The sequence below is a fragment of the Streptomyces sp. NPDC054975 genome (assembly GCF_053609105.1).
This window is the reverse complement of record NZ_JBSGWV010000007.1, coordinates 1-187,924: the sequence shown is the minus strand read 5'-3', so window position 1 is coordinate 187,924 and position 187,924 is coordinate 1. Positions and strand designations below refer to the sequence as shown.

At 70.4% G+C, this 187,924-nt stretch carries 172 protein-coding genes and 6 pseudogenes; 87 read left to right on the top strand and 91 right to left on the bottom strand.

Features of this window, described 5'->3' with window-relative positions:
- Positions 1 to 180 precede the first annotated feature (180 nt).
- The 3 genes from ACWF79_RS11240 (at position 181) to ACWF79_RS11230 (ending at position 4,094) form a co-directional block, all read left to right on the top strand.
- Positions 181 to 789 (top strand): hypothetical protein, encoded by a 609-nt coding sequence (locus ACWF79_RS11240; protein WP_453727805.1) that lies wholly within the window; start codon positions 181 to 183, stop codon positions 787 to 789.
- 1,533 nt (positions 790 to 2,322) lie between these two features.
- Positions 2,323 to 2,649 (top strand): GYD domain-containing protein, encoded by a 327-nt coding sequence (locus ACWF79_RS11235; protein ID WP_453727815.1) that lies wholly within the window; start codon positions 2,323 to 2,325, stop codon positions 2,647 to 2,649.
- A 791-nt stretch (positions 2,650 to 3,440) separates the two neighbouring features.
- Positions 3,441 to 4,094 (top strand): hypothetical protein, encoded by a 654-nt coding sequence (locus ACWF79_RS11230; RefSeq protein WP_453727804.1) that lies wholly within the window; start codon positions 3,441 to 3,443, stop codon positions 4,092 to 4,094.
- Positions 4,095 to 4,136: 42 nt separating this feature from the next.
- Here the strand turns inward: ACWF79_RS11230 and ACWF79_RS11225 are convergent, their stop codons facing one another.
- Positions 4,137 to 4,457 carry a DNA polymerase thumb domain-containing protein gene (locus ACWF79_RS11225; RefSeq protein WP_453727803.1) on the bottom strand — a complete coding sequence of 107 codons (321 nt, stop codon included), beginning with the start codon at positions 4,455 to 4,457 and terminating at the stop codon, positions 4,137 to 4,139.
- On the opposite strand from ACWF79_RS11225, the pseudogene ACWF79_RS11220 reads away from it, so the two are divergent.
- Positions 4,416 to 4,860: pseudogene (locus ACWF79_RS11220) on the top strand (transposase); the annotation flags it as partial. The gene ACWF79_RS11225 and the pseudogene ACWF79_RS11220 sit on opposite strands and share 42 nt — an antisense overlap.
- An 83-nt stretch (positions 4,861 to 4,943) precedes the next feature.
- On the opposite strand, the gene ACWF79_RS11215 reads toward ACWF79_RS11220, so the two are convergent.
- The gene (locus ACWF79_RS11215; protein ID WP_453727802.1) at positions 4,944 to 5,288 is read right to left on the bottom strand and encodes a pentapeptide repeat-containing protein; all 345 of its coding nucleotides are present in this window, start codon (positions 5,286 to 5,288) and stop codon (positions 4,944 to 4,946) included.
- Between the two features lie 207 nt (positions 5,289 to 5,495).
- Positions 5,496 to 6,293, bottom strand: a complete 798-nt coding sequence (locus tag ACWF79_RS11210) for a hypothetical protein (RefSeq protein ID WP_453727801.1) — start codon at positions 6,291 to 6,293, stop codon at positions 5,496 to 5,498.
- Between the two features lie 910 nt (positions 6,294 to 7,203).
- Between ACWF79_RS11210 and ACWF79_RS11205 the strand changes: the two genes are divergently transcribed.
- The 6 genes and pseudogenes from ACWF79_RS11205 (at position 7,204) to ACWF79_RS11180 (ending at position 9,812) form a co-directional block, all read left to right on the top strand.
- Entirely contained in the window at positions 7,204 to 7,515 is a 312-nt protein-coding gene (locus ACWF79_RS11205; RefSeq protein ID WP_453727800.1) for a hypothetical protein, read from the top strand.
- Positions 7,512 to 7,901, top strand: a complete 390-nt coding sequence (locus tag ACWF79_RS11200) for a hypothetical protein (RefSeq protein WP_453727799.1) — start codon at positions 7,512 to 7,514, stop codon at positions 7,899 to 7,901. The genes ACWF79_RS11205 and ACWF79_RS11200 overlap by 4 nt, the downstream gene beginning before the upstream one ends.
- 63 nt (positions 7,902 to 7,964) lie before the next feature.
- Positions 7,965 to 8,171, top strand: a complete 207-nt coding sequence (locus ACWF79_RS11195; RefSeq protein WP_453727798.1) for a hypothetical protein — start codon at positions 7,965 to 7,967, stop codon at positions 8,169 to 8,171.
- Complete coding sequence (locus ACWF79_RS11190; RefSeq protein ID WP_453727797.1) at positions 8,168 to 8,878, top strand: class I SAM-dependent methyltransferase; 711 nt, start codon at positions 8,168 to 8,170, stop codon at positions 8,876 to 8,878. The genes ACWF79_RS11195 and ACWF79_RS11190 overlap by 4 nt, the downstream gene beginning before the upstream one ends.
- A gap of 181 nt (positions 8,879 to 9,059) precedes the next feature.
- Positions 9,060 to 9,182: pseudogene (locus ACWF79_RS11185) on the top strand (helix-turn-helix domain-containing protein); the annotation flags it as partial.
- Between the two features lie 132 nt (positions 9,183 to 9,314).
- On the top strand, positions 9,315 to 9,812 hold the full coding sequence (locus tag ACWF79_RS11180; protein ID WP_453727796.1) for an N-acetyltransferase family protein: 498 nt from the start codon (positions 9,315 to 9,317) through the stop codon (positions 9,810 to 9,812).
- Between the two features lie 534 nt (positions 9,813 to 10,346).
- Here ACWF79_RS11180 and ACWF79_RS11175 read toward each other — a convergent pair.
- Together ACWF79_RS11175 and ACWF79_RS11170 are read right to left on the bottom strand one after the other, a co-directional pair.
- The gene (locus ACWF79_RS11175; protein WP_453727795.1) at positions 10,347 to 10,574 is read right to left on the bottom strand and encodes a hypothetical protein; all 228 of its coding nucleotides are present in this window, start codon (positions 10,572 to 10,574) and stop codon (positions 10,347 to 10,349) included.
- Positions 10,575 to 11,204: 630 nt separating this feature from the next.
- Positions 11,205 to 12,269 carry an alpha/beta hydrolase family protein gene (locus tag ACWF79_RS11170; protein ID WP_453727794.1) on the bottom strand — a complete coding sequence of 355 codons (1,065 nt, stop codon included), beginning with the start codon at positions 12,267 to 12,269 and terminating at the stop codon, positions 11,205 to 11,207.
- A gap of 116 nt (positions 12,270 to 12,385) precedes the next feature.
- On the opposite strand from ACWF79_RS11170, the gene ACWF79_RS11165 reads away from it, so the two are divergent.
- The gene (locus ACWF79_RS11165; protein ID WP_453727793.1) at positions 12,386 to 13,021 is read left to right on the top strand and encodes a GNAT family N-acetyltransferase; all 636 of its coding nucleotides are present in this window, start codon (positions 12,386 to 12,388) and stop codon (positions 13,019 to 13,021) included.
- Between the two features lie 35 nt (positions 13,022 to 13,056).
- The gene (locus ACWF79_RS11160) at positions 13,057 to 13,902 is read left to right on the top strand and encodes a PaaX family transcriptional regulator C-terminal domain-containing protein (RefSeq protein WP_453727814.1); all 846 of its coding nucleotides are present in this window, start codon (positions 13,057 to 13,059) and stop codon (positions 13,900 to 13,902) included.
- Positions 13,903 to 14,010: 108 nt separating this feature from the next.
- On the opposite strand, the pseudogene ACWF79_RS11155 reads toward ACWF79_RS11160, so the two are convergent.
- The 3 genes and pseudogenes from ACWF79_RS11155 to ACWF79_RS11145 form a co-directional block, all read right to left on the bottom strand.
- Positions 14,011 to 14,447: pseudogene (locus ACWF79_RS11155) on the bottom strand (GNAT family N-acetyltransferase); the annotation flags it as partial.
- Positions 14,448 to 14,893: 446 nt separating this feature from the next.
- The gene (locus ACWF79_RS11150; protein ID WP_453727792.1) at positions 14,894 to 15,391 is read right to left on the bottom strand and encodes a gamma carbonic anhydrase family protein; all 498 of its coding nucleotides are present in this window, start codon (positions 15,389 to 15,391) and stop codon (positions 14,894 to 14,896) included.
- 157 nt (positions 15,392 to 15,548) lie between these two features.
- Positions 15,549 to 16,286, bottom strand: a complete 738-nt coding sequence (locus ACWF79_RS11145) for an SCO6745 family protein (protein WP_453727791.1) — start codon at positions 16,284 to 16,286, stop codon at positions 15,549 to 15,551.
- Between the two features lie 79 nt (positions 16,287 to 16,365).
- On the opposite strand from ACWF79_RS11145, the gene ACWF79_RS11140 reads away from it, so the two are divergent.
- Entirely contained in the window at positions 16,366 to 17,277 is a 912-nt protein-coding gene (locus ACWF79_RS11140; protein WP_453727790.1) for a LysR family transcriptional regulator, read from the top strand.
- Positions 17,278 to 18,093: 816 nt separating this feature from the next.
- Here ACWF79_RS11140 and ACWF79_RS11135 read toward each other — a convergent pair.
- Positions 18,094 to 19,212 carry a sulfite oxidase gene (locus tag ACWF79_RS11135; RefSeq protein ID WP_453727789.1) on the bottom strand — a complete coding sequence of 373 codons (1,119 nt, stop codon included), beginning with the start codon at positions 19,210 to 19,212 and terminating at the stop codon, positions 18,094 to 18,096.
- Positions 19,213 to 19,438: 226 nt separating this feature from the next.
- On the opposite strand from ACWF79_RS11135, the gene ACWF79_RS11130 reads away from it, so the two are divergent.
- Positions 19,439 to 19,942 carry a hypothetical protein gene (locus ACWF79_RS11130; protein ID WP_453727788.1) on the top strand — a complete coding sequence of 168 codons (504 nt, stop codon included), beginning with the start codon at positions 19,439 to 19,441 and terminating at the stop codon, positions 19,940 to 19,942.
- Between the two features lie 13 nt (positions 19,943 to 19,955).
- On the top strand, positions 19,956 to 20,315 hold the full coding sequence (locus ACWF79_RS11125) for a hypothetical protein (protein ID WP_453727787.1): 360 nt from the start codon (positions 19,956 to 19,958) through the stop codon (positions 20,313 to 20,315).
- A gap of 40 nt (positions 20,316 to 20,355) precedes the next feature.
- On the opposite strand, the gene ACWF79_RS11120 is transcribed toward ACWF79_RS11125, so the two are convergent.
- Positions 20,356 to 21,168 (bottom strand): hypothetical protein, encoded by an 813-nt coding sequence (locus tag ACWF79_RS11120; protein WP_453727786.1) that lies wholly within the window; start codon positions 21,166 to 21,168, stop codon positions 20,356 to 20,358.
- A 178-nt stretch (positions 21,169 to 21,346) separates the two neighbouring features.
- On the opposite strand from ACWF79_RS11120, the gene ACWF79_RS11115 reads away from it, so the two are divergent.
- Entirely contained in the window at positions 21,347 to 22,084 is a 738-nt protein-coding gene (locus ACWF79_RS11115; protein ID WP_453727785.1) for a dienelactone hydrolase family protein, read from the top strand.
- A 207-nt stretch (positions 22,085 to 22,291) separates the two neighbouring features.
- Here the strand turns inward: ACWF79_RS11115 and ACWF79_RS11110 are convergent, their stop codons facing one another.
- The 6 genes from ACWF79_RS11110 to ACWF79_RS11085 all read right to left on the bottom strand — a co-directional run bounded on the left by ACWF79_RS11110 (position 22,292) and on the right by ACWF79_RS11085 (position 29,120).
- Complete coding sequence (locus ACWF79_RS11110) at positions 22,292 to 22,519, bottom strand: hypothetical protein (protein ID WP_453727784.1); 228 nt, start codon at positions 22,517 to 22,519, stop codon at positions 22,292 to 22,294.
- A 192-nt stretch (positions 22,520 to 22,711) separates the two neighbouring features.
- Positions 22,712 to 23,170 carry an HIT domain-containing protein gene (locus ACWF79_RS11105; RefSeq protein ID WP_453727783.1) on the bottom strand — a complete coding sequence of 153 codons (459 nt, stop codon included), beginning with the start codon at positions 23,168 to 23,170 and terminating at the stop codon, positions 22,712 to 22,714.
- A gap of 236 nt (positions 23,171 to 23,406) precedes the next feature.
- On the bottom strand, positions 23,407 to 24,117 hold the full coding sequence (locus tag ACWF79_RS11100; protein ID WP_453727782.1) for an N-acyl homoserine lactonase family protein: 711 nt from the start codon (positions 24,115 to 24,117) through the stop codon (positions 23,407 to 23,409).
- 580 nt (positions 24,118 to 24,697) lie between these two features.
- Positions 24,698 to 26,788 carry a SpoIIE family protein phosphatase gene (locus tag ACWF79_RS11095; protein WP_453727813.1) on the bottom strand — a complete coding sequence of 697 codons (2,091 nt, stop codon included), beginning with the start codon at positions 26,786 to 26,788 and terminating at the stop codon, positions 24,698 to 24,700.
- An 899-nt stretch (positions 26,789 to 27,687) separates the two neighbouring features.
- A complete protein-coding gene (locus ACWF79_RS11090) occupies positions 27,688 to 28,197 on the bottom strand; it encodes a hypothetical protein (protein WP_453727781.1) in 510 nt (169 codons plus the stop codon).
- Between the two features lie 56 nt (positions 28,198 to 28,253).
- Complete coding sequence (locus ACWF79_RS11085; protein WP_453727780.1) at positions 28,254 to 29,120, bottom strand: hypothetical protein; 867 nt, start codon at positions 29,118 to 29,120, stop codon at positions 28,254 to 28,256.
- Positions 29,121 to 29,643: 523 nt separating this feature from the next.
- Here ACWF79_RS11085 and ACWF79_RS11080 point away from each other — a divergent pair.
- A complete protein-coding gene (locus ACWF79_RS11080) occupies positions 29,644 to 29,787 on the top strand; it encodes a hypothetical protein (RefSeq protein ID WP_453727779.1) in 144 nt (47 codons plus the stop codon).
- A gap of 40 nt (positions 29,788 to 29,827) precedes the next feature.
- Here the strand turns inward: ACWF79_RS11080 and ACWF79_RS11075 are convergent, their stop codons facing one another.
- Both ACWF79_RS11075 and ACWF79_RS11070 read right to left on the bottom strand, forming a co-directional pair.
- Positions 29,828 to 30,169: a hypothetical protein gene (locus ACWF79_RS11075; protein WP_453727778.1), complete on the bottom strand. Its 342-nt coding sequence runs from the start codon at positions 30,167 to 30,169 to the stop codon at positions 29,828 to 29,830.
- Positions 30,170 to 30,286: 117 nt separating this feature from the next.
- Positions 30,287 to 30,487, bottom strand: coding sequence for a hypothetical protein (locus tag ACWF79_RS11070; protein ID WP_453727777.1), 201 nt, complete (start codon positions 30,485 to 30,487; stop codon positions 30,287 to 30,289).
- A 675-nt stretch (positions 30,488 to 31,162) separates the two neighbouring features.
- Here ACWF79_RS11070 and ACWF79_RS11065 point away from each other — a divergent pair.
- Complete coding sequence (locus tag ACWF79_RS11065; RefSeq protein WP_453727776.1) at positions 31,163 to 31,813, top strand: DUF4360 domain-containing protein; 651 nt, start codon at positions 31,163 to 31,165, stop codon at positions 31,811 to 31,813.
- A gap of 415 nt (positions 31,814 to 32,228) precedes the next feature.
- Here the strand turns inward: ACWF79_RS11065 and ACWF79_RS11060 are convergent, their stop codons facing one another.
- Positions 32,229 to 33,479, bottom strand: coding sequence for a serine hydrolase domain-containing protein (locus ACWF79_RS11060; protein ID WP_453727812.1), 1,251 nt, complete (start codon positions 33,477 to 33,479; stop codon positions 32,229 to 32,231).
- A gap of 527 nt (positions 33,480 to 34,006) precedes the next feature.
- Between ACWF79_RS11060 and ACWF79_RS11055 the strand changes: the two genes are divergently transcribed.
- Positions 34,007 to 35,047, top strand: coding sequence for a vWA domain-containing protein (locus ACWF79_RS11055; RefSeq protein WP_453727775.1), 1,041 nt, complete (start codon positions 34,007 to 34,009; stop codon positions 35,045 to 35,047).
- A gap of 532 nt (positions 35,048 to 35,579) precedes the next feature.
- On the opposite strand, the gene ACWF79_RS11050 is transcribed toward ACWF79_RS11055, so the two are convergent.
- The 4 genes from ACWF79_RS11050 to ACWF79_RS11035 form a co-directional block, all read right to left on the bottom strand.
- Positions 35,580 to 39,488 carry a WD40/YVTN/BNR-like repeat-containing protein gene (locus ACWF79_RS11050; protein WP_453727774.1) on the bottom strand — a complete coding sequence of 1,303 codons (3,909 nt, stop codon included), beginning with the start codon at positions 39,486 to 39,488 and terminating at the stop codon, positions 35,580 to 35,582.
- A 1,504-nt stretch (positions 39,489 to 40,992) separates the two neighbouring features.
- Entirely contained in the window at positions 40,993 to 41,796 is an 804-nt protein-coding gene (locus ACWF79_RS11045) for an MBL fold metallo-hydrolase (protein WP_453727773.1), read from the bottom strand.
- Between the two features lie 256 nt (positions 41,797 to 42,052).
- Positions 42,053 to 42,886, bottom strand: coding sequence for a class II glutamine amidotransferase (locus ACWF79_RS11040; protein ID WP_453727772.1), 834 nt, complete (start codon positions 42,884 to 42,886; stop codon positions 42,053 to 42,055).
- Between the two features lie 382 nt (positions 42,887 to 43,268).
- On the bottom strand, positions 43,269 to 43,442 hold the full coding sequence (locus tag ACWF79_RS11035) for a CsbD family protein (protein WP_453727811.1): 174 nt from the start codon (positions 43,440 to 43,442) through the stop codon (positions 43,269 to 43,271).
- 641 nt (positions 43,443 to 44,083) lie between these two features.
- Here ACWF79_RS11035 and ACWF79_RS11030 point away from each other — a divergent pair.
- The 6 genes from ACWF79_RS11030 to ACWF79_RS11005 all read left to right on the top strand — a co-directional run bounded on the left by ACWF79_RS11030 (position 44,084) and on the right by ACWF79_RS11005 (position 51,719).
- Entirely contained in the window at positions 44,084 to 46,603 is a 2,520-nt protein-coding gene (locus ACWF79_RS11030) for a LuxR C-terminal-related transcriptional regulator (protein WP_453727771.1), read from the top strand.
- A gap of 135 nt (positions 46,604 to 46,738) precedes the next feature.
- Positions 46,739 to 48,370, top strand: coding sequence for an MFS transporter (locus ACWF79_RS11025; RefSeq protein ID WP_453727770.1), 1,632 nt, complete (start codon positions 46,739 to 46,741; stop codon positions 48,368 to 48,370).
- Positions 48,371 to 48,549: 179 nt separating this feature from the next.
- Entirely contained in the window at positions 48,550 to 48,750 is a 201-nt protein-coding gene (locus tag ACWF79_RS11020; RefSeq protein ID WP_453727769.1) for a hypothetical protein, read from the top strand.
- Between the two features lie 353 nt (positions 48,751 to 49,103).
- Positions 49,104 to 49,562: an SHOCT domain-containing protein gene (locus ACWF79_RS11015; RefSeq protein WP_453727768.1), complete on the top strand. Its 459-nt coding sequence runs from the start codon at positions 49,104 to 49,106 to the stop codon at positions 49,560 to 49,562.
- Between the two features lie 43 nt (positions 49,563 to 49,605).
- Positions 49,606 to 50,061 carry a DUF7144 family membrane protein gene (locus ACWF79_RS11010; RefSeq protein WP_453727767.1) on the top strand — a complete coding sequence of 152 codons (456 nt, stop codon included), beginning with the start codon at positions 49,606 to 49,608 and terminating at the stop codon, positions 50,059 to 50,061.
- Between the two features lie 416 nt (positions 50,062 to 50,477).
- Positions 50,478 to 51,719 carry a hypothetical protein gene (locus ACWF79_RS11005; protein ID WP_453727766.1) on the top strand — a complete coding sequence of 414 codons (1,242 nt, stop codon included), beginning with the start codon at positions 50,478 to 50,480 and terminating at the stop codon, positions 51,717 to 51,719.
- 312 nt (positions 51,720 to 52,031) lie between these two features.
- Here ACWF79_RS11005 and ACWF79_RS11000 read toward each other — a convergent pair whose 3' ends face one another.
- Positions 52,032 to 52,538: an SRPBCC family protein gene (locus ACWF79_RS11000; RefSeq protein ID WP_453727765.1), complete on the bottom strand. Its 507-nt coding sequence runs from the start codon at positions 52,536 to 52,538 to the stop codon at positions 52,032 to 52,034.
- A 61-nt stretch (positions 52,539 to 52,599) separates the two neighbouring features.
- On the opposite strand from ACWF79_RS11000, the gene ACWF79_RS10995 reads away from it, so the two are divergent.
- The 3 genes from ACWF79_RS10995 to ACWF79_RS10985 all read left to right on the top strand — a co-directional run bounded on the left by ACWF79_RS10995 (position 52,600) and on the right by ACWF79_RS10985 (position 54,153).
- The gene (locus tag ACWF79_RS10995; RefSeq protein WP_453727764.1) at positions 52,600 to 53,181 is read left to right on the top strand and encodes a TetR/AcrR family transcriptional regulator; all 582 of its coding nucleotides are present in this window, start codon (positions 52,600 to 52,602) and stop codon (positions 53,179 to 53,181) included.
- Positions 53,182 to 53,191: 10 nt separating this feature from the next.
- On the top strand, positions 53,192 to 53,374 hold the full coding sequence (locus tag ACWF79_RS10990; protein ID WP_453727763.1) for a hypothetical protein: 183 nt from the start codon (positions 53,192 to 53,194) through the stop codon (positions 53,372 to 53,374).
- A gap of 194 nt (positions 53,375 to 53,568) precedes the next feature.
- Positions 53,569 to 54,153, top strand: a complete 585-nt coding sequence (locus ACWF79_RS10985) for a GNAT family N-acetyltransferase (protein WP_453727762.1) — start codon at positions 53,569 to 53,571, stop codon at positions 54,151 to 54,153.
- 222 nt (positions 54,154 to 54,375) lie between these two features.
- Here the strand turns inward: ACWF79_RS10985 and ACWF79_RS10980 are convergent, their stop codons facing one another.
- The 9 genes from ACWF79_RS10980 to ACWF79_RS10940 all read right to left on the bottom strand — a co-directional run bounded on the left by ACWF79_RS10980 (position 54,376) and on the right by ACWF79_RS10940 (position 66,877).
- Positions 54,376 to 56,355 (bottom strand): exo-alpha-sialidase, encoded by a 1,980-nt coding sequence (locus tag ACWF79_RS10980; protein WP_453727761.1) that lies wholly within the window; start codon positions 56,353 to 56,355, stop codon positions 54,376 to 54,378.
- 266 nt (positions 56,356 to 56,621) lie between these two features.
- Positions 56,622 to 57,134, bottom strand: a complete 513-nt coding sequence (locus ACWF79_RS10975; RefSeq protein WP_453727760.1) for a hypothetical protein — start codon at positions 57,132 to 57,134, stop codon at positions 56,622 to 56,624.
- Positions 57,135 to 57,936: 802 nt separating this feature from the next.
- Positions 57,937 to 59,700 carry a protein kinase domain-containing protein gene (locus tag ACWF79_RS10970; protein ID WP_453727759.1) on the bottom strand — a complete coding sequence of 588 codons (1,764 nt, stop codon included), beginning with the start codon at positions 59,698 to 59,700 and terminating at the stop codon, positions 57,937 to 57,939.
- A 459-nt stretch (positions 59,701 to 60,159) separates the two neighbouring features.
- Positions 60,160 to 60,399: a hypothetical protein gene (locus ACWF79_RS10965; protein ID WP_453727758.1), complete on the bottom strand. Its 240-nt coding sequence runs from the start codon at positions 60,397 to 60,399 to the stop codon at positions 60,160 to 60,162.
- A 437-nt stretch (positions 60,400 to 60,836) separates the two neighbouring features.
- Entirely contained in the window at positions 60,837 to 61,316 is a 480-nt protein-coding gene (locus tag ACWF79_RS10960; RefSeq protein ID WP_453727757.1) for a hypothetical protein, read from the bottom strand.
- Positions 61,313 to 63,172, bottom strand: a complete 1,860-nt coding sequence (locus tag ACWF79_RS10955; RefSeq protein WP_453727810.1) for a glycoside hydrolase family 15 protein — start codon at positions 63,170 to 63,172, stop codon at positions 61,313 to 61,315. Before ACWF79_RS10955 ends, ACWF79_RS10960 begins: the two co-directional genes overlap by 4 nt.
- Before the next feature lie 492 nt (positions 63,173 to 63,664).
- On the bottom strand, positions 63,665 to 64,918 hold the full coding sequence (locus tag ACWF79_RS10950; protein WP_453727756.1) for an NAD(P)/FAD-dependent oxidoreductase: 1,254 nt from the start codon (positions 64,916 to 64,918) through the stop codon (positions 63,665 to 63,667).
- 209 nt (positions 64,919 to 65,127) lie between these two features.
- A complete protein-coding gene (gene tal / locus ACWF79_RS10945) occupies positions 65,128 to 66,243 on the bottom strand; it encodes a transaldolase (protein WP_453727755.1) in 1,116 nt (371 codons plus the stop codon).
- Positions 66,244 to 66,439: 196 nt separating this feature from the next.
- Positions 66,440 to 66,877 (bottom strand): hypothetical protein, encoded by a 438-nt coding sequence (locus ACWF79_RS10940; protein WP_453727754.1) that lies wholly within the window; start codon positions 66,875 to 66,877, stop codon positions 66,440 to 66,442.
- Positions 66,878 to 66,962: 85 nt separating this feature from the next.
- Here ACWF79_RS10940 and ACWF79_RS10935 point away from each other — a divergent pair, with 85 nt between their 5' ends.
- The 4 genes from ACWF79_RS10935 to ACWF79_RS10920 all read left to right on the top strand — a co-directional run bounded on the left by ACWF79_RS10935 (position 66,963) and on the right by ACWF79_RS10920 (position 70,655).
- Complete coding sequence (locus ACWF79_RS10935; RefSeq protein WP_453727753.1) at positions 66,963 to 67,667, top strand: helix-turn-helix transcriptional regulator; 705 nt, start codon at positions 66,963 to 66,965, stop codon at positions 67,665 to 67,667.
- 57 nt (positions 67,668 to 67,724) lie between these two features.
- Positions 67,725 to 68,411 (top strand): GTP cyclohydrolase I FolE, encoded by a 687-nt coding sequence (folE, locus tag ACWF79_RS10930; RefSeq protein WP_453727752.1) that lies wholly within the window; start codon positions 67,725 to 67,727, stop codon positions 68,409 to 68,411.
- Between the two features lie 602 nt (positions 68,412 to 69,013).
- Positions 69,014 to 69,487, top strand: a complete 474-nt coding sequence (locus ACWF79_RS10925; RefSeq protein WP_453727751.1) for a GNAT family N-acetyltransferase — start codon at positions 69,014 to 69,016, stop codon at positions 69,485 to 69,487.
- A 370-nt stretch (positions 69,488 to 69,857) separates the two neighbouring features.
- On the top strand, positions 69,858 to 70,655 hold the full coding sequence (locus ACWF79_RS10920) for an SMI1/KNR4 family protein (RefSeq protein ID WP_453727750.1): 798 nt from the start codon (positions 69,858 to 69,860) through the stop codon (positions 70,653 to 70,655).
- Positions 70,656 to 70,900: 245 nt separating this feature from the next.
- On the opposite strand, the gene ACWF79_RS10915 is transcribed toward ACWF79_RS10920, so the two are convergent.
- Both ACWF79_RS10915 and ACWF79_RS10910 read right to left on the bottom strand, forming a co-directional pair.
- Complete coding sequence (locus tag ACWF79_RS10915; RefSeq protein WP_453727749.1) at positions 70,901 to 71,485, bottom strand: DinB family protein; 585 nt, start codon at positions 71,483 to 71,485, stop codon at positions 70,901 to 70,903.
- Positions 71,486 to 71,557: 72 nt separating this feature from the next.
- Complete coding sequence (locus ACWF79_RS10910; RefSeq protein ID WP_453727748.1) at positions 71,558 to 72,292, bottom strand: translation initiation factor IF-2; 735 nt, start codon at positions 72,290 to 72,292, stop codon at positions 71,558 to 71,560.
- A gap of 575 nt (positions 72,293 to 72,867) precedes the next feature.
- Between ACWF79_RS10910 and ACWF79_RS10905 the strand changes: the two genes are divergently transcribed.
- Positions 72,868 to 73,179, top strand: coding sequence for a hypothetical protein (locus ACWF79_RS10905; protein ID WP_453727747.1), 312 nt, complete (start codon positions 72,868 to 72,870; stop codon positions 73,177 to 73,179).
- Positions 73,180 to 73,318: 139 nt separating this feature from the next.
- Here the strand turns inward: ACWF79_RS10905 and ACWF79_RS10900 are convergent, their stop codons facing one another.
- Positions 73,319 to 73,750 carry a hydrolase gene (locus ACWF79_RS10900; protein WP_453727746.1) on the bottom strand — a complete coding sequence of 144 codons (432 nt, stop codon included), beginning with the start codon at positions 73,748 to 73,750 and terminating at the stop codon, positions 73,319 to 73,321.
- Between the two features lie 640 nt (positions 73,751 to 74,390).
- On the opposite strand from ACWF79_RS10900, the gene ACWF79_RS10895 reads away from it, so the two are divergent.
- Positions 74,391 to 75,557 (top strand): extracellular solute-binding protein, encoded by a 1,167-nt coding sequence (locus tag ACWF79_RS10895; RefSeq protein WP_453727745.1) that lies wholly within the window; start codon positions 74,391 to 74,393, stop codon positions 75,555 to 75,557.
- Between the two features lie 135 nt (positions 75,558 to 75,692).
- On the opposite strand, the gene ACWF79_RS10890 is transcribed toward ACWF79_RS10895, so the two are convergent.
- From ACWF79_RS10890 to ACWF79_RS10880, 3 genes are all read right to left on the bottom strand, one after another.
- Complete coding sequence (locus tag ACWF79_RS10890) at positions 75,693 to 77,363, bottom strand: tetratricopeptide repeat protein (protein ID WP_453727744.1); 1,671 nt, start codon at positions 77,361 to 77,363, stop codon at positions 75,693 to 75,695.
- A 92-nt stretch (positions 77,364 to 77,455) separates the two neighbouring features.
- Positions 77,456 to 77,977 carry an HAD domain-containing protein gene (locus ACWF79_RS10885; protein WP_453727743.1) on the bottom strand — a complete coding sequence of 174 codons (522 nt, stop codon included), beginning with the start codon at positions 77,975 to 77,977 and terminating at the stop codon, positions 77,456 to 77,458.
- A 125-nt stretch (positions 77,978 to 78,102) separates the two neighbouring features.
- Positions 78,103 to 78,750 carry a type III effector protein gene (locus ACWF79_RS10880; protein ID WP_453727742.1) on the bottom strand — a complete coding sequence of 216 codons (648 nt, stop codon included), beginning with the start codon at positions 78,748 to 78,750 and terminating at the stop codon, positions 78,103 to 78,105.
- Between the two features lie 129 nt (positions 78,751 to 78,879).
- On the opposite strand from ACWF79_RS10880, the gene ACWF79_RS10875 reads away from it, so the two are divergent.
- The 3 genes from ACWF79_RS10875 (at position 78,880) to ACWF79_RS10865 (ending at position 80,336) form a co-directional block, all read left to right on the top strand.
- Entirely contained in the window at positions 78,880 to 79,311 is a 432-nt protein-coding gene (locus tag ACWF79_RS10875; protein ID WP_453727741.1) for an Hsp20/alpha crystallin family protein, read from the top strand.
- Between the two features lie 116 nt (positions 79,312 to 79,427).
- Positions 79,428 to 79,823, top strand: coding sequence for a DUF2267 domain-containing protein (locus ACWF79_RS10870; protein ID WP_453727740.1), 396 nt, complete (start codon positions 79,428 to 79,430; stop codon positions 79,821 to 79,823).
- Positions 79,824 to 79,940: 117 nt separating this feature from the next.
- Entirely contained in the window at positions 79,941 to 80,336 is a 396-nt protein-coding gene (locus ACWF79_RS10865) for a DUF2267 domain-containing protein (RefSeq protein ID WP_453727809.1), read from the top strand.
- A gap of 30 nt (positions 80,337 to 80,366) precedes the next feature.
- On the opposite strand, the gene ACWF79_RS10860 is transcribed toward ACWF79_RS10865, so the two are convergent.
- The 3 genes from ACWF79_RS10860 to ACWF79_RS10850 form a co-directional block, all read right to left on the bottom strand.
- Positions 80,367 to 80,675, bottom strand: a complete 309-nt coding sequence (locus ACWF79_RS10860) for a hypothetical protein (RefSeq protein ID WP_453727739.1) — start codon at positions 80,673 to 80,675, stop codon at positions 80,367 to 80,369.
- A 121-nt stretch (positions 80,676 to 80,796) separates the two neighbouring features.
- Entirely contained in the window at positions 80,797 to 82,770 is a 1,974-nt protein-coding gene (locus ACWF79_RS10855) for an acyl-CoA dehydrogenase family protein (protein WP_453727738.1), read from the bottom strand.
- 171 nt (positions 82,771 to 82,941) lie between these two features.
- On the bottom strand, positions 82,942 to 83,316 hold the full coding sequence (locus tag ACWF79_RS10850; RefSeq protein WP_453727737.1) for a PRC-barrel domain-containing protein: 375 nt from the start codon (positions 83,314 to 83,316) through the stop codon (positions 82,942 to 82,944).
- A gap of 331 nt (positions 83,317 to 83,647) precedes the next feature.
- Between ACWF79_RS10850 and ACWF79_RS10845 the strand changes: the two genes are divergently transcribed.
- Entirely contained in the window at positions 83,648 to 84,070 is a 423-nt protein-coding gene (locus ACWF79_RS10845) for an ATP-binding protein (RefSeq protein WP_453727736.1), read from the top strand.
- 21 nt (positions 84,071 to 84,091) lie between these two features.
- On the opposite strand, the gene ACWF79_RS10840 is transcribed toward ACWF79_RS10845, so the two are convergent.
- On the bottom strand, positions 84,092 to 85,156 hold the full coding sequence (locus ACWF79_RS10840) for a LacI family DNA-binding transcriptional regulator (RefSeq protein WP_453727735.1): 1,065 nt from the start codon (positions 85,154 to 85,156) through the stop codon (positions 84,092 to 84,094).
- A 215-nt stretch (positions 85,157 to 85,371) separates the two neighbouring features.
- On the opposite strand from ACWF79_RS10840, the gene ACWF79_RS10835 reads away from it, so the two are divergent.
- Both ACWF79_RS10835 and ACWF79_RS10830 read left to right on the top strand, forming a co-directional pair.
- A complete protein-coding gene (locus ACWF79_RS10835) occupies positions 85,372 to 87,816 on the top strand; it encodes a polysaccharide lyase 8 family protein (RefSeq protein WP_453727734.1) in 2,445 nt (814 codons plus the stop codon).
- 105 nt (positions 87,817 to 87,921) lie between these two features.
- Entirely contained in the window at positions 87,922 to 88,638 is a 717-nt protein-coding gene (locus ACWF79_RS10830; RefSeq protein ID WP_453727733.1) for a heparin lyase I family protein, read from the top strand.
- Between the two features lie 45 nt (positions 88,639 to 88,683).
- Here the strand turns inward: ACWF79_RS10830 and ACWF79_RS10825 are convergent, their stop codons facing one another.
- The 3 genes from ACWF79_RS10825 to ACWF79_RS10815 form a co-directional block, all read right to left on the bottom strand.
- Entirely contained in the window at positions 88,684 to 89,829 is a 1,146-nt protein-coding gene (locus ACWF79_RS10825; RefSeq protein WP_453727808.1) for a glutamate--cysteine ligase, read from the bottom strand.
- A gap of 120 nt (positions 89,830 to 89,949) precedes the next feature.
- On the bottom strand, positions 89,950 to 90,555 hold the full coding sequence (locus tag ACWF79_RS10820) for an HPP family protein (protein ID WP_453727732.1): 606 nt from the start codon (positions 90,553 to 90,555) through the stop codon (positions 89,950 to 89,952).
- Positions 90,556 to 90,705: 150 nt separating this feature from the next.
- Positions 90,706 to 91,545 carry a DUF817 domain-containing protein gene (locus ACWF79_RS10815; RefSeq protein ID WP_453727731.1) on the bottom strand — a complete coding sequence of 280 codons (840 nt, stop codon included), beginning with the start codon at positions 91,543 to 91,545 and terminating at the stop codon, positions 90,706 to 90,708.
- A gap of 689 nt (positions 91,546 to 92,234) precedes the next feature.
- Here ACWF79_RS10815 and ACWF79_RS10810 point away from each other — a divergent pair.
- The 3 genes from ACWF79_RS10810 to ppk2 all read left to right on the top strand — a co-directional run bounded on the left by ACWF79_RS10810 (position 92,235) and on the right by ppk2 (position 94,246).
- Positions 92,235 to 92,381 (top strand): hypothetical protein, encoded by a 147-nt coding sequence (locus ACWF79_RS10810; RefSeq protein ID WP_453727730.1) that lies wholly within the window; start codon positions 92,235 to 92,237, stop codon positions 92,379 to 92,381.
- A gap of 96 nt (positions 92,382 to 92,477) precedes the next feature.
- Positions 92,478 to 93,239: a bestrophin-like domain gene (locus ACWF79_RS10805; RefSeq protein ID WP_453727729.1), complete on the top strand. Its 762-nt coding sequence runs from the start codon at positions 92,478 to 92,480 to the stop codon at positions 93,237 to 93,239.
- Positions 93,240 to 93,271: 32 nt separating this feature from the next.
- Positions 93,272 to 94,246, top strand: a complete 975-nt coding sequence (ppk2, locus tag ACWF79_RS10800; RefSeq protein WP_453727728.1) for a polyphosphate kinase 2 — start codon at positions 93,272 to 93,274, stop codon at positions 94,244 to 94,246.
- 98 nt (positions 94,247 to 94,344) lie between these two features.
- Here the strand turns inward: ppk2 and ACWF79_RS10795 are convergent, their stop codons facing one another.
- On the bottom strand, positions 94,345 to 95,085 hold the full coding sequence (locus ACWF79_RS10795) for a class I SAM-dependent DNA methyltransferase (protein WP_453727727.1): 741 nt from the start codon (positions 95,083 to 95,085) through the stop codon (positions 94,345 to 94,347).
- Between the two features lie 285 nt (positions 95,086 to 95,370).
- On the opposite strand from ACWF79_RS10795, the gene bla reads away from it, so the two are divergent.
- Positions 95,371 to 96,288 carry a class A beta-lactamase gene (bla, locus tag ACWF79_RS10790; protein WP_453727726.1) on the top strand — a complete coding sequence of 306 codons (918 nt, stop codon included), beginning with the start codon at positions 95,371 to 95,373 and terminating at the stop codon, positions 96,286 to 96,288.
- Between the two features lie 39 nt (positions 96,289 to 96,327).
- Here the strand turns inward: bla and ACWF79_RS10785 are convergent, their stop codons facing one another.
- Both ACWF79_RS10785 and ACWF79_RS10780 read right to left on the bottom strand, forming a co-directional pair.
- Positions 96,328 to 97,968, bottom strand: a complete 1,641-nt coding sequence (locus tag ACWF79_RS10785) for an amidohydrolase (RefSeq protein WP_453727725.1) — start codon at positions 97,966 to 97,968, stop codon at positions 96,328 to 96,330.
- 96 nt (positions 97,969 to 98,064) lie between these two features.
- A complete protein-coding gene (locus ACWF79_RS10780; RefSeq protein WP_453727724.1) occupies positions 98,065 to 98,706 on the bottom strand; it encodes a TetR/AcrR family transcriptional regulator in 642 nt (213 codons plus the stop codon).
- 69 nt (positions 98,707 to 98,775) lie between these two features.
- On the opposite strand from ACWF79_RS10780, the gene ACWF79_RS10775 reads away from it, so the two are divergent.
- The 4 genes from ACWF79_RS10775 (at position 98,776) to ACWF79_RS10760 (ending at position 104,154) form a co-directional block, all read left to right on the top strand.
- Positions 98,776 to 100,218 (top strand): purine-cytosine permease family protein, encoded by a 1,443-nt coding sequence (locus tag ACWF79_RS10775; RefSeq protein WP_453727723.1) that lies wholly within the window; start codon positions 98,776 to 98,778, stop codon positions 100,216 to 100,218.
- A gap of 88 nt (positions 100,219 to 100,306) precedes the next feature.
- A complete protein-coding gene (locus ACWF79_RS10770; protein ID WP_453727722.1) occupies positions 100,307 to 101,902 on the top strand; it encodes an MFS transporter in 1,596 nt (531 codons plus the stop codon).
- A 147-nt stretch (positions 101,903 to 102,049) separates the two neighbouring features.
- Positions 102,050 to 102,598, top strand: coding sequence for a hypothetical protein (locus ACWF79_RS10765; protein ID WP_453727721.1), 549 nt, complete (start codon positions 102,050 to 102,052; stop codon positions 102,596 to 102,598).
- Between the two features lie 218 nt (positions 102,599 to 102,816).
- On the top strand, positions 102,817 to 104,154 hold the full coding sequence (locus ACWF79_RS10760) for a glycerophosphodiester phosphodiesterase (RefSeq protein ID WP_453727720.1): 1,338 nt from the start codon (positions 102,817 to 102,819) through the stop codon (positions 104,152 to 104,154).
- Positions 104,155 to 104,185: 31 nt separating this feature from the next.
- Here the strand turns inward: ACWF79_RS10760 and ACWF79_RS10755 are convergent, their stop codons facing one another.
- Positions 104,186 to 104,644 carry a MarR family transcriptional regulator gene (locus ACWF79_RS10755; RefSeq protein WP_453727719.1) on the bottom strand — a complete coding sequence of 153 codons (459 nt, stop codon included), beginning with the start codon at positions 104,642 to 104,644 and terminating at the stop codon, positions 104,186 to 104,188.
- On the bottom strand, positions 104,641 to 105,144 hold the full coding sequence (locus ACWF79_RS10750) for a MarR family winged helix-turn-helix transcriptional regulator (protein ID WP_453727718.1): 504 nt from the start codon (positions 105,142 to 105,144) through the stop codon (positions 104,641 to 104,643). The genes ACWF79_RS10755 and ACWF79_RS10750 overlap by 4 nt, the downstream gene beginning before the upstream one ends.
- Positions 105,145 to 105,346: 202 nt before the next feature.
- Between ACWF79_RS10750 and ACWF79_RS10745 the strand changes: the two genes are divergently transcribed.
- Genes ACWF79_RS10745 through argG form a run of 3 tightly spaced genes read left to right on the top strand, consistent with a single transcriptional unit; the run spans position 105,347 to position 108,731 of the window.
- Entirely contained in the window at positions 105,347 to 106,669 is a 1,323-nt protein-coding gene (locus ACWF79_RS10745; protein WP_453727717.1) for a diacylglycerol/lipid kinase family protein, read from the top strand.
- Positions 106,662 to 107,240: a phosphatase PAP2 family protein gene (locus ACWF79_RS10740; protein ID WP_453727716.1), complete on the top strand. Its 579-nt coding sequence runs from the start codon at positions 106,662 to 106,664 to the stop codon at positions 107,238 to 107,240. Before ACWF79_RS10745 ends, ACWF79_RS10740 begins: the two co-directional genes overlap by 8 nt.
- 45 nt (positions 107,241 to 107,285) lie before the next feature.
- A complete protein-coding gene (gene argG, locus ACWF79_RS10735) occupies positions 107,286 to 108,731 on the top strand; it encodes an argininosuccinate synthase (RefSeq protein ID WP_453727715.1) in 1,446 nt (481 codons plus the stop codon).
- Between the two features lie 63 nt (positions 108,732 to 108,794).
- Here argG and ACWF79_RS10730 read toward each other — a convergent pair whose 3' ends face one another.
- From ACWF79_RS10730 to ACWF79_RS10720, 3 genes are all read right to left on the bottom strand, one after another.
- Positions 108,795 to 109,214 (bottom strand): DUF6114 domain-containing protein, encoded by a 420-nt coding sequence (locus tag ACWF79_RS10730; RefSeq protein WP_453727714.1) that lies wholly within the window; start codon positions 109,212 to 109,214, stop codon positions 108,795 to 108,797.
- 2 nt (positions 109,215 to 109,216) lie between these two features.
- Entirely contained in the window at positions 109,217 to 109,864 is a 648-nt protein-coding gene (locus ACWF79_RS10725) for a DUF6230 family protein (protein WP_453727713.1), read from the bottom strand.
- A gap of 218 nt (positions 109,865 to 110,082) precedes the next feature.
- Positions 110,083 to 110,766 (bottom strand): TetR/AcrR family transcriptional regulator, encoded by a 684-nt coding sequence (locus ACWF79_RS10720; protein ID WP_453727712.1) that lies wholly within the window; start codon positions 110,764 to 110,766, stop codon positions 110,083 to 110,085.
- A gap of 346 nt (positions 110,767 to 111,112) precedes the next feature.
- On the opposite strand from ACWF79_RS10720, the gene ACWF79_RS10715 reads away from it, so the two are divergent.
- The gene (locus ACWF79_RS10715; RefSeq protein WP_453727711.1) at positions 111,113 to 111,766 is read left to right on the top strand and encodes a Tat pathway signal sequence domain protein; all 654 of its coding nucleotides are present in this window, start codon (positions 111,113 to 111,115) and stop codon (positions 111,764 to 111,766) included.
- Positions 111,767 to 111,825: 59 nt separating this feature from the next.
- On the opposite strand, the gene ACWF79_RS10710 is transcribed toward ACWF79_RS10715, so the two are convergent.
- From ACWF79_RS10710 to ACWF79_RS10685, 6 genes and pseudogenes are all read right to left on the bottom strand, one after another.
- Positions 111,826 to 112,578: an SAM-dependent methyltransferase gene (locus ACWF79_RS10710; RefSeq protein ID WP_453727807.1), complete on the bottom strand. Its 753-nt coding sequence runs from the start codon at positions 112,576 to 112,578 to the stop codon at positions 111,826 to 111,828.
- An 18-nt stretch (positions 112,579 to 112,596) separates the two neighbouring features.
- Positions 112,597 to 113,787 (bottom strand): annotated as a pseudogene (locus ACWF79_RS10705) (glycosyltransferase); the annotation flags it as partial.
- A 71-nt stretch (positions 113,788 to 113,858) separates the two neighbouring features.
- Positions 113,859 to 114,650 carry a VOC family protein gene (locus ACWF79_RS10700; RefSeq protein ID WP_453727710.1) on the bottom strand — a complete coding sequence of 264 codons (792 nt, stop codon included), beginning with the start codon at positions 114,648 to 114,650 and terminating at the stop codon, positions 113,859 to 113,861.
- Positions 114,651 to 114,708: 58 nt separating this feature from the next.
- Positions 114,709 to 115,299, bottom strand: coding sequence for a dihydrofolate reductase family protein (locus ACWF79_RS10695; protein ID WP_453727709.1), 591 nt, complete (start codon positions 115,297 to 115,299; stop codon positions 114,709 to 114,711).
- A gap of 156 nt (positions 115,300 to 115,455) precedes the next feature.
- The gene (locus ACWF79_RS10690; RefSeq protein ID WP_453727708.1) at positions 115,456 to 116,433 is read right to left on the bottom strand and encodes a GNAT family N-acetyltransferase; all 978 of its coding nucleotides are present in this window, start codon (positions 116,431 to 116,433) and stop codon (positions 115,456 to 115,458) included.
- 86 nt (positions 116,434 to 116,519) lie between these two features.
- Entirely contained in the window at positions 116,520 to 117,092 is a 573-nt protein-coding gene (locus ACWF79_RS10685; protein WP_453727707.1) for a carboxymuconolactone decarboxylase family protein, read from the bottom strand.
- 79 nt (positions 117,093 to 117,171) lie between these two features.
- Here ACWF79_RS10685 and ACWF79_RS10680 point away from each other — a divergent pair, with 79 nt between their 5' ends.
- Complete coding sequence (locus ACWF79_RS10680; RefSeq protein ID WP_453727706.1) at positions 117,172 to 120,138, top strand: AfsR/SARP family transcriptional regulator; 2,967 nt, start codon at positions 117,172 to 117,174, stop codon at positions 120,136 to 120,138.
- Between the two features lie 32 nt (positions 120,139 to 120,170).
- On the opposite strand, the gene ACWF79_RS10675 is transcribed toward ACWF79_RS10680, so the two are convergent.
- Positions 120,171 to 122,090, bottom strand: a complete 1,920-nt coding sequence (locus tag ACWF79_RS10675) for a ricin-type beta-trefoil lectin domain protein (protein WP_453727705.1) — start codon at positions 122,088 to 122,090, stop codon at positions 120,171 to 120,173.
- A 355-nt stretch (positions 122,091 to 122,445) separates the two neighbouring features.
- On the opposite strand from ACWF79_RS10675, the gene ACWF79_RS10670 reads away from it, so the two are divergent.
- Together ACWF79_RS10670 and ACWF79_RS10665 are read left to right on the top strand one after the other, a co-directional pair.
- Positions 122,446 to 123,429, top strand: a complete 984-nt coding sequence (locus tag ACWF79_RS10670; protein ID WP_453727704.1) for a LacI family DNA-binding transcriptional regulator — start codon at positions 122,446 to 122,448, stop codon at positions 123,427 to 123,429.
- Between the two features lie 139 nt (positions 123,430 to 123,568).
- Positions 123,569 to 126,646 carry a glycoside hydrolase family 3 N-terminal domain-containing protein gene (locus ACWF79_RS10665; RefSeq protein WP_453727703.1) on the top strand — a complete coding sequence of 1,026 codons (3,078 nt, stop codon included), beginning with the start codon at positions 123,569 to 123,571 and terminating at the stop codon, positions 126,644 to 126,646.
- Positions 126,647 to 126,659: 13 nt separating this feature from the next.
- On the opposite strand, the gene ACWF79_RS10660 is transcribed toward ACWF79_RS10665, so the two are convergent.
- Positions 126,660 to 127,595: an MBL fold metallo-hydrolase gene (locus ACWF79_RS10660; protein ID WP_453727702.1), complete on the bottom strand. Its 936-nt coding sequence runs from the start codon at positions 127,593 to 127,595 to the stop codon at positions 126,660 to 126,662.
- Positions 127,596 to 127,696: 101 nt separating this feature from the next.
- On the opposite strand from ACWF79_RS10660, the gene ACWF79_RS10655 reads away from it, so the two are divergent.
- Positions 127,697 to 128,617 (top strand): AraC family transcriptional regulator, encoded by a 921-nt coding sequence (locus ACWF79_RS10655; protein WP_453727701.1) that lies wholly within the window; start codon positions 127,697 to 127,699, stop codon positions 128,615 to 128,617.
- Between the two features lie 27 nt (positions 128,618 to 128,644).
- Here ACWF79_RS10655 and ACWF79_RS10650 read toward each other — a convergent pair whose 3' ends face one another.
- Positions 128,645 to 128,989, bottom strand: a complete 345-nt coding sequence (locus tag ACWF79_RS10650) for a MerR family transcriptional regulator (protein ID WP_453727700.1) — start codon at positions 128,987 to 128,989, stop codon at positions 128,645 to 128,647.
- 94 nt (positions 128,990 to 129,083) lie between these two features.
- Between ACWF79_RS10650 and ACWF79_RS10645 the strand changes: the two genes are divergently transcribed.
- Positions 129,084 to 129,713: a flavodoxin family protein gene (locus tag ACWF79_RS10645; protein WP_453727699.1), complete on the top strand. Its 630-nt coding sequence runs from the start codon at positions 129,084 to 129,086 to the stop codon at positions 129,711 to 129,713.
- Between the two features lie 13 nt (positions 129,714 to 129,726).
- Here ACWF79_RS10645 and ACWF79_RS10640 read toward each other — a convergent pair whose 3' ends face one another.
- From ACWF79_RS10640 to ACWF79_RS10625, 4 genes are all read right to left on the bottom strand, one after another.
- On the bottom strand, positions 129,727 to 130,608 hold the full coding sequence (locus tag ACWF79_RS10640; protein ID WP_453727698.1) for an endo alpha-1,4 polygalactosaminidase: 882 nt from the start codon (positions 130,606 to 130,608) through the stop codon (positions 129,727 to 129,729).
- Between the two features lie 127 nt (positions 130,609 to 130,735).
- A complete protein-coding gene (locus ACWF79_RS10635; RefSeq protein ID WP_453727697.1) occupies positions 130,736 to 130,975 on the bottom strand; it encodes a DUF5990 family protein in 240 nt (79 codons plus the stop codon).
- Positions 130,972 to 131,301 carry an ArsR/SmtB family transcription factor gene (locus ACWF79_RS10630; RefSeq protein WP_453727696.1) on the bottom strand — a complete coding sequence of 110 codons (330 nt, stop codon included), beginning with the start codon at positions 131,299 to 131,301 and terminating at the stop codon, positions 130,972 to 130,974. Before ACWF79_RS10630 ends, ACWF79_RS10635 begins: the two co-directional genes overlap by 4 nt.
- A gap of 70 nt (positions 131,302 to 131,371) precedes the next feature.
- Positions 131,372 to 131,968 carry a cysteine hydrolase family protein gene (locus ACWF79_RS10625; protein ID WP_453727695.1) on the bottom strand — a complete coding sequence of 199 codons (597 nt, stop codon included), beginning with the start codon at positions 131,966 to 131,968 and terminating at the stop codon, positions 131,372 to 131,374.
- Positions 131,969 to 132,108: 140 nt separating this feature from the next.
- Between ACWF79_RS10625 and ACWF79_RS10620 the strand changes: the two genes are divergently transcribed.
- Entirely contained in the window at positions 132,109 to 133,446 is a 1,338-nt protein-coding gene (locus ACWF79_RS10620; RefSeq protein ID WP_453727694.1) for a cytochrome P450, read from the top strand.
- 29 nt (positions 133,447 to 133,475) lie between these two features.
- Here ACWF79_RS10620 and ACWF79_RS10615 read toward each other — a convergent pair whose 3' ends face one another.
- Positions 133,476 to 134,168, bottom strand: coding sequence for a permease prefix domain 1-containing protein (locus tag ACWF79_RS10615; RefSeq protein ID WP_453727693.1), 693 nt, complete (start codon positions 134,166 to 134,168; stop codon positions 133,476 to 133,478).
- Positions 134,165 to 134,506 (bottom strand): PadR family transcriptional regulator, encoded by a 342-nt coding sequence (locus ACWF79_RS10610; RefSeq protein WP_453727692.1) that lies wholly within the window; start codon positions 134,504 to 134,506, stop codon positions 134,165 to 134,167. The genes ACWF79_RS10615 and ACWF79_RS10610 overlap by 4 nt, the downstream gene beginning before the upstream one ends.
- An 83-nt stretch (positions 134,507 to 134,589) precedes the next feature.
- On the opposite strand from ACWF79_RS10610, the gene ACWF79_RS10605 reads away from it, so the two are divergent.
- The 4 genes from ACWF79_RS10605 to ACWF79_RS10590 all read left to right on the top strand — a co-directional run bounded on the left by ACWF79_RS10605 (position 134,590) and on the right by ACWF79_RS10590 (position 136,807).
- Positions 134,590 to 135,024, top strand: coding sequence for a hypothetical protein (locus ACWF79_RS10605; RefSeq protein WP_453727691.1), 435 nt, complete (start codon positions 134,590 to 134,592; stop codon positions 135,022 to 135,024).
- Positions 135,025 to 135,029: 5 nt separating this feature from the next.
- Positions 135,030 to 135,290, top strand: coding sequence for a hypothetical protein (locus ACWF79_RS10600; protein WP_453727690.1), 261 nt, complete (start codon positions 135,030 to 135,032; stop codon positions 135,288 to 135,290).
- A gap of 56 nt (positions 135,291 to 135,346) precedes the next feature.
- Positions 135,347 to 135,856 carry a nucleotide triphosphate diphosphatase NUDT15 gene (locus ACWF79_RS10595; protein ID WP_453727689.1) on the top strand — a complete coding sequence of 170 codons (510 nt, stop codon included), beginning with the start codon at positions 135,347 to 135,349 and terminating at the stop codon, positions 135,854 to 135,856.
- 90 nt (positions 135,857 to 135,946) lie between these two features.
- A complete protein-coding gene (locus ACWF79_RS10590) occupies positions 135,947 to 136,807 on the top strand; it encodes an SGNH/GDSL hydrolase family protein (RefSeq protein WP_453727688.1) in 861 nt (286 codons plus the stop codon).
- On the opposite strand, the gene ACWF79_RS10585 is transcribed toward ACWF79_RS10590, so the two are convergent.
- Positions 136,755 to 137,159 (bottom strand): DUF5997 family protein, encoded by a 405-nt coding sequence (locus tag ACWF79_RS10585; RefSeq protein ID WP_453727687.1) that lies wholly within the window; start codon positions 137,157 to 137,159, stop codon positions 136,755 to 136,757. The genes ACWF79_RS10590 and ACWF79_RS10585 overlap by 53 nt on opposite strands.
- A gap of 58 nt (positions 137,160 to 137,217) precedes the next feature.
- Here ACWF79_RS10585 and ACWF79_RS10580 point away from each other — a divergent pair, with 58 nt between their 5' ends.
- Positions 137,218 to 137,982, top strand: coding sequence for a LysR substrate-binding domain-containing protein (locus tag ACWF79_RS10580; RefSeq protein ID WP_453727686.1), 765 nt, complete (start codon positions 137,218 to 137,220; stop codon positions 137,980 to 137,982).
- Between the two features lie 103 nt (positions 137,983 to 138,085).
- Here ACWF79_RS10580 and ACWF79_RS10575 read toward each other — a convergent pair whose 3' ends face one another.
- The 6 genes from ACWF79_RS10575 to ACWF79_RS10550 all read right to left on the bottom strand — a co-directional run bounded on the left by ACWF79_RS10575 (position 138,086) and on the right by ACWF79_RS10550 (position 145,669).
- Positions 138,086 to 139,270, bottom strand: a complete 1,185-nt coding sequence (locus tag ACWF79_RS10575; RefSeq protein ID WP_453727685.1) for a cytochrome P450 — start codon at positions 139,268 to 139,270, stop codon at positions 138,086 to 138,088.
- Positions 139,260 to 139,970, bottom strand: a complete 711-nt coding sequence (locus tag ACWF79_RS10570) for a tRNA-dependent cyclodipeptide synthase (RefSeq protein ID WP_453727684.1) — start codon at positions 139,968 to 139,970, stop codon at positions 139,260 to 139,262. Before ACWF79_RS10570 ends, ACWF79_RS10575 begins: the two co-directional genes overlap by 11 nt.
- A gap of 329 nt (positions 139,971 to 140,299) precedes the next feature.
- On the bottom strand, positions 140,300 to 141,100 hold the full coding sequence (locus ACWF79_RS10565) for a hypothetical protein (RefSeq protein ID WP_453727683.1): 801 nt from the start codon (positions 141,098 to 141,100) through the stop codon (positions 140,300 to 140,302).
- Between the two features lie 107 nt (positions 141,101 to 141,207).
- Positions 141,208 to 141,552 (bottom strand): hypothetical protein, encoded by a 345-nt coding sequence (locus tag ACWF79_RS10560; RefSeq protein ID WP_453727682.1) that lies wholly within the window; start codon positions 141,550 to 141,552, stop codon positions 141,208 to 141,210.
- A 58-nt stretch (positions 141,553 to 141,610) separates the two neighbouring features.
- Complete coding sequence (locus tag ACWF79_RS10555) at positions 141,611 to 143,116, bottom strand: carboxylesterase/lipase family protein (RefSeq protein WP_453727681.1); 1,506 nt, start codon at positions 143,114 to 143,116, stop codon at positions 141,611 to 141,613.
- Between the two features lie 81 nt (positions 143,117 to 143,197).
- On the bottom strand, positions 143,198 to 145,669 hold the full coding sequence (locus ACWF79_RS10550; protein ID WP_453727680.1) for a SpoIIE family protein phosphatase: 2,472 nt from the start codon (positions 145,667 to 145,669) through the stop codon (positions 143,198 to 143,200).
- 177 nt (positions 145,670 to 145,846) lie between these two features.
- Between ACWF79_RS10550 and ACWF79_RS10545 the strand changes: the two genes are divergently transcribed.
- Entirely contained in the window at positions 145,847 to 147,223 is a 1,377-nt protein-coding gene (locus ACWF79_RS10545; protein WP_453727679.1) for an NAD(P)/FAD-dependent oxidoreductase, read from the top strand.
- 73 nt (positions 147,224 to 147,296) lie between these two features.
- Here ACWF79_RS10545 and corA read toward each other — a convergent pair whose 3' ends face one another.
- A complete protein-coding gene (gene corA, locus ACWF79_RS10540; RefSeq protein WP_453727806.1) occupies positions 147,297 to 148,382 on the bottom strand; it encodes a magnesium/cobalt transporter CorA in 1,086 nt (361 codons plus the stop codon).
- Between the two features lie 180 nt (positions 148,383 to 148,562).
- Between corA and ACWF79_RS10535 the strand changes: the two genes are divergently transcribed.
- Positions 148,563 to 149,954, top strand: a complete 1,392-nt coding sequence (locus tag ACWF79_RS10535; protein ID WP_453727678.1) for a serine hydrolase domain-containing protein — start codon at positions 148,563 to 148,565, stop codon at positions 149,952 to 149,954.
- Positions 149,955 to 149,986: 32 nt separating this feature from the next.
- Here the strand turns inward: ACWF79_RS10535 and ACWF79_RS10530 are convergent, their stop codons facing one another.
- From ACWF79_RS10530 to ACWF79_RS10520, 3 genes are all read right to left on the bottom strand, one after another.
- Positions 149,987 to 150,583 carry a hypothetical protein gene (locus ACWF79_RS10530; RefSeq protein ID WP_453727677.1) on the bottom strand — a complete coding sequence of 199 codons (597 nt, stop codon included), beginning with the start codon at positions 150,581 to 150,583 and terminating at the stop codon, positions 149,987 to 149,989.
- A 125-nt stretch (positions 150,584 to 150,708) separates the two neighbouring features.
- Positions 150,709 to 151,671, bottom strand: a complete 963-nt coding sequence (locus tag ACWF79_RS10525) for a tellurite resistance/C4-dicarboxylate transporter family protein (RefSeq protein WP_453727676.1) — start codon at positions 151,669 to 151,671, stop codon at positions 150,709 to 150,711.
- Positions 151,672 to 151,776: 105 nt separating this feature from the next.
- Entirely contained in the window at positions 151,777 to 152,688 is a 912-nt protein-coding gene (locus tag ACWF79_RS10520) for a carbohydrate kinase family protein (RefSeq protein ID WP_453727675.1), read from the bottom strand.
- Between the two features lie 133 nt (positions 152,689 to 152,821).
- Here ACWF79_RS10520 and ACWF79_RS10515 point away from each other — a divergent pair, with 133 nt between their 5' ends.
- On the top strand, positions 152,822 to 153,748 hold the full coding sequence (locus tag ACWF79_RS10515; protein WP_453727674.1) for a universal stress protein: 927 nt from the start codon (positions 152,822 to 152,824) through the stop codon (positions 153,746 to 153,748).
- A 103-nt stretch (positions 153,749 to 153,851) separates the two neighbouring features.
- On the opposite strand, the gene xylB is transcribed toward ACWF79_RS10515, so the two are convergent.
- Positions 153,852 to 155,417, bottom strand: a complete 1,566-nt coding sequence (gene xylB / locus ACWF79_RS10510; protein WP_453727673.1) for a xylulokinase — start codon at positions 155,415 to 155,417, stop codon at positions 153,852 to 153,854.
- Positions 155,418 to 155,563: 146 nt separating this feature from the next.
- Here xylB and xylA point away from each other — a divergent pair, with 146 nt between their 5' ends.
- The 14 genes from xylA to ACWF79_RS10440 all read left to right on the top strand — a co-directional run bounded on the left by xylA (position 155,564) and on the right by ACWF79_RS10440 (position 171,651).
- Positions 155,564 to 156,748 (top strand): xylose isomerase, encoded by a 1,185-nt coding sequence (gene xylA / locus ACWF79_RS10505; RefSeq protein ID WP_453727672.1) that lies wholly within the window; start codon positions 155,564 to 155,566, stop codon positions 156,746 to 156,748.
- 206 nt (positions 156,749 to 156,954) lie between these two features.
- Entirely contained in the window at positions 156,955 to 157,602 is a 648-nt protein-coding gene (locus tag ACWF79_RS10500) for a GntR family transcriptional regulator (protein WP_453727671.1), read from the top strand.
- Complete coding sequence (locus tag ACWF79_RS10495; RefSeq protein ID WP_453727670.1) at positions 157,599 to 158,507, top strand: dihydrodipicolinate synthase family protein; 909 nt, start codon at positions 157,599 to 157,601, stop codon at positions 158,505 to 158,507. The genes ACWF79_RS10500 and ACWF79_RS10495 overlap by 4 nt, the downstream gene beginning before the upstream one ends.
- Positions 158,495 to 160,246 carry an L-arabinonate dehydratase gene (gene araD / locus ACWF79_RS10490; protein WP_453727669.1) on the top strand — a complete coding sequence of 584 codons (1,752 nt, stop codon included), beginning with the start codon at positions 158,495 to 158,497 and terminating at the stop codon, positions 160,244 to 160,246. The genes ACWF79_RS10495 and araD overlap by 13 nt, the downstream gene beginning before the upstream one ends.
- Before the next feature lie 91 nt (positions 160,247 to 160,337).
- On the top strand, positions 160,338 to 161,297 hold the full coding sequence (locus tag ACWF79_RS10485) for a carbohydrate ABC transporter permease (RefSeq protein WP_453727668.1): 960 nt from the start codon (positions 160,338 to 160,340) through the stop codon (positions 161,295 to 161,297).
- Complete coding sequence (locus tag ACWF79_RS10480; protein ID WP_453727667.1) at positions 161,294 to 162,136, top strand: carbohydrate ABC transporter permease; 843 nt, start codon at positions 161,294 to 161,296, stop codon at positions 162,134 to 162,136. Before ACWF79_RS10485 ends, ACWF79_RS10480 begins: the two co-directional genes overlap by 4 nt.
- A gap of 5 nt (positions 162,137 to 162,141) precedes the next feature.
- Positions 162,142 to 163,308, top strand: coding sequence for a Gfo/Idh/MocA family protein (locus ACWF79_RS10475; protein WP_453727666.1), 1,167 nt, complete (start codon positions 162,142 to 162,144; stop codon positions 163,306 to 163,308).
- Positions 163,305 to 164,144, top strand: coding sequence for a DUF6807 domain-containing protein (locus tag ACWF79_RS10470; protein ID WP_453727665.1), 840 nt, complete (start codon positions 163,305 to 163,307; stop codon positions 164,142 to 164,144). The genes ACWF79_RS10475 and ACWF79_RS10470 overlap by 4 nt, the downstream gene beginning before the upstream one ends.
- Positions 164,141 to 165,838: a family 43 glycosylhydrolase gene (locus ACWF79_RS10465; protein ID WP_453727664.1), complete on the top strand. Its 1,698-nt coding sequence runs from the start codon at positions 164,141 to 164,143 to the stop codon at positions 165,836 to 165,838. The genes ACWF79_RS10470 and ACWF79_RS10465 overlap by 4 nt, the downstream gene beginning before the upstream one ends.
- Positions 165,835 to 167,175 carry an ABC transporter substrate-binding protein gene (locus tag ACWF79_RS10460; RefSeq protein ID WP_453727663.1) on the top strand — a complete coding sequence of 447 codons (1,341 nt, stop codon included), beginning with the start codon at positions 165,835 to 165,837 and terminating at the stop codon, positions 167,173 to 167,175. The genes ACWF79_RS10465 and ACWF79_RS10460 overlap by 4 nt, the downstream gene beginning before the upstream one ends.
- 104 nt (positions 167,176 to 167,279) lie before the next feature.
- Positions 167,280 to 167,996: a rhamnogalacturonan acetylesterase gene (locus ACWF79_RS10455; protein WP_453727662.1), complete on the top strand. Its 717-nt coding sequence runs from the start codon at positions 167,280 to 167,282 to the stop codon at positions 167,994 to 167,996.
- A complete protein-coding gene (locus ACWF79_RS10450; protein ID WP_453727661.1) occupies positions 167,993 to 169,285 on the top strand; it encodes a pectate lyase family protein in 1,293 nt (430 codons plus the stop codon). Before ACWF79_RS10455 ends, ACWF79_RS10450 begins: the two co-directional genes overlap by 4 nt.
- A gap of 100 nt (positions 169,286 to 169,385) precedes the next feature.
- Entirely contained in the window at positions 169,386 to 170,495 is a 1,110-nt protein-coding gene (locus ACWF79_RS10445; protein ID WP_453727660.1) for a pectinesterase family protein, read from the top strand.
- A gap of 25 nt (positions 170,496 to 170,520) precedes the next feature.
- Entirely contained in the window at positions 170,521 to 171,651 is a 1,131-nt protein-coding gene (locus tag ACWF79_RS10440; RefSeq protein ID WP_453727659.1) for a right-handed parallel beta-helix repeat-containing protein, read from the top strand.
- Between the two features lie 78 nt (positions 171,652 to 171,729).
- On the opposite strand, the gene ACWF79_RS10435 is transcribed toward ACWF79_RS10440, so the two are convergent.
- Positions 171,730 to 174,630, bottom strand: a complete 2,901-nt coding sequence (locus tag ACWF79_RS10435) for a glycoside hydrolase family 48 protein (RefSeq protein ID WP_453727658.1) — start codon at positions 174,628 to 174,630, stop codon at positions 171,730 to 171,732.
- Positions 174,631 to 174,891: 261 nt separating this feature from the next.
- Between ACWF79_RS10435 and ACWF79_RS10430 the strand changes: the two genes are divergently transcribed.
- The 3 genes from ACWF79_RS10430 to ACWF79_RS10420 all read left to right on the top strand — a co-directional run bounded on the left by ACWF79_RS10430 (position 174,892) and on the right by ACWF79_RS10420 (position 178,529).
- Positions 174,892 to 176,430, top strand: a complete 1,539-nt coding sequence (locus ACWF79_RS10430; protein ID WP_453727657.1) for a cellulase family glycosylhydrolase — start codon at positions 174,892 to 174,894, stop codon at positions 176,428 to 176,430.
- Complete coding sequence (locus ACWF79_RS10425) at positions 176,427 to 178,154, top strand: glycoside hydrolase family 6 protein (protein ID WP_453727656.1); 1,728 nt, start codon at positions 176,427 to 176,429, stop codon at positions 178,152 to 178,154. The genes ACWF79_RS10430 and ACWF79_RS10425 overlap by 4 nt, the downstream gene beginning before the upstream one ends.
- Positions 178,155 to 178,316: 162 nt before the next feature.
- On the top strand, positions 178,317 to 178,529 hold the full coding sequence (locus ACWF79_RS10420; protein ID WP_453727655.1) for a DUF4287 domain-containing protein: 213 nt from the start codon (positions 178,317 to 178,319) through the stop codon (positions 178,527 to 178,529).
- A gap of 120 nt (positions 178,530 to 178,649) precedes the next feature.
- On the opposite strand, the gene ACWF79_RS10415 is transcribed toward ACWF79_RS10420, so the two are convergent.
- Positions 178,650 to 179,252: a TetR/AcrR family transcriptional regulator gene (locus ACWF79_RS10415; RefSeq protein WP_453727654.1), complete on the bottom strand. Its 603-nt coding sequence runs from the start codon at positions 179,250 to 179,252 to the stop codon at positions 178,650 to 178,652.
- A 147-nt stretch (positions 179,253 to 179,399) separates the two neighbouring features.
- On the opposite strand from ACWF79_RS10415, the pseudogene ACWF79_RS10410 reads away from it, so the two are divergent.
- A pseudogene (locus ACWF79_RS10410) lies at positions 179,400 to 180,098 on the top strand (FAD-dependent monooxygenase); the annotation flags it as partial.
- A gap of 13 nt (positions 180,099 to 180,111) precedes the next feature.
- On the opposite strand, the gene ACWF79_RS10405 reads toward ACWF79_RS10410, so the two are convergent.
- The 3 genes from ACWF79_RS10405 to ACWF79_RS10395 form a co-directional block, all read right to left on the bottom strand.
- A complete protein-coding gene (locus ACWF79_RS10405; RefSeq protein ID WP_453727653.1) occupies positions 180,112 to 180,378 on the bottom strand; it encodes a hypothetical protein in 267 nt (88 codons plus the stop codon).
- A 112-nt stretch (positions 180,379 to 180,490) separates the two neighbouring features.
- The gene (locus ACWF79_RS10400) at positions 180,491 to 181,000 is read right to left on the bottom strand and encodes a DinB family protein (RefSeq protein WP_453727652.1); all 510 of its coding nucleotides are present in this window, start codon (positions 180,998 to 181,000) and stop codon (positions 180,491 to 180,493) included.
- Positions 180,997 to 181,332 (bottom strand): hypothetical protein, encoded by a 336-nt coding sequence (locus tag ACWF79_RS10395; RefSeq protein ID WP_453727651.1) that lies wholly within the window; start codon positions 181,330 to 181,332, stop codon positions 180,997 to 180,999. The genes ACWF79_RS10400 and ACWF79_RS10395 overlap by 4 nt, the downstream gene beginning before the upstream one ends.
- A gap of 103 nt (positions 181,333 to 181,435) precedes the next feature.
- Between ACWF79_RS10395 and ACWF79_RS10390 the strand changes: the two genes are divergently transcribed.
- Positions 181,436 to 183,967 carry a SpoIIE family protein phosphatase gene (locus ACWF79_RS10390; RefSeq protein ID WP_453727650.1) on the top strand — a complete coding sequence of 844 codons (2,532 nt, stop codon included), beginning with the start codon at positions 181,436 to 181,438 and terminating at the stop codon, positions 183,965 to 183,967.
- 91 nt (positions 183,968 to 184,058) lie between these two features.
- The gene (locus ACWF79_RS10385) at positions 184,059 to 184,313 is read left to right on the top strand and encodes a type B 50S ribosomal protein L31 (RefSeq protein ID WP_453727649.1); all 255 of its coding nucleotides are present in this window, start codon (positions 184,059 to 184,061) and stop codon (positions 184,311 to 184,313) included.
- A 70-nt stretch (positions 184,314 to 184,383) separates the two neighbouring features.
- Here the strand turns inward: ACWF79_RS10385 and ACWF79_RS10380 are convergent, their stop codons facing one another.
- From ACWF79_RS10380 to ACWF79_RS10365, 4 genes are all read right to left on the bottom strand, one after another.
- Positions 184,384 to 184,881: a peptidylprolyl isomerase gene (locus ACWF79_RS10380; protein ID WP_453727648.1), complete on the bottom strand. Its 498-nt coding sequence runs from the start codon at positions 184,879 to 184,881 to the stop codon at positions 184,384 to 184,386.
- A gap of 57 nt (positions 184,882 to 184,938) precedes the next feature.
- Entirely contained in the window at positions 184,939 to 185,157 is a 219-nt protein-coding gene (locus ACWF79_RS10375) for a hypothetical protein (RefSeq protein ID WP_453727647.1), read from the bottom strand.
- Between the two features lie 159 nt (positions 185,158 to 185,316).
- A complete protein-coding gene (locus ACWF79_RS10370; protein ID WP_453727646.1) occupies positions 185,317 to 185,817 on the bottom strand; it encodes an NUDIX domain-containing protein in 501 nt (166 codons plus the stop codon).
- Positions 185,818 to 185,993: 176 nt separating this feature from the next.
- Entirely contained in the window at positions 185,994 to 186,878 is an 885-nt protein-coding gene (locus tag ACWF79_RS10365) for a YhjD/YihY/BrkB family envelope integrity protein (RefSeq protein WP_453727645.1), read from the bottom strand.
- Between the two features lie 185 nt (positions 186,879 to 187,063).
- Here ACWF79_RS10365 and ACWF79_RS10360 point away from each other — a divergent pair.
- Positions 187,064 to 187,332, top strand: a pseudogene (locus tag ACWF79_RS10360) (PaaI family thioesterase); the annotation flags it as partial.
- 13 nt (positions 187,333 to 187,345) lie between these two features.
- Here ACWF79_RS10360 and ACWF79_RS10355 read toward each other — a convergent pair.
- Positions 187,346 to 187,714, bottom strand: a complete 369-nt coding sequence (locus tag ACWF79_RS10355) for a luciferase domain-containing protein (protein WP_453727644.1) — start codon at positions 187,712 to 187,714, stop codon at positions 187,346 to 187,348.
- Between the last annotated feature and the right edge of the window lie 210 nt (positions 187,715 to 187,924).

The following is a 187,924-nucleotide window of genomic DNA, read 5'->3' as shown; positions in this document are numbered from 1 at the left end:
TCGTGGACCACTGAGCGGATGCCCCGGCCTGGTGAGGTCACCCGTACGCCCCGGCCTCCTTGCCGCCCGCCGGTCCAGGACATCGCATGGAGTGCGAGAGGCGGGTCCACCGGGGCTCGCCCATGGCCGGTGAGCCCTCTCAGGTGCCCGCCGGGCAGGACGAAGGGACCCGCTGTGTACGTGCGCACGCTGTATGCGACTGGAGATCCGACCAAGCTCGACGGCGCGGTCGACGCGATCTCCTCCGAAGGCCGGGCCATGCTGTCGGAGCAACCGGGATTCCGGGGTGTCGGGCTGTTCGTCGACCGAGAGCTCGGCAAGCTGCTGACGGGAACCTGGTGGGAGGACGAGAGGTCCCGCCAGGACAGCGACGAGCAGCTGCGCGAGCGGCGGGCCGCGCTGCTCGCGCCGTTCGCCCAGACCGTGGCCGTCGACAACTGGGAGGCGGCGGTCGCCAAGCCTCCACGGTCCGCCGGACCCGGAGCGTGGTTCCGGCTGGCACGGCTGGAGTTCGACCCGGCCGGCACGGACCTCCTGGTGGACACCTTCCGGGACATGGCACTGCCCCGACTCGATGGCATGCGCGGCTTCGAGGGCGGATCCCTGCTCGTCGACCGTGCCAAGGGCCGGGCGAGTGTGGGTGTCGTCTGGAGTGACCACGACGCGCTGACGGCCTCCCGCGGCGGCGTCGCGGCGATCAGGGGCGAGGCCACCGCGAAGGCGCACGTGACCACGCGGAGCATCGAGGAGTTCGAGGTGGTCTTCGCCTCCGTGACCCGCCCTTCCTGAACCGGGGGGCGCGGCTCGTCGCTCACAAAAACTGACCAGGAAACGAAGAGCAACCTGGCCGATTTCACAGCTCTGCCGCCCAGCTCGGCTGAGCACACGCCCTTACTCCTGGCCTCTCCCCCGGCCTTCCTCTACCACCACCTCCCGACCTGGGGTCGGTGTCCCCTGCTACCGGCAACGGCTCCAGGTCCCGCAGCCCGGCGTCCGCGACAGCCTGCATCTCCCGCGCGGAACCCTGGTGAAGCAGTGCCCCCACACCACCGCCGCCTTCACGATCTGATGCCGCGTTGCCGCTACCGCCGCCACCTCCGCGGCGACCCATGCCAGTAGTACACCGATTGACCTGCCCGCCTTCTGCACTGGCAGGCCGACGCCCCGCCGACCGGTCGGCATTTCCCGCCGCGTGCTGCCATGCGGCTCCCCAGATCCCCGAGATCGCCTGGTAGGCGTCCACACGCGGTCCTGGGAACGCCCTCAAGAACCGCACTGTGTGAAGCCCCCAGGGGCAGGGCCCTGGGGCGACGGATTGCCCGGCTGATCGGTTTGGCGGGTTGCGGCTTCGTCGATCTCTCGGGAGACCAACGCGGGGTGGTCGGTGTCCCGCCTAGGAACCGGTCGATCGCTGGGGCGGTCTGCACAGTCGGTGGCCGCGTCGAGCAGAGCCTGGATCTTGCGGGAGAAGGCGGGGCCAGGCAGGGGCAACTCGCTTCCAGGTTCGCGGAGGTAGCCGACGGCGAGGGCGGTAGGCATGTACTCCATCAGTTCGGTGACCACGGGGGCAGGGGCAGGTCCTGGCCGCGCTCATGTGGCGAAGGCACTCAACACCGGCTCATGAGGAGCAGGAGCGCTCTCGCACAACGGCCAAGACCGCGGCCCTGCTGCCTTCCCTCGGCCCGTGCATGCACGGTCGCCGGCGATCGTCGCCAAAGCGGTCGGGACCACCCTCAGCTCATGATCAGCACATCCTGCGGGTGCGTAACCGCCTTGACATCCACCTCGTCGATCTCGTCGAACACCGCCACGTCCCAGAACGGTGCATCGGGCTGCATGACCAGCACCATCACCGTCCAGGACCGAGCGCGGCGGGGACGACCAAGGACCGGACGGTGGGCCATTCACGGTTGCCGGGTGGGTAGGCGTACGCGGTCACGCGGGACCCGCCTCCTCGCAATCGAACACCAAGGTGACGCTCTGCGACGACTCCCCAGATCTGTGCCAGAACCGAGGTGCGAGAACGAATGTCGGCGAGTGCTGGCAGCAGGGCTGATGCGTTCTTGGGTTGTGAGATGTAGATGTGGTGGCTCGCGCGCTTGGGCAAGGTATGACTGGTCGTGGTCACGTGGACCGAACCGTACGTGGACGTGGCAGCCACCGTGTACGAGGCAGGGCGCAGCGCCCGGGTGAGTTGCGTCGCAGCCGTTGGCTGTGGCCGTGCCGGTCATTGTCCGCAGCCGTTCGGGGGATAGGCGGCCCGCATGCGGTGCGTATTGCGCCGGGTCAGGGCATCCCTTGGGGGGACGTAAGGGAGAGATGATGCCGCTCTATCTGTCGAGGTTCAGCTATACACCGGAGACTTGGGCGAGGCTGATCGTCCACCCCGAGGACCGCGCAAAGGCCGCTCAGGCGTACATCGAGTCCGTCGGCGGGAAGCTCCACGGCTTCTGGTACGCCTTCGGCACGCACGACGGCTACAACCTGTGGGAGGCGCCCGACAACGTGTCCATGGCCGGGGTTGCGCTGGCGATCAGTGGAGGCGGCGCGCTCAGCTCGTTCGAGACGACAGTTCTCCTGAGCGTCGATGAAACCATGGATGCCCTGCGCAAGGCCGAACGGGTCCAGTACCGGGCACCGGGCGCGTAGCGGTCGAGGGCTGAAGCGTTTGGCGCACGCCCTTATGGCGGCCCCACTGCCACGCCCTACGCACGGGAAGTCGACGGCAACACGGGCCGGTGCCGTGGGCGCGGTCGGGCGCCTGGCGGCCGGCGGCGACGCCGAGGATCCGCTGGACGGTGGCGAGCGGGGTGTCGGCGATGTCCCCGACGGTGTTGATCCCGAAGCGGGCGAGCGCGCGGGCGGAGGCGGGGCCGATCCCGGGGAGCGCGGCGGCCGGCTTTGGGCGGAGGCACGCGGCGATGTCGTACGGGGTGTTGCCGGCGACGGTGCTCGTGCCGGGCGCGGTGCCGGCGGCCGCCATCGCCGCGACCATCCGGGAAGGACCGACGCCCACGCTCGATTGGACCCCGTACAGCGCGAGCGCGCGCAGCCGTGCGACGGCGGCAAGGCCTGCGGGATCGCGGTCCCTTCTCGGGGGGGAGGCGGTGTGGCGCAACGCAGACGAGGGTCGGCTTGTGCAGCTCAGCGTGCGGACCGCCAAGGCTGGTCGCTGCAACAGGTGTGGTGTCATCGCCGGTTCGAGTACTCGAAGAACGAGGGGCGCGGTGCGGGGCGGGCACGGCGCCGTGGGGTCGTGACAGGACCTCCGTCCCGGTCGGCCCCACCGCTTCGAGGAGCCGTCGGCTCGATCAGCCGCCGGTCTTCGAGCCCTGGGAGCCTGCCGCGGCCGCCGGCTGAGGGTTATGGGCCGTCAGAAACCCTGCCTCAACGGCCGAATGGGTCGAGGCGCTCTTGCGGACCGGTCCTACGCTGGAGGCATGGCCACTGATCCCTTGTTGAGACAAGGCCCCGATTCGACGGATCTGGTCCTGCGCGCGGGCCCGGCCGGGCCGGCGTGGAACGTGCTGACCTCGGCGGGGTCGGCGCTGTTGACTCCGCTCGTCCTGGGCGTGCCGACCCTGCTCGTCGCCTTCTGGATGGCGCTGGCCGGGGCGCAGGCGTCGACCGTGTTCGTGGTGGTGGGGGTGATCGCCGGGCTGGAGTACCTGATCGGCTGGCTGGCGCTGGTCTTTTCCCGGGCCCGGGACATCCTGCGGGTGGAGTTCGCGCCGACAGGGGTGCCAGCGTCCCTGCGGTTGGTCCGGGCCGCCGGGCCGGACGACTGGCTGCCCGTCGACACCCTGCGCGAGGTGCGGCTGACGCACGAGGTGGTGGAGCCTTACCAGGGGGACCGCAAGCCGGCCGTCTCCAAGCTCGCGCTGGAACTCCTCCTGCGGAGCGGCCCGGAGCGGATCGCCCCGCTCCCGTTCGGCGGCGACCCGCAGCGGCTCGCCGACGCACTGGAGGCCCTGCTCGGCCCGGCTGCGGTCGTGGTGGAGCTGCGCACCGAGCGCAGCACGCGCGACCAGCCGCGGTCGAACTCGAGCTGGTTCTCCGGCGGTTCGGCCTCGGCCGGCTCGGGTGGCGGCTGACCCCAGGCTGACCGTGGCGCTCCCCGGCCGTCTGGGAGGTGCCTATAGGTCGGCGGGGTCCAGGACGTCGTGTTCGAAGGCCCGGTCGGCGGCCAAGGACTTCGCGATCGGCTGCGTCTGGACGGTGCGCGGGTCCTGGCCGCGGGCGCGGGCGTGCAGGGCGCGGCCGACGGCGCCGAAGAGCCGGACGAGCATGGACATGGGTGTCTCTGCGATGTCGCCGATGGTGTGCAGGCCGTAGGTGCGCAGCTTGCCCGCGGGCGCCGGACCGACGCCGTAGAGGGCCGCAAGCGGGCGCGGCCCCAGCCACTGCTCGACTGACCGAATCCGACCGACCGCGGCAAGCTGCGATCGAAGATCCACCTGATCTGCGGCCGAGACGGACTACCGCTGTCCCTCGGCATCTCCGGCGTGAGCAAGCACGACAGTCTGGGCTTGGAGCCGCTCGTGCGCGGCAGCCCGCCCCTCCGCTCCCGCCGCGGTCCCCGGCGCCGACGGCCGGCGCAACTGCATGCGGACCAAGGGCTACGGCTACGACTACGTGCGTCGATGGCTCCGCATGCGTGGCGTCCGCGACCGCATCGTTCGCAAGGGCATCGATTCCTCACAGCGGCTGGGCCGGCCTCGCTGGGTTGTCGAAAGAACCGTGTCCTGGCTGGCAGGATGCCGACGGCTCCGCCGCCGCTACCAACGCAAAGCCGAACACTTCCTCGCCTTCGTCGGCATAGCCGCAGCCCTCATCGGCTATCGCTGGCTGATCCGGTGAGCCAGTCGGTCGGGCGTAGAAGTCGGGCAACACCGGTGGGCGGGTGCCGGGCAGGATTGCGGACGGTCAGGCGGTCTAAGGGTTCAACCCGCTGGGCTCTCAGCCGCATCAGGCACGGACGAGTCCTCCTCCGTCGTGAACTTCGTCCTTGTTCGATTCGTCCCACGGAGGTTCGCGCCGACGAGGTTCACGTGTGTCAGGTCGGCATCGGTGAGGTTCGCGCCCTGAAGGTCGGCTCCCGCGAGGTCAGCACCTTCGAGGTTCGCATTGGTGAGGTTGTGTCGAGTGAGGTTCGCGCCTGTGAGACGGGCATCGTCGAGTTCTGCACCGGTGAGGTCTGCCCTGCGGAGGTCAGAGCGCATCAGACGGGTTCCCGACAGAGTCGATCCGCTCATATTCACCTCCCTGAGCTGCGAATCCCGTACCACGGCACACACACCTGTCACGGCATCAACAGGCGCCGTGCGCACCCTTCTGTGAGGTGATAAGCCGCACGGGTACCGAGAAGGAGTGGCACGAAAGCTCGCTGCGACTGCCGCCGCCGAGCTCTCCTGCGGATGCAAGTTCCGGGTGCGCTCCAGAAGGACGGGAAGCTCGACGTCGACCACATGGTCCCGCGCGCCGGGGCCTGGGCCTTAGGTGGCGAACGGGTTGATGTGGCCGGGCAACTGCTGCCCCGGGCGCAGGAACCGCTGGCGGCCCTGTTCGTCGCGCACCGCGAGGAACCCGGCGGCCATCAGGCGCTGTGCGATCGTCCCGCGGCGCATCGCGCCCACCTTGAACGCCACGGTGAAGAGAAGCCCGACCACCCCGCCGGAGGCGATCGCTTCGACCAGCGGCCTGTCGATGAGCAGAAGGACGGTAAGGACCACACAGAGGAGGTAGCACTTCACCTTCTGGCTCCGGTCGGCGACGTACTGGGCCATGAGGTCGAAGGTGATGAGGTCCTTCAGCACGGCCACGGCACCGACCGCTTCGGGGAGCGGCTTCAGCCAGCCCTGCTCCAGCCCTGGCACTCTCCCGCCGCTGCCCGCCTGCGGATGGGCGGTGATGGTGGCCGCCTCGCGGACGCGCGCGTCGGGCTGCGGGTCCCGGTACATGCGGACCTGGACAAGCGAGTTCTTGAACCCGGTCCTGTACGCCATGCCGTACGTGTAGCCGTAATGCTCCGCCACGTGCGCCAGGGCGGCCGCCTTCGGAGTGGAGCCCTGGGGAGCGATTTCGACGATCTCCTGCTGTCGGGCGATCTGCTGGAGCATCCCCGCTATGTGACGTTCTACGGACATCCTGTTCCCCGCCCCCTGGGACCCCGCGCCTGGGGCCGACCGACGCACAGCGTAGTAGCGCTGGTTCATGTTCTTCACGACCAGGCCCTCGACGCCCGAGACGTCCAGTCCAGTCACTCCCGCGCCCTGGACCGGGTCGGTGGTCATCGGGCACAGCGCCCGCGGCGCGGTCAGTGCGCGGGTAGCTAGGGTCTGTAAAGATTTTGGTGTAACTGAGTTGGTTGGTCGGATCAGATTCGGTTGTGGGTGAGGCGTCCGTCGAAGGCCTGCAGGGCCCGCTACCAGCGGTTGGTTTAACGCCTGCGGCCGGTGCCGGTCGGGCGAGATCACCGCGAGGTACACGCACTTCAGAGCCGCTGCTTCGGGGGGGAAAATGGCATCGTGCCCTGACCACCCGGCGTCACAGCTCCTAGGATTCTCGCTGATGTCCTAAGCGCCGGACGTAGCGTTGTACTCCAGCTGCGGGTCCGGCGATTCCGGTGCGGGACCTCCAAGTGCCCACGTCAGACGTTCATGGAGCAGATATCCGGTCTCACCCATCATGGCCAGCGCACCGAGCGACTGCGTTCCATCCTGACCGCAGTCGGCCTCGCCCTGGCTGGTCGGGCCCGCGCCCGGCTGGCTGCCGTGTTCGGCATGTCCATCAGCCGGAGTCGGTTTTGCGCCTGGTCGAGGCGGTCATCAGCAGTTCACTTTCGTCAAGCGCGGGCGGGGATGTGGCCCGAGTGGAGCGTTCCGGTTCCACCTCCGTGATTTCGGAGGCTGAGCGGAGTAGGTCTCCCACCGGCATCTGGAACATGTGCTCCAGGACGAGAGACGTGGGAGCGTAGGGCGCCGTCTTGACGCCCCCGAGCCTCAGCAAGCGCTCGTATTGCCGCGGCCGCGGTCTTCTCCTCGTCGAGAGGCTCGCCAGCCGATGGGGTGTCGATGAAGGCGGGAGTCTTGTCTGGTGCGAGATGGACTACCGCGCCGGACCGACGCTGTCTGCGCAGCAGACGTTGACCTTTGAGCGCCAGCCCTTCCCGCAGATCTACCGACCTGCGCGGGCACGGCCCGGATGTTCGTCCGCCGCCAGGCGACGGCCGGCGGTTGGAAGGGCGACGTGGAGGGGGCGGCTCGTGCCATCGGCGTCGCTGCGACCATCATCAAGGAGCCGACCCAGCTCGGCCTCGCTGTCGGCGAGGACGGAGCCCTGCTTGTTGAGATCGAGGACGCTCAGCGGGGCTCCACAACCGCCGACCAGGTCATTGCTTCCTTCTTCCAGCACCTGACGGGTGCCCAGCTGTACTGGTCCGATACCTCGACCGATCGTGCCGCGAGGGCAGCCCTCCCGGTGCGGCGCGTCGAGCGTGTCGGAGGTCCAGCATGATGCTCGTCTTACCCGAGACCGCTCCGGCGGTGCTGCTGGATGCAGCCCCAGCCTGTGAACAGCTGCTGCGTCGGCTGCTCGCCAGCCTCACCGACATCGAGGCTGACAAGACCTTCGACGCCGACCTTGTTCTCGTCCAAGAGGCGTTCGACACGCCGTCGACCTCTTCCGAGCGAGAGATCGGCGAGCGGGCACAGGCCCTGTCCGCCGTGCTGGCGCGCTGCGTTCAAGAGGTCCGTCGTCGTGGCCTGCTCCTCGAAGACCACGTCGTCTCCCTCGTACGCCAGGCCGAGGCGGCCATAGGCGCCACGTTCCCTGAGCTTCACGCCGCACTGCGGCGGCGCGCGGTCATAGCCGAAGCGCTGCTCGATCTGCTCGGCACCTAGACCGCTCTCCCCGCAGCTGCTCGTCACGAAATCGCGGCGGGGAGAGCACACCACCAGGGGATCATGATGAAAAGGAAATCGCTCCCGACGAGGGAGCCGTTCGAGGCCCTGGCCGCGATCGTGCCGCCGCCGGCCGCGCCGGCACCGGTGAACCTGTTCGGTGCGAAGCTCGGCGACACCTTCGATCGGCGCTTCGACCCGGCCCGCCTCTGCCGGCTGGGCGCTCTTCCGGCGGCCAGCGAGGCGCAGGAGAAGGAGGCCACCTCGTGAACACGCTTCGACGGCAGCGGTCTGCGGCCTTGTGGGACGATCTGTACGCGGCTCCCGACGTCAACTTCGCATCGATCCCTCGGACCGAAGTCGGCCAGTTCCAAGACCGTGTCGCCGCTGGCGCGGGCCAGGTCGTGATCGACGTGGGCACCGGCTTGGGCGAGTGGGCCTGCCGTGTGTCCAGGCTCGGGCTGACCGTCACCGGCTACGACTACTCGCCCGTTGCGATCGAATCGGCCCGCCGTCTTCAGCACAACCACGGTCCCCTCAGCTTCGAGATCCACGACTTCGACGCCGGCGCCATCCCGAGACGCCTCCAGCGCGACTCCGTGGAGATCGTGAGCTGTAGGCACGTCCTGCATTTTCTGGAGATGCCGCGGTTCATCGCCGACGCCCGTCGGTGGCTGCGCAAGGACGGTGTTCTGCACGTCACTACCGCGGTCACAGAGAAGATGCGCGACGGCCGCCACGTCGGTCTTCGCGAGGAGGAAGTCCGCGAACTCGCGAGGGGTTGGCGCGAGTCGACCGGTACGACCTTGACCCGCACGGCGAGATCACCGCCGTGGTTCTCCGCGGCCCCTACGCCTGACCCCTCCGCGTCCCGACCGCAGCCGCGGCACTTCAGCCTCTCCCACACCGACCCAACCGCTCGTGGCCAAGGCGGTGTTGGAGCTCTGACCGAAGAGGAAGAGCATGTGCACCCGTAGGCCTCCCTGTCCTCCAGCCGACTCCCCCGAACTGCTGCTGAGCGGGAGGATCGTGCACCCGTACCGCCCCGCCGTGAGGGGCGCAGCGTGAGGCGCGCGGCCACTTCCGACCCCTTAGAATGGCCGGTACCCCGCAAACCAGTCGACGCGGCCACGCGGACGCGGGTGGGCGCGGAGCTGGCGGAAGCGGTACAACGCGGGCGCTTCCATCCGCGACCTCGCGCGGCAGAGCGGGCGCTCCTACACCTTCGTGCACACCCTCCTCACCGAGGTGGGCGTCACCTTCCGTCAGAGAGGCGGATGACCCCTCCCTGATCAGCCCCTCTCCGAGAGCGGGGTCGAGCCACTTCACCCCCGAACCGGGCGGAGAAGAAGTGCAACCCGCACGCTCGTGAATAACACGCGGTCTGGAAGGCGTTGCGGATAGGGTGATCGGATGTTCGAAGTTCGTCGCGCCGGCCCGTACGACGGGGACGCACTCGGTGAGATCCACGCCGCAGCCTGGGAAGTGGCCTATGCCCCCTTCTTCGCTCCGGAGTTCGCTGCACGTGCGGTCCAGAGCAGGCGGACACGATGGCACGAACGGACCGCGCAGGCAGCCGCGACGATCCTGCTGGCCGAACTCGACAGCCGCCCCCTGGCACTGTCCGTCTTCAGCCCGTCCTCAACCCGGCCAGGTCTTGCCGAGATCCACTCCTTCTACAGCCACCCTGACAGTTGGGGCAGCGGCGTCGCCGCCGCATTGATGGCCGAGACGCTGCGCCGCGTGCGCAACGACGGGTTCGCCCAAGTGCACCTGTGGACGCTGCGCGACACTCCACAATCCCGTCGCTTCTACAGCAAGTGCGGCTTTACCGAGAGCGGTACCGCACGCACCTTCGACTTTGGCGATGGAAACCCCCTTGACCAGGTCGAATACGAGCGGGTGTGTTGATACCCACAGAGGGGCTTTCACCGTCTCCCCGCCGCTGAAGGGCTCAGTCACAGCTGACCTCTGCCGCCAGCAACCCCGGGTCCGGCTGAACGCGTCGCGTTCACGGCCACGCCAGTGCCGTCTTTCCTCGCCAACATCTCTAAGCCTATGGACCACCGTCTGCCTCCGAAACCCAACGACAAACGCTGTCCTTAGACGTCAACGAAGCCACCCCCTCGCCCCTCGCGGCGGAACCCCGAAATCATTCAGCGGATGACCGAGCACTGAGCGACGGACCAAGCAGATCCAGCCCAGCCATTCGTTCAATGCGACCGGGATGAGGAACCTTCGTGCCGCCGACGGAGATCTCCGGAGGGCGCCGACCGGCGCGAGCCCATGTGCCCGCGGCAGGTCACCTCGTCCTAGCCTCACCGCGCACTGCCATCCACCTCACGTAGGCACCCGGGTCCGATCAGAGAGTTCTACGAGCAGATCGCCTAAGCAGAAGCCTCGTGTCGGTATCGAAGCGCCCCAACCGACTGGTGTGCTTCACCATCAGCGGCCTGTGCAGGTCTCCGACACTGCCTGGACCGACCACGCCCATGCGTGCTCGCCATCGAACACCGGGACGACGACCAAGTCCTCACCGCCGTCCAGGGCGGCCACCCGCGCCTCGCCGAGCGGGGCGAGCAGGGCGAGTGGAAGACGCGCAGGCAGGAACGGGGCCTTGTCGCGGCCGCCCTCACGGGCCAGCGTGACAGCCTCGTCCGACCCGAGCGGCACCGCCGCCAGGGATTCGTCGGAGGCGATGAGACGGCAGATGGCATCGGTACGGATCAGGTTTCCGCTCGTACCCTTCTCTTCGGCGCGGTCCGTACCCAGGCCGGCCCAAGCCGCCTATTGAGGCGCCGTGATCCTCCTGCCGCCCCACCGCGCCAAGGGTCCCTGTGTTCTCGGCGCCATCCGTCAACGGCCGAACGGGCCGTTCGGGACGTGGCTCGAGCCGTTCGCCGGCAAGGGCGACGACCTGGCCCCAAGGGCATCGGCTTTCCCGCGCTGAGGACGAGAGTGGACCGGTGAGGAATTCGCTTTTCCGCTGGACCCCGTCACCGCCCATGCCTCCCTGCAGGAAGTCAGCCCACGTGAGCAATCGGACGCCCGAATGGCCTTGCCCCCACATGACGACCACGACGGTGCGACTGGGGGCTGTCCAGTCGATCAAGCCGGTCGTGATCTTCGGGAATCTGGCACAGTCAAGGCGCCGCGGAGCGAAGTCCGTCGGATCAGTCGACGATCGGCTTGCGGTGGTCGCTGGAACCCTACGCTCTCGTAGCGGTGCGGCGTTCGCTTCAAAATGCACCCGGCGGTAGACGTGAACGTGCACCACGCGCCATGGCCGGCCTTGCGGGGGTGTCATGGAGTGGCATTGCCGCCTCGGCCGAGATCCTCGAGGAACTGCCGTTGGTCGTCCAGGAATCCGTCCGCGAAGAGCGAACGGGGGGAGAAGAGCGCGGTGAGGGTGGTCTTGAGGTCCGACTGCTCGATGGACCGTTTGAGCAGTGAATGGGCCCCGTCCGGGTATCGCTTGACCGTCAATGCACCGCCTCCGTCCAGCGCCCTGCGGTAGCCGCGCTCCGTGTCGGCGGTGTCCACGTTGATGTCGTGGCCTGCGAGGGTCAGCAATACGGGTACGCCGCGCAGAGCGCGGAGATCCTGCGTGGCGTCCGCGGTGTAGTTCTTGGAGATGAAACCCCAGCGATCGGCGGTCATACCGTCCGCGTCCCCGCCCATCGCCCTGACGTACTCCTCGAATGTCGCGTCGCGTTCCAGCAGCCGACGGGTCGTCTCGCTCCTGGTGATCTCGGCCTTGGTGCGGACCGCCGACGCGCCGTCGGCGTGCAGCTGGGCGAGAAGGTTGTAGCGGCCCTGCTGGAGCCAGTTGATCGCAGGCGAGACGGCGATGACAAAGCTTACGGGCGTCTTGGCGGCGATCTTCGGTACGACCCAGCCCGCCTGACTGGCGCCCCAGAGCCCGATCCGGTCGCCATCGATGTCCGGGCGGGCACGCGCCCAGGCGATGGCCGCGGCTGCCTCGTCGGCCCGGTCGTCCATGGACTGGTCGAGCCAGTCGCCGGGTGCACCCGCGACGCCGGGCTTGTCCCAGGACAGTGAGGCGTACCCGGCCTTGGCGTTCGCTTCCCACATGGGCTTGTAGCCGTCGTCGTGGGTGGCGTCGATGGGGCCGTCGCCGTGGACGTACACGACCAGGCCATGGCGCTCGCGGCCGTCCTTGGGGGCGGCCAGTACGCCGTTGAGGGTATGGCCGCCGTGGCGGATCGAGACCCGCCGCACGTCCATGTCGTAGGAGTTCTGCCTCAGCACCACACCGGTGAGGCCGGCGGCCACGACCAGGACGGTGACGAGTGACCACGCGGCGGCGCGGAGCCCGCGCCTTCGGGGCTGGGTCTTGGGGCACATGAGATCTGACCGCCTCTGTTCGGGGTTACGCGGCCCCGAAACTATCACCACAGGAACGGCCGTATAAGAAGTGATAGTTTTCGTGTGAGGCTGGACGAAGAAGTGGGGGCACGGACATGGGACTGGAAACCACGGGTGCCGGTACTGGGCCGGTGACGGTACGGCGGGGCGTTCCAGCGGGAGCCGAGCAGCGGGCGGCTGAGCTGTACTGGGACGCCTTCGGCCGCAAACTCGGCCCCGCCCTGAATCCGCCGGACAAGGCGGTGCCCTTCCTCACCGCCCACCTGAACGCCGACCGCGCGGTCTGCGCGCTCCTCGACGGGCAGCTCGTCGGCCTCGCCGGCTACCAGCTCGGTGGCCGGGCTCTCACCGGGGGATCAGCCTCCGCCGTACTCCGCGCGTACGGACATCTGCGGGGGCTGCACCGACTCCTGCTCCTCGCCCTGTTCGAACGCAAGCCGGCCCCGGGGCAGCTCGTCATGGACGGAATTGCCGTGGACCCGGGCATACGCGGCCACGGCGTCGGGAGCCTGCTCATCGAGGAAGTGGCCGCCGTCGCGGCGGAGCAGGGCTGCCGGGAGATCAGACTGGACGTGATCGACACCAATCCGCGCGCCAGGGACCTGTACGAGCGGCGCGGCTTCACGGCCGTACGGACCGAGCACACGCCCTACCTGCGCAGACTGATGGGCTTCAATGCGGTGACCACCATGCACCGCCCCATCGGAACGAGAGGAACGACAAGGCCGTGAGCGCCGAGACGGACCACATCGAGATCCCCACCCGCATGCTCGTCCACGCGCTCATCCGCGAGGACGGCACCGTCGGCGCGCACGAGCTGTACACCGTCGCCAACACCCTCGGCATGAGCGACCAGCAGGTACGGCTGTGCATCAAACGCCTCGTGGCCGAAGGCCGGTTCACCCATGAGGGCCGAGGCCGCAAGGCGAAACTGCACGCCACCGAAGACACCACGCGTACCCTCGCCCCGAACGCCGACTTCCTCCGGCACGCGTTCCAGCAGGACGCCGGGCTCGCGCCCTGGGACGGTGTCTGGCATCTGGCCGCCTTCGCGGTGCCCGAATCGGCGCGCACGGCCCGGGACTCCCTGCGCGAGACGCTCGTCCACCTCGGGGGCGCCCCGCTCCAGGGCGGACTGTACGTCTGCGCCAACGCCTGGGAACCGTACGTCGAAGAAGCGGCCCACCGCCTCGGCGCCCACAGCGCGCTCACCCTCCTCACCACGACGGACCTGCGAAGGGGCGCCACCCAGGAGCCCGCCGAACTCGCCCGCCACCTGTGGCCCCTGCAGGAGATCGCCGAGCGCTACCACCGCCTCAGCCGCCTCGCCCAGCCCCGCCTGGCCCGGCTCACCGGCTGCGACCGGCTCTCCCCCTCCGCGCTCCTCACCATCACGGTCGAACTAGCCGCCGAACTCAGTCGCGCCATGGAACCCGACCCACTCCTGCCACCTCAACTCCTGCCCCAGCCATGGCCCGGCACCCAGGCCCGGGAACTCATCGCCCGGTGCTGGGCCGCCCTGCACCACCGAGAACACGGCGAAGCCCGCCCGGCCCTCTTCCGCCTCTACGCCGACATCACCCGAGAAGTAGCAGACCGTGCCGCGCACTGAAAATGGGTGAGGCGCCGCGAGAGCCCCCATCCGGGCAGACGGGCACCAGATCAACGTCGTGCGCCTTGATGCGTACAGACCGGTGCACGTTCGGGCGTCAGCCGACAAGAGGTCGTAGGAGCGGTGCGGATTCGCAGTCCCGGTGTACAACCGAGCGGTCTCTGCGCCGTGCTCGCGAAGAAACCGCATCCCGTCCAGCAGCAGGGTCCTCCCAAGTCCCAGACGCCTCGACTCTGTCCGGACGCTCAATTCTTCGACTTCACCGTCAGTGGGAACCCGCCGACGGAGGGAGCACAGGGCGACGCCGGCCAGGTCTGCCCCATCCCAAGCAGCCCGCCAGCAGGCCGGATCGGCCGTAGCGAGAAGCTCTCGAACGTCCGCCCCTCGGCTAGAGCGGCATCCGCATGCGAATCAACGACTGTCTTCAAGGCCGCACGGTAGGTCGGATCGACGGCACCGGCTCGAATGCTGGCTGGCAACGGCTTGCCGTCGGGGCGCTCCCGGAGGTCGGCCAACCCCAGCTCTACCAGGCTGAAGACACGCCGGACGCGCCACCGCTGCTCGAAGTACAGCTGGCTGCCGGCGGCGTCGAGGCGGCAGGCGGCGCGGGCGGCGCAGTCTTCCTCCGCCCGCGCACCGCGGCGAACGCGGACGACGACGGCCAGAAGGAGCATCCACATGGCGGCACCAGGATCACCGACGTTCGCGACGCGCGGAGGGGCAACGCGCCCTTGCAGGGCATATCTCTCCTACGCCGCCCGCCATTGCCCTCCGCAGGGCCCGCCCCCGGTTGTCCCTGTAGGCCTGGACCTGTCCAGCCAGGGCCTGCCCAGCGGATCAGAGGACTGCCGGCGTGTCCGCTCCTTGCTGTCTGCCGTGGGCCGGGGTGATATTGCTCTGCCGTCCTCCCTGCCCCGCTGACCAGCATCGTGTGACAGCGGACATCACAAATGTCCGCCGCAGCCCATATTCGAAGAGTCCCGTCGCGGGCTCAGATCTGTTGGTCATCGCTGTGGCGGCCGAGGCTGCGGCCGAAGCGTTCGGAGAGGGCGGGCATCAGGCTCTCGCCGTCGGCTGGGCGGTCCAGGCCGAAGACGTAGCCGGGGAAGTCCAGGTCCTTCTGCACCGCCCAGATCGCCTCGTGGTCATCGGGCGGGAGGATACGCACCGGGTCGCCGACGGCGACCCAGCCGATCGGCACCAGTGAGTCGGCGGGAAGCGCGGTGCGCAGGTGCACGATGCCGTTGATCCGCACCTCGGAGCGGGTACCGATCCGTGCTCCGTTGAAGACGCGGCTGCCGGTGGCCAGGAAAACCTCGTCCTCAACCCGGCAGCCGGTCAGGTAGGAGGTCGGGCCCACCAGCACCTGACGTCCCACGATCAGCGGATCGCGTCGGGTACCGCGCAGGACCGCGTTCTCCATCACGATGCTGCCGTCTCCCAGTTCCACCGGCCCGCCCTCTGCGGTGAGAACCGCACCGAACAGCACCCTGCACCCGGCCCCCACGCGCACGTCCCCGCACAGCGTGGCGGTGGGAGCGACGTAGGCCGTGGGGTGGACGGAGGGCGAACGGCCCTCATGAGTAAGAAGCATGGCCGTGATCACGCAGTCCTTTCGTGTACCTGGCGGTGTTGCCGGGATCTGGTCATGAGGTCGGGGAGCCGGTCAAGGCATGGACATGCTGGGCGAATTCGGCGCGTTGCCGACCGGTCAGTGCCGCGTACAGCGGTGCCTGCATCTCGTCGGTGAGCTGCTCGGCACGCTGCCACCGGGAAGTCGAGGCCGCGTCGGCCGGAGGTGGCGCTTGCCAGCCGTAGTGCGTCGCCTGCTCGACGCCGAGGTTGACGACCATGGCCTCGCGGGCGCTCAGCCCGCACAGGCGTACCGCCGCCAGATGGCAGGCGCCACGGTGTTCCCGTAGTACGTGTATCCGCTGCATGGCCGCGCCGACCGGGTCGTCGCCGGGGCAGGGTTGGGCGCGCCATCCGGCGAACAGAGGCAGCCCGTCGGCGTCGGCGGCGTCGATCAGCTGCTGTGCCAGGTGGTTGAAGTGGTCCACGTCGAGATGGGTGGGGATGTGTGCGCGCCCCCACGTGCGGATGGCCTGTGCGTAGCAGGCGGCGGCTTCCTGCGGCGGCATCACGGACCGTCCGGCCTCCCACCCGGCGATGACCAGAGCGGGGCCGAGGAAGCCCTGTATCGCCTGGACCACCGAAGCGGGTGCCTCGCCGAGCACCCCGAATCGTCCGCGGCAGTAGAAGCCACGCCCCGGGGCGAAGCCGGCACGCAGGCCGATGGCGGCGGTCGCCCCGTCAGACATGAACTCGTCACCGAAGTCGTGGACAGGCCGGGCAACCGCCGAGATGCAGTCGAAGATTTCCATGCGCTGAAGGTCGCTCACCTCAACTCAGTAGGTCAAGAGGATGATTTCTGATGGGACGCTTTAGGTAATCTATCGAGTCATGCTGGATATCCGCCGTCTGTACATGCTCAAGACCGTCGCCGCCCGCGGTTCCATCACCGCGGCCGCGCAGTCCTTGGGCCTTTCTGCCGGTGCCGTCTCCCAGCAGCTGGCCGCACTGAGACACGATGTGGGGGCCGATCTGCTGCGTCCCGACGGGCGGACCGTCGCGCTCACCGAGGCGGGCCGCGTCCTGCTCGAACATGCCGAGAAAATCCTCGCTGCCATGGAGGAGGCCGAGTGCGCCGTGGCAGCGGTCAAGGGCACGGTCGGCACCACCGCCACACTCGCCGCGTTGCCCTCGACCCTCGCCCAGATCGTGGCCCCCGCGCTGACCGCACTGGGCTCACACCATCCGCAGCTCGCCGTGACCCTGCTCGTCACCGACCAGGCCCAACTGCCCGAACTCACCCTCGGCACCGTCGACGTGGTACTGGGCCAGCGCTACCACCACATGCCACAGAACACACACCGAGGCGTCGAGATCTCGCCGCTGCTCGACGACCCGCTGCTCATCGTCACCCCCGCCGACGGATCCCGCGGGCGTCCCCTCGCCCTGCGCGAACTGGCCTCACACAACCTCGTCCTGCCGCCGGCGACCACCGACTGCGGACAGGCCATCTGGCAGGCCTGCCACCAGGCCGGCTTCACACCCACCACCCGCTACACCACCACCGACATCACCGCCCAACTCACCCTCGCCCGCACAGGCCTCGCCACCGCACTCATCCCCCAAACAGCCATCGACCCAGCCACACCCGGAATCCACACCACGCCCATCAAGGACCACCCGATCCAGCGCCTGCTGTTCGCCGCCACCCGCCACACCAAAACGACCAACCCCACGACCACGGCCATCATCACGGCACTGTCCACAGCGGCACGACAGGACCGCACCGCTCACGTCCCGTAGGGCGGAGTCGTCCCGAACTGCGACACAACACCTACGAAGTCCCGATATGGCTGCGTCGAAGCGCTACGCATCGTTGCCGCGAGCGGTGGACAAGCCTGAGCCAGGACGCGGGGAGCCCACTATCCATGCCGTCCGTGCCGTCACGTTGAGGCCGCGCACCCTGTTCTTGATCACGAAGGCTGGGGTAAGGGACCAGGAGGTGAACTGGAGGCGGTCGTACGACACCACCTGCATGCAGGCTCGCGGGCACCGCGAGTCCGTTCCTGTTGTGACCCCATGCCCAGCCGAGCCGTCGTTCCAGCCGAAGAACCTGGACACGAACCCGTTGCCGTCTCTCGGCCGAGGACGGCGTACATCGGTCTACACGGATGCCCGGCGGCGACTGAGTCGCAAGACCGGTTCTTGCTGATCCGCCGCCGGTCGACGGGCCGCTGCGCCGGCCAGGGGGCTCGACATCGAGGGCGTCGACGGCCAGGACCTCACCTTCACCTGCGCCCAGGATCGGCTGAACCCGGAACTCAATGTCCGCACCGTTCTCATCGCCGCGTGGCAGAAAACCACGCTCGCCCGCGAGATGAGCACCGCCGTAGCCACCGCCGTAGCCCCGCGCTTCCCCGGCGCGATCGCCTCCCCGATCCGCCGCTCGGTCCACGTCGGCAAGGCCCGACTTCAACGAGCGACACGCCCGACGCCCCCGGCCGGATCCACGCCTGACCGCCGCGAGTGGACCTGTTACCGGTTCCAGCCTGCGCCGCAGGCCGTGGCGTCCCGGGCGTACCGCTGCATGTCCTCGGCCGGAACGTTGTGGTCACGGGCCTACGGGAGGCAGACCACCTCGACCTGCTGGACCAGGTTGTTGCCGAAGCCGCCCCGGTTCCAGGTGGCCGCGAGCGGCTGGGTGTGCCCGGCGGCGTCGGTGGCGCGGACGGCAAGGCGGTACGGGCCCGGGGTCGCCGTCCAGGTGGCGTGCCACGCGGCCCACGCCCAGGGCCGTGCCGGGTCGGCGGTCACCTCGGCGTCGGTCCAGGTCTCCGCGCCGTCGCTGCTGAGCTCCACGCGGACCACCGGGCCGTGGCCGGACCAGGCGCGCCCGGCGAGCGGGACGGGCCCGGGCCGGACGATGCGAGTGCGGGTCATGAAGTCGGGGAAGCCCGGCGGGATCATCAGGGCCCGGGGCGCGATGACCTCCACGGGCTCCCCCAGCTCGTCGGGGGTCTGCCGGTAGCGGTAGGCGACGGCCTGCTGGAAGCCGGTGAAGGGGGTGTCGGTGACGGTGATGTCACGCAGCCACTTGACGCTCGCCATGCCGTACCAGCCGGGCACGACCAAGCGCAGCGGATAGCCGTGCTGGGGCGGCAGCGGACCGCCGTTCATGGCGTACGCCACCAGCACGCCCCGGGCCGGATCGGCCGCGACGTCGAGCGGTAGGCCGCGCTGGTAGTCCTGCTCGGTGCCGCGTTCGACACCGTGGTCGGCGCCGGTGAAGACCGCGTCGACGGCGCCCTCGGCGGTTCCCGCGTCGGCGAGCAGGTCGGCCAGCGGTACGCCGGTCCAGTCGGCGGTGCCGACAGCCTCGACGAGCCAGGGCTGGCTGACCGGGCGGGGCGCGAGCTGGGCCCGGCCGTTGCCCGCGCACTCCAGGGTGACCCGGTGGGTGACGGCCGGGCGCGCCCGCAGGGCCGCCAGGTCGAGGCTGAGGGGGCGGCGGACCAGTCCGCCTACCGTGAGCCGCCACGCATCGGCGTCGGCGTCAGGGATGTCGTAGTGGACCAGGACGTAGTGGAGGCCTGGCGGGCTGGTGTCGTAGCGCAGGGCTTCGAGTGGCAGGCCGTGGTTGCGGGCGGCGAGGGCCAGCTCCGCGGTGCTGATGCCCTCGCCGGCTCCGGCGACGCGGCCCGGTGCGCTGACGTCCCTGAGGTCCGGGGTGCCGTCCATGTCTCCATGGTGCGCCGCCGGCCGATTCCGCTCATCCGCTGGCCTCCGCCGGCCCGCGGGGGGGGGCATGGCCCGTCCGGACAACTGGCTTGATCATCTTGATGTGACATGGCTTCCCAGTCTGTCTCCAGGCCCATGGCGAAGGCATGCATGCGGGGCAGGTCCGCGGTGCAGGCGGTGTTCATCCAGTCATTGAGGTGCCGACCGGAACAGGTCTGAAGGATCTTTGCGAACCACGGACGTGCTCGTGGAGGGCCTTCAGTTCAGGGCAGCCGGCAAGGACGGTGGCGCATTGCCGGCATTCCCCGTCGGCCAGGTTCTCGGGGTGCCGCATCATCCGGCCGGTGACCCGGCGGCTTCGTGGTGGTGCGGGTGGGAGAACGCGGGTACGTCGGCGGCGTCTGGGGCGCAGGTCGCCGCTGATGATCTGGTAGCTCCCGCGGTAGCCGAGGTTCTGAAGCTCAGCAAGCAGCTGGATGGCGTTGGCGTGCCCTTCGGACCAGAGCTCGTCCAGGTAGGGCTTGTCGGGGTCGAGCTGGCCGGCCCGGGGCTGGCGCCCGCCGGTCAGGAGCTGTTCGGAGACTGCCGCGTACGCGTGACGCCGCCGAAGACACGCCACAGCTTCCCCAAAGGAACCAAGATCGCGAACGGTGATCGCGGGGTGACGGGTTGTCAGTGGCGGGTGCTTTCATGGATCTCTGGCGCGGGAAAGCGCCACCACGATCAGTGAGGGGGATGCTGCTGTGCCGTTCATCAGGGCGTACAGGAGGGCCGATGGGACGCCGGTCCGGGAACACTCGCGGTTGCCTGCCGGTGCGCGACGGCAGACCGCGATCGCCTTCGGGATCGTGGCGGTGGTGGTCATCTTCGCGAACTCGGGCACGGCAGCCACCGGCTCGCCGGGCACGGAGCGGTTACCGAAGCCCGAATCGCCGGCGGTGACCTACCCGATCAAATGGCCGCACGCAGACAGGCCGACGCCCCGGTCCACGCCAGCCGTGAAATATCCGATCAAGTGGCCTGGGTGGAAGGAATCGGCTCCGCGGCCGACGCCGACCGTGTCGTACCCGATCAAGTGGGAGCGCAACGGCGATGGACAGTGAGCCGGTATCGGCCCCCACGGACGGACGCCTCCGCTACGCCTCAGCCCCGGTCGGACGCGTGAGGGGCAGCAGGTCCGACCGCGTCGCCGGAGGGGTTCCAGTCCTCGATGGCGAACACGGCGACGTCCACGATGGCGCCGACCCTTCGTCCCAGCGCCGTCCCGAACGTGCCCCGCCAGGAGATGTCCCCGACCTGGCCGTCCAGGACGAAGTAGGAGGCTTCGTCCGGCGCGGCGACCCATACCGTCACGTCTGTCCCACGCACCTCGGCCGTGACAAAGGTGGCCTTCGCTATGGCGTCCCTCACGTCGCCGGGGATGTCTGGGTCGGTTCCCAAGTCCTCCCACACCGACTTGGCGGCGCACTCGACACTGTCCGGCTGGGGCGGGTGGGCTTCGCGGTCCGCCGCTTCCCACAGCTGGTCGAGTTCGCGGTCGATCCTTTCGGTCTCTGCCTCGGCGTCGGCGTCCGCGCCCCACCGGATCCGGTCGGCGAACTTCAGGCCGAGGAAAGCGACGGCGTCTTTGGTCGGCAGCTTCAGCCCGCTCATCGCGTTGTAGAGGCTCGAGCGGCCTTTGCCCCGGTACCCCGGCGCATCGTCGACGAAGTCGCGCAGGGACGGAAAGTTGGCTCGGCGGTGCAGTTCGTGGAGCCGATCGTTGAGGGCGCGGTGCGCGCCCGGCGGCAGGTCGGGCTTCTTGAGGGGGCGTCCCATCGGCTGCTGCTCCGTTGTGTGGTCGTTGGGTGTGGGGGGCGGGCTCGTCCTGCCCTGCCACCAGGTACGGGCCCACCGCGCGAGCCAGACAAGGACGGCGACGATGAGGCCCGCCGCGGTGTTCTCGACAACGTTCATGATCCGAGAATTTCAGGCGCCTCGTGCGGATTGGACAGTTCTGGACGCCGGACCTGAAACCGCTCGCCATCGCTTCAGGCCAGGGTCCGTCCTTTTTCAGAGAGAGGACACCCGTGCTGTTCTGCCAGCGGCAGAACAGCGGCCGGACCGGACCCGACGATCACTACTGTCCAGTCGCATGAGGACGATTACGACGCGTACGGTCGAGTACCCGGCCGACGGTTTGACGATGACCGGGCACCTCGCGCTCCCGGCCGGTGGCGACCGCCGGCCCGCGGTGCTGCTCGGACCAGAGGGCATGGGGCTCAGCGACGTCGAGCGCCGCCGGGCCGACGCTCTCGCCGAACTGGGATATGTAGCGCTCGCCTTCGACCTTCACGGCGGGCGTTATCTGAGTGACCCCGAGGAAATGCTGGGCCGTTGCATGCCACTGCTCGCCGATCCTGACCGGATGCGGGAGATCGGCCATGCGGCACTCGACGTGTTACGCACCGAGCCCCGGACCGACCCCGACCACATCGCCGCCATCGGCTACGGAACCGGGGGCGCCATCGCGCTGGAACTCGGGCGCGACGGCGTCGACCTGCGCGCGATCGGGACAGTCAACGCAACTACCACCGGCCGACCGGGCGAGGCAGCACGCATCCGCTGCCCGGTGTGGGCCGGGGTCGGATCGGAAGACCCGATCATGGCGCCCGCGCAACGAAACGCGTTCACCGCCGAGATGCAGGCCGCAGGCGTCGACTGGCGCCTCACCGTCTACGGCGGAGCCCTGCACGCCTTCCACCACCCGACGGTCGACCACCCCACGGTCCCCGGCGTCGGCTACCACCCACAGCACGCACAACGAGCCTGGCGCGACGTCATCGACCTGCTCGCCGAGTGCCTGCCCCTGACGAACGACCCGGGGGCATGACCCGGGCAAACCCGGCGGTGGCAGGCCTGGTCGGCGTCGTGCACCGACAGCGTCCTCCCCTCAAGCCCTCCCAGCAGACCCGCATCCGGACAGCTGAAACGCCGACATCGACCAGGTGGCCGACCGCGGGGGCCTGCTGCCAGCTTTGTTCACCGGTAGCGGCTCTGGCTCAACTTCTGGGGAACGGCTCCACGGCACAGGGCCGCGTCAGGTGCACTCACCGTTCAGGTGATCGCGAGCCGCAGTCACGTAGGCGGCGATAGCCGTGGTGAGGTAACGGTGCTCATTACGAGCCGCCTGCGCGGAGGCAGCGTTGGAGTAGTCCCCCTGCCGAGCAGCCAGACGCATCTGAAACGCCACGCCGGCGACCTCCTGGGCCAGGTCAGCGACGTGCTGGGGCCCTTCGAACTGGACGACGGCGAGGGGCGCCAGCAAGGCGTCATCCCTCTCCGCAGCCTCGGCCCGCAGCACAACGGCGCGTGCTGCAACGCTTGCACGGTCGTTGGGGGCAGCGGCGGTGTGGGTGAGTTCGGCGCGAGCCTCGGCGAGCGTGACGGTGCGCCGCGTCCCATATGCGCACGATTCAGCAGCGTGTAAGAAGGCGGCGTAGGCGTCCCGCTGGTGCTGTCAGCGGACTGCGTCTACGGGACCGCGGTGGGCTCCGTGCCCTTGGTGCCGGTCCGAGGCCAGGGCGTCAGCTAGTCGCGCCTCGGGATCGCCAGTGACGTGTTGTACGGAGCGTCCTGCCGGCCAGGTCGAAATTCCGTCGTCCAGCCACCGCGGAACGACGTGGAAGTGCAGGTGGGGCACTGACTGCTCCGATCCCGGGCCGCTGGCGCTGAGGATGTTCACACCTGAGGCGTTCAAGGCCGTCCGCGCGGCCCCGGCCACGCGCTGAACCAGCGCCGTCACCACGGCGAGGACGTCGGGCGGGGTCTCAAAGATGTCCGCGTAGTGGAACGTGGGAACCACCAGAGTGTGACCCGGCGCCAGAGGATTCAGCGGAGTAAAGGCACAGGCCACCGGACCACAAGCCACCCAGCTCGCGGTGCCTTCGCCGATGAGCTCGCAGAAGACGCAGTCCATATGACCGAACCTGCCAGATACGGGTTGTCACTCGCCAACCAATTCAGGATCTTGGCGAAGACGGCCGGGATGCCGGGATGGCCCACGTGTGCACAGAAGCTGCGCCAGAACCAGAGAGCCGGCACCGCTTGTCGTCGAGTTGGGCCACCGCGTGTCGATCACCGGCGCGAGTTTGTTGTTGGGAACCGGCACCCCTTCGGGGCGAGTGGGCCCGTGTCCGGCGCCGCGATGATGTCCTAACGTTCCCTTGGGGACGGTTCCCAGACCGAGCAGTCGTGGGCAAAGAACACCCGCCGCGGGTCGAACTCGGCAAGGCGGTTCAGCCAGTGTTGGTAAGCGGGAAGCGGCTGTTCCACGCTGTCGAGCGCGGCCCTGCGAGCCAACTGGTCGGACGCGAACTGAGAGGCGAAGTCATGCGCCTGGCCGGCGAGGACGACGGTGCCGTCGCTTCGCCGGAGGACCAGCGACTGGTGTCCGTCGGTGTGTCCTGGAGTGGGAAGGATCCAGACCCCTGGCCAGACCTCTGCCTCACCGGCGAGTTCCTCATAGACCGCGCCGGGGAAGTCGATGAGCTCGTCGACGGTGTAATCGCCTCGCCTGGCCGTTGCCAGCTCGACATCCTGAACCCAGATGGGCTTGCCTCCCAGCAAGGGGTTGCCTCCGCAGTGGTCGAAGTGGAGGTGGCAGTTCACAACGAGGGTGATGTCGGCAAGGGTTAACCCAGCGGTGGACAACGCATCCTGCAACGGGCGGCGTCGCGGCCGGTAATGCGCTTCGGTCTCCGGGTCGGCGGCGCCGATGCCGGTGTCGAAGAGGATCACTCCCCGATCGTGCTCCACCAGATAGGCGAGTGCGGGTTCGACCCGTGGTTGCGCACTGCCGGTCTCGGATGCGGGCCGGATGAAGTACCCCAGGTCGAGTCGACGCACTGCCATGTTCTTCCCCATTAGGCCATCGTGGCAGGTCGCTGTGTGCCTTCCAGGCCGTTTGCCGACAGCAGAAGTCTCTTGCTGAGCCCGCAGAAAACGTCGTGTTCGCCGGCGCGGGCACGAGTGGCGGCCGCGGCCGTTCTACGGGGTCCATGCGAACGGGGCCCCGACGGCCGGCATCGCGGCCAGGTGGCCACCTCACACCGTCCGGCCCACCGAGAACTGCTGTCGAACGCCTCAGGGCAACGCGAGCCGGGGGCGGACGTTTCGCGCGTGCGGCGGCCGGCCGTGTACCTGCCTCCTTCGCTCAGGACGTCACCGAAGGCGGGTGACCTCGACCCGGGGACACTAGGCCGGGCCGGCCAGGGCCAGGGCAGCCAAGGCCAGGGCGCCCCCTCGCAGCGGCTCCATCCCATCACCCGCTCGCAGCGGCTCCCCCTGGTCGACCCTGCGGACCTGGGCGAGCGGTTGTGGACCCCTGCCGGGGTACTCCCGCCGGCCGTCGTGCCTCCCGAGGCGTCCTCCAAGGCTGTGATTGATCCCGCTCGCGCAGAGGAACCTCTGCCAAAGGCCGCCTGGGCCCGTGTTGCCGTCGGCATCAGCCGCCGTCCGGTGTCGGGCGGATGAGCAGCAGGGCGATGTCGTCGTGACGGAGTGCGTCCTGTTCAGCGTGGTGGACGAGCGTGTCGGCGAGGTCGTCCAGGGTCTGGGCGTCGGCCTGGGCCAGGTGCTGGGCGAGCTGGTCGGTGGTGACGTCGATGTCGGTACCGGGGGTTTCCACGAGCCCGTCGGTGTACAGCGCGAGGACTGCTCCCGGCGGGAAGGGGACCTCGGTTGTCGAGTAGTCGGCGTTGGGGTCGATGCCGAGCAGCAGCCCTGGTGGCAGGCGGAGGATTTCGGTGCGTCCGTCGGGATGGCGCAGCAGCGGTGGAGGGTGGCCGGCGTTGGCCAGCAGGGCGCGGTGGCGGGGCAGGTCGAGGTGCGCGATCAGGCAGCTGGTGAACAGTCCTGGGTCGAGGTCGGTCATGAGGCGGTTGGTGCGGGCCAGGACGGCGCCGGGGGACGTGCCGGCCGTGGCGTGGGCGTGCACGGCGGTGCGGACCTGGCCCATGAGGGCGGCGGCGGCCGGGTCGTGGCCCTGGACGTCGCCGATGGCCGCGACGGCCGTCGAGGGCGGGCAGCGGATGAGGTCGTAGAAGTCGCCGCCGATCTCCGTGCCGTGCCCGGCGGGAAGGTAGCGGGCGGCGACGTCCACGCCCCGGATGCGAGGCAGCGTGTGGGGCAGCAGGCCGGTTTGCAGGGTGCGGGCGAGGGTGTGTGTGGCGTCGTAGAGGCGGGCGCGGTCCAGGGCTTGGGCGATCAGCCCGGCCAGGGAGGTGAGGATGGCCCGTTCTGCCGGGGGGAAGGGGCGCGGCTGGTCGTAGGAGAGAATGAGAGCGCCGATGGGGCGTCCGGAGGCGGTCAGCGGCAGAAAGGCCCAGGCGTTCCTGTCCTCGTAGCGGGGCGCGTCGGGGTAGGCGCGCTGGAAGTCGCCGAAGGTGGGGAAGAAGGCGGGGGCGCCGGTGGACAGGGCGTGGGTGGTCGGGCCGGCGGCGGCCAAAGGAATGCCGTCGAAGCGGTCGACGAAGTCGGTGGTGTAGCCGCGGTGGCCGATGATGTGCAGCCGACCCTCGCCCGTGGTCATCAGGACCAGGCCCTGGGGACCGAAGGCAGGCACGATCTGATCGGCGAGCCGTTCGGCCACATCGCGCACCCCCACGGCTTCGGTGAGAGCGGTTGCCAGATGCGTCAGGAGATACAGTCCCGTCGCGCTCACCGGTCCGCCCGGAGAGCGGGGCTGTGCTCCGGTACTGGTGGGGAGCGGCTGCGCAGCGGGGGTGATGTGCACGCTGACACCGCTGTCACCGGGGTACAGCTGGAAGAACAGCGGGGTGTTCGGAGGGCACACGGCGGTGAAGGAAGTCGGCTGGCGGGTGATCATCGCCGCGCGGTAGCAGTCCTCGAAAAGCGGGTTGTTGAGCCACAGCAGCACTTCCCACGGGCGTCTTCCCACCAAAGAAGCGGCGCCGGCGTTCACCAAGCCGGCAGCGGCAGGGTTGATGAAGGTGAGCCTGCCCTCGAGATCCAGGGCACAGCAGCCGAGCGGGAGGCGTTCGGTGAAGCCCAGCGCGGCCATGGCCTGGGCGGGGTCGGCCTGGGTGAGCTGCGCGGCAAGCAGCCGGGGCTCCGCAGGAGCTGACAGCGGATGGCCCTGCCGGGCGGCTTGCTCGCACAGATCCGCCGCGCGTCGGCAGCGCGTGGTGATCGTGCCGCGTTCCTCCGCGCTGAGCTGCGGCGGGTGCCAGATCGGCCACAGCAGCACGATGCCGCCCCACAGGCCGACACCGCTGGCGACAGGCGCAGCGGCAAGCATGAAGTCGTACGGCAGCACGATCCCGAGCCTGGGGTAGCGGCGTGCCATCTCCTCCTGGCTGCCCAGCCACACCAGGCGCCGCTGCCGCATCGCATCCACGACAGGAATCGCAGCGTCCAGAGGGATCCGGGCCCACGGCGCGGCGATCCGTGGGGAGACACCGGACAGCAGTGCAAGGCGCAGCACCTGTTCACCGGGCTGCAGAAGGTACAGCAGGGCAACCGACGCACCGGTCTGTCGCACCACGTCGGCCACCAGCGACTCCAGGCGCTCCATGCCTTCCGAATCGACGTCAAGGCCAGCAGGCTGCCGCACGGCATTCACCCCGTCCTGGCGGCGGGCGGGGGTGGGGCCACGCCCGCGACTGAAGCGGTGCGGGCCACCTCGGCGCTGATACCCAGCCCGGCGCCCCTCTGCGCCCAGCTCACCCCCGCCTGCCGGTCCGCCCGCACCAACCGCCCTGCCAGATCCGGCACGCCTGCCACCGATGCGCTGTGCCACCTCACGCAACGCCGCCGCGACGGCAGCGCCGACACACGCTGGACGACGGCCCGCCCGTGAATAATAGGGGTCTCACCGGCCGTAGCCAGCCCTTTCCGGGCTGTGGCCGCCTCCAGCCAGCGGCGTCGTGCCCTCCAAGGCGCCCGCCGGTGCGCCGACCGGCAGTACCGGCGGCGACCCGCCGCCGACCCCGACAGCCGAGCCCCGCACTCACCACAGCGCATGTCACCCACATACGGACAATACGCCCGTGCTGCCGTGACGGCTTCCTACTGGCAGCGAGCCGGGGACGCAGGCCTCCGGAACGCCGACCGGGCCGCGCCCGTCGCCGCCCGTCCGGGCCCCTGTGATCAGGCGCGGCACGGGGGCGGTCCAAGCGTGGTACGGGGGCGTGACGAACAGGTGCCCTGCCCGGCGGCCGAGTGGTGGCACCGGCCACAGGCGCCTTACGCCTGCGCCTGCGCTCCGCGTTCCCCACCACGTACCTCGAGCTCCTCGACGGCCCCGCGGCGCCGTAGGCGGCCGTCTCCCCGGCCCCCTGAAGCAGTCTCCAGCCTCGGTAAGCCGCTCGACGCGCACCCGCTCCTCCGCCTACCGGCGCTCGCGCGCCCGAGTGCCCCGCTGCGCCGCGGTCGAGGCCGGGTTCCGGTCCCAGCTCCTGGTGGGCGTCGTCCTCATGCCGTCGATGCTGGCGGAGCAGGAATATGCCGCGCCACTGAACGTGTCTCCCGCTCCTCGCGCATCATCTCCAGGTACCGCTCAAGGGCATCCTGCTCCAGCTCCTTCTCGATGGCGCAAACGACCTTGAGCGCCCGGTCCTCGACCTCTTTCGGGTCTACGAGCCCAGAGAGCCGGCCACCCACCGCTGTCGGCAAACCGCCGAGAGCCAGCTCGCGGAGCGAACGGCCGCTGTTACCGCGGCGCTCCCGTGCCAGGACGAAGCCCGCGTCCTGGAACCCCGCCTCGTCCGGGTACTCCAGTGCGCTGCCTACGGTCGTCAGAACCTTGTGCTGCGCGGCGGCACCTCCTCGCCGCCCTCCTGGTGAAGCCGAGCGCGCCATCGTTCGAGCTGATATGCAGACCACACCCGTGTGTGCCCTTCCGTCTACATCGTCCGGCAGGTCCGTGGGGTCGGCCTCGCCAGGACCCCAGTCCTCCATGCGTTCGTAGTTGCGGCCGTCCACCGCGAACTGAAGATCACGCCAGGGGTCGGCTGTCCCGCAGGCTCGACGCCTACACCTCACAGGTAGCGGATGGGCGGCGGGGTTTGTCCGGTGTCCGGCTCTGCCGTCTCTTCCTCGGGTTCTTCGGTCGCGCGCAGTGGCAGGGGCAGGTTCTGGAACGGCAGCCACACCCGGTGCTGCGCGTCGCTCTCGCAGCATTCGTCGTAGTGGACGCCCACCTTGAAGTCGCTCGGCTTCACTGAGTCGGGGAAGGTGTTCTCGATCCGGCAGCTCATGACCAGCCGGCCGCCGGGGCGGAAATTGTTTCCGTCACTGTCGTTTTGCAGCTCCTCACAGCCGGAGTAGAACGCCCCGGCCGACAGCTCACACAGGCCAACCCCTTCAAGCGGGAGGCAATCAGGAAACTTCGACGGCTTGACGAAGAAACTGAAGCCCCAGTTGTGCCCCACCCACAGGCTGTTCGGGGCCGGAATCTCAGGGCGTCGGTCGTCCGTGACGGCCATTTCCACCGTCAGCGTCACGTGCACCTCGCCGGGCTTGTCGTACTGCCCACCGGCGCCGTTGACGTCCGTGGAAAATCCTCGCCAGGCGTATCCGTAGCGCCAGTCGTCGATGGTGACCGCGGTGAGCTTGGACGTCACAGGCTTCGGAGAAGGTGTCGCCTCGGGCGCGGGTACAGCAGCGGACGACGTCGGGCTGGAACTGGGGGTGGGAACCTGCTGCGTGACCGTGGCCGACGGCTTCGCGTCGGCCTTCTTCCCGGACGGGACGCCACAAGCCGTGGCGGTGACGAGTATGGCGACGGCCGCGAGGAAGCGGTGACGCACGATGACCCCCTGGTTGTGAGCTTGCTGAGGACGAAGAGTAGCGATCTCAAAGAGGGCCGGGTACACGAACCGAGCACCAGACGCTTCCTCCGCCACTCACGGCGACGCCTTAGCCGGACGGGCCGAATTCCGGGGCCCGCAGGGCTCCCCCTTCCGCTCCCTACAGAGCCGGGCACCGCTCATCCCGAAGCATGAACGGCGACGGTCAGGGTCGTGTCACCTGGCCGCAAACTGCTGGAATCCTGCGGGCGCGGGACACCCTGCGATCGGCTGCGCACGTCCCCTTGCCGCTCAGGGAGAGACGTAGCACGGCCATGGCAACAAGCGTTCCCGTGATCAGGAAGACGCTTAGGCGCCGGGCTGGCGTTGGAATGCGACCGGAGATCGCGGCGATCGCCGACCGCCGTAACCGTCTCTTCCGGCCTTCACCGCTCTTCACGCCCCCAGTCGCGTGAACGGCCATAGCCGTCATACAGCCGAGCAGCTAGATGGAACCAAGGGGCCACCTCGCACGCCCTCCGCTCAAATCCCCAAGGGCGCCGCGGGCTTCCTTCTCCTCGCAGTCGTACCAGTACACGCCTGCCATCGCAGGCACCCGCGGTGCCAGGCCTCCTGCGCCGTGGCAGCAGAGGTGGGCCGGCCCACCGGCTTCGACGGCCAGATCTGCAAACGCCCCAACGAAGACGAAGTCGAGCAGACGATCAACAAGCTCAAGTCCTACCGGGCCGCAGGGGTACGGTACGACAAGCCCGCCTACGTCTGACACGGGCCAGCCTCGATCCGTCCTGTGGCTCAGGCTGCGATCAGCCCGCCTCCACAGCATCAGCCCGCTTCACCAGGTCGGCCGCGATGTCATCCCAGTCCGGCCCGAACAACTCCAGGACCATGGCCTCGCGCATCAACCCGGGCTCGCCCGGCCGCTGCAACAGCACCAGCCGATACGAAAGGTTCCGAATCCAGACAGGCAAATTCCCGTCAACGTACTGCGGGCACAGCTCGCGCAGCATGCCGAGGATCGCGTCCGCATCAGCGAACGTCAGCTCTTCGACGAGGTAGTGCTCCCGGTGTTCCCGGCCGCACTCCGGCGTGGGCCGGTACTCGTCCCCGAAGAGGCAGCGGGCGTGCTCCGTCAGGGTGCTGTGCATGCCCGAAGCCTATGCCGTCATGATCCGTCGGACAGAACCCCGCCGTTGACACCGTTGATGACGCTCCCGTCACCGGCCGCCACCCGCCACCTGCGCGGCGGTGCCCTCTGGCAGCGTTCAGGCCCCGGCAGTATCACCGAGGCCACCGACCGTGTCGGCGACCCCACCGACCAAACCAAGGCCATCCACGCTGGCGCCCGACAGGCCCCCGACCGGCAGGCCGCCGACCGGATCAGCCACAGCCGGAGCGGCACCAACCGCAGCAGCGGCACCGACCATGACCGTGGCAACGAGAACACGCTTGATGATGTTGTCCATGCCCTGAGAACGATGCAGCCCAACCTCGGTCACCGCGTCGGGCCTACGTGTCGAAACCCTGGCGCGAGCCCGGTCATCGCCCGGGGCGCCTGGCACGCGAACCATCCGGACCCATCCACCCCGCAGGGCGGCACACCGCGCAGCTGTTACCTCTCGCCCTGCCTCCCAACCGCCGCCGCACCTTCCAGCGGCCGGATCGCCGCTCTGCGGCCGTGCGCACCTGGGCATGACCGCTGCCCCCCACGGCCTCGCGGACTGCCCGGCCCAGTCGGGCGCCCCACAAGTACTCGCCTTCAGGAGGGTCGTGACAGGCGGGGCCGGTGGTCGTTGTGGGGCGCCAGAGGTGACACCCGCTGCTCCGAGCCAAAAGTCGGGGTGTTCGGGGGGCGTTTGTTGGCCGGGCTCGGCCCTGTCCTTTGGTGCCTGGGCTTCTAGCATTCGACCACCCCCGCCCGCACCGGTGGGGCGCCCAGGGGATGGCACCTGACATGCACATGATGCTTCAACTGTTGTCGGCTGCACCACCCCACATTTCTGTACCACCAGCGCCTCGATCCACCGCAGCAGGTCCGTGACGGCCGCCACCCCGTGGCGCGCCGCACCCCCCACCCCGCGAGGCGGACACACCCCGTGCGCCCGCACTCGCCCGGCACCTAAGCAACGGATGGGAGAACCATGCGAATCCCCCTGCTGGTGAGCGGAGCGATCACCGCTCTGTTCGCCTCTGCCCTGCCCGCACAGGCAGGCCCCTCGTCGATCACCGACCCGCCCCCGGACCGGATCGTCATCGACATCGCCACGGTCAACGGCTCCGGCTGCCCGCTGGGCACCGCTGCCATCGCCGTGTCCGAGGACAACACCGCCTTCACCGTCACCTACAGCGAATACCTCGCCCAGGTCGGCGGCAACTCCTCCCCCACCGCCGCCCGCAGAAACTGCCAGCTCAACCTCCTCGTACACGTACCCCAGGGCTTCACCTACGCGATCGCCAGCGCCGACTACCGCGGCTACGCCTCACTCCAGCCCGGAGCAAGCAGCACCGAGAAGGCCTCGTACTACTTCCAGGGCTCGCCGAACACCGCATCGCGCACTCACACCTTCCGAGGCCCCTACGAGGACAACTGGCAGGCCACCGACACCACCGACTGGGCACAGCTCGTATGGGCACCCTGCGGCGTGCAGCGCAACTTCAACATCAACACCGAACTCCGGGTCAACGCCGGCACGTCGAACCCCGCCACCACCAGCTACATGACAATGGACTCCACCGACGGCGACATCAGCACCATCTATCACCTCGCATGGAAGCCATGCCCCGCCAGGTGAGCCGGCACCACTGACACCGCAGGGCCCCGGGCGGGAACCCCTTCCCGGCCGGGGCCCTGCCCCAGCTGCCCCCGTGCCCCGACGGACCCGGTGACCCGTACCCCGGCGCCCGACCGCGCAGCGACCCGCCACGGCGGCGCACGCACGGCGACCCACCACCCTCGCAGAACAGTCACAAACCGGGAACACCGCGTCCCGCGCGGGCACCCGTCACCAGCCCCCACCGCCGTCCTCAGCAATGCCAAAGCCACGGGCACAGATGAAGCCCGACAGCACCTCATTCAGCTGCCGCAGACAAGGCGCCTCGTGCGCGCGGGGCGTCTTGCGAGCCCGGCCATGGCTGCCGTGGCGCGGGGCCGGCCGGAAGGCTGGGGGCCGGGGGGACAAGCGGTGCCGGGCACTCGAGGGCCGGTGGTCAGCGTCGGAGCAGGGCGCAGACGAAGTCCTCCTGTACGGCGCGGACCTTGGCCAGCAGCTCGGGCTTGAGGCTCTTGCTGGTCTGGGTGTTGATCGAGAAGGTGAGGGACCGCTTGCCGTCCCCGGTGCCGGCCGCGAGCTGGGTGTAGCCGGGGAAGTTGCCGGTGTGGCCGTAGAGCGTTCCGCACCGTGTCGTGTAGCGGAAGATAGCCAGTCCGCCAGCGTTGACACCCGGGCCGGCGGGCTCCGATGCGGCGCCGGGAATGAAGGTTCGCTGATCGCGGCGGGTCTCTTGCGACAGGAAGCCGGGTCCACCCGCCCAGGCGGCGGCGAAGGCGCTCAGGTCTTTCGGTGTCGAGACGATTCCGCCGGAAGCCCACACGCCTGACGCGCTCAGGATCTCGCTGACGTCTTGCGGTCCGGCGGGTGGCGTCACCTCGTAGCCGTGCAGATAGGGCCTGGGAAGCCGGTACCCCTGGGGAAGGCTGGTCTGCCTCATGTCAAGGGGCCGGTACACGAGCTGCTCGAGCAGCTGCTCGTAGCGCTGTCCTGTAACCGCCTCGGCCATCAGCGCGACGGCGATGTTGTCGGAGTTCGAGTACGCGTACCGCGACCCCGGCGCGAACAGCAGATCCTCTTCGGCGACGAAGTCGAGAAGCCGGCGAGAGTCGAAGCGGTGCCGGGGGTCCTCCCGCAAGATCTCGACGAACGCCGGCGCCCTCGAGAAGTCGGGCAGACCGCTGGTGTGGTTGAGCAGCTGGCGCAGCGTCACCTGATGCCAAGCGGCCGGCAGAGAAGGCAGACGCTCGCCGATCGTGTCGCCGAGGTCCAGCTTGCCGCGGTCCACCAGGCGCAGGGCGACCGCTCCGCTGAAGGCCTTGGCGACGCTCGCGATCCGCATATGGTCGCCCGCACGGGGCGGCCGGCCGGTCCTGATGTCGGCGACACCCGCCCGGTAGAGGGCCGACCGGTCCCCCTGCCGCATCAGCACGATCACTCCTGGCGGTCCTCCGGCCGTGGAGACGAGGCCGTCAAGCAGCCTCTGCAGGGCCTTGTCCGAAGACGGCGGCGTGCCGGTGGCCTGCGCGGGGTGGACCAGAACGGCGAGCACCGCCGACACGGCCACGGCGGCGACAGGCAGGCGCAGACGTACGCGCGAGCGGGAACAGCCTGCAGAGTGTGCCGGCACGGGAGCTCCTTCACGGTCATGCCCGGGACTCCTGCGCCCGGTCAGGGTTCGACCCAGCATCAGACGCACCACCGCGACCTGCCCGCCCAATACTCCATCCGGCTCAGGCACCACCCCCGCCCGGCACGGCCCGGTCGCGGCGCCGGTGCCGCCTGACTCCCCATCGCATCCAGCGGTCAGGAACACCGCGGAGGAACAGTCGGCACACCAGCACGCGCACGGCGGCGCGGCGCTCCTCGTCGCATGAGGAGGCGCGAGACGAGCGCCTGACGGTCATCGGACACACCTCCCCCACCCCACCAGCGCATAGACGGTCCGACCGCTCCAGCCGCAAGGGGGCGTCACCACGGTCGGCGGCTGCCCGGGCCAGGTCGGCCGGACACTGTCGGACGCGGTACGGGAATTCGCTGCCGGTGGCACGCGGGACAGGACGCCGAACGCCGGCCCCGGAGGGCCGGGCCGTACGCGTGCGGCCCCAGGCGATGACAGCGCGGCTGCCTCGGGGCTTGTCCGATGCCGGAGACAAGATCGATTGTCAGTGGCAGGTGAGACGGTAGAACCATCAAGCCGCAGGACGGGGAGCTTTAATGTCAGGTAGTCAGAACTACATCAATCACGTCGCCCTTGTGCTGGATGCCAGTTCGTCCATGTCACACCTGAGCCGCAAGGTCGTCGACGTCGCCGACCAGCAGATCGCCTACCTTGCCCGTAGGTCCAGGGAACTCGAGCAGGAGACCCGCGTCACGGTCTACGTCTTCGCCGATACCGTGGAATGCGTCATCTACGACAAAGACGTCCTGCGGATGCCGTCCCTGAAGCAGCTCTACCGGACCGGCGGCATGACCGCCCTGCTGGCCGCCGCACTGAAGTCCCAGCGGGAACTGGCACAGACCGCCCAGCTGTACGGTGACCACAGCTTCCTGACCTTCGTACTCACGGACGGACAGGAAAACGCGAGTCACCGCTGCCCCGATGCCCCCGCCAAAAACCCACGCGAACTCGTGACTGCCGTATCCCAGATGATCGGAACACAACAGGACAACTGGACACTGGCCGTCCTCGTGCCCGACCAGATGGGCAAACGCGAAGCCATGCAGTGCGGCTTCCCGAGGGAAAACATCGCCATCTGGGACGCCACCAGCACCCAAGGCCTGGAAGAAGCCGGACACGTCATCCGGGAAGCCACCGAGAAATTCATGGTAGGCCGCGCCCAAGGCATCCGAGGATCACGGGCGGTGTTCTCCACCGGTGCGGAGGCCGTCAACAAAGACACCATCAAGGCAGCCGGCCTCACCCCGGTGGACCCCTCGCAGTACCACCTGATCCCCGTCGCACGTGACGCGGCGATCCGGGACTGGGTCACTGAATCCGGCCACACCTACCGCACAGGCCATGCCTACTACCAGCTGAGCAAGCCGGAAAAGGTCCAGGCCCGCAAGCAGATCGCGGTACTGGAGAAGAAGACCGACAAAATCTACACAGGGCCCGAAGCCCGAACCCTCCTCGGACTCCCCGACACCGAAGTACGCGTCAAGCCCGACCACAACGACGACTTCACCATCTTCATTCAAAGCACCAGCGTCAACCGCAAACTCGTCCCCCACACACGACTCCTCCTGATGAGCTGACACCACCCACGCCGGAAGCCCGGCGGCCCCGCCGGGCTTCCGGCAGCGCCGCCACCGCCACCCAGCCCCCGCGGCGAGGGCCCCGGACCGGCTACAACCGCTGCGCCGCAAGGCCGCCGAACATCCGTCAACGCCTGTTTCTCATCCCAGCCCCGGTGAGGGGCGGGGTACAGCTGAGTGTTTAGGGTGCAGACGCGCGTCGCACTGGTGCGCCGACGACGGCTCCCCATGCGGATCGGCAGCGCCGAAGACCACCCTAAGCGAGTGGTCGCACCAGGCGTTCTGGGTGAACTTCAAGAGGCGTCCGCGGCTCGCTGGGCAACTTGGATCCGGTGCCATCCTCCGACTTGGTACCGAGCACGAGTGCCAGGGCGGGTACAACGGTCATGCTGCCGCCGAAGACCGCCTAGGCGGAGAGGGTGAGAGCGGCGGCGACCGCCCCGAGTACGACGGGAAGTAGGCACAGCTCCATCGGCGCTCCCGCGTTTCCTTGGGCTCGGATGCCGGATGGATTCGGGATGCCTTCAGGCGCTCATGCCGCCGCCTGGCTCTGGCCGCCGTCGCTGTGGCCGGCGGGACGCACGTGATACGTGGTGCCGCCGACCAGTCGGCCGTCTTCGGTTTCCTGCAGGACGCTCAGTTCGCCGTGGCCGTCATACCCGTCGGGATCCACATGGATGGGAAGGCCGATGTTGAAGGCGATGGCACGCGAGTTGCGCGGCGGGATGCGCAGCGCCTGTACGTCGTTCCGTCCGTCCTCCTGCTCGAAGAGCTCATAGGCGTGGTGGAAGTCGAAGAAGTGCTGATCTCCATGCGGGTCCTTGAACCGATCGGGGAAGATGTCCTGCCCATGGTCGATCCGCTTGACGCCGTGCCCGGGCCGTGGTCCCGCGCCCGTTCCCTTCTCGAAGACGGCGAACAGGCGGGTGCCGGCGGGCAGTCCGCCCCATCGGATGATGATGTTGAAGGGGCGGTGCTCGAACGTGAGGTTGTTGAGCTGGAGGACGGCCGCGGATTCCGGCATCACCGACCCGGGCACAGCGTCCAGGACCTGAAGGTTCTTCAGGGTGACGTGCTTCCTCATGGTCACCAGAGTGCCCACGTCGAACTCGTTCTGCACGTTCAGTGGGTCCTCCGAGCAGGTGGCCACAGCGAGGATGCAGGAGTGCTCCGCGGCGCTCAGCGGGACCAGGAAGTCCCATTCCAGAATGCCGGGTTCTGCCGGGTCCAGCCGCGGAATCGTCCGAGTGGGGCCGACGGGTGTCCAGGAGGTGGCCGTCGGGTCCCCCGTGAAAGGCCTGCCGCCGGTCCAGAAGTCCGCGGGCAGCGCGGGCAGGCCTGCGGCGGCGCTGGCCATGAAGGCCCGTACCTGCACATTGGTGGCCGGGTTGACTCCGCGGTTGTGCACCTGCACGTAGATGCGGTTGGTCTTGCCGCGCCGTGCTGTGCGGTGTCGCAGCCGGGCGAAGGCGACGTAGTCGCCGACTGGTGTCGGCGTCTGGTACACCGGCTCGGGCGAGTCGACCAGCGTGTCGGCGCTCTGCCACCAGAACAGCATGCGCTGGGCCGTGGGGTCGAGCGGGTCCACCACGCCCGAGGGCGAGGGCTGGCCCCGGCCCGAGTCGAGCATGTTGTCGCGCATGTACAGGTCGACCATCTTGACCGGGACCGCGTCGATCGGCCGCTCCCAGACGCTGCGGCCGTGGGTGGCCGCGCGCAGGAGTCTGCTCTTGCGGTGGATGAGGAGGTCGAAGACCGGGACATTGGGGATGCCCTGGTCCCAGGGGAACCAGTTCTGCCCCGCGTCCTCCGTGCGGAAGACCCCTGTGTCGGCACCGCAGAAGAGGCGGTTCGCGTTGTCCGGGTCGATGACGATGGTGTTGACGGGGTTGGCCTGGGCGAGGCCGTTGGAGCGCACCGTCCAGGTGGTGTCCGTCGCCAGTCGTCGGTAGACGTGGTCGCTGGAGAACTCCCCGGGGTCCTCGCCGGACAGGACTGCCCCGAGCGTGGCCCATACGGTGCCGCTCGCGTCCACGGCGAGGTCGGAGATCCATACGGGCGGTAGTGGCGCGGTCAGATCGGTTCGCTGTACGTCCGCGGGATTCCACGTGGCTCCGGTGCGCCGTAGTCGGTAGACCCGCCCGCTTGTCGTTCCGATGTAGACGGTGGTGCTGTCCGCCGGGTGAACGGCGATGGCGGAGATGGCGTCATTGAGCCCGGAGGTGACGGCCGACCAGTTGTCCGCGTTGTTGCTGCTGCGCCACAGTTCCTGGCCCCCGAAGTAGCAGATGTTCGAATTGGCCGGGTCGAAGGCGAAGGGCGCGTAGAAGTACGCATCGCCGGTGATGCCGGTGGTCTTCAGATTCCAGTTCGTACCGGCGTCGTCGGACCGGAAGAAGCTGGTGCGGATGTACTGGTGGTACATCCGGGTGGGTTTCGACGGATCGACCGCCGTGAACCCGCCGTCGCCACCGTGCACCTGCCGCCAGACCGGATTGCCCTCGTACAGCTGTGTGCCGTTGTCCTGGGTGCCACCCAGGATCACGTTCTCCCACTGCGGATGCTGGGCGATCGAGATGTACTCCAAGGTGCCCAGATCGCGGTTGCGGTCGGTCCAGGTGGTGCCGCCGTCCGAGGACGTGTAGACACCGCCGTCGTTGACGTCCCAGCAGGTGTTCGGGTTGACGGGGTCGAAGGCGAAGGCGTGATGGTCTTCATGGATGTTGGGTATTGCGTCGAAGACGCCGCCTCCCGTGGTGTTGCGCCACAGTCTGAGCTCGCCCAGGAACAGGATGTCGGGGTTCGTCGGGTGCACGGCGACATGGAGGTTGTACCAGGTCTGTCCACAGATCCGGAAGAAGACCGTATGTGTGTGCCCCGTCGCGTCCGCATTGGTGGTTGCCTCGACGGGGCCTCCGCCGGCCAGCGCGGTCATCTGCTGCGCGGTGAGGGAAAGGGTGTGCGCGTGCGGCGTGGATCCGGCCGAAGTGAGGGTGTAGACACGAGCTTTGGGCGCTGCCGTGAGGTCCGTGGCGTTGATGGTGAGCCCATGGCTGTGCCCGGCGACGAACGACACAGTCCCACCCGCGGCGATGTTGAGCCGGACGTCCACGGCGGACCACGTGTTGCCGCCGTCCTTGGTCCGGGCCACTCCCCCGAAGCCGCTGCCGTAGGAGAAGACCGCCAGGACGACCGAGGGGTCGCCCTGCTGCTGGGCGAGTTCCACCCTTTCGAAGCTGGGCGGGATGGCTGCCGACGAGGCCTGCGTCCAGTTCGACCAGGTCCCCGAGCTACGGGTGCTCGTCCACAATCCCGAGCCGTTGAATGCGGCGATCAATTTCACGGTGCCCGACGGGCCCGGTGACCGCAGCGCCACGAGGTCGCTCGCGTTACCGGCCCTGAGCTGCTGCCAGTTCAGTCCGTCGTCGGTGCTTGCATACACACCCGTGCCGGAGGAGAGGAACAGGCGCTTCCCGGTGCTGTCCGTCGGATCGAAGAGAATCCGGGAGGTCTCGTCCCGCACGAAGACATTGGTTCCGAGCTCGGTCCATGTGTTGCCGCCGTCGGACGAGCGGAGCAGGCCGTTGCCGTAGTACGTGGCAATGCCCGGGGTGTCGTATTCTCCGGTGCCGGCGACGATGTGCTGGCTGTTGTTCGGGTCGATGGCCACCGTTCCGATGGCCAGACTGCGCTGGAAGTCGGTCTTGGGAGACCATGTCAGACCGCGGTCGGTGCTCTTCCAGAGCCCGCCTCCCGCCGTGCCCACGTACATCGTGTTCGTGTCCGTGGGGTCGATGGCCACGGCGAGGGTGCGGCCGCTGCTCGACCACCACGGTGTCAGCACCGGCCCGGGACCTGTCGGCGTCCAGTTCACCACCCCCGGGACCGGCATGGACCGGTCCAGCTCGCCTTCGCCGTCCGCGCTCGGGGCCGGGAGACTCGCCTCAAGCCGGTCACGGCGGGCGCGAAGCTCCCGGACCTGCGAGATCTGAGTCTCCCTGGTGCCGGGTGGTACGTACCCCAGGTGCCCGAAGCGCCGCTCGAAGTGGTAGCGGGCGCGCCCGAAGGGATCGTCCTCGGGCTCCGGCTTCGCACCCTCGGTCGGGCTTGCGGAGTTGTCCAGGGGAGGGCCGCCGTCAATGCTCGGCCGTTCATGAACGACGAAGGTGACTTCGGCACTGGACCGGCTACCGTCGTACGAGGACGCGGCCGCGAGGGAGTGCTCGCCCGGCCTCAGCTTCATCGTTGAGATCCGGGCCACGAAGGCCCCGCTTCCGTCCGGGCGGATCCCGTCGTCGGTGGGCAGCCCGAGCGCGACGCCGTCCACATTGGCGGGCCGCCCGTCGACCGTCAGATCCACGCTCCAGCCGTGCCAGCCCTCGCCGCGGACATCGACCGTCGTGCCCTGTAGGCATGTCAGCGGGCTGGCTTCGATGGTCACGCTCGTGTCCTTGTCGGGGCCCATGTCCTGGCGGTTCGGTGAATCGCTTCCGTAGACGTCCATCGCCGTACACTCTCTGGATCACAGCTTGCGGTGGGAATGGGGCCCCGCCCGTGACTTGCCGGTACGGGGTACGAGCGGTGACGGAAACGGCGCGGAGGCGTCCGGACGCAAGGGGACCTGTCGTCGGCCCTGGCACGGCCGTCGGAGCGGGGACAACCCAGCGCATCACAAGTCAAACCGCTGGATATTTGGCTATACCCCCACCATAGGTCTCCGCGTGGGGCCGTGCACCTGAATGTCCACAATTCCCCGGTGGGTCAAAGTGGTTGACCGATTGACGGGCCGTCCGAAAGGTCGCTGCTTCAACTTTCGTCAGCGCCCGCCTTGCGCCGAGCCACCGGACAGGCGCATCCCCGGATACGCCGGAAGCCGGCCAAAGCATGCTCTTGGAGGCATGACAATCCGCTACGTCTCGGCGCAGTGGTCAGCGGAACCGGCTCTTGCCCAGCACGCCGGCGGCGCCGCCACAGCCGCCCTCTCACTTCGGTGGTCGACCGGTTGGCAGCAAGTGCGGCCGCCGGCGGAGGGCACCGACACCGACGAGGATGTGCGCCGCCACCCCGACACGACCTACTAGGCGCGAAGGCACGAGAGCCGGCCGCCGGCCTTCTGCTCGGGCTCTCGGGCACTTGATCGTCATGCTCCTGGCGCTCCCCGTCGTCCAGTTCTCCGGCTTCGACGGCCTTCGCCTGGCAGATCTTTCCCCATACGAATATCGGGAGAGGGAAAGAGGGTTATGCCGGCGATGAATTCGCGCCGGTTTCCGGCCTGCCAGGAGCTTTTTCGCGGACTCGGGTATCGCCACCGTCACGACAGGAAAAGCCGACGCGTAAGTTCACCCGAAGCGCGCACGAGATCAGCGATCGGGTGCGCGTGGCCACCATCCAACTCCAAATCAGTGCGCCGCAGTCACAGCATTCAACTTCTGCAACCGCCAGCGGGAGCACGACTGGGCAGCCGGCCAGAGCGCCGCCTGAGTGGGAGCCGACGCCATCGTGCACGCCATCGACGCGGTCTGGGGCGGCTTCGACGGTCCGAGGCGTCTCGCGGCCCCAGCTGGATGCCCCGGTACATCCGCGAACCGCTCACCACCAAGCCCGAGCAGCTCGCCTCGTCCTGCCACGACCTCGCTGGCGAACCCGCAATCTCCCTCAGCGTCATCAACGGACCGGCCGGGCCGCTCTACAACGTCTCCATGAGCGGCGCGCATCGCGCACACCCTCTTCGGACTCTGGGCCAACCCTGGATGATCGCGAACCTCGATGCCCTGGTCCCGCCCCGTAGGTTCGACGTCCCTTCTGTCATCGACGTACGCCTGTGTGGCGTTGCCGACCAGTAGTGACGTCATCGGATGCTCTTTGCGAAAGGGGCTGGTCGTGCCGCAGGCGTCCAAGGTCGAGCTGTACTCCGCAGTCCGTCGTGGCCGGCCCTGCCAGGTGGGTCAGCGGGCGATGAAGGGCTCGGTCAGGTGCGGGGTCGCGAGGTAGAGGGTGCTGGCGGCCCCGCTGTGGAGTACCTGTTCCCTTGAGGCCCTTGCCTGCTCGGGGTCCATCTCGTGAGCGTAGGCGAGTTCGGGGTGGAGCAGCTGGATCGCATGGACGAGCAAGTCGCCGGTGACGGCGACCAGTTCCCGGCCCGACTCGACGAGCACGCTCTGGTGCCCGGGCGTGTGACCGGGCGTGGCGAACACGCGCTCGCCGCCGCGCAGCGGGGTGTCGCCGTCGAGCAGCCGTAGCTGATCGGTCTTCCGGAGCGGGTCGATCACAGTCGACCGCAGCTGCGGGTTGACCTCCTCGATCGCGTCGACTTCGGCCTGCTGCAAGAGGTATTCGGCGTTCGGGAAGAACGGCCGCGCCTGCTCGCCGCCGACGACGGCCCATCCCACGTGGTCGGTGTGGAGGTGCGTGAGCACCACCGTGTCTACCTCGGATGGTTGGATACCCGCCGCGGCCAGCGAAGCCGGGAGTGCCCCGGGTACGGGCGCCCACGAGGCCGCCGGGCCGTCGGCCGGGCCGATCCCTGCATCGACCAGCGTCACGCCCTGGTTGCTGCGGATCGCGAACGCGCGGAACTGGAGCCACCAGCGCCCTTCGGCGTCGAGCGCGCCGGGATCGAGCTGGTCGGCCGCCGCCCAATGCTCGGTGGTGGCGCCGGGGAACGCCTCCGACCTGGGGGAGAAGAAGGGGCCCGCGCCGTCGGCGAGCGCGATGACGGTGTATGGACCGACCTGAATGGAAGGGGGCATCCGACAGATGGTGCCACCGGCGGGCGGCCCATGACCAGACGGGTTCCCCGCAATCCCCCGCAGGCTGTGGGCGCCTCGCAGAACTCATCTGCCGGAACCGGCGATGACGGAGTAGTTCGGACGGATCGTCTACTGAGGGCGATGTACCTCTCCCCCAGCCCTCGGTCTCGTGGTGTCAACGGGCCACCGCCCTGGCGGCGTTGAAGCCCCTGGGCGAGATCAAGTCGGGTGAGGTGGCCCTCGTCCATGCAACGCCTTATGCCGCCACCGGGGCGAAGGAGTGCAGTTCGTCAGCGCCGGGCTGGACGACCCCGTAGGTGCCTTCCGGTACTTCGTTCCACGCGCCCGGCAGTTCGCCGAGGGGCTCGGACACGATAAGGCGGGTTTCCGCCGAGACCTCCTGCAGGAACGCGACATCGGGATGCAGTCGGCGCAGTGAATCCACCCGGCTGCTGTAGAACAGGGACCGGGAGATGTGCTCGCTGGAGTAGCGGAAGGCCCAGGTGCTTTCGCCGTCCGTGATGGCGAGCGTCATCTGGAGGGGGAACTCCACGCCGTGTTCGTGACCGACGCGCTCCACCACTCCCGCCATCCGGGCGACGGCGGCGGGCGGGTCCTGGTCAAGGCCGAAGGTGAGGGCCAGATAGAACATCACCTCGGAGTCCGTTGTCCCTTCGAGGTTCCCGTACAGACCCGGGTCGACGAGCAGAGCGAGGTCACGGCGCATGAGGTCGAATCCTGCGATGGCGCCGTTGTGCATGAACATCCAGCGGCCGTGTCGGAACGGGTGGCAGTTGGACTGCTGTACCGCTGTTCCGGTCGATGCCCGGATGTGGGCGAAGAACAACGGTGAGCGGACGTGGTCCGCCAGCTCCCGCAGGTTACGGTTGTTCCAGGCGGGCCCGATCTCCCTGAAAAGGGCCGGAGGAGCACCGCCCCGCGTGTACCAGCCGACACCGAATCCGTCCCCGTTGGTGGTCTCCACGCCGAGTTTCGCGTGCAGACTCTGGTCAATCAGGGAGTGCGCCGGTTTGTAGAGAATGGTGTCGAGCAATACGGGCGTGCCTGAGTAAGCGAGCCATCGGCACATAGGTCACCACCTGGCTCCCCACCGTATTCCGGGGTGAGGGTATCCGCTGTGTTCGGCGGAGCCCGGCGTTTCCTGTGGCTCCGCGGGACGGGGCTGGAAGGGTCGCATCCGGCCCTCCCATTTTCGGCCTCCTCGTCCGGTGGCGCCACGCGTGCGTGTTCGCGCGCCGGCACGATCACGCCCGTGTCGTGGGCAACCGCTGTTCGTCCCGGCGAGCGGGTGCGCCTTGACGCCGGCTGGGTCGGCCGCCTGGGGCCGGTCGTGTACGCGGGCGCTCCGGGCGTCGGCAGTCCGCGCCACCGGGGCTGCGCAAGAGGTCCGCGTTCTTCGAGTGTGCAGGGGACGGAAGCGGCGCGCTGTCGGCCCCGAGTGGTGCGCCGCGTCAATGCCGACTGCGCCTGAGGGAATCTCTGAGACCCCGAGCGCGCTCACGAACGTCCCTCACCGCCTCCCGCGCTTTGGCCTTCGCCTGGTCGGTCCTACCCTCGGCCTCGAGCCTCTCGTTACCGGTGATCTTCCCGGTGAGTTCCTTGATTCTGCCTCTGGCTTTGTCCATGGTGCTGCCCATGTCTGCGCTTCTTCCTCAGGGGAGACCGTTCAGTCTCACGCCTGGTGTCGGACATGTTGAGGTGCCTGCGGGGTCTTGTCACGCACGGTCTGCGGCTCGTCGCCCTGGGAGAGCACGCTCGGTTCGGCTGCTGGGCGAGGCGCCGTTGCAGTGTTGTGTGTCTTCTTGAGGCCGGTTGTCCTTTGTTCCCAGCGTGCTCCGCAGTACGTCTGTCGCACCCAGGGGAATTCTGGGACGTGTCCCCCGCAAACATGGCATGGGCTGTTGCGCGTCTACGCCGTCCGCTCGTCGTCGGCCTGACGAACGCGGCGGACCAGGACCCGCGGGACGTGAAGGGGGGACATCGCCATGGTCTCAGGCCTGGGCGCGCGCGCTGCGGAATGTCGATGGAGCATGGAGGCGGTATGACTCCGACGGCTTCGGCGGTGAGTGCCATGGGCGCGACGGGTGCATTCGATTCCGGGCCGGCTGAGCCTCCCAGGTCCGGTGAATCGGCCGTACCTGCCTGGCAAGCCGGATCCAGGACCGATCTTCTGGGTGTGCCCTTCCTGCGTACACGGATTACCCCGCCGGTGCGGCCCGCTACGTACGTGCGAAGGCAGCGGCTTGTCGACCACCTCGACCGGGGAATGGACACGGCTCTGACGCTGGTCAACGGGGCCGCCGGTGCGGGCAAGACGTTGTTGGCCGCCGACTGGGCGGGCGGACTGCAGCTGCCCGTCGCCTGGCTCACCGCCGAAGCGGGGGACGAGGGGCCCGGTGTGTTCTGGTCGTACGTCCTTCACTCCTTGCGTCGCTGCTCCGAACCGGTAGGGACCGCGGTGGGGGCGCCGGTGCGTGCGGACCGGGTGGAGCGCCGGTTGCTGATGGCACTGGCCGCGGAGTTGAGCAACCGTTCTCAGCCGGTGGTGCTGGTGATTGACGAGATCGACCGGGCGGCCTCCGGGGAGATCGCGGAGCAGCTGGATTTCCTCCTGCACCATGCCGGGGCGGGGTTGCGGCTGGTTCTCGTGAGCCGTGCCGAGCCGCTGCTGCCGTTGCATGCCTATCGGGCGAAGGATGAGCTGACCGAAATTCGCGCCGCGGAGCTGGCCTTCACCCGGGAGGAAGCCGCTGCGCTCATGGAGACGCAAGGACTGTGCCTTCCGGGTGCGGCCGTGGATTCCTTGGTGGAGCGCACCGGCGGGTGGGCCACGGGGTTGCGGCTGTGTGCGCTGGCCGCGTCGCAGAGTGCCGACCCCGAGCTGTATCTGAAGGAGTTCGAGGCGGAGCGGAGCACGATAGCGGACTATCTGCTGGCCGAGGTGCTCCAGGGGCGGTCGGAGGAGGCACAGGACCTGCTGCTGCGGGTGAGCGTACTGACGCGTTTCCGCCCGGAGCTGGCGGACGCGTTGACCGGAAGAGTCGACGCCGGCCCGCTTCTCTTCGGCCTGCACCGCGAGAACGCGTTCGTCGAGCACCTGGGACACTCGTGGTACCGGCTCCATCCCCTGTTCAAGGAGATTCTGCGGGCTCATCTACGGGTGCGCCTGCCTGGCCTGGAACCGGAACTCCACCGGCGGGCGGCGCGATGGATGCGCCACAACGGGTCTCTGGCCGAGACGCTCGGTCACGGAGTTGCGGCCGGCGACTGGCAGTTCGCCGCGGACACCCTGGTCGACGAGTTGGCCGTCGGTCAGCTGTGCACCGGCCTGCAGTCGGAGCCCCTCGTCCGGCTGTTCTCCGAGATGCCGCCTGCGACCACGGGCGTCGCACCGGAACTCATACGCGCCACCTTGGGCCTTGCCCGGTACGACATACCTCGTGGTCTCGCGCACCTGCGCCGCGCTCGGCAGCAGCTGTTGGACGGGCAGGCGAACGGCACGGCAGCCGCCCGGCTCGGCTGCGTCCTGTTGGAGACCGTGGCGGCACGGCTCACCGGTGCTCCCGGATGGGCCGAGGAGGCCGCGAAGGCGGCCGAACGGCTGCGGCACGAGGTCCCTGCCCGGATTTTGGACGAGCACCCCGAACTCACAGCACTCCTGCACACCCACCTCGGGGCCGCACGCCTGTGGGCCGGGCGTCTCAAGGACGCGCGCGTCGCCTTTGCCGCAGTGGCCGAAATGGCCGACGAAGCGCCTGTCAGGCTTCTTCAGGAGGAGTCATGGGACCACCTGGCGCTGATCGACTATCTCAACGGCTGGCTGAAACGGGCTGAGCACAAGGTCCTGGCGAGGACGACCGAGCCGGAAGGATCCAGCTTGCCGTCGCCTTCCAGTACCGGTCTTGGACGGCTGGTACTGGCTTCCGTGGCTATCGACCGTGACGAACTCGACCAGGCCCAGGCCTTGCTTGCGGAGGCGGTGAGGCTGCCTGCTGCGGCGCGCGATCCCGTAGCGGCTGCCGTGCAGGGTGTGGTCAGGGCGAGGCTGTCCTTGCTGACGGGACGCCCGGCCGCTGCTGCGGCGGAGGCCACGGTGGTGGACACCGATGTCGCCTCCTCGTGGGCCGACAGTCACAAGGCCCTCGTCGTCGCTGCTGCACGCCTGGCTGAAGGACGGCTGCAAGAGGCTGTCGCGGTGCTCGACGGCGTATCGCGGGACTATCCCCTCTGTGCCGTGGGAGCGGCCCGGATCCTGCTCGCCGCAGGCCGGCGGGACGCAGCGGTCGATCTGGTCGACGACATCACGTCCGACGGAAGAGCGGGGCCCGCGGTGACGGTCCGGACGGCGCTGGTGCGGGCGTGCGCCGCCGCGCAGGCAGGGGATGCCGCCGGCGCCCGCAGGCTGGTCGAGCGTGCGCTCCTCGATGCCCGCCGCGACCGGCTGCGACGGCCTTTCCTGGACGCCCGAGCGTGCATCTGGCCTCTTCTGACTGCGCCGGCGCTTCGGGAGCTGGCTGCCGGCTGGCTCATCCCCACGGGCCAGGGCGGTGGTGAAGGCACGGTGGGCGACCCTGGGCTCGCGCCGCTCGCCGTGGCGGAGTTGAGCGAACGCGAGCTCGATGTACTACGGCGGCTGGCCCTCGCGATGTCGACCGGGGAGATCGCCGCCGACCTGTGTGTTTCGGTGAACACGGTCAAGACTCACCTCAGGGGCGTCTACCGGAAGCTGGCCGTCAACCGGCGCGGTGAGGCGGTGCGCCGTGCGCGGGAGCTCCAGCTGCTGTGAAGGGGCAACCGCTTCGCCCCCAGCGGGTGAGGCGCCGGGCGGATCCACCTGGTTCCGTGGTCTTGGCGGCAGGTCACCCGTGGCACCACGTGGCCTACCGGTCCGTCGGCATCGCGGCCCGAGAGGATGGGCATCGTGAGACGTTGGAGCGCGCTGATCGTCCTGGGGACTTCCCAGTTCCTGATGGTGTTGGACACCTCGGTGATGAACGTGTCCATCAGTCAGCTGGTGGAGGACTTCGACACCGAGGTCACCGCGATCCAGGCGGTGATCACGCTGTACGCGCTGGTCATGGCTGCCTTCATGCTCATCGGCGGCCGCCTGGGCGACATCCTGGGCAGGCGCCGTATGTTTCTGGCAGGGCTGATCGTCTACGCCGTGGGCTCGGCCCTGACCGCGGTGGCGCCGACCCTGTGGGTGCTCGCGCTCGGCTGGTCCGTGATCGAAGGGCTGGGAGCCGCCATGGTGCTGCCGGCGATGGCCGCACTCGTCGCGGAGTCCTATCGGGGCCGTGACAGGGCCGTCGCCTATGGGGTCATCGGTGGTTTGGCAGGCGCGGGTATTGCGGTCGGTCCGCTGCTGGGCGGGTGGGTGACCACCTATCTCACCTGGCGTCTGGTCTTCGTCGGTGAGGTGGTGGTCGTCGCAGCTGTGCTGTGCGCCCACAAAGCGGTTCCGCGGTCGGCGGTGACCGGCCCCCGCCCAGGCATGGACGGTGTGGGGGCCGCGCTCTCGGCAGCCGGCCTGGGGCTCGGCGTGCTCGGCGTGCTGCAGAGCAGCACCTGGGGATGGGTGGAGCCCCGCAACCCGCCGTTCACCGTTCTGGGCTTCGCTCCGACCCTGTTCGTCGTCGCCGCGGGGCTCGCCCTGCTGTACCTCTTCACCCGCTGGGAGCGGCGCCGCGAGGAGCACGGTGCGGACCCGCTCGTGCACCTGTCGCTGTTGCACCGGCCGCCGCTGCGTTCCGGGCTGCTGACGCTGGTGAGCCAGAACCTCATCCTGCTCGGCCTCTTTTTCACCATCCCGCTGTACTTGCAGGTGGTGCAGGGGTTCGACGCCTTCCAGACGGGGCTGCGGCTGCTTCCGGTCTCCCTCGCCATGCTCGTGGTCTCCCTGAGCGCGTCCTCGCTGGGACGAAGGCTGGGACCGCGCCTGGTGGTGCGGCTGGCTCTGCTGACACTTCTCGCCTCGATCGTGTGGCTGCTGGCCACGATCGACCCGGCCATCGACGACGCGCAGTTCGCCGGAGCGATGGCACTGCTGGGCGTGGGGATGGGGCTGCTCGCCTCGCAGCTCGGCAACGTCGTGCAGTCCAGCGTCGGTGGGACCGAACGCAGCGAGGTCGGTGGCTTCCAGTACACGGCCCAGAACCTCGGGTCCGCCCTGGGCACCGCGTTGATCGGATCGATCCTCATCGGCTCTCTCGCGAACGCCTTCACGGCCAATGTCGCGCAGGATCCGCGACTGTCCGAAGAAGCCCGTGACCGGACCGGTATCGCCCTGGAGGCCGGCATCACCTTCGTACCGACCGATCAGGTACGGTCTGCGGCCGAACAGGCCGGTCTGCCGCGCTCGGAGGTCGATGCCCTCGCGGACTCGTACGCCTCTGCTCAGCTCGACGGTCTCAAGGCGGCGATCCTTGCCACCAGCGGGATCGCCCTCGCAAGCATCGTGGTCACGCGGCACCTGCCGGGCCGTGTGGACCGTCACGGGCGGCCGGACCACGGCGATCCTGCGGAGGCGGCCGATTCGGGGCCCACTTCCTGAGCCGACCCAGCCACCACCCCTTGGTGTGGCAATTCGAGTCCGTCATGACGATGGAGCCGGCCGGGCCCTCAGACACTCACCCGTGCCAGGTGAGGCGGGGAGGGAGGAGCACGGCGCATGCTTCAGAGAAGAAGACGCCCGAGCGTCACCTGCCCCGCCCGCCACCGGGGGAACAGCTCATGCGTTATGAGATCCGCGTCGAGGGACACATGTCGGAAACGCTGACGAAGGCGTTCCCCGAACTGGATCACGTGGTGATGTCCGGTCAGACAGTCCTGTACGGCCCTGTCGTCGACGACGCGCACCTGTACGGGCTGCTGGCCCGATTCCAGTCGCTGGGTCTGCGTGTCATGGAGATGCGACAGCTGCCGGAGCTGTGAAGCACCGTCGATACCTTCCCCCCGATCACGCAAGGGGGCGCCATGAGCACGCTGCGCGAGTCAACGCCCTGTGGAAGGGCCCGGACGGATGAGGATGTCCCCCGCTGCTCTGCGCGATCCCGCCGACGCGGCCGGGCTCGTCCTGCTGTGCCCGGTCGAGGCTGTGAACGGCCTGGCCTGTCGGTCCGCACCGCGCCGGGCTCAGCCCCGCCGCCACCTTGCTGAACGCCCCCACGTGCCGCTTTCCGGTGTCTGGTTCACCCGCTTCGGGTGATGCCCCTGGTCCGCCCCGCACGCACGCTGAAGGGGAAGGGAACGGTTGCCCAGTCGGGGACCGGAACGGAGGAAGAGCTATGTACCTGGCGTACGACTTTCCGCTGTTGAGCACTTTCTGGTCGCTGCTGTGGTTCTTCCTGTGGATCCTGTGGTTCGTGCTGCTCTTCCGGATCATCGTCGACATATTCCGTGACGACGACATGAACGGCTGGGCGAAGGCCGGCTGGCTGGCGTTCACCATCGTGCTGCCCTTCCTGGGCGTCCTCGTCTATGTGATCGCCCGCGGCAAGGGCATGGGACGACGCGAGATCGCGCAGGCCCGTGCGCAGCAGCAGGAGTTCGACTCCTACATCAGGAAGACCGCGGCCGGTGAGGGAAAGACCAGCAGCGTCGACGAACTGACCAGGCTGTCGGAACTGCGCGCCCGCGGAGACATCACGGAGGAGGAGTTCCGTCAGGCGAAGGCGCACGTCCTTGCCGACCACCGCCCGCCCCCGGGCACCGAGCCGAACAGCACTTCCGCCCCCTCACCCTGACCGCGCGCACCAACTGCTCGGCGATACGAAACGAGGTACGGAGATGACCGAGGCACATACCCCCCATGCCCCACACGCAGGAAGTTCGGCCAAGCAGACCTGGGCGGACGGGGTGACGGTCTTCGCGGCGGTCATGCTCGGGATCACCGGGGTGGTGGGAATCTTCCGTGGCATCATGGCGATCGCCGAGGACGACGTCTTCGTCACGACCCCCAACTACGTCTTCGAGTTCGACCTGACGAGCTGGGGCTGGATCCATCTCGTCCTCGGCGTGATCGCGCTGCTCGTGAGTTTCGGTCTGTACAGGTCGGCGATGTGGGCACGCGTGGTCGGAGTGGGCTTCGCCGCACTCGTCATCATCGCCAATTTCATGTCGCTGCCCTATTACCCGGTCTGGTCGGTGCTGATGATCGCGATGTCCGGATTCGTCATCTGGGCGCTGTGCGTCAGCCGGAATCAGGACGGCGGCACCGTCACCGGCCGGGGCGGCGTGCATTGAAGAAGCCGCGACCCCGGACCTCACCACGGGCCACGCCCTGGTGAGGTCCGGCCTCGCCTTGGGCCTGCTTTTTTTCTGGAGGCCGTCACGCCGGATCCACGGGCGGCCGGAAAGCCCGAGAGTGCCCCGGGCGAGCAAGCCGCGCCTTCCGCCCGGAGGCGTGAGGTGGCCTCGTCGGCCGGACCCCGACGACGCATTCGAGGACATGGGCCCGGTCGACTTCCCGTGGTCTTCGCCAGAGCGGTGCGAAGGCAACAGCCCCCTGAACGCACGTCACGACCGGTGCAGGGCTCGCAGGGCCGTGTGCTTGGCCCTGGACTCCGAACGGCGTACCCCGACGTGCCGTGAGCCTCCGGGTCGACAGGAATGGACAGGGACACCTGTCCACGGCGGACGGTGCGGCGTCCGGAGGACCTATGGCCACAACGCTGAGAGGCCTGGCGTCGGCGGTACTGATCGTCCTGGCCTGCGTTCTGGTCCCGGTCAGCATCCTCACGGTGTGGGTACACGACATCGCCCTCGACACCGACCGCTACGTCCAGACCATGAAACCGCTCGCCGATGATCCGGCGATCGAAGCGGCAGCGCACAACCGCATCGTCCAGGCGGTGGACGTGCGTGTCGACGGCAAGGAGGTCACGGGCGAGATCGCCGCCTGGCTGCAGTCCCAGGGGCTGCCGCCACGCGCGGCCGACGCGGTGCGGGGGCTGGCCCCACAGCTGGACGCCGCCGTGAACGAGGTCGTGGGCAAGGTGGCGACGCGCTTCGTCGAGAGCGACCGGTTCGAACGTGTCTGGGCCGCTGCCAACCGGGCCGCCCACACGGCCGTCGTGCGCGCCCTGACCGGCGAGGGCCGTGGCGCGCTCGATGTCTCAGAAGGCACGGTGACCCTCGACATCGGCACCGCCGTGGACCGGGTCAAGCAGGAGCTGGTGGACGCCGGCCTGAAGCCGGCGGAGAAGATCCCCGCCGTCGACAAGCAAATGGTCCTCTTCCAATCCGACCAGCTGGAAAAGGCGCGAGGCGCGGCGCGCGCCCTCGACACGGTCGGCAACTGGCTGCCCGTGATCACGGTGGTGATCGGCGCGGCAGGTGTGCTCCTCGCCCGCCGGCGCCGACGCGCGCTGATGAAGACGGCCCTGGGCGCGGCCTTCGCGTGCCTGCTCCTGGTCATCGGCCTCGTCGTCGCCCGCCGCTACTACCTGGATCACCTACCGTCCCAGGTGCAGTCCGAGGCAGCCGCGGCCGCGATCTTCGACCACCTCCTGCACTTCCTGCGGGTCGCTCTACGCACCGCGATCGTGCTGGGCGTCGTCATCGCCCTCGGCGCCTACTTCACGGGCCCTGGCCGACTTGCCAGGGCCACGCGCGCCGCTGCCGATCGCAGCGCCGACTCCGCCGCCCAGTGGTGGGGCAGGCTCGGCCTGCACACCGGCCCCGCCGGAGCGTGGACACAGGCCCACCGCAGATGGCTCACCCTCGGCATCGTGCTGCTCGTCGCCGTGCTGTTCGCCCTGTGGAACCACCCCACGGTCATCACCGTCCTGCTTCTGGTTCTGATCCTCCTCGCGGTACTCGCGGTGATCGCCCTACTGGCCGCCGACGGCCGCAGAAGCGAAGGGACGCCAACCAAGGACCCGCTTCACAAGCCCGACTGACCCACCACACGCGCCGGGCCAGGCGGAACCCTGCGCCTCGCCCGGGGAGCTCAATGCCGGGTGGGATCGGGCAGGGGGTGGCCCGAGCGCCCCTCGCGGGACGGGAGGGGCGGCCGGGCTCGCTCGCCCCACCCGCCCCTACCAGTCGACCCGCATCGCTCGCGAGGCCCCACCCGCCCCCGTACGCAGTCCCCGCGTGGCTGCGAGGGCGAGGGATCTGCGGCGGCGTCCCACCGGCGAGAGCCGCGAGCAGTCCGGCCGGGCGGGCGCGGTGCCCTGCGCGACGTAGCGGATGCCTGGGCCTGCCGGGCGCTAGCGCCTCATACGCGTCGCGCGGGCCGCCAGGGCCTGAAGGAAACGCACGTACGGTGACCAGCGGGCCGGGCGGGCGACGGCGCCCGTGCAGGCGTGTTCGGCCCGGTCGAAGGCGTCCTCCATGCAGGCGTCGTGCAGGGGGCGGAACAGCAGCGGCCAGCTGATCCGAGCCAGGCCCTTGGTGGACATGGTCAGGGTGTGGTTGATCCGGGCGTGCCCCTTCTCGGCCGGCAGCACGGTCAACTCGTGGAAGCCGTGGAAGCCCCGCGGCCGGGTGAACTCGAAGCGGATCCAGCGCCCAGGAACGTACCCGGACACCGTGTACCCCACCGGCCAGTGGCCGCCCACCGCGCCGGGGCCCAGTGGCCGGTCGAATTCCATCGGCGACCAGTCGCGGCCCGGCCACAGCAGGTCGCGGTCCCCGCTCGCCAGGGTGTCGATGAGTGCTCCCACCTCGCTCTCCTCGGCGGTCAGCAGGCGCTCGTGCACGTTGTGGACGGCCATGAGTGTTCCTCCTTCATATTGGAGACTTCCCTCCAATTAAATGGAGAGTACTCTCTGATTCATGGTGAGACCACCCCGCTTCGACGCCGGCCAACTCCTCGACGCGGCCGTCCGCCTCGCCGCCGCCGGCGGACCGCCCGCTGTCACCATGTCGGCGGTCGCCCACGCCGTCGGCGCTCCCAGCGGCTCCGTCTACCACCGCTTCGCCGGGCGTCCGGCGCTGCTGGCCGAGGTCTGGCTGCGGAGCGTGGAACGCTTCCAGGACGGCTACCACGCCGCACTCGCCCGGGAGAGCGATCCCCACCGGGCGGCGCGCGCGGCCGCCCGACACGTCGTGGGTTGGAGCCGGGCGAACCCGGACGAGGCCGCACTCCTCCTCTACGGCGCCGCCGACTTCGGCCGCGCCGACTGGTCCGAGGAACACATCCGGCGCGCCGACCTGGGCAACGAGCGGGTATACGCCTCCCTGGGGGCGCTCGCCGAAGCCCTGGGCGCCACGGACGAGCGGAGCCGGGAGCGCGTGGCCCTCGCCCTGGTCGACCTGCCACTGTCCGTGGTCCGGCGTCACCTGCGGGCCGGCGAGCCCCTGCCGCCGTACGCCGAGGACCTCACCGAGGAGTGCTCGGCCGCACTGCTGACGTAGCACCGGCGCCGTGAGCGCGGCTACCGCCCTCGTCGGCCACCGGGTCGGCGAGGCGGTGCTGGAGGTTCTTCACGGGTCACGCTCGGGCAAGGTCGCGCTGAGGTACGGAGTGGCACGGCAGTCTGTGCACACGGACGGCGGCACCCTTCTTGCCCACACCGTGGGGCTGCGCGGCACAGATCTCTGCCACTGAGGCGGCAGCCGCCGCTGGAGGGCCGCCCCGGGGCTGTCGCTTGCTGAGGACAGTCGACGACACGTGACAGAGGCCGCAGCCGAGCAGCACTCTGGCTTCGCCGCTTCAGCGAACCAACCGGCCCCAGAGTTCGCATCAGTGAAACCCGGAGGCCGAGGGCGCGTGGGAGCATGCTCCAGGAGGGCTCCGGCGCCGTGACCACATCAGCCACGGCGATGGTGCGACGCGCTTACGGCGTCGAGAATCACCGGATGCATGAAGTGAAGCTGTCCGACGGGATCGTCGCTCTGTCCCCCTTGCGCCTGGACGACGTGGAGGCGCAACTCGCGGGCGAGGACGAGCTGCTCGTTCGCTGGCTCAACGGCGGTGCCGGCACGCGCGAAGGCGTCGAAAGCTACATCCGGCACTGCCAGGAACAGTGGAACGCGTCGGGGCCACTCCGCGCATTCGGCATCCGAGTGGGCGCCGACGAGGTACTCGCCGGGACGGTCGACCTGCGGTTCACAGGAGAAGGCCTGGCGCCCGGCCAGGTGAATGTCGCGTACGGCCTCTATCCGTCCTGGCGGGGGCGTGGTCTGGCCGCCCGCGCGGTCCTCTTGGTGTCCCAGTACGCGGCCAGTGAGGGCGGGGCGGAGGCGGTGATCCAGGTGCAGCCGGGAAATCCCGCATCTGCCGCGGTCGCGCGGCGGGCAGGCTTCACCTTTCGCCAGCAGACGCAGAGCAAGGGCGGCACATGCTTTGACTGGTACGTCCGCGGCCTGAAGGCCGCCGCCCCGTGACGTCCAACAGTTACGGGGCAGTTCCAAGTAGCGAAGGACGCTGCCCCGTCAGCAGTACCGAATCCAACGTGAACCTCGGGAGCGGACACCGGACCTCAGGCGACGAGTGACGGCGTAGCTGGTGCTGTCGGCTTCGCGATCGAGGCCCTCCCCTGGGGCAGTTCGGTCGCCGCCCGGACGGAATGGCCCGCTCGTGGCCAGTGCCGGCCCGGGAGGTCTGATCTAGAGGTTCCAGGTGGTGTTGAAGGACAGCCTGATCAGTTCCTTGTCCGTTAGCGTCTCGCCCGACCGGAGGAGGGCCAGCTCCTCCGTGGTGAGGGTCTTGCGGTGGATTCCGAACTCGTCCATGGCCCCGGCGAACGGGTACCTGTAGTCACGGTCCGAGCCGAGCCGGATGCTGAACGGAGCGTCGTCGGTTCCACGCTCCAGGGGGTTCTTCTGGGGCATGACCCGGAGGTCGAGCAGCTGGCCGGTGACCGGCTTGCTCACCTCCCACTCTTCCGCCGGCAGCTGAGTGCCGGTGTCCGTCGTGCTCACCGCCCCGCCGTCCACGGAAAGCATGAGCATGGCGCCCTGACGCTGGAGGACCACATGGTGCCAGGCGCTGTTGTCCAGGCCGGTGGCGGTGGTCACTTCCTGGACGACGTCCCGGAGTACCCAGATGATGTTGCCCTTCGCGTCCTTGACGATCTGGCCCTTGTCGTCCCTCTTCTCGGTGACGATTCGGCCCTTGATCGATCCCTTGATGGAACCGTCGGTGTTCGCGGTGAGGCCGAAGGCCGACGCGGTGCCGTCCTGGGCGTAGCCGGAGAGGATCGGCCGGGCGGGCGTGGTCGGACCGTACTTGACCCAGACGGACACAGTGAAGTCGTCCAGGCCGAGCCGCAGAGAGTCGTCGCAGGACACGCGGACCACATCGTCGGTGCCGTCGAAGAGCATGGCCTTGCCGGTCTTGGCGGTGGCGGCGGTGCCCAACTGGGCGTCGCCCTGCACTGCGGCGTTGTTCGAGTTGGCGCTGTAGTCCATCGTGAACCTGCCCCGGAGGTCCTCCTGCGCATCGGTGAGCGCCTGCGGGGTGAAGGTGGTGAACTTGACGAAGCCGTGCGGGCTGCCGGTCGCCGTCTCGTACAGCATGCCGACGACTCCGTCCGGCAGCTGTGCCATGTCGGAGTAGCCGGCCCGCAGCTCGTGGATCACGCCGCCGGACGCGGGCCAGCTCGGTGTCGCCGCGCTGCCGGGATCGGTGGCCGTACGGACGGCCAGCCTGAAGCGGTCGTTGGACTCGGAGCCCTGACGGGTCGGAGCGGAGTACAGCAGACGGCCGTCGGGGAGCGTCAGAAGGGATCCGGAAACCGGCGGGCCTTCCAGCTTGTCCACCAGCGCGAAGGAGATCCGGGCGTTCGGGTCGGCGATCTGTTCCGCGTTGATGGTGGCGTGCAGACGGCGATCCCTCACGCCGCACACCTGCGTGGAACGGGCGTTGACGTAGATCCGGCCGTCCTTGAGCAGGGTCGTGGACGGCTCGGTGGGCGCGGCCGCGTTCGTGGGGGCCTCGGAACGGGCTCCCATCTTCCAGTCCACGCCGTTGTCGCTGTAGTAGAAGACCGCGCCGCTGTACGCCGGTGCGGCCTCACCCGCCAGGGCCTTCCGGCGGTACTCACCCGAGACCACGAACCGGCCCGACGGCAGCTGCACCGCCTTCCCCGGTCCCACCGAGAACCAGTCCCAGCCCTCGTCCGTGGCCGCTTCGTTGAGGTTGGGCAAGGGAGCCTTCTTTGGTGACCAGGTCTTGCCACCGTCGAGCGTCTGCACCATCCGCAGCTCTCGCCCCTGGCGCTCGCTGTTGACGACGTTGTTGTGGGCGTAGAGCAGGACGATGTTTCCCGTGTCGGCGTTCACCACCACGGGGACCGGATTGCCGAACCCGCCGTCGTCGTCGGTGCCGCGGATCAGCTGGAGGTCGAGCCAGGTCTTGCCACCGTCGAGCGACCGCCGGGCGACCAGGTCGATGTCACCCACGTCACCGCATTCGACCCGGGCCTCGGCGATGGCCAGCAGGGCCTTCTTCGTGTGGACGAGCTGGGGGATCCGGAAGCACTTGTAGCCGTCCGAGTTCGCCGCGAACGGCTGGGAGATGACGGGCTGGACAACGGCGGCCTTGGCGGACTGCGCCGTGGACAGCACGGAGCCGATCAGGGCCACCAGTGCGGCCCACAGAAGGACGGAACGTCCAGGTCGAACTCTTACCTGATGAATGATCACGGTTGGAGGCTAGGCGAGCGTGCTGAGCATCCCTTCGATCTGATCCACGACACGGACTGCCGCCGGGACCGCAGTTCCGTCCTCGGAGGCGGTGGCAGACGCGAGCACCGGGCCCGCGCGGTTGAACACCGGACCGAGTGGAGCGACAAGTGCCCCTGGCCAAAGTCAGGGCTGACCGCAGTTCCGTGCAGAGCGTCCCTGTCGGCTCAGCGAGAGCGACGGCGGCGGTGATACGCGAACGTCAATGCGAGCAGCAGGGGTCCCCACAAGGTGAACAGGCCACTGACCGTCATGGCGAGCACGTCCCAGCCCTCGGCGTACGGGAAGCCGTCGGCACCGTTGATGCGGAAGGCCCCGAACGCCCAGTGGACCATCAGGGCGGTGAACGACAGGCCCGCGATCGTCGCGGGGAGAATCACTGCGATGGGCGGTATACGTCGGCCGCCCAGCTTGGGAACCCAAGGAGGCACGACCTCGCCCCATCGGCGGATCAGGCCGAGGCTGAGCAGGGCGAATGCCTCGGACAGCACGCTGAGTCCGACGACGTAGGGGATGTTCCACGGTGAAGGGGGCAGGACCTCTCCGCCCATGCCGTAGCCAAAGGCGATCGGCAGACGCCACAGGCACACCGGCAGTGCGACCAGAGGCATCGCATGCGCTGCGCCCGCAGCCCACCGGGGAACGGGCCGTTCTGTGGCTGTCCTGCTGATGTGCGCCATGGGAGTTGTCATGCCTCCACCCTGGCCGGGCAGCTCACGAGCCGGATCAGCTCAGCGGACGATCGTCCTCCGCCGGATGGGCGAGGGACACGGAGCAGAAGTCCACATGCCCCTGGCAGCGGGACGCTCAGCGCGCAACGGGCTCTCGCCCGAGCGGGGTCGACACCTTCGCACCCAGCCTTCTCGGCCATGGCTCCCCTACGAGGTTCGAGGACGGTCTCGGCGATCCGGGCAACGTGAACCTCCGGCCCCATCTCGCGGACGGCAGTTGCCCCCACCCCGAAGGGTGCGACCACCCCGGCACCCCGCCCAACCCGCTCGACCAGCAGGGGACGGTGATCCTGCACAACCCGCTCGACGGGCAGCGGATCGTGCACACTCGAGCTCTTCCCCCTTCGCCCGCACCGACGTGTTCGTACGCGACATCCGCCAGGTCATCGACGACGCCATCGCGCGCGAATCCGACGGACGGCAAGGTTGACCTTGATCGGTTGGTCCTTCGGCGCCGCGTATGCCGGACGCAGGCTGTACGCCGCCAACCCGGTCCTACCGGGGAGCGCGGACGTCATCGGCAAGGTCAACCGTGCCGGGTTCCAGTCGTCGGGTACCCCGTCACGACCTTCGGCGTTTCGGCCAACACCCGTTGCGTGCAGTTCCGTTGCCGCACAGGGGTCGATGCGTCCTCCATGCAGACAGACCCGCGCTTCGTGGTCGGGCGCCCTGCGGTCCGGAGCCTGTCCCTCTGGCAGCCGCCGCACAACCGTCACACCGTCGGCACGCGGGTGAGCGGTGTGCCGAGCGGTCAACTGTTGAGTTTGGCCGCCTGCATAGAGGCCAGACGGCGGACGTAGAGGGCAGCGGTGATTGCTGTCGGCACAACGAGGACGTGCGCGATGAGGCTGATCCAGGTTTCCGGCAGGAACTCGTACGCGTACTCGTAGTCGCTGGTCACGCCGTCGCCCACGTCCACGGTGTGCTCGCTGAGGAGCGCTGTCCACGGGGTCCAGAAGAAGGGCGAGGTCAGGAAGGTGGTCAGCCACAGCGCCCACCAGGCGTTCAGCACACGGGCCGGTGCAGGGCTGTGGCCGGGGCTGGAGGCATGCCAGACGTCGTTGGCGATCTGTTTGGGGAGGAAGAGGTTCGCGATGGGGATGAACCAGCCGATCACCGCCATGGAAAGGTCGTACCGCAGCCGACCGGGCGCGAACTTCTCGGCGGTGGCACGTACGCGGCCGAACCAGACGAGCCAGCACACCGGTAGCGCTGCGCCGAAGCAGAGCTTGGCGTACCACAGGAGAGGGAACGAGAGGACGCTCCAGTCCGGCAGGTCCCACACGTCGTCTGCGTCCGGGAGAGGCTGCTCGTACAGACGAATCTGTCCGGAGGCGACGTGGAGCTGCTGGACGACCGTGAGCACGGAGGTCAGGGCGACGAGGGTGAGGAGCCAGTAGACAGCGGCCCGGTACCCGTCTGCCGGGGCCTCGTGGCCGCGGGCGCGGCGGCGTTCGTCGGCAAGCCGGGGCTTGGGCACCCCCGCCCGACCGTCCTCGCCGCCGGCGTGGGTGGCGGGGTCGGCGGAGGGAAAGGTGAGCGGGGCAGTGGGCGGCCTTCCCTCGGCCATCGCCTCAACGCCCGCGTCGTCGCCGGGGATCATCCGGGTGCGCGGGTCCTCCTGGTCGAGAAGCTGCACCGCTGCCTGACCCAGCCGGGCCAGCATCTCTGCCGGTAGCCACGGCGTCAGCGAGCGGTACTGCGTCTCCTCCCGCTCCCGCAGTTCGGCCAGGGTCGGCCGGTCGGCCGGGTCCTTGGCGAGGCAGTCCTTGATCAGTCGCAGCAGCGACTCCGGTACGCCGGTGAGGTCCGGCGGTTCGTGCACCACCCGGTACATGAGGGCGTGTAACTGGCCCTCGGGCACCTCGAACGGCAGTCGGCCGGAGGCGGCGAAGGACAGTACCGTGCCCAGCGAGAAGATGTCGCTCGCCTCGGTCAGCCTCTCGCTCCGGATCTGCTCCGGCGACATGAAGCCGGGCGAGCCGACCACCACCCCGGTGGAGGTCAGACCCCCTGTGGTGGAGGAGTCCAATGCGCGGGCAATGCCGAAGTCGATCACCTTGGGCCCGTTGATGGTGACCATGACGTTCGACGGCTTCAGATCGCGGTGGACGAGACCTGCGGCGTGGATGTCGCCGAGGGCCTGACACAGGCCGGATGCCAGACCGCGTACCGAGTGCTCGGGCAGCGGCCCGTGCTGCTCGGCCACCACTTGGTGCAGGGTCGGCCCGGCGACGTACGCGGTGGCGACCCAGGGGAGTTCCGCGTCGGGGTCGGCGTCCAGCACAGCGGCCGTCCACTCCCCGCCGACCTGCTGGGCCAGGGCGGTCTCCTTGGCGAACCGGAGCCGGAAGTCCGGGGCTGCCGCCAGTTCGGTGCGGATGGTCTTTACTGCCACCATCCGGCCACGCGGGGAGCGGGCCAGGTAGACCACGCCCATGCCGCCTTCCCCCAGTCTCCCGATGAGCCGATAGTCCGCGATCCGATCAGGGTCCTGTTCCTGCAGAGGCTGCACCGCTGATGACTCCCTCCCCGTGAACATCGCTACGGCGCACCAAGATTAGCCTCGGCTCTTCCTCGGCGTCGGTGATCAGCCAGTCCGGTGTCACGACCAGCCGGGCGCCGGTGCCAGCCCGAGCACGGAAGCTCACACACGTGCGTTGCGACAGTGCGCCCGCCGGCCTCCCCACTCGACCGATGCCCTGAACCAGCTACATGCCCAACGGGCGTGGACCAAGGACAAGTCGCCGGCGTGTAGAAGGAGCCTGGCGCCCTGGACAACCGCATCGGCACCGGCTCATCCAGTACTCACCGTTCACCGAACTTCCCCACTCTCTTGGGAGCCGGATCAAGTGAGGCGAGGGGTACGGGGGGTCGTTTTCCAGAATCGCCATCGTCGGCGGCGTGCTGCAGCATCAGCCCCACTCGATGGCAGCAAGCGGTGTTCCTGACTGCCCAACCACACCAGGCGCCGCTAACTCGTCGCGTCCGCCACCAGGATCGGCGCGTCGGCCGGGATCCGTGACCACGGGGCGGTGATCTGCCATGAAGCACCAGAGGCCACGGCGAGGCGCAGCAGCTGCTCACCGGGCGCCCGGCGATAGAGAAGGCCCACCGAGGCGGCCGTGTCCCGCATGACCTCCGCCAGGGCGGCATCCAGCTCCTCCGGGCAGGCGGCGTCCTGGGCTGCGGCGGATTCGGCAGGATCGCGCATGCGCTCACCTTGCGTCGACGGAGGAGGATCCCCGTGTGCGCCCGAGGCGGCTGCGGCCGGTCTCCGCGGTGATACCCAGGCCGGCACCGACCTCCGCCCAGCCGGCTCTTGTGCGCCGGTCCTCCGGCACGGCGGCCAGGACGAGTCCGGCCAGGTCCGGGACCGTGGCGGCGACGGTGCTGCTGTGGCAGCCGGCCCCGTACCGACTGGGAACGATTCCCCCGCCCGCTGCCACTGTCGCCGGGCCCGCCAGGCCGCCTGCCGGTGCACGGGGCGGCAGTACCGGCGGCCACGAGCCATCGACTCGAACAGGGCACCGCGCCACTCACACCGAACGTCACCCATGTTCGGACAGTGCGCCCGCCGGGGGGGGACGGCCTCCAGGCCAGGTACTGGCCCACGACCTGCATCGCGGCCTGTCCGGCTGAGCGCAGGGATCAGGGCGTCAGGGTGAAGCCGCCGACGATCGCTCCGTAGCCGACGTGGGCGAGGACGGTGACCACTGGGGTGCCGGGCCCGTAGTTGCGCATCAGGAAGCCAGGCGGTTCCAGCAGCGCTGTCTCTGGGGCGCTGGTCAGGGGGCTGCCCATGCGGGGGTGGACGAGCGGCAGCAGGATGTTGACCAGTGCGGTACCGGCGAACAGGCCGTGGGCGAGACCGAACAGGGCGCCCAGCCCCCAGCCGGCCTGGTCGATGGCGATGAAGACGGCGAGGTAGACGAACGCGAAGATCTGCCCGTTGAGGAAGTGCATCAGGTAGCCGAGGGCTTTGGCGCGGGTGCGGTTGACGGTCACCGCCGTGCCGAGGAGGAACGGCAGGTCCATGCGGGTCAGTCTCAGCTCGCTGGCGGCGCGCAGCGCGGTGGTCAAGGCGAGGGTGCCGACGAAGGCGCCCGCGGCGGTTCCCCACGCGTTCACCGTGCTGTGTCCTTGCCTGCCGCGGTGATGGCACAGGCGGCGCTGATCAGCGCCAGGTGGCTCAGGCCCTGGGGCAGGTTTCCCAGGAAGTCGCCGGTTGTGGGGTCGATCTCCTCGCTGTAGAGGCCGACGTCGTTCGCCAGGCCGATCAACTCGTCCATCAGCCCGATCGCCTGCGCCGGACTGCCGGTGCGGGCGAGGGATTCGGCGAGCCAGAAGGAGCACGCAAGGAAGGCTCCTTCCCCGCCGGTGAGGCCGTCTTCGCCGGAATACCGGTCGACGTAGGGGCCGTGCCGCAGGTGGCGGTCCAGGGCGCGGATCGTGGCCCGCATGCGGTGCCCGTCGCCGCCGTATCCATAGAGGTGGCCCAACAGGACGGCCGTGTCCAGGTCGTCACTGCCGGCGGCGCGCACGTAGCTGTCGCGGTCGGGTGAGAAGCAGCGGCCCTCGATGAACGCGCCGATCTCGTCCCGCGTCGTGTGCCAGCGCGCGAGGTGGCGGTTGGGGATCAGGCCGCGTTCGGCGAGGTCGGCGGCGCGGTCGAGGGCCACCCAGCACATCATCTTCGACTGGGTGAAGTGCCGGGGCGGGCTACGGACCTCCCAGATGCCGGCGTCCGGCTCCTGCCAGGCCGTGCACACGAGGTCGGCCAGCTCCGCCAGACGGCGGGCGACATCCCCGTCCAGCCCGCCCATGGCCTGGGCGTACTGCCAGGCCGTCTGCATCAGCTCGCCGTAGGTGTCCAGCTGGACCTGCCGGGCCGCGGCGTTGCCGATACGGACCGGCGTCGAACCGCGGTAGCCCTCCCAGGACAGGGTCTTCTCCGGGGTACGGTGCCCGCCGGCCAGGCGGTAGAGCACGTTCAGGGACGGGTGGGTGAGCTGGGAGGCGTGCATCAGCCACCAGAAATAGGCGTGTGCCTCCGCCGGGCAGCCCAGCCGCAGGAAGGCGGTCAGGGTGAAGGCGGAATCGCGCACCCAGGAGAAGCGGTAGTCCCAGTTGCGCTCGCCGCCGATCTCCTCAGGCAGCGAGGTCGTCACCGCGGCCGCGACGGCACCGGAAGGGGCGTAGACCAGCAGCTTCAGCGCCAGCAGGCTGCGTATGACCGCCTCGTGCCACCGCCCGGTGTACTGGCGGTCCTGCGCCCAGTTCCGCCAGGCCGCGCACGTGGCCTCCAGGCGCACCTCGCACTCGGAGCGGCCCGGCAGGACGAGAGGTTCCTGATGGGCGAACGGCATCGCAAGGAGTGCGCGTCGGCCGCCGGCGACTTCGAAGTGCCCGCTGACGGCATCCCCGTCCCATACGGGCTCGCCGGCATCCCAGGCGCAGACCGCGAGTGCATCACTTCCGGCCGTCGCCACCGGGACACCGGCACGTCGGGTGATTCGGGTGTGGCGGGTGCCGTAACCGAATCGGGGCTGCACGCTCCAGTGCATGGGCACGGAGCCGGACAGTCCCTCCACGCGTCGCAGCAGCTCCCGCATCGGCGTGAGCGTCGCCTCGTCGTGGAGGGTGAGTGCGTCGATGACCCGCACCGTGCCCGTGTCGGTGCGGAAGGTGGTCTCCAGGACGTTTGTGCTGGGCAGGTAGCGGCGCTCGCTCCGGTGGGGGACCGACGGTGCGAGCGTGAACCAGCCGCCTCGGGCGGCGTCCAGCACGGCGCCGAACACGGCGGGCGAGTCCAGGTCGGGCAGACCCAGCCAGTCCACCGACCCGTCCCTGGCGACCAGAGCGGCAGTGCGACCGTCACCGATCACCGCGTAATCCCGCAGCGGAGCGTATCCGCCGAAGCCCAAGCCCCCGGTCGACGACCCTGGGACGGTTCCCGCTCCCGCCCGACCGCTGATGCTTCCCATGACACCACCATCCCAGGCGGGCTGCTCACCCGCCTGGTTCGCACCCCCTTGACCGCACTGCTGACCACGCACATCGAACAGTCCGTTCCCGTCCTCCAGGCCGCGCAGGCCGGAGACCAGGCCGCTCTGAAGAAGGCACTCCACGACTGGTACGCCAACGACATCGCCGCCTTCGACCAACGCGAATCCGAAGAACTGGCCTCGCTCGGTCATCGAGCCGATGCTCAGGCAGCACATCGACCGGACCGTCGTGTACGCCACCGACCTGCTCACCGGCGGCTACACCCACGCCATCAAGCACTTCGACGAGGCCAACGACCACATGCTGATGCTGGCCGACAATCCTCGCCAAGGGCATCATCGCCCAGCTCCCGGACAGGTTCTGCGACGAGCACAACGACCGTCAGAGCTCCGTGCGATCCTGACCGCTCTCCTGGCCCGTGGCCGGTGCCGACACCGGCTCGGAATCAGGCTGAGATCACCTTCTCCGGGCTATCGGCCAGGCGGGTCAGGCCGGTCGAGGAGGTCGTCGAGGGGTACGTCGGGGTCGGCGAGCCGCGTTGGATCGGCCGTTCTCCCGGAGATGACGAGGGCGCCGATCGGTTCGGTGACGTCCCAGACGTTGACGTTCATGCCGGCCAGTACCCGGCCCTCGGCGAGCCAGAAGGCGATGAACTCGCGGCTGTCGGTCCGGCCGCGGAGGACGACCTGGTCGTACTCGCCGGGTTCGACGTAGCCGGTGTACTCCATGCCCAGGTCGTACTGGTCGGTGAAGAAGTAGGGCATGCGGTCGTACGTGACGTCCTGACCCAGCATCGCCTTGGCCGCGGTCCGGGGCTGGTTGAGGGCGTTGGCCCAGTGCTCGACGCGGATGTGTTTGCCGAGCCGCGGGTGGAAGGCGTTTGCGACGTCTCCGGCGGCGTGAATGTCCGGGTGGGAGGTGCGCAGGTGGGCGTCGACGCGGATGCCGTTGTCGACGTCGAGGGCGGCGTCGGTGGCGAGCTGAGAGTTGGGGGTGATGCCGACCCCGACGATGACGGCGTCGGCGTCGATGCGGCTGCCGTCGGCCAGCAACACTCCGTTCGCGTGCCCGCCGATGCCGGTGATCTCGGCGACGTTCACACCGCAGCGGAGATCGACCCCGTGGTCCGTATGCAGGTCGGCGAAGACCTGCGCCACTTCACGCCCCAGCACGCGCAGCAAGGGCAGTTCCGCCGTCTCCAGGACCGTCACCTCCACGCCTGCTGCACGGGCGGCGGCCGCGGTCTCGAGACCGATCCAGCCGGCGCCGATCACCGCGATGCGGGATGCGGACCGGAAAGCTTCCTTGATGCGGTCGCTGTCGGAGAGGCGGCGCAGGTAATGGACCCCTTCGAGGTCGGCTCCGGGAACGGGCAGGCGGCGCGGTGAAGAGCCGGTGGTCAGCAGCAGCTTCGCGTATCCGAGCCGGCTGCCGTCGGCGAGCGCCACCTCGTGTCCGGCCGGGTCGATCGCGGTGACGGTGGTGCCCAGGCGCAGTTCGACGTCATGTTCGGCGTACCACTGGGGCGGGTGGACGTAGACCGTCTCCCGCTCGTCCTTGCCCAGCAGGTAGCCCTTGGACAGCGGCGGCCGTTCGTAGGGACGCTCACCCTCCTCTCCGAGCAGTACGACAGGGCCGTCGAAGCCCTCTTCCCGGAGGGTGTGAGCTGCCTTCGCGCCAGCCAGGCCGGCTCCGACGATCACGAATGCCGAGTTCGTGGCCATGTCCTCTCCTTTGCTGCGTTGGCTCTGCCGGCAGACTGATGGCAGTCCGCTCGGCGAGTTGGCCCGTCCACGCCGTGGCGTGCGCTTGCCCATCGCCGTCGGAGGTGCGCCGTGGAAGTGGACGCATACGGTGCCCGTCGGCGTGTCTGCAGATCGGTCGTCGCACGGGAACACGGGCAAGGGGCCGTCAGGTCAGCGGCACGACTGCATCAGGCTGCGGCGCGCTCGGTCTGCAGTTTGGTTTCCAGTTGCTCGAACAGCTCGTTGCCGGATGCCGTGAACGTGGCTATGCCCTCGTCCTCCAGGACACGCACCACGTCGTCATAGGACACGCCGAGCGCCTCCAAGTCGTTCAGTACCTGCTGGGCGTGCGCATATGTGCCATGGATGGTGTCCCCCTGGATGCGGCCGTGGTCCGCGACCGCGCGCAGGGTGTGCTCGGGCATGGTGTTGACCACGCCGGGCGCCACCAGGTCGTCGACGTAGCGGGTGTCGGCGTAGGCGGGGTCCTTCACCGCGGTGGAGGCCCACAGCGGGCGTTGCGGACGCATCCCGGCCGCCTCCAGGGCCCTCCATCGGTCCGATGCCCGGGCCCGCTCGAAGCGCTGGTAGGCCAGGCGTGCGTTGGCGACCGCGGCCTGCCCCCGCAGCTCCTGCGCCTCGGGGGTGCCGATCTTGTCGAGTCGGGCGTCTATCTCGGTATCCACTCGGCTGACGAAGAAGGAGGCCACCGACGCGATGGACGCCAGGTCACGTCCCGCCGCGTACGCCCGACCCATGCCGTTCAGGAAGGCGCGAAGCGCCTGGTCGTAGCGGTCCAGGGAGAAGATCAGCGTCACGTTGATGCTGATGCCCTCGGCGAGTGCGGTGCTGATCGCCTCCAGGCCCTCCTGCGTCGCGTGGATCTTCACGAACAGGTTCCGCCGGTCCACCAGCCACCACAGGGCCCGCGCCTCGGCGACCGTTGCCGCCGTGTCACGGGCGACGCGCGGGTCCACCTCCAGCGACACCCGCCCATCGACCCCGTCACTGTCCTCGAACACCGGGCGCAGCACGTCGCAGGCCCACCGCACGTCGAACGCGGTCAGTAGCCTGACGGCTTCCTCGACCCGCACCCGCCGCCGGGCAAGATCGCCGACCTGCTCGTCGTAGCGGTCACCCGAGCGGATCGCCTTGGCGAAGATCGTCGGGTTGCTGGTGATGCCCACCACCCGCTGCTCAGCCACCAGGTCGGCCAGCCTGCCACCGGCGAGCCGCTCCCGGCTCAGATCATCCAGCCAGACCGCTACGCCCTCGGCGGCCAGCCGGTCCAGATTCTGACTCATGGCCTTCTCCTTTCGGACGATGGCCTCCACGTGCTCTCCGGAGTGACCTCTGCGGGCGGCACACGACCCCGCCGACGAATCGATGCCGGGCAGGTTCGTGGCGGCTGCGACGTGTCGCGGCCGCCCCGGCAGGCCGTGCGGGTGCGCCGATGGAGGGGCCCACCCGCCTCTCCGCCTTCGCGGCTGCTGCCTGCCGTCAGTGGGAGGGCCGCTTGCCGTGGTAGCGCTGGGCGAGCCGGGCCAGGGCCACCGCGCCGAGCAGGAGGCCGAAGTCGCGCAGCGCGATGTCGTAGTGCCCGGGGATGGTCAGCAGGCTGACGATGATGCCGGCCAGCCATCCGGCGACCAGCCAGCCCCCGAAGCGCGGGGCGAGGGCGACGACAAGGCCGGCCACGATCTCGATGACACCCACGGCGTACATGGCCGCCTGGGCGCTGCCCGGGACGATGTCGTCGATCCACGGTGCGAGGTAGACGGGCCAGTCCACGAGCAGGTTGGCGAACTTGTCCAGCCCGAACAGGATCGGCGCCACGGTGAACCCGGTGCGCAGGATGAGAAACGCCTGGTAGCCGGGGTCGGCGAGAGCGGCCCGCCGCGGGGTGACGGACGTGGCGGTGGTGGTTGGGGACGACATGACGACCCTTCCTTCTAACGAGAACTCTTACTAGCAATAGAAGTACGCGATCCTTCTTTAGTCAATGGTTGTTTGTTTTACACTGGTGTTCGTGGACGACCCGAAAGAAGCACCCAGCACCGACGTCTCCGCCGTCGCCGCGCTCGACGAGCCGACCCGCAGGAGGCTCTACGACCACGTCGTGCGCCAGCCGGAACCGGTCAGCCGCGACGACGCCGCCGAAGCCCTCGGCCTCGCCCGGCCGACCGCGGCCTTCCACCTGGACCGCCTGGCCGAGGAATCACTCCTCGACGTCGTCTACGAGCGGCGCAGTGGACGCACCGGCCCGGGAGCCGGCCGGCCGGCCAAGCTGTACAAGCGCTCCGCCAAGCAGGTCACCGTCACGCTGCCGGAGCGGCATTACGAACTGGCCGGACGGCTCCTCGCCCAGGCCCTGGAGGAATCCGAGGCCACCGGCGAACCGGTGCGGAGCGTCCTGCACCGCAAGGCACACGAGCTGGGCAGACAGCTCTCCGGACAGAAGCAGGCGGGCGTCTTCGACCTGCTGGAAGGCAACGGGTTCGAACCCCGTTACGACGGCGACGCCATCGTCCTGGGCAACTGTCCCTTCCACGCGCTCGCCCGCGACCACACACAGACCGTGTGCGGCATGAACCTCCACCTGCTGCGCGGCGTGCTCGAAGGACTCGACGAAGAAGGGCTCCAGGCGTGCCTGGAGCCCAGCCCCGGCCACTGCTGCGTCCGCCTGCGGCCCGCTTCCGCACCGCCCACAGGGGCGCGACACCCCTGAGAACGGCCGCCACCTGCCGCCCGCACCGCGCCTTTGCCTACCCACGAGGAGCACGTCATGGACTTCGCCACCCCGGCCCCGGACACGGCAGTGGATGAAGCCGGCCTCTCCCCCAGCTTCGCCGCCATACCCGCGCCCCAGGGCACGACGCCCTCGGTCACACCGCTGCGCGTCGTCCACGACACAAGCGGCGTGGATCTGGCCCAAGCCGAAGGTGCCGCCGCCCAGTTCCTTGCTGCGCTCGGCATCGACACCGGTACCGAGAGCCTTCGCAACACGCCCGCCCGCATGGCCCGCGCCTACGTGGAACTCTTCAGCCCGCGCCCCTTCGACCTGACGACCTTCCCCAACGACGAGGGCTACGACGAGCTGGTCCTGGCGCGCGGCATCCCCGTGCGATCGGTCTGCGAGCACCACATGCTGCCCGTCGTCGGCACCGCCCACGTCGGCTACCTGCCCGGCCATCGCATCCTCGGACTGTCCAAACTCGCCCGTGTCGTCGAACACTTCGCCTGCCGCCCGCAGGTTCAAGAACGCCTGACCAAGCAGGTCGCCGACTGGCTCCAGACTCAGCTGGAGCCCAAAGGCGTCGGCGTCGTGATCGAAGCCGAACACACCTGCATGACCCTGCGCGGCGTCCAGGCCACCGGCTCCAGCACCCTCACCTCCACCCTCCTCGGCACACTCCGCCACGACGCCCGCTCCCGCGCCGAATTCCTCTCGCTGACCGGCCTGACCGCCTGACAGGTCGCCATGGTCGCGCTCAACGGCTTCGCGGCGTACTCCGATCCGGAATCGCTGAATCCCGGTCCTTTCACAAAGCCGCATGGTGGCGATTCGATCAACAGCTCGGCGGCAGCGTGTGCTTCGTCAGAAGGGCGGGCGGAGAATCCATCACGATGCGCTGCTGCAACGGGACAGTGCCCCGTCGCAAGCGGCTCCGTAAAGCGACACGATTTGCGGGGGGGGACACGGTCTCTGCGCAACAAGCCTGCCCACCACACTCGACGCCTCCCCCACCGCGTTCGGGGGGATCACGGGAGTGGACGGCCCCGGGAAGTCTGACTGGTGTGCTGCTCGCGCCGCGGATAGCGGCCTGGTTCGGCGTCAGGTGGACGACCCTCACTGGGTTCGCGACTCGGCGCTGTCGGCCGATCACCGTACGACCACCTGCGTGTCCAGACCCCCTCACTCGACAAGCTCTTCCGCGCTGAAACTCATGCAGCTGTCCCGGTCCTTGGGCCTCGACAGCCGGGCGCCCCCGTAGACACGGGAAAACCACTACCTGGACACCTGCATGACTGGCTACGCTCACCCCCTCTGACCAGCACAGATGTGGGGAACGCATGACGCAGCAGTTCACCGACCGCCAGGGCCGGGCCGTGGTGCTCGAGGAGATCACGGAGGGCAACTGGCGCGATGTCGCCGACGTGGCGCCCACCGACGAGCAGCGCCGGTACGTGGCCGCGCTCGCGGCGCGCTACCTTCTACTCTCCCAGCGTGGCGAAGTATGGACGTCCCTCGGCGTCCGCGCCGGTGACGACATCGTGGGCCACGTCATGTGGGCGTACGACGACGAGGACGGCACCCACTGGATCGGCGGCATGGTGGTGAGCGCGGCCGAACAAGGCAAGGGGGTGGGCCGCGCCACCATGGGCGCCGTGATCGAGCGCCTGTCGGCGCTGCCGGAGTGCCGGCAGATCCGTCTGTCCTACCACCCGGACAACACCTCCGCCGGCAGCCTCTACACCTCGTTCGGCTTCCAGCCGACCGGGGACCTCGAGGACGAGGAGATCGTGATGGCGCTTCCGGTCAGCTAGGACTTGTCCGGCCGATCGTGTGACCGGTTCATCCGCAGGTCGTTGGTGTGGACACGGGGCGGGGCGCTGACGGATGCCGAGTGGGAACAGCTGCGACCGTTCCTTTTGGTGAGCAACGGTCGTTGTGTCCGGTGGCGGGTTCACCGTCAGGTGATCGACGGGATGCTGCACCGAGCACGCCTCCGCCTCCGTCACCACTGCGCAGTGTGTAGCAGCGGAGCACGTCGAGGTCGGCGGTGCGGCCGACGGACCATCCTGCGGTGAGGAGTTCGGCTTCCGCGGCGGCGATCCCCAGACCCTGGCGGCCGTACGCGCGCACTCGGCGCCTGTGAGCACGTCCTGTGTCAGTGCCGTGCGCTTCACTGTCCCCATGGAGCTCACACAAGCGACCATCAACGACCTGCTTGCCCAACTCGAACCGGCGGGCGACTACATGTATCTGCCCGGAGACCTCGATCCGCAGGAGCTGACCGACCTCCTGGGCAGCAGATACGGCACACCGCGCACCCTCGTCCTCGACGGCTTCACCGATCCGACGGTCGACGATTCCAAGGGTGCGGCGCTCCTCGTCCCCTTCGAGGACCGGGCCGTGACGATACGGGCGTGGGCGTACGGGGACCAGTGGGTCGGCACCGGTACGGCGCGGGACGCAGAGGGGGTCGAGCGGCCGGTGTTGATGGTCGCTCACAGGACGGTGCCCGAGCCCTTGGCGGCCGCTCCGGACGAGGACGTCGACTGGATACAGCGGCTCAAACGGATCACCAACTGGACACAGCCCGCACAGCGGCCGGACGTGGACTGGGCGGAGGCGGAGGCGCGCCTAGGCACCGCGGTGCCGAGCGATTACAAGCGCATGGTCGAGACGTTCGGCGAGGGCGCCTTCGACGGGTGGTTGAACCTGAACCAGGAGCCGTGGACGGACCTCAGGGAGGACGGCCTGCTCATCTGGGCGGGCACGGAGCACAAGGACCTGTACTGCTGGAGGACCGACGCCGGCGACCCCGACCGTTGGCCGGTGGTGGTCCGGTCCTTCGACGGCAAGGACCTTCTCTTCGACCACCAGGCCTCCGAGTTCGTCTGCCGCATCCTGGTCGACCCGCACCATCCGTACACGATGGCCCACTATTTCGACACCCACTGGTTCATGAACTACAGGGCGAGCAGCTGACCGAACCTGGCCGCCAACGGCATCGGACCGTGGACATCACGTGCAGCTTGCTGCCCTTCTTGCCACGATCGACCGGTTTCGGCCGGTCGGCGATCCCTCTTCCTTCACGGTGTGGACCGAGGCAGGCCTGTGGCGTCGGCCGCACCGGGCGATGCCGGACGAAATCGGGGCCCGGGGCGAGATGGACCGACCTCGGCGATCGTGCCGCACGAACGTCACGTCACGCACGTCACGTGAGACCATCCCTAAGCCTCGATCGGGGCGGCCGACCTGGCGGCTCGCTCGATCTTCGCGCAGTAGGCTGCGCGGGCTTCCTCGTCGATCTGCTGCGCGTTTTCGGCGCGCACCCCGGTCCGGCCGTCGAGGCCCTCGCGCAAAATGTCGGCGTGCCCGGCGTGCCGGATGGTCTCGCCGAGGACATGGACCATGATGGCGAACAGGTTCGTGTTGGGATGGGGCTCCCGCCACCACGGCACGTGGCCCGGGGCGTCGAGGGGAAGCTCGTTGATTGTCGCGTCCGAGTGTTCCCACGTGCGCCGGTAGAACCCGATGATCTGATCGCGGGTCTCGTCCTCGGCCACCCACAGATCGCTGCCGTTGGAGTCCTGCCACCGGGGCAGCGGTTCGGGGGAAGGGCGGTCGAAGACCTCGCCGAAGTATCTGGCCTCGACGGTCGCCACATGTTTGACCAGGCCAAGGAGGTTGGTCCCGGTCGCTGTCAAAGGCCGGCGGGCGTCGTATTCGGACAAGCCGTCGAGTTTCCAGAGCAGCGCCTCGCGGTCCCGCCGCAGTCTCCGGTGCAGGTTGCCTTTCGCGAATTCATCGATCATGCGGCATGAGCCTGCCATGGGCTGATCGTGGTCTCAAGATCCCGTACGCGGTCCGCAACGACAGGCCCCCGTTCAGTGCGGCGGCGGTAGGGGGTCCAGGGCGTTGGCGATGGTGCAGCCGCCCTCTCCGGGCATCCGCTGGATCCGCGGCGGCACCCAGACGTCGGTGGCGCCAGGGCTCACCCGGGCAAGAAGGCAGTCCTGCGCGTCGTAGCCGTTGCCCTTCACCGACAGGAGGACTCCGACCCGGCCGCTGCCCGCCTTCACCTCCGTGCGGATCGCCGGATGCATGTCCAGGGCGGCGAGCGTACGGCGCACCTCGGCCTCGTCCACCCGGCCGCCCGCCGGGACGCGGGGAAGTTTCGTGCGGAGTTCCTCGTACGGCAGGCGGGGCGGTTCGGGTGGAGGGGCGAAGGTCAGCGGAGGGCCGTCCGGGCAGTCGACGTCGCGGGGGCCCTCGCCCCACTCCGACCTGGGCGACACCCGCACCGCGAAGCAACGCAGCACGGCGACCTCCTCAACGTCGACCCATCCGTTGTAGGCCGAGCCGGACGTGCGGACGACCACGTCGACGCCGTCGCCTTCGTGTGTGGAGGTACCCGTCACCCGCAGTACGTCCACGCCGTCGATGCCGGAAGCGGAGCGCCCGACCTCCTCCGCCGTGCGCGGACGCTGACCGTAGAGCCGCTCGCCCGCCTTCCTGGCCACCTCCCGTGCGGCGTCCGCCGCTTCTTCCTCGGAGGACTGCACCACGCCGCAGCCGACGGTGAGCAGCAACAGCGGGGCGAGCAGCATCAGTCGGCGCATGCGTCCACCCTTCCGTCGTCGCGCGCGGCGGGGCGACCGCTCGCGTACTCAGACCGGAGTAGGTGATCGTACTCAGGGCGCCTGAGCCGACGTCCGCCTGCCCGCCGCCTCGTGCAGTGGTTCCGCCTCGGAAGCGGTGGGCGTACCCCTGACATCGGCGACGTTGGCAGGGAAGTCGACGGTTGGCCTCGGGGCTTCTTCGCTGTCGTGTCGTGCCCTGAAGCCGGATGGTGCTCCTGATGCGCGCCTGCGACACGTCCCTTGCTTGGCAAGTGCGCTGCTGAAGAGCCGTTGTGGCCACCTGAGTTCTCGTCAGAACCGGGCCGGCTCACCTGCGGTTGAGCCCATCACCTTCAACCCCACACGCACCAGAACCAATCGGCCCGTGCCCGCGTCCTACTCGCAGAGCCGTCGCCGACCGGCCGGCCGGTGCGGAGCAACGCCAACCCTGGAGGGGCACCATCGTCACGTTCACCCCCGACCGACCCTCCCAGACCACACAGCCCCGCCGGGCGCTCGGGATCGGCAGGATGTTGCTGGGCGGCATAGCGGGTGTCCTGCTGAGCGCAGCAGTCATGACCGTTCTGTGGTGGCCGCGTACCGAGGTGACGTACCGCAACACTGCCCCCACCTCGGTGGCCTATGACGACGGGTCGCCACACTTCCTGGGGCTCGTGCACCAGCACAGCCTGTCCGGGCGGCAGTCCTACAAGATGGTGATCGCCAGGGATTCCAGCCTGTCCTACGGACACTGGGTGGACGTCGACACCGTCCTGGGCGCCAAGGGGATCGAGTCCGTCACATGGACGGAGGCCGGAGTACGTGTCCGCTTCCCGACCGGTCACGAGATCTTCGTCCCGGCCCGTTCCTTCCTGTACGGCAGGTGATACCCAGGAGCTTCGTCGGACCTTGCGCGGCTGGTCATACTTCTGAGGGTGGCTGCGCAGGCGTGGCTGAGCAGAGCGTTTTGTACGCGATGGCATCGAGGATCTGACGGTGATCCCGCCATCGGCCACGAGCACGGTCTCAGGCCGTCCGGCGCGAGAGGACCCTCTTGGCGCCGAGCCGGACGCCGTAGCGCTCTCGTGCCGCGAAGTCCGCAGCTTCCCACACCGTCGGGTGCCCGACTTCCGCGCACAGGTGGAGGATCGCGTCGTCCCCGACCTGTACACCGACATGAGCGCCGTAGGCGCGGGCTGTGGAGTTGAACAGGACCAGGTCGAGGGGCTGCGCGACCGGCACGCGGACCGTTGCCTCCGTGTCGCTCCAGAGCTCGGAGGAGCGCAGGTCCGGAGGGGTCAGGCCGTAGTGTCTGAGCACTTCGTAGGCGAACACCTGGCAGTTGGCGCCGGCCGCCAGGCCCGGCCGGGCGGCCACGGCGGCGGCGCCCGGGAAACGCGAACCGTCGTACCGGACGGTCCAGAACTCCGCCGGCAGACTGGTGATGATCGACCCCATCCCCTGATCATGACCCACACACGGACGGATCGAGCAATCCTTCGACGACAACGGGCGCTTTGGTGTCGAGACGCGCGGTCTTCGGGCGGTAAGGGCGCGTCCGGCGGATCAGGGTCGCGTCGTAGGAGGTCGTAGTACCACCTGCGCGCCACCCCTCCCCCGCTGCAGAACCCGACCGAGAACCTGACGCAGCGCTACTGCACCCGCAAGCCGGCCCGCACCCCGTGCGTCCGTCTACCAGCCGACGCGGGCGGGACATCGGCGGCCACAACAGTCCCGGCCCGGGGCCGGGGCGGAAGCGGTCCCGCGGGCATTACTCGTCAATGCTCCATCCCGGAGTCGTGTGGGACACCGTGGAGGGTTCTACGCGCGTTGGAATCGGCGACGGCATATCGGAAAACACCAGTCGGAACCGGCCCAGTTAGAGCAACAGCCACAACCTTTGGGCAGGGGGCGCATTTCGTCCCGGGCCGGGAGAGAATTCCGGACGCACTGTCCAAAAAAGATCAAGAGGAAAGACTCCGTGCGACCAAGAAGACTCTTCGGCACGACCGCCTCCGTTGCCGCGCTCGGACTACTGGGCTCCCTCGTCACCGCCTGCGGCTCGTCCGCAGGCGGTGACGGAACGACCCTGCGCCTGGTGGCCGCCGAGTACGGCAACAGCCCGGCGAACAGCTCCCAGGCGTACTGGGACAAGCTCGCCGCCGCCTTCACCGCCGCCCACCCCGGCACGAAGGTCGAGGTGACCCTCTACCCGTGGGCCGACGTCGATCACGAGGTCACGCGTATGGTCGAGGAGGGAAATGCCCCTGATGTGGCGTTGATGGGCGCTTATTCCGACTTCGCCGCGCAGGGCCGCCTCTACGCCGCCAGCGAGCTGTTGTCGATCAAGGCCGAGGCGAACTTCCTGCCGGCGCTCGCGGATGCCGGTTCGGTGGGCAACACCCTCTACGGCTTGCCCTTCGTCGCCAGCAGCCGGCTGCTCTTCTACAACCAGGAGCTGTTCGACAAGGCCGAAGCCGAGCCGCCGAAGACGTGGTCCGACCTGAAGAGGGCGGCCAAGGCGCTGAAGGAGGAGGACGTGCTCTACCCGTACGCCCTGCCGCTCGGCCCCGAGGAAGCGCACGCCGAAGCCCTGATCTGGGAACTGAGCAACGGCGGGGGGTACGCCAGCAGCACCGGCGGCTACAGCATCGCGTCCGAGCAGAACACGCAGACGTTCCGCTGGATCAAGGACAACCTGGTCACGCCGGGTCTGACAGGACCCGTTCCGCCGGCCGACCTCAACCGGCAGGATGCGTTCGCCGCCTTTCTGCGCGGCGAGGTCGGCATGCTCAACGGCTACCCCTCGCTCCTCCACGAGGCGAGGGCGAAGGGCATGAAGGTCGGCACCCTGAGCATGCCGGTGTCGGACACGCTGCGAGACAAGCAGACCCTGCCGTCGGCGGGCGTCGCCGACTGGATGATGGCCTTCAAGCACGACGACAATCGTGAACTCGTGGGCTCTTTCCTGGAATTCGTCTACGAAGACAAGAACCTCAACGAATTCGCCGGGCGCTATCACCTGTTGCCATCGACGGTGTCCGCGACCCAGGCCTCCAAGGACGCGGCGGCGGACCCCAGCAGCGCGCAATTCCTGAACGCCCTGCGCGGTGCCGAGCTCTACCCGGTCAACGAACCGTCCTGGCTGCAGGTCAGCAACACCATCAAGCGCAACATCGGCAAGGCCGTCGCGCCGACCGCCGATCCGAAGGCGGTGCTGGAGTCCATCGACCAGCAGGTCCAGGACATGGCGGAGCAGGGGTAGAGGGTTACCGGGCTGTGGGGATGGATGGCCGTCTCGCCCGGCGCCGGATCTCCGGACAGGGCGAGCACGCGGCCGACGGGGTGCGGCGCGCGGCAGCGGCGGCCGCTGCCGCGAGGTCCCCGACACTCGTGCGTTTCACGCCGCCAGCGCCGCCTCCACCTTGGCCAGTTCCTTCTTCGGGTCGACCGTTCGGGTCAGTACGTCCAGGTCGTCCCGGCTGTAGCGGGCGCTTACGTCGTCGTCCCAGCGTGCGGCGGCGGTTCGTAGGGGCTCGACAGCTTCCGCGAGGCGGCCCAGTCGGTGGAGGACTAGTCCGTAGTACCCGGCGGCTTCCGTTCGGTAAGCGGTGTCGCCGCCTTGCTCCCAGGCGTCGCGGAGAAACGGTTCCGCCTCGGCGTACGCGCCGCGCTGTGCCTTGAGTTTGCCCGCGAGCATGGCGTTCAGCGGGGATCCGTCACCGGCCGCCCGTACGTACCAGCGCTCGGCCTCCTGGTAGTCCCGGTGGTACTCGGAGAGCCACCCCATCTGGTTGCACGCGTCGTGGTGGCCCGCCTCGGCGGCCGTTCGGTACCACTGGTCGCGCAGTGCCGGCCTGCGTAGCGCCGCGTACAGCTCCGCGAGGTCGTACGCCGCATGCGGGTCCCCCGCCAGCGCGGCGGGTTCGATCCAGCGGACCAGGTGGCGGTCGTCCGCGCCGCCCCAGGAGCCGAGGATCTTCCCGTACGCGTACGAGGCCTGCACGTCGCCCGCCTCGGCCCGATCGCGCAGTCCGGGCAGTCGACGCAGGTCCTTGCCTGGGCCGACGCCGCCGTTCGCGCGGATCGCGGCGATCCGGGCGAGCTGCTCGACGACATCCTCGTCGTCCTCACCGACCTCCCGGAGCCAGCGCTCGGCCTCCTCGTACCGTCGCTGCCGCTTGCAGAGGAGTGCGAGGTTCCACTGAGCCGGCTGCACTCCGTCGGCCGCCGCGAGGCCGTACCAGTGCTCGGCGTCGCCGAGTTCGCCGCGTTGCTCGTGGAGGACTCCGAGTGCGTACGCGGCGCCTCCGTAGCCCTCCTCGTGAGCTTGGAGTACCAGCCCGCGGGCCTCGGGCCAGGACTCCTCGCCGCCGGTCTCCGTCAGGAACACGGCGTGGTCCACGCGGGCGGAGCCGCTGAGCGCGGAAGCCCGGCGGTAGTAACCGGCGGCCTCGGTCGTGAGACCCGGGTAGTCACGGAAGTGCTGCTCCAGGGCGAAGAGCGGGCGCAGCGCCTCGGCGGCGGCGTCCCCGTCCCCGGCGGCCTCGGCTTCGGCGAGCCCGGCCGCGACGCGGTCGAAGTCCTCGCGGATCGAGTCGAAGAGCTGCGACCAGCGGAAGACCGCGATGTCGCCCAGATCGATGTCGCTCATCAGGAACTTCGACGCCTCCTCAGGGCGCCCCTCGGCGGCGATCAGCTTGCCGAGCTCGATCTTGCAGTCGAGGTGGCGTCCGCCCTCCCAGCCGCGACGGAACCATTCGGCGGCCTCCGGATCACCATTCTCGCGGAGCAGTACGCCAAGGCCGTAGGCGCATCCGGCGTGCCGGTCGGCGACGGCGCGGTACAGCGCCTCCGCTGCCGGGCGATCACCCCGGATCTTCCGGTACCGGGCAAGGGTGTAGTGCGAGAAGGCGTCGCCGGCCGCCACGGCCTGCTCCCAGTACGGGATGCCTTCGTCCACGTGCTTGCCGAGCACGAAGAAGTCGGTGTGCCGACGAGCGGTCTCGGTGTCGCCGGCACGAGCGGCGGCGACGAGCGCCTCTCCGTGGGTCTGTATGTCCTGCGTCATGATCACATCGTGCCAGGTGGCCCCCAAGGGCCTTCCGACGGGCGGATGTTGGACCTCGGGCGAGATCGGCGGCTTGTGGCTCGCCAGCGGTGTCAGACCGGCTGCCGCAGCCATGAGTCGAGAGCCGCGTAATCGCTGTCGGTCAGGCCCTGGCTCGGATCGACGCGATGGAGCAGGGCTTTCCCCTGGTGATGGGCAGCGACCCAGGCCCGATCGGCGTTCGTGACCTCGTCGTCGACCCAGGCGAACGGGCGACCCGCAGCCCATGTGACAAGGGCCCGGGTCTTCCAGTGCAGTCCGTTCCGCTCGTCCTGGTCATCGACGTCGGACGGCTCCGGCCAGACGACCACTGCCAATTGAGGGAGACCGATGCGGGGCGCGATGCACTCGTTCGTGTCCGCCATCCATGTCGTCGCCCAGACCACCTCGCACGGGAGTGCCGCCAGCCGGGGCCCGTGCTCGGGATTGATCCTGGTCAGGAGCGGGTTCGCGCCGACACCGGGCAGGTCGAGGTCCGGCGCACAGGTCGGATACGTCCCGGACACCCCGCCGAAGGGGATGAGCGGCCCGTCGACGTCGAGAAACAGCAGTGCGCGCTGCACGGAGCCAGTCATAGGACCACGATATCGGCGGCTCCCCTCGGTAACTGTCCCCATGACCCGCGTCAGGCCGTCGCCGGCGCCCGCTGGTTCGCGCGACGAAGTCGGCGTGTGTGCCGGTGCTGCTGGTCGGTGGTGGGTCAGTCGGGTGGGGCCGGGGCGGGGGGCGTGAGGGTGTCGAGTCGGGCGGCGAGGTCGGGGTGTGTGGCGGTCAGGTGGGGGCGGGTGGCGTTGAGGGGATGGATGAGGTCGGCGGGGTCGTTGTGGGCGAGAGCCGCGTGGAGTTGGTCGAGTGGGCGGCGGGCCGCGGTGGGGAGATCGGTGAGGGCGGTGATCTGACCGGCGATGCGACGCAGGTCGGCGGCGTTACGGCGGGCCCATTCGGCTTGGGTGCGGTCGGCGGCGCGGCGCTCCCGCGTGGCCTGGACGCGTTGTTCGCCGGTGCTTCCGGCGGGGCCGGGCCTGTTGCGCAGGTAGCGGCGTTCGGCGGCCTGGCGGCTGGCCACGCCGAGCGGGTGGGCAAGGTCGGCCCAGCTGGCTCCCGCGTGCCGGGCCGTTTCGATGAGGCCGGTCTCCCAGTCTGCGAGCTGCTCGCGGACCTGCCGCAGCAGGAGGAGGGAGGCCAGGGCCTGCTCCGGACCGGGGCGGGCGGCGGGGGCGTCGGAGGTCGCCTGCCGCGCGGTGTGCAGGGCGTCGTCTATGGCGGCCAACGCCGCCGCGGCGGCGAGGAACGAAGCCGGGCTGCGGCCGTCGGCCCTGAACGGCGCCGACTCGTCGGCTGCTGTCATGAGCACCTCCCTGAGCTTGTCATCCAGTGGACGACACCGATGTTTGTCATCCATTGGATGACATGGTACAACGGTTTCAGTGAAGCGCATTGGCAGCCACTGCCCAATCCTTCTGGAGGTGTTCTCACGATGTTGATGCGCACTGACCCCTTCCGTGAGCTGGACCGCATGGCTCAGCAGTTGATGGGCCCTGGCACCTGGTCCCGGCCGTCCGTGATGCCGATGGACGCCTACCGCGAGGGCGACGAGTACGTGGTGGCCCTCGACCTTCCTGGCGTCAGCGCCGACGCGATCGACATCGACGTCGAGCGGAACATGCTGACGGTCAAGGCCGAGCGCCGGCCCGCGACGCACGCCGACGACGTGCAGATGGAACTGTCCGAACGGCCGCTGGGCGTCTTCTCGCGCCAGATCATGCTGGCCGACACCCTGGACACCGAACGCATCAAGGCGGACTACGAAGCCGGCGTTCTCACCCTGCGCATCCCGATCGCCGAACGGGCGAAGCCCCGCAAGATCGCCATCGGCGGCGGATCCGACCGCAGAGAGATCTCCGGCTGACCCGAGGGCCGCAAGAGCCGAACAGCGGCGCAAGTGCCGAACAGCGGCGGAGGACGGGTCGACGACCTCCCCCTCTCCCGTCCTCCGCACCCCATCGACCGAAGAAGGTGGCGGCGGTGACCCTGCGACGCGAAGCGTTCCTCGACACGGTGAAGGAGCGCGGCGAGTACGACACCCTGCAGGAAGCAGAACGTACGGCCCGTGTGGTGCTCGCCCTGCTGGGAGCCCACCTGATCGGCGGGGTCCGCGCCGAGCTCGCGGCGCGCCTGCCGGAAGAGTTCTCCCTGATCCTCCTCAACCCGCTGCAGAGCGCCGAGCCGCTCCCACCGGAGCGGTTCATTCGGGCGACGGCCGCCTGGATCGAGGGGGCCACCGAGCAGACCGCTGCCTGGGACGTCAGCGCCGTGCTCAGCACTGCCGCCGACGCGGCCGGTGACGAGCTGCTGGGACAGATCCTGCTCCAGCTTCCCGCGGGCTACGACCTCCTGTTCGGACGCCCCGAGCCCTCCTGATCACGCATCCACCTACTCATCCACTCACCACGGTGACCACCATCCCGGCGACTGACAGAAAGGCAATCACAGCAAGTGTCTCCCCATGCGCGCGTTCCGCTGCAGCCTGTGCCCGCGATGTCGTACGAGCAGATGCTGGAGAAGGTCCGCTACGAAGGCGCCTATCCCACCCGCGAGCGGGCCGAGGAGGCCGTCCGTCTGGTCGTCGCAGGGCTGGGGCGCCAGCTGACGGGCGACGAGCGCGTCGAACTCGCCGCACGCCTCCCCTTCGAAGCCGCACGCCTGCTCACCGCCCAGATTCCTGACACCCAGCCCCTGACCGGCTGGGCCTTCGTCAAGGACCTCGCCGCCCGCGCCGAGGCATCCCTGGCCACCACCCGCTGGGACACCGGAGCCGTCTTCGCCGCCGTCGCCGCCCTGGCCGGCCCCGACCTGCTCACCCGCATCCTGCGCCAGCTCCCGTCCGGGTTCGCGCTGCTCTTCGGCCGCGCGGAACTCGCTCCCGCCGCCTGAGCACCTCCCTGCCCGTCCGGCCCGCCGCCGTCACAGGTCGCTGTCGATGCCCGTGACGGCCGGCGGGCCGAGCGGTGCCTCGGCCTCCGCGATCCCGGCCTCCTTGAGCGCGGCCGAGACCAGCCGAGTGGCGTCCAGTTCGGCCTCGTACCGGTCGGTGGCATCGATCTCGAGGCGGATCGAGAACGTGCCTTCCTCGTGCACGGTGAGCAGGTCCAGGCCCTCGCTCTCACTCACGTCCGTGTGCTGGGACGCCAGCTCCCGCTCGAGAACCGACCGCGCGGAATCAGTGATCCCTGAGAGGAAAGTGCCGGGAACAGTGATGACGAACGTAGTCATGGCGACTCCTCGCATAAGGCTGGTGGCGTACTGCTTCCCGCATCTTCCGTGATGAAGCCGCCCAGGTCCGTTCCTGGCGTGCCGTCGGGGAGTCGGTCGTCATGGCGCGGCCGGGCCCGGCTCAGCCCACCAGGTCCGGCGCTCGCAGCATCTCAGGCGGGATGCCCCACGCGTCGACGAAGTCGACCGCGAGCGGCCGGACCTTGCGGCAGAGGTCGTTCACCTCTCGGGTGATCGCCTTCGAGCGCTGGACGGTCAGCCTGCCGTGTTCCATGAACCAGGCCCGGTCAGCCTCGATCGTCGACAGTGCGAACAGGTCGCACAGCAAGGCCAGCGCGGCCTTCTCGTCGCCCTCGGGAAGGTTGCGTACCTTGTCGACGAAGGCCTCCGTCACCAGCCGCTCGACGTGGGCTCGGGCGAGCGCGATGACGTGGTCCTGCACCTGGGAGAAGACGGCGCCGGGATCACGCTTCTGGTCGATCCCGCGCTTGATCCGGCGGGCCAGGCCGGCGAGCATGTGCTCCTCCCGGAAGCGGACCATGGCGAGCTGGTACTCCGAGTCGAGCAGGCCGGCCTCGCGGTCCCACTCGTCGCCGCCCGGCAGCAGGTCGCGTACCCGCTCGAGCAGCTTGTGGGCGGAGGTCCGCTCGATGACCGTCTCGACGGCGAGGTTGGTGACGTAACGGACCATGCCGAGCTGGTCGAGGTCCTCGAACTCGCTCGCGTGATCGGTGAGCAGCCCCTTGGCCACGAGCTGCAGAAGGACGTGGTTGTCGCCCTCGAAGGTGGTGAAGACGTCGCTGTCGTTCTTGAGCGCGGCGAACCGGTTGACGGCGAGATAGCCGGCACCGCCACACGCCTCGCGGCACTCCTGGACGACCCGGGTGGCGTGCCAGGTGCCGAGCGCCTTGAGGCCTGCTGCTCGTGACTCGAGCCGGCGCCGTGCCTGCGCGTCGTCCTCGATGCCCGGGACGTGGCCGGAGAAGACGTCGTGCAGCTGCGAACGCACGACGTCCTGTGCGAAGTGCAAGGCGTACGTGCGGGCGATGAGTGGCAGCAGCCGACGCTGGTGCAGGCCGTAGTCCAGGAGGAGCTGCTCCCCGGTGTCCGAGGTCGCCGCGAACTGCCGGCGCCGTACGGCGTACTTCGTGGCGACCGCCAGAGCGACCTTCGATACGTTGATCCCGGCGCCGCCGACGCTGACCCGGCCCTGGACGAGCGTGCCGAGCATGGTGAAGAAGCGCCGGTCGGGGTTCTCGATCGAGCTCGTGTAGACGCCTTCGGGGCTGACGTCGGCGAACCTGTTGAGGAGGGCCTCGCGCGGCACCCGCACGCCGTCGAACCAGATGCGGCCGTTGTCCACACCGTTGAGCCCCATCTTGCGGCCGTCGTCCTCGATCCGGACGCCGGGCGCCGGCTCGCCGTCGACCCGGACGGGTACGACGAAGGCGTGCACGCCCTCGGACCGGCCTCCCACTTCCAGCTGGGCGAAGACGACCGCCAGTTCGGCGTGGCGGGCGGCGTTTCCGATGTAGTCCTTGCGTGCCTGGTCGCCGTGGGTCGTGATGACGAACTCCTGGCGGCCGGCGTCGTACCGCGCGACGGTGCCGAGCGCCTGGACGTTGGAGCCGTGCCCGGTCTCGGTCATCGCGAAGCAGCCCATCAGCTGCCCGGTGATCAGGTCCGGCAGGTAGGCCTCGTGGTGGTGTTCGGTGCCCAGGTGCAGGATCGCGCCCCCGAAGAGTCCGAACTGCACACCGACCTTCACCAGCACCGACAGGTCACCGAAGGCCAGGGTCTCGAACGCGGCGATCGAGGCTCCGACGTCGCCTCCTCCGCCGTACGTGGCCGGGAAGCCCATGCCGGTCTGGCCCGTCGCGGCCATCTCGACGACGATCTCGCGCACCCGCTCACGAAACGCGTCGATGTCGAGCTCCTCGGCCTCCTCGAGAACCGAGGCGTACGTCGCCAGGTTGGTCCGGACGAGGTCGCGGATCTCGGCGTACTCGCCGTCGAGTACCGCCGCCAGTGAACGGGCGTCGATGTCGGGCTGCACGTAGCCGGTCGCCGTGGTGGATGCGTTGTCGGAGGCCATGCCGCTTCGCTACCCCGCCGCGGAAAGATCAACCGGGGGCGACCGGGGGACGACCGGGGACGATCAGGGACGACGGAGGACGACGACCGGGTGATCGCCGCCTCGGCCGCTACGGTCACCCTGCCCGGCGCAGCCACCCTCGTCGTACCGGTACGGAAGTCGGTACGGGCATCAGATGGCGCCCGCGCCTCCCGAGAACGGGCCGCCCGCGCGGTAGTGGCTCGCGATCTCCTCACGGTACTGAACGTCGGCGAGGTACTTCTCGGACTGGAACTCCGGTGCGTCCTTGACCTGTTCCTTGGACAGGGCGAGGTAGACCGCCTGTACCTCCACGTCGACCAGGGTCACGGCACTCGCGGGGATCAGCACCTCCTTGCCGAAGATCCACGCGCCGGTGTCCACGACCAGATAGGCGTCACCGGCCTCGTCGGAGTGCTTGTCCACCGTGCCGACGTGGCCGTCAGTCGCCTCGACAGTCCATCCGGTCAGGTCGGTGCCTGCCAGGTGACCGGACGTCGCGTCATAGCTCCACAGGTTGTCGGTCATGCCGTCACTCCTCTGTTCGCGTAACGATGCTCATCAGGTCGGCGGCCGCCGGTGCTCCGCATTCCCGTGCACACGCCGATCGGTCGTCAGCACCGGGAGGGAGGGAGCCGGTCCAGCGGCCCTCTCCGGGTCGCGTGCCCCTGGGACCCGCGTCCACACTCCCGAAGCTCCACGAATCACGTCTGCGGTGGCGTAGTGCCGACGGCCCGATGTGCCGGCGGCATAGGGCGGCCTGCTCGGGGAGGCCGGTTTGTTCCCGGCTCACGTTCTGGCTGCCTCATGCCGGGCAGACGAAGGAAGCAGGGTGGGGGCGACCGAAGGAGGAGGGCCAATGGCACGGGAACCGTCGATGCGAGCCGTGGGGTGGGCGCGTTCGCTGCCCATCAGCAGCGGCGTGAAGGCGGCAAGGGACTGGACACGTGAGCATCTGACGGCCATCGGCTGGTCGCGGACGGCACCTGACATGGTGGACTCGGTCGTGCTGGCCGTTTCCGAACTCGTCACCAACGCCCATGTCCACGCCCACAGCGACGCCCAACTCATTCTCACCTGGGACGAGCAGTGCCTGCACGTGACCGTGCACGACTCTTCGTCCCACCTGCCGGAGCAGCGTCGCGCCGGCGACCAGGCTCTCGGGGGACGCGGGCTGCTCCTCATCGATGCCCTCGCCGACGAGTGGCAGGCCCACCGCTGCCCCCGCGGCAAGGACGTCACGGCCTGCTTCCAACCGCCCACCGCGAACCAGCCGGCATAGGGCGGCGGGCCCCACGGCGGATCAGCCGCCGCTGGACGAGCGTGCCCGTAGCTGCGGGAGGACGAAGAGCCGGTGTCGGGGGGCGTCCGGCTGGTCGAGTCGGCGCACCAGCAACTCCACTGCGGCTGAACCGACTTCGTGCTTCGCGGGGGCGATGGCGCTCAGCGGGATGTCGGCGAGGCCGGCCACCTCGTCGTCGTACGCCACGATCGCGACCTTGTCCGGGACCGGGATCGACCGTGCGCGCAAGCGCCTGAGCAGCGCGAGCGCCTCGTTGTCGGGGTGGGCGATGACCGCGTCGACGCGGCCCTCCGCCACGGCGTCGAGAAGCGCCTCGATCGGGGTGTCGTACTCGGGGCTGCCGTGGCCCGCGTCGGCGAGGTCCAGGACGGATGTCGAAGGGGGCGCTTCGAGCCCGGCCGCTCGTACGCCGGCCTCGAAGCCCTCGATGATCCATTGCGCGGTCGGGCTCGTCCCCCGCAGGAGCAGCACCAGGTGGCGGCGGCCCGCCTCGGCGAGATGCCGTACGGCCAGCCGCGCCCCATGGACGTGGTCGGACAGGACGTGGTCGATCCCGGCCACCTCGTCGGCCTCGGGTCGGCGCTCCACGATCACGACGGGGACGGCGAGTTCTTCGTACCAGCCGCGCGGCCCGGACGGGACGACGAGCAGCCCGTCGACGCCGTCGCCGATCATCCGCTCGACCTGCGTGCGCTCCTCCCCCGCGTCGTACCCCGAAATGTCCAGTACGAGGCGGAGGTTGTGGGCGGCAGCGGCCTCCCGCGCTCCCTTGATCACCTCGGGGTAGTAGTAGTCGGCGGACGGCACGATCAGGCCGATGACGCGTTGCCGGCCGGGGGTCCGAGCGCCGCGGGCCGTTCCGGCGGGGGCGGTCTCCGCCCAGGTGTCGGGGAGCATCGCCCCGCCGTGCACCCGGGCGACGAGGCCGCGGTCGGCGAGGATCTCCACGTCCCGGCGGACCGTGACCGGCGAGACACCCAGCTCGGCCGCGAAATCGCTGACTCTCAGGGAGCCTTCTTCCCTCAGCCTGCGCAGGATCGCCTGATGCCTGTTCTCCGCGTGCACTTCCCGCTCCCCTCGGACGACACCCCAGTTCAGAAGGAGTGTAGCCAGCTCGCGATCGATTCTGTCGCTTTTCCAACGAACGGACATCTACTGGCTGTTCTTGTCCAAACCGTTGCTGTCTTGAATTTCCGCGTGCTAGAAAACCCCCGCTCACGAGCCATCGACAGACAGCGCCGAGGCAACGACGCGCTCACCTCCCGTAAAGGTCGTGTCCCATGGCATCTCCCTGGCGCCGCCGCACGTTCCTCCACGCCGCCGGTGGGGGCGCGCTCGCCTTCGGGCTCACCGGAGCGCTCACGCACCCGTCCTCCGCCGCCGTGCACGTCACCGGGGCTGACGGCGCGGTCACCACCGCGTCGGACGCGGAGTTCGACGCGCTCCGTGGCAAGTGGCGCGCGCTCATACTCGGTACGGGCTTCAGTCCGACGGCTGAGCCGTACCGGACCATCCTCGCCACCCTCGGCACCACCGCGGCCGCCTACCGGGCGACCATGGCCCCGGCGCGTGGTTCGCTCTGGCCCGGCCGGTCCTGGGCCGATCCGGAGCCGGACCTCGACGCGGAGTCGTACGCCTTCTCGGGGATCATGAACGACAGCTTCAACCGGCTGCGGACCATGGCCGAGGCGTACTCCCAGCCGGGCACCGGGCTGACCGGGGACGCCGTGCTCAGGGACGCCGTCCTCACCGGCCTCGAGCACCTCCACACGGAGGTCTACAACGAGAACACCGCGCGCTACGGCAATTGGTACAACTGGCAGATCGGCGCTCCCCAGGCGCTGATGGATACGTGCGTGCTCATGTACGACCACCTGTCGGCGGCGCAGATCGCCGGCTACTGCCGGGCCGTGGACGCGTTCGTGCCGGACTCGGTCTTCGCCTCGTACACGGGAACCAGTACCGGCGCCAACCGGGTCGACCTGTGCCGGGGAGTCATTCTGCGCGGGATCGTCGGCAAGGACGCGCGCAGGCTCGCGCTGGCCTCCAAGGCGCTGGCACCGGTGTTCCCCTATGTCACCTCGGGGGACGGCTTCTACGACGACGGATCGTTCATCCAGCATCGGAACGTCCCCTACATCGGGGGCTACGGCGCGGTGCTCCACGACGGGGTGGGGCGGCTGCTGGCGCTGCTGCGCGGGTCGACCTGGGAGGTGACGGACGCGGGCACGCAACTGTTCCTCGACACGATCGAGAAGGCCGTCGCGCCGTTCATCTACAACGGTCTGATCATGGACAACGTGAGCAGCCGGGGGATCAGCCGGATGGGCGGCAGCGACCACCAGCGCGCCCACGGCCTCATGGCGACCATCCTGTTGGTCGGCCAGGGAGCGAGCCCCGAGGAGAACGCCCGGTGGCGCGCGATGGTCAAGGGCTGGCTGCAGCGGGACTACTACTACCCTGCGCTGAAGAACCCCGGTCTGAGCCTGATCCGGGCGTCGCTCCTGCAGTCCTTGCAGGACGACACGTCCGTCAGGGCCGCCCCGGAGCCCGTCGAGCACCGGCTGTTCCCCACCATGGCGCGGGCCACGCACCGCCGTCGCGACTGGGCGGTCTCGGTCTCCATGGCCTCGAACCGCATCGCCCACTACGAGTTCGGCAACGGCGAGCACGCCCGTGGCTACCACACCGGCGCGGGCTGGCTGTCCTGGTGGGGCCGCGACTTCGGTCTTGAGCAGTACTCGGACGCGTACTGGCCCACGGTGGACCCGTACCGGCTGCCCGGTATCACCGCGTCGCGCAAGCCTCTCGCCGACGGCGAGGGCGGCAACTGGGGGCAGCCCATGCCGGACGCCGCCTGGGTCGGCGGCACCACCGACGGCGAGTTCGCCGCCATCGGCCAGCATCTCAAGGGCCTGTCCAGCACCATGAACGCCAAGAAGTCCTGGTTCTGCCTCGACGACTCCGTCGTCTGCCTGGGCGCCGGCATCACCTCCACGGACGGCCACGCCGTCGAGACGACCGTCGACAACCGCGCCCTCGGTGCGACCGGCGCCCCGGGCCTCACCGTCGACGGCCAGGCGCAACCGGTGGCGCAGGGCTGGTCGGAGACCTTCGACGACGCCGAGTGGGCCCACATCGCAGGGCAGGCGGGCTACGTCTTTCCGGGCGGCGCCCGGGTCAGCGCGGTGCGCGAGGAACGCACCGGCTCCTGGAGGGACATCAACACCGGTGGCTCTCCCGACCCGATCACCCGCCGCTACCTGACCCTCTTCACCGACCACGGTGTCGATCCGACCGACGGCCACTACGCCTACGTCCTGCTGCCGGGCGCCGGCGCCAGGACCACCGCCCACCGCGCCCGCGACAGGGGGTGGCTGCGGATTCTTGCCAACTCCAGCGATCAACAGGGCGTGCGTGTGCCCAGGTTGGGGCTCACCGCGGTGAACTTCTGGAGCGCGGGCACCGTCGAGAGGCTCGGAGCCGACGCTCCCGCTTCGGTACTCGTACGGGAGCATCGCAACGGCACGGCGACGATCGTCGTCTCGGACCCCGCACGACAGGCCACGTCGTTGGACGTCGTCTGGAACCGCCGGGTGAGCAAGGTGCTCTCGAAGCCCGCCACGGTGACCGCCGCCACCACCGGCTCGTCACTCAAGCTCACCTTCGGCGACCTGACCGGCCAGGCCGGCGCCCCGCAGAAGATCACTGTCCGACTGGGCTGAGGTGGAGGCGGGGGGCCGGGCGTCACCTCTCACGGAATCCGACGGGATCCGTACGACAGCCGGAGCGCCTCTCACGGAATCCGTACGACCCCACAGGAGGTAGCCATGCGTCACCACCAGCCCGGACGTCTCCCCCGCCGCTCCCCCACCCTGGTCGCCGCTGCGCTCTCGCTCGTGTGGGCGCCGCCCGCGCATGCCTCGGTGGAGTGGGACGGGGACGCGGACAACGGAGGGACCGCCGTGTTCGCCTCCGTGCTCTGCGGCTCCCCGTCGTACGTGTACCAGCCGGACTGGAACGACGGTCGCGGAAGGATCTTCGGCTTCACCAAGGCAGCGGGATCCGAGCGGTGCGAGGGGCACGGCATCGCCGGCCGCACCCTCACATCGGGCAGGACGTACTGGTTCGGCTGGGAGTCCATGACCAAGACCGGCAACGCCCAGACCATCTTCCAGTGGAAGTCCTGGGGCACCGGCGATGAGCACGACCAGAACTACCCCGTGATCATGAAGGTCGAGGACAGCCGGCTGAAGATCTGGTACGTCGCGCCGGGCGAGCAGTGGATCTCCGCGGGCAGCGTCCCCTGGACGCCCGGTACGTGGAACAAGATCGAGCTGGGCATCGACGCCCGGTCCTCCACGAGCGGTTCGTTCGCCCTGTACGTCAACGGCCGACTGGTCGTGGACCGCCAGAACGCGCGGACGTGGGACCTCAAGGGCAACGTACCCCGCTGGGGCACCTACGGCTCCACCATCTTCGACGTGGAGTCCGTCCACTGGGTCGACGGCCTGAAGATGGGCACGGCACGGGCCGATGTCGACTGAGGCGGTAGGTCGACCGAGGCCAGGCGGAGGGCGCCGGAGTGGGTCTCACGACGTGATCGTCAGCTCGGCGCACCGCGTGACGACGGAGGAGAGTGATCCCTCACTGCCGTACAGCCGACGCTGCACGCGGGCGCCGGTCCCGCGTTCGTGGAGGTGAGCGATGCCTTCGCGGACCCACTCGTCCTCGCCGTGGTCCACCAGTGCCTCGCGAACGTGCTGGTACAGGGCCATGACCGCGTGCTCGGCCGATGTCTCCCGCATGGTTTCGGGGTGCAGGAGCGGACCGTCGAGACCCGAGCGGCCTGCCCGCCATGAGGCCAGTCGCAGCAGGCTCGTCCCCACCCTGGCCGGGGGCAGACCGTCCTGCCAGTCACGGGCCGCGGTCTCGACCAGGGCACGTATGAGCGCCGCCAGCAGGACGGGGGCGGAGGCGTCCAGGCAGACGTCGGCCACCCGGATCTCGACCGTGGGGTACGAGGCCGACAGCCGGGCGTCGAAGTAGATCATGCCTTCGTCGCGCAGCACACCGGTGCCGATCATCGTGCGGACCTGCTCGTGGTAGCGGTCGGCGGAGCCGAAGAGCTCGTACGGGCCGGCGGAGGGCCAGCGGTTCCACACCTGGCTGCGGTAGGCGGCGTATCCGCTGTCCTCACCCTGCCAGAACGGCGAGTTCGCGCTCATCGCCGCCAGGACGGCCAGCCATGGCCGGATGCGGTCCAGGACGGCGACGCCCTCCTCGTCGGAGGCGACCGACACATGGACGTGGCAGCCGCAGGTCAGCTGCTCCTGCGCGGTCAGCCCGAACTGTTTGCCGAGCCACTGATAGCGCGGCCCGACGCTCAGCGAGGGCCGCACGGACAGCGGCGAGGTCGCGATCGCGGCCACCTTGGCGCCGGCGGTCGCCGCGTGCCGGGCGGCTTCCCCGCGGATACGGACGATCTCCTCCTGGAGCTCGCCCATGTCCGTCACCGGCTTGGTGGCGAACTCCAACTGCTCCTTCTGCAGTTCCGCCTCGAACGCGTGCTCCTCGCGAGCGCCACCGCTGCCGCGTCCGCTGCCGTCGGCGTTGCCTCCCGGGGTCTGCCAGGCCAGGCGATCGGCCGCCGCGAGAACCGCTCCTGAGACGGCGCGCGGCGCACCACTGTGCGCGTCCACCAGCAGCAACTCTTCTTCCACACCCACACTTCGCATGTCGCCGCCCAGGGATCGAGCCATCGGATGACTGTCGATTGCCCTCCCTGTCCGCAACCATGCCCAGGCCCCTGCGCGGCGTCCCGCAGCCGTCGGTGTCGACGGCCGGACGCCGGCAGGTCACCACCAGTAGGCGGGATACCTCGGCCCCGCGCGCCGGATGCGCGACCCGGCGTACCCCGTCAGCACCAGGAGGACCGTGGAACCGAGGAGGAGCGGGACGAAACGCGTGGGCTCGGGCGTCTGGAGCACGATGACGACGGCGGTGGCACAGGCCGCGGAGTGCGGCGTACGGGCGAACGTGGTCAGGGCCAGCGTGAGGCCGGCGGCCACGGCCGCGGTCCACGCGTGGCTGCCGACGGCGGCGAGGGCCGCGTAGCCCACGGCAGCGCCGAACAGGTGGCCCAGGATGACGCTGCGGGGCTGGGCCAGAGGCAGCGTGGGGGCGGCGTGCACCAGGGCGGCGCTGGCGGCCAGCGGGGGTATCAGCACCGGTTCGTGGATGAGCGCGCCGATCGCGACGAGCGCGAGGAGGACGGCCGTCGCGGCACTCACGCTGTGGATCGCGGCCACCGGCGTGGGCCTCGCCGGGGCCTTGCCGGCGAACCTCGGCGGGCGGGGGCCGTCGAGGGTGGCGGCGGGAGCGGTGTGGGGCGGTGCGGCGTGGGGAGGGCGGTCGGGGAGGGCGGCGTGCGGATCGGGACGCAGGGGGGCGTCGGTATTCATGTACGCGGTTTCCGTGGCAGGCGGCCGGAGCGGCCGGACGGGGCAATGGCGGTGGGTGACGTCGTCGAGCTCGTGATCGACAGCCGGCCCCGGCCCTGCGCTTCACCCTGGTGCGGCAGCGCGACCACCCACGACTCTAACCTGCGGGGTTTACGACCGTACGGCGCGGGGTCGGCCCACCCGACGGGACGACTCGCCGGGGGTGACCCGGTCGCGCTGATCAGGCGTACCCCGGGTACGGGCGACCATGACGAAGGTGACGCTGATCAAGAGGGCCCAGGCGCCGAACTTGGTGAGGGGTACGGGTTGCCAGCCGTCGAGCTGGTGGGGGTAGCTCCAGGCGCCGACGTAGGTGGCGGCGTTCTCCGCGACCCAGAGGAAGAACCCGATCAGCGCGAAGGCCAGGGCCAGCGGCATCCGGTAGCGGGAGAGCCCCACCGTGAAGTGGACCCAGGTGCCGGCCATGGCAGCGAGCAGCAGCACGGCCAGCAGCAGCCGCGCGTCCGGCAGCCAGTGGTGGGTGAAGAAGTTCAGGTACACCGCGGCCGCGAGGGCGGCCATCAGCCGCGGCCGGTACGCGGTCAGCGACAGATCCATGATCTTCCACGCCCGGCAGCAGTAACTGCCCACGGCGCTGTAGAGGAATCCGCCGTAGAGAGGAACGCCCGCGATCTTGGAAAGGGCGTCCTCCGGATAGCTCCACGAGCCCATGCGCACTTTGACGAGCTCGAAGAGCAGGCCCACAAGATGGCAGCCCAGGATCACAGCGGTGTCCCGGGGGCCGTCCCATCCGACCTTGCGGGCCAGGACCGTCAGGGCCACGCCGTAGAGCAGGAGCAGGTCGTAGCGCGCGATCGGCAGGTCGCCGGGTAGCAGCCGCGAGGCGCCGATGCCGCCGACGAGGACGACGGCGAAGGCGACAGCCCGCACCTGGTCGAGCCCGAAGCGCCAGAACTGGGCGCAGCCGTGGGCGATCCGCTGGAAGGTCATGCCCCAGCAGACTGTCGCCCGACGATCGTTGGTTCCCTCGGGCATGCGAACGCTGCCGGGAGGTGACCACGGGAGCGAATGATTCGTTCACTCCGATGGCAGGCAGCGCGTCCGATGTCCGTGACCGGCCCCTCCCATGATCGTTACCCGCAGGGGCGGCGCCTGAGGGCGGCGGCGTCCCCGCCCCGTAGGTCCAGGGCGCGCGTCTGGCGTCAGGTCATCACCGGAAGGAACGACGAGTGGGTGGCTGGATCAGTGTCGGGCTGGGGGCTGCGGCAGCGTTGTGCCCGCTGCCGCCGTACGGCGACGTCACCGTCGTCATGGACCACGCCCCCGCCGGCGGCCGCCTGGTGGTGTGTGCCCCTGACGTACAGGTCGACATGGGCTACGGCGACGAGGCACCCGGAGCCCCGCGACCCACGTGCACCCCGCCGTCCCCGCCAGCCCCGTCGACGTCGCCCCCGCCCTGGTCTCGGCCGTCTCCCTCGCCTGCCTCCCCGGCGGTCCCCGAGTCCGAGCCGCCCGAGCCGCCCGGCCCCGCGCCCGCACGCTCGGCGCGAGCGGCACCGGCCCCGGCACCCGCCGCACCGCAGCCCCCGGCGCCCCCGGCCGCCGCAGTGCCGCGCGCCACCCAGGCTCCGGCCCCGGCGCCGCCGCAACCGGCGCAAGAGGCTCAAGCCTTCCGGTGGGTGCCGCGCTCGCACTACACCGGCGGTCCGGCGCGTCCGGCGCCGGCCAAGATCTCGATGACCATGTCCACGGTCGTGGTCACCCTGCCGGCCGTCCTGGCCGCGGCCGCCCTGCGGCCGGGGTCCCGTCGCCGCGGCCGTGGCTGACCGTCGCCTCTCCGGTGGGCCGGGGGTGCCTGACCGGCCCACCGCGTCCGCCCCAGTACCTCGTTCACGTCGCTTCGCTTGTCATGGAGTTGTGCAATGCCGGAATGGCTCGTCTACACCCTGGCCTCGGTCCTGGTCTGCGTTCTCGTCGTCACGGCGACCGTCGTGCGGCACCGCCGCGTAGCAGCCGATGAGGACACCTCCCAGACCCCGGACGTGCTGGAGTACATGGTCATGATGGTCGGCGTCGTCTACGCCATCGTGCTCGGTCTGGCGATCGCCGGTGTGTGGGAAGCCCGTAGCGCGGCCGAGGACACCGTGCAGCGCGAGGCTCAGGCGCTGTACGAGATCGACCAGCGCCTGGATGTCTATCCGGCCGCCTTCCGGACCCAGATCAAGGAGCACATCGACGCCTACGCCCGGCACGCCGTCACCACCGAATGGCCCGCCCTGAAGGACGGCGCTCCCGTCGACGGCACCGGCGCCGAGCTGCTGGGCCGCATCCGGAGCGACATCGCGCATCACACCCCGGCCGACGAACTCCAGGCCCAGGCCTACCAGCCGCTCCTGGACCAGGTGGCGGCCGCGGACGACGCCCGTCACCAGCGCCTGGACACCTCCGGCACCACCCTGCCCGCCGCACTCTGGTTCGGCCTCGTCGCCGGCGCCCTGGTCGTCCTGAGCCTGCTCTACACCTTGCAGATCCGCCGCTCCGCGCGCGAACTGCTCCTGGCCACCACCTTCAGCGCCCTGGTGGTCTTCCTCCTCTTCCTCGTCTGGAGCTTCGACGCGCCCCTCGGCCACTCCGGAACGGACTCGGCCCAGCCCCTGAGCGACCTGCTCACCACCGCGGCCTGATCATGGGCCCGTTCTGCGGGTAGGGGTTCGTCATGGATGAGCACGAGTTCGAGCAGTCCGAGACCGACGATCTGCTGGCGGGGCTGAGCGTGGACGACCGCCGTCCGGAGCAGCCTGTCCTGCTGGACTCGACCGGTGCGCCGATCCGGACGTGGCAGGAGAACTACCCGTACGACCGGAAGATCCGGCGTGGCGAGTACGAGCGGACCAAGCGGATCCTCCAGATCGAGCTGCTGAAGCTCCAACGCTGGGTGAAGGAGACGGGGGCTCGGCTCGTGGTGATCTGCGAGGGCCGGGACGCGGCCGGCAAGGGCGGCACGATCCAACGGTTCACGGAGCGGCTCAACCCGCGTGGCGCCCGGATCGTCGCCCTGGACAAGCCCTCCGAGCGGGAGGCCGGCCAGTGGTACTTCCAGCGCTACGTCGCCCAGCTCCCCACCGCTGGTGAGATCGTCTTCTTCGACCGCTCCTGGTACAACCGCGCGGGCGTCGAGAGGGTCATGGGTTTCTGCTCCCAGCAGGACTACGAGCTCTTTCTGCGGCAGTGCCCCGCGTTCGAGAGCATGCTGGTCGCCGACGGGATCCTGCTGGTGAAGTTCTGGTTCTCCGTGTCGCGCGCCGAGCAGCGCACCCGGTTCGCGATTCGCCAGGTGGATCCGGTGCGTCAGTGGAAGCTGTCGCCCACGGACATCGCTTCGCTGGACCTGTGGGACGCCTACACCGCCGCGAAGGTCGACATGTTCCGGGCCACCGACACCGAGCAGGCTCCGTGGACCGTCGTCAAGAGCAACGACAAGCGGCGGGGGCGGCTGGAGGCGATGCGCAGCCTGCTGTGGCGCATCGACTACGCCAAGAAGGACCCGGCAGCGGTCGGCCGACCGGATCCCCTGATCGTCGGCGCCGCCCACACTCTCCTGGAAGCCGGTGAAGAACCCACCGACCTTTCGCCCACACCACTGGCCGAAGGCAGCGACCTCGGCCCCGGCCTCCACCCCGACGGGACGTAGACCGAAAACCCGCCGAGGGGACCCACGTACGCAGAGGCGGGGCCGATCACGCAGATGCGAGACAGGCACGGCTTACGTCGACGGCCCGGTGGCCGACCTCAGGCCGGCTTGCGCCACACGGAGATGTGCTTCGCGGAGTCCTGGGTGAACGGCGCCCCGTCCCAGTCCGCGACGCGACGATCCAGCTCGAGCCCAGCGATCCGGGCCATCAGGTCGAGCTCTGAGGGCCAGGCGTAGCGGTGGCGGGAGTTGCCGCGGCGGTAGCGGCCGTCGTCGCCGTCGCGCGTGAAGTGGTGCGAGACGAGAATCTGCTCGACGAGGTCGAAGGTGTCGAAGCCGAGATGCTGCTCAGAGACGTCGAACGGCACCGCGACCTGGCCGGGCGGCAGGTACCGCAGCGGCGGTACGCCCAGCTCGATGACGAATCGGCCGCCGGGCTCCAGATGACGTGCGGCGTTGCGGAAGCACTCGACCTGCTCGTCCTGCGTGAGCAGGTTCGTGATGGTGTTGTAGACGAGATAGACCAGGGTGAACTCGCCGGTAACGACGGTGGTGGCCATGTCCCCGATGACTACCGGGAGCGTGTCCTCGTCGATCTTGCGCCGCAGCACCGCTGCCATGTGCTCGGACAGTTCGATGCCCACCACCGGCACGCCGCGTTCCCGGAGCGGAACGCCCACTCGTCCGGTCCCGATGGCGAACTCCAGTGCCCGGCCGTCTCCGGCGAGCCCGGCAAGGAATGCGAGAGTCGGTCCGAGAACGGCGGCCGAGGACATCTCGGTCTCCTCGGCGTCGTAGCGGTCGGCGGTCGCACGGGTCCACAGCTCACTGCTCGTCACGGGCGGCCACTTTGCCGGGCGCTAAGGGGCGCTGTCGACGCATTTACCTTCCTTCGGGCCCGATCAGACGGTTCAGGGAGTTCAGGGAGGGCCGGTACAGACCTTTCAGGGCACCGCCCGGCTTGGGGGCGCACGCCGTCCGGGACATGCCCCGGACAGCGCGGGCGGGTGGCGTGTGGTGGGTGGCAGAGTGGGGTGTGGTGAACCCCGGGTGCGGGAGTGCGCAGTGCTTCTCCGTTCTTCGCGCCCAGTCCTTCCGCCCGTTCGTCCGATCAGAGGTCTGTCATGCGGCTCCATCGGGTTCTCGTCACGCTGACCGCGCTGGCACTCCTGCCGCTCGCCGGATGCGCCGACTCCCCCGCGCCAGCCGACGCCGCCCCGGCGTCACGCGAAGCGACCACGCCGACGAACGGAGCGCCCGACGTCCAGGCGTCCTTCCGGGAGTTGGAACGGTCGTACGGTGCCCGGCTGGGGGTGTACGCGGTCGACACGGGCAACGGCCGGGAGGTCGCGTACAACGACGGGGCACGCTTTCCGTACGCCTCCACCTTCAAGGCGCTGGCCGCCGGAGCGGTGTTGCGTGACCGTACCGCCGGTGACATGAACCGCGTCGTCACCTACTCGCGGGGCGATCTGGTGCCCCACTCCCCCGTCACCGAACGCCATACGGAGACCGGGATGACGTTGAAGGAGCTGTGCGACGCCGCTGTCCGCCACAGCGACAACACCGCCGCCAACCTGATTCTCGACGAACTCGGCGGGCCTCGGGCGCTCGATGCCGTACTCGAGGAGTTGGGCGACGACGTCACCGACATGGAGCGGCGTGAGCCCGAGCTCAACGAGTGGGCGCCCGGCGCCACCCAGGACACCAGCACCCCGCGCGCTCTGGCGGGTGACCTGCGCGCCTTCGTGCTCGGAAACGCGCTTCGGCCGCCCCAGCGTGAGCAGTTGGCGCAGTGGTTGCGGACGAACACGACCGGCGCTGAACTCGTCCGCGCCGGTGTGCCCGCGAGCTGGGACGTCGGCGACAAGTCGGGGGCGGGCAGCACCTACGGCACTCGTAACGACATCGCCGTGCTGTGGCCGCCCGGCAGGGCTCCGATCGTCATCGCCGTACTGTCCAACCGCCACCGCGCCGACGACCACTACGACAACAAGCTCATCGCCGACGCGGCCTCGGTCGTCGCACGCGCTCTGTCGTGAGCGGGTGGGCGATCGAGCGGGTGGGCGTCGGACGCGCGGTCAGACGGAAGCCGCCCGGTGGGTGACGCGTCCGTCGAGGACCGTCAGCAGTACGGGCAGGTCAGCAAGGGCCGTCGCGGACGTCGTGAGCGGGTTGTCGGCGAAGACCGTCAGGTCGGCGCGGTAGCCGACGGCGAGGCGGCCCGCCCGGTCTTCCTCGCCCGCCGCGAACGCCGGGCCCGTCGTCATTCCCTGGAGCGCGTGCAAGGCGTCGAGCGCCTGGTCCGGGCCGTGCGGGGGCTGCGTCAGGTCGCGGGTGGGGCGGCGGTGGCGAGCGCCTGCCATCACGCCCAGGGGTGGGAACGGCGCGATCGGCCAGTCCGAGCCGAGGACGACGGTGGCGCCCGAGTCCCGCAGGTCGCGGCAGCGCCACGCACGCGAGGCACGGTCCTCGCCGAGGCGGCGGGACCAGTTGTCGGTGTGGTCGGCGCGGGTGAAGTCGCAGCAGTGCGTGGGCTGCATCGAGGCCACGACGCCGAGTTCGGCGAAGCGGCGCAGGGTGTCGTCGGGGACGCTCTCGATGTGCTCGATGCGGTGGCGGACTGCGTGCACGCCGGCGGCGTTCACCCCGTCCGCGGCCTGGGCCTTCTCCACGGCGTCGAGGGCGTGGCGTACGGCGGCGTCACCGATGGCGTGGGTGGCGGTCGGCACGCCGGCGCGGTGCAGCGTGGCGATGACGCGGGTGTAGGCATCGGGGTCGGGCCAGAAGGGATGGGTGGACTCGCCGTGGCGGTCGGGGTTTTCGAGCCAGGCCGTGCCGTTGTCGATGGTTCCGTCCATGAACAGCTTGACCCCGGCGACACGCCACAGTTCCCCGCCGGTGCCCTGCTGCTCGATCAGGGCGCGTAGCGCGGCCTCGTCGGTACCGGGCTGGCACCACGGCGCGACACGCAGCCGCAGGGGAAGTTCCCCGGCTGCTTCGAGTTCCGCGTACAGGGCGAGGCTGTCGCCGTTGGCGTCCATCGCGTGCCCGCCCGTCAGGCCGGTCGCGGCCATCGCGCGCAGGGCGACGGCAAGGCGTTCGCGGCGCTCGGCGTGGGTGGGCTGGGGCGCGGCGCGTTCGACGAGTTCGCAGGCCGCGTCCTCCAGGAGGAGGCCGGTCGGCCTGCCTTGCTGGTCGCAGACGATCTCGGCGGACTGGTCGAAGGTCCGCGGTCCGTCGATTCCGGCGAGTTCGAGGGCGCGGGGACTGGCCAGCGTCGAGTGGGCGTCGAAGAGCTGGAGCAGGGCCGGCACGCCGTCCAGTACGGGAGCGAGTGCGGCGGACTCGACGGGGTGGTCGCCGAACGCGTTCGGGTCCAGGCCCCAGCCGAACAACCACGCGCCGGGTTCGAGCGTCCGGATCTCGCGCGCGAGGGCCTCGCGGAGGGAAGGGAGATCCGTGCAGGCCGACAGGTCGAGGCCGTGGGTGAGCTCGGCGCCGGAGACGGGGTGGAGGTGGCCGTCGGTCAGTCCGGGGGTGACGACGGCGCCCTTGACGTCGAGGACGGTGGTGGCGGAGCCGGCGAGCGCGCGGATCTCGCGGTCGTCGCCCAGGGCGGCAATCCGGCCGTCGGCGACGGCCAGGGCGGTGGCGGGCAGGACGTGGCCGGTCATCGGGTCGAGCAGACGAGCCGAGAGGAGGACCAGGGAGGGGCGCACTGCGACTCCAGGGGTGGGCGGGGTGTGGGAAGTGGGGAGGGGGTGTAGTTCGGGGTGGGGGCGGGCGGGGGCCGGCCCCTCCGTCGGCCCCCGGCGTCAGCCCCCGTCCGCGTCCGCGCCGAGTGTGCCGCTCGGCAACCCCAGTTCTCGTTCTGCCGTGGTCAGGGCCATGCGGGTCACCACGTCCGGGCGGTTGCCGCGGTCGGTGTTCGCGTGGGCGCCGAGGCCGTCGATGACCACCAGGATCTGGATGGCCGTCGCGCGGGGGTCGTCCGTGCGGAACTCCCCCGCTGTCACGCCGTCGCGGATGAGGCCTTCGAGGCGGTCGTCGGAGGCCCGTTCCATCTCTGCCACCTTCTCGCGCAGGAGGGGGCGGTAGCGGCTCAGGTGGCGGGCGTTGATCCAGAGGCGGCTGATGTCGTCGTACGCCTCGCCCGTCGACAGCGCGAAGTAGCGCGCGAGGTGGTGCGTAGGTGTGCCGTCGGGGCGGTCGGCGGGCAGCAGGGCGTCCAGTTCGCCGGTGGCGGCGGTGGCGAAGGCCTCGGCCACGAGTTCTTCCGCCGAGGGGAAGTAGTGGCTGATCAGGCCGGGGCGTACGTCGAGCTCCTCGGCGATCCGCCGAAGGGTGACGCATTCGAGGCCCTCGGTCAGGGCGACGCGGGCCGCGGCCTCGACGATCTCCGCGCGGCGGGCTTCGGGGCTCTTGCGAATTCGTTTGCGCTGCACGCTTGACGACATACCAGCGATGCTATTGAGTGTGCGACCAATAAGCAAGCAGGTCGGCACCACACGCATCCGGAGGGCCTCATGGCGTCCACCATCCCCGACCCCCACCCCTCCGCCCAGGGCGCACACCCGGCGCCCCCGGGCGCCGAGCGGGCGGGCCGGGTCGAGGTCCACGGCATCGACCACATCCCCGACGCGGAGCGTCACGGCCGGCCCCGTGAACTGTTCGCCGTCTGGGCCGCGGCCAACGTCAACTACCTCAGCCTGGTCGTCGGCGGCGCCCTGGTCCTCATGGGACTGAGCCTGGCGCAGGCCCTCGCGGTCATCGTCGTCGGCAATCTGTTCTGGCTGCTCACCGGCGTACTCGCGATGTCGGGGCCCGCGGCCGGCGCGCCGAGCGAGGTGATCACGCGGACGATGTACGGGGTCCGGGGCAACCGTGTGAACAACGCGGTCACCGGCTGGATGATCTCCGTCTGCTACTTCGCCCTCAACCTGGCCGCCGCCGCGTCCGCGGCCTTCGCCCTCGTCGCGAAAACGGGCCTGCCGACGAACACGGCCGTGAAGGTCGCCGTCGTACTCGTCATCGCCGGCGTCACCCTGACCATCAGCGTCTACGGGCACGCCCTGATCGTGAAGCTGTACCTCCCGATCACACTCGCCCTCGCCGCCGCCTTCGGCGTGGTGGCCTACGCGGTCCTGCTCCACGCCGACTTCGGGTACTCCTCCGGAACGCCGCAGAGCGGCACGGATCTGTGGGCGACGGCCCTCGCGGGCGTCACGCTCATCGCGGCGGGTCCCCTGTCGTACACCACCAGCGCCGACTTCTCCCGCTACCTGCCGCGTACGGCGCCGTCCCGCGCGGTCATGGGCTGGACCGCGCTGGGTGGATTCCTGCCGAGCGTCGTCGTCTGTTCCCTGGGGGCGCTGGCGGCCACCGCCGTCGACATGACCGACCCTCAGACCGCACTGGAGCAGATCCTGCCCGCCTGGTTCACCCCGGTGTTCCTGCTCGCCCTCGTCCTCGGCACGATCGCGATCAACGCCCTGACCGCCTACAGCGCCGGTCTCGCACTCCAGGCGGTGGGCCTGCGCATCCGCCGTTCCTTCAGCGTCGTCGTCGACGGCGCCGTCGCCTCCGGCCTGACCCTGTACGCGCTGCTCGTCTCCAACTTCCTCGACACCGTCAGCAACGTCCTCCAGCTCACCGTCGTACTCCTCGGCCCCGCCACCGCGCTGTACGCCACCGACATCGCCCTGCGCCGCAACCGCTACGACGGGCCCGCGCTGATGGACGAGAGTCCGGCCAGTCCCTACTGGTACTCCGGCGGCGTCAACGTGCCGGGCGCGCTCGCACTCGGAGCGGGGGTGGGCGCGGCCGCACTGTGTGTCAACACCCTGTACACCGGGCCGATCGCCGCCGCTCTCGGCGGAATCGACCTCGCCCTGCCCGCCGGCATCCTCGTCACCTCGGGCTGCTACCTGCTCCTGCGGCGTGGGATCGGACGCCCTGCCGGGCAGTAGGCGAAGGGCCCTCCGGCCGAGCGGGCGGGGCGGCGCACGCGGGTGCGCACGACGTGCGGGAGGGGGTACGCGGGGAGATCATCCTTCCATGGCAGGTACGTCCCAACCGTCCGCGCCGGCCGGTGGCGCCACGTCAGGAGCTCCCCGCCAGACGCTCGCCCTCGTGGCGATGCTCTTCGCGGTCTCCATGACGTTCATCGACCAGACCATCGTCTCGATCGCCGCGCCGCGCATCACCGCCGAGCTCGGCCTCTCCGCCTCCGGGATGCAGTGGGTCGTCAACGCCTACCTGCTCTCCCTCGCCGCGTTCTTCGCGCTCGGCGGACGGCTGTCCGACCTCTTCGGACACCGGCGGATCATGCTGCTCGGCACGGTCGTCTTCGTCGTCTCGTCGGTGTTGTGCGGCTGCGTCCCCGACGACAGCTTCGCGCTCACGTGGCTCATCGTCTTCCGCGCCACCCAGGGCCTGGGCGCCGCCCTGATGTTCCCCGCCGCCCTGGCCGTCGTCGTCGCCGTCTTCCCCGTCGACCGGCGAGGCCGGGCCCTCGCCCTCTTCTTCGGCCTGTCCGGCGCCTTGACCGCCCTCGGCCCCCTCCTGGGCGGCTGGCTCACCGCATGGACCTGGCGGGCCATCTTCTGGGTGAACGTACCGGTCGCGGTCATCGCCATCGTGCTCACCGTTCTGGCCCGGGTCCCCGCGAGCCGGCGTCAGGAAAGGCTGGATGCCGTCGGCGCCGTGCTCGTGGCCGCCGGTATGGGCCTGAGCGTGCTCGGCTTCCAACAGGCATCGTCCTGGGGCTGGAGCAGCGCCACGACGTGGGCCTGCATCGCCGGTGGTCTGGTGATCCTTGTGCTGTTCGTCGGATACGAGCGGCGCACCACGCACCCGCTGATCAACCTCGACGTCTTCCGCGACCGGGCCTTCACCGTAGACAGCCTGGTGCTGTTCTTCGCGATGCTCGCGTTCGTGCCGGTGTTCTTCTTCGCCTCCGTGTACGCCCAGGTGTCCCTGAGCTCCTCGCCGAACCAGGCCGCCCTGTACCTGCTGTACTTCTTCATCGGATTCGGCATCGCCTCCCAATGGGGCGGCAAGATCCTCGACAAACGCGGCGCCCGCCCCGCCATGAAAATCGGCTGCGCACTCGGCGCCGTCGGCTTCTTCCTCTGGGCCCAGAAACTGACCGACCTGTCGATGCACGACCAATGGCCCTACGCGGCCGTGGCCGGCGCCGGCATCGGATTTCTGCTGGCCCCCGCCTCCACCGACGCCGTCAACCGCGCCATCGGCGCCTCGTACGGCGAGGTCACCGGCATCACCCAGACCGTCCGCAACTACGCGGCCGCCATCGGCATGGCCGTCCTCAGCACCATCCTGACCCATGTCTCCACCGACCGGATCGCCGCCACACTGCAGGAACGCGGCCTCCCGCCCGCCGAGGCCCAATCGACGGCCCGTCACGTCGCCGAAGCAGTCACCGGCCACCCCGACGGGCAGGCCCCCACCGGCGACGGCCCCGTGGCCAGAGCCCTCCAAGGCGCCGGCGACGCCATCCGGACCGACTTCGCCGAAGCGAACCAGTGGGTCTTCTACGCCATGGCCATCGCGCTGGCCATCGCCTTCCTCTGCGCCCTCGCCCACCCCGGCACACGCGTCACCGAGAACTCGGTGCAGAGCGAGAACTGATGGCCAGTCAACTCCGATGCTGCTGACCCAGGAAGCCAGTTCACCGGAATGAGTCCTCCTTCCGGATTCGCCGGGCCTCCCTCCGGTCGGCCGTCTACCGTGCGGAACGCCGCGCCCGTCCTGCGCGGTCACGTGAGGAGGAACCCTGTGTCATCGCCCTGCGACCCCCGACACGCTCCCGTCGGCGATGTGGATGCGGCTCTCATGGTGATCGACTCCCGGCTCAAGGCCGTCTACGACGGCGTGACCGGGACCAGCCCCGAGCAGCAGCAGATGATCGACCACTACACAGCCTCCCTGGGCCCCAGGGGCGCCGACGAGGTGCTGGACGGCGCGTGCACGCTCATCTACATGTTCATGAAATGGCTGCGGGCCGCCTACGAGGATCACGACAAGGACGTCATCGAGTACGTGGTGCCCAGCCTCGTGGCCTCACTGCGCGCGATGCCCAGGAGCATCCGCCCCGAAGCCATCCCCACCATGGCGGGTCTGGCCATCGCCGCGGGCACCGGCCTCAGCCCCAGCCTGTGGCGGCAGCAGTACGGCGCCTGGACCGAGGCCGAGATGAAACCCCTGGAAGCCACCGCCTTCCTGCTCGCCGAGCACATCAACCGGCTCACCGACGACCGCGACTTCGCCACCCGTCTGATCACCACAGCCCTCTCCAGCGTGGAACACGACACAGCATCCGACTGAAGAACCGCGGCGAGCCGCTCCAGCCCCACGGCGTTGGTCACCCGCGGGCGGATACGGCGAGCAGACGACCGGTCACCGATGAGCCCTACCAGGGGGCGCGCCGGTGCCACGCGCGTGTGGTGGCCGGTGGGAGGCGTGGGGCGTACTAGCCTCCGCCTATGCCTCGTGATCTCTTTCGTTCCGCATGCGTTCTGGCCGGGTGCGCGCTGCTGTGGTGTGTGAACGGTGCTCCTGCCGCCGCGGCCCGGCCGGGTGATGTGGGGGTCGTCGTCCGGGAGGACTTCTCCATCGGTGCGCTGCCCGGGCAGTGGCGGGTGGCCGGTGGGGAGTGGCGGGTCGAGGGCGGGCAGTTGGTGGGGAGTGCCGGGGGCGGGAAGGGGGTGGTGACGTTCGCGGGTGGACCGGCGGATCTCCGGTTCGAGGCGCGGGCGCGGTTCAAGCCGGGGGCCGGTGGGTGGTTCGGGCTGGGTGTGGATGTGCCGGCTTCCGGGGCGGGGGCGTGGACCGCCGGGGTGGTGCGTGCCGGGCGTGGTGTCTCCTTCGGGGAAGGGACCGGTGAGGGCGCGCCGGTTCCGGTCGGGGTGGCTGCCGAGGGGGAGGTACGGGTGCGGGTCGAGGTCCGGGACCGGCAGGCCGTGTGGTTCCTCGACGACCGGCAGGTCTTGGTGACGAGCCGCCCTCAGGGGTCTGCCGATGGTGGGTTGGCGCTGGTGGTGGGCGGGGGGTCCGTGGCGTTCGACGACGTGCGGGTCACGCGCGTGACCTCGTCCGCGTTCCAACGCGCCGATGCCGAGCGGTTGGCGGTCGTGGCACACCGGGGGGCGTCCTCTCTGGCGCCCGAGAACACGATGGTCGCGCAGGAGGTGGGGCGGCGTTCCGGGGCGGAGTTCATCGAGAACGACGTCCGGCTGAGCCTGGACCGTGTGCCGTTCCTGATGCACGACGCGACCGTCGACCGGACGACGGACGGGACGGGGAAGATCGGCGCGCTGAGCGCCGCGCAGATCGGCCGGCTGGATGCGGGGGCGTGGTTCGCTCCGGTGTTCGCCGGTGCCCGCGTTCCCACGCTCGCCGAGCAGTTGGCCGATCTGCGGACGCGGGGCGGCAGTCTGCTCCTGGAGATCAAGCAGGCCGACACCGCCGAGGACGTCGCGACGATGATCGATGTCGTACGGGCGGAGAAGATGACCGGCCGCGTGGTCGTCCAGAGCTTCGATCCCCAGCACCTGCGCTGGGTGCGCGCCTTGGCACCCGAGCTGCCGCTCGGCCTGTTGCGCGACAAGTTGGACGCCGATCCGGTGGCCCTGTGCAAGGAGATGGGCCTTGCCCTGTATCTCCCCAGTGGCGCGGCCCTGGAGGCCCGGCCAGGGGTCGTGGGCGATCTGCACCAGGCGGGGGTGGCTGTGTGGGTGTGGACCGTGGACACGGCCGAGCGGTGGGACCGGTACGACGGGTACGGAGTGGACGGCATCATCTCCAACCGGGCCGCCGAACTGACCGGCTGGAACCGCGGGCGGGTCGACAGCGCGTCCGCTGCCGGCCGCACCGCGCCGTAGGCGATCCCCGACGCGCTCGGTCCGCCTCCGTTCAGTTCGTCAGCGCCTCCAGTTCCGCGTTCGCTCGCGCGGTCACCAGGGCGAGGACGCGGCCGGCGGCGACCAGGTCGTCGGCGGGTATGCCGCCCCAGATACGGGCGCTGATCGGGGCGGTCTCGGCGCCCACGGCGGCGAGCAGTTCGCGTCCGGCCTCCGTGGGGCGCAGGTGCGGGCCGTCCGCGACCAGCAGGTCCTTGGCCAGCAGGTCGTCGAGGGTGGCGCGGATTCCGGCCGGGGCGGCCTTGAGGGAGGTACGGACCTGGGTGACGAGGTCGTCCGGCGTCTGCGCGGTGTCGGCGGTGACGGCGGCGCGCAGGGCGATCTGCTCCTGGAACGTGAGGTCGTGCCGTGCCAGGACGTGCTCCAGGACGCCTCGGGCGGCGTAGTGGGCCAGCCCGAGGGCGCGGGCGTCGGCGGGAGTGGCGGTGGCGGTGGGCGCGGGGGTGGTCATGGGGTGGTCCTCTCCGTCTTCTCGTCGTTCTCGTCGTTCGGTGCGGGTGGAGCGAGAGGTGCGTCGAGCAGGGTCATCAGCTCGTCGGTGAACGCCCGCGTGCGTGGGGCGTCCAGCCCGCCGAGCGGTTCAAGCAGCTGCTGAAGGAGGTCCTGGACCACCTTGACGGCCTGCCGTGCGACCGTTGCGCCCTGCTCGGTCAGGGCGAGTTGCACGGCGCGGGGGTCACGCGGGTCGCGGGCGCGTTCGATCAGGTCGGACGACTCCAGGGCCCGCGCCAGCTTGGAGACGTACAGCGCCTCCAGGCCGGTGTGGTCGGCGAGTTGACGCTGGCTGGGGCGCTCGCCGGTGCGCTGCATGCCGTACAGCGAGGCGACCAGTACGTACTGCGCGTGGGTGAGCCCCAAGGGAGCCACCGCGCGATCGACGGCGACGCGCCACTTGTTGGCGAGCCGCCATACGAGGAAGCCGGGCGTCGGACCCGGTGAACCCTTGCTCATGCCAAATAAAGTACATGGCTACTATCGCCATGGCTACTATTTTCGGACGCCCGTGGTCGACGTGATCGTGCGGGAGAGCTTGCTCGTACGTGACGGGCTTCACCCGGACGGCCGACTCCTGGACGTCTCAAAGCTCTTCTTGGGGGAAGGGTGGCGGGACGACTGTGCATACACAGGCCCGACGATCGGTGAGGCGGGGACCATGGCGACTGGGGTGAGCGGTGCCGATGCGCGTGCTCGGCTGTGGGCGCGAGGGGCCGTGCTGGCGGTGGTGGCCACCGTTGCCCTGTTGCTGGTGTCGGTCGGCGGGGGTGGAGTGGTCGTAGTGGTCAGCGGGCTGGTCGGGCTCGGCGTCACCGCCGCCGGGGCCTGGTGGGCGGTGGCCCGGCGGGGACCGCGGCGGTGGCTGGGCGGGCTGCTCATGGTCGGCGCCCCGGTCGGGTTGCTCGTGCTGTACGTGCGCAGCGGACTGTGGCTGACCGCGCTCGTCGCCCTCGCGCTCTGGGGCGTGGCCCTGGGCTGCGGGCGGGCCGCTCTTCGGCCGTCGCACGCCGGGCATCACATGCGGACCGCGCCCCGCCGGCCCCCCCACCGTCCCGTCATCCTCATGAACCCCGCCTCCGGCGACGGCAAGGTCGAACGCTTCGGGCTCGTCGAGCGGGCCGAGCAGCTCGGGGCGCGCGTGATCCTTCTTGAGCCGTCCGGCGGGGACCAGGTCGTCGAGCTGGCCCGGCAGGCGGTCTCCGAGGGGGCCGACCTGCTCGGCGCCGCGGGCGGCGACGGTACGCAGGCACAGGTCGCCGGCGTGGCCGCCGAGCACGATCTGCCGTTCCTCGTGGTGCCGGCAGGCACCCGCAACCATTTCGCCATGGACCTCGGGCTCGACCGCCAGGATCCGTCGCTCAGCCTTGAAGCCCTCGCCCATGGCGAGGAGCTGCGCGTCGACCTCGGTGACGTCAACGGACTCCCGTTCGTCAACACCGTGTCGTTCGGGGTGTACGCGCGGGTCGTGCAGCGCCCCGAGTACCGCGACGCCAAGGCCGAGACCGCGCTCGACGCCATGCCCGATCTCCTCCATGAGAGCGGGCCACGCCTCGACGCCACGGCCGACGGGCTCCTCCTGCCGTCCCAGCAGGCGCTTCTTGTGAGCAACAACCCCTACATAAGGCCCGACCCGTTCTCCGGCCGCCGTCCCCGGCTCGACAAGGGCGAGCTCGGCGTCATCGGCGTACGCGTCGACAGCGCGGCCGCGGCCGCCGACGTCGCGCTGCGGGGGTCGCTCTCCGAGGGCCTCAACGTGCTGACCTCGCACCAGGTCGACGTGACCGCCGACGGCGACGACACCATGCCCGTCGCCGTGGACGGCGAGGCGCTCATTCTGCGGACGCCCGTGACCTGCACCGTCCGGCACCGTGCGCTGCGCGTACGCGTGCCGCGCGACCGGCCCGGAGGACCGGCCGTCGCCCCTGCAGTCAACTGGCGACGCATCTTCACACTGGCCTTCCGAGGGAGGGGCGATGAGTAGTCCGCACGAAGAGAAGCCCGGTGGTCCTGCCGCCGTTCTCCACGACCTACGCGCCGTCGACGGCGCGCTGTACGCCGCTGTCGCCGCGACACCCACACCCACGCTCGACAGGGGCCTACGGCGGCTGTCCAGCGCGGCCGACCACTCCAAGATCTCCTTCTCCATCGCCGCCGCGCTCGCCCTCTCCCCCGGCCGGCCGCGGCGCGCCGCCGTCCTGGGCGTCGGCGCGGTCGCCGTGGCCTCGGCCTGCGCGAACCTCCTCGGCAAGCGTCTCGTACGGCGGGCCCGACCGGATCGTGAAGCGGCGCGGGTGATCGTCGACCGCCATGTGCGCATGCCCACCTCCGCGTCGTTTCCCTCCGGGCACACCGCGTCCGCCGTCGCCTTCGCGACCGCCGTCGGGGCCGTGCTGCCGCCTGCGGCGCTGCCTCTGACCGCGCTCGCCTGCGCCGTCGGGTACTCCCGTGTCCACACCGGGGTCCACTATCCGGGCGACGTGCTGGCCGGGGCCGTTCTGGGGGCCACGTCCGCCACCGCCGTCCTCACCCTGGCCCGCGTGCGGGCCGTATGACCGATCCGCTTTGCATGGTCATGCGTTCTGATGCATACTCTTTCTATGTCTAAGGTCCTCACCTCCCTTCCTTCCGGCGAGCGGGTCGGAATCGCCTTCTCCGGCGGGCTCGACACGTCGGTCGCGGTCGCGTGGATGCGCGACAAGGGTGCCGTCCCGTGCACCTACACCGCCGACATCGGCCAGTACGACGAGCCCGACATCGCCTCCGTGCCCGGTCGCGCCAAGACCTACGGCGCCGAGATCGCCCGGCTGGTCGACTGCCGCGCCGCGCTCGTCGAGGAAGGCCTGGCCGCGCTCACCTGCGGGGCGTTCCACATCCGCTCCGGCGGGCGCGCGTATTTCAACACCACGCCGCTCGGGCGCGCGGTCACCGGCACTCTTCTGGTGCGGGCGATGCTTGAGGACGACGTCCAGATCTGGGGCGACGGATCGACGTTCAAGGGCAACGACATCGAGCGGTTCTACCGGTACGGGCTGCTCGCCAACCCGCACCTGCGGATCTACAAGCCCTGGCTCGACGCCGACTTCGTGACCGAGCTCGGCGGCCGCACGGAGATGTCCGAGTGGCTGCTCACCCACGGCCTGCCCTATCGGGACAGCACCGAGAAGGCGTACTCCACCGACGCCAACATCTGGGGCGCCACCCACGAGGCCAAGATCCTGGAGCACCTCGACACGGGCGTCGAGACCGTGGAGCCGATCATGGGCGTACGGTTCTGGGACCCGTCCATCGAGATCGCCCCCGAGGACGTGACCATCGGCTTCGACCAGGGCCGGCCGGTGACGATCAACGGCAAGGAGTTCCCCTCCCCCGTGGCCCTCGTCATGGAGGCGAACGCGATCGGCGGGCGCCACGGCATGGGCATGTCCGACCAGATCGAGAACCGGATCATCGAGGCGAAGAGCCGCGGGATCTACGAGGCTCCCGGCATGGCGCTGCTGCACGCGGCGTACGAGCGGCTCGTCAACGCCATCCACAACGAGGACACCCTCGCGCAGTACCACAACGAGGGCCGGCGTCTCGGCCGGCTGATGTACGAGGGCCGCTGGCTGGACCCGCAGGCGCTGATGATCCGCGAGTCGCTGCAGCGGTGGGTCGGCACGGCCGTGACGGGCGAGGTGACCCTGCGGCTGAGGCGCGGCGAGGACTACTCGATCCTCGACACCACAGGCCCGGCGTTCAGCTACCACCCGGACAAGCTGTCGATGGAGCGGACCGAGGACTCCGCGTTCGGCCCGGTGGACCGGATCGGTCAGCTGACGATGCGTAACCTCGACATCGCCGACTCCCGGGCCAAGCTGGAGCAGTACGCGGGGCTCGGCCTGATCGGGACCGCGAACCCGGCGATCGGCGCCGCTCAGGCCGCCGCGACGGGGCTGATCGGCACGATGCCGCAGGGCGGCGCCGAGGCGATCGCCTCCCGTGGTGAGGTCTCGGCCAACGACGAGCTGCTCGACCGTGCCGCGATGGAGTCCGGTACCGACTGAGCATCGAGGCTCACCCAAGGGCGCTGTCGCCGGCTGCGGTCGGCGACAGCGCCCTTGGCCTGTCTACCCCCGTTGCCGGCGGCGTGCGCCAGGGAGGCGCCAGCGGCGCGGCGGCTGGTCCGGGAGCCAGCCGAAGGCGAGGGAGCTGCCGACGAGCCCGAGGAGCATGCCGATGAAGAAACCTCCGAGGTTCGAGGTGACGAAGGTCGCGAGCGAGGCCAGGACGGCGACGATCGAGTAGAAGAGGCGCTGGCGCGGGTTGAGGACGATCAGCGCCCCACAGACGATCATGATCACCGGGAGGACGTAGCCGGCCAGGCTGTCCGCCCCCGCCGTGAGGATGACGGTGATGCTCGCCCGTTGGGTGAGGAGGATCTCGCCACCACCGAGCATGATCATGAGGCCCGGGGCGAAGGGTCGGCGGTGACGCCATCCGGCGAAGGCGCGCCAGGGGTGTCGCCCGCCGGTGGCCGGCGGTGTCATGGTCAGCAGCCCTCGGAGGTGAAGCTCATGTGCAGGTCGGGCAGGGTGAAGCGGGTGGCCGTGGTGGCGTAGTTCTTCTGGTACACGTCGGTGATGGTGACGGTGTCGGCCTGCTGGCCGAAGCTGCCGAGCGGGCCCTTGACCGGGGGTCTGTCGAAGGTGCTGGCGTCCCCGCCGATCTCGATGTTGTCGAACGCGGCGACCTTGCCGGAGATCTCGGTGGAGTCCGTGGTCAGGCCGGAGGCCTTGACCGGGGTGCCCCTGTTCCCTGCCGTGATGCGCAGGTGCGTGCCGCCGAGCTCCACGCTCTGGCAGAGGTTGGTGAGTTCCGCCTGACGGATGGCGGTGACGATGACCAGGACCTGGCCGCCGGTGTCGCCGGCGTTCGGGCTGCCTTCGGGCATGGTGTCCAGTCCCCCGAACTGGCCGAAGCCGGTGCCCTTGAGAGTGTCGGCCTTGACCACGAACGGCATGCCGGAGATGGCGAACTGGGCGGCGAGGGCGCCCTGGGCGGTCAGGACGACGAGGGTCGCGGCGATCGCGCAGGCCGGGGCGGCCATCAGGCCGGCGCGCCGGAAGCGGACGCGGCCTCTGCGGCCGGGCTCTTCGCCCGGGGGTAAGGAAGTGGTGGGCTCTTCGGACAGGGCCATGAGGTGCTCCTGACAGTCGTGAGGAAACAGACCTGTGGCGGCATTGTCCTGGCGCGGACGGTGGATCCGGTCGGTTCCCGTGCCCGCCCGGGGTCTTCCTCACGTGGCGTACGGAGGCGGCCGCGTGGCAGGGAACCGTTGCTGGACCGTAGACCCGCCGTTACCACCGAGTCAACTAGTGTGCGAACCAAGGCAGTTGATCGATCGGTGCGCAGGTCTCAGGGGTGCGTGAACGGAGACACCACGACGTGCACCAGGGTGTCCAGGAGCAGCGGAAGCCGGGACGTCCGGTCCTCGTCCACCGCGCGATGGACGGCCGCGTGGACGGCTCCGACGACGGTGTCCACCAGCTCCTCGCGCGCCACCCCCTGCGGTCCCGGCGGCGCGTCCACGAAGAACCGTCGGAAACTGGCCAGAAGTTCGGCGCGCGCACGGCGCCCCGCCGGGCCCGCGGACTCGATCTCGACCACCATCCGCGCGAACGCGGGCGTCTGCGCGAGCAGCGCCAGCATGGTCCGCAGTCCGGCCCGCACGGCCGCCGGCCAGGACGCCGCGCCGCCCGCCTCGTCGTAGGCCCGGCACATGGCCCGTACGACCATCTCCGTACCGCTGCGGTACGCCGCCAGGACCGCGTCCTCCTTGCCCGTGAACAGGGCGTAGAACACCGGGCGGGTCACTCCGGCGGCCCGGCAGATGTCACTGATCCGCGCACCGCCGTAGCCGTGCGCCGCGACCATGCGGGCCACCCCGTCGAGCAGCCGCTCGCGCTGCCGCGAGGCCACCTGCTCCGGCGTCAGCCGGCGGGGGCCGGGGCGCAGGGAGCGCTCCGGGTCGCGGCCCGTGCGGGCACCGGGCAGCACCTGCAACTCCTCGGTCGGACGAGCACCCTTCACCGGCCACATCCCCCCGGGGCTGTTGACGTCACATACTCGACAGGTTTACAACCCTGATGGGTTTTCCTCTCGTGCGGCGCACCGCACGGCGCACCACCGCACCGAGTATCACGCTCTTGTCGTGTCCCGCGACAGCGCTGAGCCGATCCGTGGCGCCGGATCGGCCCGGCCAGGGAACCACCTTCGCTCGTTTTCGCTCGCCTTCGCACCGTACGTACCGTCGAGCCGCAGCCTTCCCCCGCCCCTCGGCCGCTGCCGAGGGGCCCACCCACGCGTACCCGCCCGCCAGGGAATGTCCCCGCGTTCCCCGGCAGAGCTCCACCACCCTCACCCTGGAACGAAAGGAACCCCCACCATGAACAAGCGTGCCTTCTTAGCCTCCGCCGGAGCCGCCGTCGCCGCCGTCCTGGCGTTCACGTACCCGGCCACCGCGGCCGGCAGCGTCCTGACGACCGGCAGCGCCAGCGGTCCGGCCGTCGCGGTCGGCGACGTGCTCGCCGCCTCGCTCGCCTCGGGCACCACCGCGAAGATCGCCACGACGTCCGGCGGCAGCACCGGCATCACCTGCAACTCCTCGGCGTTCAACGCGACGGTCACGAGCAACCCGGCCGCGCCCGGCACCGCGACCGAGACGCTCAACTCCCACACCCTGAGCAGCTGCACCACCAACATCATGGGGGCGACGGGCGTTCAGAGCATCACGGTCAACAACCTCCCGTACACGACGGCCGTCACGTCCGGTGGCACGCTGACCGTGACCGCCGGCAGCGCGGGCCCGATCCAAACCACACTGAAGATCAACACCATCCTGGGCGTGACGACCTGCGTCTACCGCGCCACGAGCCTGACGGCGACCCCGTCGAACGCGGACAACTCGCTCGCCTTCGCCAACCAGCAGTTCACCAAGGCCAGCGGGCCCGGCACGTGCCCCGCCAACGGCTTCTTCTCGGCGAAGTACGGCCCGGTGTCGGACACCACGCAGGCGGGTGCGCCCGTCTTCGTCAACTGATCACTTCCAAGTGAGTGCCGTCCGGGAGCGCCCGTCACGCGCTCCCGGCCGGTTCCGCGTCAGGAGCCGCCCCGGGTGCGGGCCGTAGGTCGTAGGACCAGGCAGACGAAGCCGAAGCTGTCCCGGTAGCCGTGCAGCCATTGCGAACGCCGAGTCGTGGCCGCCTCCAGCGCCTGTGCGGCGGCCGGGGCCGCCGGGTGGTCGAGAGCCCATGAGGCCAGTGAGCCCCAGCAGGCCCACTCGTAGGCGTCCAGCTCGCGGCGAGTGCTGACATGGCCGTGAACGGGGGCCCACCCGTCGGCGACGACGCGGTCCACCGTGGTCGCCAGGTCGTCGAGGTCGCCGAACATCTCGATGGCCTCTGGTGAAGGGGCGCGATCCCAGAACGACTCACCGATCAGGACGCGGCCGCCGGGGGCCAGGTGCCGGCGGGCCGCCGCGAGGGTGGGGAGCAGACCACCGAAGGCATGCGTGGCGCCGACGCTGATCACCAGGTCGAACTGCCGTGTCGAGACGAAGTCCGCGGCTTCCTGGTGGTGGAGGACCAGGCGCTCGTCGACCCCGAGCCCGCTCGCTGCCCGGCGTGCCTGCGTCAGGGCGACCTCGGAGACGTCGACACCCTCGGCGTGCAGGTGCGGGCGCGTCGCCAGGGCGCGCAGGAGCCATTCCGCGGTCCCGCATCCGAGGTCGAGCACGCGCTCGTCGCCCCGCGGGAGGCCGCGTTCGAGCAGCATGCTGACCGAGTCGTCGTCGAGCGGAGACTTAATCGGGTGGTCGGCGTGCGCGATGCTGGAGATCTGTTCGCGGCTCACCGGCGCGGCGTGCGGCGTGTCGAGGAGCAGCTTCGCGGCCACCGCCGCCCCGTCGGTGCGGATCGTGCCGGCGACGGCCTTCGCCCGTGCTTCCGTCGCGGGGGTGAGGGCCGTTTCGAGCGCGGCAGACAAGGACTCGAAGGTCGGGGTCGGGCCGTCGTGTGCCGCGCCGATGCCCAGCTCGGCCACGCGGGCGGCCCAGTGCGGCTGGTCCACGAACTGGGGTACCACCACCTGGGGTGCGCCGGCTCGGGCGGCGGTGGTCGTGGTGCCGGCGCCGCCGTGGTGGACGACGGCGGCGACGCGGCCGAACAGGGCCTGGTGGTTGACGTCGCCGACGGCGAAGCAGTCGTCCGAGTCGTCCACCAGTCCCAGGTCCGCCCAGCCGCGGGAGACGAGTACGCGGCGGCCCTGCGCGCGGATCGCCTCGACGGTCACCTGGGCGATGTCGGCGGCCTCCCGCATGGGCATGCTGCCGAAGCCGACGTACACCGGCGGTGTGCCGGCGTCCAGGAACGCCTCCAGATCGGTGGGCAGGGGGCGTTCGTCGGGCAGGATCCACGCGCCGGTCTGCACGACGTCGAGGTTCGTCAGGTGCTGCCACGGGCCCAGGACCGGGTCCACCGCCAGCCAGGGCCGTTCGGTGAAGACGTGGTCGCGGACGTTGTCCACCGGCGCGAGTCCGACCGCCGCGCGGTGCGCGTTGAGGGGCTCGCGGTACAGGGCGTTGACCTTCTGGGCGTCCAGGTCCCACAGGGCCTGGTTGTCGGTCATGTCGGGCGGCGCCGGCGGGCCGGGCCGCGAGGACGGCCGGTAGTGCGCCGAGGGCATCTCGAACGGGTGGAAGCCCGCGTACACGTAGCGGATGCCCAGCTTCTCGGCCACCGAGCGGGCACCGGCCGGCATCAGGCCGCTCGCCACGAGCACGTCGCAGTCCTCGGCCGCCTTGGCGACCGTGTCGAAGTGCGCGGCGACCAGCTCGGCCGCGAAGCCGGCCGCGTCCGACGGCGGCGCTCCGGTCCGCAGCGCGCGCACGTCCCGCCCGAACGGCACCAGCTCCGCGCCGACACCCGCGACCAGCTCCGCGAACTCCTCGTCCGGAGGCGCGCACACGCGTACCTCCGCGCCGAATTTCCGCAACTGCGCCGCCAATCCCGCCAGCGGCACGATGTCGCCGCGCGATCCGTACGCCATCAACAGCACACGCATGGTGCGTTTCTCATTTCTGTGGATGCCGGCCTCGGCCGGCGATGGTACGACAGGGGCGGTCGAGGCGTGCCCTAGCGGGCCCAGGGCAGTTCGCGGGTTCCGTCGGTGCCCGGAACGGAGGCGACTCCGTCGGAGCGCATCGAGACGTGGGCCTCGGCCTGCTCCGGGGCATGGATCCGGCGGACGAGGGCCGGCGGCAGGATTATCGTCTGGCCGGCGACGACCTTCTCGGTTCGGCCGTCGAAGGTCACCTCCAGGGCGCCCGCAGTGACCGTCCAGACCTGCTCACGGCTGATGGAATGCTCGGGGCCGGTCGCGCCGGCCTCCATCGCGACCGTCCAGGTGCTGAGTTCGGCGCTACCGCGGCTGGGGGCCGCGAGGCCCGTCATGGTGGCGTTCGGGGAGACGGTGACGTCGTCGGTCGAGGGAGTGATGACCTGTACGGCGGTGCTCCCGCGCCGGTCCGTCCCGTCCGTGGGTTGCTCGGCGGCGACCCACTCGACGAGCTGGACGACGACGCCGTTGGGGTCGGTCATCTGGAACAGCCGCTCGCCCCACGGCTCTTCCCGGAGGGGCATCGTGATGGGGGCGCCCGCCGCGCGCAGGCGGGCCTCCTCGGCGTCCAGGTCGGTGACCGTGAACGCGAGGATCAGCCCGCCCGCCTCCCGGTCCCGCTGCTCGGCGGGGAGGACTTCGGTGCCCCTGCGGAGCAGGACGATGTCGACGGCGCCGTCCTCGCGCCTGAGGGAGGCGAAGCCTTCGTCGGCCATGGCCACCTCGTAGCCGAGGTGGGTGCACAGGAAGTCACGGGAGGCGTCCACGTCGGGGACGGTCAGGGAGAGGGTGGAGGTGGAGACGTTCACGGCAGCTCCTCGGTAGGTATGCGGTGTGGTGGGTGGGGCGGAGGCGTCGGCAGATCCCTCAGCCGCGCTCCTCCGCCGAGGCCGGCACCTTCGAGAAGGTGGTGATGGCGAGGCCTGAGTCGAAGGTTCGCGTGCCGGCCGGGCGGAAGTTCGTCGGGGTGAAGGGGCCGTCGAAGAGGGGGATGCCGGAACCGAGGACGATGGGGTGCCGCTTGATGATGATCTCGTCGATCTCGTCGAGCAGGGCGGCCGCCAGTTTGCCGCCTCCGCACAGCCAGATGTCCATGCCGTCCCGCGCCTTCAGATCGCGGACGAGCGCGACCGGGTCGTCGACGACCGTCACATCGGGAGCGGGGCTGATGAGCGTGCGGGAGACCACGTACTGCTTCAGATGGGCGTACGGGCTGGTCCACCCGACCTTCAGGCCCGGTTCGTAGGTCGCGCGGCCCATGATGATCGTGTCGAACCGCTGGGCGGCCCGGCCGGCGATGCCCATCGGTTCGCGCAACGGAGTGGGCATGGTCTCGGGGAAGTCCGCCAGGATCGCGGCGGCCTCCTCGCCCTCGAAGGGGAGGAAGTCGTACTGGCCGTCGGGGCCGGCGATGTAGCCGTCGAGGGTGACGGCGATGTAGTAGGTCAGCTTGCGCAAGGGTTGCTCTCTTCCAGAATGCGGAGGTGGGTACGGGTGCTCGGAATCAGGACGCGGAATCGTCGAGCGGGAACTCGCGCGTGCGCCGGTACGAACGGGTCGAGGGGCTCGAACTTCGGCCTGGTCTCTTTGAGGAGCGGCCAGGAGGAGGACTGCTCAGTTGGCGGTCAGGTCGAGTTGGTATTCGTGGGTGCTGCGGTGGAAGCGGAAGCCGAGTCGGCGGTTCACGGCGAGCATGTGGGTGTTGTCCTGTGCGTTGTCGGTCTCGATCTCCACGATTCCGGGGTGCTCGGCACGGAGCCTGCGCACCATCTCGGCCTTGACCCACAGCCCGAGACCGTGGCCGCGGTGGGCGGGCACCACGACGGTGTCGTACTGCAGGGCCCGGCAGGTCTCCCCTGCCCGGATGACGATCTCGGTGTATCCGGCCATCTCGCCCTTGCGGAGCGCAGCGGTCGTCAGCAGCAGGTCGCCGCGGTCTGCGAGCACTTCGGCCATGGCGCGGACCCGGTCGGCGGTCCAGGTCTGGCTGCCGTAGTCCATGTCGCCGGTGGGCATGTCGTTCATCGCGTTCTTGGCCGCGGCGAACGCCTCGGCCAGCCCGTCGGGAACCGTGCCGGTCCAGCCGGCCAGCTCGTAGCCGAGGTGCTCGGCGTCGGCCTCTCCGTCGTCGGCGTGTGCGACGTCGAGAAGCAGGTGGTCGAGTGCCAGTACGCGCCGGAAGCCGCGCGCGGCACAGAAGGCGCCACTTGGTCCGTCACCAGGTGCGGCGGCCACCAGGCTGCGACGCTGCTCGGCCTCTGCTGCCTTCACGGCTGTGGCCAGCAGGTGCGAGCCCACTCCTGAGCGCCGCCGGTCCGGGGTGACGTGCACTTCCAGCTCGGCCAGGTGGCTTTGACCGGGCGAGGTGAACAGCCTCAGCCCGGCCACACCGAGCACCTCACCGTCGGCCGCGGTGGACAGCCACAGCAGTCGGCGGTTGTCGCGCCCGACGACGGTGAGTTGGGAGTGGACCTGCTCGAACGTGGGCCGGGGCTCCTCGGGCAGATCGTGGGCGAGGGAGGCCGCCACGACCGCGTGCCAGGCGGTGGCGTCCTCGGTCGAGACCTCGGTGAGGGGGATGGTGTTGATCATGTGGGGCTCTCCTCGGTGGGGATGACTTGAGTTCTCTTGGGTGCGGGCAGGGGGGATCCGGTTCACGCGCCCCGGCTCCGACCGTGTCATCGCGTACGTTCAGGTCCTCGCGTTTCTCCGTCGGTGTGGCGCACGAGTGGCCAGTCGATGTCGATGCGCGCCGCTGTGGCCAGGTAGTTGGTGAACATGCTGAGCGCCACGTGGGCGATGACCTCGACGACGTGCCCGTCGGAGAGCCCGGCGTGCCGGGCTGCGGCCAGCTGTGCGTCGGACACGACTCCGTGGTCCCGAACCACGACGCCGGCCAGGTCCAGGACAGCGGCGGCCCAGGGGTCTTCGGCCTCGCCACGCCGCGCGCGGGTGGCCTCCGCCGTGGTCAGCCCGGCCAGTCTGGTCCCGCGGAAGGCGTGCACGGACAGGCAGTAGTCGGATCGGTTCTCCTGCGCCACCAGCAACGCGATGCGCTCGCGCACACCCGCCGACAAGGTGCCCTCCGCGCTCAGGGCGGTGACGACCTCTACGTATCCCTTCAGTACGGCCGGGTTGTTGGCCATCACCTTGGCCAGATTGGGGATGACTCCCAGGGCCTGGTGCGTGGCGGTGAACAGGGTCGCGGCTTCACCGGTCGCCTCTTCCGGATCGATGGTGTGGAGTGGCATGCCGGTAACCCTGCCGGTGGATCTTGATACATTCCCGATGCTTCTTCGATGCACGCGCCGACGACCCCGGAGTGACGGTATGCGGTTCACGATCCTCGGCCCGGTGGAGGCCGTGGCTCCCGGTTCCGACGCACCCGGCCTGGCGCCCCGTCATCGTGCGGTGCTCGCCTACCTGTTGTTGCACGCCGGGGTCGCGGTCAGCACGGATCGCCTGATCGACGCGATGTGGGGGCCGCTGCCGCCGGATTCCGCCCGCGCCCAGATCCAGACCACGATCGCCGCGATCCGCCGGATGCTGCGCGCTTCAGAAGCCGACCGGATGCTGGCCACGCGGCCGGCCGGGTACGTGATCACCCCCGAGCCGGGACAGCTCGATCTGGACGAGTTCACCAGCCTGATCGTCAAGGCACCGGCCGTCTCCGAAGACCCGGGGGCCACCGCGGACCAGATACGTGCGGCGCTGGCGCTGTGGCGGGGAGAGCCGCTGGCCGGCATCACCGCCCATTACGTCGAGAGCGCCCGAGCACGTCTGAACGGGCAGCTGCTGACCGCCGTCGAGCGCCTGGCCGAGCTGGAACTGGCCCGGGGGCGGCACGACGACCTCATCGACGAACTCTCCGGCCACGCGGCGGCCAACCCCCTGCGGGAACGGCTGTGCTGCCAGCTGATGCTCGCCCTGCACCGCGCCGGACGTCAGACCGACGCGTTGCACGTGGCCAGAACCTTCCGGGCGACCCTGGCCGAACAGCAGGGACTGGACCCGGGCCACGCGTTCAACAAGCTCGAACAGGACATCCTGCGGGATGCCCCCGAACTGCGGCCGCCGGTCACCGCGCCTACGCCCGCGCCTGCGTCTGCGTCTGCGCCGGCCAAGCCGCAGGGGGTCAACTTCCTGCCGTACGACGTTCCGGACTTCACGGGACGCGAAGGCGAGCTCGACGGGCTGATCCGCCTGTGGTCGGGCAACAACGGTGGCATCGTGACGATTTCGGCGATCGACGGGATGGCCGGGGTCGGCAAGACGACTCTCGCGGTCCACGCGGGACACCGCCTCGCGGACCACTTCCCGGACGGGCAGCTCTTCGTCGACCTGCAGGCGCACACCGCCGGCCAGGCGCCGCTCGACGCCGGTGCCGCGCTCGAGGTGCTCCTGGGCCAACTCGGCGTGCCCGCCCCCCTCATACCCGCGTCGGTCGCCGATCGCGCGGCGCTGTGGCGGTCCGAACTCTCCGGCCGTCGCGTGCTGGCCGTGCTGGACAACGCCCTCGGCGCCGACCAGGTACGCCAGTTGCTGCCCGGCGCTTCAAGCGCCCTCATCCTGATCACCAGCCGCCGACGGCTGACCGACCTGGACGGGGCACACGCCCTGTCCTTGGACGTGCTCCCCGCCGCGGACGCCTTGGAGTTGTTCACGGCCATCGTCGGTGCACGGGCGGCCGCCGAACCGCTCGCCGTGCTCGACGTCCTGCAGCTGTGCGGATTCCTGCCGCTGGCCGTCCGCATAGCCGCAGCCCGGCTGCACCACCGACCCCGCTGGACCGTCGCATACCTCGCCGACCGACTCCGCGACCAGCGCCGCAGGCTCTCCGAGCTGGCCACCTCGGAGCGCGGCGTGGCCGCGGCGTTCACGCTGTCCTACGAGCAGTTGTCTGCCGATCAGCAGCGCATGTTCCGGCTTCTGGGGCTGCAGCCGGGCCGTGACATCGGCCCCGAGGCGGCCGCCGCGCTGGCCGACCTCCCGCTCGAGCATGCCGAGATGCTCCTGGAAGACCTCCTGGACGCCCACGTCCTGACCCAGCACCAGCTCGGCCGCTACACCTTCCACGACCTGCTGCGCGAACACGCCCTCGCCACCGCGACCGCCCAGGAACCGCCCAGCGCCCAACGCGAGGCCCTCGGCCGACTGTTCCACCACTATCTCCACACCGCGAGCGCGGCCATCGATCACCTCTACCCCGAGGGCAAGAACCGCAGGCCACGCATTCCCGCGCCGGACACCCCGGCCTCGCCCCCGCAGGACGAGGCCGAGGCGATCGCCTGGCTGGACAGCGAACGCCCGAACCTCATGGCGGCCGGCCAGTACGCAGCCGAGCACGACTGGCTCACCCACACCAGCCAACTGGCCGCCACCCTGCACCGCTACCTGCTGGGCCACGCCCACCAGGCCGACGCGCTGACTCTCAACGGCCTGGCACTGCGAGCCGCCCGCCGCACCGGCGACACAGCCGCCGAAGCCCGCACTCTCATCGATCTCGGCCAGGTGCACTTCTGGTGGCACGGCGCCTACGAGGAGGCGGCCGGGCACTACCGGCGCGCCCTGGACCTCGCGCGCGGGGTCGACGACCAGGACGCAGCGGCCGGGGCGCTGCAGGCCCTCGGCGCCGTCTCCCGGCGGCGGCGGGAATACGACCAGGCCCACGACCACAGTGCGCAGGCCCTCGCGCTCTTCCGCGAGCTCGGGGACCGCGCCGGCGAAGCCAGATGCCTGACCGACCTGGGCATCGTCCACGAACGCCAAGGACGGTACGAGGTCGCCCACGAGCACCATCGGCGAGCCTTGCACGTGCATCGCGAGTCGGGATCCCGTATCGGCGAGACCGTCGTGCTGAACAACATCGGGCTGGTGTACCAACGGCAGGGCCGCTACGACGAGGCCCGGCACCATCACCACCAAGCCCTGGAGCTGAGCCGCAGGTTCGACTTCCCAGGAGACGAGGCCGAGTCGCTCAACGCCCTTGCGGAAGCCGCCCGTTCCATGGGCGATCTCGACCGGGCGGTGGCCGAGCACGACGCCGCGCTGATCCTCGCCCGCGAGTTCAGTTACCGCCCCGAAGAGGCCCGCGCCCACGACGGCCTGGCGCACGTCCACCGCGACCTGGGCCGGGTCGACCTCGCCCACGACCATGCCCGGCAGGCTCTTGACCTGTACACCGACCTCGCCGTCCCCGAGGCCGAGGAGATCCGCACTCTCATCACCGAGCTGGCGCCGACTGCTGATGGGCCCGAACCGCCGGAGGCGTCCGCGCCCAGCAGCCCATCGCCCTGACCGGCCGTTCCGGGTCCGTGAAGGCTCGGATGTCAGAGGGCGGTCGGGCGCCACTTCTGGTTGGCCGCTCCCGTGCAGGACCAGATCTGGGCCCGGGTGCCGTTCGCGGAGGAGTGTCCGGTGGCGTCGAGGCACTTGTTTGCGGCCACGTTCACGAGGTCCAAGGAGGCCGGTTCGTGGCGCCAGCGCTGGGCGCCCGTGCCGTTGCAGGCGTAGAGCTGGACCTTGGCCCCGTCGGCCGTCGATCCCCCTGTCACGTCGAGGCACTTGCCGAGGGCGCGGACGGTGCCGTCGGGGTGGAACGTCCAGTTCTGGGCGGCCGAGCCGTTGCACTGGTGGAGCTGGACCGGCGTACCGTCCGCGGCCGAGCCGCCCGCGACGTCGAGGCAGGCTCCGCCGAGGCCCACGAGGGACTGGGGGGCGGACTGGCTGCCGGCCCAGGTGAAGGTGGCGGAGGTCTTGCCCGGGAGCGTGTACGTGTAGTGGCTCGTACCCCAGTTGACGGTCATCTGGCGCGCGGTGGTCGCGTCGTTGTAGGCGATGAGCGCCTTCGAGCCGTCGGGGTTGCGCCAGGCGACGTTGGGGACGTCCGAGCTCGCGGTGGAGGCGATGCGATGGGCGCCCGGCCGCACGAACTTCGTGAGGTGGCCCATGGTGTAGTACTCGATGGTGTAGTCGACCTGACCGTGCCGGGAGTCGCCGTTGTGGACGGTGATGAGGCCGTCGCAGACTCCACAGCCGCCGTTGTGCGGGCCACGGTTCTGGTCGACCGCGAGGGACCACTTGGTGACCGACTTCGCCCAGTTCCGGGTGTAGTCGATGATGTTCATCATGTCCTCGCGCTGCTGGTTGGCGATCCAGGTGCCGCCGGAGTGCTCGGTCTGGAAGGCGTCCAACTGCGGGTGGCGGTCGTGGATCTGGGTCTGCTTGGCGACGTCACCGCCGTAGCCGTGCCAGGCGACGCCACCGAAGTTCGGGTGGGTCCGTACGGCGGGGTCGTCGACGGTCTGGGCGGCGTACGCGTCGTAGGTGTCCCAGTTCCAGTCGTGGGCGAGGACCTTGGTGGGGAGCCCGGCTGACTGGAGCTTGGGCAGCAGCTCGCTCTTGGTGAAGTAGGCGAGCCCGGAGACGTTCCAGCTCATCGAAGGGTAGCCGGAGCAGCAGGTCGGTTCGTTCTGGGCGGTGACGTAGTCCACGGGAACACCCTGGTCGCGCCAGCCCTGGAGGTACTTGACGAAGTAGTCGGCGTAGGTGCCGTAGTTCTCGGCCTTCAGCCACCCGCCGTTGAGCTGGCCGCTGTCCTTCATCCAGGCGGGGGCGGTCCAGGGTGAGGCGACGAGCGTGAGAGCCGGGTTGAGCTGCTTGGCCTGTTTGGTGAGTGGCAGGACGTCCTGGAGATCGTGGGCGAGGGAGAAGCGCGCGAGGGTGGGGTCGGTCTGACCGGCCGGCAGATCGTTGTACGTGTAGCCGAAGCGGGCGAGGTCGGAGCCGCCCATGGGGTTGCGGACGAAGGACAGGCCGATGCCGTCGGTCGGCGAGAACAGCTTGCGCATCGTCGCGTCCCTGGTCGCCTGGGAGAGGGCTCCGGAGCCCTTCATCAGCCAGGCGGCGGTGTCGGTGAAGGAGGCACCTCCGCCGCTGAAGGTCTGGTAGCGGGTGTTCTCGTCGACGGTGAGGGTGGTGCCCACGCCGCCGTTGCCGTTCTGGAAGGCGATCGGGGTCTGCTGCTGGAGTCCGCGGGTGACGTGGCGGCCGCCCGTGTCATCGGTGGTGGTCAGCCAGACGTTCACCTGCTCCCCCGCCGCGTGGGCCGGGCCGGCGGAGAGGCCGGTGATTCCGGCGATGCCGGTGAGGCCTGATGTGGCGAGTGCGCCGGCGAGGAGCGTTCTCAGCAGTCGGCCCCGGGGCGGCCGGGGGCGGGTGCGGGGGCGGCTGTGCGTCGAACGGAGCATGTGGGTGCCCTTCTCGGCAGCGTGTGGGGGGTACGGGGGTCCGGTCGCGCGGCGGGGTCGAGTCCCGTCGGGTCCTGTCGGATCCTCGGGTCCTCGGGCCCTGTCGAGTCGGGTCGACGTGCCGGGCCGGCTCGCGTCGAGAGTGAACTGGGCATCGGGACGTCCGTCAAGGTGTCGCGCATTCATATCCTGAACGCAGGGCGGGAGCTGGGAACGCTGCCGAGGAGTTTGAGGCGTTCACGGTGTGAACTCTTGACGGCGGGGCGGGGTGGCGGTTGACTCGCCGCACCGCCCCGGAACCGGTTCCGGGAGCGGTTCCGACACCGATGTCACTCCCTCGACGCGGAGGCCCCCGATGCGTGTCACGATCGCCGACGTCGCACGTCAGGCGGGCGTCAGCAAGACGACGGTCTCCCGCGTCCTGAACACCCGGGCCGAGGTGGACCAGGCCACCGCCGCCCGTGTTCGTGAAGTGATCGATGTGCTGGGATACGTTCCCAGCTCAGGGGCGGTCGGCCTTGCGCGCGGCTCCAGCCGCACCATCGGCATGCTGACGCCGTCGCTCACCTGGCCGTGGATGGGCGAGGTCCTCCAGGGCGTCGCCGACACCGTCGAAGCGGCCGGCTACGGGCTGCTCCTCTTCACGTGCAACCGGGGCGCCGACTCCGTCCGTCACTTCGCCGCCCAGGTCTCCGCCCGGGCCTTCGACGGGCTCCTCGTCGTCGAGCCGGAGAACACCCTCGACACGATCGCGGCGATGCACCGGCGTGGTCTGCCCGTCGTGCTCATCGACGACCGGGGCCGCCACCCGGCGTTCCCCTCCGTCGCCACCACCAACCGCGCGGGCGGCGAGGCCGCCGCGGGCCATCTGCTCGCCTCGGGCCGCACCAGGCCGCTGGTCGTCACCGGACGCCGCGACTTCGGCTGTGTACGCGAACGGCTCGACGGGTTCCGCGAGGTCCTGCCCACCGATCTCGTCGTCGAGGGCGAGTTCACGGAGGACACCGGCCGCGCCGCCGTACGGCGGGCGCTCGGCGAGGGCCGGGACTTCGACAGCGTCTTCGCGCACAACGACCTCATCGCGGCAGGCGTGTTGCGCGCACTGCGCGAGGCCGGGCGGCGGGTCCCGGACGACGTGGCCGTCGTCGGCTTCGACGACATTCCCATGGCGCGGCACACCGAACCGCCGCTGACCACCATCCGCCAGCCCATGCGCCGCATGGGTGAGACGGCCGCGCGGATGCTCCTGGCAGGGCTGGGAGGCGAGCCGATACCGCGTGAACCGGTGGTCCTGCCCACCGAACTCGTCGTCCGGCGCTCCGCGCCGAGCCGCGGATGACGCGGTTGACGCGGGACCGGCTCTCCGCGATCCGTCCACGCCCGTCATCGGCATCTGTCTGATCCCCCGCGTGCCCGTCGGCCCCGGCCCGCACGTCCCCGACCTCGCCCGTCCCTCTGTCCCCGTACAAGGAGCCGCAATGCCACGAACAACGGCGGTGATCGCCGTCACCGCTCTGCTCGGCACTCTGCTCACCGGAGCGACGCTGCCGAGCGCCGCGGCCGACGAGCCCGCGAGCGCGCCCGCGCCGGTCGCCGTCGACCGGTTCGAAGGGGAGATCCCCTTCGCCGACCCACCCGCGGAAGGCATCTTCACGTGGGGCAGCGACGCCGACGACCCGCCGAAGCTGCGGATCGCCGAGCGGGCCGACGCGCCCGAAGGCGTCAAGGTCCTCGAAGGCGATTACAACATCAGCGGCTGGGGCGGGTTCAGCCACGACTTCGCGTTCGACAAGCCCGCGCAGGACTGGACCGCGTACAAGGGCATCCGCTTCTGGTGGTACGGGCAGAACACCGCTCCCCTGCCGCCCGGGTCCGGCAAGCGCCTGAACTTCGAGATCAAGGACGGCGGGGCGAACGGTGAGGCGTCCGAGCTGTGGACCACGTCGTTCACGGACGACTGGGAGGGCTGGCACCTCGTCGAGATCCCGTTCTCGGAGTTCCAGTACCGCGCCGACTACCAGCCGGTGGGCGGCATCGACCAGGTGCTCGGCCTGAACGAGATGTGGGGGTACGCCCTCACGCTGCCGCCTGGCTCCCCCGGCGCCTTCGCGATGGACGGCGTGGAGCTGTACGGGACGGCCGAGCCCGCCCTGACCACCAAGGTCGTCACCGACGCCGCCGTGTACCCGGTCGGCGAGGGCGGCGCCGCCGAGGTGAGGCTGTCCGTCGCCACGACGGGGTCCGCGCCGCTCGCCGAGCCCGTCACCGTCACGTACACGACCGACGGCGCAGGCGGCAGCGCCCAGTCCGGCACGGACTTCACGCCGGTCAGCGGTTCCGTCACCTTCCCGGCCGGTACGGCGTCCGGAGCGACCCGGTCGATCGCCGTGGCCACGAAGAAGGATCGTTCCGCCGAGTCGGCCGAGACGATCCCGCTCACCCTGGGCGTCACGGGCGCCAAGGCTCCGGCGGAGAACCCGACGGTCGTCGTGAACGCCCATGGTCTGCCGTATCTGAACGCGAAGCTGCCGGTGAAGGCCCGCGTCGCGGATCTGCTGGGGCGGATGTCGCTCGCGGAGAAGGCCGGCCAGATGACGCAGGCCGAGCGGAACGCACTGCGGTCGCCGGGCGACATCGCCTCCTACGACCTCGGCTCGCTGCTCTCCGGCGGTGGGTCGGTCCCCACCCCCAACACGCCTGCCGCCTGGGCGAAGATGATCGACGGCTACCAGCTGCGCGCGCAGGCCACGCGCTTCCAGATCCCGCTGGTCTACGGCGTGGACGCGGTGCACGGCCACAACAACGTGGTCGGTTCGACGATCATGCCGCACAACATCGGCATCGGTGCGGCACGTGATCCGAAGCTCGCGGAGCGGACGGGCGCCGTGACCGCCAAGGAGGTACGGGCGACGGGGATCCCGTGGGACTTCGCGCCGTGCGTGTGCGTCACGCGCGACGAGCGCTGGGGGCGCTCCTACGAGGCGTTCGGCGAGGACCCCGCCCTGGTGACCGCCATGGAGACCGTGATCAACGGGATGCAGGGCGCGCGGGACGGCAGGGACCTTGACCGTGACGACAAGGTGCTGACCAGCGCCAAGCACTTCGTGGGCGACGGCGGGACCGAGTTCGGGTCGTCGACCACCGGCTCGTACACGATCGACCAGGGCATCACGAAGGTCACCCGGCAGGAGCTGGAGGCGGTGCACCTCGCACCGTTCGCGGAGGCGGTCGAGCGGGGGGCGGGCACGGTCATGCCCTCGTACTCCTCGCTGGACATTCTGGGCGACGACCAGGGGCCGGTGAAGATGCACGCCAACGCGGAGATGATCAACGGAGTCCTGAAGGAGCGCATGGGCTTCGAGGGTTTCGTGATCAGTGACTGGCAGGCGATCGACCAGATCCCGGGCGACTACCCCAGCGACGTGCGGACGTCGGTCAACGCCGGGCTCGACATGATCATGGTGCCGACGAACTACCAGGACTTCACCCGGACGCTGAAGGACGAGGTGACGGCCGGGAGGATCAGCCAGGCCCGGATCGACGACGCGGTGGCGCGGATCCTGACCCAGAAGTTCAAGCTGGGTCTGTTCGAGCGGCCGTACGCGGACACCACCCACCTGGACGAGATCGGCTCGCCCGCACACCGCGCGGTGGCGCGCGAGGCGGTCGCCAAGTCCCAGGTGCTGCTGAAGAACGACGGTGGGCTGCTGCCGCTGAAGAAGGACCGGAAGGTGTACGTCGCCGGGTCCAACGCCGACGACCTCGGCAACCAGGCGGGCGGCTGGACGGTCAGCTGGCAGGGCTCCTCCGGGCGGACGACGACCGGTACGACGATTCTGGAGGGCATGCGGAAGGCGGCGCCGGAAGCGGAGATCGCGTACTCCAAGGACGCATCGGCGGCGACGGACGGGTACGACGTCGGAGTCGTGGTCGTCGGTGAGACGCCGTACGCGGAGGGCATCGGAGACGTCGGCAACGGCCACGACCTGGAGCTCGGCGCGGCCGACAAGGCAGCTGTCGACAGGGTATGCGCCGCGATGAAGTGCGTGGTGCTCGTCGTCTCCGGGCGGCCGCAGCTGATCGGTGACCGGCTGGGCGCGATCGACGCGCTCGTCGCGTCCTGGCTGCCGGGCACGGAGGGCGAGGGGGTCGCCGACGTGCTCTACGGGGCCCGTCCCTTCACCGGGCAGCTCCCGGTCACCTGGCCGAAGTCCGAGGCCCAGCTGCCGGTCAACGTCGGCGACGCGGCCTACGATCCGCAGTTCCCTTACGGCTGGGGCCTGACCACGCTCTCCCCGGCTCCGGCCGGCGGGGAGTCCGCCCTGAAGGCCATCGGCGCCGCGGCCAGGGTCCTCCAGGCGCTCGGGCGTGGTACGTCCGCGGAGGGCCGGGAGCTGGTCGCGAGGGCCCGCGTGATCGTCCAGCAGAGGATCGGCCAGAACGTCACGGAGGCGACGGCGAAGCCGTTCGCCGAGGCGGATCACCTGCTCCTCACGGGGGACCTGACGGGTGCCGTGGCGAAGCTGCGGGCCGCGTACGGGGCGGCTTCGGCCTGAGGCGCCCGATCGGCTACGGAAGCCCCGCTTCTGGTGCGGACACGGACCCTTGACGCCACCGGCCGACGGTGAGGCTGCCGGCGTCGCGGCGGACCTCCGCGACGCCGGTGCCGCCGAAGTGGGCGGGGACGACCAGTTCCCCTTCCGTGGCGGCCCGTTCGAGGATGCGGCGGCGGCTGGTGACGGCCGCCGCCGCGTCCAGGCAGAAGCAGCTGTTGCACGAGGGCTGGAGGAGCTGCACCGGGCTGTGGAGGAGGTCTCCGACGAAGACGGCGCGGTCGTCGCCCGACGCGAGCCGCAGCACGGCGGAGCCGGGGGTGTGGCCGGGCGCGGATTCCAGGGTGAGGTGCTCGTCGATGCGGTGCGTGCCGTCCCACAGGACGCTCCGGCCGGCGCGGTGCACGGGCGCGATGCTGTCCTCGTACACGAACCGGTCGTGTTCCTGCCTTCCGCGTCCCTCGGCGTTCCCAGGGCCGAAGAAGTCGTCGTCGGCCGCGGGGACGAGGTACTGGGCATGGGGGAAGGTCGGCACCCACTCGCCGTCGGTCCGGGTCGTGTTCCAGCCGACGTGGTCGGCGTGGACGTGGGTGTTGACGACGACGTCGACGTCCTCGGGGCGGATGCCGGCGCGGGCCAGGGCGCCGAGGAAGTCTCCCTGCCAGTGGTGGAACGGCGTGCCGGGCCGCTCGCGGCCGTTGCCCACGCCGGTGTCGACCAGGACGGTCCGTCCGGCGCTGCGCAGGACCCAGGCCTGGAGCGCCATGACGGCGTTGTCCGTGTGCGGATCCCAGTGGTCGGGAGCCAGCCAGTGCTCGTTGTCGCGCCATACGTCGGGTTCTGCGTCCGGCACGAGGCCTCGGGCGGGCGCGAACGGGCCCTGCCACTCGACGACACGGATGACCTCGACGTCTCCCAGCATCATGCGCTGCGGTGGGGGTGTGGTGTTCATGGGATCGACCTTAAGAAGGCAGGTTTGAGTCCTTCAATGTCTGTTCTGCTCTTCTGAATACGTGTGCGTCTCATGGGTGATGCCCGAGATACGCTGCCTCCATGGATGTGGTGAGCGATGCGATCGCGACCGTACGCCTGGGCCATGCGTCGTCCAACCGGGTGCGGGTGAGCGGGAGTTGGTGTGCGAGGTTCGCCTCGTACGGGGGCGCGGGGTTCCATGTGGTGTTGGAGGGCGGCTGCTGGCTGTTGCCCGACGGCGGCCCGGCGGTGTCGCTCGGTGTCGGGGACGCCGTGCTGTTGCCGCACGGGACGGGTCATGTGATCGCCGACTCCCCCGCCGACGCGGAGACCGTCGCGCGCGCGGTGCCGTTCGAGCGGTGGACGGCCGGGCCGCCGCCTGAGCCGTCCGCCGGGGGTGCGGGGGCGGAGTTGCTGTGCGGGAAGTACCGCCTCGATCACAGCCGCGTGCACCCGCTCCTGGCGGAGCTGCCGACCGTCGTCCATCTGCCGCACCGGGTGGGAGACCAGGCCGAACTGCGGGCCGCCATCGATCTGTTGGGGGGCGAGCTGGGCGCGGACCGGCCTGGATCGGGGATCGCCGTGCCCGGCCTCGTCGATCTCCTGCTCGTCTACATGATCAGGGCCTGGGTGGCCCAGGGCAGCGGCGGCGCGTGGCCGGCTGTCCTGGGGGACCCCGTCACCGCGGCGGCCCTGCGGGCGCTGCACGCCGATCCGTCGGCCGCGTGGACCAACGACCGGCTGGCCGCGGAGGCGGGTGTTTCCCGGCCCACGCTGGCGCGCCGGTTCACGGCCCTGGTCGGGCGGCCACCCATGGCGTACCTCACGTGGTGGCGGCTGACCTTGGCCGCGGCGCGGCTGCGTGACACGGACGACTCCTTGGCCGCGATCGCCCGGAGGGTCGGCTACGGGACGCCGTACGCGCTGTCGCACGCCTTCAGCCGCGAGTTCGGCACGACGCCGGGGCGCTACCGTGCGGCGCGCTCCGCCGGCCTGCGGTAGACGGTCCTCACGCCGGTCAGGGAAGGGTCACGGACCGCTCAGGTAGCCCGCGAGGGCGTCGCGGCCCCGGCGCAGGTCCTCGATGCGCGCGTCCGCGGCGGCCAGTTCGCGGTCGAGGATCGCACGCACGTCGACGCACCAGTTGAATTCCGGCAGTTCGCCCCGCGCGCACGGAAGGACCGCCCTGATCACGTCGGTGGACAGCCCCGCGCGCAGTAGGGCGCGGACCTGGCGGACGGTGGTCACGGCGTCCTCGCCGTAGTCGCGGTAGCCGTTCGGGCCGCGGCCGGCTTCGAGCAGCCCTTGTTCCTCGTAGTACCGCAGCAACCGCGCGCTGACGCCGGTACGCCTCGACAACTCTCCGATCAGCATGTGCCCTGCCCGTTCGTGTGCGCTTGACCTTCGCATCGGTGTGAAGGCTTAACGTCCCCTCCAGGAACGACATTCCGCACCACAGGAGACCCCGATGACCTCTCTGCCCCTCACCGACGAGGACCGCGACGGCCGGACGGCGGCCGACCGCTCGTTCCTCTTCGTCCTCGGGAGCGCCCGCGCCGAGGGCAACACGGAGATACTCGCGCGCGCCGCGGCCGAGCAGTTGCCGCAGGGCGTCACGCGGCGCTGGGTGGATCTGGCCCGGCTGCCGTTGCCCGACTTCCAGGACGGACGGCACGAGACCGAGGGCTGGCCGGTCGGGGAGAACGAGGAGGTGTTGCGGCGCGCCACGGAAGAGGCGACCGACATCGTCCTTGCTTCGCCCTTGTACTGGTACACCCTCTCCGCCCAGACCAAGCGCTACCTCGACTACTGGTCGGGCTGGCTGGCCGCGCCCGGATCGGACTTCAAGGAGCGGATGGCGGGCCGGACGCTGTGGGGCGTGACGGTGATGGCCAACCGCGACGATGTCGTCGCCGGCGGGCTCGAGACGACCCTCCACCACACGGCCGCGTACCTGGGGATGCGCTTCGGTGGCCTGCTGTGCGGCAGCGGTTCGCGGCCGGGGCAGGTCCGCGACGACGGGCCGGCGCTCGTCCGCGCCAAGACCTTCTTCGAGCGGGAGGCTCCGCTCGCGCGGTTCCCGTACGAGCGGGGATGAGCCCCGCGGGCTGTCAACAGGTCGCGCGGACGTATCCGGTCTCGCCGGCGGGCCGGACGTCGGTGTCGCGCAGGACGACGGACAGGGTCTTGCCCCAGCGCTCGCAGGCGTGCGCGAGACCGGCGCGCTCGTACTCGATGACCAGCACACGGTTGTCGAAGGCGGTCGCGTACGGGCCGCATTCGTCGTACTGGCCGCACTCCTCGGCGACGGCGAAGTCGAAGCCGAGGGCACGGCCCCGCTTCGCGAGATCGACGGCGTTCTTCTGCCCGATCGCGAGGCCGGCCGCGTGGGCGCGGTCGATGAGCAACCGCGCGAAGGCGAGGTCGTGTTCGGGGGTGAGGAGGCCTTCGGAGCGTTCGTACGAGTCGAGGTTGTCGGCCTCGACCGCCTGGTAGCCGGAGGCGGCGCAGCCGTCGATCCAGGCGCCGACGATCACGGCGAGCCGCTCGCGCTTGGCCGGGGTGGAGACGTCGAAGAGGGCCTCGTCCCAGTCCTGGTCGATGACCGGTGCTCCGTCGGCATTCCTCAGGAGGAGGTCGGGGTGGTTCTCCTCCCACCAGTCGGTGGCGTCCGGCTGGGCCTGGAAGGTGTTGACGTAGCAGATGTTGTAGAGGCCGTCGGTCGGCTCGGCCGTGCGGTCGCGGGAGACCGCGCCGACGCCCGGGGGCGGCGGGTACGGACCGCCGATCTGATAGTCGAAGCCGACGTGGGGCTCGGGCGGGACCACCGCGCGGGAGGAACGCGGCGGGGAGGAAGGGGCCGAATCGCCGCCGCCCTCACCGTCGCCGGGCGACCCGCATCCGACCGCCGTGACGGTGAGGACGCCGGCCAGGGCGAGAGTCGAGAGCACGACGCGCAGGGGGCGCCTGGGGCGGCGGATGAGGGCGGTCACGGTGCGGGCTCCTGGTCGTCGAGCGGCGCGGGCGGGTGCGCGGTGCGTCCGGCGCGTGCGGCGCGCCAGACGCGTGCACGCATACCGTACGGTCCCGCCGCGATCGGGACGCACGTCTGCCTCCGCGTCAAATGGCGCCGCGCCGCCCGTGGACGTGGGGCCCTCGGAAGTCCCGGGTGCCGTCCGGCGCGCGCACGGTCTCCACGGTGAACTCCCACACCGCTTCGGCCACGTCCCCCGGCACCGCTCCGTCGGGCTCGCGGCCGCGCCGCACGGCGACATGGACGTCCGCGTACGCGCCGCAGGAGCGTCCGGGGAGGTCGGAACCGACGATGCGGAGGGTGAGCGGCGTCCTGGCCGCGCTCATTCCCTGCCCACCACGGCTTGCAGGAGACCCGGGAAGGCCTCCTCGAACTCCTCGCGGCGCAGTCCGTTCATCCGGGAGGTGCCGACGTAGTGCTGCCGGATGAGGCCGGCCTCGCGCAGGACGTGGAAGTGGTGGGTGGCGGTGGACTTGCTGACCGGGAGGTCGATGGCGCGACAGTTGAGGTCCTGGTCCGTGGCGAAGAGGGTGCGCACGATCTGGCGGCGGACCGGGTCGACGAGCGCCTCCAGCACCTGCTGCAGGCTGATCGTGCGGAGATCCGGGTGGGGCGGGACGCGGTCCTGTCCGCTGCGTTGTGACGTCACCATCTGCTGTCTCGACCTCCCGTACTCATCGTAGGGCACACCCGGTGAGCCTCCGCGGCCGTCGAGATGCGGCTCAGGGCCTGCCCTCGCGAGAGGCCGCGGGCGGGGAGGTGAAGGTGACCGCGGAGGTGGGGGTGGTCGTGTCGGCCTCGCGGCTGAGGGCCCAGGCCGTGACGCGGGAGACCGTGGCGGCGGGGACCGCGTCGGCGATGCCGGGGGCCGCCGGGATGTCGTGCGTGGCGTGCGCGTCGTACGGGACGACGACGCGGTAGCCGCGTTCCAGAGCCGTCCGGGCGGTCGCCTGGACACACATCTCGGACATCATCCCGCAGACGGCGAGCGAGCGTACGCCCGCGTCCGTCAACAGGGCGTGCAGTGAGGTCCCTTCGAAGCTGTCGTCCCTGACCTTGCGGATCACCACCTCGGTGGCGCCGGGCTCGACGCGATGGTGGAGTTCCCAGCCGGGGGTGTGGGGTTCGCAGTCCGCCCCGGGCGGGCCGTCGTTCTGTATGTGGACGACCAGCGCTCCGCCGGCGCGGGCCCGGCTGATCAACGCGGCCGTGCGGTCCAGGAGCCGGGCGGCGTCCGGCACGGCGCCGGGACCGGTGACGAAGGCCGTCTGGACGTCCACGACGAGCAGGGCTTCTGCGGGGTACGCGGTCGAGGTCATGGCGTCATCCTGTCCGGCCGTGCGACGGCGCCTCCAGCGGTTTTCGGGCCGAGGAGGTGCCGTTGCCCGTGTCGGCGCGGGGGTGATCCGGCGCACAGACCGTCCGGTAGGCGTACCGCCGCGTGCTAGCGTCCGCGACCGTGACAACCGCCCTCGGCGGGCCGGGGCCCGCTTCCGCGACGGGCCCCGTCGGTTCCTGCCCGTACGGCGGGACGGCCGGCGCCGAGGGCTCGCCCTTCCTCCCCCTCGATCAGCTGGACGTCTTCGGGGAGGACTTCGTCCGCGACCCCTACCCGTGGCTCGACAGGCTGCGGGCCGAGGCTCCTGTCCACCACGACGCCGGCACCGGGCTGTGGCTGGTCAGCCGGTACGAGGACGTCCGCCGGGTCCTGCTCGACCCGGAGGCGTTCCGGCCGGACAACGCCCAGCACGCGGTCACCCCGTTGAGCGTTCCGGCGCTCCGGCTGCTCGCCCGCGCGGGCTTCCGGCTGCGGCCGGCGCTGGCCAACAACGCGACCGAGAGCCACGCGGGGCTGCGCCGTGTCGTCACCCGGTTCTTCAACGCCCAGCGGGTCGCGGCGGCGGTCCCCGTCATCGAGCGGGTCGCGGGCGAACTGCTCGACGACGTGCGGGCGGAGATCGACGGGCAGGGCGGCAGCGACCTCTTCGGCACGTTCGCGCACACGCTCCCCTGCCGGGTCATGATGGAGCTGCTGGGGATCGAGGGGCTCGCCCCGGCGACCCTGGTGCGCTGGAGCGACGCCTCTCTGGAACTCTTCTACGGACGCCCCACGCCGGAACGGCAGCTTGAACTTGCCGCGCTGGTCGGCGAGTTCCACCAGTGGCTGACCTCGGTCGTGACCGACCGCACGGCCCCGCCGGACAGTTTCATCGGCGCGCTGGCCCGCCACCGACTGCCGGACGGCGAACCGCTGGACGTGGCGACGGCGGTCGGCGCGTGCTTCTTCGTCTTCATCGCCGGGCAGTCCACGACCGGCCAGCTGATCGCCACGGTCCTGCGGGGCGCCCTGGACGAACCCGGACTGTGGCGGCGCGCGGCGCACGAGGAGGGTCTGGCGGAGGCCTGGGTCGAGGAGGTGCTGCGCCGCGAACCTCCCGTGACGACCTGGCGCCGTGTGGTGGCGGAGCCGGTGGAGCTGGGCGGCGTACAGCTCCCGGCCGGGGCCGAACTGCTGCTGATGCTCCTGGGCAGCGGCTCCGACCGGGAGGTCTTCGACGCCCCGGAACGGATGCGCCCCTTCCGCGAGAACGTCCGCCACCATCTCTCCTTCGGTGCGGGCCGCCACCGATGCCCGGGCGCGTCCCTGGCCCGTACGGAGGCCGCCGTCGCGCTGCGCGCGGCGGCCGGCAGGCTCCCCGGTCTTCACCTGACACCGGGCGCGCCGCTTCCTCCGGTGCTCGACCTGCTCTCCTTCCGGGCCCCGCTCGAAGTGCGGGTGAGCGACGCCGCGCGCTGAGGCGAGGGCCCGGAGCGCGGACGGCGTGATCAGACGTGCAGCCGGGCGCAGCGTCGGCAGGCGCGGGCCGAGGGGGCCGTGAGCGCGTGGGAGGCGGCCGCGAGGGTGCAGGCCAGGACGATCAGCGGCCATCCGGCGGTCATGAAGGCGGCGACGGCCAGGGAGAGAGTGGCCAGGGCCATCGACACGCTCGCCGTGGTGCCGGTCCAGGCGATCAGGAGGGGCAGCCGGTGCGGGGTGGGCACGTGGCGTGCGAGGGGGCCCGTGGCCGCCAGCGCGGTCGCGGCGAGAAGGGCGGCGACGCCCGCGACGGCGGCCAGTGACTGGGCCGCGCGGGGCAGGACCCCGTCCTGGCCGGTGCCTGTGGTGAGGAGTGCGTACCAGCAGGCGAGGAGGAGCGGGGCGGCGAGGACGACGGAGCGCGCGGTGTGGCGCGTCTGGGCGATCGTCAGTTCGCGCTGGCAGGCGGGGGCGAGTTCGGCGGGGGTGCCGAACTCCCGTACCGCCTGCTGGACCGCGTCCTCGTACGACGCTCCCGCGTGGGTGTGGGCTTCGGCGGTGTCGGTGAGCCCGCCGCGTACCTCTTCGACGAGGCGTGCCGTGGCCCGGGGCGGGCCGTGCAGGGTGCTCCGGAGCTCGGCGACGTAGGCGTCGACGGGGTCCGGCGCGTGGTCCGTCGGGTCCGTGGGGTCCTCAGGCTTCGTGAGGGCGCGGGCGTTCATGTCGCGGTTCCGGGCTGGGCGGCCGGGTTCAGGACCGAGCCGATCGCCGCCGTGAACTCGCGCCAGGCGGCCCGCTCCCCCGCGAGGCCCTTGCGGCCCGCCTCGGTGAGTTCGTAGCAGCGCCGGCGGCGCTCGCCGACCGATTCCCAGCTGCTGCTGAGCAGGCCGATCCGCTCCAGGCGGTTGAGCGCCGGGTAGATCGTGCCCGTGCGCAGGTCCAGCACGCCTCCGCTGCGCTGCTGGACCGCGGTGATGATCGCGTACCCGTGCAGCGGCCCCTGCTCCAGCACGGCCAGCAGCAGTCCGTCGAGGTGCCCTCGCACCGCATCCGCCCTCATGAGTAGGCAGCCTACACACCACACACGTAGACGTGCTATCTATTGGCAGCCAATATATAGCTCATCGGCTGAAGGGGCCCGCAGTGACCAAGGTGCTGCTGTCCATACACGTCCTCGCGGCGATCCTGGTGGTCGGACCGATCACCGTGGCCGCGTCGCTGTTCCCCCGCTACGCGCGCCAGGCCTCGCCGGTCACCGCGCTGCTGCACCGGATCTGCCGGGGGTACGCCGTCGCCGGTGTCGCGGTCCCGGTGTTCGGGCTCGCGACCGCGGCCCAGCTCGGCGTCCTCACCGACGCCTGGCTGCTCACCTCGCTGGCGCTCACCGCGATCGCGGCGGCCGTCCTCACCCTGGCGATCCTGCCCGGCCAACGACTGCTGCTCGACGGCGGCGGGGGCGGCGGTGAGGGCAGGGCCGGGGCCTCGCGCCTTGCCATGCTCACCGGGATCTTCAACATCCTCTGGGCGGTCGTCGTGGTCCTCATGATCGTCCGCCCCGGCTCGACCACGGGGGCGTGAGGAAGGTGCGCACGCTTCGTGTCGCGGCCGGCGTGGAGGCCGCCTCCCTGCTCGCCCTGTTCGCCAACCTGCTCACCGCCCACGTGCCCGCCGTGTCGACGCTCGTCGGCCCGCTGCACGGCACGGCGTATCTCGTCACGATCGCGGCCGCCTGGCCGGTGCCCGGCGCCGACGCGTCCGGCGCACGATGGCTCTCCGTCATCCCCGGGGTCGGCGGGCTGCTGGCCCTGCGACGGCTCCAAGGCGGCGGCCGCCGCACCGCGTAGCCGGGCATGGTGTTGGCTGGTGGGCGACAGATGCCCCGTGCGCACGAGGAGTTCCGATGCCTCCGGCCGACCAGCCGCCGTCCACCACGCCCCACCGCAACGCCCAGCCGCCGTCCGCGCAGGCCTCGCTCGGGGCCGGTGTCGTGGTGACCGACGCGGCCGGGCGCGTGCTGCTCGGACTCCATCCGAGCGGCACTTGGGAGCTGCCCGGCGGGAAGGTCGATCCGGGCGAGTCCATCGAGCAGGCGGCCGTGCGTGAACTCGCCGAAGAGACCACGCTCGTGGCCGACGTCGCCGACGTCGACGTCATCGGGATCCTGCTGGACTCGCTGACGTCGACGCGGCTCACTCGCTTGACGGCGGTGGCGGTGGTACGGGCCTTCAGCGGCACCCCGGCCGTCGCGGAGCCGGACAAGATCGAACGCTGGGAGTGGACCGCGCTCGACCGCCTCCCCGAGCCGCTGTTCCCGCCCTCCGCCCAGGCGCTCAGGACCTGGCGCCCGGACCTGCCCGTCGAGGAGGGGACGTTTCACCGATACCAGGTAAATCCGGCGCCCCGACGATGACCCTAGTCGCGTAATTGAATAGGTACGGTGTTGAATACCGTCGAGGCGCGTCGCACGGGGCGCGTCGCCGCACGGAGGAGCAACACGACTATGCGCACCGGCCCGTACGAGCGTTACGTCGCCCTGGGCGACAGCCAGACCGAAGGCCTCGGGGACGGTGACGACACCACGGGCCTACGCGGGTGTGCCGATCGGCTCGCGGAGTTGATGGCGGTCGGCAGTCCTGGACTGACCTACGCCAACCTGGCTGTGCGGGGCAGGCTCGCCGGGCAGGTGCGCGCCGAGCAGCTCGGGCCCGCGCTGGCGCTGAGGCCCGACGTGGCAACCGTGGTCGCGGGGATGAACGACCTGCTCAGGCCGCGGTTCGACGCGGACGAGGTGGTCGGCCATCTGGAGGCGATGTTCGCCGCGCTGACGGCCCGGGGCGCGCGGGTGGCGACGGTGACGTTCCCGGACGCCGGGCGGCTCATCCCGCTGGCGCGGCCGCTCGGCTCCCGCGTCGTCGCGCTCAACGCACGGATCCGCGAGGCGGCGGCGCGGCACGGTGTGGCCGTCGCCGAGACCTACCCGCACCCGGTGGTGACCGACGCCCGGCTGTGGAGCCCGGACCGACTGCACGCCAGTCCGCTCGGCCACGCGCGTATCGCCGCCGCTGTGGCCGAGGCCCTCGGGGTGCCCGGCAGCGACGACTCCTGGACACATCCGCTGCCGGCGCTGCCCGTGACACGGGCAGCGGGTCCGCGCAGGGCACTCGACGAGGCGCGGTGGGTCGCGGGCTTCCTCGGCCCGTGGGTCGGCAGGCGCCTGCGCGGCCGCTCCTCGGGGGACGGCCGCGCGGCGAAGCGTCCCGACCTGCTGCCGATCGGGGCCGGGGAGAAGGTCGGGACCGGGGAGGAGGTCAGGAGTGCGAGCGGTCGGCCTTCGCGGCCTTCTCCGCCTGCTTCTCCTTGATACGGGCCGCTTCCTTGCGGACGTCGGCCTGGGTGGCGCGCTCCTTCTGGAGCCACTCCGGGGCTTCCTGCTTCAGGGCCTCGATCTGCTCGGTGGTGAGAGCCTCGGTGATGCCGCCCCGGGCGAGGCCCGAGATGGAGATGCCGAGCTTGGCCGCGATCACCGGGCGGGGGTGGGGGCCGTTGCGGCGGAGCTCGCGGAGCCACTCGGGCGGATCGGTCTGCAGGGCGTTCAGCTCGGTGCGCGAGACGACACCCTCCCGGAACTCGGCGGGGGTGGCCTCGAGGTACACACCCAGCTTCTTCGCCGCGGTCGCGGGCTTCATGGTCTGGGCGGTCTGGTGCGACGTCATGGTGTCAAGGGTATCGAGCGTGTGAGCTACCTCTGACCACGGCGGGTAACCTGGCGGGGTGACTGGCCAGGAAGAACCCTCCTCGTTCCGGCTCGCGTACGTACCGGGAGTGACGCCCACGAAGTGGGTGCGGATCTGGAACGAGCGGCTGCCGGACGTACCGCTGACCCTCGTCCAGGTGCCGGCCGCCGAAGCCTTCGAGCTGCTGCGGGGCGGCGGCGCGGACGCCGGTTTCGTACGTCTTCCGGTCGACCGTACGGATCTCAGCGCGATCCCGCTGTACGCCGAGACGACGGTCGTCGTCGTGCCGAAGGACCACGTGGTGGCGGCGGTCGAGGAGGTGTCGCCGGAGGACCTGGCCGAGGAGATCGTGCTGCACCCGCTGGACGACACCCTCGACTGGGAGCGGCCGCCGGGCCTGCCGGCGATCGAGCGCCCGGCGACGACGGCGGACGCGATCGAGCTGGTGGCGGCGGGCGTGGGGCTGCTCGTGGTCCCGCAGTCGCTGGCGCGGCTGCACCACCGTAAGGACCTCACCTACCGTCCCCTGTCGGACACGCCCGAGTCGCGGGTCGCGCTGTCCTGGCCGCAGGCGGAGCCGACCCCGGATCTGGTGGAGCAGTTCATCGGGATCGTGCGCGGCCGGACCGTGAACAGCACCCGAGGACGTCCGCCGACGCCTCCGCAGCCCAAGGCCGCGGCCAAGCGCCCCGAGAAGAGCCCCCGGAGCGGTTCCGGCGGCGCCAAGGGCGGCAAGGGCGGCAAGGCGGCGAAGAACACCCAGCGCGGCGCCAAGCCCGGCAAGCCCCGCCGCAGGTCGTAACCCCTCGTAGCCGTTCGCTCCCCCGGCCTGCACCGCGAACGCCGTCGCCCCCGGCGGGTGGCCGGGGGGCGACGGTGTCGTATGGGGTCAGGTCAGGCGGGGGTCACCAGGCGACCGGAAGGCGTTCGGGGATGCGCTTCATGAAGCGGGTGCGCCAGACGAGTTGGTCGACCGGGACCGCGAGGTGCAGGTCGGGCATCCGGTCGAGGAGGACCTCCAGGGCGATCTCGGTGTGCTTCTTGCCGAGGGCGGTGGCCGGGCAGTAGTGGCCGCCGCCGCCGAAGGAGAGGTGCGTGCCGGCGTTCGGCCGGCCGATGTCCACGGTGTGCGGGTCGGGGAAGACTGCCGGGTCGGTGTTGGCGGCCTCGACCAGGACGAGCAGGAGCTCCCCCTTGCGTACCTCCACGTCTCCGAGCGTGACGTCCTCGAGCGCGAGGCGCGGGAGCCCGTCGGCGATGGAGAGGTTGATCCGAAGCAACTCGTCCACGGCGGCCGGGATGCGCTCCGGCTCCTTGCGCAGCTGCTCCCACACATCGGGGTTCTGCAGCAGGGAGAAGATGGCCATGGTGAGGAAGCCCATGGTGGAGATGACGCCCGCGCCGAAGAAGGTGACGCCGACCGTGGCGAGCATCTCGTCCGTCAGATGGGCGTAGTCGGGGTTCCCGCGCAAGGCGGCGAGTTCGGCCATCAGCCCGGTCGTCGCCGGGTCGTCCAGGCGCTCGACCATGTACGCGATGTCGCGGTCCCAGTTGAGCCGGGCGCCCGTGATGGGGCAGGCCGAGTTCATGAACGCGATGTCCAGGCTGGCGGCCAGGCGCGGCGCGTCCGCCTCGGGGATGCCGAGGATGCGGCAGTGCAGGTTCTCCGCGTACGGGTTGGTGAACCGGCCACGGAGGTCGACCGGCGGTCCGTAGGCGAGGAGTCCGTCGACCAGCGCGCCGGCGTGGTCGCGCATCCAGTCGGTGAGGCCGTCCGTCTTGGGGTTGATGGCCTTGAGGACGGCCTTGCGCAGTCCGGCGCCGGTGATGTTGCCCATGTTGTTGACCACCTCGGGCGGGATGGTCAGGGCGTACTGCCGGGGGACGCCGGGGGCGGAGGTGTCCTTGAGCGAGAACCTCGGGTCTTCGAGGACCTGCTTGCAGAGTTCGTAGGACGAGACCAGCCAGGCCTCGTCGCCGGCGATCGTACGGACCCGCTTGACCGGTTCGGCGCGCAGGGAGTCGATCTCGGGCGGCAGGCGGTCGCCCCGCGCGGAGAACGGGAAGTCGAGCAGCGTGTCAGTGGTCATCGTGGTCTCCGAGCATCGGGGTGACGATGGCGTGGCCCTGGTTGCGGGAGGCGCGCAGTCCGGAGCCCCTGGAGTAGAGGAGTTCGGCCATCGGCAGGAGCTGGTGGTAGCAGTTCAGGGAGGAGGGGACACCGAGGATCGCGGGGGTGTCCAGGAAGAGCGGCGCCTCGGCGCAGATGTACTGCAGGCAGACCTCGCGCTGGCGGGCGGTGGGGGTCTGTCCGTCGAGGACCTTGGAGGAGAGGAACGCCTCGACGAGCCGGTCGCAGGTGGCGAGGAAATCGGCGTCGGTGGCGAGCAGGTCGTCCAGGTGTTTGCGCAGGTGCCGGTAGGCCGGGATGTCGAGGAGCGCGGACATGGGGCGCCCTCGGAGCCGTTCACCACCGGGGTCGATGGCGGCGACGGCGTTGTTGACCTTGGCGCGGACGCCGCGGAGGTTCTTGACCGCTTTGCGACGGGCTTCGTCCGGCGGGTAGCCGAGAGCCTCGTACATGTCGGCGACGTGCAGGTCGGTGTAGATGAGGTCGACCTGCTCGAAGCCCCGGAGTCCCCAGGCGGCGAGTTCGGCCACCCGTTGGGCGGAGAAGTAGCCGTTGCCGGGGGAGATGCCGATGACCGCGTGGGCGCCTTCGGTGTGGATCACTTGGCAATGCTGCGTGTACGGCTGGACCTTGAAACTGTCGGTCGCTGTCGTCGACAAGTGAAGAAATGTCCTTCGGGCCGCTAGTCCCGTCGGGGCCTTGTGCCCCTGGTGTGGCGGCGACGGCATGAAGTTACCGGCGATCTCCGCAGAGTGACAATTCTGCCCAACAGGTGGCCGGATACCTTCGGTACGTGACCGGATATAGTCCACCGTCCGCTTGGGAACGGCGAGTTCTGGTCATATTCGCGGGCAGCAGCCCTGTCAGGTCGATTCAGCGGGGAGGGCAACCCGGTGGAAGACCCGGCCGCCGAGGTCGATGCCGGTGACGGCGCCGCTCGTGTCAGCGGGCCGTCCCGGCTGTCAGGGGCGCCGCTGCGGCACGGGCGTCACCGCCCGATCTTCTCGGCCGGTCCCATGACGATGACCGGTGCCTTGGCGGGGTCCAGGGCGCGCAGGAGTTGTCGCATGACGTCGGGCGTGAGGGAGACGCAGGCCTGGGTGGGGCCGCCGTGGTCGACATGGACCCAGACGCCTCCGCCCCGCTCCAGACCGAGCGGCCGCTCCTTGTTCAGGGGCGTCGTACCGGGGACGCGGTTGTAGTCGATGGCGACGACGTAGTCGAACGAGCCCTCCAGCGGCTCGCCGAGGAACCCGACGCCCGGGGAGACGAACTCCTCGTCCTGGTCGTAGGGCAGCTTCGAGCCGGGGTCGGGCAGCCGCCCGCCCGCGTCGCCGAGCCGGAAGACACCGGTCGGGGTGCGCAGATCGCCGGCCCAGTGCTCGTCGGTCCAGCCGCGCAGGGCGTTGTGCGCGGTCCACGGCCCGGCCGTGCGACGCCAGCGCCCCGCCGTGTCCCGTTCGTAGAGGACGGCGTTGGCGACGTTGCTGTCCTGCGTCCGCCCGGTCACGACGAACACCTGGCTCGTGCGGTCCGGAATCAGCGTCCGGGTCACCGGCCCGACGCCGGGCGGAGCGGAGGGCACCTGGGCCTTGGGGGTCGCCGGTGGGGCGGGCGAGGAGGGCGGGGTCGGCGGCCCGGCGTTCTTGGCGGCGGCGCGGGCACCGGACGGGGGCGTCGGAGCGGCCGGTTGCTCGTGCGACACCTGCACGTAGCCGATGAGCGCGAGGGTCGCGCAGAGCGCGGCGGTCAGCACACGCGGCCCGGGACGGACGTTCCTGACAGGCATGGGGCAGCATCCTCCGACGCTCGCGAACGGCAATGCCGCGATACGTACCCGGTCCGCGTCCACGCCTGTCGGGAGAGCCGCGCACTCACCCGACCGGGGCAGAGGTGTCAGGCCGTGGCGGTGGGGGCCTCGTCGAGTTCCCAGGCGTGGCGCTTGAAGTCGCGCGCGAAGTCGGGGTGGTCCTCCCAGTTGCGGGCGACGCGGCGCAGCACGTCCCAGTTGTGCTCCAGGGCCTGGTCGATGATGTGACGGAGCGCCGGGTCGGCCGTCGCCCGCTGGTCGGCGAGGCCCTTGACGGCCGCGGCGGCCTTCACCGTGCCGAGGAGGGCCCGCAGGGCGCGGGAGGTGTCGTCCATCCCGAAGCCGTGGTCGCTGCCGTTCGCGGGGTCGAACAGCGGCCGGAGGCGGTCCTCGATGAACGTGGTGATCCGCTCGAAGTGCTGCACGTCCATCGGGTCTCATCTCCTGATTCGGTTGGGTCGCGTCTGCGCGATCATTATCCCGTGTGCCTCAGGAGAGCGACGGCGGGGCCATGCGTATGTCGCGCCAGAGCGCGTGCGTGGGGTTCGGCCCCTCGGTGCGGTCCTGGGGGACGTCCCAGACGTGGACGGTGGGTGCGGCGGGGTCGGTGAGAGGGGCCCAGCCCGGGTCACCGGTGGCGGCGAAGGCGGCCCAGGCGTCGACCATCCGGCGGGACAGTGCGCGGTCGTCGGCGTCGGCGGGGCCTCCGGTCAGGAACTCGACTGCCGTGGCGTCCAGGGTGCCGAGCGCGAAGGGCACGTCGGCGGCGTGCCAGGCGCGTACCGGGCTGCCGTCGGGGCGGGTACGGCGCCGGTCGAACCGGGACAGGAACGTACGGCCGCCTCCCGCACGGGCGTGCGCTTCGGCGAGGCGGACGGTGGGCACGGTGAAGACCGTGTCGCTCGCGAGGGCGAGGAAGACGTCGAGGACCGGCGCTGCGGGCATGCGGGTCCGGTACGCCGCGACGAGGGCGGGGGGCAGGCCGTAGTCGGCGGCGAACCGGTCGAGTCCGTCGTCGGTGGTGACCGCCGGCATGGCGCCCACCTGGTGCATGAGCCAGTACTCCTCGGTGGTGTGGCAGACGAGGAGGTCGACGTGGCCGCCGACGGCCGAGGCGGCGAGGGGGTCCCGGTCCAGCAGGACGCCGTCGAGGACCGGGCCGTAGAGGACGGTGTCGTAGTGGAGGAACCCGGCCGAGGGGTCACCGGCGTACCGTGCCACCACCCGGTCGGAGGCCTCGACGAGGTCCTGCGGGGTCGCGGCGAGCAGGCCCTCGGCGGTCGGTTCCACTCCCGCGGCCTGGGCCACCTCGCGGGTCAGGCGCTCGGCGAACTCCGGCCGGAAGAACGCGTCGGGCACGCTGTGGGCGATGGCACGGTGGAAGAGTCCGCCGGCCCGCGCGCTGCTCATCAGCGAGGCGATCGAGCCCCCACCCGCGGACTGTCCCGCCACCGTGACGTTGTCCGGGTCGCCGCCGAAGGCCGCGATGTTGTCGCGCACCCACTCCAGCGCGGCGATCTGGTCGAGCAGCCCCCGGTTGTCGGGGAAGCCGGGCACCCGGCCGAAGCCTTCGAAGCCGAGACGGTAGTTGCAGGTCACCACCACCGTGCCGGCCCGGGCCAGTGTGGAGCCGTCGTAGTCGGGCTGGGCGGAGGAGCCGAAGGTGTAGGCGCCGCCGTGGATCCAGAAGAGAACGGGCAGCGGCGTGGAACTCTCCTCCGGCGCCCAGACGTTGAGCGTGAGAACGCCCTCGTCGTCCGGGTTCCAGACCGGTGAGCCGGGCAGCTCCGCGGACTGCGGGGCGACCGGCCCGAAGCGCGTGCAGTCCCGCACCCCGTCCCAGGCCTCCGCAGGCCTCGGTGCCCGGAAGCGCCCGGCGTCGAAGGGCGGGGCGGCGTAGGGAATGCCGAGCGTGATCCGCAGTCCGTCGGCGACCGTGCCGCGCACCGCGCCCCGCTCGGTCACGACGGTGTGGTCGGCGACGCCCGTACGCACAGGGGGAACTCCTTCTCTACGCCGTCGGCCCCTCCGCGCGGCAGCACACCCTCGCACGGACGGCGCAGGGCGGACAATCGATTAAAGATCTTGGTCGCGGTCCAGGGGTTGTTCGGCCCAGATGACCTTGCCCTCCGCGGTGTAGCGGGTCCCCCAGCGCCGGGTGAACTGCGAGATCAGGAAGAGGCCCCGGCCGCCCTCGTCGGTGGTCCGCGCGTGGCGCAGGTGCGGCGAGGTGCTGCTCGCGTCGAAGACCTCGCAGATCAGGGTGCGTTCGAGGATGAGACGCAGCCGGATGGGCCCGGAGGCGTGCCGGATGGCGTTGGTGACGAGCTCGCTGACGACGAGTTCGGTGGTGAAGGCGAGTTCCTCCAGACCCCACGCGGCGAGTTGGCGGGCGGCCATCACCCGGGCGCGGGCGACGACGGCCGGGTCTGCGGGCAGGTCCCACACGGCGACCTGTCCGGCGGCGAGGCTGCGGGTCCGCACCAGGAGGAGGGCCGCGTCGTCGGTGTAGGGCCTGCTGGGCGCCAGTTCGTCGACGATGCTGCGGCACAGTTCGTCGAGCGGCAGGTCGCGGGACCCCAGAACTCGGCGCAGCCCGTCCTTGCCCGCTCCGGGCGCGGCGATCAGTCCGTCGGTGTAGAAGGCGAGGACGCTGCCCTCCGCGAGGGGCAGCTCGACGGATTCGAAGGGGAGCCCGCCGATGCCGAGGGACGGTCCAGGAGGAAGGTCCGGGAAGGTGACGGTGCCGTCGGGCGCGCGGACGGCGGGCGCGAGGTGGCCCGCACTCGCCAGGTCGCAGCGGAGGCTGACGGGGTCGTAGACCGCGTAGAGGCAGCTGGCCCCGACGCCCGCGGGGAGGGGCGCGCCGCCGAGGTCGGTCGCCGCGCCCTCGCGGGTCACCTGCAGGACGAGGTCGTCGAGGTGGGCGAGGAGTTCCTCGGGCCCGAGGTCGAGGTCCGCGAGGGTCCGTACGGCGGTACGGAGCTGGCCCATGGTGGCGGCCGCCTCGATGCCGTGCCCGAGGACCTCTCCGACGACCAGGGCGACCCTCGCTCCGGACAGCGGGATGACGTCGAACCAGTCGCCGCCGAGTCCGGACAGTTCGTCGGCGGGCCGGTAGAAGGAGGCCGCCTCGACGGCTTCCTGCAGGGGGACGCCGTGCGGCAGCAGGCTGCGCTGGAGCACGAGCGCGGCGGCCCGCTCGCGGGCGTAGCGGCGGGCGTTGTCGAGGCAGACGGCGGCGCGGGCGACGAGCTCCTCGGCGAGGCGCAGGTCGTCCTCGTCGAACGGCTCGTCCCGCCGGGTGCGCAGGAAGGTGGCCACGCCGAGGGTGACACCCCGGGCGAGGATCGGCACGACGATGGCGGTATGCGGTACGTCGTCGGCCTCGTCGCTCGCTTCCGCGGGCGCCGTGGACTCGAACAGGGCGATCGGGATGGCCGCCTCCCGGGTCGCGGCGTCCAGGTGGGCCGCCCGCCAGGAGCGGCCGTGGGCCACGGCGTCCATCTGGGGTGACGACGGCCGGTACCCGGACGGCTCCCCCGGTTGCAGTACTTCCCTCACCCCGCCCTGGCGTACGTTCTGGGCGCCGCCTCGTACCAGACGCTGTGCGGTGGCGGCGGCCGTCGGCCCGGGGGACGGATCCGCGCCTCGAAGGACCGCGTCCAGGAGGTCGACGGCGACGAAGTCGGCCAGGCCGGGGACCGCCACGTCGGCGAGGTCCTGGGCGGTGCCCATGACGTCCAGGCTGCGGCCGATGCGCTCGCTGGCCCGGGCCATCAGCGCGAGGCGCAGCCGGGCGCGGTAGCGGTCGGTGATGTCGACGACCGCGTAACAGACGCCGAGTGCTCGGCCGTTGTCGTCGTCGAGCCGGACGAAGGACATGGCGTGGGCATGGTCCCGGTCGGGGTGGGAACGGGTACGGCCCACGTGCTCGTACCCGACGACCGGTTCACCGGTCGCCAGCACCTGGCGCATGTTCGACTCGACGATCTCGGCGTTCATCCCGGGCTGGATCTCCCCGAGGCGCTTGCCGCGCCGCTGCTCGACCGTCCCGCCGCCGAAGTGCTCCAGCGCCGTGTTCGACCACACGCACCGCAGCTCGGTGTCGACGAAGCAGAGCCCGATGGGCATCTCGGTGACCATGCGCTCCAGGAGCGCGGGGCCCATGGTCCACTGCCGGGAGGGCGCGGCGCCGACGGCGACGACGAGCCAGCGGGCCGGGCCCGCCTCGCCCGGCAGGGGCAGCACGGTGACGTCGACGGCGACCGTACGGCCGTCCCGGTGACGCGCGAGCAGCACCCCCGACCAGCCGCCGTCCCGGTCCGAGGTCTCGAGGATCTCGCGGAGCCGGCCGGCCTCGTCGCCCGCCAGGAGGGAGTCGACGCGACGGCCGCCGAGGTCTGCCGCGGGGTAGCCGAGCAGGCGCTCGGCGGCATAGGGGCGGCCGACGACCGTCCCGCCCTCGTCGAAGAGGAGAACGACGGAATCGGCGACACCGAACACGGCCTCGTGCGCGGCGGTCTCTGCTTCCTCGGGTCTCCCCACGGCCGTCGGCTCCGTTCTCACACCCCCACCCTGCCTGCTTCTTCTATCACACTATGCCCAAATACCTACCGATATCTCCCGCTTTGCAGTCACCCCTTCGGCGGACAATCCGGGTTCCGAATCGGCCGGAGAGGTTAGGAGAGGCCTCAACGACCGACGACCCGGGAGGCGGGCATCGTGACTCGACCGAAGATTCTCGTGGTGGGCGCCGGCTTCGCCGGGGTCGGCTGTGTACAGCGGCTGGAACGGCGGCTCACCGAGCGCGAGGCGCAGATCTCGCTGCTTTCGCCCTACTCGTACCAGCTCTATCTGCCGCTCCTGCCCCAGGTCGCGGCCGGCGTCCTCACGCCGCAGTCGGTCGCCCTGTCGCTACGGCGCAGCAAGCGGCACCGCACACGGATCATTCCGGGCGGCGCGGTCGGCGTGGACACCAAGGCGAAGGTCTGCCTGGTACGGACGATCTCGGGCGAACTCGTCGCCGAGCCGTACGACCACCTGGTGCTCGCGCCCGGCAGCGTGACCCGCACCTTCGACATCCCGGGGCTGAGCGAGCACGCGCGGGGCATGAAGACGCTCGCCGAGGCGGCCTACATCCGCGACCACGTCATCGCCCAGCTGGATCTGGCGGACGCGAGCCAGGACGACGCGGAGCGCGCGGCCCGGCTCTGCTTCGTGGTGGTCGGCGGCGGTTACGCGGGAACGGAGACGGCGGCCTGCCTGCAGCGGCTGACCCACCACGCGGTCCAGCGCTATCCGCGCCTCGACCCGGCGCTGATCAAGTGGCATCTGGTCGACCTCGCGCCCAAGCTCATGCCCGAGCTGGGCGACAAGCTGGGCGCCGCCGCGCTGGACATCCTGCGGCGGCGCGGCATCGAGGTCTCGCTCGGTGTCTCGGTCGCCTCCGTGGACGACAAGGCGGTGACGCTCACCGACGGTCGGGTGCTCCCGAGCCGCACGCTGATCTGGACGGCCGGCGTGGCCGCCAGCCCGCTGATCGGCACCCTGGGCGCGGAGACGAACCGGGGGCGGCTGGTGGTCGGGCCCGACATGGTGGTCCCCGGCATGGACGGCGTGCACGCCCTCGGCGACGCGGCCGCCGTACCGGACCTGGCCAAGGCCGAGAAGGACGCGATCTGCCCGCCCACGGCGCAGCACGCCATGCGCCAGGGCAAGCAGGTCGCCGACAACCTCGTCGCGACCCTGCGCGGCGAGCAGACGTACCCGTACTACCACCGGGACCTCGGTCTGGTGGTGGACCTGGGCGGCCGGGACGCCGTCTCGAAACCGCTCGGGATCGAGCTGCACGGCATGCCGGCCCAGGCGGTGGCCCGGGCGTACCACTGGGCGGCGCTGCGGACCAATGTCGCCAAGACACGGGTGATGACGAACTGGCTGCTCAACGCCGTGGCCGGGGACGACTTCGTCCGTACGGGGTTCCTGGCCTCACGGTCCGGGAAGCTCGCCGACTTCGAGTACACCGACGCGTACCTCACGCCCGATCAGGTACGGGCTCACACCGCCGCGCTGCGGGCCGAGGTGTCACCAGGGTCGTGAGCCCGGGCGAGCGCCGCGAGGACCGGTCCACAGGAGTTCCCGGCCGGTTCGGCCGATGGGGCGGGCCGTGGTCTCACAGCCAGCCGTTGCGGCGGAAGCTGCGGTGGAGGAGGAAACAGGCCACGGCCATCACGCCCACCACGAGCGGGTAGCCGAAGGTCCAGCGGAGCTCGGGCATGTGGTCGAAGTTCATGCCGTACACGCCGCAGACCATCGTCGGCACGGCGATGATCGCGGCCCAGGCGGTGATCTTCCGCATGTCCTCGTTCTGGGCGACGGTCACCTGGGCCAGATGGGCCTGGAGGATCGAGTCGAGGAGCGCGTCGAAGGAGGTGATCTGTTCCGTGATCCGCGAGAGGTGGTCGGCGACGTCGCGGAAGTACGGCTGGATCTCCGCCGAGACGAGGGACAGCGGCTGCGCGGCCGCCAGGGACTGGAGCGGACGGTCGAGGGGAGCCACCGCCCGCTTGAGTTCGAGCAGTTCCCGCTTGAGCTGGTAGACGCGGCCGGCGTCACCACGGGAGACCTGCTCGCTGAAGACGGCGGTCTCGACGGCGTCTATGTCGTTCTGCACGGCGTCGGCGACGGCGAGGTAGTCGTCCACGACGTGGTCGGCGATGGCGTGCAGCACGGCCGCGGGCCCCTTGGCGAGCTGGTCGGCATCCGCCTCCAGCGCCTCCCGCAGCGGGCCGAGTGAACCGTGGCTGCCGTGCCGGACGGTGATGACGAAGTCCGGCCCGGTGAAGACCATGAGCTCACCGGTGTCGACGACCTCGCTGGTGGCCGTGAGCTCCTCGTGCTCCACGTAGCGGACGGTCTTGAAGACGGCGAAGAGCGTGTCGTCGTACCGTTCCAGCTTGGGCCGCTGGTGGGCGTGGACGGCGTCCTCGACGGCCAGCGGATGGAGCCCGAACAGCTCGGCGAGCCCGGCGAACTCCTCGACGGACGGCTCGTGGAGCCCGATCCAGACGAACCCGTCGCCGGACTTGCGGACCCGTCGCACCGCCTCCTCGGCGGGACATGACCCGCGCTGCCGCGCCCCGTCCTCGTACAGCACGCAGTTGACCACCGAGCTGCCCAGAGGCGAGCGGGCGGGGTGGCTCAGGTCGACGGTCCGACGGTACGCACGGCGGACGCTACGCCTCAGATTGCGGATGATGGGCACGCGGGACTCCTTGGGACGATCAGCGGCCAGTGTGCCACCGTCGCACCTCGGGCGGGACTCCTGACAAATGTCACACGTTCCTGTGCACAAGATCCTCCCGAGGGCGGACGGCGTGCCTGGCGGGCGCGTCGAGGATGGAACCACTGCCAACAACGAGGGAAACAGGTTCCATTCATGACCACCCACCGCAGGGCCTCCCGGTCCGTCGTCGCCGCTGCCGCGCTGGTCGCGCTCTCCGCCACGGCGTTACCGGCGCAGTCCGCCGTCGCCGCCGAGCCCGGCTCCCCCACGGCCGTGTCCGCCGTCTCGGCGGCCGCCACCGGCCATCGTCTGGACCGCGCGGCGCTGCGCGGCTCGCTCGACGCCTTCCACAAGGCGGGGATGTACGGCGCCTATTCGGCCGTCCGCGACGGCTCGGCGCAGTGGCGGGGAGCCACCGGGGTCGCCGACATCGACAGCCGCCGCCCCACGCGGCCGGACTTCGAGCACCGGGTCGGCAGCATCACCAAGACCTTCACCGCCGTCGCCGTCCTCCAGCAGGTCGGCGACGGACGCATCGACCTCGACGCTCCCGTCGGCCGCTACGTCCCCGACATCGTGTCCGGGGAGCGGGGCCGGCAGGTGACCGTCCGGATGCTGCTGAACCACACCAGTGGCATAGCCGATTACGTGCTGCCCGCCTTCCCGGGCATCCTGGAGAACCCCGGCAAGGCCCTCGACGAGAACCGCCTGCGCCACATCGCCCCCGAGGAACTCGCCCGCCTCGGTCTCGCCGCCCCGCCCGTCGCGGAGCGTGGGACGCACGCGTACTCCAACACCAACTACATCCTGGCCGGGCTGATCCTGGAGCGGGTGACCGGGCAGAAGGCCGAGGCGTACATCACCCGGAATGTCATCCGCAAGGCCGGGCTTCGCCACACCTACTTCCCGAACTCGCCGTTCACCAAGGGCCCGCACGCGAGCATGTACGAGTCGTTCTTCGGTCTGATCGACCCGCCGCGCGACTACAGCGTCACCGACATGTCGTGGGCGGGCACGGCCGGCGCACTGGTGTCGACGACGAGCGACCTCAACGAGTTCTACCGCCGGCTGCTCGACGGCCGGCTGCTCGACGCGGCGCAGCTGCGCGAGATGAAGACCACCGTCCCTGCGTACAAGACCGAGCCCGGCGAGGAGGCGCTGATGCGCTACGGCCTGGGCATCTACACCCTCAAGATGCCGAGCGGCGGCTGGTACTGGGGCCATGACGGTGCTGTCTTCGGCGCGGGGACCTGGGCCCTGTCCACCGAGGACGGCCGACGCCAGGTCGCCATCGGCTACAACCTCATGAAGTACCAGCGCTTCGACGAGCAGGGCCGTCCGCTGCCGGATCCCATCACCGAGGCGCTGTACGCCCATGTCGACGGCGCCCTCGCCGGCACCACCGCCCCCTCGCGCGGCGCGGTCCCGCAGCGCGCACAGGACGCGGCCGGTACGCCGGGTGCGCGGAGTGCGCCGCGTGCGAAGTCGCTGCCCGACATGCCGATCGGCCCGGACGCGCTCCACCAGGCGTCTCTCCGGTCGTAGCGCCACACCGTTCCGCGGGGAGGACCGGGCCGTCACCTGGACTGCAGGGCGTCCAGGGCGACGGCCTGGGCTATGGCCAGGCGGCGGTCGAGGTGCTCGTCGTGGATCGTCAGGACGTAACGGTCCCGCAGGCCCAGGCGCTTCTGCACCGACATGACGGGGCTGTCCGACCGGGCGAAGTCGAAGTGGTACGGCCAGGCGAACGGCAGGACGTCGACGAACGGAATGATGCCCCAGGCCCGGCGCAGGACGGCCACGGCCATGTTGCGCTCGACGCCCGTCGTCTCGGCCGCCGCCCCTTCCTCGCTCATGTGCCAGGTGCTCCGCAGCAGGGAGGCGGCGAAGTTCTTGCGGAGGCTGCCGACGGGGGCGCCCGAGGCCGCGCGGATGTCGTACGTCGCGCCGAGGTCCACGACCTGGCGGGCCTGGAAGGTGAAGAGGACCTGCTTCTGCGACTCGTCCGTGTAGAACGTGATCCGTTCCTTCAGGGCCAGGCGCTTCTGGTGCGCGAACGCGACGATCTCGCCCTCGGCGCCGTCCGGTCCGGCCGCGTGGACCACGTAACGGTTGGCCATGGGCGTGAGCTTCTGGCTGATGTGAAAGCGGTGCTGCGACTGCTCAAGACCCACGGTGCACTCCACGCTCGTCGTCTGCTTCCTCGGCTTGTCGACGATGGTCGCCTGCCGGGAGCACCCGTCGCAGTCATCGAAAGTCGTTGCCCGGCGATACGAACGGCTCGCGTCTCCCTCGGCCTTCAGGTCGTGTGCCCGCCCGGGGAGACGACGGCCCGTCGGGGGGCCGCCCGGACCGTCCCGGCGAACGTGACGAGCCAGGCCGCCGCCGCGATCCACAGGAGGGCCTGGCCGAGGCCGTCGAGCCATCCGATGACGGTGGCCGCCGAGGTCGACAGGCAGGCGACCGCCGTCATCCCCATCGGGAAGACGCTAGCCCAGCGTCGTACGTCATAGCCCGGGCGGCGCCGCAGCAGTTCGGCGCCGAGCAGGGTGAGGTACCAGGCGAGGTCGGCGGCCAGCAGGATCAGGGTGACCGTCCGCAGGGCGGTGTGGACGCCCGTGCCCGCCCACACGCCGGTGGCGAGAAGCTTGGAACCGGCGAGCGCGGAGATGGCGAGGGCGCCACCGGCCACCCACTGGTCTCCGGCGCCCTCGGTGATCTGTCGGAAGTCGAACCGGAACAGGGCGACCGGATAGAGCAGCAGTCCGAGGACGAAGAAGACCAGGGCCGTTGGCGCGAGCCAGTCCCCGGCCGAGACGGCGAGGGTGGCGCCGAGGACCACGAGTCCCTGCGTGGCGACGCAGATCAGGAAGACCCCGCCCGGCATACGGCGCCACAGGTGCGTCAGCACCGCCATGAGCAGCGGTGCCCACAACACGGCGGCCAGCGCCAGGAGGACGTCGGCCACCGTGGTCCAGCCGAAGGCCGCCACCCGTACGCCGAGCACGGTCGTCGCGGCGACGGCGGTCAGGGCGGGAGGGGTGTCGGCCTCCGCGACCCAGCGGTAACGGCTGTACAGCAGCCGGGTGGCGAAGTCGCACGCGAGCAGCAGCCACACGAGGGCCGCGAGGCAGAGCAGCATGCGGGACACCGCTTCACGGCCGGTCAGATGGAATCCGACCGAGAGGATGCCGGTGGCCATCACGGCGGAGCCCGCGGCGGGCGGCAACTCGGCCCACCAACGGGCTACCCACTCCTTCATGCCCCTATCGCACCGGCTGCCCACGGGCCTCGCCACTCGGACACCGGACATGAGGCGCGGGGCGGCCGTACCCGTCGGCCGCTCCGCTCCGACCTCGGCCCTCGGTCAGCCTCCTGCCGCCACCAGGAGCGCTTCGGGGGTGATGAGGGCCGTGGAGCCCGGGGCCGTACAGGCGTAGGCACCGGAGATCGACCCCAGGCGGGCGCAGGTCAGGACGGACTCGCCGGCCAGCCGGCCGTGGAGGAAGCCGCTGACGAACGCGTCGCCGGCGCCGTTGGTGTCCACGACGGGGGCGTGCGGGGCGATGGCCGGGACGTGGTGCGGCGTCGGGCCTCCGTCCCGGGTGAGGACGTAGGAGCCGTCCGCGCCCGCCGTGGCGACCACGGTCCGCGCGCGGCCCTCGCGCAGGATCTCCCGCATCAGCGCCGGCGTGCCGTCGCCCGCCCTCGCCGCGCTGAAGAAGACGAGGTCGGAGCGGAGGGCGAATTCCCGGTGGTGGTCCGCCAGGCCGTCCCAGTCGTGCAGGTCCGTGGAGACGGGGACGCCGAGGTCCTCGAGGTCGTCGTACAGGAACCGCGCGAAGTTCATGATCGAGACGTGGACGTGGCGCGCACGGCGCAGTTGGGGCAGGTAGTGCTCCCTGGGCATGCGCAGGTCCGCAGGGTCCCGGCCGTCGTAGAAGGACATCCGGCGTCCGGTCGCGTCGACGAGGTTCACCGCGCGCCGCGTGCCGGCGGGTGAGATCACGGGGTGGAACTCGACGTCCCCCTCGGCCATGCGCTGCCGTACGAGCGTGCCGATCCAGTCGTCGCCCACGCAGTCGAGCAGGGCGACCCGCAGGCCCAGGGCCCGTGTGCCGAGGGCCACGTTCCCGCCGGTGTGCCCGGGCCACTCCTCGATCGGTCCCACATGGACCGAGTCGGCGAGGGGGACGGGCAGGGTGTCCACACGGATGACCGTGTCCACTCCGCTGCCACCGACCACCACGACGTCGTACCGGTCGTTCTGTTGACTCACTGCTGCCGCCTCTCCGGTCCCGCCGCGCCCAGTATGCTGCGCCGCTCGAGAGGCAAGGGCCGACACGGGTCCGAAGGTCCGATACGCGTAGTTCCGATACGCAAAGAACCGGTACAGGGGTAATCATTCCCCTATGGATGAAAAGCCGGTGGTCGTCGGTGTGGACGGGTCGGAGCACAGCCAGCTGGCCCTCGTGTGGGCCCTGGGCGCAGCGCGGCGGCTCGACGCTCCCCTGGTCGTCGCCCATGTGCGCTCCGAGGCTCTGCAGCTCGGTACCGCCCGGATCGCCTCGGAGCTGGGCGAGAACCCCAACATCCCCGATACGGTCCTCAACGGCGTCGCCGCCTGGATCGAGGGGCAGGACTCACCGGTGCCGGTACGGTACGAGTCGCTCGACGGCACGGTGCCCGACGCGCTCCTCCAGATGGCCCGGACGGCGCGCCTTCTGGTGACCGGTTCCCGTGGACGCGGCGGCTTCGCGAGCCTGCTGCTCGGTTCCGTCAGCCGGTCGCTGGCGTCGTCGGCGCCGTGTCCGGTCGTCGTGGTGCCGCACGAGGAGCGCACGGTGCCGTCGGAGAGCGGGACGGAGGCGGGCCGGGTCCTCGTCGGGCTCCACCCGGAGGAGACCGCGGACGAGGTCCTCGACTTCGCGTTCCACGCGGCCCAGCAGCGTGGTGTGACGCTGGAGGTGGTGACCGCCTACCGGCTTCCGCCCTCGCCGGTCATGCTGGTCGGACCGCCCTCGCCCGCCCTGCAGGTGCCCCCGCCGCTTCCTTTGGACGACGAGACTCCCGAGCTGGTCCGGGACACCGTCCGGCTCCAGGAGGACCGGCTGCGGCCCTTCACCGAGAGGTACCCGGACGTCCAGGTCGCCCCTGTGGTCGTACCGGCGGACGCGGCGGGGCGACTGGTCGAGGGCTCCCGCAGCGCGGACCTCGTGGTCGTGGGCCGCCACCGCAGGTACCGGGTCGCGTCGCTCCTCATGGGCTCGGTCGCCCACGCCGTACTGCACCACGCCCACTGCCCGGTCGCGGTGGTACCGCCACCGGCCCCTTCGTAACCGCGGGCTTCTTCGTACCGCCCGCCCCTTCCTGGCGGTCCGGTCTCTTTCAGCCGTCCGCCCCTTCCTAGCTGTCCGCCCCCTCCCAGCCACCCGCGCCTTCCTAGCCACCCGCGCCCCGACGGCCTCCCTCACATGACGGCGCCCGCACATCGCGGGCGCCCGACTCCCCCGAGCCTCCTCGGCCGAGGAGGCTCGGCGTCGCGCGGTCGAGGACCGAGGCGATCCGGTTCCAGGTCTCCTCGTCGCGGGCGACCGGCGGGAGGGTCTCCCCCTCGCCCGCGCCCCAGGCCCCGGCGATCGCGACCGGGTCCTCTCCGGTCGCGGCGGAGGCGGCGAGGGCGGCCGCGCCGAGGGCGACGAGTTCGGTCGCGGCCGGGACCACCAGGGGCCGGCCGGAAAGCCTCCGGATCGTCTCCCTCCAGGCACTGCCCTGCGCGCCGCCGCCGATGAGGCGCAGCGGACGGTCCCGTACCGCCGGGTCGGCGGGGTCGAGACCGCAGGCGGCGAGGAGGTCGTCGAGTGCGCGAAGGACGGTGAAGGCGGCGCCCTCGTAGGCGGCGCCGAGGATGGCGCGCGGGGTGGTGGTGTGGCGCAGGCCGGTCACGAGGCCGGTGGCGTGGGGGAGGTCGGGGGTGCGTTCGCCGTCGAGATAGGGCAGGACGACCACTCCGTCGCCGGGTGCGGTGTCCTCACGGTCGAGGCCGAGCAGCTCGGCGAACCGGTCGACGGCCAGCGAGCAGTTGAGGGTGCAGCCGAGGGGCAGGTACGTGCCGTCGGCGGCGGCGAACCCGGCGAGTCCGGCGGAGGCGGGACGGGTACGGGTGGCGGCGAAGACGGTGCCCGAGGTGCCGAGGCTGACGACCGGATGGTCGAGGAGCCCCGCACCTCCGAGCCCCAGGCCGACGGCCGCGGCCATGTTGTCCCCCGTACCGGCGGCGACGGCGACGCCGGGCGGCAGTCCGAGCGCGCCGGCGGCGTCCGGGGTGAGCGTGCCGACGCGGGTCGCACCGCTCGCGGCGACGACGGGCAGGAGGGCCGGGTCGAGGCCGAGGAGGCGGAGGATCTCCGGGTCGTAGGCGTGGGACGCCGTGTCGTACCAGCAGGTGCCGGAGGCGTCTCCGGGGTCGGTCGCGGCGACGCCGGAGAGGCGCTCGGTCAGGAAGTCGTGGGGCAGCCGGACGGCCGCCGCTGCGGCCGTGACGGACGGTTCGTGGGCGCGCAGCCACTGCCAGGTGGTGGCGGTCATGGAGGCGACCGGTACCGAGCCGGTGCGGGCGAGCCAGGGGTCCGGGCCGCCGAGCGCGGCGGTGAGTTCGGCGGCCTGCGGCGCCGACCGGGTGTCGTTCCAGAGCACGGCGGGGCGGAGCGGGCGGCCTGCCGCGTCGAGGACGACGAGGCCGTGCTGCTGGCCGGCCACGGCGATGCCGGTGACGGCGCGCGGAGGCACGTCCGCGGCGGCGAGGGCGGTCGCGACCGCCTCGCCCAGCGCGGACCACCACTGCTCCGGGTCGCTCTCCCGCGCTCCGTCCTCCCCCGTGACCGCGTGCGCGGCCCGCCTGACGGCGCGTACGGCACCGGTGGCGGCGTCCACGACGACCGCCTTGGTGGACTGGGTCGAGCTGTCCACGCCGATCACCACCGGGGGTGTGGTGCCCGTCGCCGCCATAGGTCTCACCTTTCGTCGAACCGCGTGGCCACTCTGGCGCGGGATCGCCCCGTGGCGTATTAGTTATCTCAGAAAACAAATCGAGGGGCCAGGCCCAGCCACACCCCTCTTCCGCCGTCCACGCAACAGAAGAGGGACAGACGACCATGACGGAACACTCCTCCCCCGCGCCCTTCTCCCCCACCCCCGAGGACCGGTTCACCTTCGGCCTGTGGACCGTCGGCTGGCAGGGGCGCGACCCCTTCGGCGAGGCCACCCGCCCCGCGCTCGACCCCGTCGAGTCGGTCGAGCGGCTCGCCGCACTCGGGGCGTACGGCGTCACCTTCCACGACGACGACCTCATCCCCTTCGGCGCGTCGGAGGCCGAGCGCGAGGCGGTCGTGAAGCGGTTCCGGGACGCCCTCGACCGCACCGGCCTCAAGGTCCCCATGGCGACCACCAACCTCTTCACCCACCCCGTCTTCAAGGACGGCGCCTTCACGGCCAACGACCGTGACGTGCGGCGGTACGCCCTGCGCAAGACCATCCGCAACATCGACCTCGCCGTCGAGCTCGGCGCCACCACCTACGTCGCCTGGGGTGGCCGTGAGGGCGCCGAGTCGGGCGCGGCGAAGGACGTCCGGGTCGCGCTCGACCGGATGAAGGAGGCCTTCGACCTCCTCGGCCAGTACGTCACCGAGCAGGGCTACGACCTCCGGTTCGCGATCGAACCCAAGCCCAACGAGCCGCGCGGCGACATCCTCCTGCCCACCATCGGGCACGCCCTGGCCTTCATCGAGCGCCTGGAACGCCCCGAACTCGTCGGCGTGAACCCGGAGACGGGCCACGAGCAGATGGCCGGGCTCAACTTCCCGCACGGCATCGCCCAGGCCCTGTGGGCCGGCAAGCTCTTCCACATCGACCTCAACGGCCAGTCGGGCATCAAGTACGACCAGGACTTCCGCTTCGGGGCCGGTGATCTGCGTCAGGCGTTCTGGCTGGTGGACCTGTTGGAGGCGGCGGGGTACGAGGGGCCGCGGCACTTCGACTTCAAGCCCGTTCGCACGGACGGCTTCGACGGCGTGTGGGAGTCGGCGAAGAACTGCATGCGCAACTACCTGATCCTGAAGGAGCGCGCCGCCGCCTTCCGCGCGGATCCCGAGGTCCAGGAGGCGCTGACCGCCTCCCGACTGCACGAACTCGCCCTGCCCACGGCGCCCGACGGCCTCTCCGGTCTGCTCGCGGACAGCGGCTCCTTCGAGGACTTCGACGTGACGGCGGCTGCCGAGCGGTCGATGGCCTTCGAACGGCTGGACCAACTCGCCCTGGACCACCTGCTCGGCGTGCGCTGACCACAGCCGGCGACCAGGGACAAACAGACCACCGGCACGCAGACCACCGGTAGGACAGAGGCCCACTCACGGAACGAAGGCCAGCAAGCGCTTTCTAGAAATCGTGCGCGAAGCATTGACGAAGCGTCAACGCCCCCTTAGCTTCAACGGCGTTGCACTTCGTACGTCATATATGAGACGCGATACACGAGATCTGAGAGTGCGTCATGGCCTTCGCCCCCAGCCCCATCCCGTCCCGCACCCAGTACGTCCTGGAGGCGATCAAGCACGACATCCTGACCGGCGGACTGAGTCCCGGCCAGGCCTTGGTGGAGACCGAACTCGCCGCCCGTTTCGGGGTGTCGAAGACGCCGGTGCGCGAAGCCCTCAAGACGCTCGCCGGCAGCGGCCTCGTGGTGATGAGCCAGTACAAGGGCGTGACGGTACGGATGGTGGACGCCGACATGGCACGCTCCGTCTACGACGTACGGCTGCTCCTGGAGCCGGAGGCCGTACGCCGTACCGTCCTCGCCGGCTCGCCGCTCGACGAGGCGCGTGACGCGCTCCGGCGGGCCGCGACCGCCGAGGACCCGGCCGAACGCTCCCTGGCCAACCGGGACTTCCACCGCGCTCTCTACCTGCCCTGCGGAAACCCCCTGCTCGGCCGGATGCTGGACGAGGTCCGCGACCAGGCCGCCCTGGTGTCGACCGTGGCATGGGCCTCGACGCCCTCCTGGGAGCGCGAGGCGGCCGAGCACGAGGAGATCCTGCGACTCGCGACCGCCGGTGACTCCGCCGGCGCCGGCCTCGCCGTCCACGACCACATCGCCTCCTTCGTCGAGCGCGCCTTCCCCGAAGACGGAGTGACCGAGTGACCAGGGATTTCGAGACAGAGAAGGCCGCGCTCGCCGATGTCGTGGCGATCCCCGTGACACCGTTCGCGGAGGACGGCTCGGTGGACACCGACGCCCTGCGCGCGCTGTTGCGTCGGCTGCTCGACGGTGGCGTGCGCACGCTCACGCCGAACGGGAACACCGGCGAGTTCTACGCCCTCGCTCCCGAGGAGCGCCGCCTCGTCACCGAGCTGACCGTCGCGGAGGCCGGTGACCGCGCGGTCGTCCTGGTCGGTGTCGGCCACGACGTGCCGACCGCCGTGGCCGCCGCTCGGCACGCCCGGGAGACCGGAGCACGCATGCTGATGATCCATCAGCCCGTGCATCCGTACGTCTCCGAGGACGGCTGGGTCGACTACCACCGCGCGGTCGCGGAGGCCGTCCCCGAACTCGGCGTCGTACCGTACATCCGTCAACCGCGGCTGAGCGGGACACGGCTCGCCGAGCTCGGTTCCTTGTGCCCGAACGTGATCGGCGTGAAGTACGCCGTACCGGACGCCTCGCGCTTCGCCGGCTTCGCCCGCGACGCCGGTCTGGACCGCTTCGTCTGGGTGGCGGGGCTCGCCGAGCCGTACGCCCCCTCGTACTTCGCGAGCGGCGCCACCGGCTTCACGTCGGGTCTCGTCAACGTCGCCCCCTCGGTGTCGCTGGAGATGCTCGACGCGCTGCGGGGCGGGGACTATCCGACCGCGATGAAGGTGTGGGAGCGGATCCGCCGGTTCGAGGAGCTGCGGGCCGCCAACGGCAACGCCGACAACGTCACGGTCGTCAAGGAGGCGCTGGCCGCGCTCGGCCTGTGCCGGCGTGACATCCGCCCGCCGAGCCGCGAACTGCCCGGGTCGGCCCGCGCCGAGGTCGCCGCCATAGCCGCCGGATGGCAGACGTGAGCGCGCACGACTCCCCGGACGGGAGGAGGCCCGAGGAGCTGCGCAGCCATCGCTGGTACGGGACGGAGGGACTGCGCTCGTTCAGCCACCGCGCCCGTACGCGGCAGCTCGGCTATCTCCCGGAGGAGCACCTGGGCAAGCCGGTGATCGCGGTCCTCAACACCTGGTCCGACATCAACCCGTGCCATGTTCATCTGCGCGACCGCGCCCAGGCCGTGAAGCGCGGAGTGTGGCAGGCGGGCGGCTTCCCGCTGGAATTCCCCGTCTCCACCCTCTCGGAGACCTTCCAGAAGCCGACGCCGATGCTCTACCGCAACCTCCTCGCCCTGGAGACGGAGGAGCTGCTGCGCTCGTACCCCGTGGACGGGGCGGTGCTCATGGGTGGCTGCGACAAGTCGACCCCGGCCCTGCTGATGGGTGCGGCGTCGGTGGACCTGCCGACCGTGTTCGTGCCGGCCGGGCCGATGCTGCCGGGCCACTGGCGCGGCGAGACGCTCGGCTCCGGTACGGACATGTGGAAGTACTGGGACGACCGACGGGCCGGTCTGATCGGCGACGACGAGCTGGCCGAGCTGGAGAACGGGCTCGCCCGCTCCCCCGGGCACTGCATGACGATGGGCACGGCGTCCACCCTCACCGCCGCGGCGGAGACGCTCGGGGTGACGATGCCCGGCGCGTCGTCGATCCCCGCGGTCGACTCGGGCCACGAGCGCATGGCGGCCGCCTCCGGGATCCGGATCGTCGAGCTGGTCCGGCAGGACCTGCGGCTCTCACGGATCCTGACCCGGGAGGCGTATGAGGACGCGGTCGCCGCCGTCCTGGCGCTCGGCGGGTCGACGAACGCCGTCATCCACCTGATCGCCATGGCCGGCCGGTCCGGGGTGAAGCTGACCCTGGACGACTTCGACCGGATCGCGCGGACGGTGCCGGTCCTCGCCAACCTCCGCCCCGGCGGCCGGTATCTGATGGAGGACTTCCACTTCGCCGGGGGCATGCCCGGCTTCCTCTCGCGTATCACGGATCTGCTCCATCTCGACCGGCCGACGGTCGCCCGCACGACGCTGCGGGAGCAGCTCGACGGCGCCCTCGTGCACAACGACGAGGTCATCAGGGAGCGTTCGCGCCCGCTCGCGGACGAGGGCGGGGTGGCGGTGCTGCGCGGCAACCTGTGCCCGGACGGCGCGGTGATCAAGCACATCGCCGCAGAGCCGCGGCTGCTCAAGCACACCGGGCCCGCAGTGGTCTTCGACGACTACCGCACCATGCAGCGGACGATCGACGATCCTGCGCTCGGGATCACCCGGGACCATGTCCTGGTGCTGCGCAACTCCGGACCCAAGGGCGGGCCGGGGATGCCGGAGTACGGCATGCTGCCGATCCCCCGCCATCTGCTGGAGCAGGGCGTACGGGACATGGTCCGGATCTCCGACGCCCGGATGAGCGGGACGAGTTACGGCGCCTGTGTGCTCCACGTGGCACCGGAGTCGTACGTCGGCGGGCCGCTCGCGCTCGTCCGCACCGGCGACCTCATCACCCTGGACGTCGAGGCACGCACGCTCCATGTGGACGTCGACGAAGAGGAATGGGAACGCCGGCGGGCCGAGTGGGCTCCCCCGCCGAAGCGCTACGAGCGCGGCTACGGCGCGCTGTACTCCGAGCAGATCTCCCAGGCCGACACCGGTTGCGACTTCGAGTTCCTGGCCAGACCGGGAACGACCCCGGATCCGTACGCGGGCTGACGCCCCCACCCGGCCCACCCGCCGTTTCATCCGTTCGGCATTTCGAACATCGTCCGCGTAGCGCTTCGCGCCCGAGAACGGAGCCGCCGTCATGGCCACAGCCGTGACCCCGCCGCCCAAGGCGGCCACTTCACCCGAGACACCCCCGGCACCCGCGCGTCGCCGCCGCACGGGAGCGGCACCACGCCGTCTGCCGTATCTGCTCATCGCCCCTGCCGCGCTGCTGATGCTGGGCTTCATCGCCTACCCCGTGCTCAGCGTCTTCTACTACAGCCTGCAGCACTACAACCCGACGAAGCCCTGGCGGAACGGCTTCGCCGGATTCGACAACTTCACCCGGATCTTCACCGATGATCCGCACTTCTGGGGAACGCTGACCTTCAGCCTGAAGTGGGTCGCCGTCGAGGTCACCCTGCAGCTGCTCTTCGGACTCGCGCTGGCCCTGATCGTCAACCAGACCTTCGTCGGGCGGGCGCTCGGCCGGGCCCTGGTCTTCTCCCCGTGGGCCGTGTCCGGGGTCCTCACCTCGGCGATCTGGGTGCTGCTCTACAACTCGCAGACGGGCATCACCCGTTACCTCGCCGACCTGGGCATCGGCGAGTACGGGACGTCCTGGCTGTCCGACACGTCCACGGTCTTCTCCGCGGTGGTCGTCGCCGATCTGTGGCGCGGGGTGCCGTTCTTCGCGATCCTCATCCTCGCCGACCTCCAGTCCATTCCGAAGGATCTGTACGAGGCGGCGGAGGTCGACGGAGCGGGCCGGATACGGCAGTTCGTCCACATCACACTGCCGCACCTGAAGGACGCGATCATCCTCTCCACCCTGCTGCGCGCGGTGTGGGAATTCAACAACGTGGACCTGCTCTACACCCTGACGGGCGGCGGCCCCGCCGGCGAGACGACCACGCTCCCCCTCTACATCGCCAACACCAGTGTCGACGCCCACAACTTCGGTTACGCCTCCGCCCTGACGACGGTGGCGTTCGTGATCCTTCTCTTCTGCTCGATGGTCTACCTGCGCCTGAGCAAGTTCGGAGGCGAGAGCAAGTGACCACCTTGAGCCCCACACGTCGGCGCGCCTGGGACGAGGTTCCCCGCTGGCAGATCTACCTGCCGCTCGGCATCTACCTGCTCTTCACCCTGATCCCCTTCTACTGGATCCTGCTCTTCGCGGTCCGCCCGACGGGTTCCACCTCGCTCCTGCCGTGGCCGATGACGACGGCGCACTTCGAGAAGGTGTGGACCGAGCGGGCCTTCGGCACCTTCTTCCAGAACAGCCTTCTCATCGGCCTGGCGACGCTGGTGACGACCACCGTGGTCGCCCTCGCCGGCGGCTACGCCCTGGCGCGGTTCGACTTCCGGATCAAGAAGGGCTTCATGCTGGCCCTGCTCTGCTCCCAGTTCGTCCCGGGCGCGCTTCTCCTCGTTCCGCTGTTCCAGATCTTCGCCAACCTCAGCATGATCAACTCGCTGGGCAGCGTCATCATCGCGGAGACGGTCTTCCAACTGCCGCTGTCGATGATCCTGATCAGCGGCTTCATCAGGAACGTGCCGTACTCCTTGGAGGAGGCGGCCTGGGTCGACGGCTGCAGCCGGTTCAGCGCCTTCCGCATCGTGGTGCTGCCGCTGCTGCGCCCGGGTCTTGTGGCCGTCGGCTCGTTCGCCTTCGTCCACTCCTGGAACCACTTCCTGTTCGCGCTCATGTTCCTCAGCAGCCAGGAGAAGCAGACCATCCCGGTCGGCCTCAACACGCTGATGGGCGCGGACAGCGTCGACCTCGGCGCGCTGGCCGCCGGTGGTGTGATCGCCGCCCTGCCCGTGGTGATCGTGTTCGCCTTCATCCAGAAGTGGCTGGTCACCGGCTTCAGCGCCGGGGCGGTGAAGGGATGACCCCCATGACCACGGCCCGCGAACCGTTTCCCGTCGTCCTGGCCGGCGCCCGCGGCCACGGGCGGTCCCATCTGGTCAACATCCGCCGGCTCGAACGCCTCGGCCTGGTACGGCTCGCCGGTGTCTGCGAGTTGCGGCCCCTGGACGCCGCGGAACTGGACGGCTTCGGTACGCCCGAGCAGTCCGCCGACCTCGACGCGCTGCTCGCCTCGACGGGCGCCCGGATCGCTGTCGTCTGCACCCCGATCCAGACCCACACCGACCTGGCTTTGATCGCCGCCCGCCGCCGGGCCCATCTTCTTCTGGAGAAGCCTCCGGCTCCCTCGTACGCCGAGTTCCGGCGGATGGCGGACGGGGTGGCCGCGGCCGAAGTGGCCTGTCAGATCGGTTTCCAGTCGCTCGGCTCCCATGCCGTTCCCGCGATCCGGCGGCTGATCAGGGAGGGCGCCATCGGCGAACTCCTCGGCGTCGGTGGAGCGGGGGCCTGGGTGCGCGACGAGGGGTACTTCCGGCGTGTTCCGTGGGCCGGCCGGCGGCGGATCGGCGGCGTCGACGTCGTCGACGGCGCCCTGACCAATCCGCTCGCGCACGCCGTGGCGACCGCGCTCGCCCTGGACGGCAGCACGCGGGCCGAGGACGTCGAGCTCATCGAGACGGAGCTGCTGCGGGCCCACTCCATCCAGTCCGACGACACGTCGTGCGTACGGATCCTGACCACCCACGGCACCCAGGTCACCGTCGCGGCGACGCTCTGCGCCGAGACGGCCTCGGATCCGTACGTGGTCGTCCACGGCACCCGGGGTCGGATCACCTTCTGGTACAAGCAGGACAGGGTGCTGCTTCAGCGGGCCGGGCACGGCCCGGAGGAGTCGGTCCACGGGCGGACCGACCTTCTGGAGAACCTGGTCGCCCATCTCACCGACGGCGCCGACCTGCTCGTACCGCCCGAGACGACCGGCGCGTTCATGCGGGTCGTCGAGGCGGTCCGGCTCGCTCCCGACCCGATGGAACTCCCCACGGACGCCTGGCACTCCGAGCCGGGCGAGAGCGCGCCGCGCCGGGTGGTGCACGGCATCGGCGGCCTGGTCGCCGCAAGCGCCGACACCCTCAGCCTCTACTCCGAGCTCGACGCCCCCTGGGCGCCACCGACGGCGAAGACGGTGTCCCGATGAACGCCCCGACGGTGCTGCGCTGCGCCGGGCGCACGGTCGCCCGCTACGTCCTGCGGCCCGAGCTCGCCCCCGGTCACTCACCGCGCCCCCATCTGCATCCCGTCTCCACCCTCGGCGGCGTCACCGTCACCGAGCAGTTGCCCGGGGACCATCCGCACCACCTGGGCGCCGGGGTCGCCGTCCCCGACGTCGCGGGGTTCAACTTCTGGGGCGGGCGCACCTTCGTCCGCGGCCAGGGCCCGACCGCCCTCGACAACCACGGCGTGCAGCGGCACGACGGTTTCGAGCTCCACGAACCGGACCGCTTCGTGGAGGAGTTGAGCTGGATCGCCGAGGAGCGCGTCCTGGTCCGTGAGCACCGTACGGTCGCGGCCACCCCGCTCGACGACACCGCCTGGGCGCTGGACCTCACCTTTTCGCTGGCCAACGCGGCGGGCGAGGAGCTGTCCTTCGGCAGCCCGGCCACGAACGGCCGTCCCGGGGCCGCCTACGGCGGATTCTTCTGGCGGGCACCGCTGGAGGACGCCGTGCCGGAGGTCTTCGGCGCGGACGCCGAGGGCGAACGGGCCGTGCACGGCGCCCGCGCCGACTGGGTCGCACTCGCCGGCCGGAACTGGACCCTGGTCTTCGCCGGAGCCACCGAGGAGACCCGGCGCGACCCGTGGTTCGTGCGCGCCGCCGAGTACCCGGGGGTCGGATCCTCGCTCGCCTCCGACGAACGGCTGGTGCTCGCGGCGGGCGGAACGCTGGTACGCCGCGTGGTCACCGTCGTCGCCGACGGGCGGCTCGACCGGGACACGGCGACCGCGCTCGTCCGCAAGGCGGTGACCGGATGAGCGGGGACGTACGGGCGGAGGGCCAGGCCGTACCGACCGGGGAGCGGGCCGTATCAACCGGGGAGCGGGCCGTACGGACCGGCGACCTGCCCCTTCCGAGCGGGGACCAGGCCGTACCGACCGGCGATCAGGCCCTACCGACCGGGGACCTCGGCAACGGGACGTACCGCAACCCCGTTCTCGCCGCGGACTGGTCCGACCCGGACGTCGTGCGGGTCGGCGAAAACTTCTACCTGACCGCGTCCAGCTTCGGCCGGGCACCCGGCCTGCCGCTCCTGCACTCCCGCGACCTGGTCAACTGGACACTGGTCGGCCACGCCCTCGAGCGTCTCCTCCCGGAGACCTCCTTCGCCACCCCGCAGCACGACCGCGGGGTCTGGGCTCCCTCGCTGCGTCACCACGACGGTCGGTTCTGGATCTTCTGGGGCGACCCGGACCACGGCGTCTGGCAGACCAACGCCCCCTCCGTACGCGGAGAGTGGAGCACTCCGCATCTGGTGAAGGCGGGCAGGGGCCTGATCGACGCCTGCCCGCTGTGGGACGAGACGACGGGCGAGGCCTACCTCGTCCACGGCTGGGCCAAGTCCCGCTCTGGCGTCAACAACCGTCTCACCGGGCACCGGATGAGCGCCGACGGCACCGAACTCCTCGACGAGGGCAGGACGATCGTCGACGGCGATCTCCTCCCGGGCTGGTTCACCCTGGAAGGCCCCAAGCTCTACCGGCACGACGGCTGGTTCTGGATCTTCGCCCCCGCCGGCGGCGTCGCCACCGGCTGGCAGGGCGCCTTCCGCTCCCGATCCTTCTTCGGCCCGTACGAGGAGCGGGTGGTCCTGGAGCAGGGCGGTACGGACGTCAACGGGCCGCACCAGGGCGGCTGGGTCCGCACCGGGCGCGGCGAGGACTGGTTCCTGCACTTCCAGGAACGCGGGGCCTACGGCCGGGTCGTCCATCTCCAGCCGATGCGCTGGGACGGCGACGGCTGGCCGGTCCTCGGCGACGAGGGTGCTCCCGTTCTCGTCCACCCCAAGCCCGCGCTGCCGCCGCAGCCCCCGTCCGCTCCCGCCACCGACGACGACTTTCCCGGCGGCCGGTTCGGGAGGCAGTGGCAGTGGACGGCCAATCCACGCGCCGGCTGGACGACCCAGCACTCCGCCGACGGTCTGCGGCTCGGCTGCGGCCGTACGGAGGAGACCCACGACATCCGTCGGCTGCCGCACGTCCTCACCCAGCGTCTGCCCGCCCACCCGTGCGTCGTCGAGGTCGACCTGCGCCTGGACAGTCAGGAGCCCGGTGCCCGCGCCGGGGTCGCGATGCTCGGCGACGCGTACAGCTGGATCGGGCTGGAGCGGCAGACGGACGGCGCCAGCCGTCTGGTGCACCGTTTCGCGCCGGTCTCGGCCGACCGGGAGAGGGACGCGGCCTTCTCCCGGCCCGCGCCCGAGGACCGGGCCCGGCTACGGATCGAGGTCGGCGCGGGGGCGCGCTGCCGGTTCTCGTACGACACCGGCGCGGGCCACGTCCGCTCCGGTCAGGTCTTCGCCGCCACCCCCTGGCGCTGGGTCGGCGCGCTGATCGGCCTGTTCGCCGCCGCTCCGCCGGGCCCAGGCCCGGCCGGCACGGCCGACTTCACCACCTTCCGCATCACCCTCCCGAGTGACCCGCACTTCCCGAGAGAAGAGAGCCGACGATGACCATCTTCCGCAGCGGACGGCGCAGAGCCGCCAGTGCCCTCGCCCTGACCACCGTCCTCGCGCTGACCGTCACCGCCTGCGGCGACGACGGCAGCGGCGCCGCAGGTGACAAGGGCGCCGAAGGGTCGGGCAAGGGAGAGATCACCTTCTGGGACAACAACGGCGGTGTCCGCACCGACGTCTGGAAGGAGATCATCAAGGACTTCGAGACGGCGAACCCCGACATCAAGGTGACGTATGTCGGGATCGCCTCGACCGAGGTGCAGTCCAAGTACGACACCGCCATCCAGGGTGGCGGCCTGCCGGACGTCGGCGGCGTCGGTGCCGCGATGCTCGCCGGGATCGCCGCGCAGAACGCCCTGGAGCCGCTCGACGCCCGGATCGGGTCGAGCGCGCTGAAGGACAAGCTCAACGCGGGCATGGTCGAGAGCGTGAAGTCGGCCGGCGGGCAGGGGAAGCTGTTCACCGTTCCCACCTCCGCGAGCAACGGCGTCCTCTACTACCGCACCGACCTGTTCAAGACGGCCGGCCTGGAGGAGCCCACCACCTGGTCGAAGTTCTACGCGGCGGCCGACAAGCTGACGGCCAAGGACAAGAACCGGTTCGGCTACACCATCCGCGGCGGCGCCGGCTCCATCGCGCAGGCCCTGGACGCCATGTACGGCCAGAGTGGCATCACCAGCTTCTGGAACGGCGACACGACCACGGTCAACGACCCGAAGAACGTGGCGGCCCTGGAGAAGTACGTCGGCCTCTTCAAGAAGAACACGCCCGCGGCCGACGTCAACAACGACTTCACCAAGATGGTCGCCCAGTGGGACAGCGGCGAGATCGGCATGCTCAACCACAACCTGGGCTCCTACAAGGACCACGTGAAGGCGCTGGGAACCGAGAAGTTCCGCGGCATCCCCAACCCGACGACCGACGACGGCACCCGGGTGCAGGTCTCCAACCCGGTCGACGGGCTCGGGCTGTTCTCCTCCAGCAAGAACAAGGCGGCGGCCTGGAAGTTCATCGAGTTCGCCGCCTCGCACCAGTCCAACAGCAAGTGGAACGAGTCGGCCGGTGCCATCCCGGCCAACACGGACGCAGCGAAGGACGCCTGGATCCAGAAGGCCGAGCCGACGAAGCTCGCCGCCGAGGTGCTGTTCAGCGGCAAGGCTCAGATCGTGCAGCTGCCCTACTACCTGCCCGACTGGAACACCATCTCCAAGGCCGACAACGAGCCAGCCTTCCAGAAGGTGCTGCTGGGCACGTCCACCGCCAAGGAGTTCCTGGACAGCCTGGCCGAGCAGCTCAACACCGCGCAGGCCGAGTGGAAGTCGCAGAACAAGTGAGGCCCGCCCCCACCCGCCGTCGGGTGGTCGCCGCCGGGGCGGGTCTCGCACTCACCCTGGCCGCGGCCCCCGCGACGGCGGCCTCCCACCGAGGACACCACCGCATGCGCACCCTCCACATCGCCGGCGACTCCACCGCCGCCCAGAAGTACGCCGACGCGGCGCCCGAGACCGGATGGGGAATGGCGCTGCCCTTCTTCCTCCACAAGGACATGGCGGTCGTCAACCACGCGGTCAACGGCCGCAGCACGAAGAGCTTCCTCGCCGAGGGCAGGCTGGACGCGATCCTGAAGGCGATCCGGCCCGGCGACCTCCTGCTGATCCAGTTCGGCCACAACGACCAGAAGGTCGCCGACCCCACCCGCTACACCGAGCCCTGGTCCACCTACCAGGACAACCTTCGCCGGTACGTCGCCGGTGCACGGGAGCGCGGGGCCCTGCCCGTCCTCGCCACCTCGGTCGAGCGGAGGAGGTTCGACGCCCGCGGCACGGCTCTGCGGACCCTCGGGGAGTACCCGGCCGCCATGCGGGCCGTGGCCCAGGAGGAGGGCGTCGACCTGCTCGACGTCGAGGAGCTGTCCCTGGCGCTGTGGCAGCAGTTCGGCCCGGAGAAGACCAAGACGTACTTCAACTGGACGCCGACCGAACAGGACAACACCCACTTCAACCCGCCCGGCGCCATCGCCGTGGCGCGGCTGGTCGCGGCCGAGCTGCTGCGCACGCGGGTGCTCGCTCGGAGCGACACCCGCCGTCTCGACGAGGCGATCCCCGCCGAGTGGATCACCTGGCCCGATGCCGAACCCGAGGAGAACCGACCATGACTGGACGCGGAAATCTGTGCCTGATGGGAGCGACCGCTCTCGTCCTGAGCCTCACGGGCGGACTGATGGGTCCGGCGACCGCCCAGGCCGCGTCCGATCCCGCCCGCCGCACGCTGCCCGCCGGGGACGGCTGGGGCTCGGTGGGCACGGGGACGAGCGGCGGCGCGGCGGCGGCCGCCTCCCGGGTCTTCACCGTCTCCACCTGGGAGGAGTTCCGGGCGGCCCTCGCCGTTCCGGGCACCGAGCCGAGGATCGTCAAGGTGAAGGGGACGCTGAACGCGACCGCCGCCGGCTGCTCGGCGTTCGAGGCTCCCGGCTACGACTTCGACCGCTATCTCGCCGACTACGACCCGGCCGTGTGGGGCTACGAGAACGTCGTGAGCGGCCCGCAGGAGGACCTGCGGGCGGCCTCCGCACAGGCACAGGGCAAGGCGATCAAGGCGTACGTCCCCGCCAACACCACCATCGTGGGCGTGGGCAAGGACGCCGGAATCATCGGCGGCAGCGTGCAGATCCAGGGCGTCGACAACGTCGTGATCCGCAATCTGACCGTCGAGAGCCCGCTCGACTGCTTCCCCCAGTGGGACCCCACCGACGGAGCCACCGGGGCATGGAACTCCGAGTACGACAGCATGGTGGTGTACGGCTCCACGCATGTCTGGATCGACCACAACACGTTCACCGACGGTGCCCACCCGGACAGTTCGCTGCCCAGGTACTACGGCGAGGTGTACCAGCAGCACGACGGCGAGCTGGACATCGTGCGCGGCGCCGACCTGGTGACCGCGTCCTGGAACGTCTTCGCCGACCATGACAAGACGCTGATGATCGGCAACAGCGACAGCGCGGGCGCCACCGACCGCGGCAAGCTGCGGGTCACGCTGCACCACAACCTCTTCACGAACGTGATCGAGCGGGCGCCACGGGTCCGGTTCGGCCAGGTCGACGCGTACAACAACCACTTCGTGGTGCCCGCGTCCGGGTACGCGTACAGCCTCGGCGTCGGGCAGGAGTCCCAACTCGTCGCCGAGAAGAACGCGTTCACCGTGCCGGCGGGCGTCGGTGCGGGCAAGATCCTCAAGAAGTGGAAGGACGCCCCGGTCACGACCGCGGGCAATCTCGTCAACGGCAGGCCCGTCGACCTCCTCGCGGTCCACAACGCGGAGTTCCCTGGCGAGATCCTGCGTGACGGTGCCGGCTGGACGCCCACGCTGCGTCCCCGGGTCGACGACCCGCGCGCCCTGCCGGGCCTCGTCGGCCACCGCGCGGGCGCGGGCCGGCTCCGCTGACCGGAGGCGGGGGCCGCGGGGCCACCCGTCCGGCCTCGCCGCCCCCGCCTCCTTCCTCTCACCTTTCGTACGTTCCGCCGCACACAGAAGGAGTCTTGTCATGCCCGCATCCAGTCGTCGTGCCCTGCTCACCGCGAGCGCCGGAGCGCTGCTCTCCCTCGGTCTGCACGCGACACCCGCCGCGGCCGGCCCCGCCCGCGCGTTCGGCCGGTACGGATCGCCCGCCGCCCGCCTCACCTCGCGCACCCTGTACGTCCACCCGGGCGGTCTGGGCGACCACCGCACGGTCCAGGCGGCCGTGAACGCCGCCGGAGGGCCCGGCTGGACGCTGGTCATCGCCCCGGGCACCTACCGGGAGACCGTCGCCGTCAGCCTCGCCCGGACCGACATGACCTGGATCGGAGCGAGCGAGAACCCCCGCGACGTCGTCGTCGTGTACGACAACGCGGCCGGTACGGCCCGCCCCGACGGCACCACCTACGGCACGAGCGGCTCGGCCACGACGACCGTCCAGGCGGACGGGTTCTCCGCCCGGTGGATCACCTTCGCCAACGACTTCCTGCGCACCGACCTCCCCGGGAACCCCGGCACCCAGGCGGTCGCGATCAAGGTGCAGGGCGACCGGTCCGCGTTCCTCCACTGCCGGTTCCTCGGTCACCAGGACACGCTGTACGCCGACTCCATGACCCTGGCCTCCGTCGCCCGCCAGTACTTCGCGCACTGCTACGTCGAGGGGGACGTCGACTTCGTCTTCGGCCGGGCGCGTGCCGTCTTCGAGCACTGTCACTTCCGTACGCTGTTCCGCCCGGATCTCGCCTCGGCGCCGCACGGCTTCGTCTTCGCCCCGTCGACCGCACGCACCCACGCGTACGGGTTCCTGGCGACGCGCTGCCGGGTGACGAGCGAGGCGCCCGACGGCTACTACAAGCTGGCCAGGCCCTGGGTGCCCAGTTCGGACACCACGGCCCGGCCGTCCCTGGTCGTCCGCGACAGCGTGCTGGGTCCGGGGATCGACGCCGTGGCGCCCTACGCGAACATGCGGGACGCCCACCCCTGGCAGGCCCAGCGCTTCGCCGAGTACCGCAACACCGGCCCCGGTGCCACGATCCACGTCCCCGCGAACCGCCCTCAACTCACGCCTTCCGCAGCCGAGTCGGCGACGAGGCGCACGTACCTCGGGGACTGGACGCCCGCCTCCGCACCCGCCTGACACCCCCACGAGAGGACCCGCAGTCATGTCTCGACACGGAACCCCGCGCACCAGGACCCTCGCGCTGTCCCTGTCCTTACTCACCACCGGCGCCGGACTCGGCGGCCTGGCCACCCCGGCCCATGCGGCCACCGTCGTCGTCTCCACGTCGACCGCGCTCGCCGACGCCGTCAAGAACGCCACACCGGGCACCGTCATCCAGATCCGCGGCGGCACCTACTATCCGACCTCCACGCTCCAGTCCACCGCCAACGGCTCGGCGAGCAGCCGCATCCAGCTCCGGCCGTACGGCTCCGAGACCGTACGGATCGACGGCTCGAAACTGCCCGCCGGCTCCTGGATCTTCAAACTCACCGCCGACCACTGGACGGTCTCGAACCTCACCTTCCAGAACTCCCCGGACAGCGCAGTCGTCTGCACCTCCTGCACCGGCACGGAGTGGAACTCGATCAGGACGATCAACGGCGGCGACTCCGGCTTCACGCTCACCGGCGACGCCACCCACCACAACACCGTCCGGAACCTGGACTCCTACGGGCACTACGACGCCGCCAACCACGGCGAGAACGCCGACGGTCTCGCCGTGAAGTTCGGCTCGGGGACCGGCAATCTGATCACCGGCGCCCGGCTCTTCAACAACTCGGACGACGGCATCGACCTGTGGTCCTGGTCGAGCCCGTTGACCGTCGAGCACACCTGGGCGTACGGAAACGGCCGGAACCGCTGGTCGGACACCGCATTCGCGGGCGACGGCAACGGATACAAACTGGGCGGCGACGGCGAGGTCGTGGCCCACGTCGTCAACAACTCGGCGGCCTGGGACAACGCGGGCAACGGATTCACCGAGAACAGCAACAAGGGCGCCATCGCCGTCAACCGCACCACGTCGTACGCGAACGGCAAGTGGGGTTACTACTTCGCCACCGGCGCGGCGCGGCTCGGCAGGAACCTCGCGGTGGGCAACGGCTCGGGCCTGGCGAGCCGGGGCTCCTCGGTGGTCTCGGCGGGCAACAACTGGGACTCCGGGATCGCCACGCCCCCCTTCCGGAGCACCGACGCCACCAGCGCGTACGGCGCGCGCAAGGCGGACGGCTCGCTGCCCGCGACGACGTTCCTGACGACCGGGTCGACCACGATCGGCTCGACGATGAACTGAACGGCCCGACGCCCTGGGGAGGGGACCTGCCCCTCCCCAGGGCGTGGCGTACGTGGAGCTGCCTCCCGCGGGGCGCTGCTATTCGAGCAGCTCCGCGTACGCGCCCATGGCCAGGGCGATGTCCGCCTGGGCCCAGAACCGGTGGTAGGTGAAGACGGGCGCGGCGCCGCCCGCCAGATAGGCCTCGATCTTCGGCCAGGCCGGGTCGTCCCGGTAGAAGGAGCGGATCGAGGAGAAGGTGGAGTTCGCGTTCACCATGTCGCCGCCCGGCATGGTGCCGGTCCAGCCGCTCGGGACGTACACGGGGTCGTCGAACCGGTTGTAGTCGGCGCGGGTCTCCGGGACGGCGACGCCCAGCGGGTCCTGGTGGTGGGTCCACATGCCGTCGAGGAGGGCCTTCGCGACCCGCTTCGCCTCTGCGTGGCCGGACTTGGCGGCGTAGTAGGTGAGCGTCTTGGCGTATGCGGCGGCCACGCCGACGTCGTCGGTGTAGTCGGCGACGGTGACGTGGAGTCCGGCGTTGGCACCGGGGTTCGCGGCGTTCCAGGTGTCGGGCGCGCCGGACCACTGGAGGGTGGAGGGGATGCGGTAGGTGCCGTCGGGGTTGATCGTGGTCTTCGACAGCGCCCAGGCGACCCACTTGTCGAGCACGGTCTTGGCGGCCGCGTCGCCGGTCTGCCGGTAGTACTCGGCGACCCGCTCCATGGACCAGGCCTGGAAGCCGAACCACTGATTGGACGCGGGGTCGTGGTAGACGGGCTTCTCGTCGTAGAAGAGGCCGTGGAAGGTGGGCGTACCGGCCGGGGGCTGGGCGTAGCGCCCCTGCCAGCTGTTGGTGGCGCCGCCGGCGATGGCTCCCTCGTCGGACTGGAGCCAGCGGTAGAACTCCAACTGCCGGTCGAGGCTGGTCGCCCAGTCTGCCGCTCCGGTGGCCGACTTGGGTTTCAGCGGGGCGTACTCGCTGAGCGCGTACGCGGCGAGCGGGTTCTGATAGCCGCCGTGGGCGTGGCTGGAGCCGATCCGCCAGGACCAGCCCGCGCTGGTGTCGGTGGCGCCGCCCCAGGCGTAGTACCAGGACATCAGGTAGTGGGCGCTGTTCTTGCCGGTGCCGGCCGGGCAGGCGGTCGGTCCGACGCAGTTGCCGGACTTCTTGAAGTACTTGTCGAACATGGCGTAGCGCAGGTAGTCGCCCATCTTGGCCGCCTTGGCGACGGTCGCGGTGACCTGGGCGCCCTTGCCCTGCTCCTTGGCCCAGATGTCGGCCCAGTAGGCGGCCTGGACGGCACGGGCGTCGGCGTCGGGGGCGTTGGTGAACTTCCACTGCTTGGCGTAGGAGGCGTCCCCGGTGAAGAGATCGAGGTAGCCGTTCTTCCCACCGAAGGTGAAGTTGTCGCAGGTGGGGTGGGGGACGGTCTCCCAGACGGACTCCTGCGGGCCACGCTGGAAGGTGTTGATGTACGACGGGCCGGTCGCGGTCGGTCCGGCGGAGCACTTACCGGGCTCGTTGCCGTAGCCGTAGACGTTGTCGACGTCCTGCAACCAGTGCATGCCGTAGATGTCGTCGGTGCCGTACGCGGTCTTCAGCTCGGCGGCGATGGGGTCGGCGCCGGCCGTGACACCGGAGTCGAGCCGGGCCGGGTACTGCGACGGCAGATCGTGCTCGGGTGCGTACGTGGCGGGCTTGGAGGCGTTGTAGCTGCCGGTCGTGGGCTGGTCGGCGTGGGTCGGGATCATGAACTTCTCCATGGTGTCCCACGCGCCGTTGAACTTGGTCCAGTCGCCGGTGATCTTGCCGTACATCGCCTGGAGCCAGATCAGATAGCTGTACGCCTCCGAGGTCGTCTCGTGCCCCTGGTCGGGGGCCTCGACGATCAGGGTCTCGACGGAGTGGTACGGGATTCCCTCGGGCGAGAAGTAGCCGTTGGCGGGGTTCGTGATCTTCCCGTGGAGGTCCAGGAAGCGGGCGTCGTAGGTGGAGTCGGCGGCCAGTTGGGTGGCGGTGACCTCGGCCTTGGTGTGGCCGGGGGCGGTCGCGGTGAGCACGGCCGAACCGGTTCCGGTGGGCGCGGCGGCAACGGTCACCTTCTGGGCGGTGTTCCAGTTCGCCGGCGTGAAGGTGAGCGTCCCGCCCGCGGAGACCGTGAGGTTGCTGTTGCCCGAGGTGCGCGCGGTGGTCACTGTGACGTTCGCGGACGGCCGGGTGGACAGGGTGAGGTCGAAGGTTCCGGTGCCGCCCTGGCGTACGGCGAGCTGGGCCGGGCTCGCGACGAGAGCGGGACCCGCGGCGACGGTGATCCCGACGGGGGCCGACTCCGCGGAGGCGCCGAGGCTGTCGTACGCCTTGGCGTAGAGGGAGTGGGGGCCGGCGGCCAGGCCGGTGGCCCCGAGGGAGAACGGGGCCGTGGTGTCGGTGCCGAGCAGGGTGGTGTCGCTGTAGAACTCGACCTTGCTGACGGTCGCCTGGTCGGCGGCGGCCGCGGTGGCGGCCAGCGGGACCGGGTCCCCCTGGGTGAAGACGGCTCCGGCGGCGGGGCTGGTGAGCACGGCGACGGGTGGCTGGTGGGCACCGGTGCACGGGGTGCCGTTGACGGCGAAGGCGGTCGGGGCGGCGTTGGTCCCGCTGTACGTGAACTGGGCGCCGGTCGTGACGGCCGCTCCGGCCGCGACGGTCCTGTTCCAGTCGGCATGGGCGACCGTGACGGTCTTCCCGGACTGGGACCAGGTGCCGTTCCAGCCGTTGGTGAGCTTCTGGTCGCCGACGTAGGCGTAGGTCAGGTTCCAGCCGTCGAGCGGGGTGGCGGCGCGGTTCGTGAGGGTCAGCTCGGCGGTGAAGCCGGAACCCCAGTCGTTGGTCTTGTAGTCGACGCTGCACTGCACCGCCGCGGCGTGGGCCGTCGTGCCGGCTGCGGTGAAACCGAGGGGAAGCGACAGGGCCGCGGCCAGTGCCGTCAGCAGTCTGCGCGATCTTCCTGGTGGCATGAGGGTGGTTCTCCTCGCGGCTCGGGAGGTGGGTTGTGCGAAGGCATGGGCACAAGCACTGAACCAGTGGGAGCGCTCCCACAATGCAGAAGGGACGGACGGGCGTCAAGACGCTCGAAGAATCGAAGGCTGCCGACGAACAACTTCGTCAACTCCTCTTTTCCTTGTGGTCGGTTGGCGCTACGGTCTGGCCCCACCAGTGGGAGCGATTCCGTCAGTCGGCGCGTCGTGAAGACGCGTCCTCGCTGCAAGGAGTCGCTCATGCGACATCCCCCACGTCTGTCGGCGCTGCTCGCGGGAGCGGCGCTCACGGTGGCGAGCACCGCTCTCGCCGTCGTCGGTACGGCCTCGGGAGCCGCGGCCGCCCCGCTGTGCACGGTCACCTACACCGTCGTCGGCCAGTGGACCGACGGCTTCCAGGGCGCCGTCACGGTGACCAACAACAGTGCGACGCTCAACGCGTGGAGCCTCGGTTTCGGCTTCCCGGGCGGCCAGCGGCTCCAGCAGGGCTGGGGCGGGAAGTGGTCCCAGTCCGGCACGGCCGTCACGGTCGTCAACGAGAGCTGGAACGGTTCGCTCGGGACGGGCGCGAGCGTGACCGCCGGCTTCCTCGCATCCTGGTCGGGGACGAACGGAGCACCCACGGCCTTCACCCTCAACGGCCAGGTCTGCAACGTCGATCCCGGCCCCGGTCCCACCAGCCCGACGCCTACTCCGACGCCCACCCCGACTCCCACGCCCACCGATCCGACCGACCCTCCCGGTCCCCCCGGCGCGCCCGAGCTGAGCGTGACCGGCAACCGACTCACCGACCAGAACGGCGCCACCCGTCGCCTGCTCGGCGTCAACCGCTCCGGGGCCGAGTTCATGTGCGTCCAGGGCCACGGCATCTTCGACGGCCCGGTCGACGACGCCTCGATCCGCGCCATCGCGGATTGGAAGGCCAACACCGTCCGCATCCCGCTCAACGAGGAGTGCTGGCTGGGCCTGGACAACGTCAAGCCCGAATACCGGGGAGCGAACTACGTCGCCGCGATCAAGGACCTGGTGAACCGCGTCCTCGCCCACGGCATGACGCCGATCGTCGAACTGCACTGGACCCACGGGCAGTACACCGGCAACTCGGCGGGCTGCTCCGACATCCACGCCTCCTGTCAGAAGCCGATGCCGAACGCGCGCTACACCCCGGCGTTCTGGACCTCGGTCGCCGACACCTTCAAGAACGACCGCCGCGTCGTCCTCGACCTGTTCAACGAGCCGTACCCGGACCGGGCGGCCTCCACCGCTGCCCAGGCCTGGACATGCTGGCGCGACGGCGGAACCTGCCCCGGTATCGGCTACGAGGTCGCCGGCATGCAGGACCTGGTGGACGCGGTCCGCGCGACGGGCGCCCGCAACCTCGTGCTCGTACCCGGCCTCGCGTACTCCAACGACCTGAGCCAGTGGCTCGCGTACCGTCCCTCCGACCCGGCCGGAAATCTGGCGGCCGCCTGGCACGTCTACAACTTCAACGCCTGCTCCAACGAGGCCTGCTGGGACAGCACCCTCGCCCCGGTCGCCGCACAGGTGCCCCTCGTGGCCGGCGAGATCGGTGAGAACACCTGCGGCCACGCGTTCATCGACCGCGTCATGAAGTGGTTCGACGACCGCTCGCTCTCGTATCTCGGCTGGACCTGGAACACCTGGAACTGCTCCTCGGGACCGGCCCTGATCACCTCGTACGACGGCACACCCACCGCATTCGGCATCGGGCTGCGCGACCATCTGCGCGCCCTGAACGGAAAGGCACACACACCATGAGCCGCACAACGAGCCGCACCGCCCTGCTGGCGGCGCTCGGCCTGATCACGGCCACCGGAGCCACGGCCACCGTCATGACGAGCACCGCCGGGGCGGCCGCAGCCGGCTGCCGTGTCGACTACCAGGTCACGAACCAGTGGAACAACGGCTTCGGGGCCAACGTCGTCGTCACCAACACCGGTGACCCGCTGAACTCCTGGACCCTGGGGTGGTCCTACGCGGACGGTCAGCAGGTCACGCAGGGCTGGAACGCGACGATCACCCAGTCCGACGCCGCCGTGACCGCCAAGAGCCTCTCGTACAACGGAGGCCTGGCCACGGGTGGTTCGACCTCCTTCGGCTTCAACGGTTCCCACACGGGGACGAACGCCGTCCCGACGACGTTCACCCTCAACGGAGTCGTCTGCAACGGCGCCACCCAGCCGCCGACGACCCCTCCGACGACGCCACCGACCACTCCGCCACCGGCCGGTTCCAGGGCCGACAACCCCTACGCCGGCGCCAAGGTGTACGTGAACCCCGAGTGGTCCGCCAAGGCGGCCGCCGAGCCGGGCGGCACCAAGGTCGCGAACCAGCCGACCGGTGTCTGGCTGGACCGTACGGCCGCCATCGCGGGGGCGAACGGTGGCATGGGGCTGCGCGCCCACCTCGACGAGGCCCTGCGGCAGAAGGGCAGCGGAGAGCTCGTCGTCCAGCTGGTGATCTACAACCTGCCGGGCCGGGACTGCGCCGCACTCGCCTCCAACGGCGAGCTGGGCCCGACCGAGATCGACCGGTACAAGACCGAGTACATCGATCCCATCGCCGCCATCCTCGCCGACCCTAAGTACGCGGGCCTGCGGGTCGTCACCACGGTCGAGATCGACTCCCTGCCGAACCTGGTGACCAACGTGTCCGGCCGTCCGACGGCCACCGCCAACTGCGATGTCATGAAGGCCAACGGCAACTACATCAAGGGCGTCGGCTACGCGCTGAACAAGCTGGGCTCGATCGCCAACGTCTACAACTACGTGGACGCGGGCCACCACGGCTGGCTCGGCTGGGACGACAACTTCGGCGCCTCGGCCGAACTCTTCAAGCAGGCCGCGACCGCCGAGGGTTCGACGGTCTCCAAGGTCCACGGCTTCATCGTCAACACGGCCAACTACAGCGCGCTGAAGGAGGACCACTTCAAGATCGAGGACTCCGTCAACGGTGTCTCCGTGCGCCAGTCGAAGTGGGTGGACTGGAACCGGTACACAGACGAGCTGTCCTACGCCCAGGCCATGCGCACCAAGCTCGTCTCGCTCGGCTTCGACACCAACCTCGGCATGCTGATCGACACCTCCCGCAACGGCTGGGGCGGCACGGCCCGGCCCACCGGCCCGGGGGCCCTGACGGACGTCAACACGTACGTGAACGGCGGCCGCTACGACCGGCGCATCAACCCCGGCAACTGGTGCAACCAGTCGGGTGCGGGCCTCGGCGAACGGCCGCAGGCCGCCCCTGCCGCCGGCATCGACGCGTACGTGTGGATGAAGCCGCCGGGCGAGTCGGACGGCGCGAGCAAGGAGATCCCGAACGACGAGGGCAAGGGCTTCGACCGGATGTGCGACCCGACGTACACGGGCAACGTCCGCAACGGCAACAGCATGTCGGGCTCGCTGCCGGACGCGCCGCTGGCCGGGAAGTGGTTCTCGGCCCAGTTCCAGGAGCTCCTGAAGAACGCCCACCCGGCGCTGTGACGCCCGCGCCGGCCGGGCCTCCCGGGCGCTCCGGCCGGCGTGCGGCACCCCGTGACCCACCTCACACGTCCGAACCGATCACTTCGCACGTCCCGTCCAGTCCTTCATACAAGATCGCTCCGCACAGAGCACTCCGCATCGACAGGACAGGACACCGACGCCATGGCCGACGCCGTGAAGGGCCCCGCGAGCTACTTCCCCTCGATCGAGAAGAAGTACGGCCGCCCCATCACGGAGTGGAAGGACCTCATCCGCTCCTCGCCGCTGAGCAAGCACATGGAGCTCGTCTCCTGGCTCAAGACCGAGCACGCCCTCGGGCACGGCCACGCCAACGCCCTCGTCGCGCACACGCTCGCCGAGGACAGCGGCAAGTGATGCCGCGTCGGCACCCTGGCCGGTCAATTCGCTCACGCGTGACCGGCCGGGGGTGTCAGGATCGCCCCACGACCTACGGAATCGCGTCCCACTCCGCCCGGTGAGCGCCCTCGCCTGCGTCTACGTGGCAGGTTCCTGACCTTCGATGAGGGAAGTCAGGCCGTCGAGGAGTGCCTTGAGGCCGAATTCGAAGAGAGCATCGAGACGCAGGTCGTAGCCGTCCTCGAAGGCACCGACCACCTTGGTGAAGGTCGGGAAGCGGCCGGATTCCACCAGTTCCCGGAGAGCGGGGGCCCGGCTGTCCATCCACTGGTCCTCCGACTGGCCCGTGGCGGCTTCGGCGTGCGCTTCCATCTCCAGGTGCACAGCCAGGCCGTGGACATGGCTGTAGAGCAGGACGTGGATGTCGAACAGCTTGGTGGGATCGAGTCCGTGGCCGTCGAGGGCTCGCAGCGCCCATTCGCCGTGGACCATCAGGTTGGGGACGAGCAGAGGGCGGGTGAGCGAGCCGATCTGGGCCAGCCAGGGGTGCCTGCGGTAGAGAGTCCAAAGGGTCCGAGCACCCAGTTCGATGCGGGAACGCCACCCTTCGGGGGCGTCGGCAGGGTAGGACTCCTCACCGAACGCGGTGTCGGCCATGAGCAGGATGAGGTCGTCCTTGCTGGGGACGTACCGGTAGGTGGACATGGCGGCGACGCCGAGCCGCGCCGCAACGCCGCGCATGGACAGCGCCGAAGTCCTTCGGCATCGGCGATGCCGATGGCCGTGCGGACGATCCGGTCAAGGCTCAGCTCCTGCTCGGGGTCCGGGACGGATGACGGGCGCTTGCGGACCGGCGCAGCGGGGGCCGTTCCGGCGACGACCGTGCCGCGCGTCGACTTCGCGCACGGGCCGTCCCGCACCTTCGACCTCGTGGTCGGGGCCGACGGCCTCCACTCCACCGTACGACGCCTGGCCTTCGGCCCGGAGGAGCGTTTCGCCCACCACCTGGGCAGCTACCTCTCGGTGTTCAGCGCAGACAACTTCCTCGCCCTGGACGACTGGCAGATGTGGCTGCGAGACGGCGACACGGGCTTCGGCATCATGCCCGTACGCGGCAACACCGAACTCAGGATCGCCTTCGGCTTCGAGTCCGCCCCCCTCGCCCACGACCTCCGCGACGGCGGCGCCCTGCGGCAGCTCGTCGTGGACAAGCTCGCGTCGATGCGGTGGGAAGGGGCTCGCCTGGCCGAGGCCGCCCGGAAGGCGCCCGACTTCTACTGCGACGCCATGGCCCAGATCCGCATGGACCAGTGGTCGCGGGGCCGGGTGGCCCTCCTCGGAGACGCCGGCTACTGCCCCTCCCCCCTCTCAGGGCAGGGCACCAGCCTGGCACTCGTCGGCGCCCACGTGCTGGCGGACTGCCTTGCCCGAGCCAGCGGCGACCACCGCACCGCGTATGCCCACTACGAGCGGCGGATGCGCCCCTTCGTCACCCTCAACCAGGCACTGGCCACCGAGAACCCCGGCGGCCCAGCCTCGGAGGAATCCATCACCCACGCCAAGAACGCACTCTCGCTGGACAGCTGACCCCCGTGCCGAACTAGCGGGTGTCGCCCTCCCAGTCCCAGTGCACGGCGTCGCCCTCCCGCGGCCCGTACCGGGCATGTCCGCCGGGGCCGTACGCGCCTATCTCCGTGGCGAGTGCGGCCCCTTCCTCGAGCTCGCTCTCGGTCCAGCCGGTGACGTCGAGCAGAAGGCCGTCGAGGGGGCCCGCCACCAGCTCACGGTAGTCGCGCCCGGCTCGTGGGCCCGGATCGGGATCGTCATGGTCGGCGCCGTACACACGCCCTCTCATCAGCTCGTCCATACCCCGCAGCATCGCACCCGGCACTGACACCCGCCCGGCCGCGAGGGCCCCGGTCAGGCCGCTGGGGTGACGTTCCGAGCCGGGCGTGCAGGCCGCAGCCCGCGGAGAGTGTTCAGGCGCCGACGGTTCCGTCGACGCCCTCACGCAGAAGATCGGCGTGACCGTTGTGGCGGCCGTATTCGAGCAGTACGTGCACCATCACCATCCGCAGCGAGACCTCCTCACCCCACCGGGGCTGGAGCCCGGAGAGGTCCAGGGACGCGGCCTCGCGTTCGATCCGGCGGGAGTTCTCGACCTCGGCCTCCCATGCGGCGAAGGCCTCCGCGCGCGTCGACCGGCTCGCGTCGTACGCCGCCTGGAAGTCGATCTTGTCCGACCAGACCATCGGCGCCTCGCCGTCCTCGAAGACCCGGCGGAACCAGGCCCGCTCCACCTCCGCCATGTGCCGGACCAGACCGAGCAACGACAGCGTGGACGGGGGCATCGACCGCTGCCTCAGCTGTTCGTCGTCGAGCCCCTGGCACCTCATGGCCAGCGTCGTGCGGTGGTAGTCGAGAAAGGCGCGCAGGGTCTCGCGTTCGCCGCCGAGGTGGGGCGGCGCGACGCGCGGGTCGGCGGTCAAGGGCGTTGCTCCTCGTCAAGATCCTTCAGGGGCACCGAACTTACCCCGGAGCCCGGCGCGGCGGTACGCCCCGAGCGTCCCCGCTCCGCCGTGAGAGAGGCGACCAGGACGCCGGCCAGGCCCGCCCACACCACGACCGCGCCGCCGCCGACGGTCGCCCAGCCCAGGGTGCCGAGCACGCACGCCACCCCGAGCCCCGTGCCCAGCGCCCGCCGGTCGGTGGCGAAGGCCCAGGCGCGTCGGCCGGCACCGGGCGTGCGCATCTCGAGCACCGCCGCGCGGCACACCAGCGCCGCGGCGGCCAGCAGCGCGGTCATGACGGACGGGTCCATGGCCTCTCCCTCCCCCGCCATGGTCGCGCAGACCCGTGGAAACGGCAGGGTGTCGTGCCCTCCTTCTCCCGCTCTCCACGGACCGTGGCCCCGGTGGCCCGAGATGCGGAGTCCCTCGCGCGGGGAGCATGCTGGCAGTGTGATCCCGCACGGCCTGCCCGGACAGGACCCGTCGGCCGACAACGAGGACGCGCCCGGGAGCGTGGGCACCGACGGGAAGCTGCTTGACGCGCTGCCGCTGGTGATCGCCGAGACCGCGATACGGACGATCGAGGCGGTCGGCGGCTACGCGGGGTGCGTCTATCTGCGCTCCGGGACTCCGGGACTGCTGAGGATGGCGGTGCTCGCCGGGCTGCCCGGCCCTCTGTTCCGCCCCTGGTGGCGCATGCACGTGAACCGCCCCTTCCCCGTCGCGGAGGTCCACCGCTCGGGCCAGCCGGTGCACCTGGCCGACGTGGAAGAGGCCATGCGGCAGTTTCCGCAGCTCGTGGCCAGTCTCCCGTTCCCCTTCGCCTCCCTGTACGCCCCGATCATCAGCGGCCGGGAGCGTTTCGGGGTGCTCGTGGTGCTCCGTACACCGAGCCCCGGTGTGGAGGTGAACAGCCGGGACCGGACCAGGATGGCGCGGGAGGCCCAGCGGCTCGCCGCGGCCCTGAAGGGCCTGGAGGAGTCCGGTACGTCCGTGGAGTGGCCCGACGAGCCGGTGTGCGTCCAGCTCCCCTCCGGTGGCACGAAGCCGGTGCGGATCGGCACCTTCGACTGGGACCTGGATACCGGCGAGGTCGTCGCCGACGAGGGGCTGCGGGCGATCCTCGGAGACGAGGACACCGACCCCGGCACGATCGAGGCGCTGACGGCGCGCCTGGCCCCGGAGGACTCCTACGCGCTGTGGACCATGGCGCGCCGGGCGGCGGAGTCCGGCTCCCGGGTCGCTCGCCGTATCCGGCTCAAGGGCCCCGACGGCGGACTCCATCTCCTGGAGGTCTCCGCCCGCGTCGCGCCGGGAGGGAGGGCGGGGCGGCTGACGGGCTCGCTGGTCGACCTGGGCACCGGCCTCGTCGGCTCCGACGCCGTCGACCGGCTCCCCCGGGCGATCCTGGCGATCGACCGGCTCGGCCGGGTCTCCTACGTGAACCATCTGACCGAGGCGCTCCTGGGCCGGCCGCGTGCCTCGCTCGCCGGGCAGAGCGTGTGGGAGGTGCTGCCCTGGTTCCACAACCCCGCCTACGAGGAGCATCTGCGGGCCGTCCTGCTCTCCGACGAGCCGGTGCACTTCCTGGTCCACGCGGCCGAGCGGGAGTGGCTGTCGGTCTCGCTCTACCCCGGCCACGACGGGGTGACGCTGGTGCTCCTGCCCGAGGGTGACCCCTCCTACGAGCCCGGCTCGGTCTCCCAGCCGGACGTCGGTCTCGGCTCACCCGCGGACAAGGCGTCGGCCCTCTACCGGCCGGTGGCGCTCGCCATCGCGTTGACGGAGGCGGTCACCGCCCGCCAGGTGTCGGCGGTGGTGACGGACGAGCTCTTGCCCGCCTTCGGCGGCCGGCAGCTGGCGATCTATCTGCTGAGCGACCGGCATCTGTACCTGGCGTGGGAGACCGGGTTCCCTCCCGGGTTCCTGGAGCCGTTCGACGGGGTGGGGCTCGACGCCCGGATGCCGGGTGTGGAGGCGCTCACCACGGGCCGCCCGCTCTTCTTCGAGTCGATGGAGCAGATGAGCCGGGCCTATCCGGGGCTGCCCCTGGACGCGGCGTCGGGGGCGCGGGCCTTCCTGCCGCTGATCGCCTCTGGCCGGCCGGTCGGCTCGTGCATCCTCGGCTTCGACCGGCCGCGCGGCTTCAGTCCGGAGGAGCGCACGGTCCTGACGGCCCTCGCCGGGCTGATCGCGCAGGCCCTGGAGCGGGCCCGCCGGTACGACAGCGAGGCCGCGCTCGCCCGCGGGCTCCAGGACGCGCTGCTGCCCGCCCGGCTGCCGGTCCGCGACCACGTCGACACGGTGGCGCGCTACCTGCCCGGCACGCAGGGGATGGACGTGGGCGGCGACTGGTACGACGTGGTCGAGACGAAAGGGGGGCTGCTGGCCCTGGTGTGCGGCGACGTCCAGGGGCACGGTGTCGCCGCGGCGGCGACGATGGGTCAGTTGCGCAGCGCGGTACGGGCCTTCGCACTCAGCGGCCAGCCGCCTGACGAGGTGCTGAAGGGTACGAACCGGCTGCTGATCGACCTGGACCCCGGGCAGTTCGCCAGCTGCTGCTACATCGTGCTCGACCCGGCGACGGGTGTGGCCGAGGCCGTACGCGCCGGACATCCGCAGCCCCTTCTGCGGCGCCCGGACGGGACGGCGGAGATCCTGGAGCTGCCGGGCGGCCTGGTCCTGGGGATCGATGCCGACGCCACGTATCCGGTCACCGAACTGCGCCTGGATCCCGGTGCGGTGCTTGCCCTGTACACGGACGGCCTGGTGGAGCGGCCGGGCCGGGACATCGACGAGGGAGTCGAGTGGCTGCGCCGTACCTTCTCCGTGACGGGGTCGATCCCGCTGACCGAGACGGCGGACCGGCTGATCCGCGACGCCCGGCAGGCCAGTGACCGGCCGGACGACATCGCCCTGCTGCTCGCCGCCCGTTGGACGGAATGACCGCCCTCACCCGGTCGGCCGCGTGACGCTGGTCGGCCGGTCCGGCTCCGGGGAGGCTGGGGCCATCGAACAGGCAGCCCGAGGAGGACGTGTGCAGCAGGACAAGCAGCCGGAGTACGGCCCCGTGGTCTTCCGTGACCGCTCCGCCGGCTTCGCCTTCCTGACCCGGTCGACGGCGACGAGCGAGCAGACCATCGAGTGGGACGACGGCGAGACCTACCCCGTGGTCGACGTCGAGATCTCCTCCGAGAGCCACCCGTTCTACACGGGCAAGGCGCGCACGGTGGACGCCGAGGGCCGGATCGCGAAGTTCGAACGCAAGTACGGTGAGGGCTCGGCCTCCTGACACGCCCCCGGAAACGGCCGACCGCCCCCGCGTCGTGCTCGGCGGGGGCGGTCGAGGGGTGAGGTGCTGATCAGCCCTCGATGACGCCGGACTCGGCGACGGCGATCTTGGCGCGGGTGGCACCGGAGGGCGAGCCGAGGCCCTCGATCCTCGTCACCAGGTCCTGACCCTCGACGACCTCGCCGAAGACGACGTGCTTGCCGTCCAGCCAGGAGGTCACGACGGTCGTGATGAAGAACTGCGAACCGTTGGAGTTGGGGCCCGCGTTCGCCATGGACAGCAGGAACGGCCGGTCGTGCTTCAGCTTGAAGTTCTCGTCCGCGAACTTCTCGCCGTAGATGCTCTTGCCACCGGTGCCGTCGCCCCGGGTGAAGTCGCCACCCTGGAGCATGAACTGCGGGATGACACGGTGGAACGGGGAGCCGGCGTAGCCGAAGCCGTGCTGGCCGGTGGCGAGCTCACGGAAGTTCTGGGCCGTCTTGGGAACGACGTCGTCGTACAGCTTGAAGACGATCCGGCCGGCGGGGTCGCCGTCGATCGTGATGTCGAAGTACACATTGTTGCTCATGAGGACATCCTGTCATTCCCGCTCACGCGGCGCGCGCACGGGCCTCCCTTCGGAGGGTCACGCCAGTCCGTCGAGGCCGGGGGCCTTGGGGAGGCTGTCGGCCACGAGCGGCGCGGCCCCGTCCACGAGGGGGCCGACAGGGTTGTCGTTCTGCAGGAGACCGGTGGGACCGGCCGCGCCGTGATCGGCGGCGGAGGCGTGGGGCGGCGGGGTCACGAGGGCCGTGACGACACCGGCGGCGAGGGAGGCGATGGCGAGCATGCTGCGCTTCTTCATGCCCTGGTCAACTGTCGAGAGCCCCAGGGGTTACGGCCTGCGGGCGGGCCGAACGGATTCGTCGGAGCGTAGGGCCCGGCCGCGAGCCGGGCCCTGCGCTCCGGCGGCGCGCTCGCGGCTTCCGGCTCGACCGTTCGCGCCCCCGTCCGCTCGGCCCACTCAGAGATCCGCGCCCGTCTCCACGTACACCGTCGTGCCGGAACGCCGGGCGCGGTCGATCTCGGCGAGGCGGGCGAAGTTCCTCGGTGTCATCTCCCGCTCCCACTCGGCCATCGTCCGCACGCTGAACTCGGTGTGTTCGTCGGGGTCGAGGACGATGCCCGCGAGCTGCTCGTCCGTGAGGACACCGCCGTCGAAGATGAAGCCGATGTGGTTGGCCGGCCAGTCGTCGCCCCGGTCGGAGACGAAGTGGGTGCCGAGGAGCCTCGGCTCGCCCCGGAAGACGATCCCTGTCTCCTCGTGACACTCGCGGAGCGCCGTCTGCCAGGGGGTCTCCCCCGGGTCCATGTTGCCGCCGGGCCACTGCCACAGCTCGGTGGAGTAGCCGGCACGCAGCTGGAAGGGCCGCCCCTGGGTGTCGGTGAAGTACAGGCACGCGTACGCGGTCGCCCTCGGCAGCGTCGCGATGTACTCGGCCGGCGGCAGCCAGGTGTTCGCCATGGGTCAGCTCTCTTTCGACGGGCCGGGTGGAGCCCCCATCCAAGCGCTCCCACCGCTCCGGCCCGGTTCGCGGCGATCATGTCCACCGGATCGTGTGATCACGGGGTCACCAGGCCCGTCTCGTACGCGATGATGACCGGCTGGACCCGGGCGCGCTGCGCATGGTGGCCCCGGTCTCACGGGAGGTCGTCGTCGTGCAGCTCGGCCGGTAGACGGTCGATGCGGCGCAGGACCAGGTGCTCGTGGATGAGGCGTCCGACGAGGGCGGCGCCGTAGACGACGAAGCCGACGCCGACGAGCCAGGACTGGAGCACGAGGACGGTGCCGAACGGTCCGTAGGTGACCGCGTTGGAGGCGATCAGCGGGGAGAAGACGAACTGCGAGAAGATCCGCAGCCCGAACAGCCCCAGGGCCGTGCACAGCGCTCCCGGGGCCAGTGCGCGCCAGCGGATCCGTCCGCAGAGGAGGAAGCGCTGCGACCACCAGAAGAAGAGGAAGGCGCCGAGGACGTCGCTGACGGCGACCAGGAAGGTGACGGTGGTCGAGGACTCGGCGGGGACCGGGGCCTCGAGGAAGAGGAGGAGGGCGCCGACGAGGACGGCGAGCCAGACGACGTGGCGCCACATCGTGTGCCAGCGGGCGGTGGGCAGGTCCCAGACCCGTTCGTAGCCGGTCTGGACGGCCGATCCGAAGGTCACCCCGAACGCGGCGAGGGCGGCGAGGCCGAAGGCGGTGGTGCGCTGCAGGGCCTCCCCGGGCGTGCCGAAGAGCATCTCGACCTCCTCCTGGGACACCTCGGAGACGCCGAGCCCCTGGATGAGCCAGCGGGCGAAGCCCTGGCCGCTGGCGAGGTCGGCGGCGGCGACGACGATGAGCAGCGGGACGAGGGTGAGGAGGCTGAGGGCCGCGAAGCCCATCGCGCGGTGCATGAGCTCCACCTCGCGGCCCCGGTACCAGGCGAGCCCGACGACCGACGTGAGGACGGACCGGTGGAGCCGTCGGAACCAGTGGCCGTGCTCGGCGGGGGCACCGTCGCGGGGCGCACCGGAAGTGGGGGGCATGCCACGGGGAGTACCCGCCCAGGCGGTGGGACACCTCCGCCATGCCGCCGAACGGGGGGTAGGGGCTGTCGTGGACAGGGAGGGAGCGGGGGTCTGGCGTCGGTCTTCGCGCCGGGTGCTGGTGACCGGGCGCGGGTGGTGAGGGTGAACCTCAGGCTCAGGGTGAGGGTGAAGGTCGAGTACAGGTGCACGGAGGCGTTACGCCACGCTCCTGGACTCGGCCGCCGGATGCGCGGTGCTCTCGACGCTGCCGCGCGGCATGGCGTACACCTCGCTGGACCTGTCGACCCGCTTCCTGCGGCCGATCACGGTGGACACGGGCAAGGTGCGGGCGATCGGCACGGTGATGAGCCGGGGCCGGCGCACGGCGCTCGCCGAGGCAGGCCTGTACGACTCCTCCGACCGGCTCCACGGGCATGCGACGAGCAGCTGCATGCTGTTCCCGACGGAGTGAGGGGCAAGGCTCCCTAGATCCCCGCGGAGGCCAGGCAGGATCGGGTGCAGCCGTCCGGTGACGCGTCCGGGCGGTCGGTGGAGGCCTGCAGCGCGGCACTGACGAGGGTCGCCAGCAGGTCGATGTCGGAGCCCATGTCCAGCCGGACGGTCACCCAGCCCGAGCCGGCGCGCAGGCGCACGGCGCTCGACCCGAGGAGCGCCGGGCGGAGTTTCGCGATCATGGCGCGGGTGAGGTGGACGTCGGCCTCGTGCTCGCCGTGGAAGTGCACGATGTCGTGCGTCGCGGTGCGCAGACCGAGCTCGGCGCCGCACTGGGCGCGGCCGGGGGCCAGCGAGGGCCAGCTCATCAGACGTTCACTGGCGTGCCGGGCGGTGTTCATACCCAGGAGCGTGCCGGGACGGAGGGCCTTGCACAAGCGTCCGGCGGAATAAATCGCGCCGAGGCGCGAAACAGGCCTACCCGCGCTGACGCAGGGCGCGTACGACGCCCCAAAAGCCCCTTGTGGGAGGCCGCATGGGGCGATTGCGCCCCAGCCGCGCGCACGGCGAAGCCGCAAGACTGCGGGGAGGGCGTACGGCGGTCACGAGGG

Excerpts from the sequence above, each read along its gene's own strand:
- ACWF79_RS10685 (WP_453727707.1), bottom strand. The coding sequence starts at position 117,092 with ATGCCACTCCACACCATCGATCCGGAAGAGGCGACCGGTGAAGCCGCG.
- ACWF79_RS11000 (WP_453727765.1), bottom strand. The coding sequence starts at position 52,538 with ATGGCCGTCCACAACGTGCACGAGCGCCTGCTGACCGCCGAGGAGAGC.
- ACWF79_RS11115 (WP_453727785.1), top strand. The coding sequence starts at position 21,347 with ATGAGGACGATTACGACGCGTACGGTCGAGTACCCGGCCGACGGTTTG.
- ACWF79_RS10370 (WP_453727646.1), bottom strand. The coding sequence starts at position 185,817 with ATGGCGAACACCTGGCTGCCGCCGGCCGAGTACATCGCGACGCTGCCG.
- ACWF79_RS11180 (WP_453727796.1), top strand. The coding sequence starts at position 9,315 with ATGTTCGAAGTTCGTCGCGCCGGCCCGTACGACGGGGACGCACTCGGT.
- ACWF79_RS10745 (WP_453727717.1), top strand. The coding sequence starts at position 105,347 with ATGGCGACTGGGGTGAGCGGTGCCGATGCGCGTGCTCGGCTGTGGGCG.
- ACWF79_RS10720 (WP_453727712.1), bottom strand. The coding sequence starts at position 110,766 with ATGTGGCCGGTGAAGGGTGCTCGTCCGACCGAGGAGTTGCAGGTGCTG.
- ACWF79_RS10875 (WP_453727741.1), top strand. The coding sequence starts at position 78,880 with ATGTTGATGCGCACTGACCCCTTCCGTGAGCTGGACCGCATGGCTCAG.
- xylB (WP_453727673.1), bottom strand. The coding sequence starts at position 155,417 with ATGGCGGCGACGGGCACCACACCCCCGGTGGTGATCGGCGTGGACAGC.
- ACWF79_RS10355 (WP_453727644.1), bottom strand. The coding sequence starts at position 187,714 with ATGAACACCGCCCGGCACGCCAGTGAACGTCTGATGAGCTGGCCCTCG.
- ACWF79_RS10780 (WP_453727724.1), bottom strand. The coding sequence starts at position 98,706 with ATGTCGTCAAGCGTGCAGCGCAAACGAATTCGCAAGAGCCCCGAAGCC.
- xylA (WP_453727672.1), top strand. The coding sequence starts at position 155,564 with ATGACGGAACACTCCTCCCCCGCGCCCTTCTCCCCCACCCCCGAGGAC.
- ACWF79_RS10865 (WP_453727809.1), top strand. The coding sequence starts at position 79,941 with ATGTCGTACGAGCAGATGCTGGAGAAGGTCCGCTACGAAGGCGCCTAT.
- ACWF79_RS10650 (WP_453727700.1), bottom strand. The coding sequence starts at position 128,989 with ATGCTGATCGGAGAGTTGTCGAGGCGTACCGGCGTCAGCGCGCGGTTG.
- ACWF79_RS10860 (WP_453727739.1), bottom strand. The coding sequence starts at position 80,675 with ATGACTACGTTCGTCATCACTGTTCCCGGCACTTTCCTCTCAGGGATC.
- ACWF79_RS11145 (WP_453727791.1), bottom strand. The coding sequence starts at position 16,286 with ATGGAAATCTTCGACTGCATCTCGGCGGTTGCCCGGCCTGTCCACGAC.
- ACWF79_RS10830 (WP_453727733.1), top strand. The coding sequence starts at position 87,922 with ATGCGTCACCACCAGCCCGGACGTCTCCCCCGCCGCTCCCCCACCCTG.
- araD (WP_453727669.1), top strand. The coding sequence starts at position 158,495 with ATGGCAGACGTGAGCGCGCACGACTCCCCGGACGGGAGGAGGCCCGAG.
- ACWF79_RS10420 (WP_453727655.1), top strand. The coding sequence starts at position 178,317 with ATGGCCGACGCCGTGAAGGGCCCCGCGAGCTACTTCCCCTCGATCGAG.
- ACWF79_RS10585 (WP_453727687.1), bottom strand. The coding sequence starts at position 137,159 with ATGACGTCGCACCAGACCGCCCAGACCATGAAGCCCGCGACCGCGGCG.
- ACWF79_RS11070 (WP_453727777.1), bottom strand. The coding sequence starts at position 30,487 with ATGGACAACATCATCAAGCGTGTTCTCGTTGCCACGGTCATGGTCGGT.
- ACWF79_RS10425 (WP_453727656.1), top strand. The coding sequence starts at position 176,427 with ATGAGCCGCACAACGAGCCGCACCGCCCTGCTGGCGGCGCTCGGCCTG.
- ppk2 (WP_453727728.1), top strand. The coding sequence starts at position 93,272 with ATGGATGAGCACGAGTTCGAGCAGTCCGAGACCGACGATCTGCTGGCG.
- argG (WP_453727715.1), top strand. The coding sequence starts at position 107,286 with ATGTCTAAGGTCCTCACCTCCCTTCCTTCCGGCGAGCGGGTCGGAATC.
- ACWF79_RS10500 (WP_453727671.1), top strand. The coding sequence starts at position 156,955 with ATGGCCTTCGCCCCCAGCCCCATCCCGTCCCGCACCCAGTACGTCCTG.
- ACWF79_RS11095 (WP_453727813.1), bottom strand. The coding sequence starts at position 26,788 with ATGGAGCGCCTGGAGTCGCTGGTGGCCGACGTGGTGCGACAGACCGGT.
- ACWF79_RS10590 (WP_453727688.1), top strand. The coding sequence starts at position 135,947 with ATGCGCACCGGCCCGTACGAGCGTTACGTCGCCCTGGGCGACAGCCAG.
- ACWF79_RS10455 (WP_453727662.1), top strand. The coding sequence starts at position 167,280 with ATGCGCACCCTCCACATCGCCGGCGACTCCACCGCCGCCCAGAAGTAC.
- ACWF79_RS10655 (WP_453727701.1), top strand. The coding sequence starts at position 127,697 with ATGGATGTGGTGAGCGATGCGATCGCGACCGTACGCCTGGGCCATGCG.
- ACWF79_RS10535 (WP_453727678.1), top strand. The coding sequence starts at position 148,563 with ATGACCACCCACCGCAGGGCCTCCCGGTCCGTCGTCGCCGCTGCCGCG.
- ACWF79_RS10715 (WP_453727711.1), top strand. The coding sequence starts at position 111,113 with ATGAACAAGCGTGCCTTCTTAGCCTCCGCCGGAGCCGCCGTCGCCGCC.
- ACWF79_RS10855 (WP_453727738.1), bottom strand. The coding sequence starts at position 82,770 with ATGGCCTCCGACAACGCATCCACCACGGCGACCGGCTACGTGCAGCCC.
- ACWF79_RS11135 (WP_453727789.1), bottom strand. The coding sequence starts at position 19,212 with ATGGACGGCACCCCGGACCTCAGGGACGTCAGCGCACCGGGCCGCGTC.
- ACWF79_RS10770 (WP_453727722.1), top strand. The coding sequence starts at position 100,307 with ATGGCAGGTACGTCCCAACCGTCCGCGCCGGCCGGTGGCGCCACGTCA.
- ACWF79_RS10995 (WP_453727764.1), top strand. The coding sequence starts at position 52,600 with ATGGTGAGACCACCCCGCTTCGACGCCGGCCAACTCCTCGACGCGGCC.
- ACWF79_RS10465 (WP_453727664.1), top strand. The coding sequence starts at position 164,141 with ATGAGCGGGGACGTACGGGCGGAGGGCCAGGCCGTACCGACCGGGGAG.
- ACWF79_RS11140 (WP_453727790.1), top strand. The coding sequence starts at position 16,366 with ATGCTGGATATCCGCCGTCTGTACATGCTCAAGACCGTCGCCGCCCGC.
- ACWF79_RS11035 (WP_453727811.1), bottom strand. The coding sequence starts at position 43,442 with ATGGACAAAGCCAGAGGCAGAATCAAGGAACTCACCGGGAAGATCACC.
- ACWF79_RS10635 (WP_453727697.1), bottom strand. The coding sequence starts at position 130,975 with ATGAGCGCGGCCAGGACGCCGCTCACCCTCCGCATCGTCGGTTCCGAC.
- ACWF79_RS10645 (WP_453727699.1), top strand. The coding sequence starts at position 129,084 with ATGACCTCTCTGCCCCTCACCGACGAGGACCGCGACGGCCGGACGGCG.
- ACWF79_RS11105 (WP_453727783.1), bottom strand. The coding sequence starts at position 23,170 with ATGGACTGCGTCTTCTGCGAGCTCATCGGCGAAGGCACCGCGAGCTGG.
- ACWF79_RS10380 (WP_453727648.1), bottom strand. The coding sequence starts at position 184,881 with ATGAGCAACAATGTGTACTTCGACATCACGATCGACGGCGACCCCGCC.
- ACWF79_RS11205 (WP_453727800.1), top strand. The coding sequence starts at position 7,204 with ATGTTCGTCCGCCGCCAGGCGACGGCCGGCGGTTGGAAGGGCGACGTG.
- ACWF79_RS10665 (WP_453727703.1), top strand. The coding sequence starts at position 123,569 with ATGCCACGAACAACGGCGGTGATCGCCGTCACCGCTCTGCTCGGCACT.
- ACWF79_RS11120 (WP_453727786.1), bottom strand. The coding sequence starts at position 21,168 with ATGAACGTTGTCGAGAACACCGCGGCGGGCCTCATCGTCGCCGTCCTT.
- ACWF79_RS10475 (WP_453727666.1), top strand. The coding sequence starts at position 162,142 with ATGACCACGGCCCGCGAACCGTTTCCCGTCGTCCTGGCCGGCGCCCGC.
- ACWF79_RS10660 (WP_453727702.1), bottom strand. The coding sequence starts at position 127,595 with ATGAACACCACACCCCCACCGCAGCGCATGATGCTGGGAGACGTCGAG.
- folE (WP_453727752.1), top strand. The coding sequence starts at position 67,725 with ATGGACTTCGCCACCCCGGCCCCGGACACGGCAGTGGATGAAGCCGGC.
- ACWF79_RS10820 (WP_453727732.1), bottom strand. The coding sequence starts at position 90,555 with ATGAATACCGACGCCCCCCTGCGTCCCGATCCGCACGCCGCCCTCCCC.
- ACWF79_RS10755 (WP_453727719.1), bottom strand. The coding sequence starts at position 104,644 with ATGACCACCCCCGCGCCCACCGCCACCGCCACTCCCGCCGACGCCCGC.
- ACWF79_RS10445 (WP_453727660.1), top strand. The coding sequence starts at position 169,386 with ATGCCCGCATCCAGTCGTCGTGCCCTGCTCACCGCGAGCGCCGGAGCG.
- ACWF79_RS10390 (WP_453727650.1), top strand. The coding sequence starts at position 181,436 with ATGCGGAGTCCCTCGCGCGGGGAGCATGCTGGCAGTGTGATCCCGCAC.
- ACWF79_RS10920 (WP_453727750.1), top strand. The coding sequence starts at position 69,858 with ATGGAGCTCACACAAGCGACCATCAACGACCTGCTTGCCCAACTCGAA.
- ACWF79_RS10690 (WP_453727708.1), bottom strand. The coding sequence starts at position 116,433 with ATGATCAACACCATCCCCCTCACCGAGGTCTCGACCGAGGACGCCACC.
- ACWF79_RS11195 (WP_453727798.1), top strand. The coding sequence starts at position 7,965 with ATGATGAAAAGGAAATCGCTCCCGACGAGGGAGCCGTTCGAGGCCCTG.
- ACWF79_RS10610 (WP_453727692.1), bottom strand. The coding sequence starts at position 134,506 with ATGAGGGCGGATGCGGTGCGAGGGCACCTCGACGGACTGCTGCTGGCC.
- ACWF79_RS11100 (WP_453727782.1), bottom strand. The coding sequence starts at position 24,117 with ATGGGGAAGAACATGGCAGTGCGTCGACTCGACCTGGGGTACTTCATC.
- ACWF79_RS10405 (WP_453727653.1), bottom strand. The coding sequence starts at position 180,378 with ATGGACGAGCTGATGAGAGGGCGTGTGTACGGCGCCGACCATGACGAT.
- ACWF79_RS10725 (WP_453727713.1), bottom strand. The coding sequence starts at position 109,864 with ATGGCCCTGTCCGAAGAGCCCACCACTTCCTTACCCCCGGGCGAAGAG.
- ACWF79_RS10740 (WP_453727716.1), top strand. The coding sequence starts at position 106,662 with ATGAGTAGTCCGCACGAAGAGAAGCCCGGTGGTCCTGCCGCCGTTCTC.
- ACWF79_RS10805 (WP_453727729.1), top strand. The coding sequence starts at position 92,478 with ATGCCGGAATGGCTCGTCTACACCCTGGCCTCGGTCCTGGTCTGCGTT.
- ACWF79_RS10560 (WP_453727682.1), bottom strand. The coding sequence starts at position 141,552 with ATGGACGTGCAGCACTTCGAGCGGATCACCACGTTCATCGAGGACCGC.
- ACWF79_RS11055 (WP_453727775.1), top strand. The coding sequence starts at position 34,007 with ATGTCAGGTAGTCAGAACTACATCAATCACGTCGCCCTTGTGCTGGAT.
- ACWF79_RS10515 (WP_453727674.1), top strand. The coding sequence starts at position 152,822 with ATGGATGAAAAGCCGGTGGTCGTCGGTGTGGACGGGTCGGAGCACAGC.
- ACWF79_RS11075 (WP_453727778.1), bottom strand. The coding sequence starts at position 30,169 with ATGCACAGCACCCTGACGGAGCACGCCCGCTGCCTCTTCGGGGACGAG.
- ACWF79_RS11015 (WP_453727768.1), top strand. The coding sequence starts at position 49,104 with ATGTACCTGGCGTACGACTTTCCGCTGTTGAGCACTTTCTGGTCGCTG.
- ACWF79_RS10950 (WP_453727756.1), bottom strand. The coding sequence starts at position 64,918 with ATGGCCACGAACTCGGCATTCGTGATCGTCGGAGCCGGCCTGGCTGGC.
- ACWF79_RS10835 (WP_453727734.1), top strand. The coding sequence starts at position 85,372 with ATGGCATCTCCCTGGCGCCGCCGCACGTTCCTCCACGCCGCCGGTGGG.
- ACWF79_RS10965 (WP_453727758.1), bottom strand. The coding sequence starts at position 60,399 with ATGCGCGATCCTGCCGAATCCGCCGCAGCCCAGGACGCCGCCTGCCCG.
- ACWF79_RS10845 (WP_453727736.1), top strand. The coding sequence starts at position 83,648 with ATGGCACGGGAACCGTCGATGCGAGCCGTGGGGTGGGCGCGTTCGCTG.
- ACWF79_RS10460 (WP_453727663.1), top strand. The coding sequence starts at position 165,835 with ATGACCATCTTCCGCAGCGGACGGCGCAGAGCCGCCAGTGCCCTCGCC.
- ACWF79_RS10900 (WP_453727746.1), bottom strand. The coding sequence starts at position 73,750 with ATGGGGTCGATCATCACCAGTCTGCCGGCGGAGTTCTGGACCGTCCGG.
- ACWF79_RS10730 (WP_453727714.1), bottom strand. The coding sequence starts at position 109,214 with ATGACACCGCCGGCCACCGGCGGGCGACACCCCTGGCGCGCCTTCGCC.
- ACWF79_RS11230 (WP_453727804.1), top strand. The coding sequence starts at position 3,441 with ATGGCCACTGATCCCTTGTTGAGACAAGGCCCCGATTCGACGGATCTG.
- ACWF79_RS10565 (WP_453727683.1), bottom strand. The coding sequence starts at position 141,100 with ATGCCTGTCAGGAACGTCCGTCCCGGGCCGCGTGTGCTGACCGCCGCG.
- ACWF79_RS11005 (WP_453727766.1), top strand. The coding sequence starts at position 50,478 with ATGGCCACAACGCTGAGAGGCCTGGCGTCGGCGGTACTGATCGTCCTG.
- ACWF79_RS11030 (WP_453727771.1), top strand. The coding sequence starts at position 44,084 with ATGGACACGGCTCTGACGCTGGTCAACGGGGCCGCCGGTGCGGGCAAG.
- ACWF79_RS11020 (WP_453727769.1), top strand. The coding sequence starts at position 48,550 with ATGCGTTATGAGATCCGCGTCGAGGGACACATGTCGGAAACGCTGACG.
- ACWF79_RS11060 (WP_453727812.1), bottom strand. The coding sequence starts at position 33,479 with ATGCTGGGTCGAACCCTGACCGGGCGCAGGAGTCCCGGGCATGACCGT.
- ACWF79_RS10525 (WP_453727676.1), bottom strand. The coding sequence starts at position 151,671 with ATGAAGGAGTGGGTAGCCCGTTGGTGGGCCGAGTTGCCGCCCGCCGCG.
- ACWF79_RS10615 (WP_453727693.1), bottom strand. The coding sequence starts at position 134,168 with ATGAACGCCCGCGCCCTCACGAAGCCTGAGGACCCCACGGACCCGACG.
- ACWF79_RS11235 (WP_453727815.1), top strand. The coding sequence starts at position 2,323 with ATGCCGCTCTATCTGTCGAGGTTCAGCTATACACCGGAGACTTGGGCG.
- ACWF79_RS10890 (WP_453727744.1), bottom strand. The coding sequence starts at position 77,363 with ATGACGCAGGACATACAGACCCACGGAGAGGCGCTCGTCGCCGCCGCT.
- ACWF79_RS11170 (WP_453727794.1), bottom strand. The coding sequence starts at position 12,269 with ATGTGCCCCAAGACCCAGCCCCGAAGGCGCGGGCTCCGCGCCGCCGCG.
- ACWF79_RS10365 (WP_453727645.1), bottom strand. The coding sequence starts at position 186,878 with ATGCCCCCCACTTCCGGTGCGCCCCGCGACGGTGCCCCCGCCGAGCAC.
- ACWF79_RS10485 (WP_453727668.1), top strand. The coding sequence starts at position 160,338 with ATGGCCACAGCCGTGACCCCGCCGCCCAAGGCGGCCACTTCACCCGAG.
- bla (WP_453727726.1), top strand. The coding sequence starts at position 95,371 with ATGCGGCTCCATCGGGTTCTCGTCACGCTGACCGCGCTGGCACTCCTG.
- ACWF79_RS10925 (WP_453727751.1), top strand. The coding sequence starts at position 69,014 with ATGACGCAGCAGTTCACCGACCGCCAGGGCCGGGCCGTGGTGCTCGAG.
- ACWF79_RS10825 (WP_453727808.1), bottom strand. The coding sequence starts at position 89,829 with ATGCGAAGTGTGGGTGTGGAAGAAGAGTTGCTGCTGGTGGACGCGCAC.
- ACWF79_RS10470 (WP_453727665.1), top strand. The coding sequence starts at position 163,305 with ATGAACGCCCCGACGGTGCTGCGCTGCGCCGGGCGCACGGTCGCCCGC.
- ACWF79_RS11045 (WP_453727773.1), bottom strand. The coding sequence starts at position 41,796 with ATGCCCCCTTCCATTCAGGTCGGTCCATACACCGTCATCGCGCTCGCC.
- ACWF79_RS10435 (WP_453727658.1), bottom strand. The coding sequence starts at position 174,630 with ATGCCACCAGGAAGATCGCGCAGACTGCTGACGGCACTGGCCGCGGCC.
- ACWF79_RS10975 (WP_453727760.1), bottom strand. The coding sequence starts at position 57,134 with ATGGCGCACATCAGCAGGACAGCCACAGAACGGCCCGTTCCCCGGTGG.
- ACWF79_RS10375 (WP_453727647.1), bottom strand. The coding sequence starts at position 185,157 with ATGAAGAAGCGCAGCATGCTCGCCATCGCCTCCCTCGCCGCCGGTGTC.
- ACWF79_RS10595 (WP_453727689.1), top strand. The coding sequence starts at position 135,347 with ATGCCTCCGGCCGACCAGCCGCCGTCCACCACGCCCCACCGCAACGCC.
- ACWF79_RS10630 (WP_453727696.1), bottom strand. The coding sequence starts at position 131,301 with ATGGTGACGTCACAACGCAGCGGACAGGACCGCGTCCCGCCCCACCCG.
- ACWF79_RS10775 (WP_453727723.1), top strand. The coding sequence starts at position 98,776 with ATGGCGTCCACCATCCCCGACCCCCACCCCTCCGCCCAGGGCGCACAC.
- ACWF79_RS10905 (WP_453727747.1), top strand. The coding sequence starts at position 72,868 with ATGACCGTTCTGTGGTGGCCGCGTACCGAGGTGACGTACCGCAACACT.
- tal (WP_453727755.1), bottom strand. The coding sequence starts at position 66,243 with ATGAGTCAGAATCTGGACCGGCTGGCCGCCGAGGGCGTAGCGGTCTGG.
- ACWF79_RS10415 (WP_453727654.1), bottom strand. The coding sequence starts at position 179,252 with ATGCGCGGCGTTGCGGCGCGGCTCGGCGTCGCCGCCATGTCCACCTAC.
- ACWF79_RS10815 (WP_453727731.1), bottom strand. The coding sequence starts at position 91,545 with ATGACCTTCCAGCGGATCGCCCACGGCTGCGCCCAGTTCTGGCGCTTC.
- ACWF79_RS11010 (WP_453727767.1), top strand. The coding sequence starts at position 49,606 with ATGACCGAGGCACATACCCCCCATGCCCCACACGCAGGAAGTTCGGCC.
- ACWF79_RS11165 (WP_453727793.1), top strand. The coding sequence starts at position 12,386 with ATGGGACTGGAAACCACGGGTGCCGGTACTGGGCCGGTGACGGTACGG.
- ACWF79_RS10395 (WP_453727651.1), bottom strand. The coding sequence starts at position 181,332 with ATGGACCCGTCCGTCATGACCGCGCTGCTGGCCGCCGCGGCGCTGGTG.
- ACWF79_RS11210 (WP_453727801.1), bottom strand. The coding sequence starts at position 6,293 with ATGACCACCGACCCGGTCCAGGGCGCGGGAGTGACTGGACTGGACGTC.
- ACWF79_RS11160 (WP_453727814.1), top strand. The coding sequence starts at position 13,057 with ATGCTCGTCCACGCGCTCATCCGCGAGGACGGCACCGTCGGCGCGCAC.
- ACWF79_RS10430 (WP_453727657.1), top strand. The coding sequence starts at position 174,892 with ATGCGACATCCCCCACGTCTGTCGGCGCTGCTCGCGGGAGCGGCGCTC.
- ACWF79_RS11065 (WP_453727776.1), top strand. The coding sequence starts at position 31,163 with ATGCGAATCCCCCTGCTGGTGAGCGGAGCGATCACCGCTCTGTTCGCC.
- ACWF79_RS11040 (WP_453727772.1), bottom strand. The coding sequence starts at position 42,886 with ATGTGCCGATGGCTCGCTTACTCAGGCACGCCCGTATTGCTCGACACC.
- ACWF79_RS10750 (WP_453727718.1), bottom strand. The coding sequence starts at position 105,144 with ATGAGCAAGGGTTCACCGGGTCCGACGCCCGGCTTCCTCGTATGGCGG.
- ACWF79_RS10675 (WP_453727705.1), bottom strand. The coding sequence starts at position 122,090 with ATGCTCCGTTCGACGCACAGCCGCCCCCGCACCCGCCCCCGGCCGCCC.
- ACWF79_RS10625 (WP_453727695.1), bottom strand. The coding sequence starts at position 131,968 with ATGACCTCGACCGCGTACCCCGCAGAAGCCCTGCTCGTCGTGGACGTC.
- ACWF79_RS10940 (WP_453727754.1), bottom strand. The coding sequence starts at position 66,877 with ATGTCGTCCCCAACCACCACCGCCACGTCCGTCACCCCGCGGCGGGCC.
- ACWF79_RS10955 (WP_453727810.1), bottom strand. The coding sequence starts at position 63,172 with ATGGGAAGCATCAGCGGTCGGGCGGGAGCGGGAACCGTCCCAGGGTCG.
- ACWF79_RS10910 (WP_453727748.1), bottom strand. The coding sequence starts at position 72,292 with ATGCGCCGACTGATGCTGCTCGCCCCGCTGTTGCTGCTCACCGTCGGC.
- ACWF79_RS10680 (WP_453727706.1), top strand. The coding sequence starts at position 117,172 with ATGCGGTTCACGATCCTCGGCCCGGTGGAGGCCGTGGCTCCCGGTTCC.
- ACWF79_RS11200 (WP_453727799.1), top strand. The coding sequence starts at position 7,512 with ATGATGCTCGTCTTACCCGAGACCGCTCCGGCGGTGCTGCTGGATGCA.
- ACWF79_RS10885 (WP_453727743.1), bottom strand. The coding sequence starts at position 77,977 with ATGACTGGCTCCGTGCAGCGCGCACTGCTGTTTCTCGACGTCGACGGG.
- ACWF79_RS10670 (WP_453727704.1), top strand. The coding sequence starts at position 122,446 with ATGCGTGTCACGATCGCCGACGTCGCACGTCAGGCGGGCGTCAGCAAG.
- ACWF79_RS10880 (WP_453727742.1), bottom strand. The coding sequence starts at position 78,750 with ATGACAGCAGCCGACGAGTCGGCGCCGTTCAGGGCCGACGGCCGCAGC.
- ACWF79_RS10440 (WP_453727659.1), top strand. The coding sequence starts at position 170,521 with ATGTCTCGACACGGAACCCCGCGCACCAGGACCCTCGCGCTGTCCCTG.
- ACWF79_RS10915 (WP_453727749.1), bottom strand. The coding sequence starts at position 71,485 with ATGATCGATGAATTCGCGAAAGGCAACCTGCACCGGAGACTGCGGCGG.
- ACWF79_RS10450 (WP_453727661.1), top strand. The coding sequence starts at position 167,993 with ATGACTGGACGCGGAAATCTGTGCCTGATGGGAGCGACCGCTCTCGTC.
- ACWF79_RS10575 (WP_453727685.1), bottom strand. The coding sequence starts at position 139,270 with ATGACCACTGACACGCTGCTCGACTTCCCGTTCTCCGCGCGGGGCGAC.
- ACWF79_RS10850 (WP_453727737.1), bottom strand. The coding sequence starts at position 83,316 with ATGACCGACAACCTGTGGAGCTATGACGCGACGTCCGGTCACCTGGCA.